The following is a 230,686-nucleotide window of genomic DNA, read 5'->3' on the forward strand; positions in this document are numbered from 1 at the left end:
CTCCATTTGCTGTGAGCAACTTAGTTAGACTGCCCGAGAAATAATGGCTTTGAATAATGCCAAATGTGGTTATTCCGATGGTCATGCCAAGCGAACGAATGAAATTCAGTGTTGCGCTGGCGGAGCCGCGTTGCTGCGCAGTCAGACCATGAATAGCTGCTGTGCTTAACACAGAGAAGGAAGCGCCGATGCCCAATCCGATTAAAATCATGTACAAGGTAACCAAGAGACGTGAAGCTTCCGGAGTAAGCGTTGCTACCAGCCCTGTGCCGATCACCAAAAGTACAAACGTAGGAATCAGCAGATTGCGGTAACTGGTTTTTGCCATCAGGAATCCTCCCGTTGTGGCGGTAATTACTGAGCCGACCATCATCGGCAGCAGGACAAGTCCTGAATTGGTAGCCGAACCCCCTAATACACCTTGGATAAAGATCGGGATATATACGGAAGCCACGATAAATGCAGCACCACTAAATAGCGCGCACAGAATGCTGACGGCGTACAGTCTTTTTTTGAATAACGCAAAGGAAATGATCGGCTCTTTCGCTCTCGTCTCTACAAAAAGGAACACTGCCGCCAATATAGCAAAAGCTGCAAATAAGCCGAGGATCATCGATGAGCCCCAAGCGTATTCTTTTCCACCCAGCTCCAACGCAAACATTAAGCAGATGACAGAGCCCAGCAGTGTGCCCGCACCCAGCCAATCAATAGGTTGTTTGGAATGCTCATGTGACTCTTTATAAAAGAAAACGACCATCACAAAAGCCAACAGTCCAAGCGGTAAGTTAATATAAAATATCCACTGCCAAGCAATATGATCGGTGATATACGCGCCTAGCAATGGACCAAAAATACTTGATAATCCAAATACCGCACCAAATGCACCGCCCAGCTTGCCCCGTGTCTCCAGCGGTACGGCGTCGAACATTATGGCAAAAGCAATCGGCACTAGCGCGCCGCCTCCAATTCCCTGAATCGCCCGATAAGCAGCCAGCTGAGTAATCGTATCTGCCGTCCCGCAAAGCGCTGAACCCGCCATAAATACAATAATCCCAAAAACAAAAAACTTTTTACGCCCATACATATCAGACAGCTTGCCAAAGATAGGCATCCCCGCCATCTCAGCTACGAGATAAGCTGATGTTACCCAGACAAATTTGTCCATACCGCCTAGTTCCCCAACAATATTGCCCATTGCTGTAGCAACGATGGTGCTGTCCATGGAGGCCATCAGTATTCCCAACAGCAGACCTGCGATTACAATGCCCAGATTGGGCGCTTTGGCAGCACTCATTTATTCCACTCCCCATTGTCAAAAGATCTATAACTATGTGTTACAGCTTTACTTGATGCCTCACTATTGCATTCTTGTGAATCTCCAAAGCACTACGGTATTCCACAGTATCAATCTCACAGTCCACACCGATGATTACCCGATCTCCTCTGACAATATTTGCTTTTGTATTATTCAGCTCTATCGTATCGCCTTCAATGAGCCCAGCCTCAAAAAGCACTTTAGGATTCTGCTTCATCAAATGCAGGAATTTTCCGGTCTTGCTTTTTTTGATCGTTAAAGCACTGCCTCCAACCTCTTTCGCTCTACTTAGACCATATAAATTGATCTCCAGTTGCTCCGCACTTAGCAGTCCTGCCACATTGAGAGCCCCCGAAATACGCAGATGTTCACCTTCACAATCACCATTAACCTCCAAATTACCGTTAAGATGAATATCGTCGATTTTTACGGAGGCTGCTTTAATTTCCCCCTGCCCCCGCAAGGCATCCCCTTCAAGATTACCCATAAGTGTCATCTCACCGGTTATTTTCATTTTGGTCATTAGCAGGTTTCCATCTACCCTTGCATTTCCAGTCAGGCTCAACTTCTCACAATCTACATCCCCTGCAAAATGACCTTCCCCAGTAACCTTAATATCCCGAAAAAAGCCTCCCGCTGAGGTCGTTGTGCCCATTATTTTCAAATTACTCCGAATTGTTTCTTCAGTCACCGATCTTCTCCACCTTTCCAACCTTTGCTTCAGGATGTACTGTAATCTGATCACGATACTCTATCCGTTCGACAGTACAGCCTGGACCTACAATCACAATATTGCCCCTGATAACATCAGCCGTTGTATATTCCAAATCAATAAAATCTCCTTCAATAGTCCGAGCCCGCAGCTCCGATCTTAATTTAGGGATGATTCCACTTAACATTTTGCTCCAGACTCCACTATTCGTTTGCCGGATCACTAGACTCTCCACACCAATTTCATGCGCCTTTCCCTGCCCTTGCAGTTTGAAGTCTACATGTCCTGCACTAAGTAAACCTCCGACACTAAAGCTTCCTTCCCCCGCAAAATCCTCAAGCTCACAATCACCCTTGATATTCAGCATTCCATGAAGTGTGCAGCTTTCTCCCCGAATGCTCTCCCCGACAGTAATCATTCCGTCCACTTTTAGGGAGTTAAAACGCAAATGGCCCAGCACTTTCATCGTTCCATTGCATTCCGCTTCTTCCGCCGAGAGATCATTCTTCAAATTCATATGCCCGTTTCCTTTAAAAATTCGCGTCACGATGGGTCCCGTTACTTTGCCTACACCATCGATTCGCACGCTGTTATAAGTACCTCCGGCCCCCCCGCTGACTCCGTTTATAATCAGATCCGGCAGCTCTCGTTTGTCCATTACACTAACCCCCTATTCAACAAGCTTAAAAGCAAGCTTACCTTTCAATTGTTCTATTACATCTGCACTGAGTATTTTACTGACCAGCTTTACCCCTTCATCGAACCATAACTCCGCTGGTGCCTGAGCCAGAATAAAGGATGACACCCCCATTTTGCGGATAAAAAATAACTCCCAGCTGCCACTCTCAAGATTGGAGGCTTTATCCATTAAGGTTCGAAACAGCAGCTCTGCTTCCTCCATACTCATCTCCCCTGCACTAAGCAGGCGATCTACAGCCAATAAATAAGTGAGTTGATCGAAGCTATATCCATTCTTGACACCGAGCCTCTCTCCAAATTTCCCCAGCGTCATCGACGAAACAATGTTACGTTCTATAATTTCCGCAGCAGATATACTTACTTTGTCAAAAGAAGCCTTATCTGATAGCTTATCAGCCATTTCATCCAAAGAAAGTCCATCTTTCATATTCACAATATTATCGATACGGGACAAAATCATGTCTTTTGGAAAAAAAGTCTCCTGTCCAGTAAACGTAGATTTACGGATAAACCATTCCTCTGGAATCAACTGCTTCCGCTTCCAGCGGTACAATTGCCCATAGGATATACCGGTTAAATCCAATAACTGCTTCTTTGAGATCAAATCCTCTTCCATGCTTATCACTCCTTGAAGCCATCGTAACATAACACTGTTACGTTGTAAAACCAATAAATTAAACTCCCCTCATACCTACCTACGCTAGTAACCATCGTGTCCTAACGTCTCCCCCAAAGATTTTAAAGCATACCTTAAGAGCAGACCTCCGTCTTGAGAAGGATTTAACGGTCATTCACTATTTTTCCCACAAAAAATGACTGCCCCCGCCGCTATAAATAGCAGCATGGAACAGCCTTCTCTTAGAATGATTTTTACGATCTGCTAATCTTACTGAACAAAAGTATAATGTGCTGAATCATATTGCGGGCCGGATTTTTCGTAAGTGAACCAGTACTCAATACTGCTGCCAGCGCTTAATCCACTCACCGTCTGCTTCCATGTTCCTGAGTTATTAGTCATCCTGTAATTAAGCTGGGAACCCCCGTTAATCTTGTAATGCACATCTACATAAAGGGCACTGGTTACAGGTGTAATATAGATACTCGCCTCTGTAGCAGAAAGTCTCGTTACCCCTGCTGTAAAGTCAGCCGTCACATGATCACCGCCTCCGCTGCCTCCAGTGGGATTAGTAGTAACTGTTGCGGTATTACTAGCGGAGGATAAATTACCTGCTGCATCCGTGGCTTTTACTGTAAACGTATAGGCTGTGCTTGGAGTAAGTCCACTAACAGTAGCTGTAGTTCCCCCCACAGTGGACACCTGCTGTGTTCCGCGATAAACAATATAACCTGTAACGCCAACATTATCGGTAGAAGCGGACCAGCTTAAGCTAACTCCTGTATCCGTCTTACTGGTTACCGTTAGATTAACGGGAGCGGTTGGCGCGGTTGTATCCCCAGTATTACCACCACCCGTCAAATATTGACCTGTGAATGGATTAAACCGGTGCAGGGACATTATTAACCAACCTGTGCTGGAAACACAGTTTTGCTGCGCCATCACCCAATAACTGTTGCTGGACCCTTTCAGCGAGTAGGGAATACCCCCAAGCGAAGCACCGCTTGTGCCTTGTTTTTTAATAATCTCTGTATTAATAGCGTCTGCCTTTGAGGCATTGCCTTGCAGATAATAAGCGAGCGACATGAATGCGCTTCCTTCAAACCATACGTCAGCACCCGTATTGCCAATTTGATTTCCGTTATCGTCATACGCTGGCAATACTTCATCTGTCCAGTCAAAATCATATCCGGTGAGCGTATTCCCAGCATCATTGTAAGTAAGCGTCTGCTTGTAACGCGGATTCGCAAGTGTTCCCGGGGTGCCGGAGGCATTTTCCACATAGGTTAAGCTTGCGCCGTAGTTATGTGTTCCGGATACGCCTAAAGCTAATACTCCCCAAGGATTCACGTCTAAAGGTATTTTGGGGTCGATCAGATTTGTATCGTTTTTCCAGCCCCCCTTGAAACGTTTGACTGTGTCATCCCACACATAATTATCCAGGAAGGTTTTGACTCCAGAAGCCGCACTGTTATAAGTGGCTGCCTTTGAGGAATCCACCGAAGCATAATACTGCAATACCCGGTAAATATCGATATTGTGCTCGGTTGAGCTCCAAGGCTCATCGGAATTACTCCAACCACTCCATCCCCCTGCGATACTGCCATTAGCCTTTTTATACTGTAAACTCCAATCTAGTGCTTTGAGCGCCATTGGACGATACCGTGAATCATTATATTGCTTCTCATAAGCCATAGCAGCCATTGCCATCCATACAACGGGTCCCACATGTTTACGGATTTCTTCTCCGAAGCCGTTGTTATACCAATAAGAATTCAGCCAGAAGCCTGATGGATCTTGAATGTCCCGCATTTTGTTCAAAACCTGCTCTGCCCGCGTCCGTTCACCCTTTACAATAAAGGCGATAGCTGCAACCGCTTGATCATATGTGTATACAATCTGTTTGGGGTTGTTTGGTCCCCAGAAATCTTCAAAGCTATCTACCAGTCCCTCAAAAGCATACCCCGCTGTTGCATCCTGCTGGGCCTTCAGCCAGATTAAAGCACGATTTGAAGCGTCACTTGCAGCATCTGCATTCGCTTTTCCACCAAAGGGTAGAGCTACCCCAAGCACCAGCAAACTTGTCATTAAGATCGAAAACAGCTTCCTCATCTTCATAACTTTCCTCCTCTTAATCATGATGAACTAGGCAATAAGAGTTCTTTGAAGCATAAAAACTAAAGCGTTTTCAAACAGCAACAACAGGGACTTTTGAATATTTTACCATGGTAATTGTCCTCATTTTCAGGCTTAGAAACCCGTTCGTCAACGATTTTATGTAAATTTTTAACTAAATGAGGCGAAACAACCAAAATTGCCATTTGAGAAATCATACGAAAGACCAGCATCATTTTTATGAATTCATATTTATGAAGACAAAACAAAAAGAGCAGACAGCTCCTTTATAAGGATTCTATCTGCTCTTTACTATTTATCTCTATACTATTCTGCTTTATCTTCGCCAGCAGTTTCAGCTACAGCGGGTTCAGCAGTATCTTCTTCTGTTGGCTCTTGCGCTGCTGGAGGTGAAATACGGACAATCAATGTGTCCTCAGGCGTCAATACTTCCCAGCCTTCATGCTTCGGCAAATCAGATACCAGCAATTGATCACCAATATCTAGTCCACTGATATCCACTTCAAAGGATGCAGCTATTTTATCTGGAAGTGTGCGAATATCCAGCTCATGCAATTCAATTTGTTGCACGCCGCCGCTCTTCACACCTACTGGTTCACCTGTAAAGTGGAACGCTACTTTTGTATCCAATTTGGCCTTCATATCAATCTGCTGAAAATCAATGTGCAGCAGTTGTTTGGAAATTGGCTGACGTTGGATTTCTTGAATAACCACGTTCTTTTTGCCCGAGTCTGGCAATTCCAAAGTAAGAACAGCCCGTGGGTTGCTGGCTAAAATACCTGAAATTGTCTTAGCATCCGCTGTAAAGGACTGGCTATCTGAACCTGCACCGTACACGACTACCGGTACAAAGCCTTTTCTGCGCTGTGAAGAAGTCGAGCCGGATCTTTCTGTCAAACGTACTGTTGTATTCACGATGATTCCTCCTAAGTAGGGATTTTATACTAGACCGATTAGATATGTACGCCTAACCTAACCACTCTCTAATTACCCCATTGACCTGGCTTTGAAACCTCTCACGACTTTTGAGCCCAGGCAAAAATAAGGTCAAATTGTATTATTATACAATTCAACATTAATTATTCATGTCTTAGGAGTAAATCATTGCTATATTTGTGACAACTATTAAACTAAATGACAAGCTACAAAATGGTTACTGCCAACATCACGAAATACCGGGATTTCAGATCTGCAAACCTCTTGCGCAAAGGGACAACGGGTATGGAATTTACAGCCAGAAGGCGGATTTACCGGACTCGGAATATCTCCCTTAAGTACAATTCTTTCCCTTTTCAGCTTTGGAATAGGAATCGGAACAGCCGACAGCAGCGCTTTGGTATACGGGTGGAGCGGATTCTTAAACAGTTCATCTCTTGAAGCCGTCTCCATCATAGAGCCCAGGTACATGACACCGATTCTTGAACACAAATGCTCCACAACACTCAAGTCATGGGAGATAAACAAATACGTTAACCCTCGACTCTGCTGGAGCTTACTGAATAAATTAATAATCTGTGCTTGGATGGAAACATCCAGTGCTGAAACTGGTTCGTCTGCAATGATCAGCTCAGGATTCAAAACAAGCGCACGGGCGATCCCGATCCGCTGCCGCTGCCCCCCGGAGAATTCATGCGGAAAGCGATCAATATGATAAGAAGATAACCCGCAAGCCGCTAGCGCTTCAAGCACCAGATCTCGCACCTCGGACCTTGAGCATAGACCATGATCCAGTAAAGCTTCACCAATGGCATCACCTATACGAACCCGTGGGTTAAGTGAGCTATAAGGATCTTGGAAGATCAACTGCATTTGGGGTCTAATATTGCGCAATACAGCGGGCGACAGGGAGTGAATGTCTATCCCTTTGAACTTGATCTCACCTGCCGTTTTATCCGTTAGCCGTAAAATCGTCCGTCCGACTGTACTTTTGCCGCTCCCAGATTCCCCTACAAGCCCAAACGTTTCCCCAGGTTGAAGTGTGATGCTAATATCGTCAACAGCCTTTACATGCCCAACGGTTCGGTTAAGCAGCCCCTTAGTAACAGGAAAATATTTCTTTAAATGATTGACCTCAAGCAGTGCTTCAGGCATGAACAACCGCCTCCTCATACAACCAGCAAGCTACCTTTTGTCTGCTGGCCACCTCTTTAAGCTGGGGCTGCTGGCTGACACATACAGGCATGCAATGCTCACAGCGGTCATGAAAATAACAAGAGGGCACCAGCTCAAGCGGATTTGGCACTTGACCTGGTATGGAATACAGCTCATCCTGTCGCTGATTGATTACCGGCTTCGATTTGAGCAGCCCTTTTGTATAGGGATGTTTGGGGTTGTTGAACAATTCAACAACTTCACCCTCCTCCACAATCTTTCCGGAATACATAACAATCACATAATCGGCCATCTCTGCCACTACGCCAAGATCATGGGTGATTAGTAGAATGGACATGCCCGAGCTATCTTTAATTTCACGCAGCATATCCAGAATTTGCGCTTGAATCGTTACATCCAGCGCCGTAGTCGGTTCATCAGCAATCAATAGCTTTGGACTGCAGGCAATGGCAATAGCAATCATAATCCGCTGCAGCATACCTCCACTTAATTCATGCGGGTAACTATCAGCAATTTGCTCTGGTCGTGATATGCCTACCTGCTTAATCAGTTCAATCGCCCGGATGCGCGCCTGTTTCTTGTTCATCTTCAAATGTACAATCAGCGGCTCCATGATTTGCTCACCGATCTTGATTACAGGATTAAGGGAGGACATGGGCTCCTGAAAGATCATCGCGATCTCATTCCCGCGGATGGTCCGCAGTGTGTTTTTGTCCATTTTCAACAAATCTTCACCCTGAAAATCAATTTTCCCTTGGGCTACCTTGCCCCCGGGTTCCTCAACAAGCCCCATGATGGACATCGCGGTCACGCTTTTGCCGCAGCCTGATTCTCCAACAATACATACCGTCTCTCCCTCGCGAACACGGAAGCTTACATCATCAACGGCTTTCACTTTTCCTTCTTCCGTGAAGAAGTATGTACTTAGACCGTCTATATTCATTAAATCACTCATCTGAGGGTCACCTACCTCTTCTGTTTAGGATCAAGCACGTCCCGGAGTCCGTCACCAAAGATATTGATCGCGATCACTGTCGCAAAGATCGATAACCCTGGTGGAATCCACAGCCACGGCCGATCCTGAAAGTCGATCATATTATTCGCAGCATCAATCATATTGCCCCAGGTTGGAGTTGGCGGCATAACACCTAGTCCAAAAAAGCTAAGAACCGATTCACTCAATATAGCACCACCGATGTTAAGGGTAGCCATAACGATCAGCAACGGAACGATATTCGGCAGCAAATGATTAAATAATTTACGTCGATCACGGAGGCCTAATACTACCGCCGCCTGCATAAACTCACGTTCTCGCAGACTAAGCATTTGACCCCGTACCATACGTGCCATACCCGGCCAGCTCACAATACTAAGCATCAGCATAACGATATACATCCGATAATCCGTTGGAATCTTCCACTCCGATAATAACGCACCAAAAATAAAGAGCAGTGGCAGACTCGGGACCGTCAATAAAAGATCCGCAATCCGCATAATGATTTGATCGGCAATACCGCGGTAATACCCAGCAATAGCCCCCAGAAGAGCACCGATAAACACCGAAAGAACCATTGACGCTAGTCCCACGGTCAGTGAAATGCGCCCCGCCTGCATTACCCGGGTCAGAATATCTCTGCCCAATGCATCAGTGCCCAGCCAATGCTTCATATTGGGTGCCTTGTTCATCATAGCCATATTAATTTTGTTATCCGTATAGGGTGAGAACAGCGGACCAATAAAACAAAGCGCAAACATAAAGATCACCACCACAAATCCGGATACCGCCAGCTTGTTCTTCAGCAACCTCCGCATAGATTGCCGGAATAAAGAGGATTTTCCTTTGGTGGTCTGCGGCTTCGCGATCCCCGCTACATTACTTTGAACTGCCACGTCAGCTTCCTCCTCTCTATAGCCGAACTCTAGGATCGGCAATCCGGTACAAAACATCCGAAAGCAACGTTCCTATGACGGTAAGTATGGCAATAAACATCGTAAAGCCCATCAGTAAAGGATAATCCCTTAGTCCGAAGGACTGCATATACAGTTGGCCAATCCCAGGCCAATTGAATATTTTCTCAATAATAAGTGATCCGCCAAATAGTGCCGGAAGCTCAAAACCAACCAGTGTAATTGCGGGCAGCAAGGCATTACGTAAGGCGTGTGTAAAGAGCACCTTGCGTTCTTTCAGGCCTTTGGCGCGTGCCGTACGGATATAATCCTGTTTTAAGACATCGATCATATTACTGCGGAAATAACGGGTGAGCGAACCTAATCCCAGAAGGGTCATAACCACAACCGGAAGGGTCATATGCATTACGATCTCTTTAAAGTAAGCCAAACCCGTAGCATTACTACCCGTGGTGATTATTCCACCTGGAGGCAGCCACTTGAGATCGACGGCCAGGATTTTGATCAGGAATAAGCCTATAAAAAATGACGGCAGTGACATGGCTGCGAATATAGCGATCATTACGAGTGTATCGAACCAGGAATATTGCTTATAGGCAGAGATGACGCCAATAATGACCGCAATCACCCACGTCAGAAACGTAGATACGGCAGCCAGCAGAAAGGAATTCCAAATATAATCATTAAAAAGCTGCAGCACAGGCTTTTGTTGGGCTAAGGAATACCCGAAATCACCATGCAGCGCATTCTTCATCCAGATCCCATACCGTTCAAGCACAGGCTTGTTTAAGCCGTAGATTTCACGCAGCTCAGCTTTGCGTTCAGCGGTCAATTTAATATTTCCGGTTATGAAGTCACCGGGAGTTGAAGCATACAGACAGAAGATCAATAATGATGCCGCAAATAAGATGATGACCATGTACAACAGTCTTTTCGATAAATAAGCGCTCATGACAGACTCCTTATGATTCGTCCCCTGCCCTTGAATCCATTCAGGGCAGGGGACACTGGTTTATTTATTTCAGGCTCCAAGTTGGCAGACTGCCAGCAAGACCGATGAACGGGCTGACCGATAGATTCTCAATACGTCCGTTATAGGCGTATACCGTCTTTTTATAACTTGTAAAAATAATAGGCAGTTCATCATTGAAAAGCTGATACAGCTCTTTATATACCGCTTTGCGCGCCTCAATATCAGTAGTGGCCAAGGCTTTGTTGTACAGCTCCAGGAATTTCGGATTGTCATAATCCGTGATTTCTCCATCGAAGAATTGCATGAACCCGTCAGACGGATCAGTCAACATGCTTGTGGAGAAGGATACGAGATCGTAGTCCCCACCTTCTACTTTCGATACCAGTGAGTTAAAGTCTGCGAAAACCTCAGGCTGGAATTCGATACCCAGCGCTTCAAAATTCTCTTTAGCTACAGCGATGAAAATATCTGTGTTTTTACTCTTCGAACCGAGGTAATGGATGGACAGCGGTTTGCCATCTTTTTCACGGATACCCCCCGCGCCTACCGTCCAGCCAGCTTCATCGAGTAATTGTTTTGCTTTTTCCGGATCATATTTGTAAGGATTAATACCTTCCTCAGTGTAAGACCAGGAAATCGGCGATGCCGGGATGTTGGCAATAGACCCTGCACCTTGTGCTGCATCCACATAAATACTCTGACGATCCAAACCGTACACAATAGCTTGACGTACAAGCTTATCCTTGAGCTGCTCATGCTTCAGGTTAACTTGCAAGTAACCATAGGTGCTTGGAGTGTAAGGAATAATATTCACAAAACCGAGTGCTTTCAGCTTCTCGATATTCTCGTCTGTCGCACTAAAGGAAGCGTAGTCCACTTCACCAGTTTCTACGAACTGCCATACGTCGCCTTCCGTAGTTTTGTAAATGAAATGCTCCGTCTTTGGTTTACCTTTGAAATAATTCTCATTCGCTACAAAACGCACTTCTTGACCTGGAATAAATTTCTCCAGCTTGTAAGGTCCATCGCCAAGTGGCTTCTCATGCAGCTTTTTAATGTATTCAAGATTTCCAATTTTATAGTCCTTGCCATAGTAAGCTTTCGACAGTACATTCGAGCCGAGCTGTACCAGCGCCGTTGCGTTTGGTTGCTCAAGGGTTGCTGAGATCGTCTGTGGATCAATTACTTTAATGCCCTCAACTGTAGGGGATGTACCTTCCTTATAGGCTTTGCCGCCTTTAACATTTAGCGATGGAAGCTGGGAGCTACCGTCATACGATTTGTCGTATTGGATCGTCCATGTAAATGCCACATCATCCGCTGTTAACGGTGAACCGTCGCTGAATTTCAAATCTTTTCTCAAGTGGAAAGTGTATGTAAGCTGATCATCCGAAACATCCCAGCTCTCCGCAAGTTCCGGCGTTGGAACGCCTTTGTCATCAACAGTTACGAGAGAAGCGTATAGCAGTGAAGAGACATTGCCATCATAACCACTTTGTTGAAAATAAGGAGTGAACGCTCCGCTTGGGTCCGTAAGTCCGACGATAATGGTATCTGTACGTTTTTGGGCCACCGCTGGAAGTTTGGATAAATCCGTGGCAGTAAAAGGTTCGCTTAGAGCACCCGCAGGAACAATCTCTGGTGCAGTGGTTGCTTCCACATTGGTTGAATTGGAGCCTGCAGCCGCATTGTTTGCGGATGAGGATTCGTTATTACTGTTGTTAGCGCAAGCAGAAAGTAACAGTGACCCCGTAAGCAGTAATGAAGTGATTACAATCGCATTTTTTCTCATGTACCTATCTCCCTTTTCTCTCTGAATAGAATAATAACTATAATTCCTACCCGTTAAGTATGAATAACATCTGATGTTCATTATAGAAAGGTTTTTTAGTTCTGTAAAGAGAGAACTTCAAAAAAATTCTCCATAAACAGAATTAGGCGATAATTAAAACAAATAAAAAAAGCCAAAACCCTCTCTGCATAAGAGAAGTCCTGGCTTTCAGGCGGTTATATTTTTAAAAAATCATTATTTCAAATACTCGAATAGCTGCTCATTCATCCGATGAATGCCTTCAAGACGCAGACTGTATCCGGTGACATTCTCCCCTTCAATATAGGCATGAAGTAAACCTGCACAACGAAGATTAAAAATATGATCATGCACAATCCCCTTCGAGATCCCCGCATGCTTAACAATTTCGGTAAACGTCTTACGGCCACCACTAAGGGCTTGGAGGATTTTTAGCCGGCTTTTTTCACTCAGACTACGGATCGCTCTGTACATAAAAGGGGAGATTTCCTCATTCTCCATCGATATCCACGCCGCATAATGGCAGATCGTTAATTCACCGTAGCAATAGATAATATTAGCAGGCTGAAAATGATACTGTGGAATCAGTACGAGCTTCTTAAGCCCATCCGTAGGCATGAAGTAAAATCCGTTGGTCGTCTTGTTCACGAAATCCGCAGTGTCCAGTCCATTAAGCTCCATGTTCTTGGAATCCGCATGCTGCTGCAGTTTGCTCAAAATCGCAGGATTGCATTGGCTAAAGTACTGGCGGTTCCACTCGGAGAGTAAAAATACTACGCGGTTACGGTAATCCTCCATATGGCTTGGAAATACCTTTACATACTTTGATAAGGTCTCATATAACTCACCAACCGATAACCCTTCAATCCAGTTCAACACACTGTCTACTTCATCTTTAAATGGACAACAGTAAATGAGCAGATTCAACATTTTCCACTCATTGTTTAGTTCGGTTTCTTTCAGACGGGATAACAGCTCTTCACTGAGCGTGCTTTCAATTTCATTAGCCCATGCTACCCCTAAATCAATCTTCTTATAGGATTTTTTGCAGAGATAAGTATGTAAGCTGTTCAACAATTCATAAATCGATCCAAATTCAACCTCAACCTTGTATTCCACAATGATTCCTCCTGCTAGCGGTTCTTTTCAGTAGTGAGATATTCTCTTAATCTTATTGTATTATCCTGAGAATACGCAAGCTACTCTATAAACGGGAGTGCATAAAAATTCATTAGCTGTTATTTCAGCACCGAATTTTCTGTATTGCACGGTGGTTTAGCTGTCATTTCCGCGAGCGTGGACGCTATCGGACACAACTGAGCTTGTGCTAATGGCGTCTGCCGTAGACTTCAGCGCGAGATCAAGACTCTGCGCTATCGGACTCAGTTGACCTTGTGCTAATAGCGTCTGCTAGGTCCGTAATCTCCTGCGGGAGATCAAGACTCTGCACTATCGGACTCAGTTGACCTTGTGCTAATAGCGTCTGCTGGGTCCGTAATCTCCAGCGGGAGATCAAAACTCTGCACTATCGGACTCAGTTGACCTTGTGCTAATAGCGTCTGCTGGGTCCGTAATCTCCAGCGGGAGATCAAAACTCTGCACTATCGGACTCAGTTGACCTTATTCGCAGTATTATCCCCTTTTTTGTGTGCTATCGGACTCCATAGGCGCTATTGACACTATAAATGCCTATTTCGTGCCTATTCCAAAGGAATAGCTGCACTGGGGTCCGAAACTTTACTCAAAAGGCTAAATATGTGCGAATAGCGTCTGCTGGGTCCGAGAGGTTCTACGGAGGTTTAGGATTTTGTTCCATCGGTCAGTTGACCTTGTGCAAATAACGTCTATTGGGTCCGTAAGCTCCTGCGGGAGATTAGGATACTCTTCCATCGGACACAGTTGACCTTATTTGCAGTATTATCCTCTTTTCAGCATGCTATCGGACTCCATAGGCGCTATGGGCATAAAATAGGCCTATTTCGTGCCTATTCCAAAGGAATAGCTGCACTGGGGTCCGAAACTTTACTCAAAAGGCTAAATATGTGCAAATAGCGTCTGCTGGGTCCCTAAGCATCAGTGGGGAATTAGGATTCTGGACCGTAAGCATCAGCGGGGGATTAGGACTCTGGTCCGTAAGCTTCTGCGGCGGATTAGGATCCTACGCTATCGGACACAGTTGACCGTATTCGCAGTATTATCCCATTTTCAGCATGTTATCGGACTCCATAGGCGCTATGGGCATTAAAAATGCCTATTTCGCGCCTATTCCAAAGGAATAGCTGCACTGGGGTCCGAAACTTTGCACAAATGACTAAAAATGTGCAAATAGCGTCAATTGGGTCCGTTAGATTCCGCAGAGATTAGGACAAGCGAGAGTTAAGGGTTCGGGGTTCCATGGATCCAGCGTTCTGAGGTTCTGAGGTTCCGAGGTTCCAAGGGTTCGGGGGTTCCATGGTTCCAGCGTTCTGAGGTTCCGGGGTTCCGGGATTCCAGCGTTCCTAGCGTTCCCAGCATTCCCAGCATCCCAGCGTTCCCAGCGTTCCCAGCGTTCCCAGCGTTCCCAGCGTTCCCAGCATTCCCAGTGTTCCCAGCGTTCCCAGCATTCCCAGCATTCCCAGCGTTCCCAGTTTTCAGCTTACCAAAACAAATACTCGAGGTTAGTTAACTCTCCTTGCTCATATTCTGCTATAGCCATGTTGCCCACATGAACAAAAATGCAGTGCAGCGATCCTCGGGTAACAAGGAAAACAACATTCAACCCGAAGAACAATCAATCTGGTTCGCTCCTCGCTTTTTGCAATTCATGGTAGTAAAATATAGGCAATAACTAATTAGGAGTGAAGCCATAAGATGCAAATTCAAAATGAAAACGGACGTTTTTTTGTTGCTAATGACGGTAAGGACCTTGCCGAAATCACATACAGTTTGGATAAAGAAGCCGGGGAATTAGTCATTGACCACACCCGTGTCTCCGAAGAACTGCGCGGTCAAGGTACTGGACAAGAGCTTGTACGTGCTGTTGTGGACAAGGCTCGGAATGAGAATTTAAAAATTGTACCCGTGTGCTCCTATGCTGCGCATCAATTCGAGAAGCACCCGGAGTACAAAGACGTGCTGAGCGGGAATACTGGCGGGAGAGCTTAAAACCTGCTCCCGTTTCCGCGAAGCTTTTTTAGTAACTATGCGAACTTATAATAGTTCAAATACACTTTAGGGGGAAACGGGTTTGACGACTGCCGACACTTTTAAGAATATTGAGGAATTACAACAACGCTGTGAGCAATATGAAGGAATCTCATTAAAACTGAATTGGGATATGCTCCGCCAGCCATCAAGCGCAGGTGATACGGAATGGCTCGTGACTTATGAGGACGAATTACTGGTCGGTTTCTTGGGACTCTATGGTTTTGGAAGCGATATGGAGGTCTGTGGCATGGTTCGGCCAGGCTACCGTCGACGCGGAATCTTCACCTCTCTGTGGAACCGAGCACAAACCATAATCAAGCGCAATAAAGTCTCTACTCTTCTTCTAAATGCACCCGCCGCTTCTTCATCTGGAACTGCTTTCCTGCAAACCTTGCCTCTGCAGTTCAATCACGCTGAATATCAAATGAAATGGGATGGCAATTCCATGGTGTCATCTGATGTCAGCTCAGCAACAGGGACTGTCGTCTTACGGCCAGCTCGTGAAGAAGAGGCACACATTCTGGTCGAACTGGATTGTGGAGGTTTTGATATGAAGACAGAAGATGCTGCAGAGCAGTATGAGTTGCACAAACAGGAAGGTATGCAAGAGAATATTATGATCGAGATGGACGGCAGGCCTGTTGGGAAGATGCGAGTGTGGACTGAAGATAATGAATCCTGGATCTATGGATTTACAGTCGACAAAAAGCTACGTGGGCTTGGCATTGGCCGCAGCGCCCTTCTTCAGACCATCGAACGAGAGCGCAAAAATTATAATGGTGTAAATCTGGAGGTCGCACTGGATAATCCCAATGCACTTAAGCTGTATGAGAGCTGCGGCTTTGTCATTCAGAATAAACAGGATTATTACCGATATATCGGCTAATCCCCAGACCTACTCTTGAGATTTTAATAAAGCAGTCACAATAAGACCTCCTTACTTGCTGGTGTTCTAACCTGCAGATAAGGAGGTCTATTTATTATAGTAAATAATCCGCTTCGCCTCTCTCATTTCTACGATCGCTGCAGCTTAAGGAACCGTCAGCTAACACTTCACGCTCAAGAAATACGGATAACAGACGCACATAATCCAGTGACTCCATAATCGAGATTGCCTCTCCATCAAAGCAGTATTTACGTCCATCCAGCAGCGAGAAAACTTCCACGGTCTCCGCTGGCTCACCATAAGCATGATGGCAAAAAACATTGGCCATATGCATAAATCCAGTGATGATATCCTCATTGCCATTAACCATAAATTTCTGAATGTTCACGCTTCGGCCACTTTTTGAAGAGTTCCAAGCCAGCTGCGTAATCATCGATAACTCCAAATTCAGCGCTGGAACTGGAACATGCCACTGTTCATATAACATCACTGGAATCTCCTGTAGATGATTGCTTGAAACGATACGCATAAGCTCATCAGCTACACTCGTTTTGATATCCCAATATTGCAAAAGGGAGGGAAAAGCATCTCCCCTAGGAGGCCACCGGCGCTCTAACAGAAATTGTATAGGTGTCTCTCTTCGCACTTCCGGCAACAGACTATAGAAGTCATTAAGTGTATGCCCCACAGCATATTGAACCTGCTGGCGCCAGCGTGGGAGCCCCGTCGCTGGAGCTCCGCTAGCTAAATTCTCAGTCCCGCCCAGCATAATATGCTCCATGCGATAATCGTGCAGCCGTTTATACGGAGGGCTATGTACATCCCTTGGCTTGTTAAACCAACTTCCCACTGGCCCACCCATCTTAGGTTACCGCCATACAGGCTTCGATGAATTGACGTCCGAATTGACGGCAGGCTTCTTTTTCGGCAGCATTAGGGCCATACTCAATCTTTAGGCTATCTTGCAAAATGACTGCTCCACGCTCCTTTAGCTTCTCCTCGATAACATCCACTGCCCCACAATAAATGGCGTAGCCTGTATCTCCACTACCAAAAACTGCTGACTTCATAGCAGTCAAATCAAGTTCAGCCATCTCCTCATAGAAATCAAGAGATTCATCCGGCAACTCTCCGTCTCCCCAAGTGTATGCCCCTAGCAGAACGCCTTCATATGATTTTATCTCAATCGCATTACATTCAGTGACCGACTTCAAAACAGCCTCACCGCCTGCATGGCGTATTCCTTCTACAATCAATTCAGCCATTTCCTCAGTGTTGCCAGTTAAACTAGCATATGCCACAAGCACTTTAGCCATAAACTCCTGTTCCTCCCCTACTAACACCTTAAATTTAAATCATATACGCTTCACCTCATTCTATTTGATAATGATTATCATTGTCAATAAATAAAGTTAAAAAAACGCAAACTCCCCGTTATTACACACGGTTGAGGTTTGCGCTCCGTCTCATTTTTCTTAAAAAGAAGCTTAATAAGCACCTTCCAGCAAGGTTATGTGATTCCCATCAGGATCACGAAAATTCATTTCTTTACCGCCATATTCCATCGTAACAGGTGGCTGACAATCCAGTCCCTTAGCTTTCAACTGCTCGTATGTCTCATCCAGATTATCACAGCCGAATACTAAATTAACAAAACCTGTCGTAAGATTTTCCCACTTTGCAGCATCCCAAATAATAATTCCCGGCTGTTTCTTGCCAAAGCCAAGCTTTGCCCCGTCGAAATTACCGTAACCTTCGAAAGGCATAGGAATTCCTAGTACCTCCGTATAAAATTTAGCTGACGCCGCAGTATCTTTAGTATAAATGTTAGTCCCTTCAAAAGACGAAATCATAACTTGTCCCCTCTCATTCTCATAATATGTCTCATTTCTTACTTAGGTTTAGTCTAACAAGGTTGACACGCTTTGTATTGCAAAATCACGACATTCTTCGGCCTGCATAGACCAAGGCTTCAAGTGGGGTTCTTCCTGCATATTTTTTGAAATTATTGATAAAATGGGACTGGTGACTGTAACCATACGCGAAAATAAGATCCTGCATATTCTTCGTCTGCCCAGGTAAATGACACATCTCCCGCCATACATTCTGAAACCGCACGAGATCTGCTGTTTTTTTGGGCGATACACCTATATATTCTTGAAAAAGCCGTTCAAGTTGTCGTCTGCTTAAATTAGAACTGGTCTCCAAATCCTCTGCGGTCACAATCCCTTTTTGTTTAACCATAGTATAGACTGCGTTCATCATCCGATCGTTAGTCCGCCCTCTACGCTCAAGACGACGTAGCAGATAGGCTTCAGCGGCTGCAATCCTTTCGTCCATCGAGTTTACTTTCTCCAATAGATGACCAAGCTCTTTTTTAAAAGTGCCAAAATATTGTTCTACATCGACATGTGCATTCAAGACATTCCGCAGATGATCATCTGCAAAAAAATGAACCGCCCAGAAATGAAATCGGATACCAAAGGTTGAACTCCCCCCTGGCTTTCTGTCTGAAGAGACTTCAAATGGAGTGTCATTGATGCCGGAGAAAAAAGTGTTTGTATTGCCTGATTCTCTATCCAAATCCCAAATAATATCCATACAGGTGTCCGGAATTATTGTCTCCGTCTCAGGTTGTTGTATAGACTCCACATCTACAGAACCCCAAAAACAGCGAATAAACGGCTGCAAGGCATGGCTGGGCAGAAACTCACTAGTGTGGTTGGGTTTTGCAGTTATAGGGAAATACAGCGGTGAGAGATTGAACATAGCTTTAGTTCTCCGATCGTAAATAGGGTAAGAACTCTACTATCTGATCATACACAATCAAGTCTTGCAGCACCAGTTGAATAGCCGCATAAGCATGGGAATATTATACACTTCATTAGCATTGGACAAAATTATTGGTGAAGCTGGTTGAGGTGTAATTTGTTTGTAGCAATCAGGTGAAATGTTGTACAATAAAGGCTAAATGAATTTTTTTGAAGGATGGATTAAATCATGTATATAGCGAGCGATTGGAAAGACTATGAAGTAATTGATACAGGCGGTGGAGAGAAGCTCGAACGCTGGGGCGATATTATCTTGCGTCGTCCTGATCCACAGATTATTTGGCCTCTAAATAATGAGACCGCTAAATGGCGTGATGTGCACGGACATTATCACCGTTCCTCCGCTGGTGGCGGACAATGGGAAATGAAAAAAACCATTCCGGACGATTGGAAGATTAGCTATGGTAAATTAAAATTCCACTTACGTCCTACAAACTTCAAGCATACAGGACTATTCCCGGAACAAGCAGCCAACTGGAGCTGGATGATGGACAAGATTGCAGCGGCTAACCGTCCAATTTCAGTGCTGAATCTTTTTGCTTACACAGGTGGAGCTACTGTGGCAGCGGCGAGTGCCGGAGCGTCTGTCGTTCACGTGGATGCAGCCAAAGGTATGGTGCAGTGGGCGAAAGAAAACGTTCAGCTGTCTGGTCTTGGAGAACGTCCAGTCCGCTTTATCACGGATGATGTATTCAAGTTCGTACAACGTGAACAACGCCGCGGCAGCAAATATGATGCGATTATTATGGACCCTCCTTCTTACGGAAGAGGACCTGGTGGAGAAATGTGGAAGCTTGAATCAAGCTTGTATCCTTTCCTTGAGAGCTGTATGGAGATTATGAGCGACAACCCTTTGTTCATGCTCATTAATTCCTACACCACAGGAATTTCTCCAACTGTACTGCGCAACATGTTGTCTATGACCATGGGCAAACGTTATGGCGGAAAACTTACCTCCGGCGAAATCGGTCTTCCGATCACCTCCTCCGGCATGAATCTGCCATGTGGTATCCTGGGTCGCTGGGAGGCGTAAGCCATGACACAGCATAGTTCCGGCAACAATGAGGCTGTAAGCAGCGGATCGCAACGATTTGAAGTCTTGTACGAAGACAACCATCTTCTAGGGATTGTAAAACCCGTGAATATTCCTGTTCAGGAGGATGCAACAGGCGATCCTGACCTGCTGAACCTGCTGAAAGAAGATGTGAAGGAACGTTTCAACAAACCCGGCAACGTCTATATAGGTCTGGTCCACCGTTTGGATCGACCGGTTGGGGGCGCAATGATTTTTGCCAAGACTTCCAAAGCGGCTTCAAGACTATCCGAGAGTGTCCGTACTCACGGCTTTCATAAGGTGTATTTAACAGTCGTGCATGGTAAACCGCCAGCCACTCGTGGCCGTCTTACAGATACGCTGCTTAAAGACGCAAAGAGTAACACCGTCACCGTGGTTCGAAAAGGAACTCCCGGCGGCAAGGAAGCAATTCTGGATTACACAGTGCTTGACAGTGCAGAAGGATACAGCCTGCTTAAGATTGATTTACTTACAGGGCGTTCCCACCAAATTCGGGTGCAGCTGAGTTCGATCGGCTGTCCATTATACGGTGATCAGAAGTACGGGGCTTCAGTGAACAGACCGGGGCAACAAATTGCGTTATGGTCAGCACTTGTAGGATTCCCTCACCCTGTTACTAAAGAAGAAGTGGAACTCATCTCTCTGCCCCCACAAACCCATCCTTGGGATCTGTGGCCGCGTGAAACACTACAAAAAGGGCTGTCCTAAAGCAGCCCTTTCTAGGCATTGAAACGATAAAAACGAGGCAGTGATTCTCCGGTTAGTGGAGAATCACTGCCTCGTTTTTGTTTCTGCGTCTGCTACTTGAACAGACTATGGGAAGAGGGTCCACGCTGGAGTGTTCTTCCTAGCTCCGCAGGATATGCTTAGTCCGATTATTCCAGCCGGGCATTGAATATCCCTTTGAGATTAAACATCCTTTCGAGATTAAACATTCCTTCCACCTTCCAGCTTGAACTTAGTTAACGATCCACCGCTCTGTTTAGCGGTGGATCAGCAGTGGATCAGCAATGGATCAGCAGTGGAACAGCAATGGCTCAGCAGTGGTTCAGCAGTGGATCAGTAGTGGATCAGTAGTGGTTTAGCAGTGGATCAGTAGTGGTTCAGCAGTGGATCAGTAGTGGTTCAGCAGTGGATCCTAGATGGAATCTGAAATAAAAAGTAAGATAACTGCATTCTATACACTTATTCCGAATAAAAAAGCAATAGATCGGATTTTAAGTGTACTCTTTACAATTAAAAATCAGGGAAACTGCAAAAAGAGAAGTAAATCAAGAAAATAGTTGTATAAAATACAGTTATATTACATCAATCGAGTAATTAGCAAACAATAGCTGTACAAAATACAACTAAATGCATCTAAATGCCTCTAATTGCTCTAAAACACTCTAAATGCTTCTACATACTCTAAATGCACTAGTGATACAGCCAAGCTATTTGCTTCAAGGTGTAGAACCCTCCGGTGTAGTTGTAACAACCATTTTGCCCATTAAGTAGAGCAGTAACTGTTGGTTATGAGAGGAGATCGGATCAAGCGCTTCCGCAAAAAAATCACTGCGGATCTTTAGACCCCGTGCAGTTTCTTCCATTCCAGTCTCCGTTATACTCACCCATACAATCCGCCGGTCCGAAGCATCTCTTTCCCGCACAATAAGCTCATGCTTCTCCATCCGATCAAGTAACATCGTAACCGCTGCAGGACTGGTCGCCAAATGTGGAGCCAGATCAGAAGGCTTCATGGCGTCGCGTTCCTGAAGCAGTTCAAGTACAGTAAGTTGGGCATCCGTCAGCGTTGGAGCAAGATTACTGTCCATATGTAATTTATAATCTTTTAAAATCTTATGCCAAATTTTACTGAATTCAGAAGCATGCACACTTATTCCTTCCTTTCCTCGCGGTTCTATCCGGTATATCTACATTTTCGCGAAACAACTTCCATTTCCTGCAAACGAAGAAAAAATAAATCTGCCGGACCTTCAGCATAAAAAAATAAAAAACGACGCTTAGTCAACCCTCCAAAAGAGCGGACTAAACGCCGTTATAAAATCACTTGTTAATCGCTAGTTTTAATGAACTGATGGGAAAAGATTTATGATCTCATCCTTTTTCTCCACAGCTACAATCTGTTTGCCTGTAGAACGACGCTCGCCCAGCGGCGCTGATTCAGAGGAGAACGTATGGTGGGCATTCTCACGGGTAACAGCGTTCAGTTCCAACGGCTCCTTGCAATAGAAAGCCCCTGCTAACCTGCTGCCATTTGGACGTATTCGTTTACCTTCCTTGAATTCGAAGGTTGGCATTCCTTTGCCACCACGGCTTTGTGATGGATAATCCACAAGTAATGAACGTTTCGCATAACCAATATCAGAAATGGCAAGGATTTCGCCTTCATCTTCGCTGACCCAGAAGCAGGAAATCACCTCGTCGCCCTCGCGCAGCTGAATTCCTCTTACACCGGATGCAACGCGCCCCATAGGGTTAACCTCATTCTCATGGAATCGGATACTCATTCCCTCACGGGTGACCAGCACAATGTCCTTGTCATTCGTACTAGAAGCCACTGTAATGATCTCATCACCCTCGGCTACCTTACAGGCCGCTACAGCTCCAGAACGGCTTGTAGAGTATTCCTTGAGCTCTGTACGCTTCACCTGACCCCGACGGGTGACAAACACAAGGCTCTGCTGCGGATCATCTAGATTATTCACCGGAATCACACTAACGATTCCATCTCCTTTAGACAATCCAATAACATTCACAATCGCTGTACCAGGCTCTTTCCATTTAAACTCCGGAATCTGGTGCACAGGAAGCAAGAAGTATTGCCCCTTGCGGGTAAATACCAGCAGACTGTCACGGGTATTTACATCCAGCAGCCTGACGATATGATCGCCTTCTTTGACGCCTGAGGTATGACGCTCCCCACCAGAACGGGTGAAGGAAAGCATACTAGTCCGCTTAATATAACCATCTGCTGAAAGAGCAACGAGCACATCCTCCGCGTTGACCAGCGCTTCAAGGCTAACCTTGAGCTCCTCGACTTCGCCTTGGATCAGAGAACGGCGATCAATGCCGTATTTGTCGCGAATCTCCAGCAGTTCCTTACGAATTACAGCAACTAGCTTTTTGTCGCTATCCAAAATACCGCGCAGATGTGTAATCTTTGCCATCATTTCATCTAATTCTTTCTGGAGTGAAGTGATCTCCAGATTGGTCAGACGATACAATTGCAAAGTAAGGATCGAATCGGCTTGGCGTTCACTGAAGCCGAACATCCATACGAGATTGTTCTGAGCATCCTGACGATTTTTCGAAGCTTTGATCGCAGCGATAACCTCATCCAGAATGTTCAGTGCTTTAACTAAGCCCTCTAAGACATGAGCACGGTCTTCAGCGCGTTCCAGATCGAACTGGGTGCGATGAGTCACAACTTCACGCTGATGCGCGATATAAGCTTCCAGGATGGCTTTTAGACCAAGCTGCTGAGGTGCTTTGTTAACAATAGCAACCATATTGAAGTTATAGGTGATTTGAAGATCGGTTTTTTTGAGCAGATACGCCAACACGCCTTGAGCATCAGCCTCTTTTTTGAGTTCGACTACAATCCGCAGTCCCTCACGGCCGCTCTCATCACGAACCTCGGCAATGCCATCGATCTTTTTCTCCAGCCGAATATTCTCCATGGAAGTAACCAGCCGTGATTTTACAATCTGGAATGGTACTTCCGTGATCACGATTTGCTGCTTGCCGCCCCGCATATTCTCAATCTCTGTTTTGGAGCGCAGGTAAATACGGCCTTTACCTGTGCGGTAAGCATCCATGATGCCGTCTCCGCCCATGATCGTGCCGCCTGTAGGGAAATCCGGACCTTTCATGAAGGTCATAATTTCTTCCAGCTCAATATTTGGTTTCTGCATCACTGCGATACAAGCGTCAATTACTTCACGCAGATTATGTGGCGGAATTTCAGTGGCAAAACCAGCAGAAATCCCACTCGTGCCATTTACGAGCAGATTCGGATACCGGGAGGGAACCACAACAGGCTCTTTGGCGGTATTGTCAAAGTTATCTTTAAACAAGACCGTCCGCTTCTCGATATCACGCATCATCTCCATTGCAATGGGAGACAGCCGTGCCTCTGTATAACGCATTGCCGCTGCTGGGTCATCGTCCATGGAGCCCCAGTTGCCGTGACCGTCAACTAGCACATGCCCCATTTTCCAAGGCTGTGCCATACGTACCATACCATCATAAATAGAGGAGTCACCATGTGGATGGTAATTACCCATTACATCTCCGACAGTTTTGGCTGACTTGCGGTATGGCTTGTCAGGGGTGTTGCCGGAGTCGTACATCGCATAAAGAATCCGGCGCTGCACGGGTTTAAGTCCATCACGGACATCGGGGATTGCCCGGTCCTGAATAATATATTTGGAATACCGACCAAAGCGGTCACCGACGACCTCTTCCAGAAATGCCGGCAAAAATTGTTCTGATAAACTACTCACTTTGCTCACCTTCTGTTCCTCAAACTGCCCGTTTTAAAATAGTGTGGTGAGTCTCAGGTACTTCAGAGTTTTTTGGAATTCCGGGCACTATCGCTCCTACTGTTCCAAAATTCCCCTAGGTCCCATAAACACCAAGCTCTTAGAAAATCGGGATTATCGTCACTTGCAGCACTGACATTACTCTACAATTTCGGTGAAATCGACATTTTCAACAATCCAGCGTTTACGTGGATCGACTTTGTCACCCATAAGTGTTGAAACACGGCGCTCCGCCTTAGCAGCATCCTCAATCTGTACCTGAAGCAGCGTACGCGACTCAGGATTCATCGTTGTCTCCCACAGCTGATCGGGGTTCATCTCACCCAATCCTTTATAACGCTGAAGCTCGAAGTTTTTGCCGAATTCCTTTAAGTAATTTTGCAGCTCTTCATCACTCCACGCATACCTTACGGTCTCCAGCTTACCCGTTTTGCGGGTCAACTTATAAAGTGGAGGCTGAGCGATAAAGACCTTGCCTGCATCTAATAAAGGCTTCATATAACGATAGAAAAATGTCAGCAGCAGCACCTGAATATGCGCCCCATCGGTATCGGCATCGGTCATAATGATAATTTTGGAATAATTGCTGTCTTCGACAGTGAAATCCGGACCAATTCCAGCACCTATTGTAGATATAATTGCTTTATACTCGTCGTTCTTCAGGATGTCCAGCAGCTTAGCTTTCTCCGGATTCATCGGTTTACCTTTTAGCGGCAATATCGCTTGAATCTTAGAGTCACGGCCTTGCTTAGCTGAACCACCGGCGGAATCACCTTCCACGATGAACAGCTCCGTACGTGTAACGTCCTTTGATTGTGCAGGAGACAGCTTACCGCCAAGATTCGAGCTTTCGCTGCGTTTCTTGCCTGTGCGGATCTCATCGCGGGCTTTACGTGCCGCTTCCCGGGCTTTCGATGCTTGAATCGATTTCTTCAGCAGGCTCTGCGCAACTTGTGGATTCTCTTCCAAGAAACGCGCCATATTTTCAGAAACGATATAATCTACTGCACTACGGGCGGAAGCACTGCCAAGCTGATCCTTCGTCTGTCCAACAAATTCAACCTCGGACATTTTTACACTGATGACAGCCATCATGCCTTCCCGCAGATCATTACCTTCCAGGTTTTTATCTTTTTCTTTAAGCAATTGCGTGCGGCGGGCATATTCATTTAATACACGAGTGTACGCAGTTTTAAAGCCGGTCTCATGTGTGCCCCCGCTGCGAGTTGGAATGGAGTTTACGAAGGAAGCCAAGGTTTCTGTGTAGCCTCCGTTGTATTGCAGAGCTACTTCTACCTCGATATCATCCTTTTCTGCACTGAAATGAATAACATCATGGAGAACATCTTTACCTTCGTTGAGAAACTGCACAAATTGACTGGCTCCACCTTCATAAAAGAATTCATCCTGACGGTTGCTCCGCTCATCTTGCAGTGTAATACGCAGACCGGAATTCAGAAAAGCAATCTCCTGAACCCGCTCTGCCAGCGTGTCATAATTCAGAGCAATTCCATTTGGGAAGACACGAATATCTGGCTTGAAAGTAATTTTCGAACCAGTTCTATTGGTGTTACCCAGAACTTCAAGACCAGTTACAGGTTCGCCAACATGCTCCTTGCCCTTCTTGTCCACCCAGTACTCAAATCGCTGCCGGTGGATTTTGCCCTCACGATAAATCTCTACTTCGAGCCATTCAGACAAAGCGTTTGTGACAGAAGCCCCTACGCCATGCAAACCGCCTGATTTTTTATAACCCGATCCACCGAACTTACCGCCCGCATGCAAAATTGTAAATACAACTTGCGGGGTAGGTACCCCTGTCTTATGCATTCCAGTTGGGATCCCCCGTCCATTATCGCTAACGGTTACCGAGCCATCCTTGCGAAGCAGTATGTCAATCTTTGTACAATACTTGGCTAAATGCTCATCTACGGCATTATCTACGATTTCCCATACTAAATGATGTAGTCCTGAAGAACTCGTACTGCCGATATACATGCCAGGTCGTTTGCGTACTGCAACCAGACCTTCGAGCACTTGAATGTCGTCAGCATCGTATCCAGTACGGCCATTCTCGCCGTTATTAGAAACTTCAGCAAACATATCGATCTGTTCGAGCATTCATGCTCCTCCTTCTTTTCTCTATACTAAGAAGAAACGGCTTGGCCGTCCTTTTTGTTAAGAACGGTATCCGTTACTGCCAAAAACCTAAGGATAGAATATAACGTGAAATTATACTCTCCTATATTTCTAAGAAATGCAAACAAACGTTTTGGTCACTTTGTTCATTCTAATTCAAAATATCCCTTTTCGTAAAGACGGCGAATGAAATGATCACCGAAGCGGCCCCCCATACAGCCAGCACAGCCATGGAAAATGACAAGGACATCCCTTCAATGGGGGCGGGAGTACCAGACAAATAGCTGGTCAGCCCAAGATTTACCATAAATAAATATTTCGCTGTTGTCCAGGCAGAGGCCATATTGGTCAGTATACTACCTGCAATCAGCGCTGCCATCATAACTACTATACTCGCCGCAGTACTGCGAACAAGCACCGAGATCATGAACGCGAGCAGTGCAACCACTACGCTGACGAACCAAATCAAACCACCTTGCATAAGCATATATTTCCACTGGGGTACTGCATGTACAGTAGACATATCTAGCGAATCACCACTGATTTTAAAGCCTGTAAAAACAGGAATGTTAAAACCTTTAAAACCAAAGGCGAGACCAGAGATAAAGTAACTGATTGCAAATGTGGAAAGTACGATAAGCGAGACAAACATTAGCAGTGCTGTCATTTTGCTAAAAAGCACCTTCCAACGCTTGACCGGCCTAGTCAACAGCATTTTGATAGTTCCGGTTGTCCTTTCGGCCGAGACCAAATCTGAGGCCACCGCCATAATGAGCAACGGAATAAATAATGTAACCGAATTATCCATAAATTCACGGGTGAAGGTAACCCCGCTAGGTTCATTCGGATTAACGTCATGGTGAAGATAATACTGAAGCTGTTGTACAAATATTCGCCGATAAGTCTTCCATTCCTCTGGAATCCGGTCACTGCCCAGTGAATTTTGATTATCGATAATCTGCTGCTGGATCTCAAGCCGCCAATCGGAATTAAATTTCTCCCGACTCCGTTCGGCTGAACGCATCTGTGCATAGGTGAACATAGGCACCAGTACAATCAGAATCAGCAGTATAACATAAAACCGTTTCTTTTTTATAATCTTCAAGCACTCATTACGGATTAGCGGAAGCAAGTTACTCAACATTCTCACCCTCCGTTAGTTTCAAGAATAGCTGTTCCAGTGTCGGATTAATTTTATGCACAGCCCTCACCTCGATTTCAGCAGTAACCATTACGGCCACAATCTCGGGGATCAGATCCTGATCCATGATCGTTATTAAAGAATTGGGGCCCATCCCGGCAATAATTGAGTCATCCAATGTGACGTCTTCCAGTTTCTGAATTTGAATATCTGAACGATCAGCCAGCATTTCCCGGGCCTCAGCAAAAGGCTCCAGCTCCCAAAGTACATACGGCGAATTACGAGCGATCAGCTCATCTACCGCACCTACTGCCAATACACGCCCTTTACTAATAATCGCTACACGGTCGCAAAGAAGCTGAATTTCACTAAGCAGATGGCTGGATACGAACACCGCCAGCCCTTCATCCGCCAGCTTGCGAATGAATTCTCGCAGCTCTTTAATGCCTTTAGGGTCAAGTCCATTCGTCGGCTCGTCCAAAATAAGCAGCCGTGGACGTCCTAACAGCGCCTGCGCAATGCCTAATCGTTGTCTCATCCCAAGCGAGTATGTACTTACCTTATCATGTATCCGCTGATCTAATCGAACAATATCTACCACTTCGCTAATACGTTCATTGTCTACGCCAGGCTGCATCCGGGCAAAATGCTGCAAATTCTCCCATCCGGTCAAATAGGTATACACCTCAGGATTCTCAACGATAGAGCCTACATATTGCAATGCTTTTTCCGGATTTCGGTTCACATTGTACCCACATACTGTAATCTTGCCCTCAGTAGGTCGAATCAAATCCACAAGCATGCGGATCGTGGTCGTCTTCCCAGCGCCATTAGGCCCGAGAAAGCCGAAGATTTCCCCTTCTCTCACATCGAAAGTGACATCATCTATAATCCATTTTCGTCCTATTTTTTTACGTACCCCGTCCACAGACAAGACGACTGTGCCGGAGTCTTCACTATTCGTTTTTGTCATATTTAATTTAGCTCCTTGTGACTGTCATTTTCTCGGTTTGTACTTGCTCAAAGGGCATTTACCTACATGATCTTACTGCAAAATTTAACACTCACCTATATACTACTGCACAGCCTGTATGAACCGTTCTCCGATTCGCTGATAACCATCACCATTAGGATGAAAATGATCGGTGGATAAATACTTGTCCAAATGTCTGTTGAATAAGTCAAACGTAGGAACCAAGGTCATGTTGCTATGCTTATTAATAATATCCATTGCCGTATTATTCCACTTCGTTACCGCTTGATTGCCTGGTGCCAGTAATTCTGGAATATCGCCAAAGGGATTATACAGCCCCATATAGTAAACTTGCGCATTCGGATTGATCTGTGAGATTTTATCGAGAATCTTCTCCAGTCTAGCTGCTGCTTCTGGCAGAGCGGCTAATAAAGACTCTGGAGTCAGCTCCTGCCCCGAGGTTGATGAAGTTGTGTTGCCCTGTTGCGCCCCATTATTCTCAAGAATATCCGAATCCTTAAACAGATCATTTCCTCCGACGGAAAGCAAAACAACATTCGACATGCGCAAGGCATACTCCACACCATCTTCGTTCAGTTTGCTTAACAGCCCCGCAGTAGTCAACCCGTTAATCCCCATATTGCCTAAAAAGTCTACGGTGACACCTTTTGCAGATAAACCAGTAACCGTACGCTTAACAAACCCTTCTCCGGTGTTATCACCGGTCCCCTTGGTAAGCGAATCCCCGAGCGCAACAATTTTGAGGAGCTTGACGGTCTCCGTCACCGGTGCGGCTGTTTGCTGAGGCAAGCTGCTCTCGGTAACCTCTCCGACCGGATAGATAATATCTTTAACCGCATAAACTAAACCAACCATCAAAACTATAGTTGTTACTATGGAAATCAAGCTGACGCTGCGCCATGTCCATTTCGAATCCTTCAAAGCTATCCCTCCGTATGCCGTTCTATTATGTATTGTTCCACAATTTACAAAGATCTTAACTATGTTACATAAACATAATTCTTCCATACAAGTTTTGCAAATGTCTAGCAAAGAAAAAAATCCCGCTGCTACAGTGTTTTTGCCGAGGAACGAGTGTGGACTTTTTTGAAAATAAAAAAATACTGGCTTTTTAATTAATGCCATTATATAATATTCACCGTTGACTCTTTAGACATTACGGGTTATTAGCTTAGCTGGTAGAGCAGCCGACTCTTAATCGGCAGGTCGCAGGTTCGACCCCTGCATAACCCATAGAGCTAGACAGAAGAAGTAAGGACAAGTTCCTTACTTCTTTTTTTGTTGCATTTTTATTCTTCACCACACAAAAAAAACCGCTCCCCGAATTACATAGGAGAACGATTTCTTCCTGAAGCATCTACTCGTATTATTTACCAATAAACTCTTGAACCCAGTAATTATTATCATAGCCTACACCGATATAATTGAAGTTAGCATTCAAAATATTAGCGCGGTGACCTGGACTATTCATCCATGCCTTCATTACTTCCTCTGGTGTTTTTTGTCCCATTGCGATATTCTCACCTGCGGCTTTATAAGTGATGCCAAAGGATTTCATCATATCAAAAGGTGAACCATACGTAGGTGAAGTATGTGAGAAATAGTTATTCGAACGCATATCTGTAGCTTTTGTAGCGGCAACTTTGTGCAGGCTGTCCAATCCAGCTACAGGTGACAAACCAGCTGCTGCACGTTCTTTGTTTACCAGCGTTACGATTTGCTGAACATAGGTTCCTTTATTGCTCACAGCACCTGTTGTAGTTGTATTATCAGTTGGCTTAGTTACAGTAGTTGTGTCTGCTGGCTTTGTAACCGGTTTTGTAGTTGTAGTTGTGGTCGTGTTGTCTTTGTTTGGTACTGTTCCAGTTTGCGGCTTAGTCACCACGATTGTGCTATTCGAAAAAGGGAATCCCTCAAGATTAGCTTGTTTAAAATATTGTAATATTTGCTCATAACTTGTGCCTTTTATTGTTACTGTCGATTCATTCGATGCCGCATTTGCTTCCAATGGAAGAGAAATACTAAGTGCCATAACAGCTGCCACGCTACCACCGATGATTGCTTTTAATGTCTTGTTCTTCAATCTGCCATCTCCTTTTTTCTTGCGTGTAATATATGCTTCTGCCTAGAGTGACCATCTACAAATGTTACAAAGTTGTAATTTGTTCCTCAGTCATTGTAGCATAAATCTCTCAAATGTGCGCTTCTAATTTTTTACATATAATAGTCTTGACTGTAAGATTTCCGATTCCTAGATACATTCGCTTTCTTCCGCTGTTTTCCTGCCTAAAAATACCATTTTACCTGTTATTCGCGAAAAAAAGCGAGAAAAAGCAAAAAAAGTCGCCCTCCCCGAAAGGACGGCAACTTCAGCAAACCTATGGATACCTGACGATTAATGGAACGATTGCCAGAACTCGCCCTCCGTAGAGATCAATCCCATGATTTCCGCATAAGGAATCCGGAAGGTTGGAAAACCTGCAGAATACGGAGCGATCTCATAAGGTGCGAAATATAGATACAACGCTTCATTATCTACAAAGAAGGGCTGATCCGAGGTAATTCCTTTATACGTATCCGGAAAAACATATGAATATTGTGGATCGTTCTCGATCTGTTTGCCCACAATTTTACTGAGCTTCTCCACATATCTGCTGCCTGGCTTGAACAAATCCCCCAGCTTATAGAACCTGCCGCTGCGCAAATTAATATGCGGATAGATTTTGGTAGGCATTCCATGTGCTGCTCCAAAAGGAAAACGATAACCGGTCAGCTCCAGCACCAGCAGGTTTTTACGGAAGAAAGAGACTGAAAAATCACCATTATAACTAAAGTCCTGGGAAACCCCTCCACTCCCAACGTCTTCAGCAAGGGATAGCTTGCGCAGCTTATCGTTAACCTCTCGCGAAACTTCAGCACTTGCAATCCCCTCAACGACCGGATAATACACCAGATAATCCCTGTTCGGTTTGTATTTCTTCTCTACTACGGAATAGGGAGGTCTCAGCGGAATGACTCCATTTTGGCGCCAAACCTGCTTTCCCTGCCGATCATAATAAGATGTGCGTTGATCTACATCTGCTCTTATCAAACGTCCGCTAAGGGTGAGTGTTCCTGCCCCTGGAATAACTGGGGGCTGGGCTGCCTTTTTTCCACTTCTATCGATAAAATAGGTATCTTTAGCATCAAATACAGACGCCAATCCCTCCTGGTAATTGTTCACGCCAAGCAGGGTGTGATTGCTCAGGACCGCTCCCGTTTCCGCATCTGCAATTACGTAACGTGATCCGCGATAAGGCTGGCTGGGGAATACAGGCGTTCCTATGGCTACTCTGCCTTCACCTAGCTGCAATACTTCATAATATTTTGCCGGGATGATCATTTTTCCTTGTTTATCAATCAGCCCGTAGGCGTTGCCATAATTTTCAGCGGTATTCACCACCGCGCGTCCCTCTGAAAAAGGTAAAGCAGAGGTGAATTGCGGTTGAATGGCTACAGAACCATCCATATTTAAATAGCCATATTTACCGTTTTCAGTCGCTTGATAGGCTAGCAAACCTTCTCCCGGACTTCCAACGAAAGGATGGTTATACGTATGCAGAATGTTCCCATCCGGATCGATGAGCGCATACTCTCCTTCTTTGATTTTAACCAAAGCCACGCCGTTCATAAAATCATTGGCATCCACATAAATCGCGGGCAGCACCTCTTTGCCTTGCGCGTCCACATATCCATATAGCGATTGGCCACCGGTTGTATTTTGTTTTGAAAATAGTGCACGCCCCTCATGTAATGAGTTCAAATAATCATACCGGGCGGACGTCACTTCTTTGCCTTTTTCATCAATAAAAGTGTACCCCTTGGCATCCGACACGACCGCGCGCTCTTCCGAAAAAGGCGCAATAAAAGAATAGATCGGCTTCACTCGTTCTCTTCCAGTGCTGTCAATGAGCCCGCTGCTATTTTTTCGCTGAACTACGGCAAGACCGTTCTTCTGAAAATCCTCAGCATATTCGTACCGAGGTTCAATCTGAACACGGCCTTCGTCGTTAATATATCCCCAAAGTGTGCCCTCTTTGAGATTAAACGGCGCGGGATGCAGACCCGTGGTCCGCAGATCGTCCCCCACCCACTCCGGCAATAAGTATGGCGCCTCAAAAGGCTTATTAGAGTAATCTACACGATATAATCCCGCTTCTGCCGGAATCGTGACGAATAACTCCTCTTCCGTGCGTATGAAATCCTCATCCTGCTGAGTAATATATTCGTTCCAGCCAATGCCATCCCATTTCCATACATCCGCCTGTATCAGACCATTGTCATTCCCTTTCCCCAGCTCATTCAACCTAATTCTTAACATCCAGTCGCTCCCCTTTAACAAAGGCATTTGCCTATAGAATATGGGAGAACGTTGGTTTATGTGCTTTTTGATCTTTGGGGTTAGGGGGAGGCGTATTCCAGGATAAAAATACCGTGTTTCCTCCATAGTTGCTCGTTTCGGCGAATTCTAGGGCATTTTTGCCTCTCTTTCCTCCACTGTAGCTCGTTTCGGCGAATTCTAGAGCATTTTTGCCTCTCTTTCCTCCACTGTAGCTCGTTTCGGCATATTCTAGGGCATTAATGCTTCTCTTTCCTCCACCTTCGCTCGTTTCGGTGTATTCTAGGGCATTAATGCCTCTCTTTCCTCCTTCTCGCTCGTTTCGGCGTATTCTAAGGCATTTTTGCCTCTCTTTCCTCCTCCGTAGCTCGTTTCGGCGTACTTTAGAGCATTAATGCCTCTCTTTCCTCCTCCGTAGCTCGTTTCGGCGTACTTTAGAGCATTAATGCCTCTCTTTCCTCCTCCGTAGCTCGTTTCGGCGTACTTTAGAGCATTAATGCCTCTCTTTCCTCCTCCGTAGCTCGTTTCGGCGTACTTTAGAGCATTAATGCCTCTCTTTCCTCCTCCGTAGCTCGTTTCGGCGTATTCTAGGGCATTTTTGCCTCTTTTTCCTCCTCCTTCGCTCGTTTCGGCGTATTCTAGGGCATTTTTGCCTCTCATTCTTTCACGTTAGCTCATTTCAGCTAATTCTACGGGATTTATACCGTTCTTTCGCCACACATAGCTCGTTTCGGCTAATTCTGCGGGATTTATACTGTTCTTTCGCCCCACGTAGCTCGTTTCGGCTAATTCTGCGGGATTTATACTGTTCTTTCGCCACACATAGCTCGTTTCAGCCAATTCTACGGGATTTATACCGTTCTCTCACCTCATGGTGCTTCTGTTCTGTTACTAATATTAGTTTGTTGATATTGTTGGTGAGCTATGATGAATATGATGTGTTTTCGTGGTTCTCCTGATAGCGATGGTCGTGTTATTGCTGCTGGTATTGATTTGTGGCGGTGATTGCCGTGTTCATGCTGACAATGTTGAGTGGATTGTGCTAGCCGTGTTTGTGTTGAAGATATTAATTGGTGTTGGTAATGGTGTTGGTAATGATGCTGTAGATGTTCCGTGGCGGTGATGGTGCAACTATCGGGTGGAGTAAATCCAATTGGTGCAATATTAGATTTGATGGAGCAGGGGTGGCAATGTTGATTGAAGTTGGTGGTGGTAAGTAATGTTGATGTTGATGTTGATGTTGATGTTGATGTTGATGTTGATGTTGATGTTAGTGTTGCTGGAGCTGTTTAGTCATGGTGGCATTTTGGCGGGTATTTTTAGTGGTATGTTTGTTTCATGTTGGTAATAGCCATTGGTGATCTGTGTGTTAGTGTTGTTGACGCTATTTGGTCGTGGTGGCATTTTAGTGGGTAGTATTGGTGTTGAGTAGTTGGTAGTACTGTAGTTAGTGGTGTTTTGGTTGGCAGTACCGTAGTTAGTGGTGCTTTAGTTAGCAGCGCTGTAGTTAGCAGCGCTGTAGTTAGCAGTGCTGGATAGTGGCATTATTGGTGTAGTTGATTTATTGGTGTAGTTGATATTATTACTGTACTTGCTGCTGGTCCCAATGGTACTAGTGGGAGCGGAAGTGGTTTAACCCCTAACTAATTAAACTAGTTTTTGTGGGTAGTTTTCGTGCTCGTGCGTAGTTTTTCTATGCGAGGAGCAAGGGGGCAACGTTAAGTGCATGTGAATTGGTACTTTTAATTTGCTTCTAATGAATTGCTTCTTATAAATCGGTACTTTTAAATTGCATCTTATGAATTATTTCTTACGAGTTGCTTAATATCAGCAAGCGAAATGGACAAACCAAAAAGCGTTTGCCATAAATAGCAAACGCTATAATCACCACACATCCCCCACACAACTACTTCTTCGAAGAATATTTCCGCATATCAAATGCGACCGCGGCGATGATGATCAGACCTTTGATAATCAACTGATAGTAAGGGCTGATGCCGATAAAGGTCAGGCCGTAGTTGATTAAGGTAAAGATAATAACACCGACCAGAACACCTGGCACTGTTCCGATACCACCGGTTGTGGACACCCCGCCCACGACGCAAGCAGCAATCGCATCAAGCTCATACATGTTACCATAGTTATTGGTTGCGCCACCTGTTCTGGCAGCCTCCAGCACACCAGCCAAACCATAAAGGGCTCCAGCAATCGCATAGATGTAGATCAAGTTCTTGGAAACATCGATGCCAGATACTTTAGCTGCCTGCATGTTACCGCCGATAGCGTACATGTTCTTGCCCAGCTTAGTTTTATTGAACACCACCCATACGATGGCGGCGACACCCAAGGCTATCAGCACGATATACGGGATTGAATATTGCCCCTTGCCAATAAACCCGGAACCGATCGTAGTGAAATCTGGACGCAGGCCGCCAATCGGCTGTGATTGGTTGGGGTCCATGTCAAAGTACAAAGAATTCAAGCCGTAGACGATAACCATCGTACCCAGTGTTGCGATAAACGGCGGAACGTTCAGCTTGGAGACGACAATACCATTGACCAGTCCGCAGAGAAGACCAGCGATGATAGCTATAAGGATCGGAAGCCAAACTTGCACCTGCGGCAGATCAGGAAAAAAGCGCCGGGAATAATCCGGAATTTGCAGCATCGAAGCAGAGATTACCGCTGTAAAACCAACCACACGTCCAGCAGACAAGTCCGTCCCAGCTGTGATAAGGATGAAGGCAACACCAAGCGCGATGATAATCCGTGTTGACGACTGAATTAGAATGTCCCGTAAAGTATTTACAGAGATAAAGGCCGGCTCATATAAGGCAATACCCATAATTAGAATTACCAAGACAATATAAATAGCATTTTGAGTAATAAAAGATTGGGCTCGTTTAGCGTTCATTAGTAGTGTTCCTCCTTAAAGTTACGCGAAGAGTACTTCTCTTCGTAAACCAAATCTAGTTTCGCCCAGCAAAACTATCATTGAAATCCTATCCTAATGCTGTGCAGCGAGCCGCATAACTTCGGTTTCCGTAGCTTGCTCGCCTTCTAGTATTCCGGTAAGCCTACCCTCCGACATGACCATTACACGGTCAGACATTCCGAGCAGCTCCGGCATTTCTGAGGAGATCATAATGATGCTTTTCCCTTGCTGCGCCAAGTCGGCAATAATCGAATAAATCTCGAATTTAGCCCCTACGTCGATACCGCGAGTCGGCTCGTCCAGAAGCAGGATTTCGGGCTCGGTTAGAAGCCATCTGGCGAGCAGCACTTTTTGCTGATTCCCACCAGAAAGATTCATGATTAGCGTTTTGGTTGTTGGAGTTTTGGTCCGTAATTTTTCAATCATTTTATCGACTTCTTCTTTTTTCTTTTTTCCATCTAGTAGAAGTAGTAGTTTCTGGTATCGATGCAGATTAGCGATTGCGCCATTTTCATGAACAGACAAGACTGGAAAAATACCGGTGACACGCCGTTCCTCCGTAAGCAAAGCCATTCCGTGTTTCTTAGCATCCTTGGGAGATTGGATATGAATGCGCTTACCATCGATAGAAATCGTCCCCGATTTGATAGCCCTCAGGCCGAATAATGCCTCAATAACCTCTGTTCTCTGAGCGCCTACCAGACCACCAATCCCTAAAACCTCACCTCGTCTTAATTCAAAAGAAACATCTTTAAACGATCTTTCTTCAGGGGAGGTTAACCCTTCCACCTTCATATATACTTCGCCAGGCACGTTAAAGCGTTCTGGGAATCGATTGGTCAAGTCACGGCCGACCATTTTGGAAATGATAAGGTCTGTGGTCAATTCCGCCGCTGGCCAGGTTCCGATTTTTTTACCGTCCCGCATAATGGTAACTTCGTCAGAAATCTCGAGAATCTCTTCCATTTTGTGAGATATATAAATAATAGCTACGCCTCTACTCCTAAGGTCCCGTATGATCCGAAATAAATGCTCCACCTCCACACTGGTCAGGGAGGAAGTAGGTTCGTCCATTACAATAACGCGGGAGTGAAAAGAGACAGCCTTCGCAATTTCAATGGATTGGATTTTGGATACAGAGAGCTTACCCACTAATGTCTCGGGATTCAGATCGATATCCAGATCTTTAAACAAATTCTCCGTGTCAGTGTACATTTTCTTATGGTCAATAAACTGAAAAGGTCCAATCCCTTTGGTTGGGAAACGTCCTAACCAGATATTCTCCATCACACTTCGGAACGGCACGGGATGCAGCTCCTGATGAATCATGGAGATCCCATTTTTCAAAGCGTCATTTGAGCTTCCGATAGAGGTCTTCTCACCCTCCAAAAAAATCTCACCGGCATCCGGTGAATAAATACCAAAGAGACATTTCATTAAAGTGGACTTACCCGCACCATTCTCGCCCATAAGGGCATGCACCGAACCTGGTCTGACCTTTAAACTAACTGCATCCAGCGCTTTGACGCCGGGGAATTCTTTAGTAATGTCATTCATTTCTAGCAAAAACTCAGCTTTTTCCATGTTGTTACGCCCCCTACGCTTTTTTCTTTTTTCATGAGAGGCACAGCGGTTTCATCCTGTTCCCTGCCTGAAAGAAATCCGAGGAGCGAAAATCCGCTCCCCGTTGCTGCCATAAGATCATGAATTCCATCTAGATTAGAGCGTTATTATTTGGCGTCATCGATATTGTCTTTGGTGATCTTTTTATAGGAAATCCACACGTATTGGTTGTCTGTGATATCAAAGCCTACGTTATCTTTTGTAGGTGTTTCTCCTTTAGCAAGCAGAGCAGCAACTGTGATCGCAGCTTTACCTTGGTTGTTCGCATCATTCAGCACGGTACCAAGCATCGTTCCATCTTGCAGCGCTTGAATCGCAGGAGCAGTAGCATCTACACCTACTACCGGCATGAATTTATCACCCGTGAAGTAACCTGAAGCTTTCAGAGCTTCGATTGCACCGAGAGCCATATCGTCATTGTTCGCAAGCACAGCTTCAATTTTGTCGCCATGGGAGCCAAGGAAGGCTGCCATTTTTTCTTGCCCTTTTACGCGGTCCCACATCGCAGTATCTTCAGCCAGCTTTTCTACCTTGATGCCGGCATCTTCAATTGCTTGGATGGAGTAAGTAGTACGAAGCTCAGCGTCTTGGTGCCCCGGTTCGCCTTTTAGCATTACGTATTGGAGGACACCGTCGCCGTTTTTATCCGCTTCAGGATGTGCCTTCCAGTAGTCCACGATCAGTTGACCGGACATAGTTCCGGATTCTTCCGCTTTAGCGCCTACATAATAAACCTTATCCCATTTCTTCATATCTTCTGGCAGCGGCTCGCGGTTCAGGAAAACCACCGGAATATTTGCCGCTTTTGCTTTTTCGATAATAACGCCAGCCGCAGTACGGTCAACCGGATTGATCAGCATGCCTTTATATTTTTTGGTGATGAACAAGTCAACTTTGTCATTTTGTGTGGGTTGAGAATTTTGGCTATCTACGATATCTACAGTAGCAATGCCTTTGGCAGCAGTGTCGATTGCGTTACGAACACCTGTCATGAAGGTATCGTCAAATTTGTAAATGGCTACCCCTACTTTTGGCGTTTCAGTGGAAGAGCCCGCATTTTCAGTTTTTGGAGCGTTGGTAGCTTTACCACTGTCTGCATTATTGTTGCTATTGCCACAGCCTGCCAGGGCGGCACCCAGTATTGCGCTTGCTAAAAGAACGGAAGTGATTTTTTTCATTATTCATTGACCTCCTGTTTATACTTCTTTTTTTTGGTTTAACCCTGAATTCTCTCGGGCACATCCATATTATGCCTTAGGTGAAAACAGTTTCGAATATAAAATCCTACTCACTTTTATAAAAATTCTACTGAACCCAAAAAACGAATACCTCCCATTTTAAGGATGGCATTCGTCTTTTCAAAAATAAACCGTCCACTATCTGACGAAGGGAAATAACAATTTCTGATTCTCAGGCCACAGCATATTGTCCAAATCAATGAGTTTAGTGCCCGTATCGACACGTTCAGGAACATCCATTCCTTCGATTACCTCAACGGCATGTTTTACGGCTAAATACCCGTTACTAAAAGGATTTTGGATTACGGTCGCTTGAACCGTACCCTCCTGCAGCAACTCCATCATTGACGGGGAGCTGTCGAACGCAACCATTTTAATATTATGCAGCCCTCGGCTCTGGATAGCTTTTGCCGCCCCCTGTGAAGCTGTCTCATTCAAGCTGGCGATCCCGCGAAGATTTGGATGTTTCAGCAGCATTAACCGTGTCAGCTCTTCAGCATCACTAATACTCGAAGTGGTATATGAAATCTCTACTACCTGTATGTTCGGATATCGGGCAGCGTAATTTAAAAATCCCTTTTCCCGCTCCTCCGCGTCCCTAGCACCATATTCAATGCCGTTTGAAGACTCCTGCTCCGCCCCCAAAGATGAATTTGTGAAGTTAATGATGCCGACCTCCCCGTATCCATTTAGCAGCTGAATGAGTCTTTCTGCAGACTTTTGTCCCGCTTCATAACCGTTTGAACCCACATAGGCTCTTACTCTGGCCGAACCGACTTCTGCATCCACAGACAATACGGGAATCTTGGAATATGCCGCCCGATCAACCACTTGTGCAAGTCCCATGTAGCTGCTGGCAGCTAAAATAATAACGTCCGCTTTTTCTTTAATGGAGTCCTCAACCATTCTGACCTGTTCCGCAATATCACTCTCAGCATTCGGAGCTTTGAACGTTAGTTTCACATTAAATTCCTGTGCCGCGGCTTCTGCACCCAATCTAACTGTATTCCAATAGTCGCCTTTGTTCATTTTCACAATAAGATGAATATTGCGGGTTTTGTTCGTGTTGATATAATTAGGTGCCGAATTGAAACACGACGTGATCGTGGTCCATAACACCACACATACCAGCAGGGTTAGCCAAAAACGAACGATTCTCATACCGATGTCTCATCCTCCTCATGTCCAGGATTGCCCTCGCCTGCTGCGAGTGCCGGGAAGATAAGAGTAACCGTAGTGCCTTCTTCAATTTCACTTTCAAAAGAAAGACCATAATCACGCCCATAATACAGCTCAATACGCTCGTTAACATTTCTAACGCCTACCCCGGAGCCATGCATACTCTTACTGCCGCCTGTTAAAAGAACCTTCATAGTCTCCTCGGACATTCCCAGTCCATTATCACGAATGCGGATGATGACAAGATCATCCTTCAGCTCCGCTTGGATCGAAATAAAACCTTCATCAGGCATCATTTCAATCCCGTGATACAGGGCATTCTCCACAATAGGTTGTAAAATTAGCTTAATCGTCTGACACTGCAGCACTTCATCCTGAGCCTCGATCTCGTAGCGGAACTTATTTTTGAACCGAAAACTCTGAATCACAAGGTAATGACGAACATGATCAAGCTCTTCCTGCACGGTAATCATATTATTCCCTTTACTAAGACTAATCCGGAAAAACTTCGATAAGGACTGAATCATCGTGACTACCTCCTCAGTCTTGCCGCGTTCAGCGAGCCGGATCACAGAATTCAGGGTATTGTACAGAAAGTGCGGATTGATCTGGGATTGCAGTACTTCAAGCTCACCTTTACGTTTGGTTTCCTGTTCATAAATAATCTGATCCATCAGTTGGCGGATACGTTGCAGCATAAGGTTAAACCGTTTGGACAGCTGTTCCACCTCATACGCCCCACTGACATCTATTCGGGTGTTGAGATCCCCTTCGCCCACCTGCTGAAGCGTCCGTTCCAGCTTGCGGATAGGGCGGGCAATACGTGCAGACAAAAAGACAGATACAATAATTACACATAAAATGACTACCGCTAAAAACCAGGATAAAAAAGTGTTTAGATCACGTTTGGTGGTTACAATCTCATCATAATAAGCCACGCCCACGATCTTCCAGCCTGTCTGTTCCAGTGTTCTTACGGTGATAAACCGTTTTTCACCCGTAGACTCATCCAAATAGCTACGAAAAGCATATTCCAGTACTGGCTCCACATTCTCATATTTTAAGCCAGCGTAAATCAGCTGCTGCTGGGGATGGTACACAATATTTCCTAGCTGATCGAGGATGTAAGCGTATCCTCTTTTGCCAAGCTTAACCTGCTTGCTCAGCTCATCAATGGTTCGAAAGTTAAAATCCATCAGCAGGATGCCGGTTTTTAAGACTCCGTTCTCCTTATATTGAATTAATTTGCTGATAGACACGACCCAGATATATTGACCTTTGAACAAATTCTGAATATGAGGTGCGGAATAGGAGAGCTCTGATGTTCTTTGCGCCGTCGTAAACCAGCTCTGAGTCTCCAGCTGTGTGTTGCTGCGCAGCTTCTGACCGGGTGTACCCACGACATATTTCCCCTGTGGTGTAAAAACAGCCGCCGAGACCAGATCCTCTCTGCTCCCCATTAGCATAGCCATTCTTTCCGTCAATAAAGCGGAATCCACGGAAGGGCTATTCGTAATCTGCTCCTCCGCTGTCTCAAAAATATTGCGCATTCCCTTAACATAAAGACCCAGATTGTAATTCACTTGCTCAATGATCTGCTGCATATTCATATTGGCATTCTCTTCTGCGGTCTTGGCAAACTTGTTGTACAGCATAAGACTTACAACTACAGCTACTAGCACGGCAACAGATGTAAAAGTGAGTGTAATCGTAACTTGAATGCTTCGGAGCTTGGAGGACAACCGACGTTTTCCACCTTTGGGATGCTGCGGTCTTAGAGGAAAGGAATATGGTTTATCCTTCAGCATCTTTACCCTCCTCTGGAGCTGTTTTTATACTCTTTAGGAGATTGGCCATATTTTTTGCGGAAACAAAAGCTGAAATAGTTAGGATCGGCAAAACCTATTTTTTCTGCAATTTCAAAGGCCTTCAGCTCCGTGGACCGCAAAAGTTCCTTGGCTGCTTCTAACCTAATTTGCAAAAGATAACTAACGAACGTCATTTTCATTTCCTTCTTGAAAATACTGCTAAAATAGCCGGTACTTATATGTAAATGCTGACAAACCTTGCCGATGGAAATATCAGATTCAACATAGTGGCTGCGTATATATTCTTTAGCTTCATCAATAAGCAGCTTATAGGAGGATTGACGTTCTAATGCAATCGTATCCATTAAACCGCTACAGACTGCAATAATCCATTGCTTGGCTTCGGCCATACTATTAAATTTATTGATGGCAGTTAGCGACGAAATGCCAGAACCAATATACTTTGCAGCCTCACTGCCGGATTCTTTAGCCACTCGCAAGATAGATGTAAAAATCTCCAGCAAAAAAATCTGATAATCCTGTGTAGACACCTGCTCTGCGTCAAGACCGGCAAATAACTCCTCAACAACCTCTTTGAGTTCTTGCACCGTACCTAGTTTAATCGTCCGGATTAAGGATTGCTGGGTTAGTTCATCATAGGTTAGCAGTGTGCTGGAACGTGACTCAACGTCCTCAATCCAGATCACCCGGTTATTGCCGAGAATAAGCCGATAATCTAATGCCTGCAAGGCATCCCCAAAAGAATTAAATAACAAAGCAGGCGATGAACAGACCGTTCCGGAGCCTGCCGTGACCGTCAGCTTCAGAAAACGCTGTACGTTCTGGCGGATTTCTTCAAGAAGCTCAAAAGTCTTTCCAGTGATATCAGTTTCTTCCCCTTCTTCATGGATTGTGAGCAATACGACCTCATCACGATGAATAAACACCCTTCCAAAACCATGCTTCGAGCATATTTCTTCAGCAATATTCAGCACAGCGAATAGCTGTAAATTCTTTTCACCAGTGTCTCGTAAAGAAATTTGTCCGCCTGTTGCACCCCCAGCAGATTCCCGCTCAGGACGAATATAATCCACACTAATTACCGAAGCCTGAAACCACCGTCCCGTTAATTTTATACCATATTCAGTGCTTTTCTCAGCAATTTCATCCGTACGCAATCTACGCGAAATAAGGGACGATAAAAATTGCTCCCTTAACACAGGCAGGCTTTTCCGGTAATGCTCACTGAGTACAAATACATTTTCTTTTTCTGCAATTTCAGCCTCGATAGTGGCTCTAACCTTAAGCAATACTTCAATTAATTCCTGTGAAGAGAACGGTTTCAAAATATACTCATCAATTTGCAATTTTATCGCCTTCTGAGCATATTCAAATTCATCATACCCAGTCAAAATGATAATCTTAGTGTTAGGATGATGACTACGAATCCATTCAGCCAGCTGAAGTCCATTCATAAAAGGCATTTGGATATCGGTAACTACCACATCCGGCAGCAAACGGTCTATGGCATCCGCAGCTTCCCGTCCATTCTCCGCCTGCTCGACAATCTCAAATCCGTAACGCTCCCAGTCAATCTGCCCGATAACGCCTTCCCTAACGTCTTCTTCATCTTCAGCAAGAACTAGCTTATACATGTCTCATCCCTCTTTGGAAACGTTTTAGATGTCATAAATTTTATTGTATATGATTCAAACCAATCCATCTATGGTTAAGTTATTTAAATAGTTTTAGGTATTAATATATTAAATACATATAAAAAAAGAGTTCCAGAGCAAAAAAAAACCATCCCGCCGTAGCTGGGATGGGGATGATCGGTAACCTATAAGTATTATAGCAACGCTTTGTTAAAGCGATAGCCTGCTGTCTTTTCGAAACCGATATGACGATAAAAAGCATGTGCCGGTGCGCGTTCTACGCGGTTGCCACTTCTAAGGAAAAGCTGACAGCAACCTTGCTCACGTGCCCATTCTTCTGCTGCGGCCACAAGTCTTTTACCGAGTCCGTTTCCTCTGAGTTCTTCTGATACGATAAGTGCAGTAATCTCAGTGATACAATCTGTCTGTTTGTAATACGAGCTTACCTGTCTAAGGCCGATCATACCCACAACTTCATTGTTCAGCTCTGCTACAAGTGTGCATTGGAGATTGCTGTTCTCCATGCTTTCCAGTCTCTCTTTCATCACGCTTAGCGTTGTTGGATAGCCGAATTCCCGCAGAAGCGCTGTAACTCTCTCCAGATCATTCAAGCCGCATTTGCGAATTTCCAGTACAGGTGCCATGGTACTACTGTTCATCCTCATATACCTCCACTTTTAGCATAGACGCCGCCTGCTTGGCTATCGTCCGCGCGATTTCCACATCTTCCGCCGCACTTAACGCTACTGCCATCCGCCGACCAGGACGAACTTCCGGTTTACCAAATACGCGAACCTGAGTCCTAGGCAGTTCCAAAGCTTCACCAATTCCGGTCACAGCAAAGGCTCGTCCCTCTCCATCAGCCTTCAGCGTAGCTGAGGCACCAGGTGTCAGCAATTGTACTGACTGGACAGGAAAACCAAGAATAGCTCTGACATGCACTGCAAATTGAGATAAATCCTGCGTCGCCATCGTGACCATCCCCGTATCATGGGGTCTAGGTGACACTTCACTGAACAATACGCCTCGATCTGTCAAAAAAAGTTCCACTCCAAAAATACCGAAACCTCCGAGCTGATCCGTTACTGCATTTGCAATAGATTGCGCTTCTTCAAGCAGCTCTGGCTTCATAAAGTGAGGCTGCCAGGATTCCACGTAATCTCCATCCTTCTGAATATGTCCAATAGGTGGACAAAATACCGTACCAGACACAGATCGCACCGTCAAAAGAGTAATCTCGCTCTCAAAAGTAACAAAAGCCTCCACGATAACCCGTGTTCCTTTAGCTCTCGCTCCAACCAAAGCAGTGTTCCAGCAGTTTTCTGCATCCTCAGGGCTTTTGCATACGCTCTGACCCTTGCCAGAAGAACTCATAATCGGCTTAATGACACAAGGAGTACCTAGCTCGGCTATAGCTTGTTGCAGCTCTTCCAGACTATCCGCAAAACGGTAATCAGCAGTTGGCAGTCCAAGGTCTTCAGCCGCAAGACGACGAATCCCTTCTCTGTCCATGGTCAGCCGAGCCGCCCGCGCCGTCGGAACAACGAAAAAGCCTTCTTCTTCAAGCTCTTGAAGAGCATGAGTGGCAATTGCCTCAATCTCCGGAACAATGACATCCGGTTTCTCAGAGCGAATCAGTGCTTTCAGCGCCTCTGCATCCAGCATATCAATTACATGTGAACGATGAGCTACACCCATCGCCGGTGCATCGGTATAACGGTCTACAGCTACGGTCTCTACGCCAAGGCGTTGAGCTTCAATTATGACTTCCTTACCCAGTTCCCCGCTGCCCAGCAGCAACAGCTTGCGGCTTTGAGCTGAAAAAGGAGCTCCCCACATTGTCGATTCCAACCTCTTTCGGCAAATTGACTGTCTCGTTTTTATGAATTTCAGAAAACGTAACAGTTTCATTGTATATTTTCAGGCTTCTTTATTTTCATCCATCATACGCCAGATTGCAAGTGTTCTTCGACATTTTCCTACAAACTTCACAGAACTTTGTCGACTTTATCAACGAAAGTTTGTTCTAGACGTGATAATTGGTGGCTTATTTGGCCCCAATGATCTGCAGTCTCACCCCCTTTAAGGAGATCTAACATCGCTTTCTCTTGCTCCGCAAGCCCTTCTTGCAGGCTTTCGGCAGCAGATTTTAATTCTCTGCTGATATTCTCGACGTAATGAGCGATTAATTTTTCCTTCTGCTCTGCCGCTGCAAGATTAACCGCTTCTTTCAAAAGCGGCTCTGCCGCACCTTTGACCAACTCCCGCCCAGTTCCCTCAAAGAAATAACGCGGGGATTTGAAATGGCCCCATAAAGCGGACCACTGCACAGGCTGAAGCTGGCATTCCAGATCCTTAGGAGATGGCCAAGCCTGCTCCTCATTCTCCATAAGATGAAATTCCTCCGTGGAAAAGAGTAGCTCTGTAGCTGCCGCTTCAGCAGCTTCATGTACAAGCCTGCGTCCCGTGCTCTCTAGCCGCAGCGTTGTTGCCCATAGCTCTTGCTCAAGCTCGCGCTGAGTAGTACGCATTAGTTCGGCACCACAGGCAGAGAAAATGGCTTTTAAATTCCCTGCATCCTCACGCAGTAAGGAGGGATGAAAAGATTCCTGAAAATTTCTGTTGAAGGAGAAGCTAATCCGCTGGCACACATGATAGATCAGTTCTTCACTTTCATGAATAAGATCTCTGCTAGGACGTTCCTCAGTCTCCAAAAGAGATAACCGCTTCATGGCGAACTGCCGCCTTTCCTGCAGTTCTTTTAACCCGGCTTCACGCTCGTTCGCCGCCTTGGAAGCCAGATTCTGCCATTCCTCAGCCCGGCGCCGAACCGATGCGATGCTCTCAGCAGCTGCGTTAAGTGAAAGCTGTGGAAGCTCATCACCAGCAAAGCTGGATAATGCTTGCTCAAATTCATTGAAGCGGGAGGTTTCATAAAGATCGTGATTATGTTGAATTTTAGCTTCTAGAGCAAGCAAGCTGGACAAAGCATAGATTCTCGGAGACCGCAAACCTCCGGCACGCAGATTTTGAACGACATGTGCTTTAACCTCATCTAGTTCTTCTTCGCTTGAAGCGAGATCGGAGGCATTAATAATAAAGAACATTTTATCGAGAGAAAAGCTATCTTTAATGCGGCCCAGCTGGGCCAAGAGGCCGCGATCCGCCTTCGAAAAGGCGTGGTTATAATAGGTCACAAAACAGATCGCATCCGCATTTTTCATGTAACTAAAGGTTACGCCAGTGTGGCGTGCATGCAGTGAATCTGCTCCTGGTGTATCTACGAGCACAATCCCGCTCTCCGTCAAAGGACAGGCATAATATAGGTCAATCCCTTGCACGAAGCAAGCCCGGGTCTCTTCCGCAACTAGGTTTCGATATTCATCCAAATCAACCGTCCGCACCGTTCCTAATAGCGGCTCAGCTTCAGCCCAACCGGATGCTGCGGCTCTTAGAAATCCTGCATGCGGCAGCGCAGAGGGGTGAATTCCCCGTGTTGGCAGGCTCGCAAGTACTGCTGTCCACGTATCCTGTTGCGGCTCTCCAAGCTGCAGCACGCTGAAGGAATGGCAGATGTCATCCCAGAAATCCGCCATGCTCTTCATCGTTACAACCGCGCTGGCATGGCGGAAGTCTCCTTCCGGCGCCAATATGCGGTTAACTGCGGCCGTGGCAGGGTGTGGCGACACGGGCAGCACTTCTTCGCCGAGCAAAGCGTTGGCGAAGGAAGATTTGCCTGCGCTGAACGCACCGAACAGCGCAAGGGTAAAGCGGCCGCCGGCGAGATCCTCCGCCCGTGCGGCCAGACTGCGCGCCGCCGATGCCATCGCTGGCTCGCGGCGCAGCAGCTCTGCCGCAGCCGCCAGCGCGTCAGCGGCTGCCGAGAGCCGGCGGCGTCCGCCCGCCGGCGAAGCCGTTCCCGCCGCCCAGCTTGCGGCGGCGGCACTTCCAGCCGCGGCGCGTTCGCGCGGCTGGGTCGCCCGCGGTGCGGCGCTCTGCGCAGCCGCACGCGGGGTGACCCTCACCTCCGGCAGGATGCCGGGGGTGAGGGTCCGGCGCGGCGGCAGCAGCGCCGCTAGCTCGTGCGCGCGGGCGTCAGCCGCGCGGTCCAGGGCGGCTAGCGCGCGGGCAGCGCTCGCCTGCCGCGTAAGGGCCTGATCGCGGCGCTGGAGTTCCGCGCGCTGCTCCTCGATAAGCGATGGCAGCTTCGCCAGCAGCTCATCGCCAACTAACAGCGCAGCGCGGCGGAATTGGCTCTTCAGCTCTGCCGCAAGTGTGCGGCAGAAATTGAGCAGTGCCTCGCCGCTATTCCCCGTTCCCGGCTTAACTGCAGCCGCCAGCCATTCTTGGCTCACCACCGGGAACCCTTGCTTCAGAGTCGTCTCTGCCTCCTCTGCCCACAGTCCGAGATTCTCCGCCCATTGACGTACCAGCTGAATCAGATGCCATTCCAGCTGAGCGGAAACCTCTCGGACCAGTAATCCTTGCCAGGCATCCAGTCGTTTGCCTTGCTCCTTCTCCCGTCGTCCGGCTGTAGAGAACAAACCTAAGCGGAAGCCTGGGCTGACACTCTCCACATAGCTCCCTGCCGCCTCTCTAACATCCGCAGGCATTAAGTTAGCATTATTGAGTAAGGCATCAAGATCACTTCGCAGGCTAGCTCGTGATTGCTGAGGCAGCTCCTCAAGCAGTGCCTTCTCTTCATCCAACGATTTCAGCTCATCCATCACAACTGTAACCTCTGCACCCTCTAGCTCAGCTAAAAAAGTTTCCCGTTCCTCCTGCTGATCTTCACGGAACGCGGTTAGCGAAGAATCTGCTGTATGATGAATGGAACGTGACAAGCTATATTGAAGCAATTGTTCCCTGTGCTCCAACAGCTCTGTTATAAGGTTCAGCAGATTATCCCAATGATTCAGTGGATGCTCTTTCATTTTGAGTGAGGTAAACAGAATCCCCGCACAATGAATCCCCCACTGCTCAAAAGCATTTTCAAGCTGGCGTTTATATTCTTCAATGGAAATTTCTTGTTCTCTGTGCTTGTCTATCTGATTAACAATAAGATAGAGCGGTTTGCCCCAGTCACTAAGATTTTTGGCAAAAGCCAAATTATTCTCTGACTGAACATGGTTATAATCCATAACATAAAAGACGACATCAGCTAAATGCAGCGCGGAACGAGTGGCCGCCTGGTGGCCATCATCCGTCGAATCAACGCCAGGCGTATCCAATAGAACACCATGCTTCCCTAGAAGAGGAATCTCATTCCAGACTTCAATCGCGGAATATTCTCCGCCATTTCGACAATATTCCTGTAATCTTTCTGGTGTTGTCTCTACAGGGGTAGATTCATTTTCATTTCCCTCAACCCTTGGATAGATAAGCACTCGTGGAGCCCCGCTGCGAATAGAAACAATATTGGCACTAGTCGGCACAGGTCCGGAAGGTAACACTGAGCTGCCGCATAAAAGATTAATCATGCTGGATTTCCCTGCCGAAAAATGCCCACAAAAAGCAAGGGTCAGTTCATTCCCACCCTCTTTATTTTGTAAATCTTCATATATTCGTTCAGCACTCTCATCGCCCCAGTGGCGCATTAAATCTTTCAGCTGGGAAAGCAGCGATGCTGTTTCACTTAATGTCTCTCTCTGAATTCTAACCCGTTCCGCTCCCACAGACATTCCACCTCCACAGTTACCTTTTAATCATGCACTGATCTTAATCCATTCATGAATACTGATTTAAGCTCTTTTTTATGCAAAACTTATATAGGTGCAATTTCTGAACTTTAGCGCGGAACATTTTTATAAATAATAATTACAGTTTATCACCAGTTTGACACAAATTAAATACACACTACTTACAAAATAACCTATCATCTCCTACGAAATGATACCAAAAAAAGAAGCGACGTTGTCGTCCTGTAAAGCCAACAGTCGTTTCTCGTAGAAATATAAAGATATTCAATAAAAAAAGGAGCCAGCCCCAAGGGCCGACTCCATTTCAGGTCACTTCTCAATTATGCAGTTTCCAAAACAGGCAACAGAATTTCGAATACTTTTCCGTGCTGCAGAATAGTCAATCCACGAGATTTGTCTCTCATTACGACAACCTCTGGTTTTACAGACATACGCTCCAGATAGTGCTCAGGCACGTCACCGGAATGACTGATCGTAATGCCCTCTACTTCTTGCTCTTCATTTTCTTCCAGCGGGCTTTCCACTACGCGGTCAAAAATATCCGAGAATACCTCAAAATTATCTGTGTATACAGAAATGCATTTCATCTCTATCCCATCCTCTTCTTCAACTCTAACTTTTAACTTTTTGGCGTATGATCTTTAGCTTTCCTGACGACAGCCGTTTTCATACGTTTTTTGCCCTCTCGACATACATCAAGGAGCGGACAAACCTGACATTTTGGATTCTGAGCCTTACAGTGATATCGTCCGAAAAAGATTAGCCGGTGATGCGTGAGCGTCCATTCATCACGTGGCACAGCCTTCATCAGCTTTTTCTCCACTTCCAGCACAGAATCTTTCCAGCCTGCCAATGCAAGTCGTTTAGCAACCCGCTCCACATGAGTGTCCACAGCAATGGCAGGAACTCCAAATGCGTTGGATACTACTACGTTAGCGGTTTTACGACCTACTCCTGGCAACGTTACAAGCAAGTCATGTGCCTCAGGCACTTCTCCGCCATACTGTTCTATGAGTATAGAGCACAGGCTTTGGATATGCTTAGCTTTGTTACGATATAAGCCGATGCGCCGGATATCCCCCTCCAATTCCTCCAGCGGCACAGAAATATAATCGATGGGGGCTTTGTACTTTTGGAACAGGTCCTCGGTCACTTTGTTCACCGTTGCATCCGTACATTGGGCTGACAGCAGCACCGCTATTGTCAATTCAAAAGCGTTACTGTGATTCAGCTCGCAATGTGCATCCGGAAACAAATCTCCAATCGTATCCAAAATGTGGCGGACGTCTGCAGCTTTCATAGTGTCCCCTCCACGGAGCAAAAACGCTCAGAAAATTCTATCGAGCGTCTCACCTCAAATGTTAGAAATATAAGCAAAGTATGTATTATAACGTATGGATTCATACATTTCAACACATACGATACTGGCATTATATTTCAAGTATTAACGCCTTGATTGTCCTAATAAGAACAGTAAGCGTTTAAGAGAGAAATATAAGACATACAGTATAGGAGCAATACTTATACTTTCTTATATTTCAAAAAAAACGTCTTGACGCAGGTAAAGCCCCCTGTGTCAAGACGGTGATTCACTCAGAAATCCACCATTGCAACTATTGTTTCACAATTTCAACCAAAATATCATTATTGAAATACATTATAATATTATCATTTTCTTTCAAAGATTGCACGGATAAAGTCGAATCTCCCTGATGAATATAAACATTAGCAGGAGCAAAGAATTGATATTTATCATTTAGATTAGCTCTCTTAGTCGACAATAAGTTAGTTGCACTTTCATAGCGTGAGAATGTTCTACTAAGTTGAGACATTACACGAACGATTGTAGATCCATCCGTATCCTTACGAATCTCTACTCGGTCACCTGTGGTCAAGTTGCTAAGAGCAGTCGTTGTGGAGCCATCACGAATGATTTTGACTCCTCCGCTCACCGCTAAAGTCTGTGTTGCTCCAGCAAAATCTTTTACAACCAAGCTATTCCCAGCGCTATCTACAGAACTTACCTGACCTGTTGTAAGCTTAATTACTTGAATAGCCAGTGGTGTGCTCCCATCGAAGGTCACGTTAAGATAATCACCCGCTTTTAAAGCTGTTAGCTTAATGCTTTCACCAGCTTCATTGGTCATCGGGATAGCATAAGTATTGATCTCGCTGGTTCCCCCATTCCATTTAATGCTCAAACGGTTGGTTCCAGAATTAACCGTTGCAGCTTCAACCTGAAGAACTGACTTTACTTTCAGGACAGCGACTAGGTCCTGATTTGCAGTTAACGAGGCTGTCACATAACTGCCAACAGGAACATCTGTTACGGTTGGATTCGTTTTACCAAAGATATCAATAAACTGTGGAGTTGGCAGTGTCAGACTCTGTCCGTCATTTAGCTTCATAACTATAGTTCTTGAGGCAACATTGATTGAAGTGACGGTTCCTTCATACTTCGTAACAACTTCCAACGATAACGCACGTTGTCCGATTGCCTTTATATTCACCTTGCGATTCTCGGTCAGTCTTGCCCCAATGCTAGTTAAGTTAGGAAGTACGCCTTCATAGGACAGCTTTGTTTTTTCATCCAACTGAACCACATGTGCCTTATTGTTAGTATCCATAACCGTCAACAGCTGTGTTTTAGAATTATAGTCTATAACCGCTGCTCCACTATACTGTTCAATTTGACGGCTTAACACTTCAATTTTGGTGACTTGATCGCTGCTGTTTAAGGTAACCTGAATCTTGTCCCCACCTACTGCATCAGCAATAAGATCATCAGCTACTGCTCCACTCATGTTCGGAATAACAATCGTCGGTTTAGTGCCAAGCAGTTTAACCTCACGATTTCCGTCCGCTTTTTTGTAAACAACTGTGGAACTAGTCAGCTCGGTAAGTACCCCCTCAACTGTCCGTTCAACACCTTCCGTCACTTCTACAGTGCGGATCACATTATCTTGAATCGTATATTTCACCGCATTACCTGTCTTCAAATCTGCAGGTTTTAACACTGATGCTTGGGAGCTGAATAATGAAGTCCCATCTTCCCATTTAAAAGTTTCTACAGTACCCGCAGTATTTTTGAAAGTAATGCTTTTACCAGTAAGATCTACACTTTGAATAGTGCCTGTTGTTGTTTTGTTAACAACCCCTGAAGTTACTTGAACCTTTACTACTTTATGCGAACCACTGTACGTTTCACGTTGCAGTGAAACTACACTGTCTGTTACCAGCGAAGCAGGTTCAATTCCAGCTCCATTTACATCCACAAAGGAAGTAGTCTCATCGTAGTAGTATTCAGTGAACCCTGTTGGTGACTTTAACCAAAGCTTATTACCTGGAGCTACCATGGCAAAGTTTCCTGACAGAGTCTCTACTTGTTGTGTAGGGTCAGTCACTTCAACATAAGCCGCGTTATATGTCGCGCCAATCACAGTAACCTTAGTGTAGGGTTGGACATCACTTAGATTGATTCTGCTTTCAGAAGCACTTGTGTAATAAGCAGTGCTTGCTCCCAGGGTATATGTAGAAGTCTTTCCGTTGTTATAAACGGATAGTTTCCCATCAGCTAATTGACTGATCGTTCCTGATACTGTGTTGTCATATTCAACCGTATTGTGAGCTTCAGCGCGACTGAAAAAAGTCGCCAATTGCGCACGTGTTACAGCGCCTTGCGGATCAAAACGATTGCCGTCAAGTCCATTGGCTAGGCCTAAATTAACGGCAACGTTGATGTAACCACGTTTGTTGGCAGACACTTTGGTATCATCCGCAAAGCCAGTAGGCTCACTAGCGGCCCCTGCTGCATCTGCGCTTTTTCCAAGGGAGCGGATTAATAGCTCCGCAATCCATTCCCGGGATGCTTTACGCTCTCCCCAAGAAGTATTCAGATTATCTGGAGCCATTTCGGTTGCTTTATCGAGTAATCCTTGTTGAAAAGCTAACACAACATAATCCTTGTAATAATTCGTAACCTTAAAATCGGTAGGCAATGCTACCGCAGAAGAAGCATCCACTTTATCCTGCAGCTTCATAAACCGCAGGGCCATAAGCACTGCTTCCTGCTGAGTTACAGAATCACCTGGACGGAACAATCCATTATTCCCAACCACAATTCCTTGTGAAGCGAGTTTGTAAATATGTTTTTCAGCCCAGAAGCCTGTCTTCACATCACTAAAAATCCCTACAGATTGAGTAGTGGTTGATGTCGGTGTAGTGGCAGCTGTGTCTGCAAACACTGCACTTGCACCACCAAAAACCATAACGCCAGCCATAACAGCCGACACTGCTTTATTAGAATAAGCCTTCAATGGACGTTTTGACCTTTTTTGCGCGGACAATAGATTATTCCCCTCTCTATGACTCAAATAAATAGTATGTTTAAAAATTCGTCAGCTAGAAGCCTAATTCCTTTGTTGCATAACCAATTAAGAATTATCTCTAGTCATAGGATGCAATAGATCCACATGGCCCATTAGACTTTCTACCTTTTCACCATCCACTAAAACTTCGATACTCTTTACTTCCGCAAATTGAAAATAAGTTTTGGCAAGTGAAGTAATGGCAAAGGATTCTCCACCCGCACCAAGCTGAGCTTCATCTGGTTTGTGAATATCCATTACGATTTGACCCTCTACAAATTTTAATGATTTCAGTTCAATTTTTCCCCATAAAGGTACAAGATCTGTATTTTCACTACTTTGCAGTGCTTTGAACGTCTCTGTATATTTCTCAACATCGTCAGAGTAGTTAATCGTAGTCTTAGCAGGCACTAAATCCATAATTTGCGAATCAGTGTAATAAACTTCAATACTCTGGCTTTGCTTTTGTGTCTCATTTTCTACCGGCTTCGATGACGGCTGAGTTTCTGCATTAGTATTATCTGCTGTCGGTTGCGGAGTGCTAGCCACTTCGGTTTCCTGATCATCAGACGGAGCTGGGGTACTTTCTCCCGCACCACTTACAACGTTTGTAGTATCTTGCTCCACTCCATTAGCAGGAGCTGCAGTAGGCTTATCTCCACAGCCAGCAATCACTAGTAGAAGCAGCGCAGCAACCCCAACCATAGTCCATTTTTGTTTAAACATTAATAAACGCCTCCTCTAGATGAATACGGGCAGACAGGTACCGCAAAACCACTTCTTGCCTTTTTATAGATAAAAGCAGAAAGCTGACTTTGCGGCGCTCGTCTGCCACTGGTCTGTTATTTTATACCCAAATATTCCTTGATTCCACTCACTATTGAAGCAGCAACTTTGTTTTGTAATGCTTCCGTAAAGAGCAATGTCTCATCCTTCTTATTGCTAAGGTATCCTACTTCAAGTAGAACAGCAGGCATTTTCGTTTCACGAATGACATGGAAATTCCCGTATCGTACACCGCGATCACTAAGCCCTGTAGCCTCAACAAGATACTTATGCATTACTTTCGCTAAGGCCTTACTGGCTTCCCGCTGATAATACGTTTCTGTCCCGCTTGCCGCAGAAGATGCGGAACTGTTGGCATGTACAGAAATGAATAGATCTGCTTTTAAATTATTAGCCATAGCCGCTCTATCCTTGAGCTCCAAGAATGTATCGTCACTGCGTGTCAGTACGACATCGATATTACTTTCTTTTTTCAGCAATGCTGCTGTCTTAAGTACTATAGCTAAATTAAAATTCTTTTCGTATTTTCCTGTTACTCCTACTGCACCAGAATCTTTAGCTCCGTGCCCTGCATCCAGTACTACGAGCTTCTTGCCATCATTACCTGGCTGTGTTGAAGTATCATCCGTACTTTCTGCATTCAGGTCAATGATAACCAACTTAGAATCCGTTCCAGATACGCTGATGTTATAATTCTTAGGATAATTCAAATCAATTACAAAACGTACAGTATAAGGATTGGAGCTATAAAGCGAATACCGGACACCTGATACATCAGGATAATCCTTCACTTCCAGTTTACCATTCAGGTCAGGATCAAGAACTTGTCCCGTACCAAACAGATCTGAAAAAGTGGCATTTGGAAAATCAATAACTAACCGATCCGGCCCTGTCATTACACTTACTTTTGGCTCGGAATTCCCTTCCATCGCAATGCTCAAACGATTCTCACTAAAGCTCAAACCATTTATCATGGTTAAATTCTTAGTAGGATCTACCGGCGGAACAACCTCAGATCCACCATTTCCAGAGTTTCCATCTGAACTTCCGTTTTCATTTGAGGATCCTGGGGTAATAAGGTACACGATCTTCTTTGCATTATCCCAAGTGACGGTGAGACCAAACTGCTCACTTATGAACCGTATAGGTACAAGTGTCGTATCACTCCGCAGGACAGGCGCAGTGGTAAGCTGTACTGTTTTGTCATCAACCGATGCTGTCTTTTGATTAACAATAAGTTTGATGACCTTACCTTGCTGTTCAATCGTCACCGTTTTGCTTTTTTGATCCCAGCCCACGGTATAACCAAGACTCTCGGAGATCAATCTCAACGGTACCATGATAGTATCATTCACATTTTCAACCGGTACTTTTTGCCCTGCAGTAATCTCTTTGCCGTCCAGATAAATCTTGCTATTCGCGGCAGCAGCATGTCCATGCTCAGGCAAAACCAACACAAAGAGCAACAAAAACAACATCAAACTGAATTTCTTCATTCTTCACCTCTAAGAATCTAGTATTCGCCTGTGAATGGCGATCGTGGTGCCCTGTCTCCGTCAACCTCAGACCTCTATTAGACGCTGGTAATCTATAAAGGTTGCGAATATATTCCATAAAAATTGAGAAATCTCACCAACCTCACGTCTTAAAGCCCCAGATATTCCTTAATTCCGGCAACAATTTCTCTCGCTAATTTCTCTTGAAGCTGCTCACTATACATCGCCGATTCATTCCCTGAATTTGTAAGATATCCCACCTCTAGCAAGACTGCTGGCATTGTGGTTTCCCGTGTAACATGGAGGCTTTTCGTACGAATCCCGTTGTCTTTAAAACCAGTAGCGGCTAATAAATGCTTATGCATAATCTGAGCAAGCGGCAGACTATCACTGCGAGAATAATAGGTTTCACTGCCATTTATTTTATCTCTATTTGGATATCCAACATCTAGCGAATTCGCGTGCACTGAAATAAAGAGATTCGCTTTAGCAGCCTCCGCAATTTTCACGCGATCCTGAAGCCCCAATGTAGCATCGTCAGTTCGAGTAAACACCACGTCAACTAATGCTTCCTGCGTTAACAGCGTTTGTACTTTGCGGATGACGGCCAGATTGAAGTCTTTTTCCAGCTTTCCTGTGAGACTGACAGCTCCTGATTGAGTTCCGCCATGACCCGCATCTAGAACTACAATTGGCTTACCTAACGTTCCATTAGCCCCTGTGGTGGTGCCTCCGCTGTTAGTTACATTCAAATCAATCGTAACCAGTCCGGTGCTTTCATCCGTACTAAGCTGGTACGGTTGATTTCCAACCGTTTGAATTACGAATCTGACAGTAGACGGACTCACACTGAACAGTGCATACCGGATCTCAGAAACAAGAGGATAGCCGGTAACGTCCAGCTTACCTTGTGGACCGCCAGTGGTGGCAACACCCGTAAGACTTCCAATGAAATTCGGATCGAACGCAGCACCCGGAAAATCTACGACGATTCGATCAGGGTTGCTCATTTTTGTAACGTTTGGCTTAGTAGCCCCCGACACAGCGATAATAAGCCGGTTCTCAGTGAATACTGCCCCGTTTACTAGAGGGCCTGTTGGAATTCCTGCTGTGCTTCCCGGTGCCGTGGTTGTTTGTGGAACTGGTGTCGGGCTGGGTGAAGTTACTACACTGCCAGCAGTTGTCCCGTTGTCACTTCCCGGCGTAGCACTTGGAGTTGCAGCAGGTGTATTAGTTGCTGTTGGATTGGTAGTATTCCCCTCAGGTGTCATTGCAGGATTGCTAACTTGTCCACCTGTCAAATAGACGGTTTTATCAACATTATCCCAGCCCACCTTTAAGCCGAACTGCTCGCTTACGAAACGAATTGGAACAAGTACTGTGCCGCCACTCTGTTTAGGAGCTGCATTTAAATCAAATGTCACCCCATCTGCATCAGCTGTTTTCCGTCCTACCGCCAGCTCAATGCTTTTACCATCCTGGTGAACGGTTACTTTCCGGGTCTGCTGCTCCCATAACACCTCGAATCCAAGATTCTCTACTACCACTCTGACCGGAATCATAACGCTTCCATTTACATTTTCGAGTTTAATTCCTTTTGGCAAAGCAAGTTCCTGATTGTCCATAATAATTCTGCCTGTGCTGCTACCAGCTGCGGCAGCTTCTTGTCCGGTGGATGTTAAAAATAATAAAGGCAGTAACAAAAGCAGCAATACACGAAGCCCAGCTCTTCTCATTCTCATTTTCCGCTCCTTCTGCAAGTAATAGATCCTAGATAAGTATTTAGACGACAGAAATCACCAAATGTTTCCTTAATGACCAATGAATATATCGATTATAGCAAAAAAACTTCTATTTCCGACACCCGGAAATAGAAGTTTTGCGTATTTTTTGTAAAGTTTAAGAATCAGACCAGTTATATCCTCTTTTTAAGAGAATAGCTTTGCAGCATGACGCTCTTCATAAGCAGCAATTTCATCCGCATGTTGAAGGGTCAAACCGATATCATCCAAACCTTGCAGCAGGAATTGACGACGGTGCTCATCCAGATCAAAGCTGATGCTCAGTCCGAATTCATCTTGTAAAGCGTTGTTCTCAAGATCAACTGTCAGCTTGTAGTCCTCATGCTCAGCTGTCCGTTTGAACAATTCATCCACTTGCTCTTCCGAAAGCTTGATCGGCAAAATGCCGTTCTTAAAGCAGTTATTGTAGAAGATATCCGCATAAGAAGGTGCAATTACAACTCTGAAACCGTAATCCATAATCGCCCATGGTGCATGCTCCCGAGAGGACCCACAACCAAAGTTAGCGCGTGAGATCAGAACAGAAGCCCCTTGATAACGTGGTTTATTCATTTCGAAGGCTGGATTATCGTTACCTTCTTCATCAAAACGCCATTCATAGAACAAAAACTGTCCAAATCCCGTCCGTTCAATCCGTTTCAAGAACTGTTTTGGAATAATCGCATCCGTATCTACATTTACCCGGTCAACTGGTGCAACAATTCCTGTTAATTTTTTAAAAGCATCCATAGTTTTATCCTCCCGTGTTCTCTCTAGTTCTATGAGCTGACGGCTTCCGTCTTATAATTCCAATCACGTACATCAGTGAACCGGCCTTTGATCGCAGCTGCGGCTGCCATAGCTGGAGATACCAGATGTGTACGTCCTCCGCGTCCTTGGCGTCCTTCAAAGTTACGGTTCGAGGTAGATGCACAGCGTTGTCCAGGCTGCAGAACATCCGGGTTCATGGCCAAGCACATGCTGCATCCCGCTTCACGCCATTCAAAGCCAGCTTCAGTAAAGACTTTATCAAGTCCTTCTTTCTCAGCCTGCATCTTAACACGGCCCGAGCCTGGAACAACAATGGCAGTAACCTTTTCAGACACCTTATGACCTTTAGCTACCACTGCTGCAGCTCTCAAATCTTCGATCCGTCCGTTAGTGCAGGAACCGATAAATACATAATCAATCGGAATTTCAGAAATAGGTGTTCCAGGAGTCAAATCCATATATTCAAGCGCTTTTTCAGCAGCTTTACGTTCATTTTCAGTGGTAAAGTCCGCCGGATTCGGTACGCTGGAGTTGATGTCAGTTCCCATGCCCGGGCTAGTCCCCCAGGTCACTTGTGGAATCAATGTTTCCACATCAAATTCAACAACCGTATCGTACTGGGCGCCCTCGTCACTTACAAGACTCTTCCATGCTTCTACAGCAGCATCATAAGCCTCGCCTTGCGGTACGTATTGACGTCCACGCAGATAATTAAAAGTAGTTTCATCAGGGGCAATCAATCCAGCTCTTGCTCCGCCTTCGATCGACATATTGCAGACAGTCATACGTTCTTCCATCGACAATTCACGAATAGCTTCGCCTGTGTACTCAATTACATAACCTGTGGCAAAATCAGTACCATACTTAGCAATAACACCCAGGATCATATCTTTTGCTGTTACACCAGGGTTACGTTTGCCTGTAAAGCGTACTTCCATAGTCTTAGCTTTGGATTGCTGCAAACATTGGGTAGCCATTACATGTTCAACTTCACTAGTTCCGATACCGAATGCCAGCGCGCCGAATGCACCATGCGTGGAGGTATGGCTGTCGCCGCAAACGATAGTTTTGCCAGGATGTGTCAAGCCGATTTCAGGACCCATTACGTGTACAACGCCTTGATCAATATCATTCAGATCGAACAGTCTTACACCAAAATCAGCACAGTTCTTAGAAAGGGTATCAATTTGTTGCTTGGAGATTGGATCTTTAATGTTAAAACGATCTTTAGTTGGTACGTTATGATCCATCGTTGCGAAGGTCAGCTCAGGACGGCGAACCTTCCGGTTGCTGAGGCGAAGCCCTTCAAAAGCCTGTGGAGAAGTAACTTCATGAACCAAATGCAGATCAATATAAATAATGCTAGGTTTGCCTTCCTCTTGATGAATAACGTGATTCTCCCAAATCTTCTCAAACATTGTCTTGTTGCTCATAATTTCACCTCATTAATAGAATCGTTCATTGGAAGAGAGCGTGGAGTCTCTCTTGAATGATCTAAATATAACACCCCTGTCTTTATAATTCCAAGATATGATATCTATAAAAGTGATAGTCTGAACCTATAAGCTGAGTTAGGGTATGTTGAGGCACAATATGTAGGAGCGTTGCGCAAGCGGGATGTGCAGCAGCGTTGCGCAAGCGGGAGGTGTAAGAGCGTTGCGAAAGCTTGAGGTGTAGCAGCGATGCGCAAGCTTGAGGTGTAGGAGCAATGCACAAGCTTGATGTGTAGCAGCGTTTAGTTGTATTTTGTACAGCTATATTCCTGTGAATCATTCGTTAATGAATATAAGTGTATTGTGTGCAGCTATTTTCTTGAATTATCGCCCTATAGCTGGGAACTCTCGTTTTTAGTTGTATAGAATACACTTAAAACCAAAACGATCCCTTTTGCATACGAAATAACTGCACAGAATGCAGTTATCTCATAGATACCCTCAAGATCCGGCGCAATAAATATACTGTGAGAGGATATCGGATACTTCGGTCAGTGTAGTAGGGATAATTCTTGAAAACAGGCCCGGCAAATTCTGGGGAGTGAAGAAGTGAATGCTCCTTCGGGTTGCCTATACAAAACTATAATCCAATAGGATATACTTATAAGTAAATCATTTCCCTAAGGAGTCCATATATGGAACTGAGACAACTGCAGTATGTGCTGCAAATCGCAGCCGAAAAAAACTTCTCACGTGCAGCGGACAAGCTGCATATTGCCCAGCCCTCGCTCAGCCAGCAGCTTTCCAAACTGGAAAAAGAGCTCGGCGTAATGCTTTTTCAGCGTAATACCAGCTCAGTTGAGCTGACCTACGCAGGTTCTAAATTCGTTGAACAAGCACAGATTATCATTGACGCAGTGGAGCTGCTGCGACAAGAGATGTCCGACATATCAGAACTGCGCACTGGACGTGTAGTTGTGGGCAGTATGCCGATTACAGGTGCACATCTTCTGCCGCATGTGCTTCCAGTTTTCAAACAAAATTATCCTGAAGTAGAAATTACGCTGCTCGAAGACTCGTCTATGAACCTAGAGAAGCTCACCGCAAGTGGCCAGACCGATTTAAGCCTGCTCTCCTTACCCCTCGAAATTCCTGCTCTGGCTTATGAAGAGCTTGGAGAGGAAAGAATCGATCTCGCTGTTCCTCCTGAACATCCACTCGCTAAACGAATCCTAGATGGAACACGGACCTCACTTGAAGAGCTTAAGGACGAACCTTTTATCGTACTTAAGGAAGGTCAGGGCTTCCGCAAAATGACTGTGGAACTATGCCGGAAAGCCGGATTCGAACCACGAATCGTTTTCGAGAGCAATAATATGGAAACCGTTCAATCCCTAGTGGCAACAGGCATGGGCGTGACTCTTGTTCCTCGTTTTATCGCTCGTGCACCGCGAAGTGAATTTGTTCCAGTCTACTTACCGCTCGCTGATCCAGTGCCTAGTCGTACGCTAGTTGTAGCATATCGACGCGGACGATATTTATCCAAGGCCGCAAAGGCTTTTGTAGAAACATTCAAATCAACCGTGTCTGAATTAACGGAAGAATAGAATATATACAAATAAAGTGCCCCAGTAACCATTCGCGTGGTTGCCGGGGCACTTTTTCAGGTAAACCTCTTTTAACAGTACTAGATTATTTACGCAAATTACGCTGTGTAATCAGGCGGTTCTGATCATCCGACACACGTGCTTTACTTGAATCAGCCAATCCCTTATCAACTGGAGCCCCGGTGTGCTCTTCCACAAATTCACGAGTCACACTATTCTGAAGCTCTGCTACTTCGTTTGAATCTTGATTCTGTCCCTGCTCGGCATTGTTGTCTTTAGTCAATTTAATCCACCTCCTGGTAACAGATTATAAGTTCTTTACCCCTTCTCTTTGAGGTTAAACATAATATATAGAGCTTTGTGCATGAAGAAATATATCCTACGTTTTCCCTTTGCAATGCAACCAGCTCCATGGTATTCTATTGAAAATAAGTGAAACGTGCAGACGGGACCAGTAAGAATGAGTCTAACCGCGCCTAGAGAGTAGATTCCGACAGGCTGAAAGAATTTACCGCGGTTTTCGTTCCGAATCCTACCCCCGAGCGGCCTGTGTCTAACAGGACGGATCCTCCCGTTATGAGAATGAAGTCGGATGATCCCTCATCAATGAAGGTGGTACCGCGGAAGTTTATAAGCTTTCGTCCTTTGCTAAGTCTAAGGATGGGGGCTTTTTGTTGTTTTCAGGACTTAATAAACGAAGAGGATGTGGATAGAAATGATGACGCGAATCGTGGTCAAAATAGGCAGCAGCTCGCTGACCGGACCCGAGGGCGGTTTGAATCGTGAAGCAGTCTCCTTTTTCGCCTCAGAGATTGCCGAGTTGAAGAAAAACGGCTGTGAGGTGTTGTTAGTAACCTCTGGTGCGGTAGCCGCCGGCTTCCGCAGTATCGGTTATCCAGCACGTCCGAAGCTGCTGCATGAGAAGCAGGCCGCTGCGGCTGTGGGTCAGGTACTGCTGATGCAGGCTTATCAGGAAGCTTTTGCCCAGCATGGAATTACTACCGCGCAAATATTGCTGACTCGCACCGATTTCTGCAGCCGCAGAGCCATGAATAACGCTATGATGACTGTAGAAGAGCTACTTCGCCAAGGAGCGGTGCCCGTATTTAACGAGAATGACACTGTCTCCGTAGATGAACTGAAATTTGGCGATAATGATACCCTCTCTGCGCTCGTAGCTAACCTGTTAAAAGCCTCTAGACTGCTTGTTTTAACCGACATGGATGGTTTATACAGTGGAGATCCCCGCAAGCATCCGGATGCTGTCCGTTATCAGTTCGTAGATGACATTACACCAGAGATATATGCTATTGCTGGTGGAGCTGGCTCTAGTGTTGGAACAGGCGGTATGCGATCCAAAATCGATGCGGCCAAAATTGCTACTCGGGGTGGTGTTCCTGTCTTTGTCGGAAGAGCCACCGAACCTGGTGATTTACAGCTTGCTGCAACGGGAGAAGGCAGGGGCACTTATTTTGCAACAAAGCTATCCTCTCTTCCCGTCAAAAAACAATGGCTAGGCTTTATGTCTACCCCTCTCGGCTCCCTATACGTGGACGAAGGGGCTGTAGAAGCTTTGCTACATGGCGGACACAGCCTGTTGCCTGTAGGCGTCAAACAGACAGAAGGTAGTTTTCACGCAGGAGATGTTGTAGAAGTCCTTGGACCCGACTCCAAATTGCTTGGACGTGGGATTGTAAATTACGATGATGCTCAGCTGCGCAGCATTCAAGGTCTGCCAAGCCGTGAAATTGTACCGAAGCTGGGAGAAGTACACCGGCTTGAGGTCATTCACCGTGACGAATGGATTACACTGAGATAAGCATTTTTTTCAATTCAAATATAGGGAGGAACCGTCATGAGTGAAGTTATTAATAAGAGTAAATTAGCCAAGGAGACAACAGGAGTTCTAGCAAGCTTAACAACTGGCCAGAAGAATGAAGCACTGCTGGGCATGGCCGATGCACTTCGCCGCGAAGCTCCCGCCATTATCACCGCCAATGCGGAGGATTTGGAACGAGGAAGACTTAATGGAACTCCGGAATCCATGCTCGACCGGCTGGCATTAGATGTTGACCGGATTAACAGCATTGCCGAAGGCTTGCAACAAATCGCTGTATTACCGGACCCTATCGGTGACACGCTAGAAAGCATTGAACGTCCTAACGGCCTCAACATCCAGAAGCTGCGTGTTCCGCTTGGTGTGATCGGCATCATCTACGAAGCACGTCCCAATGTGACTGTTGATGCTGCGGGTCTATGTCTTAAAACCGGCAACGCTGTTGTGCTGCGCGGTGGCTCCTCTGCCCTGTCCTCCAACCGTAAAATTGTCGAGGTTCTGCACAATGCTCTTGCTGAAACCTCAATGCCGCCTAACGCGCTTCAGCTGATTGAAGACCCAAATCGTTCTTCAGTAGATGAAATGCTAAAGCTGAACGGACTTTTAGATGTGATTATCCCGCGCGGAGGCAGCTCTCTTATTCAAAATGTAGTCCTTAACGCAACCGTTCCCGTAATTGAAACTGGAGCAGGCATCTGCCATACTTATCTCGACGCAACTGCCTTGCCAGAAATGGCACAGGACATTAGTTTAAATGCCAAAGCTCAGCGCCCTTCGGTATGTAACTCTATGGAAACACTACTCGTTCATCAGGATTACGCGAGCAAATATCTGTTATCCTTAGCCGAAGCATTCCGTGAGGTTCATGTAGAACTTCGTGGCTGTCAACAAACCATCTCTATTGTCCCATGGGTATTACCTGCAACCGTAGAAGACTATGCTACAGAATACAATGATTATATCCTTAATATTAGAATCGTCAGTGATATGGAAGAAGCTATGCAGCATATCGCCCAGTATGGCACGAAACATTCGGAATGTATCGTAACGGAAGATCAGGAGAACGCCACACGCTTTTTACAAGAAGTGGATGCTGCCGCTGTTTATCACAATGCCTCAACCCGCTTCACGGATGGCTTTGAATTTGGATTCGGTGCAGAGATTGGTATTAGTACCCAGAAACTCCACGCTCGTGGCCCGATGGGTCTGCCTGCACTAACTTCAACCAAATATAAGATCTACGGAACGGGACAAATTCGGGGTTAGTATACACGTTTAAGTATTCTATCACACAACTTTTAGGAGGATTTTAGCCATGTGTCAGCAACCTTCAGTTCCACTCATGAATCATAATATTGTTTTTTATGGCGCAGGCTCCATGGCAGAAGCCATCGTTCGCGGGATGATTAGCCGCAATATCGTAAAGCCCGATAATGTCATCATGCTCAATCGCAGCAGCAGTGAACGTCTGGCAGAATTAAAAAGCCGTTATGGTGTAATAGGCACAAATGATCCCGAACAAAAAATAGAATACCTACGTAACGCACCAGTAATAGTACTGGCAATGAAACCTAAAGATGCTGCAGAATCCTTACGCGGACTAGGCCCGCTTCTTTCTCCGGATCAGATCGTAGTTTCTGTCATTGCAGGTCTATCTATTCGAACCATGCAAGGTCTACTTGGCAAAGCACAGCCTATTGTTCGCACAATGCCTAACACCTCCAGTTCCATCGGTCTGGGTGCCACTGGTCTAGCCTTCTCCAAAGAAGTAGACGAAAGAGGCCGTCGCCTTGCTCTTAATATCTTTGAGGCTGTCGGGCTTACAACAGTCATTGATGAGGAACGTATGGAAACCTTGACCGGAATTTCAGGCAGCGGGCCTGCGTATATCTATTACATGATGGAAGCCATGATCGCCGCTGGTATCCGTGGTGGGCTGCCACTTGATCAAAGCACCGAATTAACTGTTCAAACTGTGCTGGGAGCTGCCCGAATGGTACAACAGACGGGAGAAGAACCCGCAGCACTTCGTAAGAAGGTTACTTCCCCTAACGGATCAACACAAGCAGCTATAGAAGTGCTTGAACGAGGGGAATTCTTTGAAACTGTGATTGCTGCCGTTAACCGATGTGCCGAGCGCTCACGTGAAATGGGTGCTGCCCTAGAGAAAGAGCTTCGTTCTTAACCAAAAAAGATCGCAGCCCATCCCCTCATCGGGTGGGAAGCGATCTTTTTTTACCTTGTTACAACATTTCCATAATTATCTCTTACGATTACCTTTAGATTTACAGGAGCCGCAACGGTCACGTTCAATGCATTCCTGGAGTTATCGAATACTAGATGTCTAGGTATGTCTCCTAAGATGACGTAAAATGTGTCTCCAACTTGCTTAGTTTGCAACAGCCGCTTCTCTTGCTCTTGCTTGAGTTGCCCTTCTGCCGTGGAATAACTCCCAAATACATTCAACTCGTTCCCAGCCGTTCGATCAACCATAATTCCATAAGGTTCGGCAGCCTGGATTATAAGTGTGCCTACACCCTGTGGAACATTCCCCTTCCATTCCGGCAAGGAATAATTCTCCTCCATAGAGGAGATCACATGTCTAAGTTCCTGTGTTAATCCTAAAGAGCTGACTCCTGCGAATACTAAACAGCACACTGCCAGAAATCCGACGAACAGAACACTTAGCACATCATAGTACATTTTCCCTTTACCACGGAACCATAAGGTGTAAATTACAATTTCTAAACCAAGTAAAATAAAAATGAGCGGCCACCAAGCAAGTGTTGTCTCGAACACATCCGCTCCTTTCCACTGCGAGACCATTATTAATGCCCCGAGAAATAAAAGGCTCAGTCCCATCGACAACGTACCTACACGCCAACTTCTAGATTTCCCTTCGTTCACTGGAAACTCGCTAGTTACCATGACTCCCGGCTCTACTTCTACTGGATTATTCAAGATTGACCCCCCGCCCCTTTTCTGCCTTTATTATTCTTACTTCCAGTCATCAGCTTCACCCCACCACCAATCAATAACACGGAGACGACAATGGTCTTAAAATATTCATTTACGCGATATTCCAGCCGCCATTCTGGAAATCTGATATCAATGGCAGGAACTGCGACATTCACAACAATAAAGTATAATCCGAGACACATCAGGACTGCTCCGAGCCAGCCTTGATGATTTAAGAAACCTTCGATAACCGGCTTATCCTGCAAAGGTTCACGTCCATATCGGCTAACTAACTGTAAGCCATCGAATAAGCTATAGAACCAAATGACCGGGATAAGGAAAAAGAGCAATGTTAACCGCAATAGATCCATGACATAAATACTTCCTAAGAAAAGAAGCATGAGCTGGAGCCCTCTTTTTTGCAGTCCCAGATACATCTGTCCAGCACCAGGAAATGCGGATAGTAATGTCGCTAATACTTTGCTGCGTCGTCCTTCCTCACGTCCAGCCTCCATCTCTTCGAATAATGTGCGGTCAACAAGCATTTCTCCTGCTTGTTTACGATGGATCAACTGAACTGCATCAAACATGCAATACAGCCAAATTACTGGCAATACTCCAAACAGCAGCAAAAATGCATCACTCGAAGTAATTCCGGCCAAGAACAGCATAACGGTCATGAATCCGAAAAAAGAAATCAGAAAGGATAGTCCACGCTGCATCAGCCCCATATGAAAATGACCCAATCCAGGAATGAAGGACAATAAGATGACATGCACCCGTTCATTATCCTCCGTCTTTACGGGCATAGTAGAACTAAAATCCAGCATTGATCCATCAGGCGCTACAATTGGAGTGGGCATTTGCAGTAATTTAATCACCAGATGAATCATCGAAAGAATCCATAGAAGTAAGAATCCGATCACTCCCAATGCCAGAATTCCCTCATCCCCTTCAGCCATAGCAATTAAGAATGACATAAATAACACACCAAAGCTTAGCAAAAAATAAACAATCCCTTGTGGGCGTCTTCCCATATAATAATGACCTGCTCCAGGAATCATATTAAGAAAAAGACCCTTAATTTTGTTACGCTGCTGTTGCATTGTTCATTTCTCCTCTCATTTCTGTCTTCCGTCCATAATCCGGCTCAACCATCCGCTGGTGGCTTGCATGAATTGTTCGCTATAAGATGGCGAATTATCTTTCTTAGGGACAATAAGCTCCATTTCACCCGTGAGTAACTTATCAAACATCCCGGAAGACATAATCAACAGCGTTAACGAAGCAGCAACGGCATAATGAAAGATTGTTTTATCATACCAGCGATAACGCCGTGATCCTTCTTCTTGCCCCGCTACTTCTTCTATGACTACTGAAGTTCTCACTGTAGCCACCCAATCTCCCATAACTCTCTCTGTAAAAGCAGACGAATTCTCCAATGAAGGCAGATCCTCCTTTAGCTCATCCAGCATCTCCATGTATGAAACAAATGTGTCTTCATCCTTGAGCAGCATTTGTTCCCATTCTTCTCGTTCTATACTATCTTCTTGCCCTTCAAGATAAGCTTTTGCCTGCTGGCGGCGAATTAAGTTTTCTCCACTCTTCATCATAGCCATTCGTCCTCCTTCCAATGTTTTCGCATCCATTGTCTCGCCCTATATAGTCTGGACTCCACCGTCTTCAGAGTAATTTCATTTTCAGCAGCAATTTGCTCATATTTTTTATTTTCCAGATAATAAGCCACCATAATTTCCCGATGACCCTCCGGTAAATTGTTGATCTCACCCGACAGACGATTCATCCGGTCACGACGGACAACAGTGGCTAGTACATCCTCCTCATTTGAAGGTGTCTGGCTCAGCACAAGCTCATAGTCACCAGGTAACTCTCGTAGCCGATCACGTTTACGTTTGGCATCAATAGCCTTATTTAAGGCGATCCGCGTAATCCATGATTTTAAGCCTTGATAACGGTAATCAGGGAGAGATCTATACATCTGAAGAAAAGCTTCCTGAGCAGCGTCTTCAGCCCCTTTGACTTCACGTAATACAGAATAGGTGATTTTGTATATGTGCTGACTGTATGTATTTACAAACTGGCGAAACGCATCTTCGTCTCCTTGGCAAATCCGCTTGATTAATAGCTCTTCCTCAATGACTCTCCCCTCCTTCCCACAGCAATAGACGCTGAGATCCTCGCCTACCCCTGCACTTATCTAAAAAAATAAAAAAAGAACCGTACAGACTCTAGCAATAGCTAAAGCAATACGGTTCTCTCCTAAACGATCTATCTTCCACCATTGCGGAATTTTTGTGTATACGTCTTAACATCCTGAGCGTTCTTGACCCGGTTACGGGCCCATTCCAGCAATATCCGGTCGATATAACGAAAATGAACCTTCCCCGCAAATACGGATTCCTTGAGCGCTAACAGAATCAGCTCCTCAGGATATCGGTCTTGATCCACCCAGCTGGAAATCGTCTCACATTCCATTGGAGACAGCGGGCGCCCGAATTCCTTCTCGAAAATACTGAATAGATTCCGGCTTTCCTCTTTATCTCCAAGTGAAGAAGGAGATATGGGGGGAGTTCCGAATCCTCCACCTGACGCAGCAGCCCGGGGAGCTGATGTTCCATATGCTCCCTTGTCCTTATCTTGCTCATTTTCTTGTACAGCTGTCGCAAGATAAGCACCTAGCTTTCCATATAACCCTGAGAAATTGTAGCGTTCATAATGGATATCTCTTAGCTCATCGTTGTCTCCATCGATGCTAATGAAACCCTCCTTCATGAGCTTCTGCAATTCTCCGGCCAGAACGGAAATGCTACGACCAGTTACGACCTGAAGCTCCTCCAGAGAAGGGAACTCAATCCCTTCCACTTGCCTGAAGGAGAGCAGATGAATCAGCAGCATGGCTTCACTTCCGCTTAAATTCAGCTTCCGGTAATACTTCAGTAATGCGTAAGGTATGACGGCCATTCCGTTCTCCAGACCGAAGGAGACGCCTTCGCTCCAGGTACTCCATGTCTTGCCGTCCATGTGCTTCCCCCTTTGTTCAAATCCTAAGAACTTATGGGTAGAGGCGGTACAGTGTACGTGGGAATGGAATAGTCTCACGTACATGGTCAAGACCACAGATCCAAGCTACAGTACGCTCAAGCCCAAGTCCAAAACCGGAGTGAGGTACAGATCCGTAAGTACGCAGATCCATGTACCATTTATAAGAATCCATCGAAAGATTGTGCTCTTTATAACGCTCTTCAAGCAGCGCAGGATCATCGATCCGCTGTGAACCCCCAATAATCTCTCCATAACCTTCAGGAGCGATCATATCAGCACACAGTACGACTTCAGGACGATTTGGATCCGGCTTCATGTAGAACGCTTTGAATGAAGCAGGATAATGAGTAATAAATACAGGTTTATCGTATGCTTCAGCGATTGCTGTTTCATGAGGTGCACCAAAATCATCACCCCAAGCAATATCTTCAAAGCCTTTATCATTCAAGAACTTGATCGCATCGTCATAAGTAATGCGTGGGAATGGTGCTTTGATATTCTCCAGCTTGGAAATATCGCGGCCTACCGCTTCCAACTCCGCACGGCAATTCTTCAATACGGATTGCACTACGAAGCTAATAAACTCTTCCTGAACCTTCAAGCTTTCCTCATGATCTGTGAAGGCCATTTCCGGCTCGATCATCCAGAACTCGATCAAGTGGCGACGAGTTTTTGATTTCTCCGCACGGAAGGTTGGTCCAAAGGAATATACACGGCCCAGTGCCATAGCTGCAGCTTCCATGTACAACTGTCCGCTTTGGGTCAGGTAAGCATCCTCATCGAAGTATTTCGTGTGGAACAAGTTAGTAGTTCCCTCTGCTGACGTTGGCGTCAGAATCGGAGGATCCACCTTTGTAAATCCGCTCTCGTTGAAGAACTGTTGGATTGCCCGGATAATCTCCGCACGAATAACCAGAACAGCCCGCTGCTTCGAGGCACGGAGCCAGAGGTGACGGTGATCCATCAAGAAATCAACACCATGCTCTTTCGGAGTAATTGGATAATTCTCTGTAAGGTGCAGAACTTCAATTCCGGTAACAGTCATTTCAAAACCGGATTGACTGCGAGGCTCCTCACGAATAATACCGGTCACATACAATGAGCTTTCCTGTGTGAGGCTCTTAGCTGCATCCCATACCTCTTCAGGCACTTCTGATTTCACTACAACTCCCTGAATATAACCTGTACCATCGCGAAGCTGCAGGAACTGAATTTTACCACTGGAGCGCTTGTTGTTTACCCAACAACCGATAACAACACTTTCTCCAACATGTTCATTCACGTTCTTGATTACACTCTTGTTAGCCATGCCTTCAATCTCTCCTCTAATTTAGCCGTTAATTCCTTGCACAATACGGTTTGTATCACGTGCGATGACAAGCTCTTCGTTAGTCGGAACTACAAGCACCTGCACTTTGGAATCTACCGTAGAGATACGACGCGGGTCGCCGGAGCGAACTTTATTAGCTTCAACATCCAACTCAATACCCAGGAACGTAAGGTTATTTAGCAGTTTCTCACGTAGCAATGAAGCATTTTCACCAACACCAGCAGTGAATACGATAGCATCTACACCGTTCATAGCAGCCGCATAAGAACCGATATACTTGCGCAAGCGGTACTCATACATTTCAAAAGCTAGCGTGGAATTAGGCTCACCTTTTTCCATACCCTCAATAATATCACGCATATCACTGCTTACGCCCGAAATTGCTAGAAGTCCACTATGTTTGTTCAACATGGAGTTAACTTCGCCTACGGACAATTCTTCCTTGTTCATCACGTAAGGTACAATTGCTGGATCAAGATCACCACTGCGAGTACCCATCATCAAACCTTCCAGAGGAGTCATACCCATGGAAGTATCCACAGACACTCCATCTTGAACTGCAGTTACACTACCTCCGTTACCGATATGACAAGTAATGATCTTCAGATCTTCCAACGGACGCTCCAAGTACTCCGCAGCAGCTTTGCTTACGAAGTCGTGTGATGTACCGTGTGCGCCATAACGACGAACTTTATATTTATTGTACAGTACTCTAGGAATCGCGTACATATAAGCTTTTTCAGGCATTGTTTGATGGAATGCAGTATCGAATACAACAACCTGCGGTACACCCGGCATATTTACTTCAGAAGCCGTAATCCCCATCATTGCTGCTGGGTTATGCAGGGGTGCAAGGTCAAACAACTGACGAATTTTAGTCTTGGCATCAGCGTCCACAAGTGCGGAAGCTTTGAAGAATTCACCACCATGTACTACACGGTGACCCACAGCATTGATTTCTTTAATGGATTCAATAACGCCATGCTCTTTATCCGTTAGGCAAGCTAGAACTTTACGAATCGCTGTGTTATGCTCCAAAATTTCACTTACTTCTGTTACTTCAGCTTTACCAGTAGGTTTATGGTTCAGAATGGAGGAATCCATCCCGATACGTTCCACCAAACCTTTAGCCAAAACGGATTCATCAGCCATATTGTACAATTGATATTTTAAAGAAGAACTACCGGAGTTAATTACTAGAATATTCATATACGGTCACCATCCTTGTCGTACTGGAAGAAGCCTTCGCCTGATTTCATACCTAATTGTCCTGCACGCACCATCTTCTTAAGGATCGTGGAAGGACGATATTTCAGCTCACCATATTCACGGAACATATTTTCGAGTGCAGCAAGAACCGAATCCAGACCAAATCTGTCAGCCATTTCAAGCGGTCCATATTGGAATTGATAACCAATACGCATAGCATCGTCAATATCCTGTGCGGAGGCAACGCCCTCTTGCAGTACATGCATAGCTTCGTTGATAAACAAGCAAATGAGGCGTGATGTTACAAATCCTGGGGATTCATAAATCATTACACCTTTTTTCTCAACAATTTCATCAACAAAGGATTTTGTATCTTCAAAAGTAGCATCTGAAGTTTTCAGACCGCGTACAATTTCAACAAGATCCACTTTAGCTACAGGGTATATGAAATGCATTCCGATCACGCGTTCCGGATACATTGTAGAACTTGCAAGTTCAGTCAAGCTAAGTGTTGACGTATTGCTGGCAAGAATAATGTGGTTTGGACATACTTGATCCAGTTGATTCAATATTTTTTTCTTTTCTTCCAAATCCTCAACGATTGTTTCGATAACCATGTCACAAGAGCTCAGCTCTGCGAAATGTGTCACTTTTTGAATGCGGCTAAGAATCAGCTTCTTCTCAGCTTGAGTGATCGCCCATTTCTCCAGTTGCTTATCTAGACTTGTCTCGATCATTTCGTAGGAGTAGTCCAGTTTCTCAGGGGTTTTCTCCACCAGCAATACATCCAGGCCCTTGGCTGCCAGCATTTCGGCAATCCCTTGTCCCATTGTGCCACCGCCGATGACACCAATTTTCTTGAAATTCATAAAAAAGTCTCCATCCTTTCAGGTATCTATACTTTTGTATTGTACCTTGTCTGTCGCAAAAATTTATAAAGCCCGACATATAATGATATCTTAGCATGCCTGAAAAGTAAAAAAAAATAACCAGCATAAATATTTATGCTGGTAAACGCACGCTGTCACGAAATTGACATCGAAATTGCTCTCCAGAGAGCACTTCTTCCTTCATTAAAATGTCAAGGGAGTAATCAAATACATTTCGTTGCTTTTCAAGGTGGTCGTGAGTACGTACCATCAACTCGTCCAATATTTTACTGTTTTCCTTCATAAGCTCTTCAGTGGTAACCATTTCCAGCTTGGCAATACCCAACGAAGTCAATCCGGATTTCATCATGGTTTCGACAATATTCAGGGCCTGATCAAAATCGCCACGTGAACCTGTGCTTCGTCCGCCATAATACATCTCTTCTGCAGCCGCTCCACCAAGTGCGATCATAATCTGATCTTCGAGATAATCTTTGGTGTACAGATACTGCTCTTGCTGAGGATTGTGACGTACATAACCAAGGGCTTGCCCCCGCGGAGTCAGCGTAACCTGACTGACACTTCCCGGACGAAGCAGTTCTGCCATAATGGCATGTCCCAATTCGTGGATCGCCACACGTTTTTTCTCTTCGTGGTTAGTTTCTCTGTCCGTTTTTTCCCCCATCATAACCTTGTCAATCGCCATCGACAGATGCCGCTGCTCAACCTCTGTCAATTCCTCACGCATCATATAAATTGCTGCCTCATTCATAACACTTTCGAGCTGAGCACCGGAAAAACCATAGGCTTCTTCGGAAATTTTGTCGAGGTTCACATTGGCATGAAGCGGCTTATTTTTGGCATGCAATTCGAGAATCGATCTGCGGCCTTTTTTATCAGGCATGTCCACTTGAATATGACGGTCAAACCGGCCAGGACGCAGCAATGCTGAATCAAGCATTTCTTTACGGTTAGTGGCTGCTACCAGTAGAATGCGTGGTGTTTCGTTGTTATAGATCCCGTCCATCTCAGTCAACAGCTGATTCAAGGTCTGATCATATTCTCGCTGCTGTCCGCCCTCACGCTTACCGCCAATTACGTCAATTTCATCTATGAAAATAATAGCGCTTTGCTTGTTTTCCTTAAGGGCGCGGGTACGGGCATCCTTAAACAAATCGCGGATACGGCCGGCACCGACACCTACGTACATTTCTACAAACTCACTGCCTGATGCTGCCACAAATACAGAGTTCGTATAATGTGCTGCTGCTCTAGCCATAAGGGTCTTACCTGTTCCTGGAGGGCCTGTAAGCAGAATCCCTTTCAAAGGCCGAATCCCGAATTTGCTGATTTCCTCATGCCGGATCAAAAAATCCAACGCTTCACGAAGCTCCTGCTTTGCATTGTCTTGCCCGCCAATTTCTTCAAAAGTGAGCTTTGAAGGTCCATCCTTCTTGCGTTTCTTCCCGGCACCTGCATTTACCGCAAGTCCGCCTCTTAAATGAGCAATGATAAGTAAAGCCGTGAGCATCCCAGCAGCAATTACAATCGGGAATATATTAATGCCTAGAAAAGCCATAAAAATAAACAAGACAGGAACAAATCCAATTAGAATTTCTTTAAGGTATTTAGGCATTATTCCATACCCCCAATGTCGCAGGTTTACGCGGCAAAATAATAAATTTGCTTTCTTTTCCATTACTCAAGCTTACATAGACATTATTGTCGTCAATTTCTGTTGAGGCTATCACATTTTTATATTGCGGATATTGCGCTTTGAGTCCATCAAGTTCTGTGGGTATAAGTGTATATTTACGGCTCTCCATGGCTTCAGCTACAGAGAACATCGCTTTATCCCAGTATTCATCCAGCAGTTCACTGGAGTTCTGTTCTACATCAAGTTTCAGTGTACGTCCATCAATCATCGATTTTCCTTCTTTGGAGACGTACTGAACCAGTTCACGTAATTTCGTGCCTGGCTGGAGATCAAGTTTCAAAGTGACCTCATTGCGGTTAATACTGATATGAGAATTATTGACGCCCTCATATTGAGATACAATCTTCTGAAGTGGTTCCTGCATTGCAAACTGACGATACAAAAAGAAGCCACCAAACAATAGAGTAGCCGACAGTAGAGACGTTATCAGCACAGGTACAAGACGTAATTTCAAGAAACGTCCTCCTCTCAAAGATGACAAAATATAAAGCTCATTATAATAATCTATAGCTATTTGAGAGCTCATCAGAGAGACTGAAGTCTCTTATTGCTGTTCTAATTACAAGTAGTAGTATATCACAGGTGTATATACTAATTTCAAAATAAATGTGAATATATTTAAAATTTAATTTTTTAAAAATTTCCATCAATACCAAATATATTCCTCACTTTCGACAAAACCGACCTTGATTTTTAATCAATCGGCCTATTTTTGTATGTGAATTTAAGAGAATATTCGGTGATAACCACCCATTCAGTATATCACTTAGTATATCACTTTTGTACATCAAATAAATGTAAACAAGCGAACTTATAATAAGTTCGCTTGTTTACTATGCCACCCTTAATTTCCTTATGTTCGGCTTAACTTTTAGGTAAACTGTAACCTTCACCCATTCGGGACCCATCCGAAAACCGATAAAATTGATAATAATACCGACCGCTCTGTTTATAAAAAAGCTGCCAAGCATACTCTCCGTTATATACTCCCGGCAGCAAGCGTTCAATCGTTATGTCCGGAAGATCAGCTTTGATAATGCCGCGTATTTGGGCTTCCGAGGTTCCTTTACTTAGTTCCTCAGCAAACACTGCGTCGTCGCCTTCAGCAAATTTTCCATCTACCGTAAAGCGGACCCAGACCATAAGAGCAGTCCCGGCTTCATTTTTTCCTGTTAAAACCCAGTACACTGCATTTTCATCCCAAACCGATTTTTGTGCTTTAGTTACCTCTGTTAGACCCGCTCTGGTTTTGGCAACATCCTTAGCGATATCACGCTCGTTCCATTGATCTTTCATAATATAGGCATAGAACTGGATAAGTCCAAACCCCAGGAGCAGAATCAGAACTGACCCCAGGAGGATCCATTTTTTCCTTTTCTTCAAGGTACAGCTCCCTTTCTAGTAATATATCTTTTTTGATTATATAACACACCCGCGTGTTTATCCAAAATTTCATAATTTTCTAGCTTTCCCAGTCTTAAAAATGCACAAAAGGCCGCAACTTTTGCTAAAAGCAAAAAGTCGCAGCCTATTATTTATTCGTTATTCTCCAGACTTAACGCTTCAATAAACCTTCGAAGGCTTCTTGCGCTTTACGCCGGATAGCTTCCTCATCCAGGGTTAAGCATTGTCCATGCTTGATGACCTGTTTACCATTCACCCACACATGCTCAACATCCTTAGCGCTAGCAGAGTAAACTGCATGAGACAACAGATCTGTGTGTGGCAGCAAATGCGGCTGATCGATATCAATAGCAATGAAATCAGCTTTCATCCCTACAGCAAGTCTGCCTACATTATTTAAAAAGATGGACTGTGCGCCATATTCTGTAGCCATACGCAGAGCCTCTGGAGCTGGAACAGCCGTTGGATCACCGCTGACACCCTTATGAATGAGAGCTGCAAGCCGCATCTCTTCAAACATATCCAAGTTATTGTTGCTTGCCGCGCCATCCGTGCCAAGAGACACCTTCACACCAGCTTTTAGAAGATCAGTAACCCGAGCCACTCCGCTAGCCAGCTTCAAATTACTGCCCGGATTATGAGATACACCCACATTATGGCGAGCCAAGATCTCAATCTCTTCATCATTTAAATGAACACCATGTGCAACTATCGAGGGACGTGTGAACATTCCAAGCTTCTCTAAGTGAGCTACAGGACGCAACCCGTAATCCGCCACATTTTGTTCCACTTCACGTTTCGTTTCGGACATATGCGTATGCATCGGTAAATCCAGATCATGCGCTGCCTGCACGAACTTAACCAGGAAGTCCGGAGGGCAAGTATAAGGGGCATGTGGCGAGATCATAGTAGTAATTCTACCGTCAGCCTTTCCATGCCAGTTACGGGCAAAAGAAATCGCTTCCGCAAGCTTGTGATTCTGTACATCCTCTGGACATAACCCGATCACACCACGCATCAATACGGAACGGATACCTGATAACTCAGCTACCTCGGCTACTCGGTCCATATGATCATACATATCGAGGAAGGTCGTAGTTCCACCCTTCAGCATTTCCAATACAGATAAGGAGGTTCCCCAGTATACATCATCACCGGTGAACTTTTCCTCCATCGGCCACATCTTCTCCTGAAGCCACACTTGTAGCGCTAAATCATCTCCATATCCACGCAGCAAAGACATCGCCGCATGACCATGTGTGTTTACAAGTCCAGGCATGAACAGCAGACGGCTGCCATCAACCACTTGCACTCCAGCTTCCATCTGAGGCTCTTCTTTTCCTATGTAAGTGATTAAATCATCTTCAATAGTCATATATCCACTCAGAACCGGCTCATCCGTTCCCGGAGTCAGAAAATACCCGCCCTTAATTATCGTTTTATTGTTGTTCATGTTCGCTTTCTTCCTTTCCATCCCGCAAGTAATAAGCAAGACTTTGCAGATCAGTTGTAAAATCAGCTGCATGCACCCGGATATTCGGTGGTGTCTTCAGAATCACAGGGGCAAAGTTCAAAATCGCTTCAATCCCAGAAGAAATGAGAATATCTGCTACATTTTGAGCTTCTGAATCAGGTACGGTAATAATGGCAATGCGAATACCTTGCTCACGAATCGTGCTGCCTAGTTCATCCATCGGTTGCACAGTAAGGGAGTTGATCTTACGTCCAACCTTAGGAGCGTACGAATCAAATATAGCCGTGATTTTCATAGTATCTTTAAGATATGCATTGTAATTAGACAAGGCATGTCCGAGATTACCTGCTCCAACTAAAGCTACATTAAGCTGTTGATCCAGCTTTAGGATATGACGGATTTTCTCAATAAGATACGTTACATCGTAGCCGATACCTTTTCTGCCGAAGTCACCAAAATATGCTAAATCCTTACGAATCTGTGCGGGATTAAGATCAAGCTTTTGTCCAAGTTCCTGAGAGGAAACTGTTAATATTTCGCGATTCTGGAGATCATTCAAAAAACGCAAGTACACAGGTAGTCTGCGAACAACGGCTTCTGATATTTTATCCGATTTCATATTTTTCCTCCTAAAAATAATAATGTTCTTGTGTAAATCCATATTCAAACGTCTACCTCTCCTTACTAAGGGCGGTACTGTAACAGACCGCCCTTAAGGATAAGGAGGAGCTAAAGCTAAACTGAAGACGAGCGTTTTAAGAAGCGCCGCCATCCTCTAGCCATTCCGCTATGCGAGGGACCATTTGATCAGTAAGCATATGCTCCATTTTGGGACCAGGCAATGAATAAAGGAAATACTTTCCGTAATGAGATTCAATAACCCTTGTATCATAAACAATAACTATTCCGCGATCCTGCGCCGTGCGAACCAGTCTTCCGAATCCCTGCTTAAAACGAATAACCGCTTGAGGAACAGATAATTTCATGAACGGATTCTTCTTCTGGGCCTGCAATAACTCCGACTTCGCTTCCGCCAACGGGTGATTCGGCGGTTGAAACGGAAGTCTCACGATGGCCAGGCAAGTCAGTGCTTCACCTGGAATATCTACACCTTCCCAGAAGCTGCTCGTCCCCAGCAGAACGGATGCTGCACTGTCCTGAAAGCGGCGGATCAGCTTACTCCGGCTGCCACCTTCCACGCCTTGACCAAGCACCGTAATCTCTTGTGAGGCCAAAGCCTCTTTAAGCGGATCATATACCTGACGCAGCATTTTATAAGAAGTAAACAGAACCAGCATCCGCCCACGTGTTGTTTTAGCAGCTTCCGATAATGACTGTACGAGTGTATCGACAAATCGAGCATCGCCCACACTGCCCTTCACACTAGGAAAATCACGCGGTATAACTAACAGTGCCTGCTCACGATACTTAAAGGGAGATGGAAGGAGTGAGGTCATTAGACGTCCCTCTTCCGCAGCTTCGTTAAGTCCGAGATTATCAATCATAAATTGAAAAGATTTATCTACAGACAGCGTCGCCGAGGTAAGCACGATGCTTTTTTTCTTATCGAAGAACAACTCTTTAAGCTGGCTGCTAACATCCACAGGGACGGCATACAGCTGTAGTGATTTGCTGCGGTAATTTCCATTTGCCTCCAGCCAATATACTACATTATCGTCATTCAGCCCCATAAAGAATCTTACTTGCTCACGGATGGAAGCCAAATCCTTAAATAAACCGCTAATATCAGTAACAAGACTGTCTGCTGAGGATTGGCTTTCCTGGTCACGCATCTCGTTAAGCATTTTATCACCCTTACGGATGATGTCGCTTAACGTCAGATTCATAGTGTTCTCTAGCGCAACTAATTCATCCCAATCCTTCGGCTTACGGGCGGGAAGCAACCGCATAACCAGTTGTCCCGCTTCCCCCGCCCCTGCATCACTGCGTTCCGGCAAAAGGCTGAACAGCTTGTCGCTGAGTGCATCCCAGGTTTCTTTGACGGTAAGCAGATCCGGGTAAATCCGATCGATGACTCCGCTCCATTCTGAAGCCTCTTCACTGCCTGACGACTGTAATATCTGGCGCAGAGCAGGAAGCTGTCCGTTTCGGCTATCTTTATACAGTCGCGATAACGTGTGTGCCACAGTGAAATGCTTCATATGCATGCCAAGATGTTTACCAGCCACATCTTCTAAATGATGTGCTTCATCAATGACAAGATGCTCGTAAGCCGGAAGCAGCTGGTGCCCAGCCTTAACATCTGCGAATAGCTTAGAGTGGTTTGTAATGACCACGTCAGCAATCCCAGCTTCATGCTTAGCCCTATGATAATAACATTTGCGGAACCACGGACAGGAACGGCCCAGACAGGAGTCGGTATCGCTTGCCACCGTCTCCCAGAAATCACCACCCCGGCCGCTTAAATTCAGCTCTTCATCATCCCCTGATTCACTTTGAGTGAGCCATACGATCATCTGAGCGGCAGTAAGCGCATCTTCCCTTGGGCTTATAAAGTCCTTTTTATTAATTTTATGCTCAAACTTACGCAGACACAAATAATGTCCTCTTCCCTTAAAAATAGCAGCTTTAAACGGAAAAGGAACTACCTGCGTTAACAAAGGGATATCCCGCTCGCGCAATTGGTCCTGCAGATTAATAGTATGAGTGCTGACCATGACTTTTTCATTGGTGCGAACGCTTTGATAAATGGCAGGCAACAAATAACCGAGCGATTTACCGGTTCCTGTGCCCGCTTCGATCAGTAGGTGTTTGTCTTCGGCAAGTGCCGTCATCACCTCATTGATCATAATATCCTGAGCTTCCCGGCTTTCATACTGCGGTAATGTGTCTTTAAGTCGTTTGGTTACTTCGTCCATATAATCAGTAAAAGATAAATTCGCTAGCGGATTCTCAGCATGCTCATCTCTAGGTGGCGCTAACTCCGTCCAGTCTCCTACTGCAAGCGCTAATTGACGATAGAAAGTCAGATCACCTTCGGGCTGTAGCGTCTCCGCTTCCCGCTCTCGCAGCAGACCATCAAAGTACCAGCCCAGATCACTATCCTCTTCGGTAAACAGCTCACAGAGTCTCTGGATCGTAAGCAGCGGCAGCTCGTAGAGCTCCTCAAGACATTTCAACAGCACTAAAGCAGTCGCAAGTGCATCACTATCTGCCTGATGCGGACGATCATGCGTCACTCCAAAATGAGCACTGACAGAGCCTAGCTGATAAGATGTGAGCGAAGGAAAGCAAAATTTGAGAAAATCAATCGTATCCAAAATCCGCCCTTGAAATGGCAAATAGCCACAACGATCTAAAGCATTTTGTAAAAAATGGAAGTCGAAAGCAACATTATGCCCTACAAGCACAACATCATCCAAGAGCGGAACAAGCTCCATCATCATCTCATCCAGCTCAGGCGCATCCTTCACATCATCATCGGTAATCCCCGTCAGACCTGTTATAAAAGGAGGAATCGGCGTTCCGGGCTTGACATAGGAACCATATACCCGGGAGATGGACCGGTCTTCTTCTATAATTGCAAGGCCAACCTGGATAATTTCACCCACGGATTGGGTTCCTGTTGTTTCAAAATCAAGCACGGCAAATTTCATTATAATTCTATTCCCTTTCAATTGAGACTCTTAATCAGCATAACAGAAGTTGCGAAAAAAGGCGATGCACACCACTGGTTCAGGGGATGCATCGCTTGAATGGAAATTTCCAAAACCGTTATTCTTTTACAAAAGGGAAACCAGCTGATTTCCAAAGTGCAGCTTCCCTCCACGACGGCGGCATACCTCTAAGTTAACGTTTGGTTCCGGAAGCGCAGGGTCATGCTGCAAAGCAAGATCAAACAATTCCTGCGCTTCATCGAAACGTTCCTGTGAGGCTCGTATGCAGCCTAAAGCATTATAAACCATGGCTTTCAGCTTGGTTTCCCGTATCAAGCCCAGCATATGGTTCAGATGACTCCAAGCGGACTCACCGTCACCTTCCTGCAGATAAGAGATGGCTAAATATAATCGAGCAGCCAAGCTATCCGGGTATTGCGCAATAACTTCTTTAAACTGATCAATACACTTTCCATACATCAGCAGCTTATAATACCCCTGACCTCTTACAAAGGAATCCATACACAGCTCTGGTGCTTCCTGTTCCGGCACTTCCTCTTCGACAACTGCTGTAAAATCCGCACTTTCGCGAAAGGAACTAAGCTTCTCAGCGAAAGCGAGCCATTCATCCATCACTTTATCGCTCAGTCTATGCAGCATATTATAATTGCATAAAAGCTCGTTCCGGCGGGCACCCTCCGCTGTAGGGTAATCTGTTACGATCTCCTGAAGCACCTTGTTCATTTCAGCAAACAAATGTTGAAACATGGGCGATCCCCCCTTACTGAAGATGAAATCAGTTCAGCTTGCCTGACTTCATTTTCTGCGAGATCGGGGTCTTTCATCCCTGCCATTCATTACATGGCGTAAGTCCATACATTAAGCGATTGTAGCATGCAATTCATGATCAGCCAGCTTCACTGGTTTGTTATTCTCATCCACGAATACCACCGTTGGCTTATGTGACTCCAGTTCTTCCGAGGACAACATCGCATACGAAATGATAATTACTGTATCGCCCGGCTGAACAAGACGAGCTGCGGCACCATTAAGACAGATCACTCCGCTTCCACGCGGTCCAGGGATTACATAGGTTTCCAGTCGCGAACCATTATTGTTATCCACAATTTGAACTTTTTCATTCTCAAGAATGTCCGCGGCTTCCATCAAGCTCTCATCAATGGTAATACTGCCCACATAGTTCAAATTCGCTTCCGTTACTGTTGCGCGGTGAATTTTGGATTTCATCATATGTCTAAACAAGTGCAGCAACCTCCTTTGGAATAAATACATTATTATCAATCAAGCGTGTTCTGCCAAACTTTACGGCGAGCGCTATAATAATTTCCCCATCCACTTCTGATAAAAGAGCTTCATCCTCTAATCCTTCAAGATCCGGGAATGTTAAGATCTCCGCGTAATCAATCACCGCTAAAGGAGAGCTGGAAATAACCGATGTCAACAATTCCCGCACTTCAGCAACGGTTGTTACTTTTCCTTCTTCAATGGACTGACGTGCTTCACGTAAGGAACGAGATAACACCAATGCCTGACTACGCTCCTCTGGAGACAAGAATACGTTACGTGAGCTAAGTGCAAGTCCATCCCCTTCACGAACGATCGGACAAGGAATAATTTCGACATTCATATTAAGATCGTACACCATTCGGCGAAGCACAGCAACTTGTTGAGCATCCTTCAGCCCAAAGAAAGCATAATCCGGCTGTACGATATTGAAGAATTTATTAACCACTGTGGTTACACCATCAAAATGCCCAGGGCGGGAAGCCCCACAAAGCCGGGTAGTAAGTCCCGAGACCGAGACCGTAGTCCGAGTAGGCTGCGGATACATTTCTTCCACACTGGGGATAAATACAATATCTACTCCCTCACGTTCAGCGAGTTCCAAATCACGACGCTCGTCACGCGGATAGGAATCATAATCCTCGTTTGGCCCGAATTGCAAAGGATTCACAAAAATGCTCATTACCACTGTGTTGCTCATTTCTCCAGCCCGGCGAAGCAGACTGGCATGTCCGTCATGCAAATATCCCATTGTAGGAACGAACCCAATCGGGGCGTGGCCACCTTGTCTCATATACTCCAAAGCTTCGCGCAGCTGCTCAATGCTTCTGACGACTCTCATTTATTTCCCTTCCTTTCTTGCAGCGCCATATAAAGATTCCAAAACCGTTTCATCTGCATTAAAAACGTGGTCTTCATCTGGGAAGGAACGTTCCTTCACTTCCTTCACATATTGGCTGATGCCCTCACGGATTACATTACCCACTTCCGCATAGGTTTTGACAAAACGTTTCTCACGGTAAGGTGAGGCATACCGCAGCAAATCATGGAAAACCAATACCTGTCCATCACAGTAACGGCCTGCACCGATCCCAATGGTTGGGATGCTAAGCGCTTCAGAGATCGCTTGGGCTACTTCTTCCGTTACCAGCTCCAGAACGATTGCAAAAGCACCTGCGGCCTCAAGCGCCTTAGCTTCATCCATCAGACGTTGAGCATCTTTGGCATCTTTGCCTTGAATCCGGTAGCCACCAATCATATTCACGGATTGAGGCGTAAGCCCGATATGTCCCAGTACAGGGACTCCCGCAGCTACAACCGTAGCTACAGTCTCACAAATCTCGAGTCCGCCTTCCATTTTGACGGCATGAGCCCGCCCTTCCTGCATTAATCTGCGCACTCCCCGCAGAGTTTCATCTACACTTCCGTGATAAGTCATAAATGGCATATCGGCCACGATAAAGGTGCTTTGTGCTCCTCGGGTTACCGAGCGGGTATGGTACACCATATCTTCAATCGTTACCGGTAAAGTTGTATCGTATCCAAGGACTACATTCCCAAGAGAGTCACCAACCAAAATAAGGTCGATACCTGCTTCTTCTGCAAGAACTGCAGACGGATAATCATAAGCGGTCAGCATGCTCAGGGGCACACCTTCTGCTTTCATTTTTTTCATTTTTACAATATTTAGCGCTTGTTTGTTTGCCATTTCTCTTTTCGTCCTCCTTTTTTAAGTAACCTGCCCGTAAAAATCGCAACAAAAAAACCTTTTAGCAATCATTTGCTAAAAAGGTCCGAAGGGCAAAAAAGAGTCACTTGCGATCGTCCCTTCTGTCTCGGTCCTTACGGCTCAGAGCAGAATCCAACGTAACCGTCAAACGCAGTTATGAAGGTATTTCCAATAATAAAAATATAAAAAAGTTCTTCAGTTCAAGAGTACAGTTCGTTAAACGATACCGCCTCCGACCCATAGTATAACAAAAAAAGCTCGGAATTACACGAAAAAAATATGACAAGGGATGATACCCTTGTCATATAAAAAATATTATAAAAGTTCAATCTCACCTGAGCATACGTTAGAGATCTCTCCCAAGCTGTTTTTAAGCAGCAGACCACCTATTTCATCCAAACCTACTACCACACCTTCAGAACGCCCCTGAGGGCTATTCAGTGCGATCTGGCGGCCCAAAGTCACTGACATGGACTCCCAGAGCTCTTTGATGGGTTTGAAACCTTGCTTCATGTACAAATTGTAATGCATCTCCAGCTCGTCCAAAACCGCTTTTACCAGCTCAGAACGGTCAACTGGAGCACCACCCCGCTCAATCCGAAGTGAAGTCGCGACCTCCTGCAGATGATCAGGATAATCTTCCTCTGTCATGTTCGCGGAAATGCCAATTCCAGCAATGCAATAATGAAGCTCCCTTTCTCTTAGAGAAGATTCGAGTAAAATCCCACAAATCTTACGACCGCCTGCAAGCAGATCATTCGGCCATTTGATGCCGGCATCTACACCTGTTACCCGTCGAATTGCCTTACAGACGGCAACCCCAGCCAGCAATGTCAGCTGCGGAGTCTCCGACAAGGGTAATTGGGGCCGTAACACAATACTCATCCAAATGCCCTTGCCACGGGGAGAAAACCACTTTCTTCCCATTCGGCCGCGGGCACCCGTCTGTTCCTCCGCGATGACTGTTGTCCCTTCCGGCGCGCCGTTTTCCGCTAAAAACTTAGCTTCTTCTTGAGTGGACACCACAGATTCCAGCAACTGAATGTCGCCTACCCAATTCGAAGCGGAGGTCTCTCGCTTCAGCTCAGTTAGCGACAGCGCTTTATCATCGCTCATGTCCATCCATCCTTTTTGCTTCAAGCAGCAATAATTGTTTATCGTTAGGTAAATCACCTGAAGCGACCGCTTGCAGGAGTCCATTTAACATTTTGCCTAGCCATGGTCCCGGACGTTTATCCAAAGCCTCCACCAGCTCATTGCCTGTAATCTCAAGCTCTGAAAGGCTGGTTAGCGGCATTTGAGCGATCCATTCTCTTGCCGCTTGTACATTTACAGTGGCAGGTGAGGTTGAGGCCTCTGACGATTCCACGACGGAAAAGGCAGAAGAGGCCGCTGGTGAAACCACAGCGGGAAGCGCAGGTGCGGCGGCTGGCAGGATCGCCAGCAGCGAGAGCCACGCTTCGGCAGCTTCCACGCCGAAGGCCAGCACGGCGGCGATCCATTGCCGCCGCAGACCTTCCATGCCGCCCGTACCCGGCGGCATGGCCTCTATTGCAGCGGTCCAAGCTTCGCGGACCCGCAGCACCTGGACGACGCCGCTCCGCGTCGTCCCCGAGAACGTCCATGCCCGCAGCAGCACATCGGCCTCTTGGGCCGATTGCTTCAGGGCATGGAGGAGAAGCGCCCACCGCAGGCGGGCGCTCTCCAGTTCCCCGATCCCGGCCGTTAAGGCGGCAGCAGCCGCCATATCGGTTCCGGTCCAGGGGAACGGGGCTTTGCCGCGCGCCAGCAGCTCGCAGCGCGCTAGCATGCCGAGGCCGCGCAGAGGATGCGGCCCCTCGACGATACGGTCCAGCTCCGCGCGGACACGCTCCACAGCAATATGCGCCAGCTTATCCCGCTGGCGCATCAGGCCCCTCCACGTGTTCTTCGCGATGGAGAAATCCAGCACCGATGCAAAACGAATGCAGCGAAGCATGCGAAGCGCATCTTCGTCAAACCGCTCCTCCGCATCGCCTACACAGCGAATCACCTGCAGCTGTAGATCCTTCTCACCCTCAAAAGGATCAATAAGTTCCCCATTTAATCCACAGCAAATCGCGTTGATCGTGAAATCACGACGACGAAGATCCTCCTTCACATCGTTGACGAAAAAAACATGCTCAGGACGACGGTGGTCTACATAACCACTCTCTGTCCGGTATGTCGTCACTTCAAACCCACAGCCATCCTGTATCACGGTGACCGTACCATGAGCTAATCCTGTTGGCACACTGCGCGCAAAGATAGCTATCACTTCCTCCGGCAGTGCTGAGGTTGTAATATCCATATCATGCACTGGCCTACCCAATAGCTCATCGCGAATACATCCTCCAACCCAATAAGCCTCGTGGCCATTTTGGGTTAACTCGGAAATTACAATCTCCGCTGCAATTGCCATCGCAGAAGGTGCCATTGTCCATTCCATATATGACTCCTTACCCCCGAACCGGGTCCAGTCCAAGTACCTTGCGCCCCAGCACCCGGTAATAAATATCTTCATATTGTTTCGTTATTGAATCCTTACAGAAATCTTTGCAGGCTGTTTGTAAACAAGCTTCTCTGAACTGTTGCACCATACGTTCATCCGAAAGGAGCTTAACTGCATATTTAGCCATAGCTGTTGTATCGCCAATCGGTGCAAGGAATCCAGTCTTTCCATGCTCTATAAGCTCAGGGATGCCTCCGGTTTGCGAGCCAATCGTCGGTACGCCACAAGCCATTGCTTCCAGAGCAACCAGACCAAAGCTTTCCTTCTCGGAAGGTAGCAGAAGCAGATCAGCTAAAGAGATCACCTGAGCGATTTCATCCTGCCTTCCCAGAAAACGAACTTTATCTTCCAGACCCATTTCGCTAATTTTGGCTTGAATTTTGGGAAGATCCGGACCTTCACCTACAAGCAGCAGGCGTGAAGGCAGTTCACGATTCACTTTGGCAAATACGTCAACAACATCGCTGACTCTTTTTACAGGACGGAAATTACTGATATGCATCAGAATCTTCTCATCAGGCGCTGCGAAATCTCCCCGCAGATCCGTTACATCACGCGGATAATAAACCCGATGATCCACGAAGTTATAAGTGAGATCAATGTCGCGGGTAATATCGAGTACGTCCCGTGTTTCTCTAATAAGATCCTGAGAGACCGCCGTAACGGCATCACTTTCATTAATCCCCAGACGAATCAAATCTTTAAGCGATTCATCCTGACCAAGCACCGTTATATCCGTACCATGCAAAGTCGTTACAACCTTCATATCGTTCCCAAGCATTTGCTTTGCAAGGAAAGCACACACTGCGTGTGGAACTGCATAGTGAACATGGAGAAGATCCAGATTTTGCATTTTGGCAACCTGAGCCATCTTCGTAGCAAGCGCTAGATCGTACGGAGGATAGCGGAATACATAATAATCGTTTACTTCTACCTCATGGTAAAAAATATTTTTCTGAAACGTTCCTAACCGGAACGGGATACTATGTGTAATAAAATGAACTTCATGACCCTTCTCGGCCAAGAGTTTACCTAATTCAGTCGCAACTACGCCTGAACCGCCAAGAGACGGATAACAGGTAATTCCTATTTTTAGCATACGATCCATCTTCCTGTCTCCTTCTTCTCCAGTATTGATTCGTGTAATGAATCATCTATTGTTTGTCGGCCGCTTTCAAAAAAGCGAAGCGAACACCGTTTCTTTCAAAATCACACAGGACTTCATTTCTCTAAGCTGTTCAAAAAAAGCTCTCAGGAGCGCAATGGCGTATTAATTCCAAGCGCTCCTGGATCAATCATAATCAGCTTATTATATTATCATACAAACTTCGTTATATCCGTTCCTTAAGTAAACAATTCCACCGTATGAGGTACCTTGGTTGCAAACCCTTCTGCATAAGGAATCAGCCTGCGCTGGCCAAGCAGCATATCTCTCGAACGGACTCGTTCAATGTAGCCTTCCGTTAACGGTGTGGATACAGCATCCTCACCCGGAGGTTTGGTGAACTGCGAGCGATAGCAGGACAACGCCTGCTCCTTCAAGCCATATTGCTCAGTAACATCAACAATAAGATCGGTACGTCCTAAATCATTGATAAAATAGAAGTACAGCTGTGGAGCAGGAATTGCCGGCTTGTCCGGCATATATTTACGTAGCTTGGCATTAAAAACAGCCTCTTCCACCAGCTTGCTACAGGCGATATGATCGGGATGACGATCCTCCCAATAAGGAGCAAAAACTATCGTAGGAGAAAAGCGGCGAATTTCAGCAGTCACAGCCGCCACATGCTCTGCTGTAATAAAAAGCCCTCTATCTGGCAGACCCAGGTTTGTCCGCACGGATGCTCCGAGAAGGTCTGCAGCTTGCTGCGCTTCTTGCTTGCGAAGTTCTACTGTACCGTTCGATGACATTTCCGCGGCTGTTAAATCGCAAAGTCCCACCTTAAGTCCCGCAGCGGTATGCTTTGCAATTGTTCCTGCCATACCAATCTCAGCATCATCTGCATGCGCACCAAATACAAGAATGTCCAGCTTCATTCATCAACACCTGGTTTGTATTTGTGAACCAGTGCACGCCAAGCAAAATCACCACGATCAATCGCCTTCACAAGAACCTCCGCTGTGGCAATATTCGTAGCTACCGGTATTCCGTATACGTCACATAGACGAAGCAGAGCTGAAATATCAGGTTCGTGTGGCTGCGCCATTAATGGATCACGCATGAAAATAATAAGATCCAGTTCATCCTGTGCTACCATTGCACCGATTTGCTGATCTCCACCTAATGGACCAGACATGTAACGATGAATTTTCAAGTTAGTTACATCCATAATTCGTTGGCCAGTAGTCCCTGTAGAAAAAAGTTCATGACCTTCAAACACATGTTCATAAGCTAATACAAAATTTACGATTTCATCTTTTTTACGATCGTGGGCAATAAATGCGATCTTTAACATGGTGTTCTCTCCTGTCTATTCTATAAAGTGCTCGAATCCATAGATCAAGCCTGTATATCCCATTACCTTTTCAATACCCATCTTAACGCCTGGCATATATCCTGCACGCTCATAAGAATCATGGCGAATCTTCAAGGATTGTCCGAATCCACCAAAAATCACTTCTTCTTGAGCAAACACACCAGGAAGACGGACACTATGTATCCGGAATCCGTTATAGTAACCACCACGGGCACCTTCAATGGTTTCTTCTTCTTTAGGATTACCTTGACGAAGTTCCTCACGAACTTCCGAAATCATTTCTGCGGTTTTGACCGCAGTTCCGGATGGAGCATCCAGTTTCTGGTCACCATGATACTCTATAATTTCCAGATGCGGGAAGTACTTTGAAGCTTGTGCCGCAAATTTCATCAATAGAATAGCTCCAATGGAGAAATTCGGAGCAATAAGTCCGCCAATCCCCTGTTCTTGACACTGCTTGTCCAGTTCCACCATCTGCTCCGGTGTGAATCCGGTTGTACCGATAACCGGACGCACTCCGTACTTAATAGCTAGCGCTGTATTCGTATACGCTGACTGCGGTGTAGTGAAATCCACAAGGACATCTCCATTGCTTCCCGCGAGGGCGGCCTCAAGATCAGAAGTTACAATAACGCCTGAGTCTTCCAGACCTACCAGACGCCCTGCATCAATATCGCCCGAAGAACGATCTACTGCTGCTGCTAACTCCAGCTCTTCGTCCTGCAATACAAGTTTAACAACCTCTTTACCCATTCTTCCGCCTGCGCCGGATACAACGACCCTGATCTTGTTATTCATATTTTTTCCATCCTCGCTCTCACTAGTTATATAGTTATTGCATATACGATTGTATGGATTTCTGAAGGTCTCTCATCAATTCCCGCAAGCCAGAATCATCCGGATGTAACGAAATCACTTCTTTTAAGGCAGTCATAGCTTGTAAATGTTCATTCACTCGGCTATGCGCGATAGCAAGCCATACATAAGCATCCCCATATAATGGATCAAGGGTAATAGCCTCTTTGAGCAGTGTAATCGGATGATAAGGGTTGCGAGTTTTGTTGTCTTCATCTTCTATCAACCGTTTGGCTTCTTGTACATGCATCATAGCCTGCAAATGCTGCAGATGCAGACTATACTCAGGTTTGCTGGTGTCCAGCTTTACAGCAGCCTGAGCATGAACTAAAGCTTTATCTAGCATACCACTGCGGGCATACGTTATGGAACAACGATATCTAACCTCGGCATCAGCAGGGCTTGCTGCAATTGCAGACTCGAAGCAAACAATAGCTTCGGCAAAGTCACTGCGCAATATCGAGCGGTAAGCCTCTCTTACATAATCCTTATGATCCATATACACACCATCCTCACGGCTAAATCCCGTTCGTTTGGTACAGCATATGTTATAGAGGCCTAATCGGTGTCTTTCGGTGTCCAACGTCCCGCATCACGGGTATTAAATTTATGCATTACCTTATTATGCGCTTCCGTCAGGTCTATCCCTAGAGAATTTGCAAAACAAACGGTAATAAACAGAATATCTCCCAGTTCAAGTTCAATGGAATTCTCAGCTTCATCAGACTTCTTAGGCTTCTCGCCGAACTCATGATTGACCTCTCTAGCCAGTTCTCCGACTTCCTCGGACATGCGGGCCAGCATAGAGAGTGGACTGAAGTACCCTTCCTTAAACTGCGATATATAAGCGTCTACTTCACGCTGTATGTCACCAAGACTTTTGTCCATAAAATGTAACTTCTCCCCCTCTGTATATCTTGCCTTCTGTTTGCCCCTATGTTATCGTAAAGACGTTTTGAAGACAATCTTTTTTGAATATTTTAACACACGCAAGAAAAGGTATACTTATTATAGGAAAAGAAAAACTGCCTACAAAAGGCCTAACGAGGGATTTCATGAATTCAAAAAAGGTAATTACAATCAGTAAGACAGTCGCTCCCATCTTGCTCGGAGCCGCAGTATATGCCTTCGGGCTACTGTATTTCATCATTCCTAATCAGTTGATGGAAGGCGGCGTAACCGGGATCACACTTCTCCTTAATTATGCCTTTAGTATTCCCATCTTTTTATCCACACTGCTGATCAATCTTCCTTTGTTTCTGTTGGGCTGGAAAGTTCTAGGCGGGCGGCAAATTGTGTATACAGGTGTAGGGATTGGGGCGTTGACCTTTTTCCTGTGGGTTTTCGAACGAATGATTACTGCGGGATGGATTATCCCCTTCAGTACCGAACACGACTTTATTCTTGCGGCACTGTACGCAGGAGTAACGCTTGGAACGGGGCTTGGGCTTGTATTCCGTTTTGGGGGTACAACAGGTGGTGTTGATATTGTCGCAAGAATTCTGGGACGGAATTTTGGTTGGAGCATGGGGCAGATTATTTTGGCCATCGACATTATTATTATTGGCTCTTCCATCCTCTACATTCCTAAAGAAAAAATACTTTACACACTCGTCGCAGTTTTTATCTCATCACGAGTTATAGATTTTATCCAAGAAGGTGCCTATGCTGCTAAGGCATTTACGATTATCAGTGATGATGCACCGCAAATTGCCGATCTGATTACAGCCGAAATGGACCGTGGTGTAACCCTCATCCCTGCCATTGGTGCTTATTCCAAGCAAGCCAAATATATGGTGTACTGTGTAGTCTCAAGGCAAGAAATCCGCCGGCTAAGTCTGCTGGTCAAATCCGTTGATCCACGCGCCTTCGTAATTATTAGCGATGTACACGACGTACATGGAGAAGGCTTTCGAGAAACCTAAATAAAAAGGAGTGTAGGCCATTTCAAGCCCACACTCCTTTTTACTGTTTATAATTTCACCCTACGGAATCGGCTTCCAATTCTGATTCTGACCACGGTACTTGCGATAGGCTACATAGGCTAACGCAGCTATAATGAAGCTTGCGGCTAACCCTCCCCAAATCCCAAATTCTTGCGATGCCAGCGGCAAGGATAAAGCAGGTTCATCCTTCTCTTTTCCGAACATTACTCTTACCGCATCCTGACCATAAGATACAATTTCAAGCAGGCGGGCACGTTCAACCTTTTGTGAAGACGAAGGAATGCCGGCCGCATATGAGAGCCAGGAATCAAAAACATTCACAACTTCAGGCTGGCGGGAGACAATCACTGCCGGCCGGATGTTATCATACCTGCCCTGCAGTCTTTCCAGAGCTGTTTTCCAGCCCGCCAAATCATTTGCAACCGCACTTTGCTCCATCGCATTTAGATCCTCACGAATCAGCTTGTAGTACTGAAGCCAAATAGGCTGCCGCGGATGATTAAGACTGTTGGCAGCTAGACGTAGCTTGGCGGCTGCCGCTTCCCATTGCTGTGGATTTATTTTCGCGCCTGCCACGGTAGCCCTCAGGTCCATAATGACCCCTGACAATGCATTAATACCCTCCACAGAGGTCATTCCTTCAAAGGATGAGGACACAAAGATCTTGGAGATCGCTTCGGTCTCCTGTCGGACCTTCATTACATCCCCTTCCAAAACATACCCATACAATGCCTCAGCGGCTTGTTCCAGCTGCTGTGCTCCAGTCTTTCCGCTCATTGCTGCCAAACCGTTGCCCGAACTAACGTCGGCGCTTTGCTTCGAAGCTTTGCCAGACCCTTCACCAGCATCCTCTAGCGCTGCTGAAGCCTTTACAACATCCATACTGGACAGCAGCCAGCAGAATACTAGAACAACCACTACATAATATCTCCCGCGGAGCATGAGACAACCCCCTCCTACTTAAGAAGAAACGACGTTGTCGTCTTTTAAAGACGATATTCGTTTCTCGTAAAATTATAAGGATAAAGCATAGTATAAAACTTATGCTTCTTATAATTCTAAATGTATGGCAGGGGGACAAGGGATAGAACTGCTTACTAACGTCTATTCTTGAACTGATAGATTGACTCTACCGGTCTTTGTCTTCTACTAAACAACCAAGCAGCTGCAACACTAAGCAGCGTAAGCGCCAGTGTAAAGTACTGTACCTGTATAACATAATCGTTCAAAACAGAAGGTAACCACGGATAGATTCCGTAAGAATAATCCAGCATATCGTTGGCGAGTGTCCAAAGCAGGGCTAATGGAATCATTTTGCGGAAAGAAAAAAACCTTGCATAAATCAATGCTTCAACTGCCATCCCCGTATGGGAGATTACCAGCATCCAATCTTTCCAAACCAAAACATCACCGTGATAACCCCCGGCAAAAATAATACTCACTGCCCATATCCCGTACTTCACTGACGTAACGACCGCCAAAGCCTCAATAAGTTCCCTTACATTGTTTCCTGTGTAGCTTTTTGGAGGGAAGAGCATCAGCAACAGAGCCAAGGTAAAAAACAAACTTGCGGTTGGGCTATCCGGAACAAATGGAAGCAGCCAGTGTGGATAATTAGCCGCAGTGAACTCCAGTTGATTGCCATACCATATGTAACCATAAATTGTACCCAGGAAATTTACGATAAATAACAACCAGATAATTCCCCGGTTCTTAAACAGTTTGTTAAACCAATGAACTGGCATACAGATTATTAACCTCCCCAAGTAATGGCACTTTGCATTTAGACATACAAAAACCTGACCGCATGCACGATCAGGTTGCGTTATCATTATTTTACTGTTCGCTTTTTTGTTTGGCAAGCCAGCCGGCCAATGTATCAATATCCTCTTCTGATAGACCTGCGCCCAAGGCGGTATCATACATTTTCGGCATCTGCCCTTGACCCTCTTTTATAATAGTAAGGATTGCTTCTTTGTCATGGGTGTCTCCAACTCCACGAAGTGAAGGTCCGCCCGCCCCTTTCAAATCCGCTGCGTGACAGGAGATACAAGTGGCTTGCTTGAAGAGCCCCATAGCAGGATCATCCTTGTCCACAATCGCTACTTCTTTTGGCTTAACGGCACTGGAGGTCGGAAGACCCTTTGCCCTGTTCTCCGCCGCCTTTTCTTCCCTTTGAACATCTTCAGGAATCTGACCCGTTTCAGCCATTTCATGTTTGTATTCAGTCCAGGCTGTATTGGTCAAATAAACAATTGCTGCAAGTGACAAGAACATTAAAGATGAAGCAATCGGCCTACGGTAAAAGCGACGCTCTCTACCCGTATCCAGAAAAGGAGCCAACAGAAGTGAACCAAAAGCCACACCAGTAACTCCTAGTGTACCCAGAACGATATAATCGCCCGAAGCATATGGGAGCTTCAAATACTGATAGAGGAACAAGAAATACCAGTCAGGAATCGGGATAACCGTAGCACTAGCATTTGCTGGAAACCCTAGCGGAGCTGGCTCTGAAATAGTAAGTACTAATATTCCTACAAGTACAACGACTCCGACCATCCATTCCTTCAGTAGAAAGTTAGGGATAAAGGCTTCCGATTTGCCGGGGTAAGCCGTGTAGTCCGGAGGTGTGATAAATCCGTTCCCTCTGCGAACTCTGGAATCACCGACATATACAACCTTTTCCTTAGAATTGTTTCCATGCGCCATCCGTATTCCTCCTCTCTCAGATTAACTTACAACGGTCCGGAAATCCCTTGTCTGCGGATCATAATAAAGTGTCCTACGAGCAGACTAAGAAGCACCGCTGGGAGGAAGAATACATGTAATGCGAAAAAACGAGTTAAGGTTTCGGCACCAACAATCGTTCCGCCTTGCATCAGTTCCTTCAGCACCGGCCCCATCACTGGAACAGAATTGGCTATTTCAAGAGTTACCTTTGTTGCGAAATAAGCTTTATTATCCCAAGGCAACAAGTAACCTGTTAAACCAAGTCCCAACATTACGAAGAAAATCAGCATTCCAACTACCCAGTTCATCTCGCGCGGCGCTTTGTAAGAGCCTGTAAAGAAGACGCGCATTGTATGAAGGAACATCATAACAATTACTAGACTTGCGCCCCAGTGATGCATCCCGCGGACAATCTGTCCAAATGCAACACTTGTCTGCAAATACTCAACACTAGCATAAGCATTAATAATGTCCGGAACATAATACATCGTTAAGAACATACCTGATAAAATCTGAATGACTGTAATAAAAAAGGTCAGTCCGCCAAAGCAATACACGAACGCAGAGAAATGATGGGCCGGATTAACATGCTCAGGAACCTCGTGATCGGCCACGTCTCTCCAAATCGGCGTAACATCCAGACGTTCGTCAATCCAGTTATAGACATTTTTAAACATCAGAACTACGCCTCCTCACGAGCTACTGTATTTGGCACAATGTCTCCCAAAAGCACCCACCCGTTATCGAATTTCGTTTTATACTGGTCAAGCGGCTTAGGAGCAACTTCGAGATTTTTGCCAAGCTTTGTATAACGTGCACCGTGGCATGGGCAGTGATATTCGTCAGGATGAGCTTTATCGTTGTTCCACCCGACCGTACATCCCAAATGTTTACAGATCGGTGAAAGCGCATAAATATCACCCTTCGCGTCTTTCCGGATCCACGCAGTGAGTGTCGCTGTACTGTCGTACCATCCGTCCTTCTGTTTCAATTCAAAAGTAAATTCCTGGGGCTCTTCGGTGATTTTGCTTATCTCAGCAACCTTGATAAAATCTCCAGCACCCTTCTTATGTAATATCGGATCCACGACAAAACGGACCATGGGGAGAATTGTACCCGCCCCCATAAAAGCAGTGGCGCCACCAAGCGTGTAGGTCAAAAATTGCCTGCGCGACATCTCTTTACGGCTGGGTGGTTGTTCAGGCCATGTCTCCTGTTGTTCATTATGGCTGCTCATACTGTTATATAACCCCCTTCTCAAGATATAAGAAAGTATCTGTGGTGTCCGATCAGAGATGTCTCAATATAAATAATCCGTTTTCAAATCTTTTCAATGAAATACATCACATACCATTTGGATTCAACCTAATAATAGCTTAGGCTCCAAAACCCGTCAAGAATATTGTCTAATTTGTGACAGGCTAAAAAGCGGTTTCAACATATAATTGTTGATTTTCTGTCACATTTATAAGGAGTTCATCCCCGCCACATGTCTTGAATTTTCATACTAATCTCACTGTTATTCTTCCCTTCTTGAGAAGCCTCAATGATAGGCAGAGAGAGAACTAAATCGCTTTCATAGATTTGGCTTTCTTGGAGAGGTACATCCGCTGTCAACACCACTACATGCTGGAAACCACTGGATTTGACTTTTTGGCAAATCTCATTAATTAAATTCACATAGCCCTCTCCAGCGTACTGAATGGCTGGGTAAGTCACGATCCGCCCCTTGAACGGTATTTCCACCATATCCATGAAATTACGTAATCTTTCGAGTGCCTGAACAGTCTCAGGAGGACTCTCAAGTCCACTTAATCCTGTAAAAGGTATGAGACATGTATCATAGAATTTTTGATTTTCTTCCCAAGTGTCCACTTCAAAATCGCTGAATTTCATTCCCATTCATCTCCCTATGTATAATTGTTAATTCTTCCGGTCTTTCGCAAAGCTTCCTGAAGTTATAGAACCCATTATATTGAAGGAGGAGGAGGAACGTCCAGATTTAGATTTTATATTTTCGTTCGATTAAGCAAATTGAGTAGATTATAAGCAAAAAAAGAAATGCGCTAAGCGCATTTCTTTATGCCAAACTTTTAAGTTCCTCAGTAAGATTTCGGAAAGCCATCTCATCTCCGGTAGCCAGCGCCGTGTCAATCTCACGGTGCAAGATGTCGGAGCGACGCTTTCGCAGCGCTTCATCCCACACCATTTCTGCCGCAAGTCCTAGCATCACTTCATACGTAGCCTTCATTTTGTCCATTCGATACACCTCCGCTGTTTAAGAGATCCTTTTTTCTTGTTATTTGATATTTTGATATCCATCAAGATGATTATGTTTTCGGTTTCAAGAGAATCGGCACCTACTAAAGCATATTCATCAATCCTGTCTTCGTTCTACATATTTGCCCATTCCGCTCAATACTTCCTCTATTGTACCCATCAGCAACAATAACGGATTCCTACATCTGCGTATGTAATCCCCATAAGCATTTCGCACACGCACCTCTACCGAAGATACTTAGGCACGGCTGTCTCTATCCCCCATGGCGTCATCATCACAGCGAGTCCACCAGAAGTCTCGCCCAATTTAAGCATCCCTAGGTGCACCATCATCCGTATTATACGTTGCTCTAGAATAGAAGCAGCACTGTCATAATAAAACGGTTTAATTAGCCACCCCACACCATCCACTAAAGAAGGTACTGTCACCCAATTACCGGCGCTGATGCTTATCCAATACACAAGTGAAGGTAGATTTGGCACAGCCCCTTTATATAGTCTTAACCAAAAAGAGAATATCTGCATCAACGAATCACATTTTCCATCGTTTAACACAGCCTCACCGGTCGCAGTAAGCCTTAGCCGGAAGCCTTCCTCAGAGATCCAGCGGCGGTGACGAATATAGTCATACAAAAGCGCAAATCTTGGAGGATAATGCTCACAAGCTCTCCCATAACCAAACCTCCAGCCGCCTTTGCTAAGAAGCTCCTCTGGAATATGAAGCGCGTTCATCACACCTTGCTGATAACGCCTATACATTGCCCCTTCCTGATTCAGTTCTGGCTCATTGTCCTTAATATATCTCAGCAGCATTACCAGATCACTGATCATTAATTCTCCTTCACTGCGATACATCACAGGTTCAGGGCTAGTTGCGATTTTCTCTTTGATATGTGCACTCATCGTCTCCCGGAAACGCTCTTTTAAATCTTTGGGTACCTGGTACAAATATCTGGTCTGCTGCGAGGAACCACTAAAGAGCCAGCCTCCACTTTTAAAGCGAGAGACCATCTCCCGGAAACCTCCAGTTTTTCCTTCAGGTGTATCAAAGGACGCTTGCCTTGCCACAGCCAACAAATCCTCAAGACTAAAGTAGGTGCGTTCATCAAAAAGCAATGTATTCAAAAACCGTAAATCCTCCGGAGCGCATTCCCGGATATGAGACTCCATAAAACTTCTGCTTCCAAGCATAATCAAAATACTTTGGATCAAGTCGTGTTTGGAATTCTGTTTGCATTCACACCGGTAGCGGCCCGCTATGGCGGTCAGCTGTCCAATATCTGCATAAGTAAGCATATCCGCCAGATTCATGTTTTATCGCCTCACCGTTTTACTACCATTATGGGGAATACTGCCTATTTTATTCCCTTTATTGCAAAAAAAATAACCCGAAGCCCGGGTTAATGCTGATTTTGCAGGATATGGCGAGTACAATTATATAAAATAGGGTTCCATTCCCGCTCTTTCTTCTCCAGAATCGTCAAGGATAGATTGCCAATTCGTTCAGAATACTTATCCTTGTAAAGAGCAGTATACAGCTGAGCAAGAAATCCTCCATGGGATATGACGAGTATATTCCGATTGGGATGCAATGCAGAAATATCTTCCATAAAAGCAAGAGCCCGAGCCTGAAGCTGTTCGTCGGTTTCTTGACCGAGGGAGAGCTGACCCCATTCCTTACCCCACTTCTCTTCACGTTCTGCGGCAGTAAGCCCTTCTACCTGCCCATAAGCACGTTCCCGGATACGCTGATCAGGTTCTAATAGCGGAATCCCTAACTTGTCAGCAATAATCTTACCGGTCTCAGCAGCGCGGGAAAGATTACTAGTAACGCAGCAGTCCCAGCTGTACGGTTCCTGTAATAAGCGGTCAGCAAGCATTGCAGCTTGCATCCGTCCTTCATCATTAAGTGGAATATCACTTTGTCCCTGTATTTTCCCTATCGCGTTCCAGTCCGTCAATCCATGGCGTATCAAGCCGATTAGCATGTTGCCTCCCCCTTTTCAGCAAAGTATTTGTCTCTTAATGTAACATGGATGAAATAAAAAGTCTTCTTTTTATGAGTTTTACAATGCAAAAAGCCCCTCATTACATTAAGTAAAGGGACTCATTCAATGTTCTGAATATTATAAACAACGGAAGCAAAGACATACGTCTAATAACCCTCTATGATCGGCGATAACGATTCAGCCTAGTTAATGAAAATACTGCAAAGCCTACACCTAACATCGATAACATCATCCAGTATTGAGGATGAGTGGGTCCCATACTTACTACAAGGGGTTCAATGATCCCACCTTCAGAGCCCAAAATTGGATACGTTGATTGCCATTCCATCGAGGATCCAGCGACACCTGTCTCCACAATTCCACTCTGAGCAACAACTGCATCACCTGGAGTTCTGAACATCGTAAAATAAAGAACGCTGGACAGAAATATTGCCAGAAAGCATGCGATCCATAAGCTAAGCCGATGGCGAACAATAGCAGAGGTCCCTGCAGATTTCCCGTCACCGGGCATCAACCATGGACTCTCTAAATAGATCCGCTCCATGACTTTAACATTTATGGCTTCAGCACGCTCTTCACTGATCTCTTCCCTCAAATCTTGCATAAGCAGGCTGCTCTCTTGCCATAGAGCCCATTCTGCAGCGCAGTAAGGACAAGTTTCAATATGTCTTTCAAGTAAAATCCGCCTAGGATGTGTGGGGGGAGCGTCCCACAAGAGCGGAATACATTCTTGCGCTTCCCTGCAATTCATTCGCCTTACACCCTCTCAACCTGCTCTTCAACTTCAGGCTCATTGAAATAGGATTCGAGTTGAAGCTTCACACTACTCCTGGCACGAAACAATAATGATTTCACTGAGCTTACACTCTGATCTAAAATTTCTGCGATTTCTTGATAGTCCATTTGATCATATTCACGTAGGATAAGTGCAGAGCGTTGTTTTTCGGGAAGATTATTTATCGCCTCACGGACCAAATTCATCCGTTCATTGCGCAATGCAGCCTGCTCGGGTGCAACTTCAAACGGTGCTACTGGTGTATATCCACTCTCTTCCAGAGATACATTACCGGCACGGTTCTTGCGAAGCTCACTTAGCACAGTGTTGCGGGCGATAGTGTACAGCCATGTTGAGAATGAAGCATCTACCTCTCGAAAGGAATGCAAGCTACGAAATGCCTTGTAGAAGGTCTCCGAACAAAGGTCCTCTGCGATAAGCTCCATATGTGAATTTCTAAGCATATGATATACAAATGCTAGTATTTTACGTTGATAACGACGCATTAATTCTGAATATAATTCTGTGTTTCCTTGTTTGATTTGCTGGATCAACTGGGAATCCGTCATGGTGAGATTGGCCCTCCTCGCCCTTGCACGTCTTTTCCCATCCGGTCCGTACTTATTATACCGGTTTGGGCTTTAAAAGTTGCGGTGTTACTGCAAATTTTTAGTTTTTTATGAAATACACCTATGTATATTCAACTACCCGATAATTAAGGCATGATGTATATGAAGAAGACAAAAAGAAATAAGGCATACTTCTAATTTTACATAAATATAGAAACGAATCTAGAAACATACCTGCTCTATTGTACCACATATTCTCATAGGATGACATTAATAGACTTAAGATAGGTCCACTCGCCAACAAGACCCGACATTGGATTTCTGACTTAGAATCCGGCTTTAAAAATAACACATTTATCAATTTTTAAAAACTGTTGACAAAATGTAAACGTATACATATAATAAAAGTACAGTATGGTTTCTCTCCACTCCTATCCAATACTTAACGGTTCCAATTTATTGTGAACTGTAGCCGCTTACTTTGTAAGCGGTCTTTTTTTTGTCCTGAAAGCGCTCTACCTTTTTTTTTAGATGATCTATAATAGATTATTTTACTATAGCGAGTGAATTAGCTTCCACAAATCCCCACAATTATCTATTACCCCGTCTACGTCCACTTGAAGAGGGATATGCTCATTCCGTTTCCAAATGTCTTGCAGCCCTGCGTTACTGCTCTCTTGTACGTCATTCATTGGATGATCACTACAAATATAGCCTCCTCTGCGCTCACCCCATTGGTATCCTTCCTTTTGCAAAAATAAAGGATTTAACCGGGGACGGTGATAAACCTACGGGCAGGTTCGTTACATAGACGTCAGATTTTGTCTAGCTGCGTGTGTAATCCACCCTCTAATCCTAATCGTATGGAAAAGAGTCAGGATAAACAATATACTAGCTATAAAGTTATTTGTTGAGGTGAATTTGAAATGGATGAAATCGATGACTCAAAACAACTGGTACTACAAATCGGCGGTGCCTTGAAAAAGTACAGAAAAGAAAAAAACATGAGCTTAGATGACTTAGCGGAATTAACAGGCGTAAGCAAACTTACTCTGGGGAATATCGAACGTGGCGAGACAAATCCAACTTTGGCGATAATATGGAAAATTTCAAAAGGCATATCTTTGCCCCTATTAGCTTTGTTCAAATCTGAAGACCCTGTTAGTTTGTACCGAGCAGGCGAAGGCCTCCGGTTTTCTAATGATCAAAAGAATTGGATCATAGAACCCGTCTTTAAAAACGTAAGCAACGATATTGAAATGTGTCGGGCTTACTTACAGCCAAATAGTTCGTATCACCCTGAAGGTCATCATGTGAATACAACTGAAATTGCGACAGTAATGACTGGTTCCATTGAAATTCGAGTCGATGGAGAGATGTATACATTGAATCAATATGATACGATCAGTTTTCGTGCAGATCGCCCTCACTCTTATACCAATCATACGAATAGCGAAACAGTGCTCCATATCTCCTTAAAATATGGTTTCTAAAAGTCGAAAATTTCACCTATAAAATGCAACTCAGTATTCCATTCTATATGGAAACTCTGAGTTGTATTTTTTTATCTAATATAAGCATTTCAAGTTATAGAAACATCTCAATAAAGTAAACTTTAAAATACTTATTGTTAAATTTAATATATTATACTATACTTTCATTGTCCGCGCGGATATTAGTACGCATTAATTCTGGGAGGGAAAATGAAGAATGCCGAATAAAAAATTCGTACCATCATCTTTAGGGCTGCTACTACTCGGCATTATTATTATTGCCGCAAATTTACGTGCTCCCTTAACCTCGGTCGGTCCTTTAGTGGGTCTCATAAGGGATGACGTTCATATTTCCAATACTTTAGCAGGCTTGATCACAACGGTACCTTTACTTACCTTTGCTTTATTATCGCCTCTAGTACCAAAACTAGGACGTAGGTATGGAGTTGAACTTTTAATTTTGTTTGCCCTGATCTTTTTGACTGTTGGTATTGTAATACGTTCTTTATCTGGGGCTGCAAATCTGTATATTGGAACTGCAATTCTTGGATTTGCAATTGCCGTTTGTAATGTATTAATGCCAAGTTTAATCAAACGCGATTTCCCTAATAAAATCGGTGCCATGACTGGTGTATTTGCAATTTCAATGAGTTTATCTGGAGCGATCGCCTCGGGAATCAGTGTACCGCTAGCTGCAAACGCAGGTTTAAAATGGCAGGGTGCATTGGGAATTTGGGGGATCCTAAGCTTTGTATCGATCCTTTGCTGGTTGCCTCAATTAAGGAAGCATACGAAGCAAACAGCCTCGACGAGTCAACAGATGGCCGGCAATGATGTGAATGTTTGGCGTTCCCCTCTTGCCTGGCAAGTAACCTTGTTTATGGGGATGCAGTCTATGATTTTCTATGTGCTGATCGCATGGTTGCCTGAAATTTTAAAACAGCAAGGCATTGACTCAAGCCAATCAGGATGGTACCTCTCAATAATGCAGTTAGCACTGCTTCCATTTACCTTTATTGTCCCCGTTATTGCAGGGCGAATGTCAAATCAACGTTCGTTAGTGTTCATCACAACCATTTTGCTTTTGACGGGAACGCTAGGACTGCTTTACGGAAGCTCCAACATCATTCTGTTGTGGATCATCATACTCGGAATTGGTGGAGGCTGCGCCTTTAGCTTGTCCATGATGTTTTTCGGTTTGCGTACTAAAAATGCGCATCAAGCAGCGGAACTGTCTGGTATGGCGCAATCGATCGGATATCTGCTTGCCGCAATCGGTCCTGCCCTTATAGGATATCTACATGACACCACAAATAGTTGGAACCAGCCACTTTTCATACTGCTTGGCGCTTCGGTCTTACTCTTTATTGTCGGTCTAGGAGCAGCAAGAAATCGTTTTGTAGGTAGCCAAGCTAGTTACGAAGAAACAAACTCAAATACCAGAGAATTTCTTGGAAGAAATACTGATCGAAATGAAGAAAGCGAGTTGGGGAACAGTTGCAACAAACCAAACCTAAATTAGAGTCTTCGGGTATTAATCCGGAAGCTTTTTGCGGCACTCCTTTCTTTTCTTCGTTGATCCAATAACATTTAGCTTGTACGAAGACGCTTTCGGACACAGCTGACCTTAAACGCAGTATTAATCCACATTTGGGATGCTAACGGACCGCATAGCAGCTATTGGTACGAAAAACACCCAATATAAGCCTCTTCATGTGAAATAGTGTCAGTGGAGTCCGAAAGACTGCTTCAAAGGCAAAAAACGAGCAAATAACGTCATTAGGGTCCGTAAGTACTAGGTGGTACTTATACTGGTACTTATAGTGATACCGATGGCGATACTGACGGTGGTACTTATACTGGTACTTATAGTGATACCGATGGCGATACTGACGGTGGTACTTATAGCGATGGCGATACTGACGGTGGTATTTATGGCGATGCCGATAACGATACTGACGGCGGCATGTTGAAGTAAGCAACCAACAAACCAACAAACCAAAAAAATAGCGATTCTCTATTCACATGAGAATCGCTGTTTTACTGTTTATTATGATTTGAAAATGAACCCGAGCGAACTTTATACTACACGTATACCGTATAATCATGATGCTGCAACAGGATCTTCGCCCGCTCCATATCGTTCTCCTGACGGAAAGAGAGACGCATAATCCCCGGCACATCTTCACGGCTTTCGATAATTTGTACGTTGCTAAGGTTAATTCCTTGATCCCCCAGCTCTGTAGCAATACGACCGATAATCCCCGGATGATCCGGTACATCAATATGTAGGTCAAATAAAGGTGCTATCATACCTTTACGCCGTTCAGGCAATTGACTACGGAAGCCATTGGCTTCATGAAATGCCTCTTCAATCCCTACACCATCTTCACTTTCCAGCAAACGAACAAAAGAAGAAACTTCCTCGTTCCAATCCTTCAACAAACGAAGCATCACCGAACGATTGTTTAACAAGATATCACGCCAAATAATTGGATCACTGGACGCAATCCGTGTAATATCCCGAAAGCCCCCTGCAGCTAACGTACTATACAAGGAGTCCGTATCATCATAAGCTTTAATCTGATTTACCAGCGCAACGGCAATAATATGTGGTAAATGACTAATGGCGCCTACAATCTCATCATGACGTTCTGGATTAAGGCGTACAATCTGCGCTCTAGTAAGATGGAGTAAGGACTCCAACGCATGATAAGCCTCGTCTGGTACTCCCGGTGGAGGCGTTAATACGTAATAGGCATTCTCAAACAACAGCGATGAAGCTGCCTCAACACCTGAACGCTCTGATCCTGCCATAGGGTGACCGCCGATAAAATGTACTCCAGGAATATCCAAAGAGACCGCGCATGCGGCAATACTAGCTTTCGTACTTCCAACATCTGTAATGATGCAGCCGGGCTTAAGCGGCAATTTGCTTAACTGCTGCAAATAATCCTCTAGCATACCCACCGGCACACATAAAAAAATGAAATCGGCATCGATTGCCGCTTCCTCCACAGACAATGTGGCACTATCGACCACACCTCTGCTAATATACTTACTCGCGGATTCAGGACGGTGGGCATGGCCAACGACGGTCAGGCCCTCCTTGCCTTTAAAGCAAAGGGCCAGTGAGCCTCCGATCAGACCGACACCGAATATTGCTATTTTTGTCGTCATGTTCTTTGAACTACCTGCCTTCTTTAGTCTTGACTTGCTGTTATTACTAGGCGCGTACTCCACTCTCTATAAGAGTTTGTTCCAGCGCGGTGATAAAAGCTGTATTCTGCTCAGCCGAGCCCACAGTAACCCGAATATAAGTCGGATAAACCTGATGACCCGCTCTTACGATGATTCCTTTACGCATCAAAGCATCAAAGACCTCTGTAGCAGGCTTACGAACATCTACCATGATGAAGTTCCCGTGTGCCGGGAAGGATTCTAGACCCAGACGTTTGAATTCACCTTGCAATTGGACAATACCCGCGCTATTAAGACGACGGCATTCCTGTACGTAATCTTGATCATTCAAAGCAGCAAGAGCTGCAGCTTGAGCAAGCCGTGAGGTATTAAAAGGTTCACGTACCTTGTTGATCAACGAAATGATCTCAGGACTCGCAACACCGTATCCAATACGCAATGCAGCTAAGCCATAAATTTTAGAGAATGTGCGAAGCACAACCAGATTCTTGTAACGAGTCAGTAACTGGATACCGTTGGAGTATGAAAGATCTGTTACATACTCACAGTATGCCTCATCAAGGACAACCATTACATTGGAAGGCACAGCATCCAGGAAAGAAACCAAAGCTTCCTCTGGAACAATCGTACCTGTTGGGTTATTCGGATTACAGATCCAGATAACCTTAGTGCGGTCCGTTATACGGGCCAGCATTCCATCCAGATCATGGGTACCTTTTACAAGTGGCACCTCAATAGATACCGCACTTTCGATGTCTGCGTTACTCTTATACACGGAGAAGGTTTGGTCCGCCATGATTGTCTCATCACCCGGTAAGAAAAAGGCACGAGCAATAAGTGCAATAATCTCATCTGAGCCACAGCCAAAAATAATATTGTCGTTATTCACGCCAAGACGGCTGGAAAGTGCTGAAGTCAATTCAACGGCCGAGCCGTCCGGATAAAGATAAAGATTCTCAAGTTCTGCTAGAATTGCTTCTTTTGCACTCGGTGAAGCTCCATACGGGTTCTCATTGGATGCAAGCTTAATAACCTCACTTAGGCCAAGCTCCTTCTTGACTTCGTCTATAGGTTTCCCTGGTTTGTAGACAGGGAGATTAACTATATTCGGTTTTGGATTCATACAATAGTCCTCGCTCTCCATAGTTGATTACTCCACTATACACAGGTCAGAATGACACTGTTATGGTCTTTTTAATTGTGCCACAAATTCTCGAATTTGCAACAGTCCCTCATTCCGCGTAGCAGGATGATCAAGCAACGGAATTACCTCTTCTATTTTGCGGACAATGGCACTTCCTACTACAACACCATCGCAAATCTGAGCAAACCGGGCAACCTGTTCTCCAGTAGAGATCCCAAATCCTACAGCCACTGGCAGATCCGTAGCTTGACGAACGGAATCAATAAAGGCTTCTACATCCGCATGGAAAGAGGATCTTTCTCCAGTCACCCCTAATGAAGATACACAATAGATAAACCCGCTCGCACCAGATACAATCTTGGCAATACGTTCGCTTGAGGTTGGTGCAACTAAAGGAATGAGGTTGACTCCAACTTCATCACTACGGCGCCGCATCTCCGCTGATTCCTCAACGGGAAGATCCGGGATAATAAGTCCGCTAATTTCATGCTTGTTCAGATCAGCAAAAAACGTATCTAGACCCATTTGCAGGATAGGATTGTAATAAGAAAACAAGATAAATGGCAAACTGCTGCCGGCTTCACGAGCCTTTAACGCGGTCTCCATGCAAGTGCGCAGGTGAACTTCACCCCGCAGTGCCCGGGCAGATGCTCGCTGAATTACAGGGCCGTCTGCAAGCGGATCAGAGTATGGTACTCCTAGCTCCAGAATATCTGCCCCTGCTGTCTCCAGTTCAGTGATGATGGCAAGAGTAGTCTCCAAATCTGGATCTCCAACAGTCAGAAAAGGAATCAATGCGGTCCGGTTCTCAGCTTTAAGCTTCCGGAATACCAAATCCATCCGGTTTGTAGTTTGGGTTGTCATTCAGTTCCCTTCCCTTCTGTATACGCCATAATGGATTCTACGTCTTTGTCTCCCCGGCCTGACAGGCAGATGACAACAATATCATCCTTAGTAAGGGTTGGACCCATTTTTACAACATGTGCTATCGCATGCGCCGATTCTAACGCTGGAATAATGCCTTCCGTTACGCATAGCAGCTTCAGTGCATCTAGCGCCTCTGCATCTGTAATCGGGACATATTTTGCGCGTTCGATATCTTTTAGATAGGAGTGTTCAGGACCCACACCAGGATAATCCAGGCCTGCGGAGATGGAATGTGCTTCTGTTACTTGTCCATGCTCATCCTGCAGGAGATAACTCATCGATCCCTGGAATACGCCATGAGTTCCTTTACTCATTGTTGCCGCATGAAAAGGGGTATCAATGCCTTTACCAGCCGCCTCTACACCAATCATACCGACATTTTCATCCTCAACAAATGGATAGAACATACCGATGGCATTACTGCCACCGCCTACAGCAGCTACCAGCACATCCGGCAGCCTTCCTTCAGCCTCCAGAATCTGGCGCCGTGTTTCATCCCCAATAACCCGCTGAAAGTTACGAACCATCATCGGATAAGGATGTGGTCCTACAGCTGAACCCAATATATAGAAGGTATCATCTACATTGCTAACCCAGTAGCGAAGCGCTTCGTTGCCGGCATCTTTTAAAGTACGAGATCCGGAAGTAACGGGAATCACTTCTGCACCAAGCAGCTTCATCCGGAATACGTTAAGGGCCTGGCGACGTGTATCCTCTTCCCCCATAAACACCTTACATTCCATTCCTAGCAAAGCTGCAACTGTAGCTGTGGCTACACCATGTTGACCCGCACCCGTCTCAGCGATTACTTTCGTTTTTCCCATCATTTTGGCCAGAATCCCTTGACCAATCGCATTGTTAATTTTATGGGCACCTGTATGATTCAAATCTTCACGCTTCAGATATATTTTAGCTTCTCCCAGATGTTTGCTCAGACGCTCCGCATAATACAGCGGGGTCTCCCGTCCGGAATACTGCTTTAATAGATAATCTATTTCTTCCTGAAAAGCTGGATCTGCCGAAAACTTACGGTAAGCCTCCTCCAACTCAATCAATGCATTCATCAAAGTCTCGGGCACGAAGCGGCCTCCGAATGAACCGAAACGTCCATGCTGGTCCGGTACTTGTATCATGATTGCTTCACCCTTTCCACAAAAGCTGTCATTTTTTGAATATCCTTAATGCCGTCAGTCTCTACTCCACTCGACACGTCTACCCCATACGGGGCATAGGTATCAAGCAATTCACCAACATTATCTGAATGAAGCCCTCCAGCCACAAACAAGGGCAAGTCATGTTGTACTGCAATTTCTTGGTAAGCAGGTAATTTATTCCAAGCGAACGTTCGGCCGGAGCCGCCGCTCTGCAATGGATCATAAGTATCTAATAAAACCGCATCTACTGCAGCTGCGTAATCTTCCAAGCTATATTCATTTTCAGCTTTATCCCGCTCTTGATCCGCAACGGACAGTGCCTTCCATACCTGAACCTGTGGATAAGCTCGGCGAACCTGCTGGCAAAAAGCTGGACTCTCCTGTCCATGAAGCTGAATTACATCTAAATGCACCACAGACAGCAATTCGTTCAACTCATCCAGCTTCGGATTAACGAAAACCCCGGCAGCCTTAGGGATTTGACCAGTCTTCCAATTTGGAAGCTCTGCAATCAGTTCGGCAGCACGCTCTATGGACACCTTCCGGCGGCTAGGTGCAAAAACAAATCCGATATAATCTAGTGGTAAGTGTAACATAGATTTTAGCACTTCAACGTCCTGAAGTCCACAGATTTTTACTAATGTCTCAGCCATGCCGGACACGGTCCTTTCCGTTAGGAAGCTCCCCGAGCAAACCGTTAACCGCATCCTCTACGTTAGCTTGACGCATTAGATACTCCCCAACGAGCACTCCGTGAGCACCAGTAGTTCTTAGGTAGTCGATGTCTGTTGACCCGGAAATTCCGCTTTCGCTGATCACTGGAACACCTTGCGGCACAAGAGCTGCCAGCTCGGCTGTTGTCTCCAAAGAGGTCTCAAAGGTACGTAGATTACGGTTATTAATTCCAAGAAGAACGTTAGGTTGGGTTATCTTTTCTGTGCTCAGTACAACCGCCAGTTCATTTTGGTCATGCACCTCAATCAAGATATCCAATCCAAGCTCTGAAGCTATATCTATAAAATGAGACAGTTGTGCCGGTGTCAAAATAGCGACGATCAACAACACCGCATCCGCTCCGAGAAGACGTGCTTCGTAGATCTGCTTCTCATCGATAATAAAATCTTTGCGAAGCAGCGGCAGATTTACAGCTTCCTTCACTTGCTGCAGATAAGCTGCGCTGCCCTGGAAATATTCTGTGTCCGTCAGAACAGATAAGCAATCTGCACCTCCAGCTTCATACCCTTTTGCAATGGAAACAGGATCAAAATCTTCACGGATCAACCCTTTGGAAGGAGAAGCCTTCTTCACCTCAGCGATCAAGCCCATATCTCTGTTCTTCCCTTGGGTCAGAGCCTTACGAAAGCCTCTTGTTGCCGGAAGAAGCGCAATATCACGCTCTGCTTGTGCCAGCGAAAAGTTTTTACTGAGCAGTTCAACCTCTTTAATCTTAGTCGCGACAATTTTATCAAGATACATAATTAAGTTCCTCCGTCATAGCTACAAGCTGATTAAGCTTGGATAGTGCCTTGCCTGAATCCACTACATCTTTTGCTCTCTCTACGCCTCCGGCCATGGTATCTGCCAGACCAGCAACATATATACAGGCTCCGGCGTTAGCAAGAACGATATCGCGATAAGGATTCATCTGCCCTTGAAGGACCGAGGTAATAATCGCCGCATTTTCAGCTGCATCTCCACCCAGCACAGCTTCCAGTGGATGTCTGTTAAGACCTAATGCCTCTGGCGTTACCTCATACGTGGTTACGATGCCCTCTTTTAGCTCAGACACTAATGTAGGGGCCGAGATGCTGATTTCATCCAGACCATCCAAGCTGCTAACAACCATCGCACGCTTGGACCCCAGCTCCTTCAGTACATTAGCCACCGTCTCTGTCTTATTCCGATCATAAATCCCCAGCAGCTGACGGTCAGCACCAGCGGGATTCGTAAGCGGACCAAGCATATTAAAAATCGTCCGCACTCCAAGCTCTTTACGCGGTGCCGCCGCATGCCGCATCGAAGGATGATAGATTTGCGCGAATAAAAAACAAATGCCGATTCGATCCAAGCATTCCCGGGCCTGATCCGCATTCAGATGAATGTTGACGCCCAAAGCTTCAAGTACATCTGCACTTCCTGCTCTACCGGAAGCTGAGCGGTTGCCATGTTTGGCAACTCGTACCGAAGCCGCTGATGAAATAATCGCTGAGGCGGTAGAAATATTAAACTTATGGATGCCGGAACCGCCCGTACCACATGTATCTAGCAGACGCGCTTTTTCAGTAAGGACAGGTGTGCCGAAACCTCTCATGGCTTCCGCAAACCCCGTAATCTCCTCCACGGTCTCTCCCTTAATCCGTAAAGCGGTCAGCAGTGATCCGATTTGCGCCTGTGAAGCCTCTCCCAGCATGATTGCACCCATTATATCCCGTGCTTCTACACGTGTCAGACTTTTGCCTTCGATTAGTCCAGCGATTCCTGATTGTATCAATTTTGTTGCATCCATAATGTTCATCCTCCAGCCTTAATGTAATCTTTTTTATTAATCAAACCACCTGTTCAGGGGTATATGCGTACATGTAATCTTGATTGATGACTTGTTTCTCTTTTATCTCGGGTGGGAACATAGCCTCTGCCATACGAATAGCTTTTAGCATGCCCTTCGCTTTATTCACCGTCTCTTCATACTCTTTCTCCGGAACCGAGTCCCAAACGATACCCGCCCCAGCCTGCACATATGCTCTGCCCTTACGGAAGATGATTGTACGGATGGTGATACATGAATCCATATTTCCCGAGAATCCCAAATATCCAATCGCCCCCGCATAAGCACCACGGGCTTCTCGCTCCAATTCAGCAATAATCTCCATTGCCCGTAGCTTAGGTGCTCCTGAGACAGTACCGGCTGGCAGACAGGAGAGAAAGGCATCAAAGAAATCTTTATCCTCGCTAAGCGTGCCTGACACATTCGATACCATATGCATGACATGAGAGTATCTTTCAATTTCCATAAAGGAATCACATTTTACAGAACCGAATTTGGACACTCTTCCTAAATCATTACGACCTAGATCAACTAGCATCAAATGCTCTGCACGTTCTTTTTCATCCTCCAGCAGCTCCGCGGCGTAAGCACGATCCGAAGCTTCACTTTCACCTCTTGGTCTTGTTCCGGCAATCGGCCGTGTCTCCACACGGTTTCCATCTACCTTTACGAGCGCTTCCGGTGAGGTTCCAACAATAATCTCTTCATCCATTTTCAAATAATACATATATGGAGATGGGTTAAGCGTCCTGAGCATCCGGTATACATGCAGTGGAGAAACTTCCGTTTCAATATGCAGGCGCTGCGACAACACCACTTGAAAAATATCGCCAGCCCGAATGTATTCCTTCGCTTGTTCTACGTTGTTGATATATTGTTCTTTAGTCAGGTTGGAATGAATCTCACCCAGCTCAATATCCTGCGGAATGCTGCGGCGGTTCACATTTTCCTTAGGCCCTTCCTTCTGCAGCTCTTCGGCCATATCCTCAAGCTTACGACTTAAGCTTTCGTAATTGGATTTGATATCTGAGTCCGTATCACCGTCTTTAACATGCAGGTTGCCAACTAGGAGAATTTGTTGTTTCACATGATCAAAAACAATGATGCGATCACAGAACATAAACCGGATATCATCCATTTGGAGATCATCTACTGGATGCTCAGGAAGCTTCTCATAATATTGCAGCAGATCATATCCAAAAAATCCGATCGCTCCTCCAGTAAATGGCGGCATCTCATCCAGCTTAGGGCTACGGTATGAACGAAGCAGCGCCTTAAGCTCCTCAATCGGCTTTCCATGCAGCTGTTTTTTCTTACCGTCGATCTCTACGTTAATTGCACCCTTTTTTCCCGATATCATTAAAAAGGGATCGCTGCCGATGAACGAATACCGGGCCCATTGTTTGCCACCCTCTACACTTTCTAGTAAGAACGCGCGGTCACGTTCAGCAAAACGTTGGAATAACCGGATAGGTGTTTCCATATCAGCCAGCAGCCGCTTCACAACAGGAATCAGATTATAATCCTGCGACAGCTTTACCACCTCTTGAACACTCGGATTCGTCATTTTTAGATGCCCCCTTAGTTATATAAATCTTTCCGAAACACAGAAAAACCCTCTACCAAAGTAGAGGGTTTGTGTAAGTAAGTATATGTTTTTGAGCAATGATCAGCATCGTTATGTTGTGCCTACAGACTTATCTCTAAATAAGATACATCACGGATGTGAAATAACACTCCAGTACATATCAAAATAAAGACTCTGCGTACACAAAAACTGCTAATCAGGCATAACGTCTTCAGCGTCCTTATAAGGACGGTAAGCGTATATGCGTGAAATATAAGAATGTATAGAACAAAGCTTATACTTTCTTATATTCGCAAAAATTTCTTGCACTCTGCTCAACTATACTCATCTCAACTCAACTAAACTCTTCTATACTCGGCTAATTACACTATACATGATGACAAGGGTCATTGACAACCCACAACTCAAATTTAAGACTTACTCTGCGACAAATCCGGACGAAGCTTCTGAGCTTCATTCAGATACACATGGCGGATCTCACGCTGTGATTTATCCGTATTAAACTGCACCATTAACCGGATACACATCGGCAGGCTGCCTTTGACCGGGATCTCGGTTGAACACATAAGCGGCACCATTTCCCAGCCCTCAATCTCACGAATGGCTCTTGCCGGAAAAGTAGCATCCAGATCATTGGTCATCGTAATCCATAAATTGCTAATATCCTCAGCTATAACATTATTGCGTTCAACGATCTCCCGCAGCAGCACAACGGTTTCACGCAAAATCTCTGTTTCTTCGTTATTAATCACGGTAGTTGCTCCGCGAATCCCTCGATTTACCACGGTTTCCCCTCCTTTTTAAGCTCTGCCAGAACCTCTCGCACAAGCGATTCCTGTACATCGTTTACAATACTAACAGCTCCTATGGCATCAGGCACAATAAAAGTCATTCTGCCTTCTTTGAATTTCTTATCATGCATCATTGCTTCCATTAGCTCCTCTTCATCATATTCAGAAGGAAGCTGTATAGGCAGTGAAAGGGCAGATAACATAGATACTGTATCCTCATAGATGGATCGGTCACGTCCAAGCTTTACAGCCAGCAGCGCCGAACCCGCCATACCAATCGCAATCGCTTCACCGTGCAAAAACACACCGTATCCGCCAACCGCTTCAATAGCATGGCCGATCGTATGGCCTAAATTCAGGATCGCCCGAAGTCCATGCTCACGTTCATCGTTCGCCACGACATGAGCTTTGATCGCACAACCGCGCTCAAGGGCATAGCCGAGAGCTTCAGCATTCAAAGCAAGCAGCTCATCAGCATGTTCACGGCACCAATATGCAAATTCTTTGTCCATAATCAGACCATGCTTCACTACTTCAGCTAAGCCAGAAGAGACTTGGCGCGGCGGAAGCGTGCGAAGGGTATCCAAATCGTAAAGCACCAGCGAAGGTTGATAGAACGCACCAACCATATTTTTGGCTAGTGGATGATTGACAGCCACTTTGCCGCCTACGCTGCTGTCATGGGCCAGAATCGTCGTTGGAATTTGTAGAAATCCTATTCCGCGCATGTAGGTAGCTGCTACAAAACCAGCTAAATCACCAACAACTCCGCCACCTAAAGCCAACACCGCTGAGTTGCGATCCAGTCCCGCTTGAATCGCGGTCGTCATAACCTCTTCATACACGGTTAATGATTTGGATGCTTCCCCTGCCGGCATAATATGGCTTACTACGGTATAACCTTGCTGACGTAGAGCTTCTTCAAGCGCCGGTAAATACCGTGGAGCTACTTCACTATCACTCACAACCAGTAGCGGGCTACGAGTGGACAGTCCAGCCTCAGCGCAGTACTGGGCAATGTTCTGCAGCAGACCACTACCGATGTGGATTGGATAAGAACGATCTCCCAAATCTACATTGATTGTACGCATGATTAATAACTCTCCAATTGTGCAAGATAGTTTTCATAATTCGCTTTAATTTCTTCGAGAGAATCCCCGCCGAATTTATCAAGAAATGCTTTGGCAACTTCCCATGCCACTACGCTTTCCAAAACCACACATGCCGCTGGAACCGCACATGCATCCGAACGTTCTACTTGAGCTGTAAAAGGTTCTTTCGTATCGATATCTACACTTTGAAGTGGCTTATACAAGGTAGGAATAGGCTTCATAACACCACGAACCACTACCGGCATGCCATTCGTCATCCCGCCTTCAAAACCGCCTAAACGATTGCTTGCGCGATAGTATCCTTTAGAAGCTTCATACATAATTTCATCATGGACTTGCGATCCACGCAATTTTCCCGCTTCAAATCCAATGCCGATTTCAACGCCTTTGAAGGCATTAATCGACATCACTGCCCCAGCGATCGCCCCGTCCAGCTTCCGGTCTGACTGTACATAGCTGCCAAGTCCAATGGGCAGTCCTTCGACGATACATTCAACGATTCCACCGATGGAGTCGCCCTCTTCCTTGATCTGATCTATGTAAGCCTCCATTTTCTGTTCCGTTTCTTTGTCGACAACTCTGACAGAAGACTGTTCTGTCCGTTCAATCAACTCATCGATAGGCAGATCATTTGCAGGTGCCTCAATTTCACCAATGCGAATGACTTGACCTGCTACTTTCACACCAAAAGCTGCCAGCAGCTGTCTGGCTACAGCGCCACATGCGACTCTGGCTGCGGTTTCGCGGGCACTGGAGCGCTCCAGAACGTTGCGAAGATCCGTATGATTGTACTTCAATCCACCATTCAAATCTGCATGTCCAGGGCGCGGCCGATTTACCCGGCGTTTTTCTTCATCACTGCCTGGAATAGGTTCAATATTCATAATGTTCTTCCAGTGAGTCCAATCCTTGTTCTCTACTACCAAGGCTACCGGAGCACCCGTAGTATAGCCGTGACGTACTCCACCTACAATTTGTGCCGTATCTTTTTCAATCTGCATGCGGCGTCCACGTCCGTATCCCTTTTGTCGACGATGCAATTGAAAGTTAAGCTCTTCAAAATCCAAAGTTAAATTACTTGGCAATCCCTCAATAATAGCCGTTAGCTGGGGGCCGTGCGTTTCCCCCGCTGTTAAATAGCGTAAACTCATGATGTCTTCCCCCTTTTATACTTTTAAACTGTAAACCGCTAAAATCCTATGATCTTTGCTCATTATAGTATAGGGAATCCGCTTTGACAAGAAAGGGATCTCCCTAGAAACACTGTATGTATACCGAAATAAAAAGCGCCATCCATACCCTTAAGAGTATGAATGGCGCTCCTCGGCTCGGTCCTCAGCTTGTTAGCTGCCGAGCCGCTGGCTTGGTGAAGGGAATGTAGACTTACGCTCTTCCAGCTGCAGAAGGCGCTCCAATTGCATTTCCTCCACACCGAGAATTTGCCCGCACTCACGAACGGTGATAAAGCCTCGTTTGTACGCGGCAATGACCTTGCTTTTGTCCATCGGTTTAACTTTCCTTTCCTTTCACTTAGCGTACAGATTCTACTATCCAGTATCACTGAACTTTTGCGAAAGTATACCTTTGAAGTTAATGGCGAAGGATCAAAAAGTATTTATTTTTTACGATAGAAAAAAGTTTCCGTCGATTCAAAGCCATATTGAGCCGGTGTAAAGATTTGCTCTGTGCTGCCCACAAACAAATAACCACCCGGACGTAAGCTAGCCGAAAACTTATGATAGAGCTTGTTCTTCGCCTCTTCAGTAAAATAGATCATTACATTGCGACAAATAATAAGATCGAAACCTTCGTCGAACTTGTCCAAGAGCAAATTTTGTTTGCGGAAATCTATGTTTTTCTTAAGTGAATCGCTGACCTTAAAGACAGGACCTTCCGGCGTAAAATAACGTGCTGCCACGTCTTTCGGCACATCCTTTAAAGAACGTTCCAAATAAAGACCCTGCTTTGCTTTGGATAAAGCGCCATCATCAATGTCAGTGGCAAGAATACCTGTCTGCGCCAATATATTCTTGTCCGACAAAATCATAGCCAGCGTGTAAGGCTCTTCGCCTGTGGAACATGCCGCGCTCCACAGCTTTAATTTGCGGCCCGACTGCTGGAGGTCAGGGAGGATAATATCCCGCAAAACTTCCCAGCGATTCGGATTCCGCCAGAACTCAGAGACATTGATCGTCATTCGATCTAAAAATTCATAAAATAAGTCCTTATTTTTCATCATCGCTGCAAAAAAATCACTGAAGGTATGATACCCATTCTTCATCCGAAGAGTCGTCAAACGCCGCTTCATCTGCGCTTCTTTATATTGAGCCAGATCAATTCCGGTGCTTTGTTTAACGTTGTGAATAAATCCGCTATAATCTGGATCTGTTGTTAATGCTGCAACATTACGATCAGACATGTTAATCCCCTGCCTCCCACCTGGACCTTACATCCAGACTGCGATGTCTTTGTTATACTGATTCAGTTCATCTGGAGCAAAGAAATTAGCAATTTCCCGTTCTGCACTTTCAGGCGAGTCTGATCCATGAATTAAATTAAGTGGTGTATGGCTGGCAAAGTCGCCACGAATCGTGCCTGGCAGAGCTTCTCCAACTTTTGTTTTGCCTATGAGTGTCCGGGATAAAGTTACGACATCATCGCCTTCCCATACCATTGCAAACACTGGACCTGAAGTGATGAAAGAGACCAGCTCTGAAAAAAAGTCTTTGCCTGCATGCTCAGCATAATGTCTTTTCGCTTGATCCTCACTCACTGTAATCAGTTTAGCAGCGACCAATTTAAACCCCTTATCCTCAAAGCGGGCAACAATACGCCCTATTAATCCACGTTGAACTCCATCAGGCTTGACCATCAGATACGTCTTTTCCATAGAAGCACTCTCCATTTTCCCATTTGAAGGGTTGTTTTGACGCTATCTTAACAGAAACATTGCTTTCTGGAAACGTTTAATTTCAATCTCACCAGAAGATCAATAACTTCTTCCTGTTATAAAATACGCAATATCGCGCAGATTGCGCTTAGTCTTATTGTTAGGCAATTGTTCCAGCGCCGCCAGCGCCTTGTCGATATAACGTGAAGCGAGCTCCTCAGAACGGGCGATTCCGTCTCCGGAAAGAATGAGATCAATCGCATGTCCTACCGTGCTATGTCCCTCACGTATAGACTTCAGTTCCTCAAGCAATGACTCGCGCAGTCGCTCATCCTCAAGACTATAAATCACTGGAAGTGTAATGTTTCCTTGCCGCATATCACTGCCCGGAGGTTTACCGATCTGTTTCTCTGTGCCTGAGAGATCCAGTAAATCATCACGAATCTGGAACGCCATACCCACGTTATATCCATAATTATAAAGCAGACGAGCTACTTCTGGATCTGCCTCAGCAGCAAGAGCGCCGAGTTGGCAGCTAACTGCAATCAGCAGGGCTGTTTTGCGGCGGATACGCCGTAGATAATGACGTACACTTTGCTCACTGTTGAAAAAGTCACGAATCTGCTCCATCTCTCCGATCGACATTTCGATCATCGCCTTAGACAGAATTTGATGAATTCGTGGATTCTTCAGCTCCGTAGTCATAACCAGCGCTTTTGCATATATGTAGTCACCAGTGTACATGGCAATTTTATCGCCCCATTTTGCTTTCACGGTGAGTTCACCACGGCGCAATTCTGCATCGTCGATCACATCATCATGGACCAGTGAAGCGCTATGGATCAACTCTAACGGTATCGCCACCCGTTTCAGTTTTTCCAGATCATACTTACCGAATTTCCCGCCCATTAGGACAAATACGGGACGTAATCTTTTGCCGCCTGCCTTTAATAAATGCAGGGAGGTTTCTGTAAGCAGATCGTCATCCCCCTGTACACTGCGGTACAGCTCTTTTTCAATCTGATCCATATCTCTGTTCAGTAATCCGAATATTTGCAGTCGTTTCATTCTTTCACCCGTGTCAACAGTTTATGGCTCCAAATCTCCATCTTCACTTCCTGCGGCAGCAGGCCCATCTCATAGGCATAGCGGAAATAGAGGTTCAAACCTTGCTGCTGCCTTTCTCCAAAATCATAACATAAATTGCGGAAGTACCCTTCCCAATAAGACTTTGTTCCTCCAATGTTAGAACAAGCTGCTTGTACAATAGGATCTAAATCTCTCAATCCCCGCATTTTACTCTCGGCAAAAGCCTCTGCAATCTCAGAAATAGCTTCCGGTTTGTCCTCCGCAGCCTTTCGATTCACTGCCCAGACCGCAAAGGTCATCCCTAAGCCCGTCCATTCCTTCCAAACCTCAGCTAGATCAGTAACGATATAACCTTGATCCTGCCATGAGGCCTTAATAGCATTATCACCAATTAATAAACAGGCATCCGCTTCATGCATCATGTCATCCAAATCAGGATTAGCGCTAATATACTCCGGTTTATTGCCAAAAGCTTTTTCCATTAAAATTTTCAGCAAATTTACTGAGGTTGCAGAAGTATTCGTAACAGCGATCTTACCGCTGCCAATCTGAGCAAATGGCACCCTGGAAAAAAGGAATATTGATCTCACAGGACCGTCCGCGCTAACCGATAAATCAGGTAGAAGTAATAATTTGTCACTGGCCTCAGCATAAGCAAAAGAGGATAAAGCACCTACATGAATAGTTCCACGGCTCATCCCCTGATTAAGAATGGCAGGTACCTCACTCACCATCTCTGCAGGATATTTCAGTGCAGAGGGATGAAAATTGTGAAATACCGGCCATGAGTTGGTATAGCTGATTTTGCCAATGATGGTGTGGCTGTTATTGTCCATCCTTTCAATCCCCCCATCTTCGAAATAAATTGTGTTCAATATTAAAGCTGTCAAGCACTTTGCCCACCATGAAATTAATCAGATCATCCATACTTTGCGGCCCAAAATAAAAAGCCGGCATTGCGGGAATCATCCGAACTCCCAGACGGGACAGCTTCAACATATTCTCTAGATGAATAGCATGCAGTGGAGTCTCACGAGGTACAAGTACCAGTGGGCGGCCTTCCTTGAGCATAACGTCAGCAGCACGTGTCATCAGATTATCAGAGGTCCCATTCGCTACCGCGGATAATGTTCCCATAGAGCAAGGCATAATAATCATCCCTTCCACACGAAACGAACCACTTGCAATGGATGCGCCGATATCCGCAACAGGATGATAAAGCAGAGAACCGGGATAGCCTTTGAACCTTTCGTTCAAAAAGCCCTCCCGGTCTGATGCGATATAGCCAAGTTCTTCTTTAAATACGCGCCAGCCCGCATTGCTAACTACCAAATGCACGGAGTAGCCTAGTGACAGCAAGGTTTCAGTTAGACGAACACCATATATCGCACCGCTTGCTCCTGTAATTCCAACCACGATGTTTTTCGGTTTAGTAAGCGTCATTAGTAGAACTGCACCACCAAGTCAATCAAAGTGAAAGAGAACACCACGATGCTCAATACGCCGTTCATAGTGAAAAAAGCAGTCTGCAGACGGCTCAGGTCACTCGGAGATACAATGTAGTGCTCATAAAAGAGAATGATATATGCGATGATCATGCCTGCTACATACCACCAGCTTAAATCCGTCATAAACAGCAACGATACGAAACCAATCGCCGTGAGAATGTGAAATACGCGGGCAATAAAGAGTGCACCTTGAACCCCGAACCGAACCGGAATGGACTTCAAGCCCTCTTTTAGATCAAACTCAACATCCTGACAAGAATAAATTACATCAAAACCTGCAGTCCAAAACACAATAGTGAAATAAAATACCATTGAAGTCCAATTCACACTACCAGTTACAGCTACCCAACCGCCTAAAGGTGCAAGCGCAATGGTCAGACCGAGGATAAGATGGCAGGCCCATGTAAAGCGCTTAGTAAATGAATAAATGACAAGAAGGAAAACTGCGATCGGCAAGAGCTTGGCCGACAAAGGATTCAGCTTAAAGGCTGCCCAAAAGAGTAAGAAAAACGAAATGCCGATAAAAATGACGACTTCACCGATCTTCAATAATCCTGCAGGAATAGCTCTTCCCGCTGTGCGTGGATTCTTAGCATCACTTATCCGGTCAATCAGTCGATTCAGCCCCATAGCAGCGCTCCGTGCCCCAAACATAGCCACTACGATCCAACCAATCTGGCTCCAGGTAGGTAGCGTGCCAAACATGACAACGGAACCAAGTAAAGCGCCCATAAAAGCAAAAGGTAAAGCAAATACCGTATGTTCAAACTTGATCATTTGTAAAAAGATACCGATTTTCTTAAACATTCCCGTTCTCCTTGAGCCCAATATGTAATGCCGCGATGCCTCCGGTCAAGGGGAAGGATTCCACTTTTTGCAGTCCGGTTTCACGGAAAATAGCAGCTAATTGCTCCCGGTCAGGGAACAGCGCCAGCGATTCTGGCAACCATTTGTATTGCTCATACCTTTTAGCGAATAACTTGCCCAGCAATGGGAGTACACGCTGAAAATAAAAGAAATAGATACCTTTAAACGGTTGTTTCATCGGCTTGGAAAGCTCCAGGCAGACCACCATTCCTCCGGGCTTCACCACCCGTTTCATCTCGTTCAGCACTTGAACAAGATCCGGTACGTTGCGGAGTCCAAAACCAATCGTTGCATAATCAAATGCGTTGTCTTCAAAAGGCAACTCCATAGCGTTGCCCTGTACGAGAGAGATCCGGTCCTGAAGCTTGCGCTCCTCCACCTTACGGCGCCCCACTTCAAGCATGCCTGCACTGAAGTCGAGCCCTATCACATTCCCTGTCTGTGAGGCTTCGGCCAAGGCAATGCTCCAATCGCAAGTGCCGCAGCATAAGTCTACAGCTGAATCCCCGCGCTTCATACCCATCTTCTTCATCGTGAACTTACGCCAAGCCTTATGCCGACGAAAGCTTAAGATGTCATTCATCAAATCATATTTACCTGCAATACTCTCAAACACCGAGTGCACAAACTGTTCCTTCGGCTTGCTGTTATCACCCACAGCAGTTGTAGTTTTGTCCATAGTCATCCACTAACCCTCCACGGCTGCTTGTCCTGAGACTTTCATCTGCAGGAGAATACGATCCAGCGCTATCTCAAGCTCTCTAAGCAGGCTTTCGTCTTTAACGCTTTGTAATAGTCCCTGAATCGACTGAATCGACTGATGGAGCTTGTCCGTCAGCAGAGAATCACATTTATATTTCATCTTCAGCATCTTCCAGTCCTTCTGATCAAGGTTCTGGTCTTGAAGCTGTTTGCGTTCTTCCTCTGTCGCTGACTCCAGCATCTTCCAGTAGCAATAACCATTGCTTGCATTCTCAAGGTTATCACAACGCTGAAGCTCTATGGCAACAGTTTCGCACTGACTGAACTCTGTCAATAACTTCTCCCACAATTCCACTAAGGAATTCTCGATCATGGGCGTAAAAGAAAGGAACAGCCGCATATTGAGCTGTACCATGTGCCGCAAGTATTGTTCAGCCGAAAGACGGATTCCTCTCATCTTCACATAGAGGTTCGCTTTCAAGACATTGAAATCAGCAATCGCCTTACTCAAGATTCCAACCATCTCAATCTGATCACTCTTTGCAAGCAGATGGTAAAACCAGCTACTAAAATAATCACCAGCCAATACCTTTAATTGACGGGAACGCATAGGATCTCCACCGCGTCTATCATTCGAGCGGTCAATTACCTCATGTGTATCTAGTCCAAGTTGAATAAGTGCGGTTACGAGCGTATACAACTCACCAGTACTTCCTTTTACAGAAGATCCATGGTTTAGAAAAATATATAACAAATGACCCCGGCCATCAGAAAACGGCGGCAAATCCGTATGCTTCTGAATCATGTCGTAGTCGGTGTAGGGTTTTGCCAGTTGCGGTATGCAGTACGGTTTCATTTCAGCCTCCGAAGCCATTGACATTTATATTAATTCCTTTGTTCACAATCTTGTCTATTATATCACATGTTTTTTTGTCACGCACTGTGATACAACTGAGTTTCTTTTATTCTTCTCAAGGATAAATGAACTGCTTCTTCCAGAGCTCAGTCTCACTAATACGGAAGCCCGTCTTGAGACGCTCGGAAATGGGGAAATTACCCGCAGACTGAAGTTCATTCTGGAGTTCAACGGACCACTCCGCGCGTCTGATATCACCTGCTAGCAGCAGCCGGCGGCTATCCAGCCATTTATCCATGACCACGATGCGCAGCAGGAGCTGATCCACATTCGAGGTTTCTTGAAAAGCAAAAGAAATAGTCTGTGCCATATTTCGATAAAGCTCCTGGGGTTCATGATCATTTCCGCTCACTTTTAAATCCAGAGACAGAACGTGATCCTCCCAGTCTACGCTATCAATGGATAAGGTCAATGGAAGTGCGCCAAGAACATCAACAAGATTATCGTTGTCTAGCACCGTGTTATGGCCGCCAGTAAAAGTCTCCACTGCACCATTTCGCTGCTGTAAGGTTGAATCCATATCTGCCACTTTGGGCAATATTACAGCAGAGGTTGCAGTCAAGAGTAATACGGCTCCAACCCACCAGGCCTTGTTCATGAACACGCCCCCCCTTATCCATAATTCCCACTCTTAGCGGAATACGATCATTTATCTTTACTATATTTTGAAAAAAAGCAGGCTATGCCTGCTTTTCAGCTTTCACTTTCCAATTGTCCGTGCTTTGTCCATATTTCAGCCTTACCGCGGATCTTCATCGCTGAGGTATGATCAGTAAACTGGGCAATCAATACCTCGCCCTTATCCAGCTTCTCTGTATGATGAAAACGTGTATCTGTACCTCTGGTTAACCCAATGACCTGAACGCCATTATCTTTAGCCTTAACCACAATATAGTCGCTGCCCGTTGGAAGCGGAGTAGTACCCGTATTTTTATCCATCATCACTCATCCTCCTCTAAACCTATTATACAGTTCATAGTATTTCAAAAAACAAATGCCGCCTTGGAGGGCGGCATAGTTGTTCTTAAAAAGACTATGGGATAGGTATGTAGAAATCTTTATTTGATTCCGTCTTTCAGCGCCTTACCGGGTTTGAATGCCGGTACCTTGCTTGCAGGAATTTCGATTTCTTCACCAGTTTGCGGGTTACGGCCTTTACGTGCAGAACGCTCACGCACTTCAAAGTTTCCGAATCCAACCAGTTGTACTTTATCACCGCTTTGCAGTGCTTCTGTAATTGCTTCGAAAACCGCATCTACAGCTTTAGTAGCATCCTTCTTGGGAAGTTCAGTTGCTTCTGTAACTACATTGATCAAATCTGATTTATTCATGTTTTCTCACCTCCCTGAGTAAATTCTCCGGTATCATACACTGTTTCCGTTTCAACGTAAAATATACGTGATAATCCCGTTTAAAACATAACTTTGGCGCCCTTAGACCTTGAAGCGCAACAAACTTATAGTAATACAGCCCATCCATAAATTCAAGCTGTTACTCAAAAAAGGAGCAGAAATTATCATCTATCCTTGCATATTTATCTAAATTCAATCTAATTTGTTAGACCTATAGGAGCATTTAAGGTCTTTATTTCATCAGAATAATTGAGTCAGATTCACCGTTATTATAGGAACTAGGAATCAAGTTTTAGGATAGATACAAATAAAAAGAGCAGGATTTCTCCCACTCTTTGAATTTATTTATATTCAGCTTAGAGAATAATTGCAATAAGTCCGCCGGAACCCTCATTTATAATGCGGCCGAGCGTTTCTTGCAGTTTGTAGCGCGCATTATCCGGCATCATAGCTATCTTGCCTTGAATTCCTTCTCTTACAATGGAGTGCAGGGAGCGGCCAAAAATATCGGATTCCCAAATCTTAATAGGATCATTCTCAAAGTCCTGCATCAGATAACGAACCAGCTCTTCGCTTTGCTTTTCCGTTCCGATGATTGGCGAGAATTCAGACTCCACATCCACCCGAATCATATGAATGGATGGTGCCGTAGCCTTTAAGCGAACCCCGAAGCGAGAGCCCTGACGAATCAGTTCTGGCTCGTCGAGTGCCATTTCGGCTAAAGATGGAGCCGCGATACCATAGCCAGTAGTCTTGACCATTTCCAAAGCTTCTGAGAATCGGTCGTATTCTCGTTTCGCATGTGAGAACTCCTGCATAAGCTGGAGTAGATGATCCTTACCGCGGATCTCAACCCCCACCACTTCCATCAGAACTTGATCGTACAGCTCTTCTGGAGCATACAGGTCAATCTCTGCTACACCCTGACCCATGTTCATACCACTTAGGCCAGCTTTATCAATAAAGTCATATTCGGTGAACTGAGATACGAGGCGGTCTACATCCCGCAGGCGGCGAATGTCTTTTACCGTATCGCGAACGGAGTTCTCATAACTACTACGCAACCAGTGGTTTTCTCCAAGCACCATAACCCAGCTTGGCAGATTTACATTTACTTCATGCACTGGGAATTCATAAAGCACTTCCCGCAGCACACCAGTTACGTCATCTTCGCTCATGTTTGCGGCGCTTAGCGTCATAACTGGGATATCGTATTTGATGGCTAGCTCGTTACGGAGCTGCTGCGCTTCCTCACTGCGTGGCCGGGTGGAGTTAATGACAAGCACAAACGGCTTACCCACTTCCTTCAGCTCTGCAATGACGCGCTCTTCAGAGTCCACGTACGAGTTCCGCGGAATTTCTGCAATCGTACCATCTGTTGTTACCACTACACCTAGCGTTGAATGCTCCTGAATAACCTTACGTGTCCCGATTTCTGCCGCTTCCTGAAAAGGAATAGGCTCTTCAAACCAAGGTGTAGAGATCATTCGTGGTCCATTTTCATCCTCGTAACCTTTTGCACCCTCTACAGCGTAACCCACACAGTCTACCAGACGAACATTAACCTCAAGCCCTTCCGCAACCTTGATTTGGACTGCGTTGTTTGGCACAAACTTCGGTTCTGTCGTCATAATCGTTTTGCCTGCTGCGCTTTGCGGAAGCTCATCCACAGCTCTTACTCGATCAGCCTCATTCGTGATGTTTGGCAGGACAATTGTTTCCATGAAGCGCTTGATAAATGTCGATTTCCCCGTGCGAACCGCGCCGACGACGCCAAGATAAATGTCTCCGCCGGTACGCTCGGCAATGTCCTTGAAAATATCCACTTTTTCCAAAAGAGATCCCCTCCTCATATTACTCCGAAGAAAAAATGCCTGAAGAGCATCGACTTCGCGTTCCGCCGGTAATCTGACCCTTGCAGGACATCAACCGGACTTATCGTATGCCCGCCCGAAGCCTAGCTGCTTTCGACCGGGACGTACTTGCCCCGCGCTAAACTCCGAATGCTCGGACATGCATTTGGACTAGTATCATCATATGTATCCGGAACGAATTTATGACCCGTATTCGCGCATTTCCCAATGTAATTTCAAAAAAAGTTAAGTCTGCGCGCCGCAAGGCGTCTGACGCCCGGAAGCTTACTCATCCATCTTATGAGGTAGGATTCGTTGATAGAACTATTTTTAGTGGATGCTGAGATTAAAAGGTTATAAACAAAAAACGCCTAATGCCCCGGATAAAACCGAAGCTTAGACGCTTTTAAACTATAACTCTAACTTGGAGGCTGTGGGATCGGCTGATTATTAATCCATAGATACGGCAAAGACTTTACGGGAACGTAATATGAAGCTTCCTCCAGATCCAGTCGCAAGTCCTGATTCTTGTCGTGCTCTCCACCCTTCTTATCGACGGCAGCCATGATATCAAAAACATAATCTACGTAGACAGTTCCATCCTTATCCATGATAAAGTCAAGAACTTGACCGGAATAGACGCTAGTTAAGGTTATAGAGCTTGTACCCGCCTGCTTATGATCAATGGTATACAATCCGGGGTATAGCTCATCAAGCACAGGCAGGTTGCCGCCATGAGCTGATTTATAGCGGTTAACCTGTCGTTGCACGTCATTCACCTTTTGAACCGTAACAAGGTCCATCACCTTCACCACAGGATCAATTTCCTCATTCAAAATAAGAAAATAAGCACTTCCACCCTGCTCAAAAGCGGTAGCCGGTATATCATCCAAATATCCCTTATTATTCAACTTCCCCAGGTCAATACGAAACTTCTCATACCTTGGAGTAGTTTCATCCGCATTAAGAATGGGCAGTACCCCTTCCTCCTGTTGATAATCATCAACGGCTGCTTGTATCCGTTTAACACTTTCCCGATAATTAACACTAGCCCGCTTCTCTTCACCTGGGTATAGACAGCCCGAAAGCGTAAGCGCGAGCGATACCATCCCTAGCAAAAGCTTGGCCCCTGCCTTCAGTTTCATTTTATATCCTATAAACTCCAACCGAGTCCCTCCCACGGTAACATTCTTACGCTACCACAGTTCATCTTCTTCCCCACGCCGCGCTGCTTCAAGCTTACGGCGCACCGCAGCCTTCAGTGGATCTTCCGGCACCTGAACGGTTACGTCACTCCATACGGCAGCCTGACAGGCCAGACGCGTTCCTTCTTCTAAGGCCGATCCAAGCTTACGCCGCTCAATCTCTCCGGGAGGCCTTACTGCAGCAGCCTCTTCCTTCGCAACTGTAACCTTGCACATCAGACAGCCTGCTTTGCCTCCGCATCTAGTTGTTATTGGCACTCCTGCTTTACGAGCAGCCTCTAATAACGAAATGCCACGGTTCACAACAGCTTTACGACCTTCTGGTTGAAATACAACGGTAACTCCTTTTTGTGATTTCATGATGTTACTTCCTTCCTCAACACTATGTAACTGCTTACATAATTGAAACAACTCCGCCCAATAGGCCCACTAACATGATGACAAAAGCAAGTATAGACAGTACAGCCTTAAGCAATCCCTTGGTTTTGCTCCGAGCAAAAGTTATAAGAAATACTGATAATCCCATAATCAGCATCGCAATCAGGGATAACCACATTTTTGTCATCGGATCCATGGTCAAAGCCCCCATTCGCCTGTAATTTATTAGGGACTATTATATCATGACCTTATCCTTTTCTGTAAAAAAACATCATTTTTAATGTATTATTTTAAATAAATTACGCTTCGTGAAAATTATCAGGAATATAAAAAAAAAGCAAAAGACGACGGAATCATTCATTGATCCGTTTTCTTTTGCTCACCCAACATAAAGCTATTTTTTAAGCATCATTTTCATTAAAGACTCCATTGTGCTGGAACCTGCGCCGCCTTTTTTAACGGCATTGATAATCTCCTGCACAGTAGCTTCACTGACCGGCACTTTCGCCATTGATGACACCTGCTTAATTAACTGGCGGAGCTGGGCTTCATTCTGCGTAGTTCCTGGCTTTACCGTACTGGCTAGCTTTTTGACGGCACTTTCCGTAATGTTCTTGCCCGCCTTTTTGTTAATGGCGTTCAATGCATCCTTGGAAAAATCTCTGCTCACTTTTCATCCCTCCTCCGTCAATCCCCATTACAACATATGAGAATTTGCGGAAAAAGGTGAACAGGATCAGGAATGCCACTGCTCCCAAGTTTCCTGGGAGATCGACTCAAGCTCAGGCTTACGATCACGACCCATCAAGGCTTCAACCGCACTGCGTGGGCTTCTTCCTTGAAAGAGCACATGATAAATCTGATCCGTAATCGGCATCTGCACACCCAGCTTGAGCGAAATTGCATAAGCTGCTTCGGTAGTACGAATACCTTCGACTACCATCCCCATGGATTCCAGCACCTCGGCCAGCGGCTTGCCTTGACCAAGCATGGACCCAGCGCGCCAGTTACGGCTGTGCTGACTAGTAGCCGTCACAACAAGATCGCCAATTCCGGCAAGGCCGGCAAAGGTCAAAGGATTGGCTCCAAGCTCAACACCCACCCGAGATATCTCGGCGAGTCCACGGGTCAAAAGGGCTGCTTTAGCATTGTCCCCATATCCAAGGCCATCGGATAGACCTGCACCAAGGGCAATAATATTCTTAAGAGCTCCGGCAAGCTCTACCCCTACCTGATCACGATTCGTATATACACGGAAATCGTTGTTGATGAACAATTCCTGCGCTTCGGCGCTACGTTTGTCATCAGGTGAAGCAACTACAACGGTTGTAGGACACCGGCGTACAACTTCCTCTGCATGACTTGGACCGGAGAGGACGACGATCTGCCCTTCGTCACAGCCTAGTTCCTCTGCAATTACGATGGACATCCGCTTATTACTTTCCGACTCAAAGCCCTTCGTAGCATGAACACATAACATGTCATCCTTCCAGAATGGCTTAAGACTGCGAGCAACCTGCCGCATTCCTGAAGACGGAGCTACAATTACAACCGCCTTAGAACCGGACACTGCCGTTTCCATATCCGTAGTTGCAATAATGTTAGCTGGCAGTGCGATGCCAGGCAGATACTTATTATTCGTATGAGAGCCATTGATCTCGGCAGCTTGATCAGAGTTGCGTGTCCACAGATAAACTTCCGAGTGGTTTGCAGCCAGCACACTAGCCAGCGCAGTTCCCCAGCTCCCCGCTACAAGTACGGTAACTTTATCAGACAACACGATTCCCTCCTTTAACTTTTGAGCCTATCTTGTTCTCACGGCCTTCTACAATCTTTACAATATTCGTCCGGTGCCGCCAGAAGGCGAAGACCGCAATAATAATACTGGTCCAGAGCACAGGTTGTGTAAATCCTGTCAACAATAAAGCCACTGGTGTCAGTGCTACAAAAATTAATGAGCCAAGGGACACGTAACGTGTGATAAAGATAGACAGGATGGCGATGATACCGGCGAGCAGCGCTGGCCATAAACAAAGCGTAGCCATAACACCGATCGTAGTAGCAATGCCTTTCCCCCCACGAAAACGAAAATAGAGCGGCCAATTATGTCCGATGATGGCCGCGATTCCGCAAAGAGCCGGAACCCAGGTTCCCCAACCGCCGACCCAGGTTCCTAACCATACAGCGGCCACCCCTTTCAGCACATCCAGCAACAGCACTAGTATTGCAGGACCTTTACCCAATACACGCAGTGTATTGGTAGCCCCCGCATTTCCGCTTCCGTATTGACGGATATCAATTCCCTTTAGCAACTTTGCAAGCAGTACACTAAAGCTGACAGAACCAAGCAAATAGCTTACAACGATAACCAGAAGTTCAAGCGCCACACTTCTTCTCCCCTAACCTTCGTTTTCGGATTTGCGCCGTGTAAAGAGACGGATTGGTGTTCCTTCGAAATTAAATGCTGCGCGAATTTTATTCTCCAGATAACGTTCATAGGAGAAGTGCATCAGCGACGGATCATTCACGAACACCACAATCGTAGGCGGCTTAACCGCAACCTGCGTTACATAGTTAATACGCAAGCGACGGCCTTTGTCAGTTGGTGGAGGGTTAATCGCGATTGCATCAGATACAACGTCGTTCACCAAATGTGTAGTAATGCGCAGTGCGTGCTGTTGAGATACATGCTGTACAACAGGCAGCAGTTTTTGCAAACGCTGTTTGGTTAAAGCCGACAAAAAGACAACCGGTGCGTAACTCATAAACAAGAAATGGTCACGAATCTTAGTCTCGAAGTTCTGCATAGTCTTATCGTCTTTCACAATGGCATCCCATTTGTTGACAACAAAAATAGATGCTTTACCAGCTTCATGTGCATAACCAGCAATATGCTTGTCCTGATCGATGATGCCCTCTTCGCCGTTAATTACAACGAGGACCACATCAGCCCGTTCAATCGCACGCATAGCTCGCATAACACTGTATTTTTCAATGTTCTCGTATACCTTGCCTTTTTTACGCATACCTGCCGTATCGATAAGCACATAACGTTGCCCATCACGTTCAAAAGGAGTATCGATAGCATCTCTTGTAGTCCCTGCAATATCGCTGACGATAACACGTTCTTCGCCCAAAATCGCGTTAACCAGAGAGGATTTACCTACATTCGGACGGCCAATCAAAGCTACACGAATGACATCCTCATCGTATTCATCATCTATTTTCTCAGGTAGGCGTTCAACTACAGCATCTAGCAAATCGCCGAGTCCGGTTCCGTGACTACCAGAAATTCCGATTGGATCGCCAAAACCAAGGCTATAGAACTCATAAATATCATCCGCACGCTTCATATTATCCACTTTGTTGATGGCAAGAACGACCGGTTTACCTGAACGGAACAGAATCTGAGCTACCTCTTCATCTGAATTCGTCACACCACTCTTCGCCTCACACATAAATACAATAACATCCGCTTCTTCAATCGCCAGCTCCGCTTGAACACGGATTGATTTCAGAATTGTATCTTCTCCATCAATTTCAATACCTCCGGTATCAATCACACTGAACGACTTACCGTTCCAATCTGAAATACCATAAATCCGGTCACGTGTAATCCCCGGCTTATCTTCTACAATGGCTAATCTATCGCCAATCAGCCGATTAAATATCGTCGATTTTCCGACGTTAGGCCTCCCAACAATTGCCACAACGGGTCTTGCCATATTCATTCCTCCTGTCATCCTTACGTTACTCATCATAGCAAAAAACATTTAAATTGGCTAACAATCATGTTAACTCTCAATAATCCGACCAGTTCCGAAAAAAAGACAATCGGCGAACCCCCGTATCGAGGGCTCGCCGATTACTTTACCCGTATATTCAAAAGCTCGTTTAGGGATTAGTTATTACCCTTAAATTTGTCCAGCTTGTCACCAAAACGTTCAGCAAGCGTAAAGCTAAGGCCTTCGTTGCTAAGGGAAACGTTAGGGTTGTTCAGAACTTCTTTAGGAGCTCTGTCTCTGCTATTGCTGCGTTCAGGTCTAGCAGATGGAGCTGGAGCTTCTTCAGTTTCTTTGATGCTCAGGCTAACACGTTTCTCGGATGGATTGAAGTCCAGAACTTTCACTTGAACTTCTTGTCCTTCTTTCAATACTTCGTGTGGAGTAGCGATGTGTTTGTGGGAGATTTGTGAGATATGCACAAGACCTTCCACACCCGGAAGCAATTCTACGAATGCTCCGAAGTTCACAAGACGTTTTACAACGCCTGTTACAACATCACCGATGTTGATTTCGCCAGCAGCAGAGTCCCAAGGACCTGGAGCAGCAGCTTTGATGCTCAGGCTGATTTTTCCTTTTTCAGGATCAACCTTCAATACTTTAACACGTACTTTATCACCTTCAGATACTACATCAGAAGGTTTCTCTACGTGACTCCAAGCGATTTCAGATACGTGTACAAGACCGTCAACTCCGCCCACATCAACAAATGCGCCGAATTGAGTCAGACGTTGTACTGTACCTTCGATGATTTGGCCTTCAGATAGTTCAGCCATAATTTTCAGCTTGTTAGCTTCGAATTCTTCTTCAAGAACTTCTTTAGCAGACAAGATTACTTTGCTGTTCTCACGGTCAAGTTCTTTCACTTTAACGCGCAAGGTACGGCCTTTGTAATCGCTGAAATCTTCAACGAAGTGACGCTCTACCATGGAAGCTGGGATAAATCCGCGAGCTCCAACATCAGCTACGAGGCCGCCTTTAACAACGTCAGCCACAGTAACTTCGAAAGCTTCTTGGGAAGCGAAGTATTTCTCAAGATCTTCCCATGATTTTTCACTATCAACAGCACGTTTGGAAAGAACAAGGCTTTCCTTGTTGTCGTTGATGCTGACAACTTTACATTCTACTTCCTGTCCAACTTCTACTGCTGCAGCAGCGTTGTCCAGTTGTACTGCGGACAATTCGCGAATTGGAATCACACCGTCGTATTTATATCCAATGCTTACATAAGCTTGGTTATCTTCGATTTTGACGATTGTTCCTTTCACGGTATCGCCTTTTTTCAGAGAAATGATTTCCAAGTCAGCTTGGTTAGTCACTTCTTCTTCGTTAACGGCAGCAACTTCTTCTACAGCTCCGTTATTTTCTGTCACAGCGGAATCCACCGCTTCTACGGATTCATTCTTTTCCGCAGCTTCCTGATTTTTAATTTCTTCAGACATGTGATTAGCCTCCTCGATTCAAAACCCCATTTATTTAAACCTGCGTATAGCAGAGTTCAAAACAAGCAATGCATAATATTTCACTTACACTTGATGATAGTATGTTCCAAAAAATAGCGGCTATGCCGTTATTTAATCAAAACATTGAGCAAAATTTGTTGTTCTGCTCATCCCTTAACTAGCACTTGGTTTACCTGTCTCTTTCATCTCACGGATGCGATCCATAATGACATCGGTAACAGCCTCGAGAGATTCGCTCCCCGCACCGGCAAATTGACTAAGGTCTACAGGAGCACCGTAGACAACGACCATGCGTCGAAAGGGTTTATACTGGCCGATAATAGCCGCTGGAATAACTGCTGCGCCACTTCGAAGTGCAAAGCTAGCAGCACCCTTCTTGGCCACTCCGGCATCAGAGTTACGCGTACCCTCCGGGAAGATACCCATGACATTACCATTACGAAGTGTGTTAAGGGCCGTTTTTATGGATTCTTTGCTTACGCCGCCACGTTTCACCGGAAAAGCACCCAATTTATTAATGAGCCAGCCAAGCACCGGAACCTCAAACAGTTCAGCCTTAGCCATATACTTTACCTGACGGTCCAGCTTAATTCCAATAGTCATTGGATCAAGCAGACTAATGTGGTTAGCGCAGAGCAGTACCCCGCCCTCCTTTGGCACATTTTCTTTCCCCACAATCTTAAGTGGGAAAAGGATTGCGTAAATCAAGCGAAGCAATCCAACACAAATTGCATAAATCATAAATGATTTCTCTCCCCGTCAACATGAGATCTACAGTGGGATACAATGGCCTCCACAACTTGATCGATATTCATTAAGGTCGTATCCAGAAGAATAGCATCTTCTGCACGGCGCAGCGGTGAAATCTCCCGTCCTTCATCCAGACGGTCCCGCTTTGCAATATCGTGTTCAAGCTGCTGAAGCGTCACCGATTCCGCGTCTCTCAGTTCCTTATAACGACGGAGAGCTCGTTCTTCCACACTTGCCGTCATAAAAATCTTTACCTCGGCATCCGGCAGCACGGTTGTACCGATATCGCGGCCATCCATTACCACGCCTTTGCGAAGCGCCATCTGACGCTGCAATTGACTCAGTCTGGATCTTACATCCTCGATTTTCGCATACTGCGACACAAGGCCGCTAACCTGAAGGCTCCGAATATGTGGGGTCACGTCTTCCCCATTAATCAGCACCTTCTGAATGTCTCGTTCCGGAATAAGTTCAATCACCATGTCGCGAACCTTCTCGTTCACTCGATGCTGATCTTCCGGTTCAATGCCTTCTTGGATCATATACCAGGTGATTGCCCGGTACATTGCACCAGTATCGACATAGATATAAGACAACTTCTGGGCTACCAATCGGGCTACAGTGCTCTTGCCTGCCCCGGCAGGTCCGTCGATGGCGACGTTTATTCTGTCATAAGTATGTGTACCCTGCCTATCCAACGGGGCATTCCTCCTCAAACACTCTTTCATAAAAAAAGCATCTAGCGTTACGAAAACTATTCCTGCAATATCAAGGAGCACACATAAATTGTTATGCTTGATGATATTATCAAGAAAAAAGCAGGCATTGCCTGCGACTTATAAAATTATACCACAGTTTATACTTCAGTGCAAAATCAGACAGCTTAATAGAGCTGTAAAAAATGCTTATCTGTTGCGGAAATCAAACTGACGTTCGAAGCAATAACGGATAATTTTCTGGCGTTCCAAATCTGAAATAGCGACAAATTTCAACATCGCTAAAAGGCGTCCATTCTCTAGCTTTTTAATGCGCACTACTTCACCTTCAAAATTGACATGCTCTGTGCTTCCGTTTCGATAAGGCACCAATACCCAGCAGGACAATTTATTACCAACCTCCAGCTTAACCTGGTTATCCACCAAAAAGGAGATTCCTCCACCACCAATATCATCTGTACGAACCAGGAACCGTTTGCCAAGGCTATCCTTCACAGCAAGCTCTAGATCTGCATTCACTCGGAAAAAGCTTCTTCTCTGGATCTTAAAAATCGAATCTGTCTCCGGCTTTTGAATCCGGACCATACGAATTACATCTTCTTTAAAGCCCAGTACATAAGTATTAAAGTAATTTTTGATGCCACCCTCAGTTAAAAAATAAACCGAAAGCTCGTCCCCCATAAAGAGCCTTTTTAGACGACCATTGCTCTCCTGCATAGGAATTTCAATCAGGAATGCGTCTTCTTCCGTCTCTGCAATTCTTGATCTATATTCAACTTCTGCTTCAGCAGCGTCACTGGAAGCAACCTGTATGTATAGATATTCGTTAATTTTAGGATACAAAGATGTCACCGCCACATCAGTTTAGTAATTATCACTACCCCTGATTATAGCATGGGAATATCAGCCAGTCAGATATATTTTATAGATATTGCAAAAAAAAGGGACGCACCCAACTGCTGGATGCGCCCTCCCTTTATTTTGCCTCAGACCCCGAAGAAGGTCTGATTTCTTCCACAGACTCTTCAATGCCATCCTCGGCGTTAATGTAAATACGATACTTTGAGCCATTAACTCCTCCACCGAACTCGTAAGTCAAGACCTCGACGGAATCATCATTTTTAATCCAGGACAAGCGATTGTATTGCTCCTTGAAATCAGAATTCAGAAATTTCCTCGCCTCTGCAAGGGTAAGCTTTGGTTTTGGAAGCTTCCGGTTGTCCTTGTGCTCATTGACGTATTCGCTGGCCTCAAAACCGATGGTATCACCTGTATCCAGCCCCATACGAATGGTCATCTTTTCAGGATAAATCAATACATCATTCTGTTTGGTTACAAAGGTCAAATTCCCGATATTATCGTAACGATCAGCGCTGACTGCAGTCATATGGGGATATCCTTTTTTCTCAAGAAACTGCTCTGCTTTGGTAACTGCTTCTTTAATAGAAACTTTGGCAGGGCCAACCTCACGGTTGTCATAATAAGAGATCAGCAACCCGCCATTTTTGGTGAAATCCATACTAATGGTGTGCTTCTTATTCGAAGCGCTAACAGTTGCTGTATAGGATGGCCATTCGGTGTTCTTCCCATTTTCTTTAACATCCACTTTAGCATTGGAACCCGCATCCGCGAACTTCAACGCCTTACGTTTGATGTCTTCGGCAGTCACGGGGGTACCTCCGAGCATTTTGACGGAACGTTTATCGTAGATGCTTGCTACTGAAGGACCCCAGTCTAGCTCAGGGTATGCCCCTACACGTTTATCTACCGTTTTGAAGCCGTCAATAATCGTGTTGTCCTCCGCTTTATTTTCTGTCGCCAACGCCGTTTCAACATCCATCCAGCGCAGCCGATTGCCAATGACTTTATTTTGTACCTCTTGCAAATCCTTAGAGATTTCTCCTGAGTTCTTGTACAATGCTTTTAGATTGCTCAGCTCTCCATCTGTCAGAGGTTTTTTAGTGAAGTCACGAATCCCGGCTTTATAAGAAAAGTTGGAGATTTTGGACAGAAACTCCTCTGTTTTGCTAAATGGCAGCAAGGTCAGCGGCAGCTGGTTAATCTCATTTTGGGCCTCACTAGTCATCCGCCACACATTCACAAGTCCTTTGCGGTGCATCCCATTAGAAGCAGAGTTAACCGCAAGCGTATTTCCAAGCTCACCATGAAGACGGTCCACATGATAGGACAAATCATGAAAGGCGCGTTGATATTGGTTCTCCGCCTTAATTAGTATTGAATTCTTCTCCTGATTCTCCTGATAACCCCACACAAGCGCACCAATCAGCAGCAGCGCGGTCAGCGGGAACATTACAGCACTTAATCTTTTGTACATAGGGCTACAAGACTCCTTTCGATAGCTTATTGGCGTTAGTTTGACAATAAACTAGGAGTCTTATGCACTGAAGTTGCTACACAATGTGACTATAACGTCCGTTCATGCTCTCTCTTCAATCTCAAAGCCACTGCTATTACTGCAAAGGCATTGTTTAAAGCCGGTTTGAATGACACCATGCTCTTTAATCCCTCTTAATATGTAGGTCTCACCACACTGTTTGCAAACGATACGTACTTTTATACGCAAAAAAAGACACCTCTCTCCTCTCTGGAATTCCTTACTAGGAACTGCCCTTCGAATATAAGTGTGTCCATCTCGATTATAGGTTAACCTCTTCTTCACGTTTCAGAAAGCGGAAAGGAGAACGGCTGTTGGCCCTAGCAACCTTTCCCATACCTCCATACCATAGGATAGCCATCAGAGGCACAATAAACCATATCCAATAGTTGGCTGTCGTACTCAAAATAAAGTCATATATCCCATGCCACATCCATGGCAACAGGAGAGAAAACACCAGAATTCTGCGGGTATGAACTCCTTTTGAGAACTTCGCCCTTCCCATATGGTAGCCCATGATCACACCAAACATAGCGTGTCCAGAAACCGGAAGAAGTGCTCTTAGAAACATTGATCCGATTGAAGCGTTGCTATACCAAGCGTACATTACATTTTCTATTGTTGCGAAGCCGAGCGAAATCGCCACAGCGTATAGTATCCCATCATATGGCTCGTCAAATTCGGTATGATTGTAAATCATATGGTACAGCACAAACCACTTTAGACATTCTTCCACGCCAGCGGATATGAGAAACGACTCCACGTAGGGACCACCATTTAGTCCCAGCATCAGCCCTCTCTGAATGATCATTACTGGAAACACAATCAGAAGGCCGAGCAAGAATACTTTAATGACTACATGAAGCGGTTCTTGATCATACTTGTCTTTCAGATAAAAAAAGGTCAACAGAGCAAGTCCCGGCGCTACTGCCGACGTAATGACCGATAACACGAGCACCGAATAACCTCCCTACACCCCTAAACCCTATTACTGCCGTTACACAGCAAGGTAGATGATAACTTTGATACAAGAATGACCGACATATCACCAACAACAAGACTAGGGCTGATCGGCCTAAACAATGGTCATCAGCCCCTAGTCTTGCCTAATTACTCCTGACGCTTAAAATGAGTGCACAATAACTGGACCGCATTCTCCGGCATCACTGTTTTCCCGTATTCATCGAGAACAGCTTCTGTGACCGGTGAGGAATCTCCAAACTCAGCAAGTACGCCAACAAGACCTGACAACGCCGTTTCTTCAAATTCCTTTGGATCGAAATACAGATACCATTTATTGTTATAAGAATACAGTTTCCCCTGGGAAGTAATATTACCGATGAGCACATGAGCCGCTTCAACCAGAACCTCGAAATCGCGGAATGCATATACAATGGAGTCGCTTTGTTCAAGAGTAACTTCCATTTCATAAATCTCTTCTGGCAATTCTTCTTCCCCGGACGCACCGTACTGATGGTGATCATATTTTCCTCGGGTCACTATAACGACCATGCCTTGCGCGGGCAATGCGAAAACTTCTACGGCAAGCGGACCCGTGGCATCAAAACCTAGTTCACTATATGCTTGATCCATCATCTCCGTAAACAGGTCATGAACCTTAGGAACTTCCTGCCACATGTCTTCCTTCTGGATGCCCCGCTCGCTCAGGTCGTCAAAAGTGAGGAAAATCCGTATCTTATCTTGACTTAATCGCTCTATTCTCATGACAGGATCCTCCTTTTGCAAGCTCATTTATTATAATGTATGATGAGTCCCGAGTAATGAGCCAAAAATGGTTACTATGTAAGTATGTTATCATTTTGCCGAGATAAATGCACGTAAATAAATATATAAAATCCTCTCTATTGAATAAACCATTTTCAAGGCCCTGAATAATAAAAAAGAATCATTCTGCGGAATATTTCATCCCCAAAATGATTCTGATGGAGTCCTTTACGGTTACAATCCCGGTATGGTTGTATGCGTTTCTTTAAGAATCTGCTCTACTTCGCTCTTTACTTCAGGATTGCTGCGAATGAATTCCTTTAACAATTTAAGATTGGATTCCTTCGACTTCACTGGTGATTCAGTCTTATGCTCAGAGGTTGCGCTGCTTGAACCGTTACTTTGAGCATTACTGCTTGAAACAGCAGTGTTACCAAAACCAGTCGTGGCCATACCGATTATTTTTTCTTTTGCTTTATCTGCAGCCCCACTCATGGAACCACCCGATTGCCCTAGCGAAGACATTAAAGAATTCCGCTTTTTGGACATAATCATACTGGCTGCGGCGCCCATCAGCACCCCGCATAAAAATGACGAAGTATTCATATTTCCAGCCTCCTTGTATGGTAAAATCATGTTTAGTGTTCGCGGAAAGATTCCGGCTCATACAACCTAATAACAAGAAAGCGAGTTGAAAAAAGTGGGTAAAATGACATCAGTGCTCCTATTGGCTACCTTGCTGCTTACAGCCTGTGGCAACAGCGGTGCAAATGGAAATACAGCCAAGGAAACAAACACCACAAACAATCCGCCCACGGCGGCAGCTACACAAAGCGCAGAAACTACGGCGCCAGCACCTGAAGCAACAGCCAGTCCTACCCCTGAAGCAACAGCAGATGGAGGTACTACAGGAAATAGTACAGCCAGTAAGGGTGAAGCATCCGCTGAAATTCCACTGCTGTACCATATGAACAAAAATTACGACATCGTCCCTAATGAGGAAGCTACAAATAAAAAAGTGGTTCTGCTCACTTTTGACGACGGTCCTAAAGATGCTGCAATGATTAACCCTTTGATGGATGTTCTGGACAAACATCAAGCTAAAGCCATCTTTTTCGTAAATGGTTATCGTGTTAAGGAGCATCCTGAGCTTCTGGAGTTAATACATAACCGCGGTGGAATTATCGGCAACCACAGCTGGGATCATATTGTATTGAAAGACAAGTCCTATACTGAGGTTAAAAAGCAAATCGAAGATGTTCAAAATATTGTCAAAGAAACATTGGGAGAAGCTCCTCACTTTTTCCGTCCGCCACATGGTGCCGGCGGGGATGTTGGCAAGAAGGTCGCGGCTGAAAATGGAATGTTATACATGACCTGGTCTGTAGGCTCACTTGACTGGGAAATGAAAGAAAAGGAAACGGGTAAGACAGAAAAATTGATCAGTAATGTTACCGATCAGCTGCATTCCGGCAGTAATATCCTGATGCATGAGCTACCATGGACCGTTGAGGGACTGGATACCTTGCTCACTACACTTGAGGGTAAAGGCTACAGCTTTGTTGATCCGCGCAGCATTGAGCTAAAAATGCGTTGATCTTCTCATCTTTACATGTCCGATAGTTGCTTCGTCAGTGCAATTGTTTTCGAATCAAACGAAAATAGAAGAGGGTTCCAAAGCCATTTGCATGGCTTTGGAACCCTCTTTTTGCGCTACCAGTTTTTCTTACTGGAAAGAGTAAGCACTATTGGGTTGATTTACGCAGTGTCAGCACATGCATTTCAGCAGGACTGCCCCAGCGAAGTGGCAGATGTGCTGTTCCAAACCCTCTGCTGATCAGCAGCAGGGCATTTTTTGCGGAACCGTCCCCTCTTGGCCAACTAAACTTTCCAGCGTCATATTTATGATAGAAATGCTCTACATGTCTTTGACCCACAAATGGAAGGATCACCTGCCCCCCATGCGTATGACCTGCCAGAATCAGGTCCGCTGGCACACTCTGGCACTTGGATAACCAAAGCGGATCATGTACAAGAATAATACGACAGGTGTCTTCAGCAGAAGGGGTTGTGGTTAATGGCGGAAAAGGACCGTATGGAGTTTTGCCCCCATTTTTCGGAAAATCAATTCCGGTTAACCAAAGTTTAGCTCCCTCACGTTCAAAAGCCACATTTTCATCCATTAACAGTTTTGCACCACTGTCCTGAATAATCTCATCTACCCTTGAAATGTTAGCCCGATAATCATGATTTCCATGCACTACATAGGTAGATGCAATAGAAGTAACTAGAGTCATATTATCGACAAGACGATTTAAAGGACTATCTTTTTCCGTTAGATCTCCTCCCAGAAAAACAACATCTACCCCACCCTTTAATGGTGTCAGAAGCGCGGAAGGAAGGCGGCGGCGATGGATATCTGTTATAAACAAGATACGAAATCCATCAAACTCTTCAGGTAGCGAATCTAGCATTATTTCCTCGGTAATAATTCTGTTTCTAAAAGCATTAATCACCATGATTATGACAACGACCGCAGCTATCAATAAAATGACCAAAGCCATTCCCCATGCCCATGTGCTCACCATAATGTACTCAGCGGAGGCGCTCCTTCAATTCCCCACCAAAGCAGCCCGATTAGCAAAATAACAAAGGTAAAAATCAAAGAATTTACAAACATCTTGCTTAAACGAACTTTTTCTGAAGAATAAGTATCTGAACGAGAAGGAACAGATTCTTCGTCCTTCTCTTTACTTCCTGTGGAAGAGCGCTTTGCAGAACCTGCTGGGCGGCGAGCTTTTCTTGATAAAGTTGCTGTAGAAACCCGAGCGGTAGCATTTTTCTTTATAGGAGTAGACTTCTTTTCAGGAGTAGCCTTTTTTACAGCCTCCGAAGCCCGCTTCTCTTTTTTACTTTTGCCAGGATGTTTGCTTTCACTTTTGTGTTGTTTTTGTCGAGACTTTACCCGGCTTAATTCCTCACTCATGATTCCCTCCTATAGCGGATCACCAGACCTGAGATCAGGTCGATGAAGAAGTGACATAGTATAGGGGCCCAGAGGCTGCCCGATTGAATGTAAATATATCCAAGACCATAACTGCTTAAGAATACCCAGCCGGTAGGTACAAAGTGACGTAAATAACGGACATGAATTAGAGCAAATACTATACTCGTCCAATAAGGGCCAATGGAATATTGGATGGCTCCGCGGAATAAGAGCTCCTCACATACCGATACAATTGCTGCTATGACGATAATATGCCACACAGGGCGATTTCGAAATAAAAGGTCGTTTATTCCACCATCATCCATGCTTTCCTCAGGGACAATATGTGTCAATAAATAGTCAACAATTAGCATTGCAGCAGCAAGACCGAGGCCCCATGCCACAAAATGTACTTTTTCTGGAATAATTAATAGCTGAAAAGGATTTCTTTTCTGAAATAATATCCATATCAAACCGATAATTAATGTGAGCCCCTGAGTGATATAGAGATTGAGCAGCAGAAGACGGTCTGTCAACTGACCTGGTTCTACCTTTTTAACCTTAATCTCGCCAAATTTGAATTTTTTCATCGTGACCTGCCTGTTCTTTATTTTTTTCGGGCCGCTCCGAGAGAGAAACCGTCCATAGTGTTGCTATCAATACATAATACATAGGATAATCCCCCCAGAAAAAGGAGCATTTATTATGAGCAAACGTAAGTCCCGCAATCAAATGTTATACACGCTAGTTTTTTTGTTTTTCCTAGTTTGCGCCTTCGCCGCATTTTTTACTGGCGTCAAGGTTGGCGCAGACAAAACTGAAGCCAAATATGACAATCAATCAAGCATGAATGGATTAGTAGAATTCACGGGCTCGTATCAACAGCAGGATCTTGTTACTTTCTATCATAACGTATTTTTGCCCTATCGGGAATTCAAGCGGAATTGGAACATTCAAGTAGATAAGTTAGCGCGCAGCACAGATGCTCGTATGAATGCGGCAGTAATGAAGAATCTAAGTATTCTAGCAGACCAGCAATATGAAAGAGTTAATCAAGATTCAATTTTCACTAACTCTCCTCTATTACATCAGTCACAGGTCAATGTACTCAAAAGCTTAACTTTATTTTCTAAGGCCTCCGGCAAAGTCTCTACTAGTGCCTCTGGTGCAGAGACAGCCAAGTTATTGAAAAATGATGAATTTACAACCGGCGCCGTGAAGTACGGTCTGTTAGCACAAAAGAACTTCTATGATTCTATGCTAAAATGGGGCTCTAAGACAAACCAGAAAATACCTTCTGCACCTGGCGAACTAAAAACGATGTCTTTCATCCAGTGGAAAAAAATGCCGCTTCTTTTGAAGAATGCTTCTATCGCTGACATGATGCTGAATCGCGGAATTTTTGCAGGTTATGATCCTCAGGACATCACTGCTAAAATAGACGATATGATTTACTCAGGCACTGCAAGCTCATTAAATCTTTCGGATATCCAGTCCTCAGTAACCTTGTTGATTTCTACAGGTGCTGTGCAGGAACAGGATTTTGTAAAATGGCGGGAACAGTATTATAACAGGGAGACACTTCCACAGCTTCCGTTCTTTTTTGAATAGAACCAGTTATTGAATCATAACGAAAAATGAAGTTCACTTCAAGAAACGCTGCTTGCAAAGCCTATTGACACAACTTGCATACCGTGTTACATTATGAAAAAATTAATCATTCAAAACCGATGATGGAACAAAGATCCTGGAAGTCTTCAGAGAGCCGGTGGTTGGTGCAAACCGGTGACGAACAGCTATCTTTAGCGCTCCTGAGATATTGTATCGAACCTTAAAGTAGGTACAATCGGATCAACTCCGTTAACAGTGTGGCCTATGCAGGCCAATGAGGCTGCTTCTTCCAAGTTGCAGTGAATTAGGGTGGTACCACGAAGATAACTCTCGTCCCTTACTACGGCAGTAGTATGGGGTTGGGAGTTTTTTTAATTCCCTAATCCCCCATAAATACTACCTTATGCCCAAAGTTACCGATTTCGCGGTACTCTTGCACGCTGTTTCTTTTGTGCGACACCGCGTTGATCTACTATTATTACATGTTTTTCTCTACTAGTTCGTGAACCTTCTGGTATTGTGGACTGCCCATCAGGGCGTCCTCGACATATAAAGCTTTTCAACTTTAAGGGGGATAAGAAACCATGTTTAAAGTATTAGTATCGGATCCAATCAGTGATTTGGGCATTCAGCAATTGATGGACGCAACAGATGTAGTTGTAGACAAAAAAACAGGTCTCAGTGAAGATGAGCTCGTTGCAATCATCGGTGAATATGATGGTCTACTCGTCCGCAGTCAAACTACAGTAACTGAAAAAATTATCGAAGCTGGAAAAAACTTAAAGGTCATTGGTCGTGCAGGTGTGGGTGTAGATAATATCAAGCTGGAAGCTGCTACTCAACGTGGGGTTGTTGTTATCAACGCTCCTGATGGAAATACCATTACAACTTGTGAGCATGCTTTTGCAATGATGATGGCTTTGGCCCGTCACATTCCACAAGCTTACGCAAAAACAATTGGTGGAACCTGGGATAGAAAAACCTTCGTGGGTGTAGAACTTCGCGGCAAAACTTTAGGTGTACTGGGAATGGGCAGAATCGGTAGCGAAGTGGCAAAACGTGCCAAAGCTTTCGGCATGGAAATCCTTGCTTTTGATCCTTTCTTAACTGCTGAGCGTGCTGAGAAACTGGAAGTAAAATTAGCTTCCGTTGACGATGTAGTCCGCGGAGCAGACTTCATTACTGTGCACACTCCACTTACTCCGGAAACACGCCATATGATTTCCCGCCCGCAATTTGAAGTGATGAAAAAGGGAATGCGCATCATCAACTGTGCCCGTGGTGGTGTAATTGATGAAATGGCGTTAGTAGAAGCTATTGATAGCGGTATTGTTGCTGGCGCTGCATTTGACGTATTCGAAAAAGAACCGCCACAAGCAGATCACCCATTCTTGTCGCATCCAAAAATTATCGTGACTCCTCACTTGGGCGCTTCTACAATTGAAGCTCAGGAGAATGTAGCGATCGATGTATCGGAACAAGTACTGCATATTCTGCGTAATGAACCGTTCATCAATGCTGTAAATATTCCTCCAGTTGCTCCAAGCGTAATGAACAAACTCCAGCCTTACTTCACACTTGGTGAGAAGCTGGGCAGCTTTGTTACCCAGATTACAGATAGTGCTATTCGTGAAATCCATGTTGAGTATGCGGGTGATCTGTCAGATGTCGATACCCAACCACTTACCCGCTATATTGTGAAAGGCGTGCTCTCCCGCCACTTCGCTGAGGATGTTAACATCGTTAACTCCATGCACTTGGCAAAAACACGCGACGTTAATGTAGTAATAACTAAAGCGTCCAAAACTAAAGGCTTCACTAATCTGATTACCGTGACCCTTAAAACAGATCACGACCAAGAACGTCTCGTAGCCGGAACATTGCTGCAAGGTTATGGAGAAAGAATTGTTCAAGTGAACAAGTTCCCGGTTGATATCGCTCCTGAAGGACATCAAATTGTAGTATCCCATAACGACAAACCAGGGATTATCGGACTTGTGGGCACATTGCTGGGCGAAAATGATGTCAATATCGCCTCCATGCAAGTGGGACGTAAAATCGTTGGTGGCGAAGCAATCATGCTGCTGACCGTTGATAAAGCTGTACCTACTCATGTGCTTGTGAAGCTTGCTGGTCTACCAGAAATCAACACTGCCGAAGAAATCATTCTTCTGTAAGCAATACGATAGAAATCAAACAACAGAGCAGCGATTCTCCTCTTATAGGAGTTTCGCTGCTTTTGTTGTTGATCGTTGACCCGTTTCGGCTTCATTTACAATATCGAATCGAGTTCCCTCGTGGAGGCTTACGAACACCCTTGAGGTTACGGACCCAGATGACCCTATATGCAATAATTTCGCCTTTGAAGCAGGGTTTCGGACTCTAGTGCCACTATTCCTCAAGAAGAAAGCTAAATCAGGTGTTTTGCCTATCAATAGCGTCTATGGGGACCGATAGCGTTCTAAATATACGAAAATACTGCATTATAGATCAGCTGTGTCCTATACTGCTTCACACGCACATATGGGATCAAACAGATCAAGTTTGCTGTTTAGACTAAGAATGCGGGAACAGTCCGACCATCGATGTCTGTAAATCCATACTTTTCAGCCAGCTTAGCAACCTGCTGCGGTTGTCCGGTCATAGACATGACCTTAGGATCGGCTGCTAGAGCAGCGGCTGCTCTACCGATATAGGTTGTGGATTCAGTCATCTGCAATTCTTCAACCTCATGCCAATGCTCCTCATCCGTGTTCATGCTCTCCAACACCGCCTCTGTCCTCATCCAGCCCGGAGTAAGCGGAATAACTGCAATGTTGTCCTCTTTAAGCTCATTCGATAACCCGTAGGCCATGCGGACAAGTGAGTTTTTAGAAAGATCATAATAGAAGTTTCCAAGATATTTGTAATGATCCCAAAAGGTTGTGTGGATGATTAGACCGCCAGCTTTTGCCTCACGCATTAATGGTATTGCATAATAATTTGTTATCAACTGTGCCCTCACACCCGCATTAAACATATTGTCCCAATGCGCTGTAGGAAGCTCCCAGAAAGACTTCTGCTCAATAGGTAAATCGTTGCCGCCCCATACATTATTGACTAAAATATCAAGCTTTCCTTGCTCTGAAGCAATCTGGCGAATGACCGCCTCTGTCTCCTGATCTTTTGTATGATCACATCGTATGGCGCTGCCGGACCCTCCCTCCGCTTTTATTTCCCTAAGTACGTTATCAATGCTCCGCTTGCTATGCTCTATGCCAGAAGCCTCTGTCGTTCTGCCCGTAATATAAACGAATGCACCTTTCCTTGCCAGCTCCAATGCAATTCCTCTACCAGCACCTCTGCTGCCTCCGGTGACCAATGCTACTTTTCCTTTTAAAGTCATGTTCTCAATCCTTTCTACACTTGTTTTTCTCTAAATGTTCTGCATTTAATCCTTACCTTATATAGTATAATTCTTTAATATGACATCAACTGACATATATAATATAATAATTAATTAAGAACTAGCCAACATTTATTAGGAGGAGGAGTGTCCCTTAATGAGAGCCGATCGTTTGTTATCCATCTTACTTTTGCTGCAAAATCGTGGAAAGATGACATCCCGTGAGCTAGCCCAGACCTTAGAAGTGTCTGAACGAACTGTGTTTAGAGATATGGAAGCCTTATGTACAGCGGGAATACCGATCCTTGCCGAACGGGGACGCGAAGGAGGTTGGATGCTCACAGAAGGATACCGGACCTCCTTAACGGGTATGAAGCCCTCAGAAATTGCTACTCTGCTGCTGTCCGCAGACTCCTCAATCTTAAAAGATCTGGGTATACAAAACGACTTCTCTTCTGCCGTGCTTAAGCTGGAGGCTGCTTCCCCATCCAGGCCGAATAATCCAGCCAGTTACCTGAGCCAGCGCATTCATATAGATGGTGCCAGCTGGCACCCTTCCGAAGAGACATATCCGTTCCTATCTGTCCTGCAGGAAGCTGTTTGGGAAGACCGTAAAGTGAAGATCACTTACCCACGGAATGACGAGATGAAGGAGCGTTTCATTGAACCTCTCGGGTTAGTCGCAAAACGTGGAGTTTGGTATGTAGTGGCACGAACCGAGGGTGAAATGCGGACTTTTCGCGTGTCGAGATTAATACAAGCTGACGCAACTTATGAATCATTTGTCAGACCTGAGGCTTTTGATTTAAAAAGCTACTGGGAACAATCGACTTTAGCTTTTAAAGCAGCACTGCCAAAATATGTAGTGAACTTAAAGGTGAATGAGTCTATTCTTAAAGAATTACAACGTGAAAGATATGTAACTATAACTTTAGTAGAACCCTCTGCTAATACTGGGTGGATGAACGTGGAGGCCGAGTTTAATGCTATAGAATCTGCCTGTCGTATCGTACTCTCTTTCTCTCCTTCAGTTATTGTTTTAGCTCCTATCGAACTAGTAGGGATGGTAAAGTCTGCTATTAAAACAATTTCCGCAATATATGAGGAATTTTGACATCAATTCTAAATATCTACTACTTAAAGAAGATTTATGACACTTCTCTATAGACCAATGACCTATAAATCCCCTATAATAACACCATTACATAAAATTTAATAAGGGGGACATTTTACCAATGAGCTGGATGCACAAACTTCCGTTAAAACAAAGAATTGTTGCCGGATGTTACCTCGTTGCCGCACTGTTTGCTATTCCTGTCTTAGTTACGTTAATGATTCTAGGTCAATTTCTCGTAGGAATTATACTAGTAGTTGTTCTTGCAGGTCTGACTTTACCTGTTGCTCGCTTCGTGGAGAGAACGCTTACATCATCTTTTGATGATATTGCTAATGTATCTCACAGTATTTCGAAGGGCGATTTCACTAGCAGAGCGGACGAAAATGGCTCAATGGGTGACGTAAGCCGCTCCTTTAACACAATGATTGATAAGCTCAAGAAGATTCTGACCGATGCATCGCAGATCACCCGTCAAGTTATGGATGCAAGCCGCGGAATCGAAGATAAGAACCAGAACCTGAAGATTGTCATGGCACAAGTAGCCTCTTCTTCTACTGAGCTCGCTCTTGGTGCAAATGAAATATCTACGGATATCGCTGATATGACAGAATCCATTAAAGACATTGAGACCAAAGTATCCAATTATACGAACTCCACCAAAGAAATGAACAGACGTTCAATACATACCTTAGAACTTGTTGAGCAAGGGCGCCAATCCGTAGATACACAGGCTGAAGGCATGCGCAAAAACATAGAGGCTACACAAAAAGTGGCTGATACTATTGAAGCTCTCTCACAAAATGCCCGCGGGATTACGATGATCACCAAGACCATCACAGAGATCGCTGAGCAGACCAACCTGCTGTCACTGAATGCCTCCATCGAAGCTGCTCGTGCCGGAGAGCATGGTCGGGGTTTTGCCGTTGTAGCTCAAGAGGTTCGCAAGCTTGCTGAAGAATCTACGGCATCCACAAAAGAAGTATTCGGCTTGGTCCGCAGCATTGAGTCAGATATTAAACAAGCCATCGATAATATTGCCATCAATGAAGAGGTTGTGCAGGTTCAGAATGAAATGATCACTCAATCTGCCCATATTTTCGCACAAATTGTACAAAGCGTGCAGTACATTACCGAGCAAATCTCTTCATTCTCTGCGGAGAGTGATCTTATGCTAGAAAGTGCCTTGAAAATTTCCAGTGCAATTGAGAATATCTCAGCAATCACCGAAGAAACTGCTGCTGGCACGGAAGAGGTATCGGCGGCTATGAATGAACAGATTAATGCCCTGCAGTCTGTTGCAGAAGAAACGGAAAAAATGACCCAGGCCGTATTTAATCTGCAAAAAACCATTCATATCTTTAAATTCTAGTTCAAAACTATCAACTGCCACCTAAGCTGAGTCTTAGGTGGCAGTTTTTTTCGCGAGGCAAAACTTCATCTCTTGGACAAGACTTTCGTCAAATTTCGAGTTTTTTTAGCGGATTATGTTGACAAAAATTAATGAGGAATATATTGTAAAGGAAAATTATTCTTATCAACTATAAATTAATATTGGCAAAATCCTCGAAAGAGGATGACGCAAAACCATGGATCTACAGCCTCATTTTTTCGTTTGAGGCCATGATTGCCAGGTTGCAGAGGAACCAGGACGGCTGAACTATTGTTCAGTCTTAGCGGTGCCTTATGCCACCAACCTGTGCTTACTATAGAGCACAGGTTTTTACTTTTTGAGTATATTGATCTATCGTATCTATTCGGTAGATTAATAACTAATATATATCAAAAAACTTGTGAGGTGTTTCTTTTGAAGACAGTCGCAGATTACATGGCGGAAGCACTACGTAACCTTGGAGTCACCCATTCTTTTGGGATCATTGGCAAATCCATTTGTCCAATAGTTCTAAAGATGGTGGATTACGGTATTGAATTTATTCCCGGCAGACATGAAGCAAGCTCCGGATTCGAAGCAGCAGGGTATGCGCTGAAAACGGGTAACCTAGGCGTAGCATTTGGTACTTCGGGTCCTGGGGGAACTAACCTGCTAACAGCAGCAGCACATGCGAAAGCTAACAACCTACCTGTCCTATTTATTACCGGCCACCAATCCATTACAGAGCTTGGAATTCCACAATGTCAGGACTCCACCTCTTTTCTGGCTGATTTAGCTGATATGTTCAGACCTGCCACCTTGTTCAGTAAATTGGTTGAACGTGGGGATCACTTTGGTACTATTTTTAATCATGCGATTTCTGTGGCCCTGACCAAACGGGGTCCTGTTCATCTTTGTATTCCTTTTGATGTACAAACTGAAGTATTGGAAGAATGCAATATAGTAATCCCAGAAAGAGAATCTCTAATTAGTCAAGCTAATATCGATAGAGTCATCGATGCTATTCAAGCTGCTAAGAATCCTTTGATTATTGCGGGTAAAGGAATTAACCGCTCCGGAGCACATAAAGAGCTTGTTCAACTCGCAGAAACTTTTAATATTCCTGTAGTAACATCTCCAGGTGGAAAAGGGGCTATAGTCTGGGATCACCCACTCTATCATGGTCCTATTGGCGTTGGCGGTTCGACCCACGGGGACGATTTATTGAATAAAAGCGATTTATTTATAGTGCTTGGATCACGTTTAAGTGATATGACCATCTGTAATCTTAAACGGGAGAATCATCCAGCAACTTTAATTCAATTTGATATTGATCCAACCTTTGTCGGAAAAATACTATTGTCCAAAACGATACCGGTCACTGGGGACCTGCGCGATAATTTGGTGCACTGCCTAAATCATATTGACCCAAACACAATCACCAAACGTGAGGCTTTGGCCGATGCGGATTATTCAGAAGAGCTTCCAACCCTCAAGAATCTTTCCCTTGCTTCGGTAATGAGCACTTTAAGTGATTTGATCCCTTATAATAATTCAATTTTCGTTGATGATGGAAGTCATGGATTCCACGCTGCAAAATGGTACAAGGTTAAGAAACCGGGCAGCTTTGTTTTTGATGCGTATTTTGCTTGCATGGGTAATTCGATCGGCATGGCTATTGGTGCAAAAGTTGCAGCTCCTGAAGAAACTGTCCTCTGCATTACAGGTGATGGTTGTTTCATGATGCTCGGCGCTGAGATTAACACCGCTGTCTGCAAAGATATCCCTGTCATCTTTATCGTGGTCAATAATAAGCAACTAGATATGGCTCTTAAGGGTATGGAGAAAACCACAGGTCGTATCGATGGAACTCTATATGAAGTACCAATGGACGCCGTGAAATTCGCTGAATCTCTAGGTGCTAAAGGCTACAAATGTGAGACTGCGGATGAATTCACAGCTGCAATTAAAGATGCGGTAGCTCTAAACCATGTTGCCGTTATTGAACTACTAACAGACCGTGATGAAGTCCCTCCGACTGCACACCGTACTTTGAACCTAAACTAGGAGGCTAACCATGAAGGAAAATATCAACAGTGGTCTCAACCACTTCACGAATCTATCAGGAGACTATGGCGCAAAAGCACTAGCTCCAATTAAAGACCACTTCCCTGACTTGGCTGAATTTATTATGGGGAATGCCTATGGCGATATTTTTCAACGTAATACTATAGCCCCTGACTGGAAGGAAATCGCAGTCATTTCATCTTTAATTTCAATGGGACAATTCGAACAGTTGGGCGTTCATTATGTCATGGCCCTTCGTGTTGGAGTTACCGTAGAACAGCTTAAAGGTATTCTATTACACTTAGTACCCGTTATAGGGGCACCTAGAATCATCACAGCTTTTAATATCCTGCTTGCAACCATAGAAGAAATCCAATAACCCAACAGTTCGACAACAATATACAAAATTCGACTTTATTATTGCATACACTTGAAAAATATGCCTATAATAGAGTCGGAATATCCCATTACTTGCTGTATAGTGTCGAATTTTGACTTTTATAAAACAGCTAAATGGATATACATGGCTGGATATTGCAGTCGAACTGTTTTGGACAAATTCAATCTATGGGAGAGATTTAGGCATGGGAAGTTTCGTTTTGAAGACAGACACTACAAACAAGGTTATTAACATTGAGTTAGATGGAACATTTTCTGAAGAAGATGGTCTAAAATCTATTCAAGCTTATCAACAAACTATCAATCCAATTACTCCAGCTGACTATGAACTAAAAATCGACTGCAGAAAGCTAAATGTAACTGCACCAGATGTTGTACCTCTTTTAGAAAGCTGCTTTGTAATGTTTAAGAATGATGGATTTGTAAAAGTAAATCTAACGCTTGAAAATAACCCGATCCTCAAAATGCAGCTTTCCCGTCTTGGCCGTAAAGCTGGACTCGATAACATCGAGATCATTTCTGCGGTTACAGCCTAGATCTTTTAATCTTAATATGTAGGCCACATTTTACTGCTTTCCTGGAGGCGTATTATGACCGGAATTCGTATTAAAGGCATTGATATCTATCATCCCAGCAATATAGTTGGTAACGACTTTTTCATTAAGCATTTTGACGAAAAAGGCATTGATATTCGAGGTCTATTATCCGCATTAGGTCGTATTACACGGTATAGTATTAAGGATGCGGATGAGAATTCCCTTACGATGGCTTTTGAGGCTGCCAGGAATGTTCTGGAGAAAAGTGGTCTCACAGGTGCCGATATCGACCTTATTGCCTATGCAAGTCAAACTCCTGAGTATATCTTTCCTACCAACTCATTAATGATTCACCGTTTGATCAAAGGCGCATCCCATACGATCTGCATTGACAGTAATGCTAATTGTGCGGGTATGACGGCTTCTGTGGAACAGGTTAGCCGTCAGATGCAAGCGAATCCTAGGATTAAACGAGCGTTGGTCATCGGCTCCGATTATGTAACCCCTCATGCCGATAAGAATGATCCAGTCTATTACGCTAACTTCGGTGATGCAGCGGCGGCAGTCATTCTTGAACAAGCTGAGGATGTGGTCGGTTTCATTGACTCTATCTACCAAACGGATCCTTGTGTTTGCGATAATTCCAAGTTCCCGTGCGCAGGCCTGGCTAAACTGGGTAAACAAGGTGTAGCGGCTGGAGAGTTTAATGTGAAGTTTATTCCTTTTGATAATTCCATTTGTATAGATGCTGCTTCTGAGTCTATTCGTACTCTACTGTCTAACAACAATATCGCGCCTGAAGCCATTAAAGCAGCCTGCTTCTCACAGTTTTCATTGCCTAATATCTTAGAGATGTGTGAGAAAGTCGGCATTGATCGCAATGTAGCGGTATACATAGGGGATGAATTCGGATATACCTCTACCAGCAGCCCATTTATTGCTCTACATAAAGCTGTAACTACTGGAAAGATCGAACGTGGTGATAAAGTCCTGTTCTGGACAGTGGGCGCCGGTTGGCAAAATGTAGCATTTGTTATTGAATATTAGGAGCTGTATAACAAAAAGCGGCAAGCTAGGGATTCACCTAAGCTTGCTGCTTTTTAATATAAATATGAACGCAACATCAGGACTTACTCGCAAAGGTGAGCCCCTTTTCCGCGAGAGCACTCCGTAATAGGACGATCGCCTTTGGCCCCAATCCATGTAGCTGCAGAAGCTCTGCTTCAGTAAGCTTGCTGAATTGTTGAAGCTGAACATATCCAGCCCCATGCAGGGCTCGAAGCGCCGGCTTAGATAGTCCACCCGGCAGATCAGATTCGGTGCCGTTAACCATAGATATATACAGCCCCTTTATCACTGATATCCTTCATGCTTCTCCCAACCCATGGTACGCGCTACAGCGTCCTTCCAGGCGTTGTAACGACCTTCCCGCTCAGTTATACCCATCTCAGGCGAGAAGACCCTCTCAGCCTTGTTGAAGCTCTCTAGCTGAGCACGTGTCCAGACTCCGGACGTTAACCCGGCCAGAAGCGCCGCACCCAAAGCTGTTGTCTCCGCATAGGTTGTTCTAGTAACCTCACTGCCCAGGATATCAGACTGGAATTGCATCAGCAAATCGTTACGCACAACTCCGCCATCCACACGAAGGCCGGTCAATGGCATGCCTGCGTCTTTTTCCATAGCTCCTATTACATCTCTAGATTGAAAGGCTAAGGACTCCAATGTAGCTCGTACCAGATGTCCTGAGGTAGTGCCTCTAGTAAGGCCAAATATGGCTCCACGGGCATACATATCCCAATAGGGTGCCCCGAGTCCGGTAAACGCAGGCACAACGATAACCCCTTCACTGTCCTCTACTTCCCGTGCTTTATCTTCTGAGCCTGCTGGCTCCTCTATAAGACCAAGACCCTCCTGCAGCCACTGAACAGCCGCTCCGGCCACGAACACACTGCCCTCTAGGGCATAATAGAGTTCATCTCCCATACCCCAAGCTACAGTGGTCAACAAGCCATGACTGGAGGCTACAGCTTCTGTGCCTGTGTTCATTAGAATAAAACAGCCTGTACCATAGGTGTTTTTGGCACTGCCGGGTTCTAGACAAGTATGTCCAAACAATGCGGCCTGTTGATCTCCAAGTACAGAGCGAATTGGAATGTCCGCCCCGAACCACTGTTTGTCTGCTACTCCAAATTCGCCGCCAGACATTCTTACTTCTGGCAGGATGACACGCGGAATACGAAGCTCTTCCATTAGCTCTTCATCCCAGCACCGTTCATGAAGATTAAACAGCATCGTACGTGAGGCATTGGTAACATCCGTGACATGTACGGCTCCGCAAGTAAGTCTCCAAATTAACCAGCTGTCGATCGTCCCCGCTAGAAGTTCCCCTCGATTCGCCCGCTCTCGGGCGCCATCCACATGATCCAGTATCCAGGAGATTTTGGTAGCTGAGAAATAAGCATCTACAACAAGGCCCGTCTTGCTCGCAATAACTTGCTCCAGCCCTTTACTTTTAAGTTCTTCACATTGCTCTGCAGTACGCCTGTCCTGCCACACAATCGCAGGGTATATCGGTTTGCCCGTTATTTTATCCCAGATTAAAGCTGTTTCTCTCTGATTGGTTATTCCGATGGCAGAGATCTCCTCAACTGCTATGCCACCCCGCGCAATCGCATCTCTTGCCGCTGCGAGCTGTGACGCCCAGATTTGCTCAGGGTCATGCTCTACCCAGCCTGGATGGGGGAAGGATTGTTTAACTTCATATTGACCTTGTGAGACCCATTTAGCCTCCGTATCGAACAATATGGCTCGTGAGCTGGTAGTACCTTGGTCTAAAGATAAAATCATTCTATGCCCTCCCAAGCAAAACCTACAAGATATGTTCCACGATGAACAAGATTAATGTGTTTGTTTCAACAAAAAGCACCTCTGCTGTCAGAGGCGCTATCACACATTGTGTTTGGAATTACTGTTTTTCGACAGGAAGTCTTAGCGTAAAGGTTGTACTTTCGCCTAGTTTGCTTGAAGCTGAGATGGTCCCGTGATGCGACTCTACAATATTTTTAACAATCGCAAGCCCAAGTCCCGTTCCACCTGATTCTCCCCGTACACGCGCCTTATCAGCTTTGTAGAAGCGGTCGAATATATACGGCAGATCCTCTGGTGGAATTCCAACCCCTTCATCCTGAATTTTAATCTCAAGATAACGACGGCCTTCTAATACACAAGTTCCTGTATGAACCGTGATTTTTTTGCCACCCTGTGTGTGGCGAAAAGCATTATCGAGTAAATTGGTTAAGACTTGTTCCAGTTTATCCTCATCCGCCGCCTTCAGAACAGCAATATCACTCTCTTGCTGTAAGTGAAGATGGATATCGCGCTCTTTCGCACGTACAGAAAATTTACGGTAGACTCGTTCCAGCAGTTCGTTCATGTCCACCTGAGCTTTCATCATATCCGTATGTCCGGCTTCCATTCGGGCAAGATCAAGCAAATCCTTAACCAGACGCCCCATACGCAGTGATTCGTCATGAATGACCTGGATCAGCTCACTGCTTTCTTCAGGGGATGAAGCCATCCCGTCCAATAAAGCCTCACTGTACCCTTGCATCATCGACAATGGCGTGCGGATTTCATGGGAGACATTAGCTACGAAGTCTCTGCGCATCTTTTCCAGACGCACCTCTTCCGTCACATCCCGCAGTACAGCAACTACTCCCCGAATGCTGCCTTCAGAATATAACGGTGCCATATGAACAGACCAGACGCCCTGCCGTACATGTACATTGGAGCGGTCATCGCCACCTTGCTTCAAGGTGCTTAAAAATAAAGGACGCAGGGGAGGAGGAACACTGCTCTCAGCCGTTTCGGGATGGAGCTCAGCATCACTCGCATGTTCCCACTGCAAATCGCTCCAGCTCTCTAGCAGAGCTTGGCCGTGCGGATTGGTCAAAATAATCTGCCCTTCAATGTCAAAGGTGATCACAGCATCGCTCATACTGCGCAGTACGCTAGACAGATGCCCCTTCTCATGATGCAGACTGCGAATGTTCTCTTCAAGCTCCTCAGCCATGTGGTTAAAGGAAGTAGCCAACTGGCCAATTTCATCACTTGTGACAAGCGTAAGCCTTGTTCCGTATTCACCCCGTCGAATGTTATTCGCAGCTTCAATGACACGCTGCATCGGCTGAGTAATTTTGGTAAACAAAAACAATGCAAAAAATGTCGTCAAAGAAAATCCGATCATACAAGTATACATAAATAAACGTTTGATATCTCCGGAATTGGCAAAGTTACTGTCTATGTAGGGAAGCAAAAATAACCCCAAGGTAATAAGCACGACAGCGACCAGGCAGATGATCGTAACCCACAGTTTGCCGACAAGACTTCTCCAGAAGTTCACTTATTTAGGTACCTCTAGTTTGTAGCCTACGCCCCATACGGTCGTAATCATCGCTGCAGATTCCGGTGATACTTTATTCAGTTTTTCACGAAGACGTTTTACGTGAGTATCTACAGTACGCAAATCTCCGAAAAATTCATAATTCCAGACATCCTTAAGCAGTTCTTCACGAGAAAATACTTTATCAGGCGAAATAGCCAAATAATGCAGAAGTTCATATTCTTTAGGTGTCAAACTTACTTCTTCACCACCAGCAGTCACACGGTGAGCATCATGCTCAATAATAAGATGAGTAAATACAATGTTATTGCTGGAATTGCTCTCCTTGGACAAGAAAGCAGTCGCCGAAGAACGGCGCATAATAGCCTTCACCCGGTAAATGACTTCACGTGGACTGAAGGGCTTCACAACATAATCGTCTGCGCCCATCTCAAAGCCTTGGACACGGTTGATCTCTTCGCCTTTAGCTGTAAGCATTAAGACCGGTGTTGACTTCACTCCTCTGAGTCTTGTCAGCACTTCCATCCCATCGATGCCAGGCAGCATAACATCCAGCAAAATCAGACCGTAGTCATTTGCTGTTGCTTTACGAAGAGCGATTTCTCCGTCTTCCGCTTCATCGATTTCATAACCTTCTTTTTCAAGATACATCTTTAGCAGGCGGCGAATGCGTTCCTCATCATCCACTACCAGAATTCTGTTTAAATGATCTGCCATTTCACTACAACCCCTTCATCAATACAGTAGAACGTAACCTTTAAACCATTGTGCAACGTTAACAGGTAAACTATGCTCAGTCCGTCCCCGCGTAAGAATGAAGTCCGGCGATGACTAAATTAACGCCAACCAGAGTAAACATTACGACCAGGAAGCCAAGCACAGCCAGCCAGGCAGATTTTCTTCCTTGCCATCCACGAGCCAAACGTAAATGAAGATAAGCGCTATAGAAGAGCCAAGTGACAAGCGCCCAGACTTCCTTAGGATCCCATCCCCAGAATCTTCCCCAAGCGATTTGCGCCCATATCATTGCAAAGATCAAAGCGCCTAATGTGAAAATAGGAAAGCCAATGGCTATCGCCCTATACGTAATCTCATCTAGATCGCCCTCATCAATTCCGTCCATCACTGGGTGTAAAGCAGTACCCAGCGGTTTACGTACGATCAAGCGAAGAACTCCGTAGAGGATTAATCCCGAAAGGAGTGACCAAATTACAGTATTAAACTTCCGTCCAGCATTTACACCATTCATCCAAGATGGTGCCTCAAAGAGTGGTTCTTTTATGCCAAGAAACGACTGGAAGCTCTCAATTTCGCTATTGTGAGGTGCCACAATCGGCGGCATTCGATAACTCACTTTCTCTATTGTACTATTTTCCTGCCCGGGGCTGTCAATCGTAACGTTCGTACGGACAAAAACAGTTTCATAGCCTGCTCCGCGGAATGCAAAAACAGAACCCAGAAACCCAATTATAACAATGATTGAAAAGAGAGTAAATTCGACCAGCCTCTGTTGCTTGCGATCCGCCTTCTCTTTACTGGAAAAATTGACTGTTCGCAGCAGATACATCAGTCCCGCCGCAAACCCTACTGCGAAGAAGGATTCACCTAGTGCAGCCAGTGTTACGTGAATCTTTAAGTAGTTCGATTGAAGAGATGGAATCAGCGGCTGTACTTCCTGTGGAAATACTGCGGCATAAGCCATCACAATAATACTGATTGGAACTGCAAAAAGACCCAAGATTACCTTACGATAAATAGCGTACATCACAGTAAAGGCAACCATCACCATCATCGATAAAAAAGTCATGAACTCATACATGTTGCTGACCGGAATATGCCCTGAGCCCGCCCAGCGTGTAAAGAAATAAATAAGATGAAAGATAAGACCTATTGAAGAGAAAATAAAAGCAATTTTGCCCCAACGCGCTGTATGTTCCTCCGGCTTGCGGCCTGACCACTTGCGACCCATGATGGCGATAGTGAATAACATAAACGAACCGCTGTATAATAAAAATGCGGCAATAAAGACAGCGCTGCTGATGTCGAGCAAGCTCATGAAAGGCCTCCTCCATTATCTAATGATTTTTCATCGACTACCAGATCTACTTTTTCTAAAATAGAAACGATCTCACGGCGGAACCCGAACCAGTTCTTGTTCGTATGTCCTCCGAGGATAAGCTCCCCGTTAGCAACGGTAAGCCAGATACGTCTATGCTGCCAGTAGAAGCCAAGCACTAAACCCAGCATCACGATTGCTGCACCTAGCCATACAAACGGCATTGCACGATCAATACGTATATTCAAGTAAGTAGTCGATTCCGAAAAATCAACGTCGCTCATGTTGTCCACTTCAAGCTCAAGAAATCTATTGCTCCCGCCAAGCTTATCGTTAATGGCAGCCTGTTGAAACTGCGCCTTATCCACCTGTTTAGGAAAATAGAAATACTGCTGCCCTTCCGCCGGGAGATCCGGACCTTGTATCAGGAACAAAAAAGCAGGTGCATTCGGATAAGGTGATTTGGAAATCGGCTGACCCTCCTCATTTAGACCAAAATCCATATACTTTTCTTTCAAAGTTAAAGTATAAGGACCCGCCTGAATTGCCCGCTGAGGGTTCTTCATGTCCAGCTTAAATTTGCCGTACGCCTCGCCAGTGGTGGAATTCTTAAGCTCAGGCTGTACCGAACGCAGCACAGGGGTCAGATCATAATCAAACTGATACGCTTTCAATCCTTTATAATCCAAAGGTGAATTTACTTGGATATCATGTTTCGTCACCTCGGATAGCTGCGGTTCCTTCGAAGGGTCTCCACAATCCGCGGTGCATTCATAAAGCACAGCTTGGGTCTGGAATAGCTTTGGAAGTATTTTTTTGCCGCGAAATTCCTCAGGCATCTCTTCCTCCGTATAAAACTCCACGGTAAATTTCTCATTTTTCAAATAATAGGTGGTGTCCGGAATCTGTGTGATCTCCCCTTGCGGGAAAGCAAGATGCTGATCCATGTTCAGTCCCGGCAATCCTCTTGCTAATACAGCAAGTAAAAAAATAATTAAGCCAATATGTATTACATAAGGTCCCCAGCGGCTGAAGCGATGTTTCTCTGCCAGCAGAGCCCCTCCATCCGTCTTCACGCGATAGCCCTTTTTACGCATAGGCTGAATTACCCTGGCTACCCAAGCTTCTGGTTCCTCTTGTACTTCAGTCACTAACACAGCTTTTTGCCGAGTTAAGAACTGACGATGTTTCCGAATCTTCTGTCTGGTTAAGGCCTTATAGAGCGGAAGTACTCGATCCAAGCTACAGATCACAAGTGAAGCGCCGATCATTACGAGTAGAGTTACAAACCACCAGGATTCGTATGTATGTGAAAGTCCAAGTTTGTGATAAATATATCCGGCTGTTCCGTACTCTTGCTTGTAATAAACTGAGGCATCAATATTAAGAAAAGTACTCTCCTGCGGGAAAATCGTCCCCAGCATAGAGCCTATAAGTGTCAACACGATCAGGTAGATCGCTATTTTGACGGAAGAGAAAAAGTTCCACACCCGATCAATAATCCCCGGGTTAACGCGCTGAGATCGGCGAGCTACGCCATCGTAACGCATTTCCAAATTCTCGCCCCAGTCTGATTCCTTCCCCAACGGCTTCCCGCATGCTTCGCATAAAACAGTACCTACAGGGTTCTGGTGACCACATTCACATTTGGTGTTGGTTATAAATGCCTCGCGTTCACTCATCAATCCACCAGCTTCCCAATTTGATCATCAAGTGAATTCAAATCAAGCTGGCCGATATGAATGTTGTCAATTTTACCCTTGGAATTAATGAATAAGGTAGTTGGCAGCGGAGAAATACCATAACTTCGTACAGCATCACGTCCAGTGTCCATCAAAATCGGAAAATCGATGTTTACCTGCTTCACAAAATTCTCGACAGTCATCCGGTCTTCGCCCACATTAATGCCTAAGACCACTACGTCTTTGTCCTTCCATTTCTCCCATTGCGCTTGGAGAGCCGGCATTTCTTTGACACAAGGTGCACACCAAGAGCCCCAGAAATTAAGCACAATAGTCTTGCCCTTATATTCGTCTAGGGTATGAGCCAGACCGTCAAGCCCAAGCAAATCAAAGGAAGGTGCTTTGCTCCCTTCCTCTGGTTTGCCGCTTCCCCCAAATACAGAGGAACCGATGGCATAACCGCCCACTATAACAATTAGAAACAGAATCACGATTTGAATTGGTTTTCTTGCTTTACCCACACGTAAAGCCCCCTTCTGTGACGCAACTCATACTTATGTTGTAAGGTGTGAACATCCTATGAACATTATAGCGAATTTCGTCACAGCTTTAGGGGGTTTAATTGTGAATATTCTGTGTCTTTATGACTCTTTACGTGGAGTTCTTTCTTTAAGCAATCCTGCTTTGGCAATTTGCTGCAGATGGTTAATTTCATCCTTGGTCAAATGACGGTAAGAGCCACGTTTGAGATTTTGCAGCATAATATCCCCGAATGAAATCCGTTTCAGACGGAGTACGGGGTGTGAAATCGCATCAAACATGCGTCGTACCTGACGGTTACGTCCCTCGTGAATCGTGATGCTGATAACCGCTTCCTTATTTGCCTCATCAATATCCTTGTACTCTACTTCCGCAGGCGCTGTCATGCCATCTTCCAGCTTGATGCCAGCTTTCAGCTTGTCCAATGCAGTGCCATGCGGTATACCCTTGACCGTAGCATGATACGTCTTAGGTACATGATGCTTCGGATGAGTCAGCAAGTTAGCAAAGTCCCCATCATTCGTCAGCAGCAGCAAACCTTCCGTATCGTAATCGAGCCGGCCTACAGGGTAAACCCGTTCAGTAATTCCTTTTAGGTAGTCAGTTACAACCTTACGACCTTTTGGATCGGAAGCGCTTGTGATTACTCCCTTAGGTTTGTTGAACATAATATAGATTTTGTTCTCGCCCCGGATCAGTCTACCGGAAACTTTAATAATATCTGTTGCGGGGTCCACCTTCGTGCCAAGCGTAGTTACGAGTTCCCCGTTGACTTCCACTTTACCGGCCAAAATCATTTCTTCACACTTGCGTCTGGACGCCACACCGGCCTGCGCCAAAATTTTCTGTAATCTTTCCATATTCGACTAGTCACCTCAGATCAATGATAACCATCAGAGGGATAAATCACAAGTTCATTCCAAGGAAAAAATGCTCCTGGGCAGGAATTATTGTGGGGTTCGATGATTAAAGGGGAGATTTGGTAGCGTTCTACTAATTCTAAAACGAGTTTAGCCGTTGCAAAAAGCTGCTCCTGCCTTCCGGATATTGGAGGATCGCCCACTTTCTTACCAAAATCACCTTCCAAACAAATATGAATATACTCCGGATCTGTCAGTAGCGGTGCTGCATAAATTGCGCCATCCACTCCTACCCAGAAGTCAAAACCTTTACCGTTAATGGATGTGCAGCTAGAATGATGCAGAATAAAGCCTTTATAGTTCATTGCGGAATGCCCCCTCCACATTGCTGCAATAGCATATGTTCAGGGGGGCAATGGGGTGACTATCCAAATAATAGCAAACACACAGCGATCGCGGCGACAAAGCCGACAACATCGGAGAACAGGCCAACCTTAAGCGCATAACGGCCATTCCGTACGCCTACAGCTCCAAAGTAAACGGTCAAAACATAAAGCGTAGTATCTGTGCTCCCCTGTATGGTGGAAGCAATCATACCAATTAAAGAATCCGGGCCATGCACACGGATTAGATCCGTAGTATAAGCAAGCGACCCAGTCCCCGTAAGCGGCCTCAGAAGACCAAGCGGCAATACTTCTGCCGGAACACCAAGCCCCCGCAGGGCTGGGGATATGAAGCCCATAAAAAAATCCAGCGCACCGGAAGCGCGAAAAACGCTGATCGCAACCAGCATCCCCACAAGATGGGGAATAATCGCAATGGCCGTGCCAAACCCATCTTTCGCACCTTCAACAAAGGATTCGTAGACTGGCACTTTGCGCGTAAAAGCATAGAGCGGGATGAACGTGATCATGACCGGAATCGCCCATGCCGATATGAGACTGATAAACTGGTACAAATCACGTTCACCCTTTCAATGAGGAATTAGGGAGTGTTGTCTTCGCCAAAGGAGGAACCCCGGACTTTGCTGAAGGGGGCTTCGGCGGTTTGCGCAATAAAGTCAACCTTCGGAAAAACCGGTCTGCCGCAATCGCTGCGAGTGTAGCCACGGCCGTTGCTGCAAGTGTTGTACCTACTATGCCTGCGGGATCGGCTGAACCATAGTTTAACCGGATGGCAATCAGTGTGGCCGGGATAAGCGTAATGCTTGCTGTGTTAAGCGCTAGAAGAGTACACATGGCTGGTGTCGCGGTCTCTTTATCAGGGTTGAGCTTTTGCAGCTCCTGCATCGCCTTGATGCCCATTGGCGTTGCGGCATTGCCTAGTCCGAGCAGATTAGCACTCATATTGGAGAGAATATATCCTATGGCAGGATGCCCTTTCGGCACATCAGGGAATAAAAAAGCTACGACAGGGCCAAGCACCTTGGCAATCTTTTTAAGCAAACCTGCATCTTCTGCTATCTTCATAATCCCAAGCCAGAACACAAGCACACTGATTAAGCCAAAACTTACCGTTACCCCACTCTTGGCTCCGTCGAATACGGCGGCTGTAAACTCATCCATTCTGCCGTTAACGGCGGCGAACAGAAAACCGATGATGATCATTCCTAGCCAAATCCCGTTAATCATGGATACGCCTCCTTCTTCATTCATCAGCCCATTTTCTTATTTCGAACTCGCTCCCATTTCAAATAGAGCCTTCAGTGCACTGCCCAGCGCCTGGAACCAATTATTTGCCGGGTAAGCCTGTGCTAGTGTTGGACTGTACTTTTTCATATAAGCAGATTGCTCAGGAGGCAGGTTCTCAGGAGTATACACCGGCACGCGACCTATTTCTTTTCCGCCCAGCTCCAGCACAAGCGCCCCTTGCAATCCAAAATTCGCTCGTGTAGCTTCGGCTGAAGCACTTTCCTTCTGATTTAAAACAAGTTTCGTGATCACTCTATTTTGTTCACCTTGTCCAAGTGGATAAGCAAAGGTTTTGGAGGTTACAAAGTTATAGCCCGTCACGGCATCACCACGTTCGATCAGTGTTTTGAGCGGATAGTGATTAAACCCGAAGTTTAACAGGGAAGCATGATCATTCCAGTCATCGCCGTCATTTATAGTAACGGCGACAAGCTGCTGGCCGTTTCTGGTGGCAGAGCTGACAAGGCAGCGCAGTGCTTTTTTGGTATAACCTGTCTTTACTCCGTCCGCTCCCTCGTATAAATACAGCATCTTATTTTTGTTTCTCCATTTGTAATCCCATTTCTCATTTGGATTGTCTGCAGTTTTCTCCTGCGTCTTCACAATTTCTTTAAATACAGGATTATGAAGAGCATAAGCGGTCAGAACAGCCAAGTCGTTAGCACTAGAATAATGCCCTTCAGCGTCAAGACCATGGGGATTAGCAAAATGAGTATGGGTTAACCCTAGCTCCTCAGCCTTAGCGTTCATAAGGTATACAAAACCTTCCTCAGAACCACCGATATGCTCAGCGATCGCCGTTGCTGCATCATTCCCTGAGCGCAGCATCAGGCCATACAGCATATTTTCCAGCGTCATCTCTTCTCCCTGCTGCAAGTAAATAGAAGAGCCTTCTTTCGCATAGGCATTTTTTCCTACTTTGACTTTAGAGGCTAAATCACCATTCTCAATGGCGACGAGGGCGGTCATAATTTTGGTCAAGCTGGCAATAAGCATAGGCTCATCCCCACGGCTGCTGTACAAAATACGCCCAGATTCCACATCAATCAGTGCCGCTGCTCTTGCATGTGTAGAGATAGAGCTGTTCTCGGCCTGAATTGAAGATAGCGGCGCCAGAAGCAGCAGCGAAAGGCACAATATTAAGGCGAATGGCCATTTACGGGTTATTGTCTTCATGTTCATCCTCCGGCTTCTTATCGGATCTTAAGTAAAAGTGTTTATGTTGTACAAGTGTATGCGGACCAGCCTTAGGGTATGTCCACTCCTTGGGATGTTCCACACAAAATATCCCCACAACGTGAGGCTTTGCTTCGATACATTCTCAGGTAATTTGGGGATCAAAATATACTTTCTGACACGTCAAAAAAGGGACACCGCCTGTGTATGGCGATATCCCCGAGGCTATTTGTAGAATTATGTGTACCTAATGAGTTGAAGATTGAGATGTACTTGGATCGGTTTTAACAGGTGCTGCTGCCGGTGTGGCAGGTGTTGGCGGCGTTTGAGCTGCAGCATTGCCGGTTTGGAACATCGTTTGAATTTTGTCGATGAGCCCTGGTGTTGCATCGATGATTTTTTCGAATAGGTGAGTTTGATTGTCCAGAGGGACAATATTCACTCCATCCTTACCTACCACTAAAAAAGCGATCGGTCGAATGGAAACGCCTCCCCCGCTACCTCCACCAAATGGAAGCATTTTGACTCCACCTTGGGAGCTTGAACCACTTATAGAATCTTCTACTCGATAATCACTACCACCAGCAGCAAATCCAAAGGCAACTTTACTGATAGGCAGGATAATGCTGCCGTCAGGGGTTTGTACTGGATCACCGACAATGGTATTCACATCTACCATACCCTTGATATTTTCCATCGCTGTTTGCATTAGGCCTTGAATAGGATGGTCGCTCATATTGTTTCCTCCTTTAATTGAGTACGATTTCTCTTTCTTCTACAGCGTATATCATCCCCACATCCGCCCATTTGTATGTAACTTTCATTTTAAACTTTCCCGTGTGGCTCCTGACGCATCTGTTTCAGCAGATTTCTCCAATGGCCGATCCCGCCTTTTTCACGCAAGACACGCCGAGATAGTCGCATTAAGGCATACAAAGTATAGCCGACTGACATTTTCCCCTTACAGACAAACTCCATTGCAAAACAAAGCTCATCTTCAAAAACAGGCTTAACAAAAATTCGAGGATGCTGCTGCAATTTCACCCACTGCGAAATAAAACCAACAATACTCCATTTCAGGCCCCAAACCGCTCCCGATGCGGTCGCAGTGTCTGCTGCATCACCAAGAGAGAAATCGGTGGACCAATCGAGCTTTGATATTTTGACATGAGCTACAGTCTCTTTTAACCATTCCTTCAAGCCGCGTGTAGATTTCACAGCTTGGTTAACATTGGCGCGCCAGTGCATTACTCTTTCTTTATCAAATATCTCTTCTTTTACGGTATCTACACCTGTCGTCGCAGTCCCTGTCTCTTTAAACTTTCCCCACACACCCTGCTCCAATCCCTTAAAGACCAATTGGGGAAGTTCATAGTGAAGCTTTATCAAACCAAAAAGAGAGGTAACATCTAATTCGAGCAGGTCATTTTTTCCATGTTTATAACACCGTATGCGGAAATCGATAGATGAAGACAGGACCAGGATCAGTGCCAGTACAAGCAAAACAAGGGGAATTGCAAGCCATAACGTCACGTATTTACCTCCAAGAAACCTTAATAATGGGAACCTTTGGTTTAGTATGGCAATTTAAGCTGGAAAAAATTCGGGGTTTGCATAAAAAATATGAGCTTAAATAAAAATAGGGACTGTCCCAAACCACATAAATGGTTTAAGGGCAGTCCCTTCAATACAATTATTAGCGTTCTCGTACGAACTAAGGCAGCTCGACATCCTCAAAAGTCATTTGAGTATCCAGCTTATTGAACAATAGCTGTGTCTCTTCTTCCAAATTATCCGTGGACTCAAAATTTGTCGGTTCCGGCAGATCCTTTAGACTGGCAAGACCAAAGCTCTCCAAGAAGGATTTAGTCGTCCCGTACAAAATTGGCCGGCCTACCGCTTCCGCACGACCAACCTCATGAATCAAATCCTTGTTATTCAGCGTATGAATTGCGCGTTCCGACTTCACACCCCGGATCTCTTCAATCTCCACCCGCGTAATCGGTTGGCGATAAGCCACGATTGCGAGAGTCTCTAAGGCAGCCTGAGACAAGGTTGATCTGGATGGTGAATAGGCCAGACGCTCAAAATAGTGGGCATGATCAGGCAATGTAGCCAGCCGATAATTCCCGGCAATTTGCACTACCTGTAAGCCCCGCTCCTGTGCTACATAATCTTCTTTTAGTTCCTCTAATGCTCCGGCTGCAAGCTCTGGGCGCTGTTCCGTAATTTCAGCCACTTGGCGTACGGAGATTCCTTCATCCCCTGATAGAAACAGCAGGCCTTCAATAATCGATTTCAGCGTTTTGTAATCCATTGAAGTGTTCTCCTCCTCTCCACTCCATTACGATGTCATCAAACAATTTCTCTTGGTAGCAAAAAATCGCCTTCATTTTCATCAGTTCCAGAATCGCAAGAAAAGTAACTACGATTTCGTGCCGTGCCATTTCATCGTGAAGCAGTGCCGAGAAATGCAGCTTACCGCCTGTTCCTCTGCGCTGCAGCGCATCTGATACATCACGTATACGATCTTTTACCGATATTTCATCCCGGGTGATCCGCTGGTAAGAAGACCTTCTGGCAGCCTTACTTAGCGCTTTACGAAAAGCGGCTATTAAGTCTGAGGTATGTAGTCCTTTTAGCGTTTGATCAATCTCTTCTGGCACGAATGGACCCAAATCCTCAGGCTCCTTCGTAAAAATCAAGCTCCGCTCGCTCTCCATATCCATTAAATGTACAGCAATACTCTTGAACTTACGATACTCAATCAGTCGCTGAACAAGTTCAGCTCGTGGATCAAATTCATCCTCTTCGTAATATTCAAAATCATCGATCTCAATGACCGGTGGTTTGGGCAGCAATAGCTTGCTCTTTATAGATAAAAGGGTAGCGGCCATCACGAGAAATTCACTCGTAATATCCAATTCAAGCTCCTGCATGCTACGCAGGTATTCCATATACTGTTCGGTGATCTCGGCGACCGGAATGTCCTGGATGTCGATTTCCGCCTTATCAATTAAATGCAAGAGCAGATCCAGCGGACCTTCAAACGTCTCCAGCTTGTACAATACAGTCACGAAGCATCCTCCCGCCAAAAAAAGTAAAGTGCAGCGCCCGTCTGGACGCTACACAAGTAGAAAGGGCTCTTATAATCCATGCTTTCTTCTTATACTATAAATAAGCACGAATTCGACTGATTCGTCAATAGCTGACTTACTTAAACAGCTTGTTAAGATTCGCCATTTCAATCGCAGCAGTCGCAGCATCCCAGCCTTTATTGCCTGCTTTGGTTCCTGAACGCTCGATGGCCTGTTCAATATTTTCAGTAGTAACTACGCCAAAAATGGTCGGCACGCCGGTCTTAAGATTGATAGCGGCTACTCCTTTGGCAACTTCATTACATACATAATCATAGTGTGTAGTGGAACCACGGATAACCGTTCCTAAGGTGATTACAGCGTCGTATTTGCCGCTTTCAGCCATTTTTTGCGCGATCAACGGAATTTCAAATACCCCTGGAACCCAAGCAACATCCACTTCATCATCACCAACACCATGGCGTTTAAAGGCATCAAGTGCACCTGACAAAAGCTTGCTGGTAATAAATTCATTAAAGCGTCCTACAACAACTCCGTATTTTAACCCCTCAGAAACTAAGTGACCTTCTAAATATTTTGGCATATCCATCATCTACCCTTCGTTTTTTATAATGTATGGTTAAGCTTTCGAATCCTCATTTTGTTCAATATCGTCAAAAGACAGCATATGTCCAAGCTTCGCTTGCTTCGTGTGGAGATAATTGGTGTTGTCCTTGTTCTCCGGCATTTGTATCGGCACTCGCTCAACGACTTCCAACCCATAACCCTCCAGCCCTTTGATCTTACGCGGGTTGTTCGTGAGCAGACGGATTTGGCGCACACCCAGATCCTTCAGAATCTGTGCTCCAATTCCATAGTCACGCAAATCTGCTGGAAAACCAAGCTTTAGATTCGCATCTACAGTGTCAAGACCTTCCTCTTGCAGCTTGTAAGCCCGAAGCTTATTGATAAGGCCAATGCCTCTGCCTTCTTGGCGCATATAGAGTAACACTCCCCTACCGGCAGTTTCGATCTGCCGCAGTGCAGCTTCAAATTGCGGGCCGCAATCACAGCGATGGGAGTGGAATACATCACCAGTCAAGCATTCGGAATGTACACGTACAAGCACTGGCTCATCGCCGGAAATATCGCCTTTTACCAAAGCTACATGCTCTTTATCATCCACTTCATTTGTATAAGCAATGGTCTGGAAATCTCCAAAATCGGTAGGAAGTCGTACAGACACTTCGCGTGTGACGAGTTGTTCTTTTTCGTTGCGATAATGAATAAGATCCTTGATACTGATCAGCTTAAGATCATGCTTGCGGGCAATTTCGATTAGATCAGGTAAGCGGGCCATTGAGCCATCTTCCTTGATAATCTCGCAAATGACACTGGCTGGATAAGCGCCACACATCCGCGCTAGATCAACAGCAGCCTCCGTATGTCCGGAGCGGCGCAGAACGCCACCTTTTTTCGCAATCAGCGGGAACATATGCCCCGGTCTGCGGAAATCAGCAGGTTTCGCTTTTGGATCGATCATGGCTTTAACGGTCAAAGATCTTTCCCCCGCAGAGATCCCAGTGGTTGTATCTTTATGGTCAACAGATACGGTAAAAGCCGTACCGTGATTATCGGTATTGTGGGTTACCATGGCTTGCAGTTCAAGTTCTGCCGCACGCTCCTGGGTAATAGGCATACACACCAATCCACGTCCCTCAGTAATCATAAAATTGATGACCTCTGGTGTCGCACGTTCAGCAAGGGCTATAAAATCCCCTTCATTCTCACGATCTTCATCATCCACTACAATGATGACTTTACCGCGCATTAAGTCATATATTGCTTCTTCAATCGGATCCAAGACACTTTCCTTTTTCGATTGCTCGCTCATGATCCTATCCTCCTAAAAGCTTTACGAAAGATTATTCCCTTCTTCGTAAGCAAACTCTTTATTTAAACAAACCCGTTCGCCGCCAAAAAATCATGACTAATCCCGGAGCGGCTCTCGCCTTCCTCATCTTGGGCGGCTGAGCCATAATGCAATAAATGATCTACATATTTGCCAAGTACGTCACACTCGATATTTACACTATCCCCGGCCCGTTTGTGCGTCAGAACTGTTTCCCCTAACGTATGCGGAATAATGGACACTGCAAGCGATGTGGCTGTAGTCTTCACTACAGTTAAACTAATGCCGTCGATCGTGATCGATCCCTTGGGGATAATATATTTAAATAGTGATTTACGATCCGGTGCAATCTCGAATACAACAGCATTCTGATCACGTTTTACACTTTTAATAATGGCAGTGCCATCAACATGTCCTTGAACAATATGCCCTCCAAAACGCCCGCCGGCTGCCATCGCTCGTTCCAGATTCATCCGGCTGCCGGGCTTCAGCTCCTTCAGATTGCTATTCCGGTAGGTCTGCGGCATTACATCCACTGTAAAGGAATGATCGCCCAAAGTTGTCGCCGTGAGACAAACCCCATTGACGGACACACTGTCACCGATTTTTAGATCATCCATGATGACCGAAGCGGCAATATTCAGCACCATCATTTCCCCACCGGCGGAGACACTGCGCAAAACACCAACCTCTTCAATTAATCCGGTGAACATGATATCCCTCCTAAAAAGCATTACTTCCTAAATTCACTTCTTGCATAGCTTTTGTTAGCGTACCGGAGTACCGCTGATACATACATTATCTCCTAGCACTTTTACTTCCAATCCTTCAAGTGAGATCGCATCCTTCATCAGCTCTACACCCGGAAATACGAAAGTCCCTTTCGCTTCTGCACCACCGCCGACAATTTTTGGAGCGAAGAAAAGAATCACACGATCCACTAGCCCGCTCTCCAGCATCGCGCCATTCAGCGTCCCCCCGCCTTCCAGTAAAATAGAGCCTATCTCCATTTCGCCAAGAGATATCATGGCCGCCTTCAGCTCCACTCTTGGACCTGCTCCGCACACAACGATTTGAATGCCTGCTTCCAGCAGTGCAGCCTTTTTAGCAGGATCTGCAGCATCGGTTGTTACAATAAGTGTAGGCGCTTGACCATCACATACAACTGCCGAATCCAGAGGAATACGTAGCCCGGAATCAATGATGATCCGCGTCGGGTTAATGCCAGGCACTTCTGTTCTTGTTGTCAGAGAGGGATTATCAGCAATCACTGTATTCACACCGACCATGATACCCTGATGCCGATGCCGCAGCGTATGTACGATCTCCCGCGCTTCCCCATTCGAAATCCATTTACTGTCACCAGATTTGGTAGCTAGATTGCCATCAAGTGTACTTGCACTCTTCAGCGTAACAAAAGGTTGTTTTGTCAAAATATATTTGATAAAACGCTCATTCAATCGAAGCGCGCGATCACGCAACAAACCGACTTCGACCTCAATCCCTTGGTCACGCAGCATTTGGATTCCTCTTCCTGCCACCTGGGGGTTGGGGTCTTCACAAGCAACTACAACCCTAGCTACCCCTTCATCGATCAGCCTTTGGCTGCAAGGTGGAGTTTTTCCATAATGGCTGCACGGTTCTAGTGTGACATATGCCGTACTGCCCTGTGCCTGCCCAGCTGCCATATTCAAAGCGTGCACCTCGGCATGCCCCGTACCTCGCTGTAAATGAGTTCCGAGTCCAATCATTGCTCCATTCTTCACCACAACGCAGCCAACAACAGGGTTAATTCCCGTCTGTCCTTGGGCACGTTCGGCCATGTCCAGTGCTAGCGACATATAAAACTCATCATTCATGTTGTCCATCTCTTCCTCCTATCCACTGCTGTCAATTCTTAAGCTAAAAAAACAGAAAAACCCATCTCATTCTCCAGGAGGAGTTCAAGATGGGTTATGCGAGAGTTCATCGGCAGTCCAAATAAAAGTGTGCTTAAACAGCCGTCAATTGACGGGTATTGTGAAATATCGCACATGATTATATGAAAACACTGCGATCCGCCAGTCCATTGCAGACAAGCGGTCAACCTCTCCTTCTTCCATCCAGACTATACTGTCGGTCCCGGAATTTCACCAGGTCCACCGTTCGCGTCAACAACGCGAGCCGGGTAGCGGACTGAGCACTGTAGATGAACTGAATAAGTTACTTCTACAACAGCATCACCGCCGGTAGGGAATTACACCCTGCCCTGAAGGATTGATCCTTTATTTAATTGAGGTTCAAGTTTTCCTTACTAACAAAATTATCACTTACACCAGCGAAATGCAAGTGCGTTTATTATATTTACTTAAAATTTGTAACTAGATTATAGATTGTACTGAGTTTATAAAAGGAAACCAAAAAGCGCTAGGACAAGGACTCCTGGCGCTTCTTGGTTATATTTCAGGATTACAAACCACGTTCTTGTTGTTTCAAAAGATCACGAATTTCCGTAAGCAGCACGATATCCTCTGCAGGTGCTGGAGTCTCTACCACTTCAACTTTAACGGCTTCTTTGCGCTGAAATTTATTGGCGAGCTTGATCACCAGAAAGATGGAGAACGAAATAATAAAGAAATCCACAACCGATTGTAAAAATAGTCCGTAAGGTATTTTCAGGTCCGTAGTGACTTCAAGCACCCTGTCCTTTAAATCTATACCACCCGTAAGCAAACCTGCAATTGGCATAATAATGTCATTTACTAATGAAGTTACAATCTTTCCGAATGCAGCTCCAATAATGACCGCAACCGCTAAATCAAGAACATTTCCTTTTAAGGCAAAAGCTTTAAATTCTTTCCACATATACCAAATAACCCCCAACATATATAATTTGAAATTATTATAGCATAGTAGCTTCCTATTTCTTAAGACTTGTTAAGAAACTATTAAGTTTCCCTTTACTTTTATCTGCCACCGCTGTTAAGAAGTTTCCTGTTAAATAAAGTTTAAGAATTATTTCTTACATGATAGAGCCATGGCTGAGAATGTATTATCTACAGATCAACACATGGATTGAGGTACAGCGATCAGAGCAAACTAAAAGGAAAAACCAAACTGGCATAATGCTGTGGCGGATTTGGTCTTTTATTCCACTAATTTATTAGCTGCTATACAGTACCTTTGCCTTCACTGGTCTTCAAATGAGGCTTCCAAACAAGAAAATGTTGTATACTTCTTATAGCAAGAATTGCGCTTTACAAGCAAGAAAGGACGCTGAGAAATGCACAACGCAACGCTGCTATTGGTGGACGACGAGGCCGAGATTATTAAACTAATGCAGATCTATCTGGAGAACGAGGGTTACCGGCTGTTAACTGCCAAAGACGGGCTGGAAGCACTCGAAATTATCAATAGAGAGATTATAGACCTCATGGTTCTTGATATCATGATGCCTAATATGGACGGCATTGAGGCTTGTATTAAAATTCGAGAAACGCAAAAATTTCCGATCATCATGTTATCTGCTAAAGGGCAGGAACTTGATAAAATCACCGGACTTAGCGTAGGTGCAGATGATTATGTTACGAAACCTTTTAGTCCGCTGGAGTTAGTTGCCCGTGTTAAATCCCAGCTGCGCAGAACTCGAAATTACATGGCAGATCTAAACGCCGCCAAACAGGATGAAATCATCATTGATGGTCTGGTTATTAATTCGGTTACGCATGAAGTAAGTGTGGATGATCAGCCCGTTAAGCTTACCCCGCGAGAATTTGCGATTCTAGAGCTGCTCGCCCGTAATAAGGGACAAGTCCTAAGCATGGAGCAGATCTACGCCAAAGTATGGAAAGAACAATTCCTGGAAAGCAACAATACACTTATGGTGCATATTCGTAAAATCAGAGAAAAAATAGAAGAAAATCCGCGTAAACCACAATACTTAAAAACGGTATGGGGCGTTGGCTACAAACTGGAAAAAGGAGGTCCTTCTAGTTGAACTTTAAACGATTCGACACCCTATCCTGGAAAATAGTTGGCTTCAGCTTAACGAGCCTAGCACTCACCGCTTTAATCTTAATGGGCGGCTATTACGGCACTTCACTATTGCTGTGGTTAAATCCTTCACGCTCCTTTTGGGGAGTCAGACTCATTCTCTGGGTGATCAATACCATTGGATCAACGCCAGTTGTGATTCTTATAGGGATTCCTTTATTTATTTTTTTCATCCTAAAACTGTCCAGAAATACAACTAAGAATCTTCACAACATTACTAGCGGAGTTCAGGCCATTGCGGATGGCAATTTGTCTTTCACGGTGCCGGTAACAGGTACGGATGAACTCGGAAAGCTCGCTGAAAATATGAACACTATGGCTGGCAAGCTAAAATCTGCTATAGAGGAAGAACGAGCCGCTGCAAAAGCCAAAAACGACCTAATCACAGGTGTGTCCCATGACCTCCGAACCCCACTAACCTCTGTTCTCGGATTCCTTGAATATGTGGAGAAGGATCGTTATAAAAACGAGGTTGAGCTGCGTTATTATGTGAATATTGCCTATGAGAAATCTTTGACTCTTAAAAAGCTAATCGACGATTTATTTGAATACACTCGCGTCAGCAGCAGCGGATTACCGCTAAATATTGAGCCTGTAGATCTCGGCAAGCTGCTCGAACAGCTGATTGAGGAATTTGCACCCGTACTGGAACAAGCAGATATGACCTACCGCATTCATACAGATACAGCTCCTCTGATTATCAACGGAGATGCGGACGAGCTGGTGCGATTGTATGAGAACCTATTTACCAATGCCGTAAGATACGGAAAGGAAGGAAAAATTCTAGACATTTCTGTTGTTAGAAAAGACGATAGAATAGTTGCTCTATGTACGAATTACGGTACTCCTATCCCTGCATCCGACCTCCCCCACTTATTTAAACGCTTTTATCGTGTCGATAAATCCCGCTCCCGAGAGACAGGCGGAAGTGGCTTAGGGCTGGCCATAGCCAAGAGTATTGCAGAGCTTCACGGCGGAACCATTACAGCCAAAAGCACACGCAAACAAACTGAATTTGAAACCTCTTTCCCTGTGAGCGAATGATGCTTGCAGGGATTTTTTTGTACAATCTCATCCATTAAGAAAATGATAAGATTTCATAACATAAAGCCTTAAGATCTCTGGCTTATAGTGATTTCATACCAAATCTGCTATAAGTGAGGATTGTTGTTATGCTATTTAATTCGTATCCCTTTATGTTTGGTTTTCTGCCTATCGTGCTGGCCGGATATTTTATTCTGAATCGTCTTCGTCTCACACTCTGTGCTAAGGTATGGCTTACCCTCGCCTCTTTAGTTTTTTACGGGTATTGGAACATAAAATATGTCCCTCTAATCTTGTTATCCATCTTATTTAACTATGTTATGGGCCATTTCATTCATTCCACAACAGCTAAGCTTCGCCGGCCGCTGCTAATCTTTAGCTTAAGCACAAATATTCTATTACTCAGCTATTACAAATACACGGATTTTTTTATAGAAAATTGGAATGAGGTAACCGCAAGCAACCTTTCTCTGCACCATCTTATATTGCCTTTAGGCATAAGTTTCTTTACCTTTACACAAATCGCCTACCTCGTTGATGTTTACCGGAACCAAGCGCGTGAGTACAATCTTTTGAATTACACGCTATTTGTGACTTTTTTCCCGCATCTGATCTCCGGTCCCATCCTTCATCACAAGGATATGATGCCCCAATTCGATAAACTGCGAAATAAGGTTTGGAATTGGAACAACATACGGAAGGGGACCCTCTTCTTCAGCATCGGATTAGGAAAAAAAGTCATCCTAGCGGATACCCTAGCTGGTTATGCTGATAACGGTTTTGCAGCTGCAACATATTTTGTAGATTCATGGGTGGCTATCCTTTCCTATACCTTACAAATCTACTATGATTTCAGCGGCTATACCGATATGGCGATTGGAATAGCACTGCTGTTCAACATCCATCTGCCGCAAAATTTCAATGAACCCTACCGAGCCGTAAGCATCCGCGATTTCTGGAGACGCTGGCATATTACGCTCAGCCATTTTCTTAGAGATTATATCTACATTCCACTTGGCGGCAACCGGAAAAGCTTCTGGATTTCGATCCGAAATGTCATTATTACTTTTCTGCTCGGTGGTTTCTGGCACGGTGCGGGTTGGCTGTTCATCCTGTGGGGGCTCTTGCATGGAGTAGGACAAGCTGTAGAGAAATGTTGGGGACGCTGGGGCTTCTCCCTTCCCAAATGGTTATCATGGTTGCTGACTTTCATATTTGTGAACATCACATGGGTATTTTTCCGTGCAGAACATATATCGCAGGCATTTCGTTTGTTGAAAGGGATGAGTGGACTTAACGGGGTATCTATGCAATCTATTGGATCGCTTAAATGGGCAATCATCCTGATTCTCATCTTAATGACGATCATTCTCTGGAATCCCCTTCATCTGTTGAACAAACATAATTTTCAGTATAGCTGGAAAACAGCATTTGTAATGGCATTTATCATTTTGTTCTCGCTGTTATTCTTCAGCCGAATTACAACCTTTTTATACTTTAACTTCTAGAACTGTAAGGAGGAATGATGATGCTTGCATCACGGCTTCAAAATAATAACAACCCACGTAAATCCCCCGGGATTCATACTAAATCGAAACGTTTCATAGGTTATTTCCTGCTTTGTTTCAGCTTGTTAGCGCTTCTAACGGCGCTGATTACTGCTTTTATCGACCCATTACAATTCTATCACCGTCCATCGTGGTATACCCCACTCTTGTCAGAAGAAGAACGTTATCAGAATCCGGGTTTAGCTAAAAATTACGACTACGACAATATTATCATCGGCACGTCTATGACAGAGAACTTTCTTCCCTCTCAAGTAGATGCCAGCTTAGGTGGGACAACCTTAAAGTTATCTATGGAAGGATCCACGGTCGATGAGCATTATAAAATTGCCAAACTCGCCTTGGAGACAGGCAAAGTAAAACAAGTGCTCTGGGGTTTGGATTATTTCTCTTTGAAACTCGCCACAGCGGAAGATGAGGAAGATTTCCCTGACTATCTATATGACGGCAAACTATGGACCGACTACAAATACTGGTTCAATTCATCTGTATATAAACAATTTATAAGCAGCATCAAAAACAACCTGAGTGGTGAAGCTAAACAGAATTTGGAATATTTATACAACTGGGATAACAAAGTAGTGTTTGGCAAGCAATACGTTGCAGAATCTTACCTAATGGCTTGTGACAAGGAGCTGGATTACGGTACTAACGAGGAAAGCATTGAGCAAGTAAAGGGCTATTTTAATACGTATATCCGTCCTCTGCTGGAGGAATATCCCGATATCCAGTTTTATTTCTACTACCCACCCTACAGCGTTATGCGTCAGGTCGCTTGGTCTGCCAGCAATCCCGTTCGCTTTAACAATCAGCTTTTCATGCGGCAATGGATATTCGAGCAATTTGAACAGTTTCCAAATGTGAAGCTATACGATTTCCAAGCCGAAGCGGATTGGACATTCAATCTAGACCTCTATAAGGATTTAAGCCATCATAATGGTGAGGTTAACACGTGGATAGCAGAAGCTATCGGACAGGACAATTCCAAATATCGGGTAACCTCCAGCAACATAAAGGCGCTTAATAGCTCGCTGGAATCACAGGCGGAAAGCGCCGTTATGGATAATAACGGAAAAGTTTATCGCAGCAGTGTACAAGTAAATGGATTACCACTAGCACTTAACATCCGTTTAGTGCAAGGAAATAAAGAATTATGGCTGCCCGCCAAAGATATCGGGACAGCCCTGGGTGCATCCATAACGTGGGATGCGGCCACTAAAACTGTATCGCTTACTTCCGCCGAGAACACCGTTACTATGACTGTGGGCAGTGTCAAAGCACTCGTGAACGGGAAAGCTCTCACCATTGATGCTGCGCCGCTACTGGCAGGAGGAAAAGTTTTAGTCCCGCTAGCCTTTGTTGCGGAACAGCTCGGCTGGAATCTCTCAAGTGAAAAGGAAGGCGAATGGCTGCGGTATAACCTAAGCACCTCAGATAACGCCGGTACACTTAAGAATCAGCCATAAAATTTTCAAAAAAAAGCATAAAAGCACCCGGCGTTTATCATGCTGGGTGCTTTTGCATAAAAATCTTAAATCACACTAATCTCCGATCACTCTGTCTTACCTCTACGTCTAAATACTCGGTTCATAACAAATCCTATGGTTATCAACCCTATTCCCGACAGATACAGAGGCAAAGGACTGTTCTCACCTGTCTTCGGCAGCTGAGGAGCACCCGAAGTGCTATTGTTCACCGTACCTTTTGGTACTTCTTCATCGTCGATATCAACTTCTCCTAATGGAATTTCTTCTTCGGTAATCTCTTGCTCAGGAGTTCCCTCATCGGTTGATGTCGCGGATCCTAGATCGGCCGCATTTCCAGGACCAGCAGGAACAGCTGGATCATTAATAATTACTTCGGGTACGGGCGAGCTTGTAGACGTGGGTACCACCGAACCTCCAGATGTGCTGCTTGTAGGGATGGGTGTATGTGCAGCAGTCGCTTCTGGTGATGGAGAAACCGTCGGTGCTGGCGTTGTTGATGGTGCAGGTGTTACGGTTGGTTCTGGTGTTGTTGTTGGAGCACCAGTTGGTTCTGGCGTTACCGTAGGCGTGGGCTCCACTGCTTTTTGATTCGTAATCACCAGTTGAATCGCTAACGAGGAACGAATCTCCACTGGATGCTCGGATGTATCGAGCACGTAACCATTTGGAGCTGCTGTCTCCACCAATACATAGCTACCCAGCCATATTTTATTAAATGTAGCTGTACCCTCTGCATCTGTAGTTAGACTGTTAATCAGTACACGTTCCGTGCCATTTAGTCGATACAATGCAAAAGTCGCATCACCAAGCGCCTTTATGTTATCTTCAGCATCTAGCTTCTTAATATTGAGAGTGCCTCTTCCCCCGCTGCCTGTGCCAGAACCGCTGGAAACCCCGACAATAATTTCTTTAGAGGTTTCTTTACTTATTTCGCTGCCGTTAAAACCACTGAAATGTACAGTATTTATTACTTTGTCTCCAGTGTTAGCCACAATCAGGGATTGATATTCGAGAATGTAAGCCCTGCTGATTTCATAGGCAAAGCTTAACTCAAAGGATTGTTTTCCATCGGCATCCGTTGTGATAACAACGCTATAATCAATACCCTGAATCAATTCAGGGCCGCTTTTCGTGATATCTCCGTTCACAGCTACAGCCGTAGGATACAGATGGAATGAATTCTGCAGCAAAATTTGATTAGCACTAGGAGTATCTTTGATTAGAGCATCCTTTACAGTAGACTGCCCCCGGTTAATTTGCAGGCTCCAGTCGATTTTATCCCCGTTTTGTGTACCGTCCTTCAGCACATAATCCTCTCCAAAAGGAATTTTTACGGAGGCGGTCAAACCTTTGGAAACCACTTTTGTTCCATCATAGAGATTAGCTTTATTATCAATAGTAGTGCCTATTATTTGCCCTTCAAGACTTGTGTTAAATTCAATGTAGAAAGCGGAGTTAATCTTATCTGTAAAAATAACCTTTAATTCATTATCGCTATTTACGCTATTTACGCTATTTACGCTATAGCTATATTTATTAGGATTCACTTCTGTACCCTTGGTAGGGTCACCATTCTTTGCAATATTCATAGTGTAAACTTTTAGTGAACCAGGAACCAAGGTCTGGCCTGATTTTAAAATATCAACAAGCGCCGGAGCTTCGAGGGTTTTGCCGTTATAATTGGCGCCTATCGTCCAAGTAATTTTTTTAGTTGAAGCATCGTAGGCTCCCCCTTTAAATCCATTGTTTTTCGCCTCAGGTCTAGGAATGAATAACCCTTCTGCTTCTATCGTGCGTAAGGCTTCAGTAGTGTCCATCCAGTCTAACCGAACTTTGTTATTGAAATTTTCAGTTTTAGCCCAAATCCAATCCTTGTTAAATTCTGTAGTATAGCTAATCGTATAAAGACCAGATATCGGTGAATTAAACACTACCTTGAAGCCTTTATTAGGCTCGACAGGTGAGTTGTACACTAGATCATAGTTATTTGGATTTAAAACATTCCCATTCAGATTTCTAATCACCAGTGATTCTGGAATAAACTTTAGGCCGCCAAATGGGAAGGATTCGGTAACTGTAACATGGCTCATCGGGTAATTATCACTATTCAATGTGACCTTCCAACCCAAAATTTTATTCTGATAATCTACGGTTGATAAAGTCTTATAAAGAATGGAAGACCGGATTAATCGGGTAGCCTGATCACTATACGTACTATCAGATACTGTATTAGTTATGGTGGCATCCTCAAACACGCGTTTTATCGCTTTTGTCTTATATTCGATTCGATATGGTGAAGTAACATCGTGTGCAAATTGCAATACAAATCCAGACTTATGAACGTCTGACGTGGAAACAACCGTGTAGTCAACATCCTTTGTCAAAACCTTGCCTAACGTTGCACCACCGGAAGAATCCAGCTGCTCAGCATATATTTTTAGCGAATCGGCTACCAGCTCTTGAGAATCATCGAACAAATCTGTTAACACAGCGTTTCCTTGCGGGATATTCTTTTCATTGTAGTTATATTCAATTGCCCAGGAAATGATCTGTTTGCCCCCATCATAGCTTGTGGAATACTTTTTCAAGCTTCCTCCACGTTCTACATTCACTGTGGCAGAGGAGCTGGCAGGCTCTTGCCCATCTCCTGAAAAAGTTGCAGTATTGGTGAAGCTTAGCTGATGGTCATTAGTAATCCCTGTGGAATATACAATACGGTAAGCCTCTTTAATCACAGGTTCCGTAAAACGGACAATCAATGACCCTCCGGAGAGCTCTGCAGAGTATTTGCTTGTGTCGAGCAATGCTCCTTCCGTTACTGAACCATCCAATTGAATGCTCAGTTGATACACGCTCACTGTGACTGGAGTATTTAATGATAAGCCTGAAGGGATGGGGTCCGTCACAATGGCATTCCCCACGGCTTCCAAAGACTTATTGACATCAACAGTCCATAATATTTGGTTCGCATTGAAACCTTCGGCAATACCTCTCTTCTCTATAGTCGATCCAACACTTGGTTTAAAATTTACTGTCACTGTCTGAATACCGCCGCTCACGGGAAATAAAATATTCTGTATAGTACTGCCCGAGATTTGCTGTTTATCGAATTTAGTATTTAACCGCAGCGTTCCCTGCACGTCATCATGCGTTTCTATGTAGTCATTAAAAGTCATTATCACTTCATGTGAAATTTGCCTGACTTCAAAGCTCCCTACATCTCCATCCTCAGAGACCAACGGTCCGTTAAAATCATTAAATAACTGGAACTGTTCTGGAAGCTGAAAAGTAAAAGTGTCACCTTGCTTGTAATTATGATTTTTAGGAAGAGACCAATTATAATCCAAGGTAACATTAGCATCTCGTTCGTATACGCTGTTCGTGACCGTGATTCCATCTGGCCCGTAAACAGCCATTGAAACACTGGTGATGATATTTCTTTCGTCATCAATCGCAGCCGCTTTTACTTGCGGAGCAAATCCGATGCCATAGGCATATTGGGCCACAAGCATCAAAATAATGACCATTACACTTATTTTTTTCTTAAACATGTTCCTGTTGCCTCCATTTTCTTGTTCTAATTGTTTTCCACCCCTGCATGTTCAAAAGCTTCATATGTAATTCCGCGCCCTACGCCCCATCTTATGTTAATATAATGAAAAGTCTTCCTTATGCGGTGGAGTTGACAGAACATATACATATATACCCATTTTATGGATATCTAGAATCAAGATTATTAAAATTCTCAAACTTTATTTTTGATGGATGTTTTCACGTTCAAAGGAGGTTCATCTATGCAGCTTTCATCTTTTTTTGATCGCCAGCACGCGGAGGATTTCATCATGTTCTCCTCTTCGCATTGGGTTGCGCTGTCTATCATTACGTTAAGTTGTCTACTGCTCTATGGTTTACGGTTTGAAATTCGTACAGATTCAAGACTTCGGCAAAGCGTGCGTTTGCTGCTAATCATTCTACTTGTAGTCTCAGAAGCCGGGCTGCAAATGTGGTACATCGCTCAGAACATCTGGCGCTCCAGCTCCTCATTACCATTCGAGCTCTGTGGAATCACTCTACTGCTGTCTATTATCATGTTAATTTCACGCAGTCGAACCCTTTATTCCTTTCTCTACTTTGCCGGGATCGGCGGAGCATTTATTGCGTTGCTCACCCCTAACCTAGTTTATCCGTTCCCTCATTTCCGCTTTCTCCTGTTTTTTATAGCTCATGGTTCTATTATTCTGGCGTCTCTTTACATGACCTGGATTGAGGGCTACAAGCCGACTTGGAGATCTTTACTCATCACCATGCTCGGCCTCAATATTGTGGCTGCCTGCATCTGGACTGCTAATTACTTCCTAGGCTCAAACTACATGTTTCTATCCCAGAAACCTAGTACCTATTCCGTATTGGATTATTTTGGACCTTATCCTTATTACCTGCTTGTTGAAGAGCTGTTTGCCTTCACTGTGTTTCTAGCTATGTATTTGATATTCTTCTGGCTGCCAGAGCGGCGCAATTCACGGCGTAGACAGGTTAGGCGGATTCTTTAACAACACAAAAAAGCCAGCCCCGATATTCGGAGACTGGCTTTTAACTATTAAATCTTAAGCTTCGATGATTTCTACCGAAGTCATTTTGTCGCGTCCTTTGAAAGCATCAACAAGATCCATGCCTTCTACTACTTTACCAAACACAGTGTGTACTCCATCCAAGTGTGGTTGTGGAGCGTAGCAGATGTAGAACTGGCTTCCGCCTGTGTTCTTACCTGCATGTGCCATTGCAAGTGTTCCGCGTTCATGTTTGTTTGGGTTAATTTCGCAGTTGATTGTGTAACCTGGGCCGCCAGAGCCAGTTCCGTTAGGACATCCGCCTTGAGCAACGAAACCAGGGATAACACGGTGGAATGTCAATCCGTTGTAGAAACCTTCTTTTGCCAGCTTTTCAAAGTTGGCTACAGTGTTAGGTGCATCTTGATCGAACAAGTCCAGCAGCACTACACCGCCATTTTCTAGAGTGATTTTCGCTTGCTTTGCCATATGTAAATGACCCCTTTCAAAATTAACAAATTTAGAATACCTCAATTATATTACTATGAAACCACGCACAAAGCAAAGCAAGCAGGAGACTTTCCTGCTTGCTCTATATGCTGCTCAACTTTACCCACCTTACAGCAGCAGGCTATTACTTAGCAACAACTGTCTGTTTGGCGATACGCTCTGGTACAATATCGTTGGCAATAAGATCCGTATAGCTTTCACGACGCACTACAAGATCGCTTTGTCCGTTCTGTACGAATACTAAAGCCGGACGGCGAAGACGGTTATAGTTGCTGGCCATGGAGTAATTGTACGCGCCTGTGCAGGCTACAGCCAACAAATCGCCGCTTTCAGCCTTCGGCAGCTCTACATCCCAGATCAACATATCTCCGCTCTCGCAGCATTTACCAGCGATGGAGACAGTCTCAGTTGCGTCTTCGTTAGCACGGTTAGCAAGCAATGCCTCGTATTTAGACTGATACAAAGCAGGGCGTGGATTGTCGGTCATTCCACCATCAACAGCAACGTACTTACGCACGCCAGGAATGTCCTTGTTAGATCCTACAGTGTACAATGTAGTACCTGCATCTCCAACAATACTACGGCCCGGCTCCACCCAAATTTCCGGCAAAGCACTATAAATTCCAGCAAAATGAGTCTTCACTGCATCCGTAATCGCTGCAACATATTCAGAAACATGTAATGGGGTATCTCCCTCGACATAACGAATCCCGAAACCTCCACCAAGATTGACTACACGGAAGTCCACTTCCAAGCCTTCTTTAACACTGCGGGCAAAAGTTGCCACACGCTCAACAGCTAGCTGGAAACCATCGGTTTCAAAGATCTGCGAACCAATATGGGAATGCACACCAAGCAGCGTGATATTCTTTTTGCTGACTGCTGCTTTCACTGCTTCATAGGCCGATCCATTACCGATATCAAAGCCGAATTTGGAATCTGTCTGGCCCGTTGCGGTATATTCATGAGTATGCGCTTCTACACCTGGTGTCACCCGCAATAAGATGTTTACATTAACTTCTTTACGTGCAGCAATGGACTGCAAAAGGCTAAGCTCTACCAGATTATCGACTACAAAGCAGCCGATTTTGGCATCAATCGCCATTTCGATCTCTTCAGATGTCTTATTGTTGCCATGAAAATGGATGCGTTCTGCCGGGAAGCCAGCTTGCAAAGCTGTATATAGTTCGCCGTCGGATACAACATCCAGTGACAAACCTTCTTCATCAGCCAAACGAACCATTGCCATTACTGAAAACGCCTTGCTTGCGTAAGCTACTTGGAAACCAAGGCCGGAGGCTTTAAAAGCATCCATATATTCCCGGCAACGTTGTCTAACCAATTGCTCGTCCAATATATATAGCGGGGTTCCATATTCCGCTTTCAATTCAGTTACATCACATCCGCCGATCTCCAAATGCCCAGCATCGTTAATGCGGCTAGTACCGTGTAGAAACATTCTTTAGTCCTCCAATTTCTGTGGAATATCAAGGTTCCACCCTGTCTTAGTGTATTCAGTATAACAGACAGTGGGAACTCCATTGAATGGACTAATTTGCAGTAGTTTTGTATTTTCCTACGATTGTTACTCATTCTCTTGAGATGGCGGCATTCTGGTATTGTCTCTGGTTTTGTTAAAAGACGGCCTTTCCTTCGAACTTAAGACCGGTTTACGCAATAGAATTTCACTCATTGCCTTTGCATTAAAGGGTATAAACGGCCACATATATGAGGAGTTATAGGACCGATGAGTGGTTAAGAAGATAGTCAGTAACGTCGTGCCAATCATAAAGCCTGGTACCTGGAACGCCGCTACGGAAATTAATAACACAAGCCTGACTATACGGTTCGCCAGACCCAGCTCATAACTCGGAGTCGCAAACATACCGATTGAGGCTACCGCCATATACAGTACTACTTCGTTTACAAACAGACCACTCTGCACCGCTATATCACCAATCAATATGGCTGCAATCAGACCCATCGCTGAGCCTAAAGGTGTTGGGGTATGCACGGCGGCCATCCGCAGTAAATCAACCCCAAGCTCTACAATCAGAAACTGAGCGAGAATAGGAATTCTCGCTGTCTTTTGCGGCCCGATAAAATCCAGCATAGCAGGCTTTAACTCAGGATGGATAACAAGCAGCATCCATAATGGGAGCAGGAACATGGAAGCGAAGATGCCGATGAAACGGACCCACCGCAGATATGTCCCCATAAAAGGAGTCTGGCGATTCTCCTCCGCATGCTGGCAAAGATCAAAAAAGGTAGTCGGAAGAACAATTACAATGGGCGAGGTATCCACGAATAATATGACCCGTCCCTCTAATAAATTGGAGGCTACAACGTCAGGGCGTTCAGAATAACGCACCATAGGATAAGGGTTCCACCCTCCGCCGATAATCGCTTCTTCCAATTGCTTATCCGCCAGTGGAATACCATCGATATCGATGCTGTTGATTTTATCGATGACTGACGTTACTTGCGTTTTATCAACGATATCATCGATGTAAGCCACGCAGACATCTGTCCGTGTCCGCCGTCCCACTTGAAACATTTCAAGCTTCAGCCCCGGATCACGTATCCGCCTTCTTACAAGTGAAATATTACTAAGCAGGGTTTCTGTAAAACCATCGCGCGCACCACGCACCACCCGATCAATCGAGGGTTCATCAGGACTTCGCATGGGGTAAGATCGAGTATCCATTAGGATAACTTTGTTCTCACCCTCAATAAATAGTGCGCTCATTCCTTTTAATACTTTATCGAAACATTCACTTAATACACTACCCTCTTCAACTTGAATATGAGGGATGTATTCGTTCATAAAGCTACCTAATACACCTGCGGACAAATTTTCTGAAGAAAGGTAGGTTAGTCGTTTCAGAATTTCATCCGTCACATCTTCGTTGGTGAATCCGCTTAAGCAGAGTAAAGCTGTCTTATGTCCCCCAAAGGACATTTCTCTAAACGTCACATCAAAACTTGTTCCCAGCCCCATCACTTCGGTCAGCGTGTTTTTTGTTTCTTGTAGAGAACCTGGGATATGATCATTGCCTTGCCAATAAATAACGGATTCCTTTAATGAGTTAGAATGCTCACTATCGCGTTTGTTTTGTAGCTTATCTTTACTTTTGTTCTGAGACTGCTGCTGCGCCTGCTTCTTTGAAGGCTTCGGTTGAGCTTGAGACTCCTCCCCAGTACCAGCATCGTTACCTGTTCCGCCTGCTGCCTGAGCATTCTGATCCTGTCCCTCATCATCTGATTCTGAATCCTCTGAATCCATACCAAATAACCTGGCAAAAAAACCTTTACTCGGCTCATTTGGCTCCTGATTGCCGAGCTCATCCGATGCTTCTGCATCTTGCTGCTCTGTTCCCTGCTCCGCAGTGGCATCTGCATCCTGCTGCTCTGTTCCCTGCTCCGCAGTCGCTTGTGCATCCTGTTGCTCAGTTCCCTGCTCCGCAGTCACTTCCCCATCCTGCTGCCCTGTTCCCTGCTCCGCAGTCGCTTCTGCATGCTGCTGCTCTGTTCCCTGCTCCGCAGTCGCTTCTGCATCCTGCTGCTCTGTTCCCTGCTCCGCAGTCACTTCTGCATCCTGCTGCTCAGTGCCTAATTCGGCTGATGCCTCTGTATCTTGCTGCTCCTGGCTAGTTTCAGATGTTGTAGAATTTCCCGCTGAATCTTCACTTCCACCGATAGCTGAAGTGCCCTCAGGATCTGTGTGATCTGCAACTAGATCCTCTGCAGTTGTCTTCATTGCTGCAGCAGCTGCAGCATTATCTTCCAGATGGTCATCTTCCGGTGCAGAATCACCGCTGTGAATAAACTTGCTCATTTCCTAACCCCCTGTTTACTGTCGGTATACAAACCAGTCGAACAAAGAACCCGCGACCTTCCCACTCACCATCGCCATTAACAGACCGAATAGATAATGTGTCATATTTAAGCGTTTAGCGAGTATCGGCAGCACATTTAATACCTCGGTCAATGCTGCAGCGAGCATCCCGACAAAAATCCCATCAAATAGTCCTACACCAAGTTCAACTAGAGGACCTGAGGTAATTTTCCAATTCCAAAAATCACTAATAGTACCTACTAAAGATCCACCAACCATCGCGCCTTCATACCAATGAACTTTATCGTAAGAAGAGGTTAATTGCGCCAGACGCGGCACCATATCCAGCACAACAAATAGAGCGATCACTCCACCGCCTACAGCAATACCACCCGCAATGCCCAGCAGCAAATTTAGTCCCAGTGCTATGGGTGCCGTCATCTTCAGTCCTCCCTATTCTCAGATTGGTTTTCACTGCGGCGCCTCATCTTGCTGTATTCCTCATTGATGACATATTGGTCGATGTTCTTCTGATACAGATACATTTCCACTTCCAGCGGAGTAGGTTCCTCATTCCACTTCTTTTTAAATAAATGGTTGAAAAAAATGACCATCCCAAACCCGATGCCCAGAGAATAAGCAATCTGAAATATATAGGGATGCTCATCCCGATGACCCGTTAGCATCTCCACAATTCGAATTTGTACCTCCAGCATATTTACATCAGCATGAAAGTTCATAATTGTCAGAGCAGACCCAAAGAAAAGCAGCAGCCACACTAAAACAAACATCGCCACCGAAGGTTTCCGTCTCTCCACCTGACTCTCAATCTGCACAATCGTCCTCCCTTCACCGATCGGTTCAATGTCCGCATTCGGTATAAGTTCATATATCCGGGGGATAACCATCAACAGATCAATCAAAATCAGATTGCCGTCACTTTGCTCCGGCTTCATTAAGAGAATTGTCTCCAACGACTCTTTCAGCTCAGGCTCCGCTATCAAAAAAGCAATATCACCCAACGTGACACCTTTACCCTTGGGAACCATCACCCGATTTTTAAGCTGTATATAGATGGTGGGAGCAGAATGTTGTTTCATCCGCATTCCTCCTAAAGGTTATGGTGAAGCTCAGGTCCAAGATAACGGTAGTATGGGAGTAAAGCCTTATTTTTACTCTTGCTGCTCTGAATCAATTTCTTGAAATACTGAAATGTTGCTTGTTTATAGGTATCAGGAAAGGCTAACCCTTCTTCTGGAAATTAAAAAGAAGACAGCTCAAGGTAATTAACCTTAAGCTGTCTTCTTGTTTCAATCCTAAATACGTCAGAATTCGAGCGAATCCAATTTCCCTCCCGCAAAATCAAACAGGGTCAGATTGGACCAACCATTCTCATGTCCCACGGACCATTCCTTTTGCGAAGGAATCCAGGCTGGCTCCCAATAATAAAATCCGACACCTTTACCGTTAGGTATATTCTTAATTACACTAATAAAATCTTTCATATACTTAGTCTGACCCTCTACTGTAGCCGGATAACCTTCATGCAGCTGCTTTTCCTCACTTACTATTAAGGAGAAACCTTCAGGTGCATTCAGCGTCCAAGGATAAGCTGTTTCAACAACAATAATATCCTTATTGTACCGCACCGCCAATTCATTCAGGTTAGATCGCAAGTCATCCAGTGTGCCGTGCCACCAAGAATAAAAAGATAATCCGATCACATCAAAATTTACGCCATGCTCGAAAAACCGATCATAAAAGTTACGGCTGGCTGGATGATCAGCACCGCGGTCAATATGGATCATGACGGACAAATCAGAAGCAACAGCTTTTGCGCCCGCTATTCCTGCTTGAACCAGTGTAATGAACTGTTCCCACTGCTCCGTAGTATCCCACTCACCATCCACCTTGCCTTCATTCCATAACATGCCTGGAGTAATCTCATTACCGATCTGCACCATGTCGGGCATTGTGCCTTGAGATTGCAAAAGCTCAAGAACCTCACGAGTATACTCATACACGGCTGATGTTAAACCCGTAAAATCAAGGTTCTCCCAAGCTTTTGGCTTCGATTGATTAGCAGGATCTGCCCATTTATCCGAATAATGAAAATCCAGCAGAAAGTTAAGTCCTGCTTCTTTAATTCGCTTAGCCATAATCAGCGTACGTTCTAGATTGCAGAAGCCGCCCGGAGGATCATTCCAAATCCGCAGCCGGATGGCATTCACGCCATTGTCTTTCAGAATGTAGAGCAAATCCTCAGCGTTCTCAACGGACTCTTCAGCACCGCTGTAATACGCTCCTCCACCCTGCTCAATTTCATCCAGAAACGAGATATCCATTCCATTGATAAATGTGGTTGTCATCATTGCTACTCCTTTACAGAACCAAGTGTCATCCCTTTAACAAAATATTTTTGCAGGAAAGGATATACGATCAAAATTGGAGCGGCTCCGATAAATATTTGCGCGGCTCTCACCGTCGTCTGCGAGATCAGCTCCATTTCCTTTGGATTGATGCTCATGGAGCTCATATCCCGTTGAATGATAACCGTCTGCAGGAATGTCGCCAGTGGAAATTGCTTGGAATTATTCAAATACAATAGTCCATCGAACCAGGAGTTCCAATGGAATACCATGCTGAACAAGGCAATCGTAGCGATCGACGGCAGAGAAATCGGCAAGTAAATACTGAACAACGTACGGAAATGTCCGGCTCCGTCTATTAGCGAGACCTCCTCCAGATCTTTTGGAATACCACGGAAGAAGTTCAGCATCAGAATCACCAAGAACGTATTTACCGCACCTGGCAGAACAAGTACCCAGAAGGAATCCATCAAACCAATCTTTTGAATCACAATGTAAAATGGAATCAAGCCGCCGTTGAATACCATACTGAAAACGAACAACCAAGAGTAGACATTACGGCCCTTGAAGGCTGAGTTTTCTTTGGATAACGGATAGGCTGCCAAAAAAGTAATTAAAAGTGTAAGTCCAGTCCCGAGTATGGTTCTTTGAACAGATACCCAGATGGAGTGTAGAAAGATCGGATTGTTTATTGTCTTTTTATAAGCTTCCAGAGAGAACTGCTTTGGCCATAACCCTACCAAATTGGCATCCGCTGCCGACTTCGCGCTAAAGGATACAGCCAGCACGTGAATCAAAGGTACAATACACATCAGTGCGAGCAGGATTAGAAAGCAAGTATTAAACACGTTGAATATACGATAACCTCTTGTTTTGTAATACATAAGTTGTCTCCCTCTTCCTTTGGTAGATTAGAAAATGCGATATCCTGCCCACTTCTTAGCCAAACTGTACGAGACGAGAATTAGGATCATACTAATGGCCGACTTAAACAGTCCGATTGCCGTACCAAAGCCCATCTCACCATTCAGAATAGCCGTGCGGTACACGAAGGTATCAATAATATCGCCTTTCTGATAGACCAGTGGATTGTAGAGGTTAAAAATCTGGTCAAACCCTGCGTTCAATACATTTCCGAGAGCCAAGGTACCTACCACCACAACCATTGGCAATAGAGATGGCATTGTGATAAAACGTGTCTGCTTCCAGCGGTTAGCGCCATCTATTTCAGCAGCTTCATATAATGATGGATTGATTCCTGCTAGAGCAGCTAAGAAAACGATCGTATTATAACCAAATTCCTTCCACACATCTGTGAGAATAACTGTGAACCGGAACCAGTTGTTATCACCTAAGAAAAAGATTGGTTTGAAGCCCATGCTGCCTAAGATCTGATTGACAAAACCATCTGTAGCAAGCAAATCCAGCAAGATCCCGCCGAGAATAACCCAAGATAAAAAGTGAGGCAAGTACACCAGTGTCTGAATAGTACGCTGTATGTATACCTTGCGAATCTCATTTAACAAAATGGCGAATACAAACGGTACAGCCAGATTGAAAATCATTTTTAGAACAGCAATAATCAATGTATTCCAAATGACCTGCATACTGTCATTACGTTCAAATAGATAACGGAAATTGTCCAATCCAACCCATGCCGAGCCTGAAATTTTCAGCCATGGCTTATAATCCTGAAATGCCATCACAATTCCGCCCATTGGAATAAAGCTGAAGATGATCAGGAATATCATCGCCGGCAATAACATCAAGTGAAAAGGCCATGTTTTTTTTAGTGTTCTCATCCTTGGTCCCCCATATCGTGTCAAGTTCTTCTGTAACCATACTCAAATTATAGCAACGCCCGAATTCCTCAAATAGCGGGCAAAACCAATATATATGGTACAAAAGCAATCTCTTTATCACATTGAAAAAAGAGGACTTCAAACGCAAACAGGGACCCTCCCTAAAGCCTAATGCTACGGCTGAAGAGACGGTCCCGTTTACTCCTTTTTACCTAGTCAAACTAAATCCAAACCTTATTTTACGCTGTCATACCATTCGTTAACTTCTTTAGTGATTTGATCGCCACCACCTGATTTCCAGGTTGCTACAAAGGAATCAAATGCATCCAGCGGTTTGTTGCCATAGATAATTTCATTAAACGTTTGGTTCTCAATTTTGTTCAGATAGTCCATCTTCGATTTCATAGTTTCGGTCGTAGGACCTGTGAACATATTCTTAAAGGATTTATCCTCTTGCGCCAGCAGAACTTTGGCAGCCGCAGGGGTATCTTTACCATAATTCACAGCTACGTCCTTCTCCAGACGGGTTGTTGGCTCTGCGCCATCTGCCAGGTTAAGGAGTGCTTTCATTTGGGCATCCGGGATCCGGGCACCGTCACGAACCAGCATATAACGAACACTATTCACATAACCGCCAGCAATTTTATCATTTTCGATCATCTTGCCGTTCGCGTCCAGCTCATAGTCATATCCTGCAAAAAGACCGTTATCCAGTTCACTGCCTGGCGTTGGATTAGCAAAGTTATCGAACAGATAGTTTTGATAAGTAAAGAAGGCTTCTGGATTTTTCATTTTCGTGCTGATCAAAGTTACACCGTTAGTGAATTGTGTGCCATGACGCATAACCTTTCCATCCGGTCCCGCTGGAATTTCAATTGGAGCCCATACTGCATCTGGAGAGTTCTTCACGGTATCCTGAAGCGGCCAGCCGCTCATCCAGTAAGGACCCGGGAGAATCCCTGCTGTACCTGCAACTGCTGGTTCGGCAGTTTTGTTCTCATCCCAAAGAGCTGCTTCCTGAGGAATATAACCTTTCGCCAACCATTCCTTCAGTTTTTCAAGCCCTTGCTTCATGCCAGCATTTACTGAGCCGTATTCTAGTTTACCATCAGCATCTAGATTCCATTGCTGTGGCAAGGTTCCGTAAGCACCAAAGATCCAAGATGGATCGCCCATCCAAGTGTTCATTGTTGTTTTGAAGCCGATACTAAGTGGAGTTACCTTGTCTGGTGCCAAGCCATCAGGGTTCTGATTCTTGAACGCATCCATCACTTTTTCCAGCTCATCGATCGTCTTAGGGGCTTGCATATTCAGCTTATCCAGCCAATCTTGGCGGATCCACAGAATGTAATCATGGTTATATGCATAATCGAGAACAGGCAGGCCCATTCTTTTGCCATCACGGCTGTATTGGTTCCAAACGTTAGGATCCTGTGCCATCGCTTCTTTCCAAGTATCTGAAGCATATTTATCAAACAAAGTTCCTACATCTGCATACATGCCGGAATCGATCAAATCCTGTGCAATCGTGTTGTCGGCTGTACCGATGGTTACGACATCAGGCATGTCCTGACCTGAAGACATGGATAAACGCAGCTTCGTACCAAATGCGCCGTTCGTATCTGTGATGGACCAAAGGGACTTAATGTTGATGCCGAATTTTTCTTTAGCCCATTTTGTAGCCACGTTATTCTCAATGCTTTCACCGTTTTTGAATTTAAGCTCAGGGTCCACGCCCCATGCGGTTGTAAATGTCACCTCAGGATCGTATTTATCCTTGTAGGCGTTTTCAGAATTGGAAGCTGTATTTGCAGTCGCTTCACCAGCTGCTTTATCTCCAGCAGTGTCTTTACTATTAGCAGCGTTATTGCCTGAACAGCCCGCAAGGCTACCCGCCAAAAGCATGCTCATGCACAGGAGCGGCAGCCATCTTTTTCTCTTCATCGCGCTCATTTTGTTCCCCCTTGGATTCCATAAGTGTTGGTTACATTTTAATTATAGGGAACGACGCTGAGCCCGAATACGTCATTTAAACAAGGTTTCTGCACCTTTCTCAACCTCTATCCGTCCCGGAATTCATTTGGTGTCATATTGTAGTGTTTTTTGAACATCTTACTGAAATATTGCGGATTCTGATATCCAAGCTCAGAGGTGATTTCATAGATTTTTTTATTCGTATTTTTAAGCAGATATAATGCCCGTTCCATCCGCATCCGAATAATATAGTCCCCAAGTCCTTCCCCAGTCTCAGCTTTATAAATCTTGGACAAGTAGACTGGATGCAAATATACATGATCGGCAATGGTTTTGACGGACAGCTCATGCCCCGAATGGTTTCCTACCAGCTCATGCACCTGCTTGATAATATAACTTTTCGTATTCTGATCGCTTTCGGATAGCTCCTTCTGAAGCTTATCGAGCATATCAAACGCCCAATCTTTAAGCTTATCAAAAGAAACAATAATACTCTGCGTCAACAACGGATCTAAAGCATATTGGTCGATCTTGGAGATGAACTGACCACTCTTATGCGCTATATACATAAATGCATTCGTTATCGATAGAAAGACCTCGTACAGATGTTCACTGGAAAACCGTGCATTCTCCATATCCCGGAACACGTCAGCAATTTTTTGCCTTGCTGTATCCCATTGTTTGGATTCCAGCAGATGAATGAGTGTAGGTGGACGATAAAGACATTCGAGCGATTTGATGCTGATCGTCTCCTGATGCTGGCGGTCATCCAAAAACAGCACGGAGCTGGATTCATCATGTGCTGCCAAATACATCGAGCTAAGGCCGCTTCGATAGGCAGCCGTCATCCCCTCTGGAAAGGTGAACCACTCCGTTACAATCAGTGAAATCTCACCCTTGAGGTAATTGCTTACACTAATTCGGAAATTCGCGATCACCGCTTTTAGGATTTGCTGCCTTGCAGCTTCATAGTTAGCCATTTGCTCCAATTCCTGCTGTACAGCTGGCTTTAATTCAACAAGCAGAATCAAGCAATCATGCGGCGCTTTGCAGAACCAGACATGGAACTGTTCCTTAAAAAGCTCCTCGGCAATGTTGCCGATCGCATATTCCATGAGAGAGACCGAATGGTGATCCATTGCGGCATAATGTTTACCCAGCTGAATCAGCAGCATCGCCGCTTCAGCATCCGGCTGGAAGGAGATTTCATATTCCTTCAGCTTAATGGCTAGTGTCCGCTCAGACAGCACCCTGCCGAGAAGCAATTCGTGCATCAGATTAGCCCGCAAAACACTGTAATCGGCTTTGCGATTATACAGCAGCAAATGATATCTATCATGAGCTTCCCATTCGTCTTTCAAAGATTCAATCGCACTGGATACGCTTTTGATAAACTCATCATCACTTACCGGCTTCAAAATATAATCAAATGCCTGCAGTTGAATAGCTTTTTTCGCATATTGAAAATCGGAATAACCTGTCAATAAAATGGACCGAATATTTGGCCATTTCTCGCTCACGGCTTCAATTAATTGCAGGCCAGTCATTCCTGGCATTGAAATATCCGTAACCATAATATCTATAGCCTGCTGTTCCATAATTTGCAGAGCTTCAGCACCCGATGCCGCTTGATGCACCTGCTTTACCCCGATTTCAGCCCATGGAATAGTACGAGCTAAACTTTCCGTAACATAGGGCTCATCATCAACTAACAACAGCTCTATCATTCTTTCCCCTCCTAGATGTCATTCCATTTCATTGTCTGTGTAGGGCAGCAACCACTGCAGTGTCACCTGTAATCCTCCAAGCGGAGAAGGCGAGATGCGCAAGCCAGACGTCTCCCCAAAACGCAGCCGCATTCTCTGATGCACATTCCATAGACCGCAGCCCATTTCTTCATCCATCGCCCTGCTTAGTTTATTTTCCAGTTCTATAATTTCCTCTGGCGTCATGCCCTGACCATCATCTTCAACCGTAAGCGTCATTTCTCTGCCTGCACAGGAACCCGTAATCCGCACCAGTCCCTCTTTGGCGACGGGCTCAATTCCATGTATAACCGCATTCTCCACCAAAGGCTGCAGCACGAGCGGCGGAAGCTCTCTTTTGCGCATTTGCGGTGGGATATTGATCTCATAACGAAGTCTGCTCATCCTCATCTTCTGGATCTCCAGATAATGATTCACAAATTCCACCTCTTCAGACAGCGCAACCAAATCACGTTCCTGACGAGTGGTGTATCTGTAATATCGGGACAAATTATGCGACATCCCAACGACTGCCCCCATATTATCGAGCTTCGCCATACTTGTAATAAAGGAGAAGCAATTATAGAAAAAATGTGGATTTATCTGTGATTGAAGCTGCTTTAAGCGGGCTTCGCGAACATGGATTTTCTCCATCAGCACATTCTCGATCAGCATCTGAATCTGTTCTACCATACTGTTAAACCGGCCGGACAGGAAGCTGAATTCATTCTTCCCTTTAATCTCCACTCGCGCAGAATAATCCCCTTGCTTCAACCGTTGAAAGCCTCCAACCAATAACCTTATAGGCACCTGCACTTGAACATATAATAGATAGGCTACGAGACAGCTCATTAACAACAAAGCACTGATCGCAAAATAAAATAAACGATTAGAGGTCAGGATCGGATGTAGGATTTCAGTCAGCGGCATATAGTCGATCAAATACCAGCCCATTTTGTCCGAATAGACGATATTTACACTGTAGGATTCACCTTCTATTTTGACCGTGCGATTCTCACTAGGCTTCAGCTGGGTCTCTTCCAGCCTGTCTACCAATTCTTTAGCTAACACCTTGTCGGCACTGCGGTTAAAAATAAGGCCTGTTCCCTGCTTATAATAAAAAGGATCTCTTCTGCCATCACTTTTGAATTTATCCAGCATATCCTCTATGTTCCGGCTGTCGAACTCTACCTTCATAACCGTTTTGACTTTTTCCGGAGCGAATTCTGACATAAAAGGTGTAAAAGAAAACCATGAGAATACGAAGCGGTCACCCTCCTGCCCTTCAATCTTATCCACATGCCAGCCCGACTTCACTTCCCGCTTCAGATCCTCATCTTCGTATAACTTCGCATCATTTTCAGACACCATACGATGAATGGACGGGGAGTATAAATATAGCTTACTCTTCCAATTGGAGGAGCTTTCTTGAATGCTGATTTTGGTCTGAATCCGTTTGATCAGGTTTATCGTATCCAGATTCAAACGCCCTTTTTCCAGATAAGTATCCTTAAGGCTGAGGATATCAGGATCATGGATCAGCAGAATCGGCCACGAGGACAATAACTCCATATTACTTTCTACCTGATTCTGAAAAAAACTAAGCTGATTATTATTCGAAGTATTTAACTCCGTACGCAGCACATCCGTGGTCGTTTTATTGGAATAGAAGTAAAGGATGGTTATCGGGATCAGCATAATGACCATGATACTCACGATTTTGGTAAATAAATTATATCTATACACGTTCCTTCACTCTCCGGCTCAAATGTCATAGCCCCTATTGTACAAACAATCCCTACTTGCGAAAAGATAAATATCTAAAAAATGTGGTAAAGACAGGCCCTAACTGCCTTTTCGAGCACAGTTATTGCCTGTCTGCCTATTATTGCTGCAAAAGATTGAGTATGATGTAAGCCGCTTCAGCGCGTGTTGTATGGGCTTGCGGGCGGAAATTGCCATCTTCGAATCCATTGATAATCCCAGCCTGCGCAAGCGCTGTTATCCCTTCACTGGCATACAACGAGATCAGGTCTTTATCTTTAAAAGAAATAACGTTCACATCTTTCTGACCGTTCACTTTCTCCGCCAACTTAAGTGCACGGTATGAAATAGCTGCCATTTCTTCACGGGACAATTTATCATTCGGGCCAAAAGTGCCATCCGCATGTCCTTGTACAACACCCAATCTCCCAGCAGTATTCACAGCAGAGCTATACCACGCATCAAGGTTCACATCTTTAAAACTACCTGTCCCTCTTTCTGCATTTAGCTCCAGCGCGGGCAGCAGCATGCTGACAAATTCAGCACGTGTAACCTCCCCTTGCGGATTAAAGATCCCGTTTCCTATTCCTTGCACGATCCCTTTAGCCGTCAAGGATTCAATCGCTAACGTGGCCCAATCTGCTGCTTTTAAATCTGTGTACCCCACCTCTGCGTACCCCGCAGCATAAATGCTGAAATGACTTGGATTAAACACAATCTGTTCCGCGGTTGGGTTGTACCGCACAGCTTTGATAACTTCGAGTTTTCCATCAGCAAGTATCGAATAAACAGCAATCCGCTGGCTCTGCTCCCCGAGCTTCAGCTTGTAGTGGAAGGCTACCGATATTGCTCCTTTTTTGAAAACATCGATAGAAGTCCCGTCTACTGACACATGGATGTTATAGGCCGGGTAGTCTTTTGCTCCAGTTGCCAATGGTGAAGGCAAAGTTGGCGTATCTACCTGAACCAGTGAGAGCGTTAGTTCCTTAGCTCCCGTCTTTATAATTCCTGCACTAGCTTCCGTAGAAACCGTAACAGAGGCCGTCCCATATACAATTACTATTTGAGGATGTTTGCCCTGCTCTAGTATAGAACTCAACGGAAGATGAACGACTGCTCCCTTAAGCTCTCCCGTCGATGGCAGAACAGAAATAACCAGTTTTCCATCCGCCGGAAGCGTCGACAACGCCTTATTGATATCCTCTATACTTAGCGTGATATCAGCTATGCCGGAAATTCCTGCTTGTGCCTTCACCTGAAGTTGTCCTGCCGTTGTATGTTCGACCACTGCTTTATTTGCTGAATTTACAACGCTTGAATCTCTGACGGTGATGATAGGATCAGGATTAACCCCTGTTCCGGGTTCCTCACCAGTGCCGGGATTCCCTCCCGTTCCGGGTTCCTCACCAGTGCCGGGATTTCCTCCCGTTCCGGGTTCTTCACCAGTGCCAGGATTTCCTCCCGTTCCGGGTTCCTCGCCAGTGCCGGGATTCCCTCCCGTTCCGGGTTCCTCGCCAGTGCCAGGATTTCCTCCCGTTCCGGGTTCCCCGCCAGTGCCAGGATTTCCTCCCGTTCCGGGTTCCTCGCCAGTGCCAGGATTTCCTCCCGTTCCGGGTTCCTCTTCGCCCCCCTCACCGGCCACCGGGGTTTTGAAGACATTTAATGAAGAGAGTGCATTCCCTGCAAAATCGAACATTGCCTGATTCTCCCAAGCATTTCCTTCGCCTACCTTCCAGCCTACACCTTGCACTGGAATCCAAGCTGGTTCCCAATAGAACAAGCCTGTTCCTTTACCATCGGGTACTTTGGACAATACATTCATTACTGTTTTGACCTCAGCCATTTGACCTGCAACCGTAGCTGGGAAGCCACTGCCGTCTAGCTGATCTTGGCGGGCGATGTTATTCTCAAAATTGTCGCCGTCCTCCAGCGTGTAAGGATACGCGGTTTCCGTCACAATCACTTCTTTACCATATCGTTTAGAGATATCGTCCAAGTTAAACTGCAGGCTATCCATCGTTCCGCTCCAATACGGATAAAAGGACGCGCCGATCACATCATAATCAAGATTCCGCTGCGTTAATTCGTCAAAGAACCAACGAAACATATCATTTTTGCCACCTTCAGCAAGATGGATCATAATTTTGATATCCTGACCTGCACCCTCGCTGTCTCTAACTCCCTTCACTCCGCTCTCCAGAAGCGGAACAACCTTCTCAAAAGCATTCTCTTGATCATAGGATTTGCCATCTGGCCATAACAAGCCCCCATTAATCTCATTTCCGATTTGAACCATATCGGGTGAAGCTCCCTTTTCCTTTAGCTCATCCATAACATCTTTGGTATAGTCATATACCGCTTGCTTCAATTCATCATAGGAGTAATCCGCCCATGCTCCTGGCTTGTTTTGCTTTCCGGGATCAGCCCAGAAATCAGAGTAGTGGAAATCAAGCAACAGCTTAAACCCTTTGGCTTTGACACGCTGCGCCATTTCCACAACATGCTCACGGTCATTATAGCCGCCAGCTTCCTGAGGATCATTCCATAAACGCAGCCGAATGTAATTTACACCCCGGCTTTTAAGAATATCCAGCAAATCCTTTTCTACTCCATTGTCGTAATACTTTCCACCGGCATCCTCAATCGCTTCCAGTGTGGAAATGTCCGCACCTTTTATGAACCCGGATTGCAGCACAAGCGGAGTAACCTGAATATCAGCTGTGGGTTGTAGGTCTGTCCCTGCAACTTTCCCCATTACGCTGTAAGTTCCTTCAACCGCGTACTCCGCTTCAGTAAGGTCATCCCAGGTTACAGGCAGCTGTTTGCTTGACCCATCTTCGTATATAGCCGTTACCGCTGATGGCAATAAAGCAGGCACATCCGTAATTGTGCTGACATTTATACTCTCAAATCCGACAATAGGCGTGCTGCTGTCACCTACTACTGTTACCTTCGCCACTGCCTTCTGCACAGTACCTGAGATAGAACCGCTTACTGTATAGGTTCCGGGACGGGAATACTCTGCTGGCGGGATCACATCCCAAGCAACCTGAGCATCCTCCGTGTCAGAATTGCTATATACCACAGTTACAACACTTGGAAGCTCAGGGGCTTGCCCAATTTCCGTGTCCAACCGTACTGGCAGTACAGTTTGTATTTCACCCTGTGCCGGCTCATGCGGCGCGCTGTCTGCGGGAACACCCCAGACCTTCAGATCATTAATGGCTGCCCATTTCCCGCCGTTGATGCCGGTCAGGTTGACCCTTACATATGAAACATTCCGCAGCTTAAAAGCATTGTACTGAGTTTGCTCTACACTGCTGCTCTGACTTTTGTCCACAACTGTTGTCCATACCTTATGATCACGTGATACTTCAATCGTATATTGATTAATGTAACTCCATGCATTCCAGATGACGGTTGCGCCTGACAAGTCATATGCACCTTGCAAATCTACTTCCAGCCAATGAGGAAAGCTCCCGTCATTCGCCGTCCAATGTGTGTTCCATTCATCGGAATCTACTGCGTTACCCGCTTCATACCCTGCAAGCTCACTATCGGATATAGCAGGCTTTCCTAGGGCAATATTCTCATCTCCTGCCGCTTGAGCAGACTGCCCAAACGTAAAAGGGGAAATAAGAAAGGTCAGAATCATAAATAATACAAATGATTTCTTCAATGTCTGCTTCCTCCTAAATAATTTAATCATGGATTATGTACTCAGCAGCACAGTCATTTTGTGCGCTCCCTAATTGTAAACGCTTTATTAACTCTGCTATATGTTACGTTAGAAACATTTCAGCAGTTTTTGCAGTCGATTTGATCTAAGCAAGGAGTAAAATCACATACAAAAAAAGATGATCCGAAAGCCATACGGCTTCGAATCATCTTTATATAGGTAGAACCATTCCACTTCAATCTGCTCAGAGCGTTTGTGGTTTGGACTGTTGATTAGATAAAAAGAATAAAGCGACCCAGATCAAGGCAAATCCGAGAATCTGCGGGATAGTGACCAGCTGTTGGAACACAATCCAGTTGATGATTACTCCCGTCATAGGAAAGCTGAGTTCAGCCAATGTGGCGAAGGAAGCTTTGGTCGTGCTAAGTCCTTTGTAATACAACAACATACTAAGAAGTCCTGGCAGCAAAGCTTGCAGCAATAAATTAACCGCAATAGCTGCCGATGCACCAAACCCGCCATGAATCTGCCACGGGGCACCTTCTAGCGTAGTGATAACGAAAAGTAAAGGAAGCGCAAGGATAAACCGCAGCGAAGTCACTGTCTCATATTTCATAGAACCGAGCAGATAACGTCCCATGACTGTCGATCCCCCCCACAGTGCAGCTGCTCCCAAGGCCATCAGACTGCTAACCCCAATAAAGTTATTCACATGTCCGAAAGGGATACTCCAGCCAAAGGTCAGCAGATAGGTTCCTACCAGCGCCAACACAATGAGTGGTCCGAAATTTTTTGGCAAACGTTCTTTAAGAATTAAAGCAGCGAGACCGATAGCGAATATTGGCTGAAGCTTTTGCAGTAACAGCACTGCATTCAAATCCCCACTGGAAAGTGCCATCGTAAATAGGATCGTCGCCCCGGCAGAGCCTCCCCATGAAACAATCAATAGAGCACCAATCTGGCGAAATCCAATTCCTTTAAGCTCCGCCCGGTGACGCCAAAGAACAGGTGAAGCAGCCAAGAAAAGCACCACATGCTCCAGAAGAACAATTTGCGATGAGGTTAAGGATTTTAACAGGATGATACGAAAGAGCGGATCAACGCCCCATAATGCTGCACCAATCACAACGAGCCAAAATCCACTGCGTAGCGCTGATGTACTGCCAACCTTAGTTGATGATGAAGCTGTAACATTACTCATAATTTCCTTCTCCTTGTCGATACAAACCCTCGATAAGAGACCAAAAACCCCCGAATTACCAAATAGGTAAACTCGGGGGCATTATCAATAAAGACGTACAAGGATAGACTCCTAGCGTCTTTATCTTATGATCCTCTCCCATCCGGACTTTACCGTCGGCTCTGGATTTACACCAGATCAGTCACTTCTCTGCAAGCAGAACAAGTGAGTCGCGGGCTCAGTTCGCTTTGAACATTACCGCCGGTCGGGAATTTCACCCTACCCCGAGAATCTTGTATTCCGTTGTTTTTTTCACAATCTCAGAATAAACCTCTTCAAGCCATTCGTCCAGTACTTTATGAAAATGTACACATTACTTTCATGTTTCGCAGCATTTTATTACATGTTTGTTCGTAATTGTTCTACTGCTTCATCCAAAAAACTTCTGTATAATGAAATTATGTTGATTTTTCCATAGTTTAGTAATCATGTCGAGGAGGTTGTTATGAAAGAAGCATTCTGGACGAAATTATTGTTCTCCATTTTTGCCGTTGGAGGAATAGCTTTTTTAGGATTCATAGGTGCTATAATTACTGCGCTTTACGGAGGACTGCTGTTTTATACCCCACTTGTGGCGATCTTAGCGATCGTATTAGCCATCTATGTTGTACTCATCATATTTAATGTGTTGTCCCGAAGAACAAGCAATATTGTATTGTTATCTATCCTCGGACTTAGTCTGCTCGCGACCGCAGGATATGAGATCAAGCAAGCGTACGTCAACAGAATTGCCACTGTCGATGATCGGGAGGTTAATCTGCTACAGTATGAACCCTTTGCTGAGAAGACCAAAGCAGTGAATCTGGACGAGCCTTCTTCCTATCATATCGATAGCGATCTTCCAAGATTGGACGGCGCAACCGCACTTTATCCACTGTATTCAGCTTTCGTTCAATCTACTTATCCTGAGGGTTATTATAATCCGTATGATTTTCAAGCAAGTCAAGTAATTTGCAGCAGCACGCCTGAAGCTTACAAGAGATTAATTGAAGGAGAAACCGATATTATATTTGTAGCGGCTCCGTCAATTGCACAACAAAAAGAAGCTAAAAGAAAAGGTGTCGAACTGAAGCTTACGCCGATCGGCCGCGAGGCCTTCGTATTTTTTGTAAACAAACGAAACGACGTAACCGGACTTTCCACCGCTCAACTTAAAGATATTTACGCAGGCAAGGTCACAAATTGGAAAGATGTAGGCGGAGCTAATAACCGAATCCGTGCTTTTCAACGACCTGAAGATAGCGGAAGCCAAACGATGTTGCAAAAGTTTATGAAGGACACTCCACTCATGAAGCCGCCTCAAGAAGACGTAGCGGATATTATGAGCGGTATCATTCAACAAACCTCCAGCTATCGCAACTATAAAAATGCACTGGGCTACAGCTTCTTATTTTACGCCTCAGAAATGAATCGAAACGGGGAAATAGCCCTGCTGGCCATCGATGGTATTCAACCAGACAAGGAAAGTATTCGTAGTGGACAGTACCCTTTGGCAACAGAATTTTATGCAGTGACCGCGGGAAGCGACAACCCTAATATTCAGCCCTTTCTGGATTGGATTCAATCTGCTCAAGGTCAGAAATTGGTAGAGAAAACAGGTTATACATCGTTAAAATAAAATCTCTCTAGCAAATGAGAGCTATCCCAAATGTTTGGGAAGGCTCTTTTTCTATTTTTATACCGAAAATTTTCCTTTTTATCTGTTGTAGAGCGCAACTTTTGGAAACTATTGTCGTTTATACTTTATACGAGCCTTAAACGGCATCAAAGGAAGAAAAAGTAAGAATTGCTAGAGACCAATAAACGGGGATGGTAGGGATTGCAGATGAAAAAGTTTGGTTTTTTGGCGTTACTGCTGCTTTTGTTGGTGCTGGTTCATCCAGGAACTGGTTATGCCGGCTCTGCGGAAACACACATCAACCTAGACGGCAACGATCTTAAGATTTCAAAAGAAGCACAGGTACAAATTGTAAATGGCAGTGTAATGGTTCCTCTTCGTGTTGTTGCGGAACAGCTTGGTTATACCGTGAAATGGGATAATGTGACCAAGACGGCGATCATTGAGCAAAAGGGAACTACTTTAAAGCTGATCGTGGATAATACGATGGCAGAAGCTTCAGGGAAACAAGTCAAACTGGACAATCCTCCGTTTCTCAGTGGCAGCACAACCCTTGTTCCTTTAAGATTTGTTGGGGAACAGACAGGAACTACTGTCGGTTGGGACAATGTAACCAAAACCGTATATTTAACCTCTCCAGTACCTGAGATTGGGGGAAGCGATCCGGAAATTACGGTTCCACAACCCACTCCAACAGCACCTTCAGACAACGGATCAAACGGGAATACAGCAACTGAAGGGAATAGCTCAGTAGCTACAGTCACCAATCTTAGCTTCATCGATAACCAGCTGGTTATTGCAGTGAACGGCAGTATAAAACCTACCGTGTTCACTATGACAGACAAAGACCGAATTGTCGTGGATTTACCGAATACTGGCTTTGGAACCGACTTCCATCAGAATCTGTCCGTAGGAAAGAACCAAAGCGGACAGTTAACGGTTACTGACTATCCTAATGTCTCTGCCGTTCGCTATTCATTGTTCAGCAGTTCCCCATCTACCATTCGGATCGTCATTGATCTAAACAGCGCTAATAGCTACAGTCTGATAAATGCTAATGATGGACTTATTATTGTGGATCTTAATGGGACTAGCGTTACGCTTCCTGAAACCACCTTACCAGAAGTACCGGTTACAACTCCTCCACCTTCTACCGGCAACACAGACAAGAAGATAATCGTCATCGATGCAGGACATGGTGGGAAAGATCCAGGGAGTTCAAGTGTTAACAAGCTTAAAGAGAAAGATTTCACCTTGCCGACAGCACTGAAAATTGCAGAATTACTAAAGAAAGAACCAAATATCGAGGTTATACTCACGCGCAGTGGCGATACATACCCAACTCTACAGGACAGATCTAACCTCGCCAACAATGTAAAAGCCGATCTATTTATCTCTGTTCATGCCAATAGTATTCCGGCGGGCAGTAAAAGTAACCCTAGTGGCACAGAGACCTATTACACACGCAATGATAGCTTATTATTCGCTCAAACCGTTCACAAATACCTCGCAGGTGCTACAGGACTGCAGGACCGAGGGGTTCGTCAAGCAAACTATCATGTAACAAGAGAAACCAAAATGCCAGCAATATTATTAGAATGTGGTTACTTAAGCAATACCAAGGATGAAGCATTGCTGTTTACCCCGGACATCCAAAATAAAATAGCCGAAGCAGTAGTTTTAGGAATCAAAGAATATTTAGGTCGTTAAAAAAATGGGTGTCCCATTAGCCGTTTAGGCTGATAGGACACCCATCTTTATTCGGTAGCAGTGTTCCAAACACTCATTCGTTCCCGCAGATTCGAGGTATGCAGCTCCAGCTGTATACCATCTGGATCTAGAAAATTGACCGTCCAGCCTATTCCCCGTTTGATCGGCCCTCTAATTATGGGCACATTCTGGGTTTGCAATCCTTGGACGGCTTCTTCAAAATGTTCCTCTGCAATACTAAAAGCGATATGGTCTATCCCAACCACATTATTTGCAATCGCCATATAATCAGGCTTTTCAAGAAGACATATCCAGGCACTTCCCCATTCCAGATAAGCATCAGTTTTACCTCTATGAACTAGCTGAAGGCCCAGAATTCCTGTGTAGAAATTCAGGGAATTTGCTAAATTACTGACATTTACGGTCACATGGTTAAAACCTTCTACCTGCATCTTTATTCAGCCTCTCAATCTTCTTAAGCCAGCATAGTGACAATTCTTTTGCGTTTCTCTGATTCAGGATCATAAGCTACATGCGTATCTTCATCAAAGATCAAGGTAGCCCGTTCCTCCAGATTATATTTCGGCCATAACCTCGCAGCTGTAGCCGGATTTCCTTGATGAGCGAAAGCAATCCAAGCGTCATGCATAACTTCAGCCAACTTCTGCATCGTTGGATTAATTTCTGCCCTAAGATGGGTTAGATGAGATAGATTATTAAAGGCATAAACGATTTCTGCACTATGCACAGCTTTATTTAACAAAGGATGACCTGGGATCGTGCCGTCAAAACGGTACATCCAGACAGGTGCATAATTCAATTGGTTTTCCGCCAGAGACACCGAGGTTGCCCAGAAGTAAAGATCCGTTAGAATTTCGGCTTGTCCTTCCCAGGTGGAAGAATAATGGTTAGCAATCTCTTTCAGACTCCCAGTACCCATCATCTGCTCCAGCGCCTTGAGTGATTCGTCAAAGTCTGCCTCAGGTGATTCTTCTCTGAAGAACAAGTTGCCCTCATCACGATTGGTTCCGATCAATAGCGGAATACCATGTGCCGATCCTTCTGCCACAGCCTGTGCAGGTTCTACAGGAAGTGTATCCCCATCAATGACAGGCTGAAATAACATGCCAATTGAGCCACCCGTTAACTTTTTAGTCATTCTTGCGGCTGCATCGATAATTTGTTCAGAAGAAAATGTTTGCAGAAGACTGGCATCTCCATCTGGAGCAATCCCTAATTCAGCTAGCAGTGCCGCTGCAATGTACTTTCCTTGCTCGGAAGGCAGTGTCTGAGCAGCCCCACTTTGCATAATCGCACCAGCGAACAACCCCTTCGCTGCTGGCATGGCCAAAAGGGCTGCGATACTCATACTCCCTGCTGACTCTCCGAATACAGTTACCCGCTGCGGGTCCCCGCCAAAAGCAGCAATATTCAGTTTTACCCATTCCAGCGCGGCAATTTGATCCAATAATCCTTGATTAGAAGCAAGCCCATGGCCAAATGGAGACAAATTCATGAATCCAAATGGACCCAGCCGATAGTTAATGGTCACTAAAATTACTTTGCCTCGCTCAGCGAAGCTTGTGCCGTCAAACTGCGGCTGACTTCCAGCCCCGGTCACAAACGTCCCCCCGTGAATCCAGAACATAACAGGCAGGGGCTCATCATGAACTGCTGGCGCCCAAATATTTAAATACAGACAATCCTCGGAATGAAGCGGCGTCTTGCCACCGAACCGAGTACCTCTCGTATCCGCTGGCTGATGACTAACTGGACCAAATTCAGAAGCATCTCTAATCCCATCCCAGGCCTCTGGTGGCTGTGGTGCACGAAACCGAAGTTCTCCAACAGGTGGGGCTGCAAAAGGGATCCCGCGCCAAATATTCACGTCCCCCTCCTGTATTCCTTGAAGCTTACCGTAAGAGGTTACTGCTATTGGTCCTCCCATTACATTTCACCCTTCCACATTATTCCTTATTCTCTTCAATCTGTTTATATAAGCCGGATCGAAACCGGAACCATTCAAAAAGATGTGTAAATACCACCTTAAGTACCGCATAACCCGGAACTGCAAGGATAATCCCCAGAATCCCAAACATTTTACCTGCGAATATAATTACAAAAATAATGGTTATCGGATGAATCTTCAACGTCTTGCCCATGATCTGTGGTGAGATGAATTTTCCTTCAATCAGCTGAACAGCCGTCCACACGATAATCATCTTCAGCAGCATAAATGGAGAAGTGACCATCGCCACAATTAGGGCAGGTGTAATCGCGATTGCCGGGCCCAGATAAGGAACAACTGCTGTACAAGCAGCAGCAATAGCCAGAACGAGAGAGTACTCCAAACCAATGATTAAATAGCCAATATAGAGCAGCAGACCAATACAGCAGCTGACAATAATTTGCCCGCGTATGTAAGAGGATACCTGACTGTTCATCTCCGACATGACCATACGAGTCTGCGGCTGCAGAGAAGTAGGTACAAACTTCAGAATATAATCCGGCAATTTTTTCCCATCGCGAAGCAAGTAGAACAAAATAAATGGCGTCGTTACAACCGCCAAGACAATCTCTGTAAGGGCTCCTACAAAGCTGCCAACACCCGTCAAGGCATTATTCAGAAAAGAACTGCCCCACGCTGTTATCTTAGATGTTATCTCACTAAGGTTCGTTCCGATACTGTCTTGAACTTGCCCAAAGAACTCCGTTCCGGTCAGATCCATAAACCGTTCTTGAATTAATTCACTATACCTTGGAAAATTGTCGATCAATCCTGATAGCTGAGTCCGTATAATTGGAATGACCATAAACAAAACCAGCGTGATGATACCAGCAATCAACAAATATAGGATGATTATTGCATATACACGTTTTATTCGGGATCTTTTCTCCATCCGATCTACCAACGGATTCAGCAAATAATAAGCTATACCTGCCAGTAATAATGGTGCGGCCACGGTGTGCAGCAATACTGATATCGGCTTAAAAATAAACGGTATTTTGGAGAATACCAGAATATTAATTCCAACCAGCAGCATAATGAGCAGCACTACTACAAATTTATTATTCAGAAAAAATTTTTTGAACTTCTCTGGCCACACCTGCAGCCTCTCCATCGTACCCTCTCCCCTATAAACCATCATATATACTGTGTTATTTCATTCACTTTTTAATAGCATAGTCAACGTTAGCCCTGCAAGTCAAATTTGATGTCCTTAATTAAGCACACAGTCCTATTACGAGTCTGGTCATGATCCGATTCAATCATAATCCTCCCCTGTTTATAAATAAATAACCCTGCACGAGATATTCCTCTGTACAGGGTTAGAACCGCAACTAAAAGGTACTCCCAAGCCTTGCTATTTTTTCTTTTTCCCTTTAGCGTCCTTTTCATTTGAAGCAATCAATTGTCCATCATAGGTGTATAACACGTGATCTTCAAGCTTCTCCCCCTGCAAATGTTTCCGCACTAATGATTTCGCCAGCTTAGGTGTAATCTCTTTGTACCACACACCTTCGGGATAAGCGATCACCACACAAGCATCTGAACATCTTCCATTACAACGGGTCACAGTCGTATGTATAAGACTTTGTGCGCCCTGCTTCTCAATCTCATCTTCTATCGCTTCAGCTACCTCTTCACCTTTATGTTTCTTGCAGCTGCTACCGTTACATATTAATAAGTGACTTACAGTTCCTTGTAAATTCCAGGTCGTCATGGATGACTTCAACCCCTTCCTATCAGCTAACCCTATTCCGTTCGTGGATTATTTTAAACACTATCATAAGCATCATTATAGTCAATAGTAAGAAAGACTGTTATACTATAAATGAGAATGATTATCAATGAAAAGAAGGGGATTACTACATGCAGATCCAATCCGACGGGATGCCTTATTCATCCCATCCTTTTTATATGCCCCTTCGGGTCATCAGCTTATCGGGAATAACCAACTACACAGCCTCAAACATTTCTTCTACTAATTCCAGCCTTATGATAATCTGGGATGGGAAAGGTTTTCTTGAAATAGACGGTAAGCTACACAAGGTCATGGCCGGAAGCTTAATAGCCCTTAGTAGTTCTTCTTTATTGAAGATGGAACCTGAATTACAGTTAAAGGGGATATGGATTGAGTATTCCTGTATACCCCAGAGTAAAGATGAGGACATTTTTATAAATGACAACTCCCCTGTCCACCATGCCTCCACACGTTTGACAGCCTTGGCAGGTGAGCTTTACAGTGCTTGGATAGACGCTGATAAGCAAAAGCCGTTTAGGGTCCAGCAGCTATTCACCCAGTTCCTAGTGGAGCTTCATAGTGAACTGACATCCCGTAAAGAAAGATCAAGCAGTTGGATGGAGCAAGTGACGGAGTATATAGAAGCTCATTACAATGAAGATATCACACGGGATCAAATGGCTGCTTTAGCTGAAGTGAGCCCTGAGCACTTTTCGCGAGCCTTTCGCAAATCAATAGGTCTATCCTTCAGTGCTTATATTACACTCCTTAGAATCCGTAAAGCCCAGCAACGAATCCTGACCAGTTCCCCCAATCTGACAACATTGGCACATGAGGTTGGTTACGAAGAGGGAACTTATTTGAGCCGAAAATTCAAGCAGCTTGTTGGCGTTTCACCTACAGCCTACCAGAATAAGAATAAACGGGTCGTTGCCCTGAACTATAATCACACCGCTAGCCTGCGAGTACTGGAAATCATGCCTCAACTCGGGGTTTATTCCGAATGGCAACATAGCTTGGAACAAGTTCCCGCTTCCAAACAGCTTCAAATGAGCGAGGGCAAATTTTCATTACTCTATGACTCAGTAGCTGCGGTAAAGCCAGATGTCATTATCGGCTACAGTCTACCCGACAATAAGATTCTGACTCCTGTTGCTCCGGTTATTGAGCTGCCCTTTATGCAAATGAGTTGGCGAGAGCAATTTGCTCTGATTGCCGAGGTTGTGAATCGACGACAGCGTGCTGAACAGTGGCTAAGTCATTATGACAGACTTTGTCTTACTGCCAACGGGTTATTAAACCATGCAATAGGAATGGAGAGAGGTACGGCTATCGTGTGGGAGGTTAGCTCCCGATCCGCCTACTGTTTCAGTAGCAGCTTCGGCAGAGGTTGCCAAATTCTATACGGTGATCTTGGCTTCAAACCCCCCTCCGTAATTATTGAAAAAGGGATCACCGATTCCGGATATTTAGAGGCATCTATTGAGGATATCGTATCGTTTCCTGCTGACCATATTATTATCACCAGCATCCCTTCATCTTCTGAGGGAAGACAACGTTTTACTCGCCTACTACATTCTAAAGCTTGGAAGCAATTAGATGCAGTACGTAACGGACGGGTATATATTCTGAACCAAGGTGATATGTTCTACGGATTTGACCCACTGTCCTCACAGGCACAGCTTCAAGAATTGCTACGGGTAATGACATCATAAATTTGCATAAGCTGAGATCATATCCGTCCATAGTAAATACCCGGTGAAGCTTGTAAAGTTCTTATTGAGAATGATAATCAATATACATAGGAGGAACAACAAATTGCATAATCCAGGAAAAAATAGCACCAAACAATCCCATTGGCTTCTTTTTCCCCTCATGCTGGCATTAATTCTAGTCGTATCAGCTTGCGGGAATTCCAATAATTCTGTGGGGAATACTGGCAGTAACACCAGCAACACATCATCGGCTACTACAGCACCTACCGAAACTAGTCAACCAACAGAAACTACGGAAACAGCTGCTCTAAAAAAGGTCACTACTATAAATGGTGATATTGAAATTCCTGTTCAACCTAAAAGGATTGTCGCTGAGGAATATCTGGGCAGTCTGATTGCGCTAGATACCATCCCTGTTGGTGCTCCCGGATTAACACTGGAGAATATGTATTTTAAGGAGGCACTTACTGGAGTTGCAGACACTGGAACTTACGGCAAAATGTCACCTGAAAAAATCATCGCACTTAATCCTGATTTGATTATTTCTGGACAAGCTGAAAGCTATGAAGCACTAAGCAAAATTGCTCCAACCATCGTTGTGCCATATGGTGATCTGAAAGATGCTCATGCCGAATTAACCTATTTCGGAGAACTCCTTGGTAAAGAAGAGGAAGCCAAAAGCTGGCTTGCAGATTACGACAAACGGATAGCTGAAGCTAAAGCCAAAGTAGACAAAGTACTCCCTGCAGATGCAACGTTTTCCATCATGGAAGACGGCGGAAAATCCATTTGGGCCTATGGCGATAACTTTGGCCGAGGCGGACAGCCTGTCTATCAGGCGCTGGGTCGCAAGCCCCCTACAGCTGTGGCCGCAGAAATTATGGAGAAGCAATGGGCGGAAATCTCTACAGAGGCACTCGCTAAATACGCAGGAGATTATATTATCTTAACTTCCAATAACCGTACAGAAGCTGATTACAAAGCTGATCCAATCTGGAGTAGCCTACCCGCTGTCAAAAATGGCCATCTCTATGTATGGAAAGAAGAACGGTCCTGGTACTATGATCCAATTGCCGTGTTATCCCAGACCGAAGAGCTGGCTGCTTGGCTTACAAAATAAAATGCGCTTAAATTAGAATCCCCTACTGCTTCCAACAACATTGGAGCAGTAGGGGATTTGTTATGTCTTTTGACTACAAAAACACTCAAGAGGTAATAATACATTTAGCCTAAGGTTAATCTAGCAAATGGAGTTGATCATTATGAAATTGCTATCACTATATTTCATGCTTGCTTTTATGGGGTTGCTGATGGCAGTAATCATCGACCTTTTATCAGGAGAAACCCTCACCGCTTCAATGCGGACGATCTATGACTCCTTTGCAGCTACAAGCATACAGGAATCAATAACTATGCTCGTTTTTATCTCCTTACCTTTTGTTAATACAATTACATCCTCTATCCGAAATAGAAGCAATAAATCCATTAAATAAAATAAACTAACCTATACTCCCTAATTTTCTGCGGATGTAATGAACGATACACAAGAGAATAGGTACAGCGGCACAGAAATATGGCAAAATATATTTCAGAAATATCCTTCCTTCGTCCATATGTATCGGATAATTCGCTGAACTAATAAAAGCCCCGAACAAAACAACAATACCGACGGGAACGGCGAGCTTCCTGCTGTCTTGTACCTTGAATAGATCCGCGGTGACTACCATTGCAGCGTAGCAATATACTGACATTTTAAAAAATACTCCAATGATTAAGGTTAAGAGCACAAGCGCGTCCAAACGTTGAATGAAATTGGCCAGGTTTACTAACGTTATCGTAGTGAACATCGGAAAATTGGCTCTACTGTAGATTTCTGTTCCTAGAACGGATATTTCGATGGCATGGGTAAAACTGAGTAATAATCCGCATAAAGTCATTGCGATGATTCCGGTTCTTTTTGCTACCTTGGTTTTTTTGATATGAGGTAAAATCGTAGTGAAACATACCATCTCCCCGAACGGAAATAGCCATATATTCAGATAGGCTGATTTTAATGCATTCTTCCAATCCGAGGCCTGTAACGGAAACAAGTTATCTAGTTTTACAAGTCCGGCGGCAATAACCAAAAAGCAACTGGTCAAGCCCAACAATATTATAATCAGCATATAAATCTCAGCTGTCCGCGCAAACACCTCAATCCCCTTGTTTAAGATGTAAATTACCGCAACAACCATCATTGCATAAATGATGAACACGGGTGTTCTGTCGTAAGAAGCAGCTATTAACAACTCACCTGATTCATGCAGATTTCGGGAGCCATTGAAGAGAAGGATTGGAATGTATGTTAAGCTTAACGGCCAGCCTATAACATTGCCCAGTATCTTTCTTGTATACCCGCTAATAATCATGCCCGGATATTGCCGGTATAAATAAACATAAATCAAATACAAAAGAAGTCCACCGGGCAAAGCTAACAGAATAGCAATCCAGACAGCATGGCCACTTTCAAGTCCAATCGGTACCACAAGGGCCGTTCCCAATTCAAACAAAAAAATCAAAGCAAATAATTGACTCGCGCTGATGGTTTCTTTTTTCATAAAGTGGCCTTCTCCCACCTTTCTCAACTAAACCCTGTCATTTTTCCTTTAACAATTGCGGCTCTAATCTCATTCCTACACTGCGAATATATGCCTCCACAGAAACGTCGACTTCCGCTTCCGCGAACACTGACTCCCAATCGTCCTTAACAGTCTCCCATGCTTTTGGATTTGTGCGCTTCAGTTCATTCCCAAAATTGAAAATATCGCATTTCATAGTTTGAGCAGCCTGTAAGGCTTGGGTTATTTCCTGTTTAGTTTTAAGAGCCACTTGTTGTTCCAATTGAACGATTACCTCTCTATCACTTAGCTCAATATAACTCTGAGTCTCATTAAGTGTCCCCTCTTCCACAACATTCACATGAATGACGGGTACTTTATTGCGGAGTTCAATCTTAATTTTTGTTTTTGAATAATTAATGTTCACAGCTATCGAATCTTTAGCCTCATCTGAATCTACATTAATACTGGTTTCATTAATCTCGTTCTGTACCCACAGTGCCCCCCGGGCAAGAGGTCCATCCAGCCATCCCTGAAGAACCCCTTTTTTCAATACGCTTAGCCCGCTCATTGTGACAAGTGCTTTTACTTGAGTTTGCTCCATCCCGGATTTTTTAGTTCCTTCTTCAGCGTCTCCAAGAATTCTGGCTCCGGATATCACCACTGACCCTTCCCCACTGATACCATTAATTAGCTCAAAAACATTGATATCCCGGCTTTCTCCATATATTCTAGCGGTATTTTTACTCTTTTTAATAATCCCAATTGCAGGCAGGCTTTCTACGGGAAGCAATAGTTTCAGAATAGAGGATGCTTCCGTATCTCTGGCTACAATAACATTCGTGTTGAGCCGCAGCTCATGGGACCTTTCAAAGATGTCAAAAATCCCATCAATACCGCTCTTCACTGTAGATTCGCCTAAAACTAATAGCTGCGTGTGTGCAAAAAACATCTGTCTTGCCGCCTTTTTTGAAGTCTTGCGAAAAGCGCCAAAGATCGTACGGTCCGTAGAAGAATAAATAGTGACCGTGGGTTGTCCGGTGCTAGCTCCTGCACTTGTGGCTGTTGAGGATGGATTCACAATCTGAAAAGTAACATGATATTCCTCTTTATTCGGCACTTTATCCACACCTATACCGGTCACAATGCCTAAATTGTTTAACTCCCGACTGTTCCAGCAGCTTGTCAGCAACATTAAGCAGCATATACAAATAAATGAACGCATCATCCATCCGACCTTCATTTGCCACTCCCCGGCTTTCCATCATTCACCTTAAGTCGAGTATTATTTTTTTGGCTAATAAGACGCGGCCGAGTTTTCATATATTTCAAGGGCACACGCAAGATCGCGTCCTTCTGATTCTCAGCGATAAAAGGACCAAACGGAGACATATATGGAAAACCCAACGATTTCAAGCTGCACATATGAGCAACCAAAATAAAAGTAAAGATCGTTATTCCATAAAGCCCCATAAAGGCTGCGATAAACATAATGATGAAACGCAAGATGCGTATGGAAAGAGCCATATTAAAAGCAGGAGTAGCAAAGCTGGATATTCCTGTAAGTGAAACTACAATAACCATTGCAGGAGAGACAATACCGGCTTGTACGGCTGCCTGTCCTAACACTAAGCCCCCAATGATCGATACAGTTTGACCTATAGGGGATGGCATACGAATTCCTGCTTCACGTATAATCTCAAAAGTAAATTCCATCAGCATAGCCTCAATAAAAGCCGGAAATGGAACCCCCTCCCTTTGCGAAGCAAAATTAATAAGTAGGGCTGTTGGGATCATTTCTTGATGAAAATTTAGAATCGCAATAAAGAGTGCTGGGCCAAATAACGAAATAACAAGGCAAATAAATCTCAATAATCGGATCAAAGTCGTAATATCATAACGCTGGTAATAATCTTCTACGGCATGTAAAAACATAAAAAAGGTTGTAGGTGCAATCAGCACAAACGGGGTCCCGTCCACAAAAATAGCAACTCGTCCTTCTAAAAGATTTCCTGCAACACTGTCAGGACGTTCCGTATTATATAATGTTGGGAATGGGGAAAAGGGAGTGTCTTCTAAAAATTGCTCAATGTATCCAGATTCCAGAATCCCGTCTATATCAATGCTTTGCAGCTTAGTTCTGAGCTCCTGTAAGGTATTATCATTGACGATTCCATGAATATACATAATAGATACATTCGTTTGCGTGACGTCACCTATCTTCATCGACTCTACCCAGAGATTAGGGCTTTTTATTTTCCTGCGCACCAGAGAGATATTCGTCCCAATAGATTCTGTGAAACCTTCCTTGGAGCCACGAATGGCTACTTGAGTTGTAGCGTCCGATACCGTTCTAACCTCACCGCCGCTTGTATTCCCTCTGATAGCTTCCCTTATCCCGTTGACCCAAAGAATGGTATCTCCAGAGAATAAAGCCTCAAAAAGCACATCCCAATCTTCAAGCGTCTGTTCTTCTCCGATTCCTCTCGCCACTTCTTTCATATACAAAAAGATATCTTCAGCGGATGTTACCACCGGGTGTTCTTCACTTAGTTTATCAAACGACATCGCATGCTCCACAAACTCGTTGACCCTCAATTTTTCTATTAATCCCTCAATATATACGGCAGCTACCTCAACCTGTGTGGTTATGGATTTAATTCTACGAATAACAATATCAGGGCTATGGCCAAGCCTTTCTTGAAGCTCTTTAAGATTATCGTCCAAAATAGTAGAGTTAAAGGGATCCATCATTAACACCTCCTGCTCATACTATTTGTTCTACACCGCTTTTTTATGCAACAAATGGAATCTATAACCTCGCTTAACTTGGAATATGAACACGCAAAAGGGATGTCCTTGAGCTACTATAGCTCCGCGAACATCCCCTTATACTCTTTTGAAATTAACTTATTGAAGAGACTTCAGCAACGTAACTATCTCATCCAGTTGCTTGTCCAGCGCATAAGCATCGGAGAGATAATACGTTTTAAGATCGTAGGTGAATACATGACCCGCCTTAACAGCAGGTAGGCTTTGCCAGAAGACACTGTCCAGAATGTCCAGCTTATCCTGCTCCACACCACGGCTGAAGCCTTGGAAGATATAATCAGCTTCTCCTAAGTACTCGGGCAACGCTTCGAGTGAGAGGGAAGCCCAGCCTTCTTTAAAGGCTGCCTCTTGGACAAGATCAGGTGCATGCAGCCCCAATCCGTTATATATAATCTCTCCACCACGCCCATATGACGAACCATATAAATACAGCTCTTTACCGGCAATTTCAAAGATCGCCACCTTTTTGTCAGCTGCGATCAGATCAGACAATTCCGCTTTCTTCGCTTCCAGCTTCTGATTGAAATCCTCCACCCACTTTACAGCCTGCTGCTCCTTGTTCAAGATTTTCCCGATTTCGATCAATCGTTCCTTATAGTCGTATTTGCCCCAAGGAATAAAGACCGTTGGAGCAATCTTGGAGATTTGCTCATAGGTATCTTCCTGATAAGTGATAATCAAGTCCGGTTCGAGACTCGTTATTTTCTCCAGGGACACCGTCATGTCATCGCCTACAACTTCTACACCTGTCAGCGCCTCTTTGAAATATGGATGGTTCAGGATGTCATTCCCGGCAACGGCAATGGGCGTCACGCCAAGCGTCAGAAGATCACCAATAAAGTCTTGTACCGGGATCACAACTCTTTGTGGATTGCGCGGGATCTGCACCGGGCCTTTATCGCTTTCGTATGTCCAGTATTCTGCATCAGCAGCCGGCTCAGAGCTGGCAACTACAGAATCATTATTAGTGCTTTTAGCCAATTCAGCCGACGTGCTAGCTGGAGCATTCCCTTGATTAGCTGCTTGTCCACATGCGCTCAACAGCAGCACCAGCGTAAGCATAACGGCTATCATGCTTGTTTTTCCTAACGATATTATTTTGTACAATGTAAATCCCCCTTGAGACTTTATATAATCATGATATTGATAATCAATATCATTTAGATCTTTATTTAATATACCGTCTCCGCGGGAAAACATATATACACGCTAATACATCAATTTTGTTATGGACGATTGTCAGCTTAAATTATGGCCGGTTAACAAATCTGTCTGTATCTCCAATTGGCGTTCGAGCGCAAGCCCTTCGCTGCCCCAAAATTCCTCAAGCTTCAGGTAATATATGCGTCCATTCCTGAATGCTGGAAGATTGCGCCAAACCGCACTTTTACTAATCCGTTTACGCGTCCTCGACATCCAGTCCTCTTGTCCTGATACGACCACAAACATATGGTCAGCCGCATATATTGGCAATTCCGACAGTGAGATGCATAAATGATCATTCCGCTCCAGAACATCTGACCTTACCTTGTCCGGTGGAGTTAACCCCAGCATTGGATACAGATTGTACACCCCGCGGGCTGTATGATTCCAGATATAAATACTGTTATCTTGCCTAATCTCATACACCGCTACCGTTTCACCAGATTCAATTAGTGAGGACAAGCGCTGCTTGGACAAATCTATTTTCAAATGATAGTGCCTTATCCATGCCTCTGCCCGCTCCTCTTCACCCAGCAGTCTGCCGAACAAACGAATCTGTTCCAGGCGGTCCATTTTATCACACTCTACCGTAACTAGTGGCCCCAACTTCTCCATGCATTTAAGCTGACGGGGGCTCAGATAGGTTGGTGCAATAACTAAATCGGCTTCCAGCCCAGGCCATTCCGCTTCCTCCGGACATCCCTGCAGCTCAAATGATCGTACACCCGCCAGTTCCGGCAGCAAAAGCAAGGAGTAATTCATCACATCTTCTTCAACTGCGACAGGCTTCACACCCAGCGCAAGTAAATCCCCTAAAAATTGCAACGCTACTATCCGCTTCGGTTTGGGACGCAAACGGAACTCTGTTGGGGTCATCCCGGTGACTTGCTTGAATTTGCGGCTCAGATATAGTCCATCTGTATAGCCTACTTTTTGCGAAATTTCCTGTATGGTTGCTTTGCTGGACATCAAGTGTTTTTTCGCTTTATTTACTCTTAAATGAGCTACATATTCGGTGAAGCTCCAACCCGTCTGCTTGCGGAACCATACTGAGAAATAACGAGGATTGAAGCCCATTATTCGAGACATCATCTCCCGCGTAATCTCCCTTTGGAAATTCTGGTGGATATAAGAGAGCATTCTGAAATATGAACTATCCGTAATGTCTGCTTCAGCGTCAGCCTCTACGACCAGTTGATGTAGCTGATACAGCAAGGATTGAATTCTATCTGCCTGTGCTTCTAAATTATTGGCAGCAACGTCTTCCAATTCGCTGAATAAGCGAGTTATTTTATTCGTCGTACGTATAGGTAAAATCCCATTGACCGGAAAAATTTCACGGCAAAGTCCATAGACCAATTCTTGCTCCGTGATATTGCTTAGCCCATATACCTCATAGGAAATTGCTAGAACAGAGATAACAGTCTCTAATGGAGCATTAATTTGATATGTCGCACCTGCGCTTAGAAAAAGAATTTCACCATTTTTAAGAGATACTGTCTCTCCTTCTATGGTTATTTGAATGATAGCTTCTATTGGTGTCAGGAAGAGTGGGGACTGGGCAATTTGGGGTTTACTGATGTGACCGCCACCGCATTGGCGTTTCCCTACCTCTTTTAACAGATAAATTCTATGAACCGGGTTATTATTTGATAGCTTCATTCCTGCTCCCTTCCAGACTGCTAGACTTAATAACCCATAAAATATAAAGCAAGCGTATAAGGTTTCTCTCCGCTCGAAATGGATAAGATCCCCTATACGCCTTATATAAAACTTCAGATTTTATGGTTTGAGAAGCCTCTATCCTTAGTGGTCGTCAACGACTCCAAGCGCTTTATTCTTCTCTTTGAACCGTTCATTGTGAGAAGATACGTAAGCGACTTTGGCCGCGGTTGGGTCTATGTACAGCTTAGCGCTATTAAGCGCCAGAGCCGCATCAGTGAAAGTACCTGCGATCAAACGAACCTTGCTTGCATAATCCACAAAGTCACCTGCTGCAAATATACCCGGAAGATTGGTCTCCAGCTTATCGGTTACATTCGCACACCACTCGCCCATATCAAGACCCCATTCTTTTAACGGACCAAAATCGCTTTTCAGACCATGATTCACAATGACAGCATCCACTTCAAACTGCTCTGTTTCACCTGTCTCTATATGACTGATCGTAACCTGATCTATCGTTTCACCATTACTGCTGTGTAATTGGCTTACTGCATATGGCGCACGGACATTGACTGAGGATTCCTTCATCCGCACAATGTTTTTCTCATGCCCGCCAAACTGTTCGCGGCGATGTGCAATCGTCACACTTGCAGCGATAGGCTCCAATTCATTCGCCCAATCTACTGCGGAGTTGCCTCCACCGGAGATTAGCACTCTTTTACCGCGGAACGGCTCCAGCTCTTGAACGGTATAATGAAGATTTGTCACCTCATAACGATCTGCACCTTCAATTTCAAGCTTTGCCATCTGCAGAATTCCGTAACCAATGGCCAAAATGACTGTGCGGGTCCAATGTTGTTCCCCAGTAGAAGAGGTCAGGATGTACGTTCCATCCTCTTGTCTCTCTTGATTCATAATTTGCTGACCCAGCACAATAGTCGGATCGAAGGTTTGAGCCTGCTCCTTGAGCTGACCGATTAGTTGATGACAAAGAGTTGGGGTTACGCCTCCTACATCCCAGATCATTTTTTCGGGATAAATAAGCATTCTTCCTCCGAGCTCATCCTTCGCTTCAATTAACTTTGTCTTCAAGTCTCTCATTCCGCTATAAAAAGCTGTATACATCCCAGCAGGTCCGCCACCAATAATGGTTACATCGTATAATTCCAGTTGTTTATTCATTGTGTCCCTCCAAAATTATATTCTAGTGATCCCTTCAGCTACTTAAGCTCCAAACTGCGCTTCATGCAATCGGCTGTAAATTCCGGCAGTCTGCAGCAGTTCCTCATGCTTACCTTGTTCTGCGATGCCACCTTCCGCAACGACAACAATCCGGTCCGCATTTCTGATCGTTGCAAGGCGATGAGCAATAACAAGTGTTGTGCGTCCCTCAGACAACTCTGCGAGCGCCTCTTGTATAGCGGACTCCGTTTCAGTATCCAGTGCTGATGTAGCTTCGTCCAGAATGAGAATTGTCGGATTCTTCAAGAACATCCGGGCGATGGACAACCTCTGCTTCTGGCCGCCAGAAAGCTTGACGCCTCTCTCTCCGATCATTGTATCCAGCCCGGCGGGCTGAGATTTAATCAGTTCTTCCAGCTGAGCGCGCCCTGCAGCCTCCCAGATTTCTTCATCGGAAGCTCCCAATCTGCCGTAAGCAATGTTCTCACGGATAGTTCCGTCAAACAGGAATACATCTTGTTGTACAATCCCGATATGGGAACGAAGTGATTCTAACGTCATGGAGCGAATATCTATTCCATCAATAGAGATGTTGCCTTCGCTTACATCGTAAAAGCGTGGCAGCAAGCTGCAAAGTGTTGTCTTACCAGCACCGGATGGACCCACAAGCGCAACGGTCTCTCCTGCTGAAATCGATAAGTTCACATTGGTTAGCACCTTTTCTTTATCACTATAAGCAAAAGCTACATCCTGGAAGGTTATATTCCCTGACAGATGAGACACTGGCTTAGCGTCTTTTGCGTCATCAACATCCGGCTCCGTCTCCAGCAGTTCAAGATAACGTTTGAAACCAGCGATCCCTTTAGGATAGGTCTCAATGACCGAGTTAATCTGTTGCAAAGGTCCTAAGAAGACATTAGACAACATCACAAAGGCAATAAATTCACCGTAGGTCATCTGCTTCTGGATTACAAAATAGGTTCCGCACACAAGAACGAATAACGAGACCAGCTTCATGAGCACAAAGCTAAAGGATGAATTCCAAGCCATAATTCGGTAGGTCATTAGCTTCGTAATACGGAAGCGTTCGTTATTAACTGCAAAGCGGGAAATTTCATGATTCTCATTAGCAAAAGCTTGCACAACACGAATCCCGCTTACATTGTTCTCTACGCGTGCGTTATAGTCAGCAATGTCCGCGAACATGATGTGGAACGCTTTTGACATTTTGCGACTGAAGTACATGGATAAATAAATCATCAGCGGGACAATTACAAAGGTCAGAATCGCTAATTGCCAATTAATGCTAAGCATGATACCGAATACACCCAGCAGCGTCATCACTGCTATGAATAAATCTTCAGGACCATGGTGGGCAATCTCACCGATGTCCATCAGATCATTTGTCATCCGTGAGACCAAATGGCCTGTTTTATTATTATCGAAGAAGTTGAAAGAGAGCTTCTGTACACGATCAAACAGCTTTTTTCTCATATCCGACTCGATATTAATCCCCAGCTTATGCCCCCAATAAGTGACGACAAAATGCATAAAGGCGCTGACGATATAGATCCCCATCAAACCGAGGCAAGAATAGAGAATCCATTTCCAATTCCCACTTGGCAGCATATCATCCACTACCCGGTTAACGGCCAACGGGAAGACTAGTTCCAGCAGTGCAGCAGCAATAGCACAGGAGAAGTCAAGAATAAACAATCCCTTATAGGGTCTATAGTAAGCAAAAAAACGACGCAACATTGTAAAAATTCGCTCCTTCCGGTGAGTGACCATCTTCTTTCATCAAGATTTAGTACGGGCTAGCAAATACAAAAAGTATGGCGCTCCAATTACAGCAACAACGATTCCAGTGGGGATCTCAGATGGCTGTAAGATCCAGCGTCCAATGGTATCCGCTATAATGACTAGCAGTGAGCCGAGCAGCGCTGAGGTTGGCAGCATGAGCTGATGTTTGGGTCCAACTAGCCGTCGCGCCAAATGGGGGCCGACAAGTCCGACAAAGCCAATCCCGCCACTCACAGCAACACTTGCCGCAGCTAGACCAACCGCAGCGGCAAGAAGCCGGAATTGTTCTTTGGTTACAGCAGCCCCAAGTCCTACGGCTGTCTGTTCACCCAAATTAAGGACGTTCATTACCCTTGCTTTATAGATGACATACGGCACGAGAATTACGATCCATGGTAGTAAAGAAAGTACAAACTTCCAGCTTGTGCCCCAAATACTCCCGGCAAGCCAAGTAGCCACAAACTGATACTTCTCCGGATCCAGCCGAAGAGTCAGCACGATCATCGCTGCACTCATTCCAGCTGCAACCGCTACACCAGTCAGCAACAGGCGCATGGGTTTTATTCCTTCATGCCGTTTATAAGCTAAGACATAAATCAAGGCAGCAGTAATTGCCGCACCAACAAACGCTACCATAGGCAGCAGATACACCGGAGCCGCGGTTGCCGTTGGGTAAAAAGAAATTAACAGCATAACCATAATTCCTGCGCCAGCGTTAATCCCTAAGATGCCGGGGTCGGCCAAAGCATTACGAAAGACGCCCTGCATCACAGCTCCGGATACAGCCAAACCTGCGCCTATCAGAACGGAGATCACAATACGCGGTAACCGAAATTGAAACAAGATTAACTCTTGCTTATCCGTCCCTTTACCGAATAACGTATTAAGCAGCTCCATAGGTGTCAAACGTATGTATCCTGTATTCATACTAATAATAAAAGCAATAACAATCAGTACAGCTAAAATAATCATTATAACTAAGCCACGTTTATTTTTGGCGGCTTGGAAGGAATCGAATGAAGTTTTCTCTATCATTACAGTTCCCTCCTTTCTTTACGTGCAAGATAAAGGAAGAAAGGTACACCGATCAGTGCAATAATGGCTCCCAGCGGCGTTTCATTAGGGGGATTAATCATCCGCGCTGTTAAATCTGCAAATACTGCAAGCAGACTGCCTAGAATAGCTGAACATGGAATGATCCATCTGTAATCCACACCTACAAAAAAACGGGTCAAATGGGGAATAATTAGTCCAATGAACCCAACGGCTCCTACTACGGCAACTGATGATCCAGCCAGAATCAATACAATTAAAGTCCCTGCCAGCTTAACAAGCCCTGTGCGCTGGCCTAGCCCTTTAGCAACATCGTCACCTAGGCTGAGCATTGTAATCGACCGGGATAATACCATAGCTCCTATTAACGCCGCTCCTATCCAAGGGAACATGACTTTAAGCTGAATCCATTTCGTCCCAGCCACGCCTCCCGCATACCAGAAAGCCAAATCTTGCCCAATGTGAAAATATAAAGCTACCCCTTCACTCAGTGCTGACAGCAGTGCACTAAAAGCAGCACCCGCCAACACCAGACGTGCAGGAGTCAGCCCTCCCTTGGCCAATGAACCGACCCCATACACAACCCCAGCCCCTACTCCGGCACCAACGAAGGAATATAGGATCAAATACATAAACGATAGGTTCGGGAAAAATGCAAAACAAAGCGCCAGCGCAAATCCTGCGCCTGAGTTAATGCCCATCAAACCTGAATCTGCGAGTGGATTTCGGGTCATCCCCTGCATAATGGCACCCGCAACTGCAAAGCTGGCCCCTATCATGGCCCCGCCAAGTACACGGGGTAATCGTAATTCTCTAATAATCTGATGATCCATGATCTCCGGATTAAAGTGAAACACGGCTGCCCACACCACAGAAAGTTTAATATCAGCCGCTCCGAAGGAGACTGAAACAGCGATACCTAGTGCTAATAGTACCAGACCGCCAACCAAGATTAACGTGGCAGCCCAAGGACGTGAACGGAACTCTTGTATGGCTGACCCTTTATTAGGTCTAATCTTGGAAGATATCTGTTGATTCATGAATGCCACCTTATTTCTATGAAATTGATTCTCATTATCACTATGCTATTGTAAATGAGCCTTCCTAGGTTTGGCAATAGATAGATTTAATAGGAGGCATTTATTTTATTGCATTGACAGGAAATCTAGGATTTGATAAAGTTCAAATTGAAAATAATAATGATAATGATTATCATTATTATTTATTGGTACATATATATAGGGAGGTTTATCATGCTAAAAAGAAAGACCCTCTTCCCCATCCTGGCACTCATAATGTTATTGTCTGTATTTGTGACAGCTTGCGGGGGAACGAACAATGCTTCATCTAATAAACCAACAGCAACAACAGAAGCAACTACAGCACCAAGCACTGAGCCAACGGCTGCTCCTGAGGCTTCAGCTGCTGAAATGCGTAGCTATGAAACCACTAAAGGTACTGTACAGATACCTGTAAAACCACAACGGATTATTACAGATTATTATGGTGGGGAGTTGCTCTCCGTAGGAGCAAATGTAGTAGGTGTCGAACCTAGTACCTTTGATAATCCCTTCTTGAAAGACCTGCTCACAAATACACAAGATGTCGGTGCTCCAGTTAACACCGAGAAAGCTCTGGAACTTACACCTGACCTGATCGTCGTTATGTACGATGATAACTACGATGCTTTATCCAAAATTGCTCCAACCATTCATATTCCATACGGAACCGCTACAAATATCTATGAAACTGTTAAACTGTTCGGTGACATTGTAGGTGTGCCTGACAAAGCTGAACAATTTATTGCTGACTTTGAGAAAAAGGCTGCTGAAGGCCGCGAGAAGCTTAAAGGTGTCGTAAATGAAAATGATACTTTTGGAATCTATGAGCTGACTGATAAAGGGGAGCTATGGACCTTCGGAAATAATGCTGGCCGGGGTGGACAAGCCCTTTATAACGCACTTAAGCTAAAAATGCCTACTAAGAACAGCAACGACAACCAAACGTTGCAGCTGTCCATGGAGCTATTGCCAGAATATGCAGCTGACTACATGTTCCTCACCACTTATGATCCTGACAAAAAAGGGGATAAGCTGAAAGAACTGAAGGAATCTCCAGTTTGGAACGGACTTGATGCTGCGAAGAACGATCATCTATTTTACAATGATTTTGATACCTACTACCGCTATGATCCGATTGCGATTACCGCACAGATTGATCTGTTCGTAGATATGATTCTTGAACGCAACGGTAAGAAATAAACATAGGCACATACAAAAACACCCCACTTTAGGCACTGTCTAAAGTGGGGTGTTTGGCTATACATAAGAAGTTTCTGTTGAATTTATATCATCTAGTATATTCATTATACTCATCGGCGTTATTTAGTTTTTTGTACATATACTCATCATTTTTAAGCTTATAGAGCTGCCCCATCCCCGCAAATACGAAAAACAGCACCAAAATTAATCCATACGCATAGGTGAATTCACCAATATAAAAGCAAGTGACTATCGCAACAAGGGTCAAGATCATTAATGCGACTGCAATTCTGGATAAAATCTTTTTCAAAAGGAATCCCCCTACGTTTTGTGCACCAATATTATCATATTTGGGATTAAATTGAAATCCCCTTTTGTTCTATTAAAGGAATATCGAGTAGCTGAATATGTGCCAGCATATTGCGAGTGTATATTTTGGTGTATATACGATAAAAAAGGACTTGAAATAAAAGATATGCTCCGCCTACCAACAAACAAAACCACATCGGCTCCAGAGCTGTAGACATTTCAACCCTGGAAGAACTAACAACATAAAAAGAAGACAATGCAATACCTAATGCATACGGGAGAAAAAACAGCACTTTTAAAGGGCCGCCTATAATGCGGGCCACGTCCTTAGAAGTAATTCCAATCTTGTTCAGCTTCCTGAATTTGATCCGCTCACGCTCTAAATCGGTCTGAATACTGAAATGCAGCACTATCCCAGAAGCGCCGAAAAATATTAAACCAACAAATGAAATTACGAAGATTCCAAATCGGCCAGACTCCTGTAACTGTAGATAGTCACTTATTCTAGACTTCGTAGAGAATACGAGGGCCTCTTGCCGCTCATTGCCATACCAGGACTCTGTATTGTCTTTGTTATATTTGGCTAAAGCGGCATTTAACTTAGCATCTATATCCGCAGTTTTTTTCCAATCCTTAAAATTCAGGAGCTGAAGATTACCGATCGCTTTTTTATTTTCCGCTTTCAGCGCCATATAATCCTCTTCGTTTACAATGATATGAAGACCATTCATTAGATTCGGCACAGGGTTAAATACCATGTCAAATAGGATACCTTGTGAATACAGCGTATGCTTCCCGGAAGCAAGCATCAGATCAAAGGTGGGCATTTCCGGTCTTTGATTCTTCCACTCTTCTCCTTGTGCAACTATGGCCAGATTTAGAAAGTGATCTTTCTCCACATGATAATCAGTGCCGATTAATGCGTTTATATTCTGGTCCAGAAATATTTTGAAATTAAACAAGTCGATATACTCCAGCTTTTGGTGTGAAAGCAGCGGCGTGGCACCATGATCCGTGATCTCGCTTAGTATTTTTGGTGAGATGCTATTTTTTCCGAATACTTCTGAATAGGCAATATCATATGGATTGTTTGCAACCGGAATATCCTCAGCATTCCAGGTCAAATAAAAAATAATCCCGCTTAGAGAAATCGTGATAAAGACGAGGAAGGTGATAAGAGAAAGCACTATTTTGGAACGACCAAGGGTATAGATCAAATTGGAACTAAACAGCAGGTGCTTGTGATATGCTCTGCTTGATCGCGATATAAAAAGTTTCAACCAGTCCCCAAGTCCTGACAGCAGCAAATAAACGCCTAACATACTAATTCCCAGATTTATTAACATCATGCGAGCATCGGAAGGGTTGTAATGAGTGAGCATATTATAAACGGAGATTCCCAAGAGTAAAACTCCGATGACCCCGGTGATTTTCCCATGAATCAGGTTGCGTTCTGCGGTTCTGGACTCTTTTAAAAGACGTAAAATACTGTATCGCAAAGTTAGTAGCAAATTGACTGCAATCACCACTATGTAAATCACCGCGAAGAATTTAATGGTATACAGATAACTATCCGGCGTCAGTATAAAAGCACTGTCCCCAATATTTACAAACAGCGAAACAATAAAGAAAAAAATACCGGAGAAAACTGTCCCTGCACCTAAACCAGTGAGAATCGAGGCTAAAGCGATCATGCTATTCTCGAACAAAATGATTTTGCGGATATTGTGGCTTGTCATTCCAAGTACCATTAATAGCCCAAAGTCGCTTTTTCTGAATTTTAAAAAGGCCATTTGAGCATATACAATAAACAGAACAGCAAAGACCCTTATCACCAAAAAAGGAGCATATAAATTACCTGACACCATCCCATTCACTTGATAAGGGTCATTAAAATCAGGATTACTGTACAGCGAATAAAATGTAAAAAAGATCATGACCGTAAAGCTGCTGCATAGGAAAAATAACAAATATCTTCTAAGATTCGCCTTAAATATCTGAAATGCCATTCTCCTAAAGGTCATCTTCTCCCCCTCCAATAAAGGCCAGGTTCTCCAGAATCAGATCCAAAAATGCTCTGCGCTCTTTATTCTCTCTAGCAATCTCTAGTAGAGCCTTCCCATCTTTGATAAAAAGCACCCGATTACAATAGCTGGCCGCAAAAGGATCATGTGTGACCATCACTATCGTTGCTCCTTTTAGAGTGTTGAGCTTGGCGAAGGTCTTCATCACCGTATTCGAGGATTTGGAATCCAAATTCCCCGTCGGCTCGTCCGCAAAAATCACATCTGGATGATTTATAATCGCCCTGCTGATCGCCGCCCGCTGCTGTTGCCCCCCTGAAACCATATAAGGATATTTGTCCTTCACCTCATCCATATCGAATAGCGATAACATCTCATCTGTCTTGGCATTGATATCTTCTACCTCTTGATCATCCAGCACCATGGGCACCATGATATTTTCCCGTAGGGTCAGACTATCCAGCAGATTGTAATCCTGAAAAACGAATCCCATACGCTGCCGGCGAAAAATCGCAAGCTCGTTCTTGGACATCTCACTTATACTAGTATCTGCAATTCTTACAACCCCACTATACTCCGTGTCTATTCCGCTTAGTATATTTAAAAGTGTTGTTTTCCCGCTCCCCGAGGGTCCCATAATCGCCACAAACTCGCCGCTATCCACACTAAGACTAATCCCGTTCAGCGCTCGAAACCGATTCGTTTTGCCTTTATATTCTTTCGAGAGATTCTCTACTTGCAGTATGGACATCCTGGCACCTTCTCATTGATAGGTTTGGAGTGAGTTACATTAAATGGAATTCAATCACTCGGTATTACTATAAAGCTAAGAAGGGCGTTCGTTTGTTAGATTGCTCACAGCGCAAAAAAAGCAGGATACCTCCTCTATAATTTCCGCTCCCGCAAAAAACAAAGGCAAAGAAAACCAGTAAAAGCAAGTCCACCGATTGCTGCTAATGAGAAGGAAAACGCCCTTACATAATCCGCTAGATCTGCTTCCAAAAGAGAATGCTTTAGCGAAGCGGAGAATAAAATACCGATTAACGCCACTCCTAACGAATTTGCAAAATACATAAAGGTAGTGATCAAGCCTGAACCCGTGCCCGTGATCTTTGTGGGTACTGAACTAAGCGTAACGCTGACTAGAGGTGTAGTAGCCATTCCGAGACCGAAACCATATATCAATAATAGTAGGATATTACGAGGGTCTAGCAGCTGCGTAACGTCCACATTTAGCTCTAACATAAGCAGCAGAATACAGCTCCCCATCATCAGCGCTCCTATCTTAAGTACACTCATCCCCCATCTTTTGACCATTCGAGACGAGATTAGGGAAGTCAGAAAAAAGCCTATCCCTATAGGCAAGAAAACCATACTGGTATCTTGAACACTATAGTGCAAACCAAATTGCATATAATAGCTCAAAATAAAAAAGAAAGAGAACATACTTAGATAAAGGACAAGAGCGGTTGCCAGACCAGCGCTAAATGTTCGATCTCTGAAAATAGACAGATCGACTAACGGTAACGTCCCCTGCTTTCCCTTTCGATTTTCAACCCAGATAAAAGTAAACAACACGAAAAGAGCTAACATTAGACAGCCAAAAATCCACAACGGCCACCCTTGTTTTTGTCCCTCTGACAACGGATAGATCAACAGGAACAAACCGATCAGCAGAAGGAAGCTTCCAGTCCAATCAATACTGTGCGCCTGCTCAGCCCGTGTTTCAGGTACAATCGGCATTAACAGCAGGACGAGAAGTCCAAATGGCACATTGAAAAAAAATACTGTCCGCCAACCGAGATCGAACGGATTCCAATTCACAATAGTACCTCCGAGGATGAATCCGAATGCAAATCCAATGCCAATCATTGCGCCGTAAATGCCGAAAACAAGCCCTTTTTCCTTTGGCAGAAAGCTGACTTGCAGCGTAGATAGAACCTGAGGTTGAATAAGCGCCGCAGCCAATCCCTGCACAATCCGAATAACAATCAGAAGTGCCGGATCTGAGGTCAGTCCGCCTAACACTGCCATGACCGTAAACCCGCTCACCCCGATCATCAACATCCGTTTTCTGCCGTATATATCCCCAAGCTTTCCGCTAATAATCAACGCCACAGCTAATCCTAGCGAAAATCCGGTAACGATAAGCTGTGCTTCCGAAAAGCTTGCGTTCAAGCTATATTGCATAGATGGAAGCGCAACTTGAATCATATAAGTATTTAATGAAATAAGTAATGTTGGCAGTAAAATAACCCCCAGCGCATACCACCTACGTGAATCTACTTGTTGTTGTCCCATTGTATGACCACCTTTTTATCTGCAATCTATGAAATTATTATCATTTAGAGTGGTCTTTTTCTCTACCTGTTAAGGGAGGTTCACTCCTTGATAAGGGAGCAAACACAAAAAAACCTCAAGCATGCAGAAGATAACGTTCGATTCCGAACCCTATGTTCTAACACTTGAAGCTTTAAGCTGTCTGCATTTACAAATCTTCCTACAGCCTGTTTCGTTCCAAACTCTGTTGTTCGATACGTTTTAAGTATTCGCTTGGATTGCAGCCATAATGCTTACGGAAGGTCGTCGTGAAATTGCTGACATTGCTATATCCGACCGAAACAGCCGTTTTCCCTATATTCAAACCTTCAACCTCCATATACCAGAGCGCTTTCTCCATCCTTTTTATACGTACAAGCTCGAAGATCGTCATGCCAAATAATTCGCGGAAGCCTTTTTTCAGCTTGAATTCGTTGATACCTACCCGCTTAGCCAACTCACGTATAGATAACGGTTGTTCGAAATGGATTTGCACCAATTCATGTACCCGCTTCAGATTAGTAATATCATCATGCCGCAGCGTCATACTATCGCTAATTGAACCGTAACCATCAGACTCACCAAACAAAGCAATAAATTCAAGAGCTTTGCTCTCCATATATAAACGTCTCAATGTTCCATGATAGGTACAGTGGATCATTTCGGAGACACATTTTCGGATTGCCGCAGTATCTGGATAACGATCAATATTTCCACGATGATGTCTAAGCCAGGTTTCCATTTGCTGTGTCTCCGATAAATCTCCGGCGTAATTCAGCAGTTCACTAGGAGCAAACCGTATTTCCAGCAATTGATTGGGGACACTTGCTTTTTTCTCTTCATACACCTGAACATCCTCTAGAAAAAGGACATTGCCCATTTGTTTATCCGTGTAACTTTCCTTGCCGTTCCATTCGCAATAGATTTCTCCGCTTAGATTATAGCTTAGTTCAAACAACGGACAAGCTTCTTGAATGTGGAGCTTCATATCTTGTTCGTAAGTTATGTCCGTATACATAATCTCCATACCTGGACGAATCCGTGTACGGGTGACGCTTCCCTTGCCAATATGTGAAGGAATAGTAAGCCGCTGTTCCCATTGGTTATGCTCAACATGCCCCTCTATCCGTTCAGTAAATTGATCAAAAAGATCATGAATTTCCATATTCAATATATTTAAAGTCATCGCAAACCTCTCCTTCTTCGCTCGTTGTATACGATGAGTTACATGATCTCTACTCTAGCTCCGTAAATGATAATTGTTATCACTTGAAAGTGTCAACCTGAAATACAAAAAAGCATTGGCGGATTTTATTCTGCCAACGCTTTTTTAGAAGTAAAATAAGACCGTTCAAACCAATGGAAATGCGTCCCTCCGGTATCTTAGCTCCCCCGTAACCTCCATAATCTTCGAGGCTAACAAATGCGAGGGCAGCTCGTAATCCACACAACCCAGCTTCGCGGCTGCTTCAGGCATTTCACTTTCAATAGAAGTTTCTTGCGATTCTACTAGCGTTGATTGGGCGCCAGCGTGTTTAGCAGCCAGCATCCCTTTAGCGCCGTCATTTCCCATTCCGGTCATTAGGATTAAATGCTGCTGTAGACCAGTTAATGCAGATATAGAATCAAACAAGATATCGACCGAAGGACAGTGCCCATTCACTGCAGGCTTTTTCATAAGTTTTATTCTGAGATCCTGCCCCTCCTGAATGATGGTCATATGAGAATTACCTGGAGCGATATAGACGGTTCCCCCGAGCACCGATTGCTTGTCCTTGGCTTCCACCACCCGTACACTTGAGAACCGATTCAGTCGTTCCGCCAATGCTTTTGTGTACTTGGGCGGCATATGTTGAACAACCAGCAGGGGATACGGGAAGCTCGCCGGGAGCGAGGAAATTAAGATTTCTAATGCTTTCGGCCCCCCTACTCCGCACCCAATTCCCACGATCTGCTCAATAACTTCTGTACATCCACTCTTAACGTTGTTTTGCTTCTCTTGTCGAGCTTTCACTTTGGAGATGTTTATATTGTTAAGAATAAGAGTTCTTAAAGGAATTTCAGCGGCTTTCTTAATTTTGAATAATAACTCATCTTTTATGCTGTATAGACCAGGTCCATA

At 44.9% G+C, this 230,686-nt stretch carries 209 protein-coding genes, 1 tRNA gene, 3 riboswitches and 1 other annotated feature (2 of these 214 cut by a window edge); of the genes, 33 read left to right on the forward strand and 177 right to left on the reverse strand.

Annotation, left to right across the window (positions count from 1 at the left end):
• From MHB56_RS04475 to MHB56_RS04530, 12 genes are all read right to left on the reverse strand, one after another.
• Positions 1-1,294, reverse strand: the 5' portion of a protein-coding gene (locus MHB56_RS04475; protein ID WP_076301775.1) for an MDR family MFS transporter. The gene continues 254 nt to the left of window position 1, outside the view; the window shows 1,294 of its 1,548 coding nt (coding positions 1-1,294); the start codon lies at positions 1,292-1,294; its stop codon lies beyond the left edge, outside the window.
• 40 nt (positions 1,295-1,334) lie between these two features.
• On the reverse strand, positions 1,335-2,006 hold the full coding sequence (locus MHB56_RS04480; protein ID WP_076187581.1) for a hypothetical protein: 672 nt from the start codon (positions 2,004-2,006) through the stop codon (positions 1,335-1,337).
• Positions 1,999-2,685 (reverse strand): hypothetical protein, encoded by a 687-nt coding sequence (locus MHB56_RS04485; RefSeq protein WP_076130804.1) that lies wholly within the window; start codon positions 2,683-2,685, stop codon positions 1,999-2,001. The genes MHB56_RS04480 and MHB56_RS04485 overlap by 8 nt, the downstream gene beginning before the upstream one ends.
• Positions 2,686-2,697: 12 nt before the next feature.
• Positions 2,698-3,342, reverse strand: a complete 645-nt coding sequence (locus MHB56_RS04490; protein ID WP_076278769.1) for a YhbD family protein — start codon at positions 3,340-3,342, stop codon at positions 2,698-2,700.
• 270 nt (positions 3,343-3,612) lie between these two features.
• Positions 3,613-5,460 carry a fibronectin type III domain-containing protein gene (locus MHB56_RS04495; RefSeq protein ID WP_081386409.1) on the reverse strand — a complete coding sequence of 616 codons (1,848 nt, stop codon included), beginning with the start codon at positions 5,458-5,460 and terminating at the stop codon, positions 3,613-3,615.
• Between the two features lie 324 nt (positions 5,461-5,784).
• On the reverse strand, positions 5,785-6,393 hold the full coding sequence (locus MHB56_RS04500) for a 50S ribosomal protein L25 (RefSeq protein WP_076130800.1): 609 nt from the start codon (positions 6,391-6,393) through the stop codon (positions 5,785-5,787).
• Between the two features lie 210 nt (positions 6,394-6,603).
• Positions 6,604-7,569, reverse strand: a complete 966-nt coding sequence (locus MHB56_RS04505) for an ABC transporter ATP-binding protein (RefSeq protein ID WP_341143317.1) — start codon at positions 7,567-7,569, stop codon at positions 6,604-6,606.
• Positions 7,562-8,545, reverse strand: a complete 984-nt coding sequence (locus MHB56_RS04510) for an ABC transporter ATP-binding protein (RefSeq protein ID WP_076130798.1) — start codon at positions 8,543-8,545, stop codon at positions 7,562-7,564. The genes MHB56_RS04505 and MHB56_RS04510 overlap by 8 nt, the downstream gene beginning before the upstream one ends.
• Before the next feature lie 11 nt (positions 8,546-8,556).
• Complete coding sequence (gene opp4C, locus MHB56_RS04515) at positions 8,557-9,480, reverse strand: oligopeptide ABC transporter permease (protein ID WP_036685740.1); 924 nt, start codon at positions 9,478-9,480, stop codon at positions 8,557-8,559.
• A 16-nt stretch (positions 9,481-9,496) separates the two neighbouring features.
• On the reverse strand, positions 9,497-10,450 hold the full coding sequence (locus MHB56_RS04520) for an ABC transporter permease (protein WP_036685739.1): 954 nt from the start codon (positions 10,448-10,450) through the stop codon (positions 9,497-9,499).
• Between the two features lie 64 nt (positions 10,451-10,514).
• Complete coding sequence (locus MHB56_RS04525; protein ID WP_036685737.1) at positions 10,515-12,263, reverse strand: ABC transporter substrate-binding protein; 1,749 nt, start codon at positions 12,261-12,263, stop codon at positions 10,515-10,517.
• A gap of 234 nt (positions 12,264-12,497) precedes the next feature.
• Positions 12,498-13,400, reverse strand: a complete 903-nt coding sequence (locus MHB56_RS04530; RefSeq protein ID WP_076130795.1) for an ArsR/SmtB family transcription factor — start codon at positions 13,398-13,400, stop codon at positions 12,498-12,500.
• A 1,731-nt stretch (positions 13,401-15,131) separates the two neighbouring features.
• Here MHB56_RS04530 and MHB56_RS04535 point away from each other — a divergent pair.
• Both MHB56_RS04535 and MHB56_RS04540 read left to right on the forward strand, forming a co-directional pair.
• Positions 15,132-15,425: a GNAT family N-acetyltransferase gene (locus tag MHB56_RS04535; protein ID WP_076134638.1), complete on the forward strand. Its 294-nt coding sequence runs from the start codon at positions 15,132-15,134 to the stop codon at positions 15,423-15,425.
• Between the two features lie 82 nt (positions 15,426-15,507).
• On the forward strand, positions 15,508-16,353 hold the full coding sequence (locus MHB56_RS04540) for a GNAT family N-acetyltransferase (protein ID WP_076127613.1): 846 nt from the start codon (positions 15,508-15,510) through the stop codon (positions 16,351-16,353).
• Between the two features lie 94 nt (positions 16,354-16,447).
• On the opposite strand, the gene MHB56_RS04545 is transcribed toward MHB56_RS04540, so the two are convergent.
• The 4 genes from MHB56_RS04545 to MHB56_RS04560 all read right to left on the reverse strand — a co-directional run bounded on the left by MHB56_RS04545 (position 16,448) and on the right by MHB56_RS04560 (position 19,122).
• Positions 16,448-17,215 (reverse strand): hypothetical protein, encoded by a 768-nt coding sequence (locus MHB56_RS04545; RefSeq protein WP_248548513.1) that lies wholly within the window; start codon positions 17,213-17,215, stop codon positions 16,448-16,450.
• A gap of 1 nt (position 17,216) precedes the next feature.
• Positions 17,217-17,669 (reverse strand): flavodoxin, encoded by a 453-nt coding sequence (locus MHB56_RS04550; protein ID WP_341143318.1) that lies wholly within the window; start codon positions 17,667-17,669, stop codon positions 17,217-17,219.
• Between the two features lie 171 nt (positions 17,670-17,840).
• Positions 17,841-18,206: a VOC family protein gene (locus MHB56_RS04555; protein WP_340394152.1), complete on the reverse strand. Its 366-nt coding sequence runs from the start codon at positions 18,204-18,206 to the stop codon at positions 17,841-17,843.
• Positions 18,207-18,291: 85 nt separating this feature from the next.
• Complete coding sequence (locus MHB56_RS04560) at positions 18,292-19,122, reverse strand: AraC family transcriptional regulator (RefSeq protein WP_076278319.1); 831 nt, start codon at positions 19,120-19,122, stop codon at positions 18,292-18,294.
• 231 nt (positions 19,123-19,353) lie between these two features.
• Between MHB56_RS04560 and MHB56_RS04565 the strand changes: the two genes are divergently transcribed.
• On the forward strand, positions 19,354-20,217 hold the full coding sequence (locus tag MHB56_RS04565) for a class I SAM-dependent methyltransferase (protein ID WP_036685718.1): 864 nt from the start codon (positions 19,354-19,356) through the stop codon (positions 20,215-20,217).
• 3 nt (positions 20,218-20,220) lie between these two features.
• A complete protein-coding gene (locus MHB56_RS04570) occupies positions 20,221-20,967 on the forward strand; it encodes an RluA family pseudouridine synthase (protein WP_341143319.1) in 747 nt (248 codons plus the stop codon).
• A 734-nt stretch (positions 20,968-21,701) separates the two neighbouring features.
• On the opposite strand, the gene MHB56_RS04575 is transcribed toward MHB56_RS04570, so the two are convergent.
• From MHB56_RS04575 to MHB56_RS04600, 6 genes are all read right to left on the reverse strand, one after another.
• Entirely contained in the window at positions 21,702-22,133 is a 432-nt protein-coding gene (locus MHB56_RS04575; protein WP_076127601.1) for a MarR family winged helix-turn-helix transcriptional regulator, read from the reverse strand.
• Between the two features lie 192 nt (positions 22,134-22,325).
• Positions 22,326-24,767 (reverse strand): DNA gyrase subunit A, encoded by a 2,442-nt coding sequence (gyrA, locus tag MHB56_RS04580; protein ID WP_076127599.1) that lies wholly within the window; start codon positions 24,765-24,767, stop codon positions 22,326-22,328.
• A gap of 177 nt (positions 24,768-24,944) precedes the next feature.
• Complete coding sequence (parE, locus tag MHB56_RS04585) at positions 24,945-26,927, reverse strand: DNA topoisomerase IV subunit B (protein WP_341143320.1); 1,983 nt, start codon at positions 26,925-26,927, stop codon at positions 24,945-24,947.
• Positions 26,928-27,096: 169 nt separating this feature from the next.
• Positions 27,097-28,086, reverse strand: a complete 990-nt coding sequence (locus tag MHB56_RS04590) for an ABC transporter permease (RefSeq protein ID WP_036685819.1) — start codon at positions 28,084-28,086, stop codon at positions 27,097-27,099.
• Positions 28,079-29,059, reverse strand: a complete 981-nt coding sequence (locus tag MHB56_RS04595) for an ABC transporter ATP-binding protein (protein WP_111504840.1) — start codon at positions 29,057-29,059, stop codon at positions 28,079-28,081. The genes MHB56_RS04590 and MHB56_RS04595 overlap by 8 nt, the downstream gene beginning before the upstream one ends.
• A gap of 102 nt (positions 29,060-29,161) precedes the next feature.
• Complete coding sequence (locus MHB56_RS04600; RefSeq protein ID WP_341143321.1) at positions 29,162-30,001, reverse strand: GDSL-type esterase/lipase family protein; 840 nt, start codon at positions 29,999-30,001, stop codon at positions 29,162-29,164.
• A gap of 239 nt (positions 30,002-30,240) precedes the next feature.
• On the opposite strand from MHB56_RS04600, the gene MHB56_RS04605 reads away from it, so the two are divergent.
• Positions 30,241-30,313 (forward strand) — tRNA-Lys (locus MHB56_RS04605).
• 133 nt (positions 30,314-30,446) lie between these two features.
• Here the strand turns inward: MHB56_RS04605 and MHB56_RS04610 are convergent.
• From MHB56_RS04610 to MHB56_RS04620, 3 genes are all read right to left on the reverse strand, one after another.
• Positions 30,447-31,163 carry a CAP domain-containing protein gene (locus tag MHB56_RS04610; RefSeq protein WP_036685704.1) on the reverse strand — a complete coding sequence of 239 codons (717 nt, stop codon included), beginning with the start codon at positions 31,161-31,163 and terminating at the stop codon, positions 30,447-30,449.
• A 312-nt stretch (positions 31,164-31,475) separates the two neighbouring features.
• A complete protein-coding gene (locus tag MHB56_RS04615) occupies positions 31,476-33,440 on the reverse strand; it encodes a WG repeat-containing protein (RefSeq protein WP_341143322.1) in 1,965 nt (654 codons plus the stop codon).
• Positions 33,441-33,740: 300 nt separating this feature from the next.
• Positions 33,741-34,118, reverse strand: a complete 378-nt coding sequence (locus tag MHB56_RS04620; protein WP_341143323.1) for a hypothetical protein — start codon at positions 34,116-34,118, stop codon at positions 33,741-33,743.
• Between the two features lie 286 nt (positions 34,119-34,404).
• Between MHB56_RS04620 and MHB56_RS04625 the strand changes: the two genes are divergently transcribed.
• Complete coding sequence (locus tag MHB56_RS04625) at positions 34,405-34,581, forward strand: hypothetical protein (RefSeq protein WP_179089550.1); 177 nt, start codon at positions 34,405-34,407, stop codon at positions 34,579-34,581.
• Positions 34,582-35,364: 783 nt separating this feature from the next.
• Here the strand turns inward: MHB56_RS04625 and mglC are convergent.
• The 17 genes from mglC to leuC all read right to left on the reverse strand — a co-directional run bounded on the left by mglC (position 35,365) and on the right by leuC (position 60,229).
• Positions 35,365-36,372, reverse strand: a complete 1,008-nt coding sequence (gene mglC, locus MHB56_RS04630) for a galactose/methyl galactoside ABC transporter permease MglC (RefSeq protein ID WP_076127586.1) — start codon at positions 36,370-36,372, stop codon at positions 35,365-35,367.
• A 93-nt stretch (positions 36,373-36,465) separates the two neighbouring features.
• The gene (locus tag MHB56_RS04635) at positions 36,466-37,977 is read right to left on the reverse strand and encodes a sugar ABC transporter ATP-binding protein (protein WP_076101437.1); all 1,512 of its coding nucleotides are present in this window, start codon (positions 37,975-37,977) and stop codon (positions 36,466-36,468) included.
• A 146-nt stretch (positions 37,978-38,123) separates the two neighbouring features.
• Positions 38,124-39,194 carry a galactose ABC transporter substrate-binding protein gene (locus MHB56_RS04640; protein ID WP_094903385.1) on the reverse strand — a complete coding sequence of 357 codons (1,071 nt, stop codon included), beginning with the start codon at positions 39,192-39,194 and terminating at the stop codon, positions 38,124-38,126.
• A 198-nt stretch (positions 39,195-39,392) separates the two neighbouring features.
• On the reverse strand, positions 39,393-40,415 hold the full coding sequence (locus MHB56_RS04645; protein ID WP_036685687.1) for a substrate-binding domain-containing protein: 1,023 nt from the start codon (positions 40,413-40,415) through the stop codon (positions 39,393-39,395).
• Complete coding sequence (locus MHB56_RS04650; protein WP_081383399.1) at positions 40,412-42,241, reverse strand: sensor histidine kinase; 1,830 nt, start codon at positions 42,239-42,241, stop codon at positions 40,412-40,414. The genes MHB56_RS04645 and MHB56_RS04650 overlap by 4 nt, the downstream gene beginning before the upstream one ends.
• A gap of 2 nt (positions 42,242-42,243) precedes the next feature.
• Entirely contained in the window at positions 42,244-43,896 is a 1,653-nt protein-coding gene (locus MHB56_RS04655) for a response regulator (RefSeq protein ID WP_076302736.1), read from the reverse strand.
• Positions 43,897-44,090: 194 nt separating this feature from the next.
• The gene (locus tag MHB56_RS04660; RefSeq protein ID WP_232061416.1) at positions 44,091-44,555 is read right to left on the reverse strand and encodes a GNAT family N-acetyltransferase; all 465 of its coding nucleotides are present in this window, start codon (positions 44,553-44,555) and stop codon (positions 44,091-44,093) included.
• Positions 44,545-45,735, reverse strand: a complete 1,191-nt coding sequence (gene purT / locus MHB56_RS04665) for a formate-dependent phosphoribosylglycinamide formyltransferase (protein ID WP_076302737.1) — start codon at positions 45,733-45,735, stop codon at positions 44,545-44,547. The genes MHB56_RS04660 and purT overlap by 11 nt, the downstream gene beginning before the upstream one ends.
• Positions 45,736-45,884: 149 nt before the next feature.
• Complete coding sequence (locus MHB56_RS04670) at positions 45,885-49,571, reverse strand: dynamin family protein (protein WP_341143324.1); 3,687 nt, start codon at positions 49,569-49,571, stop codon at positions 45,885-45,887.
• Between the two features lie 344 nt (positions 49,572-49,915).
• A complete protein-coding gene (locus MHB56_RS04675; protein ID WP_036676334.1) occupies positions 49,916-50,182 on the reverse strand; it encodes a hypothetical protein in 267 nt (88 codons plus the stop codon).
• Between the two features lie 32 nt (positions 50,183-50,214).
• Positions 50,215-50,895 carry an endonuclease III gene (nth, locus tag MHB56_RS04680; RefSeq protein WP_036676333.1) on the reverse strand — a complete coding sequence of 227 codons (681 nt, stop codon included), beginning with the start codon at positions 50,893-50,895 and terminating at the stop codon, positions 50,215-50,217.
• 313 nt (positions 50,896-51,208) lie between these two features.
• Complete coding sequence (locus MHB56_RS04685) at positions 51,209-53,941, reverse strand: S-layer homology domain-containing protein (protein ID WP_341143325.1); 2,733 nt, start codon at positions 53,939-53,941, stop codon at positions 51,209-51,211.
• An 87-nt stretch (positions 53,942-54,028) separates the two neighbouring features.
• The gene (locus MHB56_RS04690) at positions 54,029-54,688 is read right to left on the reverse strand and encodes a GerMN domain-containing protein (protein WP_076281440.1); all 660 of its coding nucleotides are present in this window, start codon (positions 54,686-54,688) and stop codon (positions 54,029-54,031) included.
• A gap of 116 nt (positions 54,689-54,804) precedes the next feature.
• Positions 54,805-56,244, reverse strand: coding sequence for an N-acetylmuramoyl-L-alanine amidase (locus MHB56_RS04695; RefSeq protein ID WP_076302739.1), 1,440 nt, complete (start codon positions 56,242-56,244; stop codon positions 54,805-54,807).
• A gap of 149 nt (positions 56,245-56,393) precedes the next feature.
• Entirely contained in the window at positions 56,394-57,986 is a 1,593-nt protein-coding gene (locus MHB56_RS04700; RefSeq protein ID WP_248548503.1) for an N-acetylmuramoyl-L-alanine amidase family protein, read from the reverse strand.
• 186 nt (positions 57,987-58,172) lie between these two features.
• The gene (gene leuD / locus MHB56_RS04705; protein ID WP_076127570.1) at positions 58,173-58,775 is read right to left on the reverse strand and encodes a 3-isopropylmalate dehydratase small subunit; all 603 of its coding nucleotides are present in this window, start codon (positions 58,773-58,775) and stop codon (positions 58,173-58,175) included.
• Positions 58,776-58,804: 29 nt separating this feature from the next.
• A complete protein-coding gene (gene leuC / locus MHB56_RS04710; protein WP_036676324.1) occupies positions 58,805-60,229 on the reverse strand; it encodes a 3-isopropylmalate dehydratase large subunit in 1,425 nt (474 codons plus the stop codon).
• A 695-nt stretch (positions 60,230-60,924) separates the two neighbouring features.
• On the opposite strand from leuC, the gene MHB56_RS04715 reads away from it, so the two are divergent.
• Positions 60,925-61,836 carry a LysR family transcriptional regulator gene (locus tag MHB56_RS04715; protein WP_076101451.1) on the forward strand — a complete coding sequence of 304 codons (912 nt, stop codon included), beginning with the start codon at positions 60,925-60,927 and terminating at the stop codon, positions 61,834-61,836.
• A gap of 85 nt (positions 61,837-61,921) precedes the next feature.
• Here MHB56_RS04715 and MHB56_RS04720 read toward each other — a convergent pair whose 3' ends face one another.
• Positions 61,922-62,119: a hypothetical protein gene (locus tag MHB56_RS04720; protein ID WP_076101453.1), complete on the reverse strand. Its 198-nt coding sequence runs from the start codon at positions 62,117-62,119 to the stop codon at positions 61,922-61,924.
• Positions 62,120-62,551: 432 nt separating this feature from the next.
• Here MHB56_RS04720 and proB point away from each other — a divergent pair, with 432 nt between their 5' ends.
• From proB to proC, 3 genes are read left to right on the forward strand one after another with little or no spacing between them, the layout of a single operon-like run.
• Positions 62,552-63,655, forward strand: coding sequence for a glutamate 5-kinase (gene proB / locus MHB56_RS04725; protein ID WP_076308387.1), 1,104 nt, complete (start codon positions 62,552-62,554; stop codon positions 63,653-63,655).
• A 36-nt stretch (positions 63,656-63,691) separates the two neighbouring features.
• Positions 63,692-64,939, forward strand: coding sequence for a glutamate-5-semialdehyde dehydrogenase (locus MHB56_RS04730; protein ID WP_341143326.1), 1,248 nt, complete (start codon positions 63,692-63,694; stop codon positions 64,937-64,939).
• A 49-nt stretch (positions 64,940-64,988) separates the two neighbouring features.
• Positions 64,989-65,858, forward strand: coding sequence for a pyrroline-5-carboxylate reductase (gene proC, locus MHB56_RS04735; protein WP_341143327.1), 870 nt, complete (start codon positions 64,989-64,991; stop codon positions 65,856-65,858).
• A gap of 50 nt (positions 65,859-65,908) precedes the next feature.
• Here the strand turns inward: proC and MHB56_RS04740 are convergent, their stop codons facing one another.
• From MHB56_RS04740 to MHB56_RS04865, 26 genes are all read right to left on the reverse strand, one after another.
• Positions 65,909-66,634 (reverse strand): hypothetical protein, encoded by a 726-nt coding sequence (locus MHB56_RS04740; RefSeq protein WP_341143328.1) that lies wholly within the window; start codon positions 66,632-66,634, stop codon positions 65,909-65,911.
• Entirely contained in the window at positions 66,631-67,737 is a 1,107-nt protein-coding gene (locus MHB56_RS04745) for a hypothetical protein (protein WP_076127557.1), read from the reverse strand. The genes MHB56_RS04740 and MHB56_RS04745 overlap by 4 nt, the downstream gene beginning before the upstream one ends.
• Positions 67,738-67,752: 15 nt before the next feature.
• A complete protein-coding gene (locus tag MHB56_RS04750; RefSeq protein WP_341143329.1) occupies positions 67,753-68,244 on the reverse strand; it encodes a hypothetical protein in 492 nt (163 codons plus the stop codon).
• Entirely contained in the window at positions 68,241-68,849 is a 609-nt protein-coding gene (locus MHB56_RS04755) for an RNA polymerase sigma factor (protein WP_339174566.1), read from the reverse strand. Before MHB56_RS04755 ends, MHB56_RS04750 begins: the two co-directional genes overlap by 4 nt.
• A gap of 71 nt (positions 68,850-68,920) precedes the next feature.
• Positions 68,921-69,673, reverse strand: coding sequence for a DnaD domain-containing protein (locus tag MHB56_RS04760; RefSeq protein WP_339168833.1), 753 nt, complete (start codon positions 69,671-69,673; stop codon positions 68,921-68,923).
• Between the two features lie 31 nt (positions 69,674-69,704).
• Positions 69,705-71,003 carry an asparagine--tRNA ligase gene (gene asnS / locus MHB56_RS04765; protein ID WP_036676308.1) on the reverse strand — a complete coding sequence of 433 codons (1,299 nt, stop codon included), beginning with the start codon at positions 71,001-71,003 and terminating at the stop codon, positions 69,705-69,707.
• A 21-nt stretch (positions 71,004-71,024) separates the two neighbouring features.
• Positions 71,025-72,233, reverse strand: coding sequence for an acetate/propionate family kinase (locus MHB56_RS04770; protein ID WP_036676305.1), 1,209 nt, complete (start codon positions 72,231-72,233; stop codon positions 71,025-71,027).
• Positions 72,230-73,102 (reverse strand): 3-hydroxyacyl-CoA dehydrogenase family protein, encoded by an 873-nt coding sequence (locus tag MHB56_RS04775; protein WP_036676304.1) that lies wholly within the window; start codon positions 73,100-73,102, stop codon positions 72,230-72,232. The genes MHB56_RS04770 and MHB56_RS04775 overlap by 4 nt, the downstream gene beginning before the upstream one ends.
• Before the next feature lie 133 nt (positions 73,103-73,235).
• Positions 73,236-74,738: an AAA family ATPase gene (locus MHB56_RS04780; RefSeq protein ID WP_076276715.1), complete on the reverse strand. Its 1,503-nt coding sequence runs from the start codon at positions 74,736-74,738 to the stop codon at positions 73,236-73,238.
• On the reverse strand, positions 74,731-75,273 hold the full coding sequence (locus MHB56_RS04785; protein WP_076297402.1) for a hypothetical protein: 543 nt from the start codon (positions 75,271-75,273) through the stop codon (positions 74,731-74,733). The genes MHB56_RS04780 and MHB56_RS04785 overlap by 8 nt, the downstream gene beginning before the upstream one ends.
• Before the next feature lie 410 nt (positions 75,274-75,683).
• Positions 75,684-76,202: a cell wall elongation regulator TseB-like domain-containing protein gene (locus tag MHB56_RS04790; protein ID WP_036676299.1), complete on the reverse strand. Its 519-nt coding sequence runs from the start codon at positions 76,200-76,202 to the stop codon at positions 75,684-75,686.
• 172 nt (positions 76,203-76,374) lie between these two features.
• Positions 76,375-77,676: an amidohydrolase gene (locus MHB56_RS04795; protein ID WP_076127547.1), complete on the reverse strand. Its 1,302-nt coding sequence runs from the start codon at positions 77,674-77,676 to the stop codon at positions 76,375-76,377.
• On the reverse strand, positions 77,663-78,316 hold the full coding sequence (locus tag MHB56_RS04800; protein WP_036676294.1) for a redox-sensing transcriptional repressor Rex: 654 nt from the start codon (positions 78,314-78,316) through the stop codon (positions 77,663-77,665). The genes MHB56_RS04795 and MHB56_RS04800 overlap by 14 nt, the downstream gene beginning before the upstream one ends.
• Before the next feature lie 136 nt (positions 78,317-78,452).
• Positions 78,453-81,314 carry an ATP-dependent DNA helicase DinG gene (gene dinG, locus MHB56_RS04805; RefSeq protein WP_341143330.1) on the reverse strand — a complete coding sequence of 954 codons (2,862 nt, stop codon included), beginning with the start codon at positions 81,312-81,314 and terminating at the stop codon, positions 78,453-78,455.
• 126 nt (positions 81,315-81,440) lie between these two features.
• Positions 81,441-82,082, reverse strand: a complete 642-nt coding sequence (locus tag MHB56_RS04810) for a tetratricopeptide repeat protein (RefSeq protein WP_341143331.1) — start codon at positions 82,080-82,082, stop codon at positions 81,441-81,443.
• 111 nt (positions 82,083-82,193) lie between these two features.
• Positions 82,194-82,577 carry an aspartate 1-decarboxylase gene (panD, locus tag MHB56_RS04815; protein WP_036676288.1) on the reverse strand — a complete coding sequence of 128 codons (384 nt, stop codon included), beginning with the start codon at positions 82,575-82,577 and terminating at the stop codon, positions 82,194-82,196.
• The gene (gene panC / locus MHB56_RS04820; RefSeq protein WP_341143332.1) at positions 82,570-83,460 is read right to left on the reverse strand and encodes a pantoate--beta-alanine ligase; all 891 of its coding nucleotides are present in this window, start codon (positions 83,458-83,460) and stop codon (positions 82,570-82,572) included. The genes panD and panC overlap by 8 nt, the downstream gene beginning before the upstream one ends.
• Positions 83,461-84,327 (reverse strand): 3-methyl-2-oxobutanoate hydroxymethyltransferase, encoded by an 867-nt coding sequence (panB, locus tag MHB56_RS04825; RefSeq protein WP_341143333.1) that lies wholly within the window; start codon positions 84,325-84,327, stop codon positions 83,461-83,463.
• Positions 84,328-84,663: 336 nt separating this feature from the next.
• Entirely contained in the window at positions 84,664-85,464 is an 801-nt protein-coding gene (locus MHB56_RS04830) for a biotin--[acetyl-CoA-carboxylase] ligase (protein WP_341143334.1), read from the reverse strand.
• Positions 85,454-86,815, reverse strand: a complete 1,362-nt coding sequence (locus MHB56_RS04835) for a CCA tRNA nucleotidyltransferase (RefSeq protein ID WP_341143335.1) — start codon at positions 86,813-86,815, stop codon at positions 85,454-85,456. The genes MHB56_RS04830 and MHB56_RS04835 overlap by 11 nt, the downstream gene beginning before the upstream one ends.
• A gap of 10 nt (positions 86,816-86,825) precedes the next feature.
• Positions 86,826-87,986, reverse strand: a complete 1,161-nt coding sequence (gene bshA / locus MHB56_RS04840) for an N-acetyl-alpha-D-glucosaminyl L-malate synthase BshA (RefSeq protein ID WP_036676278.1) — start codon at positions 87,984-87,986, stop codon at positions 86,826-86,828.
• 236 nt (positions 87,987-88,222) lie between these two features.
• Complete coding sequence (gene bshB1, locus MHB56_RS04845; RefSeq protein ID WP_038572419.1) at positions 88,223-88,915, reverse strand: bacillithiol biosynthesis deacetylase BshB1; 693 nt, start codon at positions 88,913-88,915, stop codon at positions 88,223-88,225.
• Positions 88,912-89,334: a methylglyoxal synthase gene (gene mgsA / locus MHB56_RS04850; protein WP_036676275.1), complete on the reverse strand. Its 423-nt coding sequence runs from the start codon at positions 89,332-89,334 to the stop codon at positions 88,912-88,914. Before mgsA ends, bshB1 begins: the two co-directional genes overlap by 4 nt.
• 15 nt (positions 89,335-89,349) lie before the next feature.
• Positions 89,350-90,153, reverse strand: a complete 804-nt coding sequence (dapB, locus tag MHB56_RS04855) for a 4-hydroxy-tetrahydrodipicolinate reductase (protein WP_036676273.1) — start codon at positions 90,151-90,153, stop codon at positions 89,350-89,352.
• 34 nt (positions 90,154-90,187) lie between these two features.
• Complete coding sequence (locus MHB56_RS04860) at positions 90,188-90,709, reverse strand: tetratricopeptide repeat protein (protein ID WP_036676272.1); 522 nt, start codon at positions 90,707-90,709, stop codon at positions 90,188-90,190.
• A gap of 59 nt (positions 90,710-90,768) precedes the next feature.
• Positions 90,769-91,098 carry a nucleotide pyrophosphohydrolase gene (locus MHB56_RS04865; protein WP_036676271.1) on the reverse strand — a complete coding sequence of 110 codons (330 nt, stop codon included), beginning with the start codon at positions 91,096-91,098 and terminating at the stop codon, positions 90,769-90,771.
• 167 nt (positions 91,099-91,265) lie between these two features.
• Here MHB56_RS04865 and MHB56_RS04870 point away from each other — a divergent pair, with 167 nt between their 5' ends.
• A complete protein-coding gene (locus MHB56_RS04870) occupies positions 91,266-92,135 on the forward strand; it encodes a YitT family protein (protein ID WP_036676270.1) in 870 nt (289 codons plus the stop codon).
• A 60-nt stretch (positions 92,136-92,195) separates the two neighbouring features.
• Here MHB56_RS04870 and MHB56_RS04875 read toward each other — a convergent pair whose 3' ends face one another.
• From MHB56_RS04875 to MHB56_RS04925, 11 genes are all read right to left on the reverse strand, one after another.
• Positions 92,196-93,098, reverse strand: a complete 903-nt coding sequence (locus MHB56_RS04875; protein WP_341143336.1) for a sporulation protein YpjB — start codon at positions 93,096-93,098, stop codon at positions 92,196-92,198.
• A 155-nt stretch (positions 93,099-93,253) separates the two neighbouring features.
• A complete protein-coding gene (locus MHB56_RS04880) occupies positions 93,254-93,901 on the reverse strand; it encodes a DUF1405 domain-containing protein (protein ID WP_341143337.1) in 648 nt (215 codons plus the stop codon).
• A 91-nt stretch (positions 93,902-93,992) separates the two neighbouring features.
• Entirely contained in the window at positions 93,993-94,865 is an 873-nt protein-coding gene (locus MHB56_RS04885; protein WP_341143338.1) for a menaquinol-cytochrome c reductase cytochrome b/c subunit, read from the reverse strand.
• A 26-nt stretch (positions 94,866-94,891) separates the two neighbouring features.
• Positions 94,892-95,563, reverse strand: a complete 672-nt coding sequence (gene qcrB, locus MHB56_RS04890) for a menaquinol-cytochrome c reductase cytochrome b subunit (RefSeq protein WP_036676266.1) — start codon at positions 95,561-95,563, stop codon at positions 94,892-94,894.
• Positions 95,564-95,568: 5 nt separating this feature from the next.
• The gene (locus MHB56_RS04895) at positions 95,569-96,123 is read right to left on the reverse strand and encodes a QcrA and Rieske domain-containing protein (RefSeq protein ID WP_076127525.1); all 555 of its coding nucleotides are present in this window, start codon (positions 96,121-96,123) and stop codon (positions 95,569-95,571) included.
• 239 nt (positions 96,124-96,362) lie between these two features.
• Positions 96,363-96,782: a DUF2487 family protein gene (locus MHB56_RS04900; RefSeq protein ID WP_341143339.1), complete on the reverse strand. Its 420-nt coding sequence runs from the start codon at positions 96,780-96,782 to the stop codon at positions 96,363-96,365.
• Positions 96,783-96,966: 184 nt separating this feature from the next.
• Positions 96,967-97,146 carry an IDEAL domain-containing protein gene (locus MHB56_RS04905; protein WP_036676261.1) on the reverse strand — a complete coding sequence of 60 codons (180 nt, stop codon included), beginning with the start codon at positions 97,144-97,146 and terminating at the stop codon, positions 96,967-96,969.
• A 245-nt stretch (positions 97,147-97,391) separates the two neighbouring features.
• Complete coding sequence (locus tag MHB56_RS04910; RefSeq protein ID WP_341143340.1) at positions 97,392-98,477, reverse strand: hypothetical protein; 1,086 nt, start codon at positions 98,475-98,477, stop codon at positions 97,392-97,394.
• An 89-nt stretch (positions 98,478-98,566) separates the two neighbouring features.
• Positions 98,567-99,154 (reverse strand): histidine phosphatase family protein, encoded by a 588-nt coding sequence (locus tag MHB56_RS04915; protein WP_341143341.1) that lies wholly within the window; start codon positions 99,152-99,154, stop codon positions 98,567-98,569.
• 178 nt (positions 99,155-99,332) lie between these two features.
• Positions 99,333-99,779, reverse strand: coding sequence for a hypothetical protein (locus MHB56_RS04920; RefSeq protein WP_051490909.1), 447 nt, complete (start codon positions 99,777-99,779; stop codon positions 99,333-99,335).
• Positions 99,780-99,931: 152 nt separating this feature from the next.
• Positions 99,932-100,519, reverse strand: coding sequence for an RNA polymerase sigma factor (locus MHB56_RS04925; protein WP_036676255.1), 588 nt, complete (start codon positions 100,517-100,519; stop codon positions 99,932-99,934).
• Positions 100,520-101,445: 926 nt separating this feature from the next.
• Here MHB56_RS04925 and MHB56_RS04930 point away from each other — a divergent pair.
• Together MHB56_RS04930 and MHB56_RS04935 are read left to right on the forward strand one after the other, a co-directional pair.
• Positions 101,446-102,012: a helix-turn-helix domain-containing protein gene (locus MHB56_RS04930; RefSeq protein ID WP_076134680.1), complete on the forward strand. Its 567-nt coding sequence runs from the start codon at positions 101,446-101,448 to the stop codon at positions 102,010-102,012.
• Between the two features lie 217 nt (positions 102,013-102,229).
• Positions 102,230-103,534: a CynX/NimT family MFS transporter gene (locus tag MHB56_RS04935; protein WP_341143342.1), complete on the forward strand. Its 1,305-nt coding sequence runs from the start codon at positions 102,230-102,232 to the stop codon at positions 103,532-103,534.
• Positions 103,535-104,097: 563 nt separating this feature from the next.
• Here MHB56_RS04935 and MHB56_RS04940 read toward each other — a convergent pair.
• The 39 genes from MHB56_RS04940 to MHB56_RS05130 form a co-directional block, all read right to left on the reverse strand.
• Positions 104,098-105,192: a prephenate dehydrogenase gene (locus tag MHB56_RS04940; RefSeq protein WP_036676253.1), complete on the reverse strand. Its 1,095-nt coding sequence runs from the start codon at positions 105,190-105,192 to the stop codon at positions 104,098-104,100.
• 46 nt (positions 105,193-105,238) lie between these two features.
• Positions 105,239-106,336 (reverse strand): histidinol-phosphate transaminase, encoded by a 1,098-nt coding sequence (gene hisC / locus MHB56_RS04945; RefSeq protein ID WP_076127634.1) that lies wholly within the window; start codon positions 106,334-106,336, stop codon positions 105,239-105,241.
• Positions 106,337-106,396: 60 nt separating this feature from the next.
• Positions 106,397-107,221 carry a tryptophan synthase subunit alpha gene (trpA, locus tag MHB56_RS04950; RefSeq protein ID WP_076127517.1) on the reverse strand — a complete coding sequence of 275 codons (825 nt, stop codon included), beginning with the start codon at positions 107,219-107,221 and terminating at the stop codon, positions 106,397-106,399.
• Positions 107,218-108,417 (reverse strand): tryptophan synthase subunit beta, encoded by a 1,200-nt coding sequence (trpB, locus tag MHB56_RS04955; RefSeq protein ID WP_076127515.1) that lies wholly within the window; start codon positions 108,415-108,417, stop codon positions 107,218-107,220. The genes trpA and trpB overlap by 4 nt, the downstream gene beginning before the upstream one ends.
• On the reverse strand, positions 108,414-109,091 hold the full coding sequence (locus MHB56_RS04960) for a phosphoribosylanthranilate isomerase (protein WP_076127514.1): 678 nt from the start codon (positions 109,089-109,091) through the stop codon (positions 108,414-108,416). Before MHB56_RS04960 ends, trpB begins: the two co-directional genes overlap by 4 nt.
• Complete coding sequence (gene trpC / locus MHB56_RS04965) at positions 109,084-109,914, reverse strand: indole-3-glycerol phosphate synthase TrpC (RefSeq protein ID WP_076127512.1); 831 nt, start codon at positions 109,912-109,914, stop codon at positions 109,084-109,086. Before trpC ends, MHB56_RS04960 begins: the two co-directional genes overlap by 8 nt.
• Positions 109,904-110,944, reverse strand: coding sequence for an anthranilate phosphoribosyltransferase (gene trpD, locus MHB56_RS04970; protein ID WP_175617300.1), 1,041 nt, complete (start codon positions 110,942-110,944; stop codon positions 109,904-109,906). The genes trpC and trpD overlap by 11 nt, the downstream gene beginning before the upstream one ends.
• Before the next feature lie 40 nt (positions 110,945-110,984).
• Positions 110,985-112,550 (reverse strand): anthranilate synthase component I, encoded by a 1,566-nt coding sequence (gene trpE / locus MHB56_RS04975; protein WP_076127509.1) that lies wholly within the window; start codon positions 112,548-112,550, stop codon positions 110,985-110,987.
• A 431-nt stretch (positions 112,551-112,981) separates the two neighbouring features.
• Positions 112,982-113,356, reverse strand: a complete 375-nt coding sequence (gene aroH, locus MHB56_RS04980; protein ID WP_341143343.1) for a chorismate mutase — start codon at positions 113,354-113,356, stop codon at positions 112,982-112,984.
• Positions 113,350-114,453, reverse strand: a complete 1,104-nt coding sequence (gene aroB / locus MHB56_RS04985) for a 3-dehydroquinate synthase (protein ID WP_076184012.1) — start codon at positions 114,451-114,453, stop codon at positions 113,350-113,352. Before aroB ends, aroH begins: the two co-directional genes overlap by 7 nt.
• A gap of 2 nt (positions 114,454-114,455) precedes the next feature.
• Positions 114,456-115,625 carry a chorismate synthase gene (gene aroC / locus MHB56_RS04990; RefSeq protein ID WP_076134686.1) on the reverse strand — a complete coding sequence of 390 codons (1,170 nt, stop codon included), beginning with the start codon at positions 115,623-115,625 and terminating at the stop codon, positions 114,456-114,458.
• Between the two features lie 192 nt (positions 115,626-115,817).
• Complete coding sequence (locus MHB56_RS04995) at positions 115,818-115,979, reverse strand: hypothetical protein (RefSeq protein WP_179088774.1); 162 nt, start codon at positions 115,977-115,979, stop codon at positions 115,818-115,820.
• 110 nt (positions 115,980-116,089) lie between these two features.
• A complete protein-coding gene (locus MHB56_RS05000; RefSeq protein ID WP_036676236.1) occupies positions 116,090-116,893 on the reverse strand; it encodes a CheR family methyltransferase in 804 nt (267 codons plus the stop codon).
• 27 nt (positions 116,894-116,920) lie between these two features.
• Positions 116,921-117,364: a nucleoside-diphosphate kinase gene (gene ndk / locus MHB56_RS05005; protein ID WP_076127503.1), complete on the reverse strand. Its 444-nt coding sequence runs from the start codon at positions 117,362-117,364 to the stop codon at positions 116,921-116,923.
• Between the two features lie 99 nt (positions 117,365-117,463).
• Positions 117,464-118,432: a polyprenyl synthetase family protein gene (locus MHB56_RS05010; protein ID WP_076127501.1), complete on the reverse strand. Its 969-nt coding sequence runs from the start codon at positions 118,430-118,432 to the stop codon at positions 117,464-117,466.
• Positions 118,429-119,289 (reverse strand): menaquinone biosynthetic enzyme MqnA/MqnD family protein, encoded by an 861-nt coding sequence (locus tag MHB56_RS05015; protein WP_076127500.1) that lies wholly within the window; start codon positions 119,287-119,289, stop codon positions 118,429-118,431. The genes MHB56_RS05010 and MHB56_RS05015 overlap by 4 nt, the downstream gene beginning before the upstream one ends.
• Positions 119,290-119,293: 4 nt before the next feature.
• Positions 119,294-119,896, reverse strand: a complete 603-nt coding sequence (locus MHB56_RS05020; protein ID WP_036676229.1) for a UbiX family flavin prenyltransferase — start codon at positions 119,894-119,896, stop codon at positions 119,294-119,296.
• Positions 119,896-120,768, reverse strand: coding sequence for a UbiA-like polyprenyltransferase (locus tag MHB56_RS05025; protein ID WP_076127498.1), 873 nt, complete (start codon positions 120,766-120,768; stop codon positions 119,896-119,898). Before MHB56_RS05025 ends, MHB56_RS05020 begins: the two co-directional genes overlap by 1 nt.
• On the reverse strand, positions 120,761-121,507 hold the full coding sequence (locus MHB56_RS05030) for a demethylmenaquinone methyltransferase (protein WP_076127632.1): 747 nt from the start codon (positions 121,505-121,507) through the stop codon (positions 120,761-120,763). Before MHB56_RS05030 ends, MHB56_RS05025 begins: the two co-directional genes overlap by 8 nt.
• Before the next feature lie 9 nt (positions 121,508-121,516).
• On the reverse strand, positions 121,517-122,410 hold the full coding sequence (locus tag MHB56_RS05035; protein WP_232061419.1) for a heptaprenyl diphosphate synthase component 1: 894 nt from the start codon (positions 122,408-122,410) through the stop codon (positions 121,517-121,519).
• A gap of 91 nt (positions 122,411-122,501) precedes the next feature.
• Positions 122,502-123,044, reverse strand: coding sequence for a hypothetical protein (locus MHB56_RS05040; protein WP_076184017.1), 543 nt, complete (start codon positions 123,042-123,044; stop codon positions 122,502-122,504).
• A gap of 95 nt (positions 123,045-123,139) precedes the next feature.
• Positions 123,140-123,388: a trp RNA-binding attenuation protein MtrB gene (gene mtrB, locus MHB56_RS05045; RefSeq protein ID WP_051490908.1), complete on the reverse strand. Its 249-nt coding sequence runs from the start codon at positions 123,386-123,388 to the stop codon at positions 123,140-123,142.
• Between the two features lie 116 nt (positions 123,389-123,504).
• Positions 123,505-123,777, reverse strand: a complete 273-nt coding sequence (locus MHB56_RS05050; RefSeq protein WP_036676223.1) for an HU family DNA-binding protein — start codon at positions 123,775-123,777, stop codon at positions 123,505-123,507.
• Between the two features lie 377 nt (positions 123,778-124,154).
• Positions 124,155-125,633, reverse strand: a complete 1,479-nt coding sequence (gene spoIVA, locus MHB56_RS05055) for a stage IV sporulation protein A (RefSeq protein ID WP_036676222.1) — start codon at positions 125,631-125,633, stop codon at positions 124,155-124,157.
• A gap of 437 nt (positions 125,634-126,070) precedes the next feature.
• Complete coding sequence (locus MHB56_RS05060) at positions 126,071-126,817, reverse strand: DUF3939 domain-containing protein (protein WP_254847661.1); 747 nt, start codon at positions 126,815-126,817, stop codon at positions 126,071-126,073.
• 30 nt (positions 126,818-126,847) lie between these two features.
• Positions 126,848-127,216: a 2Fe-2S iron-sulfur cluster-binding protein gene (locus MHB56_RS05065; RefSeq protein ID WP_076127495.1), complete on the reverse strand. Its 369-nt coding sequence runs from the start codon at positions 127,214-127,216 to the stop codon at positions 126,848-126,850.
• Between the two features lie 34 nt (positions 127,217-127,250).
• Positions 127,251-127,430, reverse strand: a complete 180-nt coding sequence (locus MHB56_RS05070; protein WP_036676218.1) for a DUF2768 family protein — start codon at positions 127,428-127,430, stop codon at positions 127,251-127,253.
• A 198-nt stretch (positions 127,431-127,628) separates the two neighbouring features.
• Positions 127,629-127,904: a stage VI sporulation protein F gene (locus MHB56_RS05075; protein WP_038572437.1), complete on the reverse strand. Its 276-nt coding sequence runs from the start codon at positions 127,902-127,904 to the stop codon at positions 127,629-127,631.
• 66 nt (positions 127,905-127,970) lie between these two features.
• Positions 127,971-129,011, reverse strand: a complete 1,041-nt coding sequence (locus MHB56_RS05080; RefSeq protein ID WP_076127494.1) for an NAD(P)H-dependent glycerol-3-phosphate dehydrogenase — start codon at positions 129,009-129,011, stop codon at positions 127,971-127,973.
• Positions 129,004-129,621 (reverse strand): glycerol-3-phosphate 1-O-acyltransferase PlsY, encoded by a 618-nt coding sequence (plsY, locus tag MHB56_RS05085; RefSeq protein WP_036676213.1) that lies wholly within the window; start codon positions 129,619-129,621, stop codon positions 129,004-129,006. Before plsY ends, MHB56_RS05080 begins: the two co-directional genes overlap by 8 nt.
• A 12-nt stretch (positions 129,622-129,633) precedes the next feature.
• A complete protein-coding gene (der, locus tag MHB56_RS05090) occupies positions 129,634-130,959 on the reverse strand; it encodes a ribosome biogenesis GTPase Der (RefSeq protein WP_036676212.1) in 1,326 nt (441 codons plus the stop codon).
• A 176-nt stretch (positions 130,960-131,135) separates the two neighbouring features.
• Entirely contained in the window at positions 131,136-132,458 is a 1,323-nt protein-coding gene (gene rpsA / locus MHB56_RS05095) for a 30S ribosomal protein S1 (RefSeq protein WP_170914203.1), read from the reverse strand.
• A 174-nt stretch (positions 132,459-132,632) separates the two neighbouring features.
• The gene (locus MHB56_RS05100) at positions 132,633-133,220 is read right to left on the reverse strand and encodes a lysophospholipid acyltransferase family protein (protein ID WP_036676211.1); all 588 of its coding nucleotides are present in this window, start codon (positions 133,218-133,220) and stop codon (positions 132,633-132,635) included.
• Complete coding sequence (gene cmk, locus MHB56_RS05105) at positions 133,217-133,927, reverse strand: (d)CMP kinase (RefSeq protein WP_254848699.1); 711 nt, start codon at positions 133,925-133,927, stop codon at positions 133,217-133,219. Before cmk ends, MHB56_RS05100 begins: the two co-directional genes overlap by 4 nt.
• 207 nt (positions 133,928-134,134) lie before the next feature.
• Complete coding sequence (locus MHB56_RS05110) at positions 134,135-134,788, reverse strand: flagellar brake protein (protein ID WP_036676209.1); 654 nt, start codon at positions 134,786-134,788, stop codon at positions 134,135-134,137.
• A gap of 133 nt (positions 134,789-134,921) precedes the next feature.
• Positions 134,922-136,280 carry a germination protein YpeB gene (ypeB, locus tag MHB56_RS05115; RefSeq protein WP_076127490.1) on the reverse strand — a complete coding sequence of 453 codons (1,359 nt, stop codon included), beginning with the start codon at positions 136,278-136,280 and terminating at the stop codon, positions 134,922-134,924.
• A 322-nt stretch (positions 136,281-136,602) separates the two neighbouring features.
• Positions 136,603-137,298 carry a glutamic-type intramembrane protease PrsW gene (gene prsW / locus MHB56_RS05120; protein WP_076134692.1) on the reverse strand — a complete coding sequence of 232 codons (696 nt, stop codon included), beginning with the start codon at positions 137,296-137,298 and terminating at the stop codon, positions 136,603-136,605.
• A 152-nt stretch (positions 137,299-137,450) separates the two neighbouring features.
• Complete coding sequence (locus MHB56_RS05125) at positions 137,451-138,065, reverse strand: genetic competence negative regulator (protein WP_036676203.1); 615 nt, start codon at positions 138,063-138,065, stop codon at positions 137,451-137,453.
• Between the two features lie 234 nt (positions 138,066-138,299).
• The gene (locus MHB56_RS05130) at positions 138,300-138,671 is read right to left on the reverse strand and encodes a hypothetical protein (RefSeq protein ID WP_076141316.1); all 372 of its coding nucleotides are present in this window, start codon (positions 138,669-138,671) and stop codon (positions 138,300-138,302) included.
• 103 nt (positions 138,672-138,774) lie between these two features.
• Here MHB56_RS05130 and MHB56_RS05135 point away from each other — a divergent pair, with 103 nt between their 5' ends.
• The gene (locus tag MHB56_RS05135; RefSeq protein ID WP_282579788.1) at positions 138,775-139,662 is read left to right on the forward strand and encodes a polysaccharide deacetylase family protein; all 888 of its coding nucleotides are present in this window, start codon (positions 138,775-138,777) and stop codon (positions 139,660-139,662) included.
• A 148-nt stretch (positions 139,663-139,810) separates the two neighbouring features.
• Here MHB56_RS05135 and MHB56_RS05140 read toward each other — a convergent pair whose 3' ends face one another.
• Genes MHB56_RS05140 through MHB56_RS05150 form a run of 3 tightly spaced genes read right to left on the reverse strand, consistent with a single transcriptional unit; the run spans position 139,811 to position 141,641 of the window.
• A complete protein-coding gene (locus MHB56_RS05140; protein WP_341143344.1) occupies positions 139,811-140,629 on the reverse strand; it encodes a metallophosphoesterase in 819 nt (272 codons plus the stop codon).
• 17 nt (positions 140,630-140,646) lie between these two features.
• Complete coding sequence (locus MHB56_RS05145; RefSeq protein ID WP_248548486.1) at positions 140,647-141,051, reverse strand: hypothetical protein; 405 nt, start codon at positions 141,049-141,051, stop codon at positions 140,647-140,649.
• Positions 141,048-141,641, reverse strand: coding sequence for a CPBP family intramembrane glutamic endopeptidase (locus MHB56_RS05150; RefSeq protein WP_036676197.1), 594 nt, complete (start codon positions 141,639-141,641; stop codon positions 141,048-141,050). The genes MHB56_RS05145 and MHB56_RS05150 overlap by 4 nt, the downstream gene beginning before the upstream one ends.
• A gap of 115 nt (positions 141,642-141,756) precedes the next feature.
• Here MHB56_RS05150 and MHB56_RS05155 point away from each other — a divergent pair, with 115 nt between their 5' ends.
• Both MHB56_RS05155 and serA read left to right on the forward strand, forming a co-directional pair.
• Positions 141,757-142,662 (forward strand): hypothetical protein, encoded by a 906-nt coding sequence (locus MHB56_RS05155; RefSeq protein WP_076127483.1) that lies wholly within the window; start codon positions 141,757-141,759, stop codon positions 142,660-142,662.
• A 110-nt stretch (positions 142,663-142,772) separates the two neighbouring features.
• Positions 142,773-143,003: a binding site (T-box leader), on the forward strand.
• Positions 143,004-143,246: 243 nt separating this feature from the next.
• Positions 143,247-144,839 (forward strand): phosphoglycerate dehydrogenase, encoded by a 1,593-nt coding sequence (gene serA, locus MHB56_RS05160; RefSeq protein WP_036676193.1) that lies wholly within the window; start codon positions 143,247-143,249, stop codon positions 144,837-144,839.
• 374 nt (positions 144,840-145,213) lie between these two features.
• On the opposite strand, the gene MHB56_RS05165 is transcribed toward serA, so the two are convergent.
• On the reverse strand, positions 145,214-146,047 hold the full coding sequence (locus MHB56_RS05165) for an SDR family NAD(P)-dependent oxidoreductase (protein ID WP_076127482.1): 834 nt from the start codon (positions 146,045-146,047) through the stop codon (positions 145,214-145,216).
• A 157-nt stretch (positions 146,048-146,204) separates the two neighbouring features.
• Between MHB56_RS05165 and MHB56_RS05170 the strand changes: the two genes are divergently transcribed.
• The 6 genes from MHB56_RS05170 to MHB56_RS05195 all read left to right on the forward strand — a co-directional run bounded on the left by MHB56_RS05170 (position 146,205) and on the right by MHB56_RS05195 (position 152,582).
• Positions 146,205-147,161 carry a helix-turn-helix transcriptional regulator gene (locus MHB56_RS05170; RefSeq protein WP_341143345.1) on the forward strand — a complete coding sequence of 319 codons (957 nt, stop codon included), beginning with the start codon at positions 146,205-146,207 and terminating at the stop codon, positions 147,159-147,161.
• A 121-nt stretch (positions 147,162-147,282) separates the two neighbouring features.
• Positions 147,283-148,533, forward strand: coding sequence for a methyl-accepting chemotaxis protein (locus MHB56_RS05175; RefSeq protein WP_036676188.1), 1,251 nt, complete (start codon positions 147,283-147,285; stop codon positions 148,531-148,533).
• A 174-nt stretch (positions 148,534-148,707) separates the two neighbouring features.
• Positions 148,708-148,804: riboswitch (cyclic di-GMP riboswitch) on the forward strand.
• A 155-nt stretch (positions 148,805-148,959) separates the two neighbouring features.
• The gene (locus MHB56_RS05180; protein WP_341144357.1) at positions 148,960-150,600 is read left to right on the forward strand and encodes a thiamine pyrophosphate-binding protein; all 1,641 of its coding nucleotides are present in this window, start codon (positions 148,960-148,962) and stop codon (positions 150,598-150,600) included.
• Positions 150,601-150,610: 10 nt separating this feature from the next.
• Positions 150,611-150,979 carry a carboxymuconolactone decarboxylase family protein gene (locus MHB56_RS05185; protein ID WP_036676184.1) on the forward strand — a complete coding sequence of 123 codons (369 nt, stop codon included), beginning with the start codon at positions 150,611-150,613 and terminating at the stop codon, positions 150,977-150,979.
• Positions 150,980-151,184: 205 nt separating this feature from the next.
• Positions 151,185-151,535 (forward strand): hypothetical protein, encoded by a 351-nt coding sequence (locus tag MHB56_RS05190; RefSeq protein ID WP_341143346.1) that lies wholly within the window; start codon positions 151,185-151,187, stop codon positions 151,533-151,535.
• 54 nt (positions 151,536-151,589) lie between these two features.
• The gene (locus MHB56_RS05195) at positions 151,590-152,582 is read left to right on the forward strand and encodes a ketoacyl-ACP synthase III (protein ID WP_076127476.1); all 993 of its coding nucleotides are present in this window, start codon (positions 151,590-151,592) and stop codon (positions 152,580-152,582) included.
• Between the two features lie 76 nt (positions 152,583-152,658).
• On the opposite strand, the gene MHB56_RS05200 is transcribed toward MHB56_RS05195, so the two are convergent.
• The 21 genes from MHB56_RS05200 to mscL form a co-directional block, all read right to left on the reverse strand.
• Positions 152,659-152,868 carry a DNA-binding protein gene (locus MHB56_RS05200; protein ID WP_076127474.1) on the reverse strand — a complete coding sequence of 70 codons (210 nt, stop codon included), beginning with the start codon at positions 152,866-152,868 and terminating at the stop codon, positions 152,659-152,661.
• Between the two features lie 20 nt (positions 152,869-152,888).
• Positions 152,889-154,382, reverse strand: coding sequence for a glycerol kinase GlpK (glpK, locus tag MHB56_RS05205; protein ID WP_341143347.1), 1,494 nt, complete (start codon positions 154,380-154,382; stop codon positions 152,889-152,891).
• A 118-nt stretch (positions 154,383-154,500) separates the two neighbouring features.
• Complete coding sequence (locus MHB56_RS05210; RefSeq protein WP_076127471.1) at positions 154,501-155,937, reverse strand: ATP-binding protein; 1,437 nt, start codon at positions 155,935-155,937, stop codon at positions 154,501-154,503.
• On the reverse strand, positions 155,938-156,654 hold the full coding sequence (locus MHB56_RS05215) for a response regulator transcription factor (RefSeq protein WP_036676174.1): 717 nt from the start codon (positions 156,652-156,654) through the stop codon (positions 155,938-155,940).
• Positions 156,655-156,730: 76 nt separating this feature from the next.
• Positions 156,731-157,993 (reverse strand): cytochrome c biogenesis protein CcsA, encoded by a 1,263-nt coding sequence (ccsA, locus tag MHB56_RS05220; RefSeq protein ID WP_076127469.1) that lies wholly within the window; start codon positions 157,991-157,993, stop codon positions 156,731-156,733.
• Positions 157,990-159,675: a cytochrome c biogenesis protein ResB gene (resB, locus tag MHB56_RS05225; protein WP_076127467.1), complete on the reverse strand. Its 1,686-nt coding sequence runs from the start codon at positions 159,673-159,675 to the stop codon at positions 157,990-157,992. The genes ccsA and resB overlap by 4 nt, the downstream gene beginning before the upstream one ends.
• Positions 159,675-160,196, reverse strand: a complete 522-nt coding sequence (locus MHB56_RS05230; RefSeq protein ID WP_038572444.1) for a redoxin domain-containing protein — start codon at positions 160,194-160,196, stop codon at positions 159,675-159,677. Before MHB56_RS05230 ends, resB begins: the two co-directional genes overlap by 1 nt.
• 120 nt (positions 160,197-160,316) lie before the next feature.
• A complete protein-coding gene (locus MHB56_RS05235; protein WP_036676166.1) occupies positions 160,317-161,075 on the reverse strand; it encodes a pseudouridine synthase in 759 nt (252 codons plus the stop codon).
• A gap of 20 nt (positions 161,076-161,095) precedes the next feature.
• The gene (locus MHB56_RS05240) at positions 161,096-161,440 is read right to left on the reverse strand and encodes an N-acetylmuramoyl-L-alanine amidase (RefSeq protein WP_076127466.1); all 345 of its coding nucleotides are present in this window, start codon (positions 161,438-161,440) and stop codon (positions 161,096-161,098) included.
• 59 nt (positions 161,441-161,499) lie between these two features.
• A complete protein-coding gene (locus tag MHB56_RS05245) occupies positions 161,500-162,033 on the reverse strand; it encodes a spore maturation protein (protein ID WP_036676158.1) in 534 nt (177 codons plus the stop codon).
• A 7-nt stretch (positions 162,034-162,040) separates the two neighbouring features.
• Positions 162,041-162,706 carry a nucleoside recognition domain-containing protein gene (locus MHB56_RS05250; protein ID WP_076127464.1) on the reverse strand — a complete coding sequence of 222 codons (666 nt, stop codon included), beginning with the start codon at positions 162,704-162,706 and terminating at the stop codon, positions 162,041-162,043.
• A 36-nt stretch (positions 162,707-162,742) separates the two neighbouring features.
• Positions 162,743-163,948: a D-alanyl-D-alanine carboxypeptidase family protein gene (locus MHB56_RS05255; protein ID WP_076192224.1), complete on the reverse strand. Its 1,206-nt coding sequence runs from the start codon at positions 163,946-163,948 to the stop codon at positions 162,743-162,745.
• 241 nt (positions 163,949-164,189) lie between these two features.
• Positions 164,190-164,678 (reverse strand): GerW family sporulation protein, encoded by a 489-nt coding sequence (ytfJ, locus tag MHB56_RS05260; protein ID WP_076127461.1) that lies wholly within the window; start codon positions 164,676-164,678, stop codon positions 164,190-164,192.
• An 89-nt stretch (positions 164,679-164,767) separates the two neighbouring features.
• Positions 164,768-165,475 carry a DUF2953 domain-containing protein gene (locus tag MHB56_RS05265; protein ID WP_076127459.1) on the reverse strand — a complete coding sequence of 236 codons (708 nt, stop codon included), beginning with the start codon at positions 165,473-165,475 and terminating at the stop codon, positions 164,768-164,770.
• Positions 165,476-165,656: 181 nt separating this feature from the next.
• Positions 165,657-166,259 (reverse strand): SMC-Scp complex subunit ScpB, encoded by a 603-nt coding sequence (gene scpB, locus MHB56_RS05270; RefSeq protein WP_036676149.1) that lies wholly within the window; start codon positions 166,257-166,259, stop codon positions 165,657-165,659.
• A complete protein-coding gene (locus MHB56_RS05275; protein WP_036676147.1) occupies positions 166,228-167,019 on the reverse strand; it encodes a segregation and condensation protein A in 792 nt (263 codons plus the stop codon). Before MHB56_RS05275 ends, scpB begins: the two co-directional genes overlap by 32 nt.
• 136 nt (positions 167,020-167,155) lie before the next feature.
• On the reverse strand, positions 167,156-167,623 hold the full coding sequence (gene ribH / locus MHB56_RS05280; protein WP_036676377.1) for a 6,7-dimethyl-8-ribityllumazine synthase: 468 nt from the start codon (positions 167,621-167,623) through the stop codon (positions 167,156-167,158).
• Between the two features lie 36 nt (positions 167,624-167,659).
• A complete protein-coding gene (locus tag MHB56_RS05285) occupies positions 167,660-168,913 on the reverse strand; it encodes a bifunctional 3,4-dihydroxy-2-butanone-4-phosphate synthase/GTP cyclohydrolase II (RefSeq protein ID WP_076127453.1) in 1,254 nt (417 codons plus the stop codon).
• Between the two features lie 62 nt (positions 168,914-168,975).
• Positions 168,976-169,644 (reverse strand): riboflavin synthase, encoded by a 669-nt coding sequence (gene ribE, locus MHB56_RS05290; RefSeq protein ID WP_076127451.1) that lies wholly within the window; start codon positions 169,642-169,644, stop codon positions 168,976-168,978.
• A 54-nt stretch (positions 169,645-169,698) separates the two neighbouring features.
• Complete coding sequence (ribD, locus tag MHB56_RS05295; protein ID WP_076304027.1) at positions 169,699-170,799, reverse strand: bifunctional diaminohydroxyphosphoribosylaminopyrimidine deaminase/5-amino-6-(5-phosphoribosylamino)uracil reductase RibD; 1,101 nt, start codon at positions 170,797-170,799, stop codon at positions 169,699-169,701.
• A 218-nt stretch (positions 170,800-171,017) separates the two neighbouring features.
• Positions 171,018-171,191: riboswitch (FMN riboswitch) on the reverse strand.
• 188 nt (positions 171,192-171,379) lie between these two features.
• Positions 171,380-171,775, reverse strand: a complete 396-nt coding sequence (gene mscL / locus MHB56_RS05300; protein WP_076127447.1) for a large-conductance mechanosensitive channel protein MscL — start codon at positions 171,773-171,775, stop codon at positions 171,380-171,382.
• Between the two features lie 418 nt (positions 171,776-172,193).
• On the opposite strand from mscL, the gene MHB56_RS05305 reads away from it, so the two are divergent.
• The 4 genes from MHB56_RS05305 (at position 172,194) to MHB56_RS05320 (ending at position 177,038) form a co-directional block, all read left to right on the forward strand.
• Positions 172,194-172,907 carry a response regulator transcription factor gene (locus MHB56_RS05305; protein ID WP_076304025.1) on the forward strand — a complete coding sequence of 238 codons (714 nt, stop codon included), beginning with the start codon at positions 172,194-172,196 and terminating at the stop codon, positions 172,905-172,907.
• Positions 172,904-174,007 (forward strand): sensor histidine kinase, encoded by a 1,104-nt coding sequence (locus MHB56_RS05310; protein WP_076192231.1) that lies wholly within the window; start codon positions 172,904-172,906, stop codon positions 174,005-174,007. Before MHB56_RS05305 ends, MHB56_RS05310 begins: the two co-directional genes overlap by 4 nt.
• A gap of 128 nt (positions 174,008-174,135) precedes the next feature.
• A complete protein-coding gene (locus MHB56_RS05315) occupies positions 174,136-175,515 on the forward strand; it encodes an MBOAT family O-acyltransferase (protein WP_341143348.1) in 1,380 nt (459 codons plus the stop codon).
• 20 nt (positions 175,516-175,535) lie between these two features.
• Positions 175,536-177,038, forward strand: a complete 1,503-nt coding sequence (locus MHB56_RS05320) for a stalk domain-containing protein (RefSeq protein ID WP_341143349.1) — start codon at positions 175,536-175,538, stop codon at positions 177,036-177,038.
• A gap of 86 nt (positions 177,039-177,124) precedes the next feature.
• Here the strand turns inward: MHB56_RS05320 and MHB56_RS05325 are convergent, their stop codons facing one another.
• Positions 177,125-180,610, reverse strand: coding sequence for a collagen binding domain-containing protein (locus MHB56_RS05325; RefSeq protein WP_341143350.1), 3,486 nt, complete (start codon positions 180,608-180,610; stop codon positions 177,125-177,127).
• Between the two features lie 243 nt (positions 180,611-180,853).
• On the opposite strand from MHB56_RS05325, the gene MHB56_RS05330 reads away from it, so the two are divergent.
• Positions 180,854-181,609 (forward strand): YwaF family protein, encoded by a 756-nt coding sequence (locus tag MHB56_RS05330; RefSeq protein WP_076192242.1) that lies wholly within the window; start codon positions 180,854-180,856, stop codon positions 181,607-181,609.
• 54 nt (positions 181,610-181,663) lie between these two features.
• On the opposite strand, the gene MHB56_RS05335 is transcribed toward MHB56_RS05330, so the two are convergent.
• The 13 genes from MHB56_RS05335 to MHB56_RS05395 all read right to left on the reverse strand — a co-directional run bounded on the left by MHB56_RS05335 (position 181,664) and on the right by MHB56_RS05395 (position 200,488).
• On the reverse strand, positions 181,664-182,095 hold the full coding sequence (locus MHB56_RS05335; RefSeq protein WP_036676135.1) for a peptidylprolyl isomerase: 432 nt from the start codon (positions 182,093-182,095) through the stop codon (positions 181,664-181,666).
• A gap of 145 nt (positions 182,096-182,240) precedes the next feature.
• Positions 182,241-183,575, reverse strand: a complete 1,335-nt coding sequence (gene lysA, locus MHB56_RS05340; RefSeq protein WP_076304021.1) for a diaminopimelate decarboxylase — start codon at positions 183,573-183,575, stop codon at positions 182,241-182,243.
• Positions 183,576-183,701: 126 nt separating this feature from the next.
• Positions 183,702-185,402 (reverse strand): spore germination protein, encoded by a 1,701-nt coding sequence (locus tag MHB56_RS05345; RefSeq protein ID WP_341144358.1) that lies wholly within the window; start codon positions 185,400-185,402, stop codon positions 183,702-183,704.
• Between the two features lie 567 nt (positions 185,403-185,969).
• Positions 185,970-186,395, reverse strand: coding sequence for a stage V sporulation protein AB (locus MHB56_RS05350; protein ID WP_341143351.1), 426 nt, complete (start codon positions 186,393-186,395; stop codon positions 185,970-185,972).
• A 2-nt stretch (positions 186,396-186,397) separates the two neighbouring features.
• Positions 186,398-187,054 (reverse strand): stage V sporulation protein AA, encoded by a 657-nt coding sequence (locus tag MHB56_RS05355; RefSeq protein WP_076127430.1) that lies wholly within the window; start codon positions 187,052-187,054, stop codon positions 186,398-186,400.
• Positions 187,055-187,279: 225 nt separating this feature from the next.
• On the reverse strand, positions 187,280-188,326 hold the full coding sequence (locus MHB56_RS05360; RefSeq protein ID WP_341143352.1) for a glycoside hydrolase family 53 protein: 1,047 nt from the start codon (positions 188,324-188,326) through the stop codon (positions 187,280-187,282).
• A 2-nt stretch (positions 188,327-188,328) separates the two neighbouring features.
• A complete protein-coding gene (locus MHB56_RS05365) occupies positions 188,329-189,207 on the reverse strand; it encodes a carbohydrate ABC transporter permease (RefSeq protein WP_341143353.1) in 879 nt (292 codons plus the stop codon).
• 27 nt (positions 189,208-189,234) lie between these two features.
• On the reverse strand, positions 189,235-190,125 hold the full coding sequence (locus tag MHB56_RS05370) for an ABC transporter permease (RefSeq protein ID WP_036676126.1): 891 nt from the start codon (positions 190,123-190,125) through the stop codon (positions 189,235-189,237).
• Between the two features lie 234 nt (positions 190,126-190,359).
• Positions 190,360-192,078, reverse strand: a complete 1,719-nt coding sequence (locus MHB56_RS05375) for an extracellular solute-binding protein (RefSeq protein ID WP_076127426.1) — start codon at positions 192,076-192,078, stop codon at positions 190,360-190,362.
• Positions 192,079-192,185: 107 nt separating this feature from the next.
• Positions 192,186-193,826 carry a response regulator gene (locus MHB56_RS05380; RefSeq protein ID WP_076127424.1) on the reverse strand — a complete coding sequence of 547 codons (1,641 nt, stop codon included), beginning with the start codon at positions 193,824-193,826 and terminating at the stop codon, positions 192,186-192,188.
• Between the two features lie 18 nt (positions 193,827-193,844).
• Positions 193,845-195,590, reverse strand: coding sequence for a sensor histidine kinase (locus tag MHB56_RS05385; RefSeq protein WP_340010764.1), 1,746 nt, complete (start codon positions 195,588-195,590; stop codon positions 193,845-193,847).
• Positions 195,591-195,729: 139 nt separating this feature from the next.
• The gene (locus MHB56_RS05390; protein ID WP_341143354.1) at positions 195,730-199,287 is read right to left on the reverse strand and encodes a glycosyl hydrolase 53 family protein; all 3,558 of its coding nucleotides are present in this window, start codon (positions 199,285-199,287) and stop codon (positions 195,730-195,732) included.
• 244 nt (positions 199,288-199,531) lie between these two features.
• On the reverse strand, positions 199,532-200,488 hold the full coding sequence (locus MHB56_RS05395) for a DMT family transporter (protein WP_076104422.1): 957 nt from the start codon (positions 200,486-200,488) through the stop codon (positions 199,532-199,534).
• A 126-nt stretch (positions 200,489-200,614) separates the two neighbouring features.
• Positions 200,615-200,763: riboswitch (FMN riboswitch) on the reverse strand.
• A gap of 209 nt (positions 200,764-200,972) precedes the next feature.
• Between MHB56_RS05395 and MHB56_RS05400 the strand changes: the two genes are divergently transcribed.
• Positions 200,973-202,145 (forward strand): substrate-binding domain-containing protein, encoded by a 1,173-nt coding sequence (locus MHB56_RS05400; protein WP_076192262.1) that lies wholly within the window; start codon positions 200,973-200,975, stop codon positions 202,143-202,145.
• Positions 202,146-202,352: 207 nt separating this feature from the next.
• Positions 202,353-203,855, forward strand: coding sequence for an N-acetylmuramoyl-L-alanine amidase family protein (locus MHB56_RS05405; RefSeq protein ID WP_339248793.1), 1,503 nt, complete (start codon positions 202,353-202,355; stop codon positions 203,853-203,855).
• A 47-nt stretch (positions 203,856-203,902) separates the two neighbouring features.
• Here MHB56_RS05405 and MHB56_RS05410 read toward each other — a convergent pair whose 3' ends face one another.
• The 4 genes from MHB56_RS05410 to MHB56_RS05425 all read right to left on the reverse strand — a co-directional run bounded on the left by MHB56_RS05410 (position 203,903) and on the right by MHB56_RS05425 (position 207,580).
• On the reverse strand, positions 203,903-204,307 hold the full coding sequence (locus MHB56_RS05410) for a VOC family protein (RefSeq protein ID WP_076306175.1): 405 nt from the start codon (positions 204,305-204,307) through the stop codon (positions 203,903-203,905).
• A 23-nt stretch (positions 204,308-204,330) separates the two neighbouring features.
• Positions 204,331-205,803 carry a carboxylesterase/lipase family protein gene (locus MHB56_RS05415; RefSeq protein WP_341143355.1) on the reverse strand — a complete coding sequence of 491 codons (1,473 nt, stop codon included), beginning with the start codon at positions 205,801-205,803 and terminating at the stop codon, positions 204,331-204,333.
• 19 nt (positions 205,804-205,822) lie between these two features.
• Positions 205,823-206,977 carry an AI-2E family transporter gene (locus MHB56_RS05420; protein WP_076127413.1) on the reverse strand — a complete coding sequence of 385 codons (1,155 nt, stop codon included), beginning with the start codon at positions 206,975-206,977 and terminating at the stop codon, positions 205,823-205,825.
• A 243-nt stretch (positions 206,978-207,220) separates the two neighbouring features.
• The gene (locus MHB56_RS05425; protein ID WP_076184074.1) at positions 207,221-207,580 is read right to left on the reverse strand and encodes a (2Fe-2S) ferredoxin domain-containing protein; all 360 of its coding nucleotides are present in this window, start codon (positions 207,578-207,580) and stop codon (positions 207,221-207,223) included.
• A 149-nt stretch (positions 207,581-207,729) separates the two neighbouring features.
• Here MHB56_RS05425 and MHB56_RS05430 point away from each other — a divergent pair, with 149 nt between their 5' ends.
• The 3 genes from MHB56_RS05430 to MHB56_RS05440 all read left to right on the forward strand — a co-directional run bounded on the left by MHB56_RS05430 (position 207,730) and on the right by MHB56_RS05440 (position 210,809).
• The gene (locus MHB56_RS05430; RefSeq protein ID WP_076192273.1) at positions 207,730-209,316 is read left to right on the forward strand and encodes an AraC family transcriptional regulator; all 1,587 of its coding nucleotides are present in this window, start codon (positions 207,730-207,732) and stop codon (positions 209,314-209,316) included.
• 160 nt (positions 209,317-209,476) lie between these two features.
• Entirely contained in the window at positions 209,477-210,436 is a 960-nt protein-coding gene (locus MHB56_RS05435; protein WP_445667757.1) for an ABC transporter substrate-binding protein, read from the forward strand.
• A 142-nt stretch (positions 210,437-210,578) separates the two neighbouring features.
• The gene (locus MHB56_RS05440) at positions 210,579-210,809 is read left to right on the forward strand and encodes a hypothetical protein (protein ID WP_076127617.1); all 231 of its coding nucleotides are present in this window, start codon (positions 210,579-210,581) and stop codon (positions 210,807-210,809) included.
• A gap of 6 nt (positions 210,810-210,815) precedes the next feature.
• On the opposite strand, the gene MHB56_RS05445 is transcribed toward MHB56_RS05440, so the two are convergent.
• From MHB56_RS05445 to MHB56_RS05485, 9 genes are all read right to left on the reverse strand, one after another.
• On the reverse strand, positions 210,816-211,913 hold the full coding sequence (locus MHB56_RS05445) for a GerAB/ArcD/ProY family transporter (RefSeq protein ID WP_076281415.1): 1,098 nt from the start codon (positions 211,911-211,913) through the stop codon (positions 210,816-210,818).
• Positions 211,914-211,950: 37 nt separating this feature from the next.
• Entirely contained in the window at positions 211,951-213,156 is a 1,206-nt protein-coding gene (locus MHB56_RS05450; RefSeq protein WP_076184080.1) for a Ger(x)C family spore germination protein, read from the reverse strand.
• Entirely contained in the window at positions 213,153-214,667 is a 1,515-nt protein-coding gene (locus MHB56_RS05455; RefSeq protein ID WP_341143357.1) for a spore germination protein, read from the reverse strand. Before MHB56_RS05455 ends, MHB56_RS05450 begins: the two co-directional genes overlap by 4 nt.
• 156 nt (positions 214,668-214,823) lie before the next feature.
• Entirely contained in the window at positions 214,824-215,852 is a 1,029-nt protein-coding gene (locus MHB56_RS05460; RefSeq protein WP_339244260.1) for an iron-hydroxamate ABC transporter substrate-binding protein, read from the reverse strand.
• Between the two features lie 132 nt (positions 215,853-215,984).
• Entirely contained in the window at positions 215,985-217,610 is a 1,626-nt protein-coding gene (locus MHB56_RS05465) for a helix-turn-helix domain-containing protein (RefSeq protein WP_339244262.1), read from the reverse strand.
• Positions 217,611-217,754: 144 nt separating this feature from the next.
• Positions 217,755-218,795, reverse strand: a complete 1,041-nt coding sequence (locus MHB56_RS05470; RefSeq protein ID WP_076129508.1) for an NAD(P)/FAD-dependent oxidoreductase — start codon at positions 218,793-218,795, stop codon at positions 217,755-217,757.
• A gap of 42 nt (positions 218,796-218,837) precedes the next feature.
• A complete protein-coding gene (locus MHB56_RS05475; RefSeq protein ID WP_341143358.1) occupies positions 218,838-220,553 on the reverse strand; it encodes an ABC transporter ATP-binding protein in 1,716 nt (571 codons plus the stop codon).
• 42 nt (positions 220,554-220,595) lie between these two features.
• Positions 220,596-221,570 carry a FecCD family ABC transporter permease gene (locus tag MHB56_RS05480; RefSeq protein ID WP_370510750.1) on the reverse strand — a complete coding sequence of 325 codons (975 nt, stop codon included), beginning with the start codon at positions 221,568-221,570 and terminating at the stop codon, positions 220,596-220,598.
• A 62-nt stretch (positions 221,571-221,632) separates the two neighbouring features.
• Positions 221,633-222,691, reverse strand: a complete 1,059-nt coding sequence (locus MHB56_RS05485; RefSeq protein WP_076129506.1) for a FecCD family ABC transporter permease — start codon at positions 222,689-222,691, stop codon at positions 221,633-221,635.
• A 213-nt stretch (positions 222,692-222,904) separates the two neighbouring features.
• Between MHB56_RS05485 and MHB56_RS05490 the strand changes: the two genes are divergently transcribed.
• Positions 222,905-223,912: an ABC transporter substrate-binding protein gene (locus tag MHB56_RS05490; protein WP_341143359.1), complete on the forward strand. Its 1,008-nt coding sequence runs from the start codon at positions 222,905-222,907 to the stop codon at positions 223,910-223,912.
• A gap of 88 nt (positions 223,913-224,000) precedes the next feature.
• Here MHB56_RS05490 and MHB56_RS05495 read toward each other — a convergent pair whose 3' ends face one another.
• The 6 genes from MHB56_RS05495 to cheB form a co-directional block, all read right to left on the reverse strand.
• The gene (locus MHB56_RS05495; protein WP_341143360.1) at positions 224,001-224,222 is read right to left on the reverse strand and encodes a hypothetical protein; all 222 of its coding nucleotides are present in this window, start codon (positions 224,220-224,222) and stop codon (positions 224,001-224,003) included.
• 46 nt (positions 224,223-224,268) lie between these two features.
• Positions 224,269-226,245, reverse strand: a complete 1,977-nt coding sequence (locus tag MHB56_RS05500) for an ABC transporter permease (protein WP_341143361.1) — start codon at positions 226,243-226,245, stop codon at positions 224,269-224,271.
• On the reverse strand, positions 226,235-226,996 hold the full coding sequence (locus MHB56_RS05505) for an ABC transporter ATP-binding protein (protein ID WP_076220073.1): 762 nt from the start codon (positions 226,994-226,996) through the stop codon (positions 226,235-226,237). The genes MHB56_RS05500 and MHB56_RS05505 overlap by 11 nt, the downstream gene beginning before the upstream one ends.
• Positions 226,997-227,130: 134 nt before the next feature.
• Complete coding sequence (locus MHB56_RS05510; protein WP_340396992.1) at positions 227,131-228,546, reverse strand: MFS transporter; 1,416 nt, start codon at positions 228,544-228,546, stop codon at positions 227,131-227,133.
• 199 nt (positions 228,547-228,745) lie between these two features.
• Complete coding sequence (locus MHB56_RS05515) at positions 228,746-229,750, reverse strand: AraC family transcriptional regulator (RefSeq protein WP_341143362.1); 1,005 nt, start codon at positions 229,748-229,750, stop codon at positions 228,746-228,748.
• Between the two features lie 165 nt (positions 229,751-229,915).
• A protein-coding gene (gene cheB, locus MHB56_RS05520; protein ID WP_076184108.1) for a chemotaxis-specific protein-glutamate methyltransferase CheB crosses the window boundary here: on the reverse strand, positions 229,916-230,686 show its 3' portion. It continues 333 nt past the right edge of the window; 771 of the gene's 1,104 nt are visible here — the last part of the coding sequence; its start codon lies beyond the right edge, outside the window; it ends in the stop codon at positions 229,916-229,918.

The sequence above is a fragment of the Paenibacillus sp. FSL H8-0315 genome, assembly GCF_038005365.1.
Taxonomy (GTDB): domain Bacteria; phylum Bacillota; class Bacilli; order Paenibacillales; family Paenibacillaceae; genus Paenibacillus_AQ; species Paenibacillus_AQ odorifer.

Coding starts and splice junctions, on each gene's coding strand:
- MHB56_RS04485 (WP_076130804.1), bottom strand. CDS start 2,685: ATGGACAAACGAGAGCTGCCGGATCTGATTATAAACGGAGTCAGCGGG.
- MHB56_RS04490 (WP_076278769.1), bottom strand. CDS start 3,342: ATGGAAGAGGATTTGATCTCAAAGAAGCAGTTATTGGATTTAACCGGT.
- MHB56_RS04495 (WP_081386409.1), bottom strand. CDS start 5,460: ATGAAGATGAGGAAGCTGTTTTCGATCTTAATGACAAGTTTGCTGGTG.
- MHB56_RS04505 (WP_341143317.1), bottom strand. CDS start 7,569: ATGCCTGAAGCACTGCTTGAGGTCAATCATTTAAAGAAATATTTTCCT.
- MHB56_RS04510 (WP_076130798.1), bottom strand. CDS start 8,545: ATGAGTGATTTAATGAATATAGACGGTCTAAGTACATACTTCTTCACG.
- MHB56_RS04520 (WP_036685739.1), bottom strand. CDS start 10,450: ATGAGCGCTTATTTATCGAAAAGACTGTTGTACATGGTCATCATCTTA.
- MHB56_RS04525 (WP_036685737.1), bottom strand. CDS start 12,263: ATGAGAAAAAATGCGATTGTAATCACTTCATTACTGCTTACGGGGTCA.
- MHB56_RS04535 (WP_076134638.1), top strand. CDS start 15,132: ATGCAAATTCAAAATGAAAACGGACGTTTTTTTGTTGCTAATGACGGT.
- MHB56_RS04545 (WP_248548513.1), bottom strand. CDS start 17,215: ATGGGTGGGCCAGTGGGAAGTTGGTTTAACAAGCCAAGGGATGTACAT.
- MHB56_RS04550 (WP_341143318.1), bottom strand. CDS start 17,669: ATGGCTAAAGTGCTTGTGGCATATGCTAGTTTAACTGGCAACACTGAG.
- MHB56_RS04555 (WP_340394152.1), bottom strand. CDS start 18,206: ATGATTTCGTCTTTTGAAGGGACTAACATTTATACTAAAGATACTGCG.
- MHB56_RS04560 (WP_076278319.1), bottom strand. CDS start 19,122: ATGTTCAATCTCTCACCGCTGTATTTCCCTATAACTGCAAAACCCAAC.
- MHB56_RS04565 (WP_036685718.1), top strand. CDS start 19,354: ATGTATATAGCGAGCGATTGGAAAGACTATGAAGTAATTGATACAGGC.
- MHB56_RS04570 (WP_341143319.1), top strand. CDS start 20,221: ATGACACAGCATAGTTCCGGCAACAATGAGGCTGTAAGCAGCGGATCG.
- parE (WP_341143320.1), bottom strand. CDS start 26,927: ATGCTCGAACAGATCGATATGTTTGCTGAAGTTTCTAATAACGGCGAG.
- MHB56_RS04595 (WP_111504840.1), bottom strand. CDS start 29,059: ATGACAAAAACGAATAGTGAAGACTCCGGCACAGTCGTCTTGTCTGTG.
- MHB56_RS04615 (WP_341143322.1), bottom strand. CDS start 33,440: ATGTTAAGAATTAGGTTGAATGAGCTGGGGAAAGGGAATGACAATGGT.
- MHB56_RS04620 (WP_341143323.1), bottom strand. CDS start 34,118: ATGAGAGGCAAAAATGCCCTAGAATACGCCGAAACGAGCGAAGGAGGA.
- mglC (WP_076127586.1), bottom strand. CDS start 36,372: ATGAACGCTAAACGAGCCCAATCTTTTATTACTCAAAATGCTATTTAT.
- MHB56_RS04635 (WP_076101437.1), bottom strand. CDS start 37,977: ATGGAAAAAGCTGAGTTTTTGCTAGAAATGAATGACATTACTAAAGAA.
- MHB56_RS04640 (WP_094903385.1), bottom strand. CDS start 39,194: ATGAAAAAAATCACTTCCGTTCTTTTAGCAAGCGCAATACTGGGTGCC.
- MHB56_RS04645 (WP_036685687.1), bottom strand. CDS start 40,415: ATGAGAATCGTTCGTTTTTGGCTAACCCTGCTGGTATGTGTGGTGTTA.
- MHB56_RS04650 (WP_081383399.1), bottom strand. CDS start 42,241: ATGCTGAAGGATAAACCATATTCCTTTCCTCTAAGACCGCAGCATCCC.
- MHB56_RS04655 (WP_076302736.1), bottom strand. CDS start 43,896: ATGTATAAGCTAGTTCTTGCTGAAGATGAAGAAGACGTTAGGGAAGGC.
- MHB56_RS04660 (WP_232061416.1), bottom strand. CDS start 44,555: ATGAACAGTAGTACCATGGCACCTGTACTGGAAATTCGCAAATGCGGC.
- purT (WP_076302737.1), bottom strand. CDS start 45,735: ATGTGGGGAGCTCCTTTTTCAGCTCAAAGCCGCAAGCTGTTGCTGCTG.
- MHB56_RS04675 (WP_036676334.1), bottom strand. CDS start 50,182: ATGAAATGCATTTCTGTATACACAGATAATTTTGAGGTATTCTCGGAT.
- nth (WP_036676333.1), bottom strand. CDS start 50,895: ATGAAAGCTGCAGACGTCCGCCACATTTTGGATACGATTGGAGATTTG.
- MHB56_RS04690 (WP_076281440.1), bottom strand. CDS start 54,688: ATGTTTAAACAAAAATGGACTATGGTTGGGGTTGCTGCGCTGCTTCTA.
- MHB56_RS04695 (WP_076302739.1), bottom strand. CDS start 56,244: ATGAAGAAATTCAGTTTGATGTTGTTTTTGTTGCTCTTTGTGTTGGTT.
- MHB56_RS04700 (WP_248548503.1), bottom strand. CDS start 57,986: ATGAGAATGAGAAGAGCTGGGCTTCGTGTATTGCTGCTTTTGTTACTG.
- leuD (WP_076127570.1), bottom strand. CDS start 58,775: ATGGATGCTTTTAAAAAATTAACAGGAATTGTTGCACCAGTTGACCGG.
- leuC (WP_036676324.1), bottom strand. CDS start 60,229: ATGAGCAACAAGACAATGTTTGAGAAGATTTGGGAGAATCACGTTATT.
- MHB56_RS04715 (WP_076101451.1), top strand. CDS start 60,925: ATGGAACTGAGACAACTGCAGTATGTGCTGCAAATCGCAGCCGAAAAA.
- proB (WP_076308387.1), top strand. CDS start 62,552: ATGATGACGCGAATCGTGGTCAAAATAGGCAGCAGCTCGCTGACCGGA.
- MHB56_RS04730 (WP_341143326.1), top strand. CDS start 63,692: ATGAGTGAAGTTATTAATAAGAGTAAATTAGCCAAGGAGACAACAGGA.
- proC (WP_341143327.1), top strand. CDS start 64,989: ATGTGTCAGCAACCTTCAGTTCCACTCATGAATCATAATATTGTTTTT.
- MHB56_RS04745 (WP_076127557.1), bottom strand. CDS start 67,737: ATGCAACAGCAGCGTAACAAAATTAAGGGTCTTTTTCTTAATATGATT.
- MHB56_RS04750 (WP_341143329.1), bottom strand. CDS start 68,244: ATGATGAAGAGTGGAGAAAACTTAATTCGCCGCCAGCAGGCAAAAGCT.
- MHB56_RS04760 (WP_339168833.1), bottom strand. CDS start 69,673: ATGGACGGCAAGACATGGAGTACCTGGAGCGAAGGCGTCTCCTTCGGT.
- asnS (WP_036676308.1), bottom strand. CDS start 71,003: ATGGCTAACAAGAGTGTAATCAAGAACGTGAATGAACATGTTGGAGAA.
- MHB56_RS04770 (WP_036676305.1), bottom strand. CDS start 72,233: ATGAATATTCTAGTAATTAACTCCGGTAGTTCTTCTTTAAAATATCAA.
- MHB56_RS04775 (WP_036676304.1), bottom strand. CDS start 73,102: ATGAATTTCAAGAAAATTGGTGTCATCGGCGGTGGCACAATGGGACAA.
- MHB56_RS04780 (WP_076276715.1), bottom strand. CDS start 74,738: ATGCCTAAATACCTTAAAGAAATTCTAATTGGATTTGTTCCTGTCTTG.
- MHB56_RS04795 (WP_076127547.1), bottom strand. CDS start 77,676: ATGAACAACAATAAAACGATAATTAAGGGCGGGTATTTTCTGACTCCG.
- MHB56_RS04800 (WP_036676294.1), bottom strand. CDS start 78,316: ATGAAATCGGATAAAATATCAGAAGCCGTTGTTCGCAGACTACCTGTG.
- dinG (WP_341143330.1), bottom strand. CDS start 81,314: ATGAAATTTGCCGTGCTTGATTTTGAAACAACAGGAACCCAATCCGTG.
- MHB56_RS04810 (WP_341143331.1), bottom strand. CDS start 82,082: ATGTTTCAACATTTGTTTGCTGAAATGAACAAGGTGCTTCAGGAGATC.
- panC (WP_341143332.1), bottom strand. CDS start 83,460: ATGAGAGTCGTCAGAAGCATTGAGCAGCTGCGCGAAGCTTTGGAGTAT.
- panB (WP_341143333.1), bottom strand. CDS start 84,327: ATGGCAAACAAACAAGCGCTAAATATTGTAAAAATGAAAAAAATGAAA.
- MHB56_RS04830 (WP_341143334.1), bottom strand. CDS start 85,464: ATGAGCGATGATAAAGCGCTGTCGCTAACTGAGCTGAAGCGAGAGACC.
- MHB56_RS04835 (WP_341143335.1), bottom strand. CDS start 86,815: ATGGAATGGACAATGGCACCTTCTGCGATGGCAATTGCAGCGGAGATT.
- bshA (WP_036676278.1), bottom strand. CDS start 87,986: ATGGATCGTATGCTAAAAATAGGAATTACCTGTTATCCGTCTCTTGGC.
- bshB1 (WP_038572419.1), bottom strand. CDS start 88,915: ATGAAGCTGGACATTCTTGTATTTGGTGCGCATGCAGATGATGCTGAG.
- mgsA (WP_036676275.1), bottom strand. CDS start 89,334: ATGTTAAAGATCGCATTTATTGCCCACGATCGTAAAAAAGATGAAATC.
- dapB (WP_036676273.1), bottom strand. CDS start 90,153: ATGAATAACAAGATCAGGGTCGTTGTATCCGGCGCAGGCGGAAGAATG.
- MHB56_RS04860 (WP_036676272.1), bottom strand. CDS start 90,709: ATGGATCATAAGGATTATGTAAGAGAGGCTTACCGCTCGATATTGCGC.
- MHB56_RS04865 (WP_036676271.1), bottom strand. CDS start 91,098: ATGGACAAAAGTCTTGGTGACATACAGCGTGAAGTAGACGCTTATATA.
- MHB56_RS04870 (WP_036676270.1), top strand. CDS start 91,266: ATGAATTCAAAAAAGGTAATTACAATCAGTAAGACAGTCGCTCCCATC.
- MHB56_RS04875 (WP_341143336.1), bottom strand. CDS start 93,098: ATGCTCCGCGGGAGATATTATGTAGTGGTTGTTCTAGTATTCTGCTGG.
- MHB56_RS04880 (WP_341143337.1), bottom strand. CDS start 93,901: ATGCCAGTTCATTGGTTTAACAAACTGTTTAAGAACCGGGGAATTATC.
- MHB56_RS04885 (WP_341143338.1), bottom strand. CDS start 94,865: ATGGCGCATGGAAACAATTCTAAGGAAAAGGTTGTATATGTCGGTGAT.
- qcrB (WP_036676266.1), bottom strand. CDS start 95,563: ATGTTTAAAAATGTCTATAACTGGATTGACGAACGTCTGGATGTTACG.
- MHB56_RS04895 (WP_076127525.1), bottom strand. CDS start 96,123: ATGAGCAGCCATAATGAACAACAGGAGACATGGCCTGAACAACCACCC.
- MHB56_RS04900 (WP_341143339.1), bottom strand. CDS start 96,782: ATGAAATTCAGCGATTTTGAAGTGGACACTTGGGAAGAAAATCAAAAA.
- MHB56_RS04905 (WP_036676261.1), bottom strand. CDS start 97,146: ATGGACAAAATGAAGGCTACGTATGAAGTGATGCTAGGACTTGCGGCA.
- MHB56_RS04910 (WP_341143340.1), bottom strand. CDS start 98,477: ATGAATCTGGCGGATATGCTTACTTATGCAGATATTGGACAGCTGACC.
- MHB56_RS04915 (WP_341143341.1), bottom strand. CDS start 99,154: ATGCTAATCGGCTTGATACGCCATGGATTGACGGACTGGAACGCGATA.
- MHB56_RS04920 (WP_051490909.1), bottom strand. CDS start 99,779: ATGCAAGATTTGAGGGAAGAGATCAGTGAAGAGCGTGCTGAAGCCATA.
- MHB56_RS04925 (WP_036676255.1), bottom strand. CDS start 100,519: ATGACGGATTCCCAGTTGATCCAGCAAATCAAACAAGGAAACACAGAA.
- MHB56_RS04930 (WP_076134680.1), top strand. CDS start 101,446: ATGGATGAAATCGATGACTCAAAACAACTGGTACTACAAATCGGCGGT.
- MHB56_RS04935 (WP_341143342.1), top strand. CDS start 102,230: ATGCCGAATAAAAAATTCGTACCATCATCTTTAGGGCTGCTACTACTC.
- MHB56_RS04940 (WP_036676253.1), bottom strand. CDS start 105,192: ATGACGACAAAAATAGCAATATTCGGTGTCGGTCTGATCGGAGGCTCA.
- hisC (WP_076127634.1), bottom strand. CDS start 106,336: ATGAATCCAAAACCGAATATAGTTAATCTCCCTGTCTACAAACCAGGG.
- trpA (WP_076127517.1), bottom strand. CDS start 107,221: ATGACAACCCAAACTACAAACCGGATGGATTTGGTATTCCGGAAGCTT.
- trpB (WP_076127515.1), bottom strand. CDS start 108,417: ATGATACAAGTACCGGACCAGCATGGACGTTTCGGTTCATTCGGAGGC.
- MHB56_RS04960 (WP_076127514.1), bottom strand. CDS start 109,091: ATGGCTGAGACATTAGTAAAAATCTGTGGACTTCAGGACGTTGAAGTG.
- trpC (WP_076127512.1), bottom strand. CDS start 109,914: ATGTATCTTGATAAAATTGTCGCGACTAAGATTAAAGAGGTTGAACTG.
- trpD (WP_175617300.1), bottom strand. CDS start 110,944: ATGGATGCAACAAAATTGATACAATCAGGAATCGCTGGACTAATCGAA.
- trpE (WP_076127509.1), bottom strand. CDS start 112,550: ATGACGAATCCGAGTGTTCAAGAGGTGGTAAAGCTGTCGCAGGATTAT.
- aroB (WP_076184012.1), bottom strand. CDS start 114,453: ATGCGTACAATCAATGTAGATTTGGGAGATCGTTCTTATCCAATCCAC.
- aroC (WP_076134686.1), bottom strand. CDS start 115,625: ATGAGTTTACGCTATTTAACAGCGGGGGAAACGCACGGCCCCCAGCTA.
- MHB56_RS04995 (WP_179088774.1), bottom strand. CDS start 115,979: ATGGACAAAAGCAAGGTCATTGCCGCGTACAAACGAGGCTTTATCACC.
- MHB56_RS05000 (WP_036676236.1), bottom strand. CDS start 116,893: ATGTCTGATCGTAATGTTGCAGCATTAACAACAGATCCAGATTATAGC.
- ndk (WP_076127503.1), bottom strand. CDS start 117,364: ATGGAAAAGACGTATCTGATGGTCAAGCCTGATGGAGTTCAACGTGGA.
- MHB56_RS05010 (WP_076127501.1), bottom strand. CDS start 118,432: ATGAAACGACTGCAAATATTCGGATTACTGAACAGAGATATGGATCAG.
- MHB56_RS05015 (WP_076127500.1), bottom strand. CDS start 119,289: ATGGACAATAACAGCCACACCATCATTGGCAAAATCAGCTATACCAAC.
- MHB56_RS05020 (WP_036676229.1), bottom strand. CDS start 119,896: ATGACGCTTACTAAACCGAAAAACATCGTGGTTGGAATTACAGGAGCA.
- MHB56_RS05025 (WP_076127498.1), bottom strand. CDS start 120,768: ATGTTTAAGAAAATCGGTATCTTTTTACAAATGATCAAGTTTGAACAT.
- MHB56_RS05030 (WP_076127632.1), bottom strand. CDS start 121,507: ATGGACAAAACTACAACTGCTGTGGGTGATAACAGCAAGCCGAAGGAA.
- MHB56_RS05035 (WP_232061419.1), bottom strand. CDS start 122,410: ATGTCAATGGCTTCGGAGGCTGAAATGAAACCGTACTGCATACCGCAA.
- MHB56_RS05040 (WP_076184017.1), bottom strand. CDS start 123,044: ATGAACAAGGCCTGGTGGGTTGGAGCCGTATTACTCTTGACTGCAACC.
- mtrB (WP_051490908.1), bottom strand. CDS start 123,388: ATGATGGATAAAAATACGGGTACTACTCCGCTTCCAACGGGCAGCGAC.
- MHB56_RS05050 (WP_036676223.1), bottom strand. CDS start 123,777: ATGAATAAATCAGATTTGATCAATGTAGTTACAGAAGCAACTGAACTT.
- MHB56_RS05065 (WP_076127495.1), bottom strand. CDS start 127,216: ATGAAATCACAAAAAGGAGTTACCGTTGTATTTCAACCAGAAGGTCGT.
- MHB56_RS05070 (WP_036676218.1), bottom strand. CDS start 127,430: ATGGATCCGATGACAAAAATGTGGTTATCCCTGATTGCGATGCTGATT.
- der (WP_036676212.1), bottom strand. CDS start 130,959: ATGGCAAGACCCGTTGTGGCAATTGTTGGGAGGCCTAACGTCGGAAAA.
- rpsA (WP_170914203.1), bottom strand. CDS start 132,458: ATGTCTGAAGAAATTAAAAATCAGGAAGCTGCGGAAAAGAATGAATCC.
- MHB56_RS05100 (WP_036676211.1), bottom strand. CDS start 133,220: ATGATTTATGCAATTTGTGTTGGATTGCTTCGCTTGATTTACGCAATC.
- ypeB (WP_076127490.1), bottom strand. CDS start 136,280: ATGTACAAAAGATTAAGTGCTGTAATGTTCCCGCTGACCGCGCTGCTG.
- MHB56_RS05125 (WP_036676203.1), bottom strand. CDS start 138,065: ATGAGAATAGAGCGATTAAGTCAAGATAAGATACGGATTTTCCTCACT.
- MHB56_RS05130 (WP_076141316.1), bottom strand. CDS start 138,671: ATGAATACTTCGTCATTTTTATGCGGGGTGCTGATGGGCGCCGCAGCC.
- MHB56_RS05135 (WP_282579788.1), top strand. CDS start 138,775: ATGACATCAGTGCTCCTATTGGCTACCTTGCTGCTTACAGCCTGTGGC.
- MHB56_RS05140 (WP_341143344.1), bottom strand. CDS start 140,629: ATGGCTTTGGTCATTTTATTGATAGCTGCGGTCGTTGTCATAATCATG.
- MHB56_RS05145 (WP_248548486.1), bottom strand. CDS start 141,051: ATGAGTGAGGAATTAAGCCGGGTAAAGTCTCGACAAAAACAACACAAA.
- MHB56_RS05150 (WP_036676197.1), bottom strand. CDS start 141,641: ATGAAAAAATTCAAATTTGGCGAGATTAAGGTTAAAAAGGTAGAACCA.
- MHB56_RS05155 (WP_076127483.1), top strand. CDS start 141,757: ATGAGCAAACGTAAGTCCCGCAATCAAATGTTATACACGCTAGTTTTT.
- serA (WP_036676193.1), top strand. CDS start 143,247: ATGTTTAAAGTATTAGTATCGGATCCAATCAGTGATTTGGGCATTCAG.
- MHB56_RS05165 (WP_076127482.1), bottom strand. CDS start 146,047: ATGACTTTAAAAGGAAAAGTAGCATTGGTCACCGGAGGCAGCAGAGGT.
- MHB56_RS05170 (WP_341143345.1), top strand. CDS start 146,205: ATGAGAGCCGATCGTTTGTTATCCATCTTACTTTTGCTGCAAAATCGT.
- MHB56_RS05175 (WP_036676188.1), top strand. CDS start 147,283: ATGAGCTGGATGCACAAACTTCCGTTAAAACAAAGAATTGTTGCCGGA.
- MHB56_RS05185 (WP_036676184.1), top strand. CDS start 150,611: ATGAAGGAAAATATCAACAGTGGTCTCAACCACTTCACGAATCTATCA.
- MHB56_RS05190 (WP_341143346.1), top strand. CDS start 151,185: ATGGGAAGTTTCGTTTTGAAGACAGACACTACAAACAAGGTTATTAAC.
- MHB56_RS05195 (WP_076127476.1), top strand. CDS start 151,590: ATGACCGGAATTCGTATTAAAGGCATTGATATCTATCATCCCAGCAAT.
- MHB56_RS05200 (WP_076127474.1), bottom strand. CDS start 152,868: ATGGTTAACGGCACCGAATCTGATCTGCCGGGTGGACTATCTAAGCCG.
- glpK (WP_341143347.1), bottom strand. CDS start 154,382: ATGATTTTATCTTTAGACCAAGGTACTACCAGCTCACGAGCCATATTG.
- MHB56_RS05215 (WP_036676174.1), bottom strand. CDS start 156,654: ATGGCAGATCATTTAAACAGAATTCTGGTAGTGGATGATGAGGAACGC.
- ccsA (WP_076127469.1), bottom strand. CDS start 157,993: ATGAGCTTGCTCGACATCAGCAGCGCTGTCTTTATTGCCGCATTTTTA.
- resB (WP_076127467.1), bottom strand. CDS start 159,675: ATGAGTGAACGCGAGGCATTTATAACCAACACCAAATGTGAATGTGGT.
- MHB56_RS05235 (WP_036676166.1), bottom strand. CDS start 161,075: ATGGAAAGATTACAGAAAATTTTGGCGCAGGCCGGTGTGGCGTCCAGA.
- MHB56_RS05240 (WP_076127466.1), bottom strand. CDS start 161,440: ATGAACTATAAAGGCTTTATTCTGCATCATTCTAGCTGCACATCCATT.
- MHB56_RS05250 (WP_076127464.1), bottom strand. CDS start 162,706: ATGATTAACGGGATTTGGCTAGGAATGATCATCATCGGTTTTCTGTTC.
- MHB56_RS05255 (WP_076192224.1), bottom strand. CDS start 163,948: ATGAACATGAAGACAATAACCCGTAAATGGCCATTCGCCTTAATATTG.
- ytfJ (WP_076127461.1), bottom strand. CDS start 164,678: ATGAGCGACCATCCTATTCAAGGCCTAATGCAAACAGCGATGGAAAAT.
- scpB (WP_036676149.1), bottom strand. CDS start 166,259: ATGGATTACAAAACGCTGAAATCGATTATTGAAGGCCTGCTGTTTCTA.
- ribH (WP_036676377.1), bottom strand. CDS start 167,623: ATGCCAAAATATTTAGAAGGTCACTTAGTTTCTGAGGGGTTAAAATAC.
- MHB56_RS05285 (WP_076127453.1), bottom strand. CDS start 168,913: ATGAGCGAGCAATCGAAAAAGGAAAGTGTCTTGGATCCGATTGAAGAA.
- ribE (WP_076127451.1), bottom strand. CDS start 169,644: ATGTTCACCGGATTAATTGAAGAGGTTGGTGTTTTGCGCAGTGTCTCC.
- ribD (WP_076304027.1), bottom strand. CDS start 170,799: ATGGACAACATGAATGATGAGTTTTATATGTCGCTAGCACTGGACATG.
- mscL (WP_076127447.1), bottom strand. CDS start 171,775: ATGTGGAAAGAATTTAAAGCTTTTGCCTTAAAAGGAAATGTTCTTGAT.
- MHB56_RS05305 (WP_076304025.1), top strand. CDS start 172,194: ATGCACAACGCAACGCTGCTATTGGTGGACGACGAGGCCGAGATTATT.
- MHB56_RS05315 (WP_341143348.1), top strand. CDS start 174,136: ATGCTATTTAATTCGTATCCCTTTATGTTTGGTTTTCTGCCTATCGTG.
- MHB56_RS05320 (WP_341143349.1), top strand. CDS start 175,536: ATGCTTGCATCACGGCTTCAAAATAATAACAACCCACGTAAATCCCCC.
- MHB56_RS05325 (WP_341143350.1), bottom strand. CDS start 180,610: ATGTTTAAGAAAAAAATAAGTGTAATGGTCATTATTTTGATGCTTGTG.
- MHB56_RS05330 (WP_076192242.1), top strand. CDS start 180,854: ATGCAGCTTTCATCTTTTTTTGATCGCCAGCACGCGGAGGATTTCATC.
- MHB56_RS05335 (WP_036676135.1), bottom strand. CDS start 182,095: ATGGCAAAGCAAGCGAAAATCACTCTAGAAAATGGCGGTGTAGTGCTG.
- lysA (WP_076304021.1), bottom strand. CDS start 183,575: ATGTTTCTACACGGTACTAGCCGCATTAACGATGCTGGGCATTTGGAG.
- MHB56_RS05345 (WP_341144358.1), bottom strand. CDS start 185,402: ATGGATTCAGAGGATTCAGAATCAGATGATGAGGGACAGGATCAGAAT.
- MHB56_RS05350 (WP_341143351.1), bottom strand. CDS start 186,395: ATGACGGCACCCATAGCACTGGGACTAAATTTGCTGCTGGGCATTGCG.
- MHB56_RS05355 (WP_076127430.1), bottom strand. CDS start 187,054: ATGAAACAACATTCTGCTCCCACCATCTATATACAGCTTAAAAATCGG.
- MHB56_RS05360 (WP_341143352.1), bottom strand. CDS start 188,326: ATGATGACAACCACATTTATCAATGGAATGGATATCTCGTTTCTGGAT.
- MHB56_RS05365 (WP_341143353.1), bottom strand. CDS start 189,207: ATGTATTACAAAACAAGAGGTTATCGTATATTCAACGTGTTTAATACT.
- MHB56_RS05370 (WP_036676126.1), bottom strand. CDS start 190,125: ATGAGAACACTAAAAAAAACATGGCCTTTTCACTTGATGTTATTGCCG.
- MHB56_RS05375 (WP_076127426.1), bottom strand. CDS start 192,078: ATGAGCGCGATGAAGAGAAAAAGATGGCTGCCGCTCCTGTGCATGAGC.
- MHB56_RS05380 (WP_076127424.1), bottom strand. CDS start 193,826: ATGATAGAGCTGTTGTTAGTTGATGATGAGCCCTATGTTACGGAAAGT.
- MHB56_RS05395 (WP_076104422.1), bottom strand. CDS start 200,488: ATGAGTAATGTTACAGCTTCATCATCAACTAAGGTTGGCAGTACATCA.
- MHB56_RS05400 (WP_076192262.1), top strand. CDS start 200,973: ATGAAAGAAGCATTCTGGACGAAATTATTGTTCTCCATTTTTGCCGTT.
- MHB56_RS05405 (WP_339248793.1), top strand. CDS start 202,353: ATGAAAAAGTTTGGTTTTTTGGCGTTACTGCTGCTTTTGTTGGTGCTG.
- MHB56_RS05410 (WP_076306175.1), bottom strand. CDS start 204,307: ATGCAGGTAGAAGGTTTTAACCATGTGACCGTAAATGTCAGTAATTTA.
- MHB56_RS05415 (WP_341143355.1), bottom strand. CDS start 205,803: ATGGGAGGACCAATAGCAGTAACCTCTTACGGTAAGCTTCAAGGAATA.
- MHB56_RS05420 (WP_076127413.1), bottom strand. CDS start 206,977: ATGGAGAGGCTGCAGGTGTGGCCAGAGAAGTTCAAAAAATTTTTTCTG.
- MHB56_RS05425 (WP_076184074.1), bottom strand. CDS start 207,580: ATGACGACCTGGAATTTACAAGGAACTGTAAGTCACTTATTAATATGT.
- MHB56_RS05430 (WP_076192273.1), top strand. CDS start 207,730: ATGCAGATCCAATCCGACGGGATGCCTTATTCATCCCATCCTTTTTAT.
- MHB56_RS05435 (WP_445667757.1), top strand. CDS start 209,477: ATGCTGGCATTAATTCTAGTCGTATCAGCTTGCGGGAATTCCAATAAT.
- MHB56_RS05440 (WP_076127617.1), top strand. CDS start 210,579: ATGAAATTGCTATCACTATATTTCATGCTTGCTTTTATGGGGTTGCTG.
- MHB56_RS05445 (WP_076281415.1), bottom strand. CDS start 211,913: ATGAAAAAAGAAACCATCAGCGCGAGTCAATTATTTGCTTTGATTTTT.
- MHB56_RS05450 (WP_076184080.1), bottom strand. CDS start 213,156: ATGAAGGTCGGATGGATGATGCGTTCATTTATTTGTATATGCTGCTTA.
- MHB56_RS05455 (WP_341143357.1), bottom strand. CDS start 214,667: ATGATGGATCCCTTTAACTCTACTATTTTGGACGATAATCTTAAAGAG.
- MHB56_RS05465 (WP_339244262.1), bottom strand. CDS start 217,610: ATGAAGCTATCAAATAATAACCCGGTTCATAGAATTTATCTGTTAAAA.
- MHB56_RS05470 (WP_076129508.1), bottom strand. CDS start 218,795: ATGAATAAACAACTGGAATTATACGATGTAACCATTATTGGTGGCGGA.
- MHB56_RS05475 (WP_341143358.1), bottom strand. CDS start 220,553: ATGTTGCGTCGTTTTTTTGCTTACTATAGACCCTATAAGGGATTGTTT.
- MHB56_RS05480 (WP_370510750.1), bottom strand. CDS start 221,570: ATGATTATTTTAGCTGTACTGATTGTTATTGCTTTTATTATTAGTATG.
- MHB56_RS05485 (WP_076129506.1), bottom strand. CDS start 222,691: ATGAATCAACAGATATCTTCCAAGATTAGACCTAATAAAGGGTCAGCC.
- MHB56_RS05490 (WP_341143359.1), top strand. CDS start 222,905: ATGCTAAAAAGAAAGACCCTCTTCCCCATCCTGGCACTCATAATGTTA.
- MHB56_RS05500 (WP_341143361.1), bottom strand. CDS start 226,245: ATGACCTTTAGGAGAATGGCATTTCAGATATTTAAGGCGAATCTTAGA.
- MHB56_RS05505 (WP_076220073.1), bottom strand. CDS start 226,996: ATGTCCATACTGCAAGTAGAGAATCTCTCGAAAGAATATAAAGGCAAA.
- MHB56_RS05510 (WP_340396992.1), bottom strand. CDS start 228,546: ATGGGACAACAACAAGTAGATTCACGTAGGTGGTATGCGCTGGGGGTT.
- MHB56_RS05515 (WP_341143362.1), bottom strand. CDS start 229,750: ATGACTTTAAATATATTGAATATGGAAATTCATGATCTTTTTGATCAA.